This is a genomic window from Vibrio sp. 10N.261.54.E10 (genome assembly GCF_002877735.2).
GTDB classification, from domain to species: Bacteria; Pseudomonadota; Gammaproteobacteria; order Enterobacterales; family Vibrionaceae; genus Vibrio; species Vibrio crassostreae_C.
Genome location: NZ_MCXE02000001.1, coordinates 2,074,715 through 2,305,400 on the forward strand (window position 1 = coordinate 2,074,715; position 230,686 = coordinate 2,305,400).

The window sequence follows — 230,686 nt, forward strand, 5'->3', positions numbered from 1 at the left end:
GATTCACTTCAGAAGAGAGTTCATTGGCAGTGTGAGACACAAGCGCATTCTTCACGGATAGCTGCTTTTTAAGCTGTTGATTAGTGGCGAGTAATATCCGGCTTTGGTGCCTCAATTGGTCTGTCTTCAGTGCAACTTGCGCTTTTAAGTGCCGGTTGGCAAAAGTGACATAACGCGAACGCCAAAAGACTAAGATAGTCACAACGCCAATCAGTAATATCAGAGAGCTTGCTGCAGCCCAATTGGTCAGATACCAAGGCTCCGCAATCGAGAAGCTTTGATTGGTTGACACAAAGCGATAATGGGAGTCTTTAACCGGCTTCACTTCAAGTGTGTAATCCCCTGGAAGAAGATGATCGAGCGTTAACAAGCCCCCTTCAAACTCACTCCAAGGTTCATCGTCGCTCAGTCGGTATTCCATCGCAGGTGCGAACGTTGCTGGTAAGATACCTAGCTTAAACCCCATCGATGAACCATAAGGAATCTCATCCAGCTCTGCCGTTTTCCCGCCAAGTGATACCGTTTGTTGGTCGACACTTATCTTACTCAACAAGGCACGGCTATGAGGTGTAGTTGATACCAGTAACTCGTTAGATAACGCGCTGACTACACCATACTTTGAGCCGAAAACAAGCCTCGAAGGTTGGCTATCTTGACTGTAAAAAAGAGCACACGCTCCTGCCGCCAGTTCATTGGTGATCAAACCAAATGGCGAACCTATGTGTTTATGCAGTTGCCCATCCAATCCGTAATAACTGATGCCTTTCGAAGAGCCTAACCAAACACCATTGTCATCGCTTATCAGGCAGTTGGGGCTAATATTGTCTTCAACAAGAGTGATTTCTTGAATAATAGAGCTGTCATCCGGGATTCGATACACGCCATAACTGCTCGCAAACCACTGCGCTCCATCCTTCGCTTTTTCAATATCGACGACTTTGCCAAACCGTTCGCTGGAACGACTAAAGCTAATTCGTTTATCAATGAACGAGTAGAAGCCATGATCCGTTCCTATATAGATGCGACCTAGCAAGCCTACATTGAGAGCGGTGATCTTCGCAGGCAAGAACTTGTCGACTAACCAGTCAGTGCCATAACTCGTCAGTTTCATGGTTTCGATAGATAACGAATAGAGGTTTTGCCCAGAGGTCATCCAAAGAACGTTATCGGCTTGAAGCGCAAGGTTTTCAACACGCACTCCCTCAATTGGCCTTGGTAAATCAAGGGCTTCGGGTTGTAGTGTTTCCGTATTTAGACTGATGATACCTTGCTCGGTCGCCAACCAAATGGAAGAGCCAAAGATCTCAAAATCATTAACAGGGTTAGAGTAAACACGAATTGGGTTCTCTTCACTTTCAGAATCAACCAAGTAGAGCCCCATTGAAGACGCGACCCAAGATAACTGGTCACTGACAGGCAGTACTTTATTGATCACCACACTACTCGAATGCATGCCCATTCCAGTTAGGGGTGTTCTCGAGAAGGTTTTGCTGAACAGTGAGAAGTATCGGATACCGTTGTTTGTCGCAACCCACATACCACCAGCATGATCGTTTATCAACGAATATATTTTCTCACCCGGTAACGAGAAGTCTTGACTAGCGGCTTGTTCGAATCGAGTAATTTGTCCCGTAATAAAGTTGTAGCTAATAAGGCCGTGCTCTGTACCAATCCAATACTGGTCCGAAGTTTCGGCCAACGAGAGAACATGCGACCCTTTAACGATGGTCTCTTTGTCTGGGTTCGCGAGATCAACAATCACAGCACCATTTAAAGTACCGATCACTAACTCACGTCGAGCATTCGAAAAATAAACCGTCTCAATATGGTTTTTGTCTGATGCGGTGACATGGGTAAACTCTTGATTCTCTGAAAGGTAAACGCCAGAACTGGTCGCTAGCACCCACTTTGATAGTACCCACTCAGCGTCGTTAATCGCAATGTCACTGCTGTTATTGTATCGGTACAGTTTAAGTAGAGAGTAGGTGTTGAATTCTAAAGATTGAGTGTTGTAGGTATAGAAATTACTGCCGTCAGTAACCCAAATATAATCGCCTGATGCACCGATATTCGCTATTTCAGCGCCGGGACTTAGGCTAAACGCCAATTCGTTGCCAATTCCAGGGTTATGTCGATAGACCTCATTGTCGAAAAATGTCCAAAACTCATCGTTCAGAAAGGCGACTCTTTCCGAAGAAAATTGCAGTAAGCTTCCCTTGCGAGGGAATAGAGTTCGACCATCGTAAAAGAGTACTTTTCCATGCACATCATGAACCCAGAGCCCACCTCCGGCACCTAAATACAAGTTTTTAGCCGCAAGGAAATTCCCTTGCGCTTGAGCGGGCAAAGGATAGAAAACGGAGGGCGAGGTATTTACCGCTAGAACGCTAAATGAAATGCTCATTAACATGAACATTTTGAAGATAATTCGATACAACTCTTAATCCTGAACAGCAACAACACATGAAATTTTGGGTACCACAACGTCTTATCGTTGCTAAACCAAAAACTGAGTTTTTTTGTGCTTATTATTATCTTTCCATTTTAGCGGAAATTAGAAAAGGAGAAAGGAGGTTTGTTATTTGTTAGGAGGTTTTATCTTAGCGGTCACGAAAATGCCGCAAAAAGCGGCATGATTCATAAATTAACGAGAGCAAAGTAGAGTAAAGAATACTCGTTTATGACTTACTTCTCGTCTAAGCAACTTGTATAGCTATCTGTAAGTTGCTGAAGAAAATCGAAATAGCTTCCACTCTTCACTTCAACTGTTGAACCGATAGGGTCAAGCTGACCTTGTTTTGCGTTACTTCCGCGCGTCACTGATTCAATCACAGCAGGAGTGAATTGAGGCTCAGAAAACACACATTGAACGTTTTCACGTACTATCGTTTTCTTAATAGCGATCAGGCTTTTTGCACCCGGCTTACGCTCTGGGCTCACCGTAAAGTGACCTAAGTTATTTAGCTCAAACTCTTGCTCAAAGTAACCATACGCGTCATGAAAAACGTAGTAACCTTTGTCTTTCACGGGTGCAAGTTGCTCTCGAATAGACTGTTGCTTCTCTTTCAATGCAATCAGGAATGAATCGAGATTCTCTTGGTACGCCATTGCGTTGTCTGGATCAGATTCAATCAACTTAGCTGAGATGTATTTTGCAGCTACTTCAACTTGCTCGATACCTAACCAAAAATGCGGGTCATGGCTACCGTGGTGGTGCCCTTCATGTGCATCGTGGTCATGCTCTTCGTGTCCGAACTCTCGCAAGTTGATTCCGGGAATATCACTGATCTTGATAACATTTTCTTTTGAACCAATCACCTTAGTCAGAAAGGCTTCTAGGTCAGGGCCGAACCAGATGACCATATCGGCACTATGAACTTTTTTGACATCCGATGGCTTAAGCGCATAATCATGCGGCGAAGCATTGCTGTTCATCAACACATCCGGCTCACTAACGCCTTGCGTTAATTCTGTCACAATCATTTGAATTGGTTTAAAGCTTGTTAGAATAGTATTGGCACTTGCGACACTTGGCGCTAAAAGCAAAGTAGCAAGTATAAAAGATGAACGTGACATAATCCCTCGATAATAGAAAAGTAGCTTAGGCTTGAGGTAAATGTTACATTATAACATTAGCGAATTGCAAATGAGTTCTATTCATGGATAACTTAATCCAACTAGATTCTGTGAGCGTCGAATTTGACGGTCGAAAAGTTCTAGACAACATCTCTCTAAATTTAGAGCGCGGCAGAATCACCACCCTGATTGGGCCAAACGGTGCAGGAAAGTCGACATTAGTAAAAGTGGTACTGGGTTTACAGACCAAATTTTCAGGCACAATAACAAAAGCTAAAAAACTGAAAATTGGCTATGTACCACAAAAATTAAAGCTCAATGATTCCCTACCGCTCAACGTAGAGCGTTTTCTAAAACTCACTGGCAATTTCAGTCAGCAAGAGATCCTTGAAGCATTGAAGCTTGTTGGTGCTGAACATCTGCAGAAGAGTAACATGCACCAGCTATCTGGCGGAGAAAACCAACGTGTGCTCATTGCTCGTTCATTGCTAAGAAGACCAGATCTACTGGTTCTCGATGAACCGGCTCAAGGCGTCGACGTTCAAGGGCAAATAGACCTGTATGACTTGATTGACACCATTCGCCACCGCTTTGGTTGTGCCGTATTTATGGTTTCACACGATCTGCATTTAGTGATGGCAAAAACAGACGATGTTATCTGTTTACACCACCACATCTGTTGCTCAGGCGCACCTGCAGACATCAAACACCATCCTTCGTATATTGCGCTCTTTGGCACCGCGACCCAAGAGACGCTAGCGTTTTATCATCACCAACACGAACATCACCATCATGATCTCGCAGGCCAGCCTGTCGAAGGCGACGTGCATGAATGTTCAAACCATAAACACGGACACCACTAATGCTTGAGTTTCTTCTTCCCTCTATTTTGGCGGGTTTGGGTATTGCACTAATTGCAGGCCCACTAGGTTCATTCGTGGTGTGGCGTAAGATGGCTTACTTTGGTGACACGCTTGCTCACGCTTCTTTGATGGGCTTAGCACTTGGCTTTCTGTTCAACATTAACTTGTATTTCGCGCTGCTGATTTGTTGTTTGATGCTGGCCGTGTTGCTAGTGACTTTACAAAAACAAAAGCTGGTCGCGACCGATACCCTACTCGGTATTTTGGCGCACAGTGCGCTATCACTTGGTTTGGTTGCTGTCAGTTTCTTAGATAACGTTCGTGTTGACCTAATGAGCTACCTATTTGGTGACTTGCTGGCAGTATCTCCAACGGATTTAGTGTTCATCTATGCGGGTGCTGCTGTGATTGGATTAGTACTTGCTATCTTTTGGCGACCACTACTATCAACGACGGTTAACGAAGATCTCGCGGCGGTTGATGGCATCAACATTGATTTAATGCGTCTGATTCTGATGCTATTGGTCGGTATCGTGATTGCTGTCGGTATGAAGTTTGTTGGTGCGTTAATCATGACATCGCTACTGATTATTCCTGCAGCAACGGCAAGGAAGTTCTCGAGCACACCTGAGCAGATGGCCTTCCTTGCATCAATTATTGGCTCTATCGCTGTATTCGGTGGATTAAGCTTGTCTTGGTTCTATGATACGCCTGCTGGCCCGTCTGTGGTTATCAGTGCGGCAGCAATGTTTATGCTATCTCAAATGGTTAGAAGTCGAGCTTAGCACTTAGCAGTACGATCTCGTATCTCGAAAACATAAAAAAAGGCTTGGTCAGTGACCAAGCCTTTTTAATATCGTTTCAATTAACTTCTATCTCAATCGATAAAAGCCAGCTGATTACCAACCCGTGATTTCACGTAGGCCTTTACCGATGTCAGCAAGAGACTTAACAGTCTTAACGCCTGCTGCTTCTAGTGCTGCGAATTTATCTTCAGCAGTACCTTTACCGCCAGAGATGATTGCGCCTGCGTGGCCCATACGTTTGCCCGGAGGAGCAGTAACACCAGCGATGTAAGATACAACTGGCTTAGTTACGTTTGCTTTGATGAAATCAGCCGCTTCTTCTTCCGCAGTACCACCGATTTCACCAATCATTACGATTGCTTCAGTTTCTGGGTCTTCTTGGAAAAGTTTCAAGATATCAATGAAGTTTGAACCTGGGATAGGGTCACCACCGATACCAACACATGTAGACTGACCAAAGCCTTCATCTGTTGTTTGCTTAACTGCTTCGTATGTCAGAGTACCGCTGCGAGATACGATACCTACTTTACCCTTCTTGTGGATGTGACCAGGCATGATACCAATCTTACACTCGTCTGGAGTGATAAGACCTGGACAGTTAGGACCGATCATGCGAACGCCAGTTTCTTCTAGCTTCACTTTAACGTCGATCATATCTGTTGTAGGGATACCTTCAGTGATCGTTACGATCAGTTCGATACCTGCATCAATCGCTTCTAGGATTGCATCTTTACAGAAAGGAGCTGGTACGTAGATAACTGTTGCTGTTGCGCCAGTTACTTCTACCGCTTCACGTACTGTGTTGAATACTGGAAGGCCTAGGTGAGTTTGACCACCTTTACCAGGTGAAACACCACCAACCATTTGCGTACCGTATGCGATAGCTTGGTCTGAGTGGAATGTACCTTGACCGCCAGTGAAACCCTGACAGATTACTTTAGTGTCTTTGTTAATTAATACAGACATTATTTAGCCTCCGCAGCAGCAACAACTTTCTGAGCAGCATCTGTTAGAGATTCAGCTGCAATGATATCAACATCAGAATTAGCAAGTACTTCGCGACCTAGGTCTGCGTTTGTACCTTCTAGACGAACAACTACAGGAACTGTTACGCCGACTTCTTTAACTGCACCGATAATACCTTCAGCGATCATGTCACAACGAACGATGCCACCGAAAATGTTTACGAGTACTGCTTTAACATTGTCATCAGAAAGGATGATCTTGAATGCTTCAGCTACACGTTCTTTTGTCGCGCCGCCGCCTACATCAAGGAAGTTTGCTGGCTTGCCGCCGTGTAGGTTTACGATATCCATCGTACCCATCGCAAGGCCTGCACCGTTAACCATACAGCCAACGTTACCATCTAGTGCTACGTAGTTCAGTTCCCACTGTGCTGCGTGTGCTTCGCGCTCATCTTCTTGAGATGGATCGTGCATTTCACGTAGTTTAGGCTGACGGTACATCGCGTTTGAGTCGATGTTGATCTTGCCGTCTAGACAAAGCAGGTTGCCTTCGCCAGTAATGACAAGCGGGTTGATTTCTAGTAGAGCTAGGTCGTACTGAGAGAACATTTGGCCAAGACCCATGAAGATCTTAACGAACTGTTTGATTTGATCGCCAACTAGACCAAGTTTGAACGCCAGTTCACGGCCTTGGTAAGCTTGAGGGCCTACTAGAGGATCGATCGCTGATTGGTGAATCAACTCTGGAGTTTCTTCAGCGATTTTCTCAATGTCCACACCGCCTTCAGTTGACGCCATGAATACAATTTTACGCGTTGCGCGGTCAACAACAGCACCTAGGTAAAGTTCGTTAGCAATGTTTGATGCTTCTTCAACTAGGATCTTAGTTACAGGCTGACCATTAGCGTCTGTTTGGTAAGTCACTAGGTTTTTACCTAGCCACTTTTGTGCAAACTCTTTAACGCCTTCTTTGGTGTCATGTAGCTCTACGCCGCCCGCTTTACCGCGGCCACCAGCGTGTACTTGACACTTAACGACTTTCTTGGCTGTACTGATACGACCTGCAGCTTCGAAAGCTTCTTGTGCAGTATCACATGCGAAACCTTCTGGTACAGGCAAACCGAATTCTGCAAACAGCTGTTTGGCTTGGTATTCATGCAAATTCATTTTGATATTCCGTTTATTTTCCCTTAAGGGATTATTATTTCCATAACGACACAGTTTCCTGTGTTACGTCTGTAGGGTCTTCTCAAAACAACTGCTGTCCATTTTCTAATGGCTTTACAGTTCAATTGAAGGCCAGACGTTGAGCAGCCTAGCCTTTGAAACTTTTTACGTCTAGCTAACGGGGTTAACTAGACGTTTTAGCGATACTAAACGTCTAATAGCAGACGTGCAGGATCTTCTAGAAGCTCTTTGATGGTCACTAGGAAGCCAACTGATTCACGGCCATCGATTAGACGGTGGTCGTAAGAAAGCGCTAGGTACATCATTGGTAGAATCTCTACCTTGCCATCAACAGCCATTGGACGGTCTTGGATTTTGTGCATACCCAAAATTGCCGCTTGAGGCGGGTTGATGATTGGCGTAGACATTAGAGAACCAAATACACCACCGTTTGTGATAGTGAAGTTGCCGCCCATCAGTTCATCAACCGTTAGCTTGCCGTCACGACCTTTGATTGCTAGCTCTTTGATGCCTTTTTCGATATCAGCGAAACCTAGTGTGTCACAGTCTTTGAGTACTGGAGTCACTAGACCACGTGGCGTAGATACCGCCATGCTGATGTCGAAGTAGTTGTGGTAAACGATATCTGTACCATCAATAGAAGCGTTCACTTCTGGGAAACGTTTTAGCGCTTCTGTTACTGCTTTCACGTAGAAAGACATGAAGCCAAGACGCGTGTCGTGACGCTTCTCGAATTGGTCTTTGTACTGCTTACGAAGGTCCATGATTGGCTTCATGTTCACTTCGTTGAAAGTAGTCAGCATTGCTGTGCTGTTTTTCGCTTCTAGAAGACGGTTTGCAACTGTCTTACGCAAGCGAGTCATAGGCACGCGTTTTTGGCTGCGAGCCGCTGCTGGCGCTTCAACTGCTGGTGCAGATGCTGCTGCCGGAGCCGCTTTCGCTGCTGCTAGGTGTGCGTCGATGTCTTCACGAGTAATACGACCACCAACACCAGTGCCTTTAACGTCAGCTGGTTGTAGGTTGTGCTCAGCAAGCAGGCGACGAACAGCTGGGCTTAGTGCGTCGTTGTTCTCTTCTGTTAGCGCAGCTTTATGGCGCTTATCAGGAGATGCTTCTGTATCTTCAGTGGTGTCTTTCGTTGGTTCACCAGCGACAGCACCCGGCTTGATTTTAGCCAAAAGCTGCTTAGAAAGTACCGTAGCACCCTCTTCTTCGATGATAGCTTCCAGAACACCCGCTTCAGGAGCCGGTACTTCTAGAACTACTTTATCTGTTTCGATATCTACAATGACTTCATCACGTGCAACCGCTTCGCCCGGTTTTTTGTGCCAAGTAGCAACTGTTGCATCAGCCACAGATTCAGGTAAATCTGGAACCAGAATTTCAATTGTCATGTGCGTATTTTCCTTTTACTTCTAGTTCTTAAGTAGGGTCAAAGCGTCGTCAACTAACGCTTTTTGTTGTTTCAAGTGTACTGACATATAGCCAACAGCTGGTGATGCTGATGCAGGACGACCTGCGTATTGAATATCAGCGCCTACTGGGATAGCAGCTCGGAAATTATGTTGGCTACTGTACCAAGCACCTTGGTTTTGTGGCTCTTCTTGACACCAAACGTAATCGACTACATTTGTGTACTGTGCGATGGCAGCTCTCACGTCCTCATAAGGGAACGGGTAAAGTTGCTCAATACGTACAATAGCGACATCGTCTTGCTCGTTCTTACGTCTTTGGTCAAGCAGGTCAAAGTAAACCTTACCTGAACAGAACACGACGCGTTTTACGTTCTCAGGAGCCAGATCATCAATTTCTGCGATAGCTGGTTGGAACGTGCCTTCTGCCAAATCTTCAAGAGAAGAAGTACACAGAGGGTGACGAAGCAATGACTTAGGTGACATTACAATCAGTGGACGACGCATTGGTCGAACAACCTGACGGCGAATCATGTGGTAAACCTGAGCTGGTGTTGAAGGAACAACAACCTGCATGTTTTGTTCAGCACATAACTGAAGGTAACGCTCAAGACGTGCAGAAGAGTGCTCTGGGCCTTGGCCTTCATAACCGTGAGGAAGCAGCATAGTTAGACCACATAGACGTGCCCACTTTTGCTCACCTGATGAAATGAATTGGTCGATAACAACTTGTGCACCGTTTGCGAAGTCACCAAATTGAGCTTCCCAAAGGGTTAGACCGCTTGGCTCTGCTGTCGCGTAACCATACTCAAATGCGAGTACCGCTTCTTCAGATAACACAGAGTCAAACACTTGGAATGGCCCTTGTTTATCATGAATGTTCGCAAGAGGAACATACGTGCTTGCATCTGATTGATTGTGCAGTACTGAGTGACGGTGGAAGAACGTACCACGACCTGAATCTTGGCCTGAGATACGAATACGCTTACCGTCGTCAACAAGTGTTGCGTATGCCAGAGTTTCAGCCATACCCCAATCGACTTGTTTCTCACCATTCACCATGGCAGTACGATCGTTGTACAGTTTATTTACTCGGCTTTGCAGCTTGTGGCTGTCCGGGTATTGACAAAGTTTGGTACCAAGCTCTTTCAGGCGCTCGATATCAATCTTGTTATCCCACTCGATGTTCCAGTCGTGACCTAGGTAAGGAGACCAGTCTACTGAGTGAAGTGCCATTGGACGCCACTCTTTAACCACAACTTCACCGTGATCAAGTGCATCACGATATTCGTTAACTAGCTGAGTTGCTGTATCAATACCAAACTCACCGCGCTCCATTAGCACGTCAGCGTAAAGCTTACGTGGTGTTGGGTGCTTCTTGATTTTTTGGTACATCAAAGGCTGTGTTGCATTCGGCTCATCGGCTTCATTGTGACCGTGGCGACGGTAACAAACCAAATCAATAACAACATCACGCTTAAACGTATTACGGTAATCCAATGCAAGACGCGCAACAAACGCAACCGCTTCTGGATCATCAGAGTTAACGTGGAAAATCGGAGCCTGAACCATCTTCGCGATATCGGTACAGTACATCGTAGAGCGTGTATCGCGAGGGTTAGACGTTGTAAAACCAACTTGGTTGTTTACAACGATACGAACCGTACCACCTACACAGAAACCACGAGCTTGAGACATGTTAAACGTCTCTTGTACTACACCCTGACCAGCGATAGCTGAGTCACCGTGGATAGTAATTGGAAGTACACGGCTACCATCATTATCACCAAGGCGATCTTGACGTGCACGTACTGAACCGATAACTACCGGGTTTACGATTTCTAAGTGAGATGGGTTAAATGCTAGTGCTAAGTGAACGTTGCCGCCTGGCGTTGCGAAGTCCGCAGAGAAGCCTTGGTGGTATTTCACATCACCAGTACCCCACGTGTCATCGTGCTTGCCCGCAAACTCGTCAAACAGGTCTTGTGGCTTTTTACCAAGCACGTTGACCAACATGTTTAGACGACCACGGTGAGCCATACCAACAACAACTTCACGCATGCCTTGTCCGCCAGCATGACGAATAATTTCTTTCGTCATTGGGATAAGAGCATCACCACCTTCCAACGAGAAGCGTTTTGCGCCTGGGAATTTCGCACCAAGATAGCGCTCAAGACCTTCAGCAGCAGTTAGCTCTTCTAGGAAAGCTTGCTTTTCTTCTTTGTTGAAAGAGGGTTGACCAGATACAGACTCTAAACGTTGTTGGATCCAACGCTTTTGCTCTGTATTTGTCATGTGCATGTATTCAGCACCAATAGAGCCACAATACGTTTGCTTTAGAGATTTGTAGAGATCTTTAAGCACCATCGTCTCTTGGCCAATGGCGTAAGAGCCGACGTTGAACGTCTCATTGAGGTCATCTTCGGTAAGAGTGTGGAAAGAAGGGTCCAGTTCATCAACTGTCGCTCTTTTCCATAAACCTAGGGGGTCTAGATTTGCTGCTTGATGCCCTCGGAATCGATAGGCATTAATAAGTTGCAGAACCTTTACTTGTTTCGCATCGACATCTGGATCACTAACTTGGACACTGTAATGCTTTGTTTCTTGAGCGAGTCGACGGAAGTATTCACGAACACGAGAGTGTGGTTGTTCCACTGTCTCTGAAGCTTGCACAGGCAGTTCTTCAAAAACACTTCTCCATTCGTCACTTACCGAATCTGGGTCACTTAGATACAGTTCATAGAGTTCTTCTACGTACGTTGCATTGGCGCCAGCCAAGTGTGAAGACTCGAGCCATGCCTTCATCACGCCGTTGTGCATATTTTCCCTTAACCAGTAGTTTTCACGTTTGCTGCGGTCTATGCCGAGCTATTAAAAGGCCGCCCCAAAACTTCTAGGGCGGCAATTTTTATATAACTTAAACCGAACGATTCACTAGCATGGTCTTGATGTGACCAATAGCTTTCGTCGGATTTAATCCCTTAGGACAAACACTTACACAATTCATGATGCCATGGCAACGAAAAACGCTAAATGCATCATCAAGATCGGACAAACGTTCGTCTGTCGCTGTATCTCGGCTATCAATTAGCCAACGGTACGCTGCAAGCAGGCCTGCTGGTCCGATGAATTTGTCAGGGTTCCACCAGAATGATGGGCATGACGTTGTACAACATGCACACATGATACATTCGTACAATCCATCTAAATGAGCACGCTCATCAGGGCTTTGTAAGTTTTCACGAGCCGGTGGCACATTGCCATCAGACACTAAGAATGGCTTCACTTTTTCGTAGTTATCGTAGAACTGAGTCATGTCTACAATCAGGTCACGAACAACGGGTAAGCCAGGCAGTGGGCGAATCACAATCTTGTCTTGGCCCGAAAGCGCAGACAATGGCGTGATACACGCTAGGCCATTTTTACCGTTCATGTTCAAACCATCCGAGCCACATACACCTTCACGGCATGAGCGACGGAATGAGATTGTTGGATCTTGCTCTTTCAACAGAATAAGCGCATCCAAAAGCATCATGTCTGAACCTTCATCCACTTCTAGAGTGTATTCCTTCATATAAGGTTTCTGGTCGACATCTGGATTGTAACGATATAAAGAGAAATTCAGTTTCATGGTCATATCTCCTTAGTACGTACGTGCTTTTGGTGGGAACGCTTCACGATGGATAGGTTCCATGTTTACACCACGCTTAGTCATGCTCTCTGACTCTGGGTTGTAAAGTGAGTGGCATAGCCATTGCTCATCATCACGGTCAGGGAAATCGAATCGAGCGTGTGCGCCACGGCTCTCTGTACGGAAATTTGCAGCAACAGCCGTTGCGAATGCCGTTTCCATCAAGTTTTCAAGCTCTAGACACTCGATACGTTGAGTGTTGAACTCTGTAGACTTATCAGATAGGTGTGCATTTTTCAGACGCTCGCGAATCGCTTTTAGCTCTTCTAGGCCTTCAGCCATTGCTTTGCCTTCACGGAATACTGAGAAGTTGTTCTGCATACATTGCTGAAGATCTTTACGGATTTGCGCTGGATCTTCGCCGTCTGTGCTGTTTTCCCAACGGTTGTAACGCTCTAGTGAACGCTCAATGTCAGCTTCAGTTGCAGGTTTCGCTTCGTCTTGCTTCTTCAGTGTCTCACCTAGGTGTAGACCTGTCGCACGACCAAATACCACTAAATCAAGCAGTGAGTTACCACCTAGACGGTTGGCACCATGTACTGATACTGATGCGATTTCACCACAAGCAAAGAGACCTTGGATTTCAACATCGTTGCCGTCTTCGGTTTGCTTAATAGCTTGACCAGAAACTTGTGTTGGAACACCACCCATCATGTAGTGACATGTCGGGATTACTGGGATTGGCTCTTTCACTGGATCAACGTGAGCAAAGGTACGAGAAAGTTCACATACACCAGGAAGACGAGATTCAAGTGTCTCTTTACCTAGATGATCAAGCTTAAGCTTGATGTGTGGACCCCAAGGGCCATCGCAACCGCGACCTTCACGAATTTCAACCATCATTGAACGAGCAACAACATCACGACCCGCTAAGTCTTTAGCGTTTGGTGCGTAACGTTCCATGAAGCGTTCGCCGTCTTTATTGAGAAGGTAACCACCTTCACCACGACAACCTTCCGTTACCAATACACCTGCACCAGCGATACCCGTCGGGTGGAACTGCCACATTTCGATGTCTTGCATAGGAACGCCAGCACGAATCGCCATACCAACACCGTCACCAGTGTTAATGTGTGCATTGGTTGTTGATGCGTAGATACGACCAGCACCACCAGTCGCAAGGATTGTTGCCTTCGCTTTGAAGTAGCAAACCTCGCCCGTTTCCATACAAAGCGCGGTAGTACCTAAAATTGCACCATCTTCGTTTTTAACAAGATCCAGTGCATACCACTCAGAGAAAACCGTCGTTTTGTGTTTAATGTTTTGTTGGTAAAGCGTATGAAGCAGTGCGTGACCAGTACGGTCGGCTGCAGCTGCGGTACGAGCCGCTTGCTCACCACCAAAGTTTTTAGATTGACCACCGAAAGGACGCTGGTAAATAGTACCGTTCTCAAAACGAGAGAAAGGCAGGCCCATTTTTTCGAGTTCGATTACCGACTCAGGACCGTTTTTACACATGTATTCGATAGCGTCTTGGTCACCGATGTAATCAGAACCTTTTACTGTGTCATACATATGTTGTTCCCAATGGTCTTCATGCGCGTTACCAAGAGCAACAGTGATGCCGCCTTGCGCTGAAACCGTATGAGAACGAGTAGGGAAAACTTTAGAAAGCAATGCACAAGAAAGGCCTTGCTCAGAAATTTGCAGTGCGGCACGCATACCTGCACCACCAGCGCCGATCACTACGGCATCAAACTCACGAACAGGAATAGTCACTTACGCACCCCACAAAATAAACAGACCAGAGAAGAAATATCCAAGAAGAACTGCAACAACACCGACTTGAAGACCAACACGCAGTTTTGCGCATTTGATGTAGTCAGTTAGTACTTGCCATAGGCCGATCCACGCGTGAACCAAAACAGAAGTAAGCGCTAACATGGTGAAGACTTTAGTGAAGGTTCCACCAAAGAATTGCGTCCAAGATGCGTAAGAGATATCACCAGAGAAAGCACAAAAGCTAACTAGGTAGATAGTGTAAAGCGTCATAATGATGGCAGTAGCACGAATCAATAGATAATCGTGGACACCATTACGACCAAAAGTAGAAACGTTGTTTACCATACTAAGATCCCCGCTAGTAGAGACAATACCGCTGTTGCTGCGAATGCAACCTTAGCGCTCTTCGCGCCAGATTCCAGCTCTTCAAAGTGACCAAGGTCCATAAGAAGGTGACGAATACCACCAGCAATGTGGTAAGCCAAAGCGGTTAAAATGCCCCACAGAATAAACTTCACGAAGAAACCATCGACAATGTCGCTAGCTTCGGCAAAGCCTACTGGGGATGAGAGGGAAATGGATAGTAACCAAAGCAAAATTCCAATCGCGACAAAAGTTATCACCCCAGACACACGGTGTAGGATGGAAGCTATTGCTGTGATTGGAAAGTGGATGGTCTGTAAATCTAAATTAACAGGTCTTGTCTTTCTTTCTTTCACGGGCTTGCTCACTCAGCTCCATTGAGCATTATGGTCATTAAATAACCTTATGATATTGTTATGGACAAAATTTGATTGCAAACCTTCAAAATTTAACATTAACTTAACAAATAACTGAAGTTGAGCCTTAGATAATTGTAAAATAATTGTTAACTGCTCGATTAAGAAAGACACCTCACATTTCTTCTTAGCCTTGCATTTATAAGGTTTTAACCAAACTTTTCAGCGCCACTATACGGCTGGCAACATTCTAATACAATTGATGTAACAAATAATGCTACACAGACCAGATTTTTAACGAATTTAATGTAAAAAACACTAACAAGTGCACACAAAGCTGTAGAAAAATTGACTTTCCCACGTAAGACCAGTAAAAAAATGGCACATAAACATCCTGGACGGATTAATAATAAACAAAGGAGATTGTTATGGCGGATAAGAAAGCTACCCTTCACATTGAAGGTCAAGCGCCAATCGAGCTGCCGATTACGGAAGGTGTACTTGGTACTCCAGTGATCGATGTTCGTACACTAGGTTCTAATGGTTTTTTCACTTTTGACCCTGGTTTTCTTGCCACTGCATCTTGTGAGTCTCAAATCACTTTTATTGACGGTGGAAAAGGTATTCTTTTACACCGTGGTTATCCAATTGACCAACTTGCCAATAACGCTGATTACTTAGAGGTATGTTACATACTTCTTTACGGTGAAGCCCCATCTCGAGCTGAATATGAAAAGTTCAAGACTACCGTGACACGTCACACTATGGTGCACGAGCAAATCGCTAGTTTCTTCCACGGCTTCCGTCGTGACGCTCACCCTATGGCTGTAATGTGTGGTGTTGTAGGCGCTCTAGCGGCGTTCTACCACGACTCACTTGATGTCAACAACGATACACACCGTGAAATTGCGGCATACCGCCTGATTTCAAAAATGCCAACACTGGCTGCAATGTGTTACAAATATTCAATCGGTCAGCCGTTTATCTACCCACGTAACGACCTAGGCTACGCAGAAAACTTCTTACACATGATGTTTGCAAACCCATGTGAAGAGTATGAAGTGAACCCTATCGTTGCTCGTGCAATGGATAAGATTTTCACTCTACATGCTGACCACGAACAGAACGCTTCTACGTCTACAGTGCGTCTTGCTGGTTCATCTGGTGCTAACCCGTTTGCGTGTATCGCAGCAGGTATCGCATCACTTTGGGGCCCAGCTCACGGCGGTGCAAACGAAGCTTGTCTGCGCATGCTTGAAGAGATCGGTAGCGTAGATAACATTGAAGAATACGTTGCGAAAGCAAAAGACAAAGATGACCCATTCCGTTTGATGGGCTTCGGTCACCGTGTTTACAAGAACTACGACCCACGTGCAACAGTAATGCGCGAAGCGTGTCACGAAGTGCTTAAAGAGCTAAACATCCAAGATCCATTACTAGACGTGGCGATGGAACTTGAGCGTATCGCTCTTTCTGATGAGTACTTTGTTTCTAAGAAGCTATACCCGAACGTAGATTTCTACTCAGGTATCATTCTGAAAGCAATCGGTATTCCAGTATCTATGTTTACAGTAATCTTCGCGATGTCTCGTACCATCGGTTGGATTGCTCACTGGAACGAAATGCACAGCGATCCGACGAACCGTATCGGTCGTCCTCGTCAGCTATATACTGGTGAAGAACAACGTGACTTTAAAGCACTTCACGAACGTGAATAGTTGCTATAAATCATAATGTTAAAAGGGGTTGATGTGAGAACATCAACCCCTTTTCTTTTGTACGCTCTCAACTTCGTCATCCTCAAGAATGCGAAGTGAACGAATAAAATAATATCGTCATCCCCAAGAACGAGGGACGAATGAGTTGGGGATCTCCTTAAGCGAGCAGATAAACTATACAGGTTACCTGCTCAATTCTAGAGAACGACGCATACACTCGACTCGTACCCCTTATCTCGCATCTGCTCTTAAACTGGGTTATCGATATCAATAAACTCAACATCCAAGCCATGTTCTTCCGCTAACCATTCACCTAACGCTTTTACACCGTATCGCTCAGTCGCGTGGTGGCCAGCAGCAAAATAATGAATGTCTTGCTCGCGTGCTGAGTAAGTAGTGCGCTCAGAAATTTCACCAGAAATAAAAGCATCAATGCCTTGAGAAGCCGCTAGCTCAATGTAGTCTTGACCACCACCAGTACACCAACCGACGGTCGTTATCATTTTGTCTTGGTTTTCTGGAGCGATATGCAGTGGTTTACGATTTAGAGCTTGATCGATTTTTTCTGCGAATTCAGTACCTGTCATTGGTGTTTTTAATCTACCAAACATAGCAACCGATTGTGGGTGCCCTTCCAAGCCACCTTCTACTTCAATATCAAGCAGTTCAGCGAGTTTGGCGTTGTTACCAAGTTCAGGGTGGATATCGAGAGGTAAGTGATAACCCAAAAGGTTAATGTCATTCTTTATCAGAGTGCGAATGCGTTTGCCCTTCATGCCACGAATTGCCTCTGACTCACCTTTCCAAAAGAAACCGTGATGAACCAACAAAGCGTCTGCGTTCAGTTCTACCGCTTTATCAATCAAGGCTTGAGAAGCTGTTACACCAGTAACGATTCGCTTCACTTCTGTCGCGCCTTCAACTTGAAGACCATTAGGACAGTAATCTTTAATCTGCTGTGGCTGCAGTTTTTCGTTAAGTAGCTTTTCTAATTGTAAGTTAATCATTTTTCTTTCCAGCTTACCTTTATAATAACGTCGTTATATCAATTTACGGGTAGAATGTCGAAAGCCCCACGATGAGTTTATGAGGAAGAGATGACAGCACTGCAACGTTTTTACCAATGGGTCATCGACTCACCGCCATTACTAGAAATCAAGCCACCGGTTTCGGATCTCAGTGCATTCTCTAGCAACCATGCCATCGACTCATCACATACTTATGAGGGTAATCCTAGATTAGGTTTCCTCTACCAATATCTATGCGAGCAAGTGATCGCTGCCTCACCGAATTACTCGATAAAGCACGACGAGATTCAGATCAATGTGGAAGGCAGAACTCTCGGTGCAATCGACTTTATTCTTAAAGAAGAGAGCAGCCAAAAGCTGGAACATTGGGAAGTGGCGATTAAGTTTTATCTGCTCCACGAACAAACATGGTTTGGACCCAACTCTCACGACCAATTGGATAAGAAACTCGACAGGATGCTCAGCCACCAACTCGAAATGTCCTCTTCTGCCGCCTTTGTTGAGCAATATCCAGAAATCGATGTCGACTCAAAACACTTACTGATGCAAGGTCGTCTATATACCAACCCTTTCTTAGAGCAAAACATACCGACAAAATGCTTGGGCTATGACATTAACCCAAGCCAAGTAAACGGCTTTTGGTGCTATCAAGATCAGGCTCATTTAATCAGTGAACCACTGTATCCACTCACCAAAGAGCAATGGGCAGCAGGGACGGATGATTTCAGCAGTCAGCCGATCACCGAGTTCGGTGATCGCTTCGTCCATGGGCAAACAAAGTCGGGGCAATTCTGGTTTGTGATGCCACAAAGTTGGCCACACGGTTAGTCGTCTGAGCTAACTCAGTTACCTTTTCCCGCTTATACGTAACTAACACAAACAAAAAGGGTTGATGCTTTCACATCAACCCTTCTTCTATTTACTTAGCAACTCTAGTAATCGAGATTCGATTATAGGCCAGCGGCTGCAAATACTTGGTTAACAATCTCTTGAGCTTCTGCTTCGATTGCTTTCAGGTGCTCTTCACCCTTAAAGCTTTCACAGTAGATCTTGTAGATGTCTTCAGTGCCTGATGGACGCGCAGCAAACCAGCCGTTCTCAGTTGTCACTTTCAAGCCACCAATCGCAGCACCGTTACCTGGAGCGTGTGTTAAGCGTGCAGTAATTGCATCACCAGCCAACGTCTCAGCAGAAACCATCTCTGGAGATAGTTTCTTCAGCACGTCTTTCTGTGCACCATTTGCTACCGCTTGAATACGGTTGTACTTAGATTCACCGTGTTTAGCGGCAAGTTCTTCGTAGTATTCTTGTGGGTTCTTACCTGTCACTGCTGTGATCTCAGCCGCAAGCAAGCAAAGAATCAGGCCGTCTTTATCTGTTGACCAAGGCGTACCGTCTTTACGTAGGAAAGAAGCACCTGCGCTCTCTTCGCCACCAAAACCAAACTGGCCGTTGTATAAGCCATCAACGAACCATTTGAAACCAACTGGCACTTCACAAAGTTCGCGACCTAAGTCAGAAACTACGCGATCGATTAATGCACTTGATACTAGTGTCTTACCAACAGCAACGTCTTTACCCCAACCTTCACGGTTACGGTATAGGTAATCAATACAAACCGCTAAGAAGTGGTTTGGATTCATCAAACCTTTAGGTGTCACGATACCGTGGCGATCGTAATCTGGGTCGTTACCAAATGCTAGAGCGTACTCGTCTTTAAGCGCCAGTAAGCCTGCCATTGCGTATGGAGAAGAACAGTCCATACGAACTACGCCATCTTTATCTAGAGACATGAATTGGAATGAAGGGTCAACCGCTTCACTTACCAGAGTAAGATCTAGATTGTACGCTTTACCAATTTGACGCCAGTAATCAATACCGCTGCCACCCAGTGGATCAACACCAATCTTGATGTTTGCTTTCTGGATCGCTTCCATATCCACGACGTTAACCAAATCAGCGACGTATGGCGCGACTAGGTCAACTTCTTTTACTAGCTCAGACTGTTTAGCCTGTGCGATAGGCGTACGCTTAACACCTTGCATTTGCTCAGCAATGATCACGTTCGCACGGTCTTCAATCGCTTGAGTCAGTTCAGCTTCAGCTGGGCCACCGTGTGTCGGGTTGTATTTAATACCGCCGTCTTGAGGTGGGTTATGTGAAGGCGTGATAACAATGCCGTCGGCTTTTTTGTCATTCACTAGGTTGTGCGTAAGAATCGCGTGCGAGATACCAGGTGTTGGAGTAAAGCCGTTGTTTTCTTGAATAATAACTTCAACACCGTTCGCTACAAGCACTTCGATAACCGTAGAGAACGCAGGCTCAGATAGAGCGTGAGTATCTTTACCTAAGAAAAGAGGGCCAGTTGTACCTTGCTCGGCACGAACTTCAGCAACCGCTTGTGCAATTGCTAGAATGTGGTTTTCGTTAAATGTTGATTTGTCTGCTGTACCGCGGTGACCTGAAGTACCGAAAAGTACTTTATGATCTGGGTTCGTAGCATCCGGTTGCTGTAAGAAATAGTTAGCAACTAAAGCCGGGATATTATGAAGATCTTCCTGCTGAGCTTTCTGCCCAGCACGAGGGTGCATAGCCATTTTTCGACATCCTTATATATAAAATTTTAAAACAAAAAAACCTCATAATATCTTCTTATCCATGGATATTATGAGGTTTAAATCAGATTTCGTTAAATTGAACCTGTTACTTTTTCTATCAATTCTGCTTGGAAATTCATGCGGCTCATAAGCTGCTCAACCATCTGTCTTTTTCGGCTTGTATTGTTATTAGTAATAACCCAAAAAGGACTTTGTGGAATAGCTTTAGGCTTAGTCGTGTTGCCGTTTGCTAGCAACGTCGCTTCGTTATCTGCAAAGTAAACGCGCTTACGGCCTTTTACTTGAGTTGCTTCTGAAAAGCTTAAAGGGTCGATTTTATGCAGTGTTGATAACACAAGCATGAAACGATCAATGGCTTTCTTTAGTGATGCAAACTCATCTGATATTAGTAGTGAGCGCATTTCTTTAACGCCATCGAACTTCTCTGGAGTAAAGCCTACCTCTTTGCTAACAACGATACCTTTTGGCTCAACGATCTCTTCGATCGGAGCTATGCCTTGGCTATCAACCTGTAACAAGCGGCGCAGAATATCTGAAGCGCTTTCGCCAATACGTTCTGTCTGACCCGCAATAAAACGGTATAGGTCCTCATCAACCTCAATTGTTTTCATTCGCTTTTCACAATCTCAATGTTTAAACTCTGGGGGATTATAGCGAGATCCGCGCGGATACTCTACGTCAAACCCACCATGAATAAGATAAAAATGTCAGTACAGCTCAACTATAAAATTGAAGGTGAGGGTCACACCATTGTTTTGATCCATGGATTATTCGGTAATCTGGACAACCTTGGCTTGCTCGCTAGGGATCTAAAAGCCGATCATCAGGTACTTAGTATCGATCTCCGCAACCACGGTCAATCCTTCCATAGTGACACTCATAACTATCAAGCGATGGCACAAGACGTGGCTCAACTGCTGCATGATCTTAAGTCAGAAGACGTCACTGTGATTGGTCACTCGATGGGTGGCAAAGTAGCGATGGCACTGACACAACATCTTGCGCTGCATAAATTGATTGTCTTGGATATGGCTCCGGTCGCGTACACTCAGAGTCGCCACGACAACGTATTCGCAGGCCTGCAAGCCGTGATAGAAGAAGAGCCGACTTCACGCTCAGATGCACTCAAGGTTCTCGCAAAACATATCGAGATCGATGGCGTTCGCCAGTTTTTAACCAAATCTTTGTTCAAAACAGAGCAAGGCATCATGGAATGGCGCTTCAATGTTGCTTCGTTATTGAGCAACTACCCACATATTATTGGTTGGGAACCGATCGAGAAAACCTCGGTCAAAACCTTGCTCATTAAAGGTGGGGATTCAGATTACCTCACCGCAGAACATCAAGCAGCCGTTCAGCAGCAATTTTCTAACGCAAAAGCGCATGTCATTGCCAACACAGGTCACTGGCTGCATGCTGAAAAACCAGCAGAAGTACTTAGAGCAATTAGAAAATTCATCGCTTAACTGCGCTTTTTCGTGCAGATAAATGAGAGCTGTGTAATTACTGCAGATTAACTTTATCTCACAACAGTGATATAGTGCGCCCAAGCAAAATTGGTATATAAGGTTCCCATGCTTTACGACTACATGAACATCATCGAATCTGTTGGTTTAGATCTCCTGTTTGCCGCGATTTTCTTTTTAATCGGTATGGCAATTAAGGACGTTCTCAAGCAGGGAAATGTTCCTCCATTTGGTCGTCGCATCGTATGGTTAGTACTTTTCCTTGGCTGTGCGGGTTTTATCGCCAAAGGGATAATCCAACTAAGCTGGGAAGGAACTGGGATCTAACGATTCTCTTCCGAACTTTATTACACCGACAACAGACAAAATGAAAGGTAATGATTCTATGGCAAGTGTAGGTCTCTTCTTTGGTAGCGATACAGGTAACACTGAAGCTGTTGCTAAGATGATTCAAAAGCAATTGAGCAAACAGCTCGTTCACGTTCAAGACATTGCAAAAAGCAGCAAAGAAGATATCGATAACTTCGATCTACTGCTGCTTGGTATCCCTACGTGGTACTACGGCGAAGCACAATGTGATTGGGATGACTTTTTCCCAGAGCTAGAAGCTATTGATTTCTCAACTAAGCTTGTTGCTATCTTTGGTTGTGGCGACCAAGAAGATTACGCAGAATACTTCTGTGATGCTATGGGTACTATCCGTGACATCGTTGAAGCGAAAGGCGGTACTATCCTAGGTCACACATCAACTGAAGGCTACGAATTCGAAGCATCGAAAGGTTTAGTTGAAGGCGATGACAACCAATTCGTTGGTCTATGTATCGATGAAGACCGTCAACCTGAGCTAACTGATGAGCGCGTATCTAACTGGGTTAAACAAATCCACGAAGAGATGTGCCTAGCAGAGCTAGAAGACTAATTCTCTAGTGGTTGTTAATTGTTACAGTTAATAACCATTATGTAGATATGAAAAAACCTCCTTATAGGAGGTTTTTTGCTATTTAAAATCTATTAATTAGCACTCAGCCTCTAATGCTTCATCATCATCTCTAAATTGCGGCTTCTTTCTTACATAGAGGGTGCGTTGAATTTCTGAAACCACATTACCCTGCTTATCTTTCACGTGAATAATAAATTCGGGGAAGCACTTTTCACCGAGTTGCGTCTGACGATAGATATCGTCAAGCTGCCCTTGCCTTATCTCAAAATCTGCATACAAGTCCGATTGCCCCGGCTTGATGAAGTTAATGCTCGCTTCTTTATCCCAAACATAATATCGTTCACCTAAAATTCCCATTAACATCAATGAGTAAACGGGATCGGTAAGAGAAAAGATACTGCCGCCATATTGAGTACGATTGGCGTTCTTATTCCACCAGCGTAGCTTAAGTACTGTCTTAACAACCCTAAAGTCAGTGCTAATGTGGGCTATTCGAATACCCGCTCCCCAAAAGGGAGGCCAAATATTAAGAGCAAATTTTACAATGTTGGGTTTATATATTTTTGCGAGTTGCTTATTCATAACAACATTCCATGTTCATATCAGAAACACCTTCACCTTGACTGGTCGTACCTCCACTATAAGTGAGATACTTCCAATTTACAAAACAGATTGTGATGTCAGTAAGTAACCCTTTGAAGTTCGTGGTTTATTGTTATGCCTGACTAAACTATAATGGTATTAATATTGAATTCTGTTAATTGCTGCAGATCATCAACAGGAAAGTATATGTCAGACAATAATCAAGCGCTAAAAGATGCAGGTCTTAAAGTGACCCTTCCACGGCTCAAAATTTTAGAAGTATTACAACAGCCAGACTGCCAACATATTAGTGCTGAAGATTTATATAAGAAGCTGATCGACCTAGGTGAAGAAATCGGTCTTGCAACCGTTTATCGAGTACTTAACCAATTCGATGACGCTGGCATTGTAACTCGTCACCACTTCGAAGGCGGCAAGTCTGTATTTGAACTTTCTACACAGCACCACCACGACCACCTTGTATGTTTAGATTGTGGCGAAGTGATCGAATTCTCTGATGACATCATCGAAGAAAGACAGAAAGAGATTGCTCAGCGTTACAACGTGCAACTAACAAACCACAGTTTGTACTTGTACGGCAAAAGCATTAACGGAGATTGCAAAGGCAATCCAGACGCGCATAAAGCGAAGTAGTAATACAGAACGCTGGCTTAGGCCGGCGTTTTTTATATAGGGCATCATAAAGTATCCATGAAAAGAATCCCGCTAGTTAAGGCTTTTACTTTAATTGAGATGTTGGTTGTTGTAGTGATTATTGCAGTGCTTGCTATTGTTGCCCTTCCCCGTTTTCTTAACATTCAAACCGATGGCCGTATCGCTCTGTTTGACGCTGCTCAATCTCAATTTCAAACTGCGATCACGTTTGCTCACAGTAAATGGCTGGTCAGCGGCGGCGGCAACGCTGAAATGAATGACATGCCAGGTTTTGGGGAAGACGGAGACGGCAATGCTCAATTGGACATAAATGACGTCGGCTACCCACTCGGCGTCGATAAAGGCAACCCTATGGGGCAGCCTTACAACATAGGTCAAGGTGACCAAGGGTGTGTGTCAATATGGAATGCCATTATGACAACCGACCTGACCGCTACTACAGACCCGAACCAGTCCAACAATTTTGATTTTATTACCCGCCGTCAAAACCATAGTTTTGTTGCCAAAGACGGTACTCCTCAAAACAAACTCGCGCTTTGCTACTTCATCTACACTGGAGTCGATTTCGACAGCGATCCTGGTAATGCAGGTTATGTTTTCTGGTACAACTCACGCACGGGTGAAGTAACCCAACAAGACCCTAATAATCCCTAAAACTCTGGCTCTAGTGCTTAAAACGCTAGTTGGTCACTAGAAACACCTTGGTAATCAAATTTAAGACACAAAAAAACCGGCTCTAAGCCGGTTTTTTATTGGGTCGTTTTTAACAAACTAAATACTCAAGCATTAAGCTTCAGTTTTACCCCATGTGTCACGTAGACCAACCGTGCGGTTGAAGACTAGTGCATCTGCTTTAGAGTCTTTCGAATCCACACAGAAGTAACCTGTACGTTCAAACTGGTACGCTTGCTCTGCCACACCTTCTGCTAAGCTAGGTTCAACAAAACCATTTAGCGTAACAAGAGATTCAGGGTTTAGCGTTGCAGCGAAGTCATCAGCAGCGGCTGGGTTTGGCACTGTGAATAGACGATCGTACAAACGAATCTCAGCAGGCAGTGCTTTATCAGCAGATACCCAGTGGATAACGCCTTTCACTTTGCGGCCATCTGCAGGGTTTCTTACCCAATGTTTCATTGTCGTAAGAACAGAAGATAGTCGTAATGTTGCCTTCTGCATCTTTTTCGATACGTTCAGCTTTGATCACGTAAGCACCACGCAGGCGAACTTCTTTACCTAGAACCAAACGCTTGTACTTTTTGTTTGCTTCTTCACGGAAGTCGTCACGTTCGATCCAAACTTCGCGTGTAAATGGAACTTCACGAGTACCCATTTCTGGCTTGTTCGGGTGGTTTGCAACCGTTAGCGTTTCTACTGTATCTGCTTCGTAGTTTTCGATAACGATCTTAACTGGATCCAGAACAGCCATTGCACGAGGTGCATTTTCGTTCAGATCATCACGGATGCAAGATTCAAGTGAACCGAACTCAATCATGTTCTCTTGCTTAGTTACACCAATACGCTTACAGAATTCACGAATCGAGCTTGAAGTAAAACCACGACGACGTAGGCCAGAAATAGTAGGCATGCGTGGGTCATCCCAACCTTGAACTAGGTTTTCAACCACAAGTTGGTTCAGCTTACGCTTAGACATCACTGTATATTCAAGATTCAGGCGGCTAAACTCGTACTGACGAGGTTGGCAGTCAATCGTGATGTTATCTAGAACCCAATCGTACAAACGACGGTTATCTTGGAATTCAAGCGTACAGATAGAGTGCGTAATACCTTCCAGCGCATCAGAGATACAGTGAGTAAAGTCGTACATTGGGTAAATGCACCACTTGTCAGCCGTTTGATGGTGGTGAGCAAAACGAACACGGTAGATAACAGGATCGCGCATAACCATGAACGAAGAGCTCATGTCGATCTTAGCACGTAGACACGCTTTACCTTCTTCAAAGCCACCGTCACGCATTTTTTCAAACAACGCTAGGTTCTCTTCAGGGCTGCGGTCACGGTATGGGCTCGCTTTACCAGGCTCTTTTAGCGTCCCACGGTACTCACGGATTTGATCAGGACTTAGCTCGTCAACATACGCTAAGCCTTTATTAATTAATTCCACAGCATAAGCATAAAGCGTATCGAAGTAGTTTGATGAGTAACAAATATCACCAGACCATTCGAAGCCTAACCAGCTTACATCATTCTTAATTGACTCAACGTATTCAACGTCTTCTTTTTCAGGGTTTGTATCATCGAAACGAAGATTACATTGTCCCTGGTAGTCCTGAGCAATACCAAAGTTCAAGCAAATAGATTTAGCGTGGCCAATGTGCAGGTAGCCATTTGGCTCCGGCGGGAAACGAGTATGCACGCTACTGTGTGTACCATCCGCTAAATCTTTATCAATAATTTGGCGAATGAAATTCGATGGACGAGCCTCAGCTTCACTCATCTATAGCACCTCTATGTATTTAGTATTGTCAGAGAAAGTTATCTTTCGTCCCCAAGAAAACGGTCGCTTATAGCGCCAGTCAAAGATAGAAAGATCATTGTTGCTAATCATCCACAATTCTTAGCCTTTGCACAATAAGAACCGTCCGTTAATTGCGATTATTTCTGCTATTCGATGAAGAATAGAACGAACCGTGTTCGCTGGTCTTAAACTGCAGGCACAAAAAAGCCTCCCATGTGGGAGGCTTTCAATTTGACACTTACTTAAGAGTAACTTTACGTCTTAACTAAGTACTTCCCTTACTGTGGAAGTTTTACATCAGATAGGTCTTCGCCTGCACCAATAGCTTTCATTTCGCCAGCTACGATTTCAGCTAGTGGGCCTAGGATAACCTGTAGGTTGTTTTCACCTAGTTTAACCACACCTTTAGCACCAAGTTTCTTAAGAACAACTTCATCTGCAACAGAGCGGTCTTTAAGAGTTAGACGTAGACGAGTGATACAAGCGTCGATTGAAGTTAGGTTGTCGTGACCACCTAGAGCTTTAAGGTATTGACGTGCAAGGTCGCCCTTTGGTGCTTCGCCAGCAGGAGCTGCAACAGCTTCGTCATCATCTTCACGACCTGGCGATTTCAAGTTGAAAGCGCGGATTGCGAAAGAGAAAGTGAAGAAGTATAGAGCACCGAAGCCAAGACCGATTAGTAGTAGTACGAATGGTTTAGTTGCTAGACCCCAGTTCAATACGAAGTCGATAAGACCAGCAGAGAAACCGAAACCGTGCAGAGTACCAAACATGTTAGCAACTACTAGAGACAAACCTGTAAATACAGCGTGCATTGCGTATAGAGCAGGAGCTAGGAATACGAACATGAATTCTAGCGGCTCTGTGATACCTGTTAGGAATGAACAGAATGCAACTGAGAATAGTGCGCCACCAACTTGGCTACGTTTTTCAGCAGGAGCAGCTAGGTACATTGCAAGTGCAGCACCTGGTAGACCGAACATCATTACTGGGAAGAAACCGTTCATGAATACGCCAGCGCCTTTATCGCCGCCGAAGAAACGGTGTAGGTCGCCAGATTTAACTGTTTCAGTTACTTCTTTAACAGTTGCAACAATTTCTGGGTTAACTGAGTTAGCAAATTCAAATGTGTACTCTTGACCAACAACTAAAGTTTTAGCTAGTGCAGGGTCAACACAAAGTTGAGAGAAGCCTTCTGCAGCAACTACGATCTCTTGACAAGAGCCCATACCGAACCAGAAGTACGAGTTCAGTACATGGTGTAGACCTACTGGGATAAGTGCACGGTTAAGAGTACCGTAAACAAATTGACCGATAGCGCCAGACGTTGAAACTGCGTGAGCAAGTGCATCTAGACCAGATTGAACAGCAGGCCATACAACACCAAAGATTGCGCCAGCAACTAGAGCAAATAGACCAGCCATAATAGGAACTAGACGTTTGCCAGAGAAGAATGCTAGCCACTCTGGAAGACGAGTCGCGTGGAATGCATTGTAAGAGTGACCTGCGATGATACCTGCAAAGATACCGCCGAAGAATGACATATTTACACTAGCATCGATGTTTGTTGCGGTTGCTGTCAGAACAAAGTAAGCAACTGCACCAGCAAGACCTGCTGCGCCGTTACCGTCTTTAGAAAGACCAATAGCTATACCCAAACCAAACAATAATGGTAGTTGACTGAAGATTGCGTTACCAGCAGATGCCATGAATGCGATATCGAGTAAGTCTGGTTGACCCAGACGTAGCAGCAATGCCGCAATCGGAAGCGTTGCGATTGGTAGCATTAACGCCTTACCAAGCTTCTGCGCATATCCTAGAATATTCACCAGTTGTTTCCCCCTATAGGATTTTTTAGAATTCGTTTGAGAAACTTATTTTAGTCGCTCAATTTAGTCCTATTCAGTGTATTCAATTAATTTTGCCCCGCAAATTAAAACCTTACCATTTGTGATCCTAATCACCAGTTTTTACCAAATCCAGAGGTTTTTGCTAGCGAGATCATAAAACTTATTTTATCATTCAAAAAAATGAACATTTATGGATAAAATCCAAATCTAATCATTAGGCAAAAAGATGGTAACTCCGGGCTTATAGAGCACCGTGAATAATCATTATTGATGAACCTAAATGTATAATAAAAATCAATTGTTCATATGTTTTTCAACAACTTAAATCGCTTATCATTTTGAAGCCGTTTGCCCATAAAAGATAAATCGTTACGTAAATGATGCTCGCAAACTAAGTCCGCATTTAGGTAACGAACGAATTTAAAAGATCTCACGAAATAAGGATTAGCTGACTATGTACGCGCTAAGTAACTGTAAAATTTACACTGGTAGTGATGTTCTAACCGATCATGCTGTTGTAATCGAAAACGAACTGATCAAAAAAGTCTGTCCTATCTCTGAATTGCCAGAAGGAATCGAGCTTCGCGACCTAGACGGAGCAAACCTAAGCCCAGGTTTCATTGACCTACAACTGAATGGTTGTGGCGGTGTAATGCTTAACGATGAGATCACTGCAGAAACCATGCAGATCATGCACAAAGCAAACCTGAAATCTGGCTGTACTAGCTTCCTACCAACGCTTATCACCTCTTCAGACGAAGATATGCGTGCGGTTATTACGGCAGCTCGTGAATACCATAACCAGTACCAAAACCAATCTTTAGGTCTGCACCTTGAAGGCCCTTACCTAAACGTTGCGAAAAAAGGCATCCATAGCGTCGATCACATTCGTAAATCTGACAACGAAATGATTGAGCTTATCTGTGAGAACCGTGACCTTGTTGCAAAAGTAACATTGGCTCCAGAGCTTAACGACCCTGAACACATCGAACGCCTGCACAAAGCTGGCGTTGTCGTTTCTATCGGCCACACCAACGCAACTTACGCAGAAGCGCGTCAAGGTTTCGAATCTGGTATCACGTTCGCCACTCACCTGTTCAATGCAATGACGCCGATGGTTGGTCGTGAGCCTGGCGTTGTTGGCGCGATTTACGATACTCCTGAGGTTTACGCTGGCATTATTGCCGACGGCTTCCACGTTGATTACGCAAACATCAGAATTGCGCATAAAATCAAGGGAGAAAAGTTGGTATTAGTGACGGATGCCACAGCTCCTGCAGGTGCTGACATGGAATACTTTATTTTTGTCGGTAAGAAAGTATATTACCGTGATGGTAAGTGTGTTGATGAAAACGGCACACTGGGCGGCTCAGCTCTGACTATGATTGAAGCAGTTCAGAATACAGTTGAGCACGCTGGTATCGCTTTAGACGAAGCTCTTCGCATGGCTACGCTATACCCAGCTACGGCTATCGGTGTAGAAAGCAAGCTAGGTCGAATCAAAAAAGGCATGGTTGCAAACCTAGCTGTATTTGACCGAGACTTTAACGTTAAAGCGACTGTTGTTAACGGACAATACGAGCACAATTAAGTATGAATGGCGGACAAATAGGTAACGTAGACTTAGTTAAACAACTAAACAGTGCGGCGGTATACCGACTTATAGACCAACAGGGGCCTATCAGTCGTATACAAGTGGCTGATGTAAGCCAACTCGCACCGGCAAGTGTTACAAAAATTACCCGCCAACTTTTAGAGCGCGGCCTAATTAAAGAGGTTGCGCAGCAAGCGTCTACTGGCGGTAGACGCGCTATCTCCCTAACCACAGAAGTAGAGCCTTTTCATTCTGTTGCTGTGCGTTTGGGTCGAGACTACATTCAAATAAGCCTGCATGACCTTGGTGGTCGTGAATTGGCTTTCCAACAGCAAGACCTGAATTATTCAGACCAATCAGACCTTACCCAAGGCTTGGTCAATAACCTCAAAGCTTTCATTGCTGAGCATCAACCAAAGATCGATCAACTGATTGCTATTGGTGTCACGCTTCCAGGCTTGGTTAACCCAACGACCGGTGTTGTTGAGTACATGCCGAATACCGACATCGATAACCTCGCATTAAGCGACATTATTCGCGATACATTCCATGTTGCTTGTTTTGTTGGTAACGATGTTCGTGGAATGGCGCTTGCTGAGCACTACTTCGGTGCAAGTAAAGATAGCCAAGATTCTATTTTGGTCAGTGTTCACCGTGGTACAGGTGCAGGTATTATCGTTAATGGTCAGGTTTTCCTAGGTCATAACCGTAATGTGGGTGAAATTGGTCATATCCAAATTGATCCGCTAGGCGAGCAATGCCAATGTGGTAACTTCGGCTGTCTTGAAACAGTAGCGGCAAACCCAGCTATCGTTGAACGCGTGCAGAAGCTGATTAAACAAGGCTATGAGTCTTCTTTAACAGAGCTTGAGCATATTACGATTCAAGACGTTTGTGACCACGCGATTAATGGTGATGAGCTAGCCAAGCAAAGCTTAGTTCGAGTAGGAAACCAGTTAGGTAAGGCTATCGCGATGACGATTAACTTATTTAACCCTCAAAAAGTTATCATTGCTGGTGATATTACCAAGGCACAAGAGATTGTTTTTCCTGCAATTAAGCGCAATGTAGAGAATCAGTCGTTAACGACTTTCCATAGCGGCCTGCCTATTGTAGCATCACAGATCGATAAACATCCTACGATGGGAGCTTTTGCTATGATTAAGCGCGCCATGCTTAACGGCGTGTTACTGCAGAAGCTTCTCGAAGACTAGAGAAAACAATTCTGATTTTCCGCGGGCCGTGTTTGTATAAACACGGCCCGTTTTTTTAAGCTAGGGAACTACAACAACAAGTTATGGAACTTATATTAATATCCACTGCGTTTATCGCAGGATTTATTGCTTTAAAGTGTCACCTTCCCCCATTAGTTGGTTTTTTGGTTGCAGGCTTTGGGCTTTTTGCCTTTGGCTTTGAAACCAATGACACCATCATTACTTTAGCTGACCTTGGTGTCACGCTGCTTCTATTTACTATCGGCTTAAAGCTCGATATCAAAACCCTATTCTCTAAAGAGATCTGGGCTGGCGCGACAATCCACAACCTTTTGTCCACTCTGTTTTTCGCCGTCGCCCTGTTTGGCTTTAAGTTCTTAGGTATTTCATCGCTAGCTGCCATGTCGGTAGAACAGATCGTTCTGCTCGGTTTTGCTCTTTCATTCTCTAGTACTGTATTTGCGGTTAAGACTCTGCAAGAGAAAGGCGAAATGAATGCGACCTACGGAACGTTAGCGATTGGTATCTTGGTCATGCAGGATATCTTCGCCGTAGTATTCTTAACGGCTTCTACGGGCAAAATACCTGAGTGGTATGCAATTGCTCTGTTTGCCCTACCCTTATTACGCCCACTGTTCTACAAAGTGCTCAATTGGGTTGGTCACGGTGAGATGCTGGTTCTTTCCGGCATCTTCTTCGCATTAGTCGTCGGTGCTGGTTTATTCCATTTGGTTGGTGTGAAACCAGATTTGGGGGCTCTTGTTCTAGGTATGTTACTTGCTGGTCACCCAAAAGCCTCAGAATTATCAAAGTCGCTGTTTAACCTTAAAGAACTTTTCCTTGTCTGTTTCTTCTTGAATATTGGTCTGTCAGAGCAACCAACCATTCAAGGCTTTATGCTCGCAATCTTGTTCTTGCTGATGCTGCCAGTGAAAGGTGTTCTCTACTTCTTGGTACTCAACCGCTTCAAGTTCCGTGTTCGAACGTCTCTACTTGCCTCGCTATCACTGTTTAACTATAGCGAGTTTGGCCTCATCGTTGGTGGTCTCGCCTTCAAGATGGGTTGGATGTCGGGTGATATCTTAGTTGCCGTTGCCATTGCAGTTTCACTGTCTTTTCTAATCGCTGCTCCTTTAAACCGAGCTGGTCATAAGCTTTATCAGCAGTCAGGTAAATGGCTAAAAGAGCATGCGTCAGAAAAGCTTCACCGACGTGATAAGCGAATTGACCCTGGTCGTGCCCAAGTGCTTATTCTAGGTATGGGCCGAATTGGTACCGGTGCTTATGACGAATTACGTACTCGCTATGGCAAGGTCAGCCTAGGTGTAGAAGTGCGTGAAGAAGCCGCGCACAACCACAGAAGCCAAGGCAGAAACGTGATTTCTGGCGACGCGACTGACCCAGATTTCTGGGAGCGAATTCTAGATACAGCAAACGTAAAGCTGGTGATTTTGGCAATGCCTCACCACCAAGGTAATCAAACCGCTTTAGAACAATTAAAGTCACGTAACTTTAAAGGCCAAATTGCGGCTATTGCTGAATATCCCGATCAACTCGAAACACTGAAAGAGAATGGCGTTGATGCGGCATTCAACATTTACAGCGAGGCTGGTAGTGGTTTTGCTCGCCACGTTTGCGAACAGTTAAATCCAAATATCAATAAAATCTAGTATTAGACAGTGTTCAACTAAACCTCTCAAAACTGACTATTTTTCGCACTTTTGAGAGGTTTTTGTTTAAAAAACCAACCGCAATTAAACATCACACACCAAAAGCACATAAAAATTAGATAATTTCTAACAGAACACCCTTTATATTATTTTTTTGCTCACATCCGGTTGCTTTTTTTAGCCAGAATGGCAAATTGAATGCAGTTGATTTGGAAATTATTTAAAAGGAAGTTCTATGTGTTCAGTATTTGGCATTCTCGACATTAAAAGTGATGCCGCAGCACTTCGCCCTATTGCTTTAGAAATGTCTAAGAAGCTTCGTCACCGTGGTCCAGACTGGTCTGGTATCTATGCTGGTGAAAAAGCAATCCTTGCTCATGAACGTCTTGCTATTGTTGGCTTGAACAGTGGTGCTCAACCACTATACAGTCAAGACAAAAAGCACATTCTTGCAGTAAACGGTGAAATTTATAACCACAAAGAACTTCGTGCACGCTATGAAGATAAGTACCAGTTCCAGACTGATTCTGACTGTGAAGTTATCCTAGCGCTATACCAAGAGATGGGTGCAGACCTTCTAGAAGAGCTTAACGGTATTTTCGCATTCGTTTTATACGACGAAGAGAAAGACGAGTACCTAGTGGGCCGCGACCATATTGGTATTATCCCGCTTTACCAAGGTTACGATGAGCACGGCAACTACTACGTGGCTTCAGAGATGAAAGCATTGGTTGAAGTATGTAAGACGATCAGTGAATTCCCTCCAGGTAGCTTCTACTCTTCGAAAGATGCTGAACCTCAACGCTACTACATCCGCGATTGGAACGAGTACGCTGCGGTACAAGGCAACAGCACAAGCAAAGAAGAACTGACTGAAGCGCTAGAAGCAGCCGTTAAACGTCAACTAATGACTGACGTTCCTTACGGTGTACTTCTATCTGGTGGCCTGGATTCATCAATTACTTCAGCAGTTGCAAAACGCTTTGCGGCAATGCGTATCGAAGATGATGAGCAATCTGAAGCTTGGTGGCCACAACTGCACTCGTTCGCTGTTGGTCTTGAAGGCGCACCAGACCTTATCGCTGCTCGTGAAGTTGCGGACAAGATCGGAACTGTGCACCATGAGATGACTTACACTATTCAGGAAGGCCTAGACGCAATCCGTGACGTTATCTACCATATCGAAACTTACGATGTAACGACGATTCGTGCATCAACGCCAATGTACTTGCTGGCTCGTAAGATCAAAGCGATGGGCATCAAGATGGTACTTTCAGGTGAAGGTGCTGATGAAATCTTTGGTGGTTACCTGTACTTCCATAAAGCGCCAAACGCGAAAGAGTTCCACGAAGAGACAGTACGTAAACTGCTTGCTCTAAGCATGTTCGACTGTGCTCGTGCAAACAAATCGCTAGCGGCATGGGGTGTTGAAGGCCGTGTACCATTCTTGGATAAAGAGTTCATCGATGTCGCAATGCGTCTGAACCCTGAAGATAAGATGTGCGGTAACGGTAAGATGGAGAAACACATCCTGCGTGAGTGTTTTGAAGACTACCTACCAGATTCAATCGCATGGCGTCAAAAAGAGCAGTTCTCTGATGGTGTTGGCTACGATTGGATTGATACATTGAAAGCAACGGCTGAAGCAAAAGTAACGGATCAACAAATGGAAGCTGCTAAGTTCCGTTTCCCTTACAACACGCCAACAACCAAAGAAGGTTATGCTTACCGTGAAATCTTTGAGGAGCTATTCCCTCTAGAATCTGCGGCAGAGTGTGTACCTGGTGGTCCTTCAGTTGCTTGTTCATCAGCGAAAGCGATTGAGTGGGATGAGTCATTCAAAAACTGTGTCGACCCATCAGGCCGTGCAGTACAAGCCGTTCACAACGATGCTTACAACGCTTAGAGCGTTTTGAACAAATCCTAAAGACTAAAAAAGGCGCATTATGCGCCTTTTGTTTTAAGCCTATTTTTATTACTGCAGTTATGCGCGAGCTTGTAGTGCTTCGTTCTCAATACTGATTGGAACGACTTGGCTGATCATTTTCACCAGCATAATCGATCGAGCCTCACCGTCTTTCTGATCGAAAATAGCTTCAACCCCAGCAAATTGGCCACTCTGAATCTTAACTACCTGTCCAGATTCAAACTCAACACAACAATCTTCCACTTCGTTACTGCAGCACTTCTCAAACTCTTTAAGTTCAAACACCAAGTCTCCTTGGACCTCGTGCGGCAGTGAACCGAACTTAATAAAGTCCACAACGCCACGTGTTGAACGAACGGTCGTGAAGCTAGGACCTTGCTCATAATCGAAGCGAACAAAGATGTAAGACGGAAACAGCGGTTCTTTGACCTGCTTTTCTTTCCCTCTCACCACCTTTTTGACTTCTATTTGAGGGTAAAAGCACTCTACCCCCTGATTCTCTAAGTGCTGCTGAGCGCGTTTTTGATCACCACGCTTACAGTAAAGCAAATACCAACGTTTCATTTAACTAGCCATTTTATATTTTTAGATATTTTACCACATGCCTAAAACGGTTGAATCGCCATTAATAAAATGAATCGTTGCTAACGAAAAATAATGCGTAGCAGACCAATTTATCAACAAAAAGTTATAGGTGTCGGAGTGGTTAAGCATTGTACAGAGATCATTTAGAGATCAAAAGACTCATTGTTGTAAGCATATGTATACCCCACCTAATGAGCACACCACTCCCTTTAAACTCAAAATGATACACCAGAGCAATGCATCTAAAGATTTTTATTCAACACGACTTTAATAAAGGTTATTAACCAACCAGCTCAAATCTGGAAAATTAGTTTGCAGCACACTTAAAATGGGCAACATTAAAAATAAAGATGATTAATATCAATACCTTAGCTAAACCAAGTTGTCGTAACCATAAAATACGTCTATTGCAGACTTTTATCCCACTGTGTATACATGAATGACCATAAAATCTTTTAATACCTAAAATTAGTAAAACTTATGCCAAGCAACCACAACATCTTTGGCCACCCTAGAGGCCTATTTCTACTTTTTAGCACAGAGCTATGGGAACGTTTCTCTTACTATGCGATGCGCGCCATCCTTGTCTTATTTTTGACTGACACTACCCTCAACGGTGGACTGGGTTGGTCAACGAAAGACGCACTCGATCTCTACGGTATTTACACCGGTTTAGTCTACATCACACCATTAATTGGTGGCTGGATTGCCGATAACTACCTAGGTCAGCGTAAATCAATTCTGATTGGCGGTGTATTAATGGCACTTGGCCAATTTACACTGGCTCTACCTAACGGCTTCATCGGTTTAAACCAAGTGAACGCTCTGTACCTTGGTTTAGCACTGCTAATCAGTGGTAACGGTATGTTTAAGCCGAACATCTCAACCATGGTTGGCGATCTGTACCAAGAAGGCGATAACCGCCGTGACGGTGCTTTCACCATTTTCTACATGGGCATCAACTTAGGTGCGCTGCTTGGTGGATTAATTTCAGGTGCTGCTGTCGATTCATTCGGTTGGAAAGCAGGTTTCCTAGCCGCTGGTATTGGTATGGTTATTAGCTTGATCATGCAAGTGACAATGGCTCAGTCTTGGTTAGGCAACATCGGTTCTGTACCTGCTGCTGCAAGAGCGAAAGCACTGAACAAATCTAAAGAAAAAGCGCCACTGACCAAAGAAGAGTTCGACAGACTAAAAGTGATTCTTATCATGGGTCTGTTCGTGATTGTATTCTGGGCGGGCTTTGAACAAGCTGGCGGCCTAATGAACATCTACACTCAACAATATACTGACCGTATGATTGGTGGCTTTGAAGTTCCTGCTGCGTGGTTCCAATCTTTGAACCCATTCTTCATCATTACACTTGCTCCAATCATTGCTGCGTTCTGGGTGAAACTGGGTAAGCGTGAACCCAACTCTCCTGTGAAGTTTGCAATGGCATTGTTCTTCTTAGCACTGGGCTTTGTGTGCATGATGGGCGCGGTAATGGAGCAAGGCGGTGACCTAACAGTGAAAACATCAATGCTATGGCTAGTCGGCGCTTTCTTCTTCCATACCCTTGGTGAGCTTTGTCTATCTCCTATTGGCCTGTCGTTGGTCACTAAGTTAGCTCCGCTTCGCCTAGCATCATTGATGATGGGTGCATGGTTTGGCTTCAATGCGGTGGCAAACTACGTGGCAGGCCTGGTTGGTTCTCACGTTGGTGAGCTTGGTGCTATGTCAATCTTCAGTGGTATTGCTATCACAGCAACGGTGAGTGGCATATTACTGCTGCTTTGTGCTGGTAAGCTTGTGTCATGGATGCACGGCGTAGAAACCAACATGACGCTTGAAGCAGAGCCTAAAGCTAAGCAAGCAACAGAGACATCTGCGGCTTAACTCTCAAGCTGTTTCAAAACGAAATATCCTGATCAAAAAGGGCTGCTCAATGAGCAGCCCTTTTGTTATTTGTATTATGCGCCTTAATGCTAACGATAAGTCATAATCAAGGCTCAGCATCTGTTAGCGATACAGCGCCACTAACTCTGCCATCATATCGATGTGCGAATCTCTGTCGTTCAGACACATAATGTAGCTAAAGTCCGAACCACCAGCGTCAATGAAAGTCTCTTTACACTGGTCTGAAATCTCTTCCAACGTTTCCAAACAGTCAACCGAAAAGGCAGGTGCCATAATGTCGATCTTCTTGATGCCTTTACTCGGCAGTGATTCAAGTGTCTCGTCAGTGTATGGCTTCAACCACTCTTCTCGACCAAATCGCGATTGGTATGTCATTGTGATATCGTCCGCTGACAAACCTAACTCTGCCGCAAGCAGCTTTGTTGTCGCTTCACAATGCTGAGGGTAGATATCGCCTTCATCAGCCAGTCGCTTCGGAATACCGTGGAAAGAACACACTAAATGATCGGCTCTGCCATTTTTATCCCAATGACTGCGGACGCTTTCAGCCAATGCTTTGGCATAGCTTGGGTGCGCGTAGTAGTCGCGAATAAAGCGATAGCTCGGGATAACTGGCATCTGCTTAAAGGCTTTGGTTAAACCATCAGAAACCGCCGCTGTGGTTGTACCAGAGTACTGCGGATATAAAGGCAGTACGATGATGTCCTCAACGCCCTGCTCCATCAGTTGCTCAACACCAGTCTTTAGGCTTGGGTTGCCATAGGTCATACCCAGTGCAACAGGCATCTCTAGCTTCTTCTGGAGCTTTTCAGCTTGTCTTTGAGAGTACACAAGCAGTGGTGAGCCTTCATCCATCCAGACAGACTGATACAGCTTAGCAACTTTAGGCGAGCGAATCGGTAAAATCACCCCATGTAATATAGGACACCAAAGCCAACGCGTTAGGTTTACAACTCGCTTGTCGTGTAAGAATTCACTCAAAAATCGACGAACGCCAGCGGGGGTCGCCGAATCTGGAGTTCCTAAGTTCACCAGTAAAACACCCTGCTTTTTATTATTTTCCATAGATACCTGAGACCAATATGTGATTTTCTGGAAAGTAATATACTAATCTGCATAAGTTTAAGATCATTGCGCCTCAATGAAAGTCTGAATAATCACTCTTCATATGAGATACACAACATCCACTCTCAATTGCTAGCCACTGCCATCGGGTCTGAACCGTTCTGAATCATGTGCAATCAAATTATCTAGATTGGTATCGTACTAAAAATTGAAACAAAAAAAGCGACCCTTAAGGTCGCTTCCAATATATCAAATTCTAAAACTGGCTGTTAGCCAATTATGCTAGTGCTTTCTCAAGTTCTGCACTAACTTCAGCAACTTGCTTAGTACCATCAAACTTAAGGTACTGAGTGTTGCCTGCTTCAGCTTCTTTACCGTAGTAAGAGATTAGCGGAGCTGTTTGATCGTGGTATACACCTAGACGTGCACGAACTGTTTCTTCTTTGTCGTCATCACGTACCACTAGGTCTTCACCCGTTACGTCATCTTTACCTTCTTCTTTAGGCGGATTGTACACAGTGTGGTATGTACGACCAGAAGGAAGGTGAGCACGACGACCAGCCATACGCTCAACAATCACATCGTCAGCTACGTCAAATTCAACAACGTAATCAACAGCGATGCCCATTTCTTTTAGGCCATCAGCTTGTGGGATTGTGCGTGGGAAACCGTCTAGTAGGAAACCTTTCTCACAGTCATCTTGAGCGATACGCTCTTTGATAAGACCAAGGATAATTTCATCAGAAACTAGCTGACCAGCGTCGATTACTGATTTTGCTTGCTTACCAAGCTCAGTACCCGCTTTGATAGCAGCACGTAGCATGTCACCAGTTGAAATTTGAGGGATACCAAATTTGTTCATGATGAAGTTAGCTTGAGTACCTTTACCCGCGCCAGGAGCACCTAGAAGAATGATGCGCATGTTTAATCCTCTTATAAAATTATGATTTATACCGAAGCTCACTATCCCTCCATTCTTGCTCATTTTTAGGATGAACAGAAAGCGTTAAGTAACCATTGAGGCTAAGCAAAACTGTGAACAGAAGCAAAACGGTAAGTTTCGGTATAACGTTTAAAAATCATACAACTGGAGATAGTCGCTTCTTAGCCCCAGCTGATTAGGTCGAGCATTCTATCACATTAATATTCAATTTGGCTGAATTTACGACTAAAGAATGCATCGACAACATTTGTTGTGACGATAACGGTGACGTTGACCACGTTAGGTCAATTTTCAACGACGTTCATAAAAAAAAGCCCGCATTTGCGAGCTTTTTATTGTAATTGTTGGCTTAACCTAAAGTCGAAAGACTAACGCTTTGTTAGTAGCTCGTTGATTGCACCCAAGAATTGTGACGGATCTTCCATTGAGCCCTTTTCAGCCAGCATCGCTTGACCAAGTAGCAACTCAACCCAACGACCAAACGCTTGCTCGTCTGCTTCGTCAGCCATCTGTTTAACCAGTGCGTGCTCAGGGTTAATCTCGAAGATGTACTTCACTTCCGGTGCCGCTTGACCCGCAGCTTCAAGAAGCTTCGCCATTTGCGTGCCCATTTCGAAGTCGTCAGTCACAACAACCGCAGGTGTTGTTGCTAGCTTGAAGGTCGTACGAACTTCTTTAACACGACCACCTAGGTAAGATTGAGTGCGCTCTACAACAGATTTGAACTCTTCTTCTGTCTCTTTTTGCTTCTCTTTCTCTTCTTCACCTTCAAACTTGCTTAGGTCTAAGCCTGCTTTAGTGATCGATTGGAACTGTTTACCGTCGAAGTCAGTCAGGTAGTTCATTACGTACTCATCAATACGATCGTACATTAGAACCACTTCAATACCTTTAGCTTTGAACTGCTCCAAGTGTGGGCTGTTCTTAGCGGCAGCGTAGCTATCTGCTGTCAGGTAGTAAATCTTATCTTGGCCTTCTTTCATGCGCTCAACGTAAGATTCTAGGCTGATGGTTTGTTCAGCAGAATCCACTTCCGTTGACGAGAAACGAAGTAGACCAGCGATCTTCTCTTTGTTCGCCATATCTTCAGCCGGGCCTTCTTTCAATACTAGGCCGAACTCTTTCCAAAACTCTAGGTACTTATCATTGTCATTCTTCGCCATGCGCTCAAGCATAGTCAGTACACGCTTGGTACATGCGCCACGAAGAGACTGAGTTACCTTGTTGTCTTGCAGGATTTCACGAGACACGTTCAATGGCAGATCGTTTGAGTCAATCAAGCCACGAACGAAACGCATGTAAGATGGCATGAACTGCTCTGCGTCATCCATGATGAATACACGCTGCACGTAAAGTTTCAAGCCACTCTTGTGGTCACGGTTCATCATGTCCCAAGGTGCTTTCGCTGGGATGTAAAGCAGGCTTGTGTAATCGTTCTTACCTTCAACCTTGTTGTGGCTCCAGGTTAGTGGATCAGCAAAGTCGTGAGATACGTGTTTGTAAAACTCTTGGTACTCTTCTTTCTCGATATCAGACTTGTTACGAGTCCAAAGTGCTTGCGCCTTGTTGATCTGTTCCCAATGTTTCTCTTCGGTGTCTTTACCTTCGTCATCTTTCACTGCTGTGAAGATAGAAACAGGAATGCCGATGTGGTCAGAATATTTACCAATCACTTCACGCAGACGCCACTCATTTAAGAACTCTTTACCGTCTTCACGCATGTGCAGAACGATGTCAGTACCACGAGACTCTTTAGTGATGTCTTCGATTGTGTAATCGCCTTCACCTGCAGAGTGCCACTGAACAGCTTCATTGTTCGGCAGGCCAGCTGCACGTGTGCGAACCGTTACCGCGTCTGCGACGATGAATGCAGAATAGAAACCCACACCAAATTGACCAATCAGTTGAGAGTCTTTGCTTTGGTCTTCAGACAGCTTTGAGAAAAAATCTGCAGTGCCTGACTTAGCAATCGTACCTAAATGCTCAATAACGTTGTCGCGGCTCATACCGATACCGTTATCAGAAATGGTTAACGTGTTTGCTTCCGCGTTGAAAGAAAGTTTTACACCTAGATCTGCATCACCTTGGTAAAGGTCACCGTTCGATAGAGCTTGAAAACGAAGCTTATCAGCCGCGTCAGATGCGTTAGAGATCAGCTCACGTAGAAAGATTTCTTTATTTGAATACAGTGAGTGAATCATTAGATGAAGTAGTTGTTTTACTTCAGATTGAAAGCCACGAGTCTCTTTATTTTGCGTTGCCGTTTCGCTCATTTTTACTCCAAAACATCTATACTTTATGTTGAATAATCATAGGGGCGTAACACTTGATGCCACTCTTCTGTTCATTAACATGAGGATGACAAATGTAAATTCAAGGTCAAAAATCATAAAAACACTGTTTTTTTGATCTGTTTTTATTATCCTTGAGTCTGATAAATATAAAAGAACATAAAAGAAGCCATGATTTGGTGAAGAATTAACGGAACTTCACCTGAGATTTGTCTATTTCGCACCCAAAACAATCAAAAATAGAAGAATTCAATGAGCAATATCGGCACAAAGTTTATTCTCGCACAGCGGTTCGTATTCGACCCAAACAGCAATTCACTTGTTGATCAAATGAGCGACGGTGAAGTCGTTCGTCTTGGTAGCAATGAAAGCCGCATTCTCCTGATGCTGTCAGAAAGACCCAATGAAGTTATCACTCGCAATGAATTGCATGAGTATGTTTGGCGAGACCAAGGCTTTGAGGTGGATGACTCAAGCTTAACGCAAGCCGTATCGACTCTGAGAAAGATGCTCAAAGACTCGACTAAATCTCCTGAATTCGTAAAAACAGTACCAAAGCGCGGTTACCAATTTATTGCGACCGTTGAGCGCTCTGCGCCACTGTCATCAAATGATCAGCCAGTAGCCGCTGAAATTGCAGAAAATGACGTTGAACCTATCCTAACGTTTGCAACGCCTGCAGCGACTGAACAAGCAATCACTGACACATTTGAACCTGAGCCAATTACAAAAGTTCAACAAACTAAAGTGGCAGTAGAACCAGCAACCGCTCCTGTTGTAGCTCCAACTAAAAGCACCAATAAATGGTTAACATTTTGGTTACTGCTTGCCGCTTTCATCATGCCGATTCTCGTTTTAACGTTTACTACCCCGGTGGAGTCCGAGTTCACGGTTTTGACTGAAGTGGATGGTGTAAAGGTTCAATCACCGGTTAACCACCCAGACCTCAGCAGTTGGCTGCCAGCAATAGAAAAGTGTGTATTAAGTTACAACACGAGTCACACTGGTGTGTTAAAGCCGGCTGAAGTGATCGCTACAGGAGGACAAACCAATAACCTTGCCCTCAATTACATTCACCCGCAAGATTACTCGAGCGAAAATGTAACCCTAAGAATTTACGCAAACCAGTCGGATGTAAACGACATTTGTAATGGTGGTAAGTAACATGAAATTAAAAGTATCGATTATCTTACTGGTTCTATCGGCATTTTTGAGTGGTTGGCTATATTGGAGCAGCAATGCAAAAGTAGAGCGCTTGCTCACTCAGCATGAATGGCAGTCGAGAATGGTGACGCTGATTAGCGATAACAAGCAAGCTGACTCAATCGGCCCACTTCGTAGAGTTGAACTATCATCGAATGCGAAATACCTACCAAATGGTACATATTTAAGAATGTCAGTGGTTAGACTTTACGGTAATCAAACTGAGCCTGCGAATGTCATCAACATCTCTGAAACGGGTCAGTGGGATATTAACGATAACTACTTACTGGTTTCGCCAACGGAGTTTAAAGATGTAACTTCGGCTGAGCGCCAAGACTTTTCGGAAGAGCAACTCGAGCTGATCACTCAAGTCATTAAGATGGACGCAGAGCAAAGCCGCCGCATAGATATTGTTAACCCGAAGGCACTGCTACTGACTAGCTTAAATCATGGTTCTACCGTATTGTTTTCAAACTAAGATTGGATCGCTATTTACTGTTTATGAATAGCTGAATACCATGAAACGGTAAACCAATAGAAAAAAGGGGCATGAAGCCCCTTTTTTGTTAGCCGTTGGTATCAAATTACGGATGTAGCATTTTAAGGATTAACCATGAAAACGGAACAACCTAATCTGGCGCCAGCGAAAGAGACAGCAACAAAAGCCACAATCGCGATACACTATTGCCGTCAATGCAATTGGATGCTTCGCTCTAGTTGGTTATGCCAAGAGCTACTGCATACCTTCAGCGAAGAAATTGAACAAGTGAGCTTACACCCAGACACAGGAGGCAGGTTCGAAATCTTTTGTAATGGTGTGCAGATTTGGGAAAGAAAAGCAGATGACGGTTTTCCAGAGGCGAAAGTTCTGAAGCAAAGAGTACGAAACATCATTGCTCCAGACAGAGATCTCGGCCACGTGGACTCAAAATAAGCCTTTCACAGCCGATCCAATGATTTAAAGCTGACCACTCACGAGAACATCACCTTCAAGGCTAATGACTTTGAAGGTATTGTTTTCATAGATGCCATAGCTTGCCGCGTGTCCCTCTCGTGGGAATGTCACCGAGCTAGGGTTAAAGATAAAGATGTCATCTTGGTATTCGGCGACAGGAATATGGGTATGACCGTGTGCAATGATATCGCCCGCCTTCAACGCAGGGCGTTTATTGGTGTTGTACAAATGGCCATGCGTTAGGAAGATACGCTGGCCTGATTCTAATAGCACCCACGAGTAATCCATCATCATTGGAAAAGACAACAACATCTGATCCACTTCGCTATCGCAGTTACCACGAACGGCAATGATCTCTTGAGAAAACGCATTCAACTTATCTGCAACCGCCGGCGGGTTGTATCCTTCTGGAATCGGATTTCTTGGTCCATGATTCAGAATGTCACCCAATAGAACTAAATATTGCGCACCAGATGCTTGGTAGAGTTCTAATACCTTTTCTGTTGCTGGCAGCGAACCGTGTAGGTCTGAAGCAAAAAATAATTTCACACGTACTTCTCCATAAAATTTATGAGCCTATTGTACGTATCTAAATGCTACACGTCATCTCTCGCCATACCATTGATCACGATATTATTGTAACTAACCATACCGACTATCTTGTTATCACGAACTACTGGCGCACGACTGATACCAAAGCGTTCAAACAGGCGAGCGCAATACTTTACGTTCATCTCAGCAGACACGCTTAGCGCTGGCTTGGTCATGATCTCATAAACATTGGTTCGCTTTGGAGATCGGTTCTTAGCCAGTACTTTCTTGGCAATGTCATTCATCAATACGATGCCGTATTCGTCATCTTCGTGGCGCTTATCGACAATAATTGCTTTCACTTTGTGCTTCTTCGCCATCTCTATCGCTTCTAACACTGTGGTTAGCCCATCGATAATCACGTACGTATTGGCCATGACATCACCTACTCGGATTTTTTCACTGGTACTCATAACTCATCCTCCACAACCTTAGTTAATGTCTCGACTTGATGCGCAACCCCGACTGCATCTTCGATATCGATCTGCACCGCTATACCTTGTCCTGACTCTTGGTCAAACTCACCGACTTCGCCAATAGTTTCAAGAATATGCCTCGCTAAGTGTTCCTCAACCACAAACAGCAACACATCTTTTTGTACCTCTAGCGTTAGGCCAAAGAAGGTGGTTTTTTGGTTTAAGCCTTGCCCTCTGGCGTTGTTAATCACCGTTGCTCCAGTCGCGCCCGCATCACGCGCGGCATCGAGCACAGTGTCGGTCTTGCTCTCTTCTACAAACGCTAAGATAAGTTTAAAGCGCATCTTTGCTCTCCTTAGAGGTGTGTAAACGGTTTAACCATTGTGTTATTTGGGCATAGCCCATCACTGAAATGATGGGAAATAAGCTGGCAAAGGCGATCAACCCAAAGCCATCAATAACAGGGTTTCTTCCTGGTACGGTTGAAGCGAGTCCAAGCCCGAGCGCCGTCACTAAAGGGACTGTCACCGTTGATGTAGTGACGCCACCCGAATCGTAGGCCAATGGAATAATGAGTTTTGGGGCGTAAAAGGTTTGAATGACCACGACGACATAACCAAAAATGATGTAGTAGTGGATCGGGTCACCCGCAACGATACGGTAGCTGCCCAGTGAGATACCGATAGCAACGCCCAATGCCACGGCGATCCTCAGCCCATTGACGCTGATACTGCCACCGGAAACTTGGTTCGCCTTAATCGCTACAGCAATCAAAGAGGGCTCGGCTATCGTGGTGCTGAAACCAATACAAAACGCGAAAAGATAGACCCAGTAATAATCAAACCAAGCCAAAGCAAGACCAGAACTGATCTTAAACTCAGTCAAAAAACTTGGCTCGGTGAGTTGCATTGCCATCGTCTCCCCTAGAGGGAATAACGCGAGTTCCAATCCCATCAAAAAGAGTGATAAGCCAAGAATGACGTAGAAGAAACCGATCAGCACTTTGGCTAGGTTATTGACTGGCTTTCGTAATACCGCCAACTGAAAACCGAAGATGATGATCGCAATCGGGATCACATCCATCACAGTGCCGAGAAAGGTGTCGATAAATTGCTGCACACTGATCATGTCACCACCATCCCGTACACCATGACAAACATCATCGGCAGCAGTGAAGCAAAGGCGATCAATCCAAAGCCATCAATCATCGGGTTTCGTCCTTTAATCGCCGAGGCTAAACCCACCCCTAATGCGGTCACTAACGGAACGGTGATCGTCGATGTTGTGACACCGCCAGAGTCGTACGCAATCCCAATAATGTTTTCAGGGGCGAAAGCGGTGAGCACCACGACTCCAATATAACCACCGATGATCATGTACTGAATTGGCCAGCCTTTTAAGATCCGAAGTACTCCTAATAGAATGGCAATACCGACCGATAACGCCACGGTGAAGCGCAGGCCATCGGCATATTGTTCCCTTTCATCTAAAGAGTTGGGAATAACACCACCTTCAGCTGCAACTTCTGCTGCTTCAGCAGCCACTGCGGTTAACGCGGGTTCGGCAATGGTGGTACCAAAACCTAAACAGAAAGCGAAGGTCAATAACCAAAACACGCTCCCCTTGCGAGCAAAAGCTTGAGCCATCGACTCGCCGATTGGGAACAGACCCATTTCAAGGCCAAAGATAAAGAAAGTCAGCCCAAAGACCACCAACACTAAGCCAGTTAGAATAGACAAAAGATGAGGGAGTGTTTCTTGCAAAACAGCAAGCTGGAAGAAAGCAATCACCGCCACGATCGGCAAGAGATCCCTTAGGCTACCTAACATGGCTCGAAACAAAGCAAGCACTGCCGTCATCGCAACTCCTTGTGACTGAAATTGTGTCTGGTTATTAATTACTAATAATCATGGCAAATCCTTATCATTCCTTATGTGACAAATATTACGCAGTTGGTAACATATCGGAGTAAAGTGCATAAATGTGATAGCGGTATATACCCAAGTAACCTCAAGATGCGTGGCTCAGCGAGAGTTGCCTAGTTTGCAAACGAGCTAGGTGGATTTAATTTCACTCCTGAGTAAATTGCATAAGGCGTAAATTAGGTATCACACGATTGAAACCAACTGATCGTTATAGTGATTTTTTCGTATTGATTGGCGATTAAAAACAAGCCATGTCTATAATTATGTTTAATAGGGAGATTGGTATGAAGATATTGTTAACGGGTGGTACGGGATTTATTGGCTCTGAATTGGTCAAAAGTTGGAACACTGACGACGTGACATTGTTGACGCGGAGTCCTGAAAAAGCGAAGCAAAACCTAAATCACCTCAACCAGAACAACCTTCATTACATTCAATCTCTTGATGGACTGAGCGATCTCAATGACTTCGATGTAGTGGTCAATCTTGCTGGCGAACCTATCGCTGACAAGCGTTGGAGTACGGAGCAAAAAGAGAGGATCTGTAACAGCCGCTGGCACATTACTGAAAAACTGGTCGAGTTAATTCATGCCAGCAGCAACCCGCCGAAGGCTTTTATTAGCGGCTCAGCCGTGGGTTACTATGGTGATCAACAGCAACATCCGTTTGACGAATCACTACAAGTAGAAGATGAAAGCTTCCCTCACAAAGTTTGCGCTCATTGGGAAGAGATAGCCAAGAGAGCACAATCAGAAAGCACACGCGTGATACTACTGCGAACAGGGGTTGTACTTGGCGAGAATGGCGGCGCACTCAAGAAGATGCTATTGCCTTATAAACTCGGCGTCGGTGGTCCAATAGGTTCAGGTGAGCAGTACATGCCATGGATTCACATTCTCGATATGGTGAGAGCCATCAATCACTTGTTGTCACTCCCCCACGCTCAAGGGGAATTCAATATGTGTGCCCCTCACCCTGTGACCAACAAACTGTTCAGCAGCACGTTAGCGAAACAATTAGGCCGACCGCATTTCTTATTCACGCCGAAATGGGCAATGTCGATTCTCATGGGGGAATCATCTTGTTTGCTATTTGACAGCATTCGCTCCAAGCCGAAGAAACTCACTGAGATGGGATTCATCTTTAGTTACTCAAGAATCGAGCCAGCACTAAAAAACTTGTTACAACATCAAGACTAATTCTTTACCCTAGAGCGATAGAGACTCTAATAAAGGATTAAGTGTGAACAAGTCGATTCTGATTACCGGTTGCTCAACAGGTATTGGCTATACATGTGCTCATGCACTTCAAAAGCGTGGTTTTCATGTCATTGCATCTTGTCGTGATCCACAAGATGTTCAACGCCTTCAAGATGAAGGCCTCACCTGTATTCAATTAGATCTTTCCAACCAAGAAAGTATTGAGCATGGCGCCAAGCTTGCTATTGATCTCGCACCTAATGGATTGTATGGATTATTCAATAACGGTGCTTACGGTCAAGCAGGGGCACTAGAAGACTTACCGACCCAAGGACTCAGAGAACAATTCGAAACCAACTTCTTTGGTTGGCATCATCTCGTCTGTCAGATCCTTCCGCACATGCGCGAGCGTGGCGAAGGTCGAATCGTACAAAACAGTTCCGTATTAGGTTTTGCAGCCATGAAGTATCGTGGTGCTTATAATGCTTCTAAATTCGCGATTGAGGGTTGGACAGATACCTTACGATTAGAACTGCATGGCAGCGGTATACAGATCTCATTACTGCAACCAGGGCCAATTGAGACTCAATTTAGAACCAATGCCTTGAAAGCGTTCAATAAATGGATCAACATTTCTGGCAGCGCCCACCAAGACGCTTACCAACAACAAAAAGATCGACTCGAAAAAGAATCATCGAATAACGCTTTTGTCCTGCCTCCAGAAAGTTGTATTGAGCCGTTATTCCATGCTCTCACCGCCGACAAACCCAAGCTAAGATACCGAGTTACGACCCCGACTAAAGTGTTCGCGGTATTGAAAAGGATTCTACCGAGTCGCTTGCTAGACCCTATTTTGAGAAAAGCTGCATAAATTACTAACTTTGATTGCAGAGTCGCAAACTTTAATGTAACGATGTAATTTTTCCGTAACAATAAGATGTCATGATTATCCTATCCCATCAGTTATTCCCAATTGATGGTTCTACTCTGGAAATCTCATGACTTTAAACCGCCTTAATTGGGTAGGTGTGGGTCTGGCGATTACGTTGTTTATTCTGTTTTGAGTATCTCACGCAACGCCTCACTGACTACCTCGATGATAACGCTATGCCTTCCATGTTGAGATAACAATTATATCAACATCGAAGCATAGCGTTTTTCTATTTTTGGTTCTTTTTATCCGAGATAACCGAGTTAGATCTTGAAGTTACCGACTAATCCCCCCATATTTGCAACGTATCCACAAAACAAACCTCAAGGAACGTAAATGCAATCTCCGCATATTGTTGAACTTAATGAGCAGAACTTTCGTCAAGTATTAGAAGGTTCGATGCAGACCCCTGTACTCATCCATTTTTGGGCACCAATGAGCCAAGAGAGCGCCCAAGTCATTCCTGAACTGCAAACTTTAACTCAGCAATACAACGGTGCCTTCACCTTAGCCCTGCTCAATTGCGAACAAGAGCAAGCTATTGCTAGCCAGTTTGGTGTTCAAGCACTGCCCACTATTGCACTGTTTGTTAATGGTCAGCCAGTCGATGGGCTCGGTGGCCCTCAAAGCATAGAAGCTATTGTCGATATGCTCAGCAAACACCTTCCTAGCCAAGATGAACTTGCTTTGCGTCAGGCTCTTGAGCAAATGCAAGCTGGCGAGCACACACAGGCACTAGCAGCAATGCAGCAACTTCCAGCAGAGCTGACGAATAAAGGTGAAGTAAAACTGGCGATCGCAGAGTGTTTGTTAGAAACGCAACAATTTGACCTTGCTGAAACTCAGCTAGCAACTATCCCTCTTGAGTACCAAGACAACTACTACAAAGGCTTAGTTGCAAAGCTTGAACTTCATAAACAAGCAGCAGACAGCCCTGAAATACAAGCATTAGAAGCAGCTCTTCAGCAAAATCCGAGCGACGCTAAAACAGCATCTGAATTAGCATTGCAATATCACCAAGTGAACCGCAGTGAAGAAGCTATGGATCTATTATGGTCTTTCCTAGCCAAAGATCTTAATGCTCTCGATGGTGACATGAAGAAAGAGTTCATGGACATCTTGAGTGCGCTTGGACAAGGTAACCCAGTTGCCAGTAAGTACCGTCGACAACTGTACTCTCTGCTTTACTAGTTAAACCTAAAAAGCCGTAGATTAAACATCGAAAATTGACAATTCAATCAATTAGTTTATCGCATAATAGAATGTAAAATGGGCCATAAAATCAATATTTTATGGCCCATTTCTCGTTTATAAATTTGCTCAGAATTTAAATATGAGCCAGTATCAATACTGAACTATCAAAAACTCAAACTTGCAAAGGATTTTGTATGCCTATTGATACCTTGATTACTATCGGCGTCTTTACTGCCGTCGCACTGTTATTTATCTTCGCTGGCGTAAAAACCGTTCCACAAGGCAACAACTGGACCGTTGAACGCTTCGGGCGATACACACACACCCTTAAACCGGGTCTTAACTTAATCATTCCATTTATTGATAAAGTTGGACAGCGCATCAGCATGATGGAGCGTGTTCTCGACATCCCAGCACAAGAAGTCATCTCCAAAGATAATGCAAATGTGGTTATCGATGCGGTTTGTTTTGTTCAAGTTATCGACGCGCCTAAGGCAGCTTATGAAGTGAATGACCTTGAACATGCGATCCGTAACTTAACCCTCACCAATATCCGTACTGTGCTTGGCTCGATGGAACTGGATGAGATGCTGAGTCAGCGTGACATGATCAATACCAAGCTACTGAACATCGTTGATGAAGCGACAAACCCTTGGGGCGTAAAAGTCACCCGTATCGAAATTAAAGACGTACAGCCACCAGCAGACCTTACTGCTGCGATGAATGCCCAGATGAAAGCCGAGCGTAATAAACGTGCTGATATCTTAGAAGCAGAAGGTGTACGACAAGCTGAGATCTTGAAAGCAGAAGGCCACAAGCAATCAGAGATCCTGAAAGCAGAAGGTGAGAAGCAAGCGGCAATATTGCAAGCAGAAGCCCGTGAGCGTGCCGCAGAAGCAGAAGCTAAAGCGACAGAAATGGTATCAACGGCAATTGCTCAAGGTGACATGCAAGCGGTCAATTACTTCATTGCACAAGGTTACACCGACGCATTGAAATCTATAGGCCAAGCTGAAAACGGCAAGATCATCATGCTACCACTCGAAGCAACTGGCCTTATGGGTTCTGTAGCGGGTATCGCGGAGATGTTTGCACATAAGAATGACAAAGGTAGTAAGGACTAACTTATGGTCGAATTACTAGAACAAGTAAACCACTGGCATTGGTTAGCGTTTGGTCTAGCATTGTTAGCGCTTGAGCTAATTGGAACCGCTGGTTACTTTTTATGGATAGGCATATCTGCCATGCTGGTCGGTGCCCTATTAGGAGCATTACCAATTGGTTGGCAGATGCAATGGCTGTCCTTTGCTAGCTTCTCTCTTATTACCACTTGGTTGTGGTGGAGAAGACAACTGTCTAATGACAAGCAGTCAGATGCAGGGCGAGAGTTAAACCAAAGAGAGAAACAACTGGTAGGTCAAACAACTCGAATCGATACTGACATTAAAAAAGGCAAGTGTCGTATCCGTCTAGGTGATACTACGTGGTCAGCTGTTAGTGCTCACAACTTAAAAGCAGGCACAGAGGTGATCGTCACTGCTGTAGATGGCATAGTATTAACGATTACTCCAACTAAAGAGTAATTCAAGCATTCCTTATCTGAGCCATAAGTAGCCCACTTATGGCTTTTTCTCTACAAGCGAATCAATGATCGGGCAATGGCTATTTGAGTCACCTGGACATTGTTCAATCCACTCTTTCAATGTCTTCTGAATTGCCAAAAGATCTTCAATTTTTTTGTTTACTTCTTCCAGTTTACTAAGCGCTTTCGCTTTAACGTCGGCACTTTCACGACAAGGATTGTCAGCTAATTCAACAAGCGCACGGCACTCATCGAGTGAAAAACCCGCGCTTCTCGCTTTCGCAACTATACCAAGTTCTTTGATCTGCTTCTTGTCGTAGCTTCTATAGCCATTTTCCGAGCGTAAAGGGGCTGTAATAACCCCCTTGTCTTCATAAAGACGAATAGACTTCGTTGATAAGTTAGTAAGTTTAGCGGCTTCACTTATGTTCATGATATTACTCTAATAAGCTGATGTATCTTCGGCATTAATTACCTTTGAGGCGCTAGCAAATAGTACACCTAGAACACCTGAATGCATAATAAATATAATTTAAGAAAATAAAGTCTGCCACTTATAACTGTTTTACCTTCAATAAGGTAAATAACTTGCATTTATAGACACTTATCACAACCAGAAATCAATAAGTTACTGATTGATATATTTAAATTAGCTATTGTTATTTTTCATTGAAAATTTTTATATAACTTTGACCTTTCATCAACCATATACATAATTGAGTATTAAGCATGACATTTGAATGCTGTTTATTTTATTTTTTTGGTAAGTATGAAGGATGGAAAATATGAAACTTGTAACTTTAGCACTAGCTTCAGTGTTTATTTTTTCAGCTCCAGTCTCTATTGCACAAAACAACGCAGGAAAAGTATTTGGTGCAGGTGTCCAGTGCACATTCAGTGACGGAGCGATTAAGCAACTGCCCCGTGAATTGTGCAAAGCGTATGGTGGTAAACATCAATAATGACAATAGGTAGGTTTAAGTTAATCGTTTCTAAGCCTACCTAAACTTATAGAAATCAGCACCAATAAATGCGTCCCAGCCTCTTTGCCACTCTGCTTTGATCATCACCTCCTGAGGCATATCGGCACATTGATCTGTATACCTTGTTCCTTTGATGCCTTTTTCAAATGCTTTGTAGGGATCACAGAACTCTAATTTTCCTTTTTCATAACCGGCAAGATAAGCAGGCTCATCAAACTCCACCTTTTCTTTAATATCAGCCAATGAGTCATTATCGATCACGTAGCCACGGGATCCAAAGCGCTCACCTTGACCATACCAAAATTCAGACGCTGTTTTCGGTGAAGAAGTGCATGCAGCTAAGCTAAAAGCCATTAATATAATGGGAATAATACTTTTCATAAATATCTCCTAAAAGCAAAAAAGCTGAGCAAATGCCCAGCTTTTCTATTTCGTATCTAACTTACTTAACTCCGAAAGGAATTGTTAATGCTAGTTTGAAATCGGTCTCATCATTGAATCCGTTAGAGTAAACAGCCCAATCATTTGCGTTAGTGTCATTGTAGTAGTTAGTGTAGTAGAAGCTGATATTGGCATCTTTCAGTGCACCAGCTTGAATCGCGTAGTTCGCGAAGAAACTGTATGCATACTCTACTAGTTCATCGTAACCATCAGCTTTAGCACCCGCGCCATAAGCACCACTTACACCTGCACTAAAACCAGTACCACCAATATCAGAGAAGTCACGAGATGATGATAGGAAGAACGCATATTCGCCATCGTGGTTAAAGTCAGAACGGTTGTTCCACCAAATATCATAAGCGCCATTAGAGCCACCATAAGCCTCTGTTAAGCGGTATGACATATTACCAACATTGCCACGAGTATCTTCAGAATCAGCAACTGTGTATGTTGCTTCTGCACGGAAGCTGTATTGACCCATAGACATAGATGTCAATAACGCAGTTTGGAATGCTGTGCTATCAAATTGATTGTCATCATCTACTACGTATAATTGAGGAGACCAGTATAGGCCACCATCGGTTGTACCTTTAACTTTAACATGGAAGTTCTTACGGTCACCATCTGTCAGAGCACCGTAACCAACGTCAAAAGAAATACCGTTATCTAACGCATAGCGAGCACCTAATGAGTATACTTCACCAGCATCATTGCCAGCACCATCTTGGAATTCGTAAGTTTCTTTGAACCAAGGAGCTTTGTAATTATCGGCCACAACAAGACCAAGAGAAAGATCACCAAAACTAGCTCCAACTTCACCACCGCGGTATGTACCAGGAGCGAATGACCAGTTGACACCTAATGAGCTTGGTACAGAAGGTTGGAAATAACCGAGCTGAGCATTGACATTCTCGCCAAACTTAAACTTCATGGCTGCTTTTGCAAAGGAAACACCATTATCAGTGTTATCACCACGACCATCTTCCCAACAGTCTGTAGAATAGACTGAGTCACATTGGAAGAAGTTCATCTCGTGACCACCACCCCATTTTCCAGCTTCTTGCCACATATCAAATGTGCTGTATACAACAGCGTCAACACCAACGACGTCCGCTACATAACCAGAATGGAAACCCAAATTCGCAAAAATTGAGCCGTGGTCTAAGTTAGCAGTTTTTGCTGTGTCATTACCGTTTGCATCTTTACCAGCTCGGTCACGAGCACGCATGAAAAAGTTTAGGTTACCGCTAATTGTCGACTCAGCAAAGAACTCTGACGCCTGACTTGCATACTCCGGACCGATTGGGTCTTCAGCCATAGCTGGAGCAGCAGACAGCGCACCTACCATTGCTGCTGTAATCGCAGATACTTTAAAAAATTTGTTTTCCATGGAATAAAACTCCTAAAAATGGATATAGCTGTTTGAATATTCCCCGCCTAAAGTTGGCCGCCGTAGAGAGAAATACCTTTTCTTGTTTGAGAACCCTAAACTCTGAATTCTCTATTTCCTTTCTGGTTATACACATCATGTGCATCCATGGCATTAAGACTAACTTCGCCCTCAAAAAGATCAATGAGAACTTAATTTTCATCTAAAAAAATATGAGTTGGTGCAAATTTAATAGGTACTTAGTGATCCAGATCGATAAATAGAAAAATCCTCACCAAAACAAAATCAATACCAATAAATTCAACAACTTGAGGTAATTATCACTTTGTAAAAATAGATATGACTCGCATTTTTGATACAACTACAATGGTATTTCATTAATGTTGAGCAGCGTCACTGTCCTGATTTTAGAGTTCGTATAGGAACAAAATTCTCAACAATTAAAAAGCCCTCATTTTTATATCAGAAACCAAAAAGGCACTCCCTTGAAAGGAGTGCCTTTGAGCTTTTTTTATCTGTATTTACTTACGAAATAAGGGCTATTAGATCTTCTTCTGTTCTTATTTCGATACCTAAATCTTGTGCTTTAGTTAATTTAGAACCCGCAGCTTCACCGGCAAACAAGATGTCCGTTTTCTTCGATACGCTACCCGTCACTTTCGCACCTAATGCTTGTAACGCAGCTTTAGCTTCACTTCGACCTAATTGCGACAATGAGCCTGTTAACACAACGACTTTACCTTCTAATGGTAGCTCTTGGTCATCGGCAGCTTCTTTGATGATTGGCCAATTCACACCTAGCTCTATCAGCTGTTCGACGACCGCTCTGTTTTTCTCTTGTGAGAAGAAGCTGGTGATATGGCTAGCAACGATGTCACCAATATCTGACACTTCAACTAATTGTTCATGAGTAGCTGCTTGAACCAGTTCCAACGTCTTAAAGTGTTGCGCTAAGTTCATCGCTGTCGCCTCACCGACTTCACGAATACCGAGTGAATAGAGGAAACGCGCTAACGTCGTGTCTTTAGCTTTATTCAACGCACTCACGACGTTCTGTGCCGATTTAGGCCCCATTCGGTCAAGAACAGTAATCACGCCAGCACTTAGCTTAAATAAATCAGCAGGTGTTTCGACCATTTCACGGTCCACAAGCTGCTCAATAACTTTCACGCCCAGTCCATCAACGTCTAGCGCCTTTCTAGAAACAAAGTGTTTAAGTGCTTCTTTACGCTGCGCCTGACAGACTAAACCGCCAGTACAACGCGCTACAGCTTCACCTTCTACACGCTCAACCGCAGAACTACATACTGGGCAAGCATCAGGGAAAACAATGTCTCTAGCCGTTTCAGGGCGACGATCTAGTACAACAGCCACTATTTGTGGAATAACGTCACCTGCACGGCGAATAATAACGCTGTCGCCTACCTTCACGCCTAAACGCGCAATCTCATCGGCATTGTGTAAAGTGGCATTGCTGACCGTCACGCCACCAACGAAGATAGGTTCAAGTTTAGCAACCGGCGTAATAGCGCCAGTACGGCCCACCTGAAATTCAACGTCATTGAGCAGTGTAATCTCTTCTTGAGCTGGGAACTTATAAGCAATTGCCCAACGTGGCGCTCGTGCAACAAAGCCAAGTACTTCTTGAGCCGCGATATCGTCGACTTTGATAACAACGCCATCAATCTCGTAAGCCAGAGCATCACGACAAGTCATAATATCTTGGTAATAGGCTTTCACGTCTTCGAGAGAGCTCAGTTGCTTAGTCTCGGGGCACATAGGTAAGCCCCAACCTTTAAGCTGTAAAAAGCGTTGGTAGTGACTATTTGATAGCTCAGCGCCTTGTACAACACCGACACTGTATGCGTAGAAAGCTAGCGGACGTTTCGCAGTAATACGAGAATCAAGCTGACGCAGGCTACCTGCGGCGGCATTACGTGGGTTAACAAATACTTTCTCGCCTTTCTTCAACGCCATCTCATTCAACTTATCGAAACCCGCTTTTGGCATAAACACTTCGCCACGAACTTCAATACGCTGCGGCAAGCCTTCACCTTGTAACTTAAGTGGGATAGAGCTGATCGTACGCACGTTTTCAGTGATGTTTTCACCCGTCGCACCGTCACCACGTGTCGCAGCCTGAACTAAAATACCATTCACATAGAGTAGGCTAACTGCAAGGCCATCAAGCTTAGGTTCACAACAGAAAGTCTTGAGGTTAGCGGTTGGCGCTCTATCAGACATTCGCTTATTGAACGCATCCAAATCTTCATCAGAGAAAGCATTGTCCAGAGAAAGCATTGGGATCTCATGAGTCACTTGAGTGAAACCATCGAGAGGCTGACCACCAACACGTTGGCTCGGAGAATCTACCGTCACTAGTTCCGGGTTCTCTTCTTCGATCTTTAGCAATTGCTGCATTAATCGATCGTACTCGACATCAGGGATCTCAGGGCTATCTTCTACGTAATAACGAACGGCGTGATAATGCAGAGTTTCTCTTAACTGCTCTAAGGTAACTTGAATCGATTCTTTCATATCATTCTCTATCGTGATTGAAATATCAAAAAGGGCTCCCTTAGGAGCCCTTTTCTATAAATATAGATTATTTACAAGGCTAAACAATACGGCTAGGCATTCGATGCCGTCATAAAGTCTCTGATTTGCTTGCGGTAGTCAGATAAACGGTTTGGTGTCATTAAGTTGCGTGACTCATCCAACACGTTTCCGCCCATATCGTCAGCAATTTTCTGCGCCGCACTCAGCATCACATTGAAGTTTTGATCAGCTTGACCATAACAAGGCAACGTCATAAAGAACGAAATACCTTTAGTCGTGAAGTCAGCAGGATCATCATGTTCTAGCGTTCCTGGCTGCATCATGTTTGCAACGCTGAAAATAACCTTTGGTGCATCTGTAGATTGTGCAAAGCAGTGGTAAATAGACATCTCACCATAAGTTAAACCGTTGTTCTCCATGCTGCGGAAAAGTTCAGTCCCAACGAATGGGATCTCTCCAGCACAGTGAACATTAAGAACGATCACTTCTAAACCAAGTTCTTCATCTGGTTTTGCTTCTTCAACAGTCGCACTTTGCGGAGTCACGACTTCTTTCGCAACAACGGGCTCTCTTTGAGTAAGCGTTTCGTTTGGAACGACTGGCTCATCAACTGTTTCAGAAGGCTCTTCAAACGAACCGTACTGCACTTTAAAGCCGGCATGGTTTTCTTTTTGCTCGTCAGTCAACTCAAAGCTTGGAACTTCAGGCTCAACGTCCTTCTCTTCCTCAATCACTTCAGGTTCACTTTCAACCTTAATTGGGTCTTCTACGCTGAAAGAAGGAAGATCATTTAATTCGATATCATCTTCGTAAGCTTCTTTCGCTTGTGGCGCTGTTAGCGGATCTGAGTCGATCAGCGGATCAGTATCAGAGGGTGAAACAGCAAAATCCGGCTCTTTACGTTCTTTTCGGATTATCTCAAAATCATCTTCTGGGGCGAATGAACGGTTTGGAATAGTTTCTGCTTCATCTAAGCTGTCGTTATCAAGCTTACCGAGCGGCTTATCTCCAAACTTTGCTTTCCCTTCTTTTTTACTCGTCCATAGACCATGGAACAATAATGCGGCGATAGCTAATGCGCCAACAATAATGAGTACAAATCGCAATTCCTGCATTTTTCGCTCTCAGCTTTCTTAGTCAACTAGCTATAAACACGCTGTCACTAAGTTGGGTTAATTTGGCTAATCTCACTACTCTATCAAAAGTAGCCACTGTTTTAGAACAACTTAATACAATTAGTTCCTTACATGGTGTGATTTTCACCACGCTTTTTTTCTTAATTTCGGTCGAGTACACTAGACATGTTTGCTATTTAACCAAATTCACATGTGACCTAATTTAAATATGACTATTGAATCTGTTCCCCGCTCCGGCTTTGGCTATTTTATTTTCGGAATAAAAATCGCTTTATCACCGAGCATTCGTAAGTTTGTACTAATGCCACTTATCGCGAACGTGTTACTCGTTGGTGGTGCCTTGTTTTATATCTTCTCCAACCTAAACACTTGGATTGAAGGTTGGATTGGTGCATTGCCAAGTTTCTTGTCGTGGTTGTCATACATTTTATGGCCATTACTTGTGTTAACCGTCTTGGCCACATTCTCGTATTTCTTTAGCACGCTCGCTAACTTCATTGCCGCACCGTTCAACGGTTTACTCGCGGAAAAAGTTGAAGAGTTGTTGAGCGGTAAAAAAGTTAATGACGATGGTTTACTTGATGTCCTCAAAGATACCCCACGTATATTAGCGAGAGAATGGCGCAAGCTTGTCTACATTCTGCCAAAAGCGATCGGTTTATTCCTACTTTTGTTAATTCCAGCACTAGGGCAAACCGTTGCTCCGTTTTTATGGTTCATTTTCACAGCATGGATGTTAGCGATTCAATACGCCGACTACCCGTTCGATAACCATAAAATCAAATTTGATGACATGAGAAACAATTTGAAACAAAAACAAGGCAAGAGCTACAGCTTTGGCGCGCTTGTTTCTGTGTTCACCACAATTCCAATTCTAAACCTGATCGTAATGCCCGTTGCCGTTTGCGGCGCGACGGCAATGTGGGTTGCTGAGTTTAAAGACCAAGCTCTGCGTTCTCGTCTATAATTCTCGTCTATTACCCCGCCTATACTTCCTAGTTTCGCCTATCTTTTTGAAGTTCTGATTTCAATAAAGATAGGCGTGAATTCTGCTACATATCTATATGATATAACTTTTTAATCCTTTTACCTTTTTTTCAACTTGTTTAATCTAAATTCAAGCTGAATAAACATCGTAAGACACTAGACGGTAAAGTGATTGATATACTACGTTTAGTTCTGTCATTAAATGAAGGAATATCGCATGAGCAAGATCTACGAAGACAACACCCTAACGATTGGTAACACACCTCTAGTCCGCCTTAACAAAGTAAGCAAAGGTAACGTCCTAGCTAAGATCGAAGCTCGTAACCCAAGCTTCAGTGTTAAATGTCGTATCGGTTCAAACATGATCTGGGAAGCAGAAAAAGCGGGTACGCTTAAGCCAGGTATCGAGCTTGTTGAACCTACCAGTGGTAACACAGGTGTTGCACTTGCATTCGTAGCAGCAGCACGCGGTTACAAACTAACGCTAACTATGCCTGAATCAATGAGCCTAGAACGTCGTAAGCTGCTTAAAGCGCTTGGCGCAAACCTAGTGCTGACTGAAGCACCAAAAGGTATGAACGGTGCGATTGCTAAAGCAGAAGAGATTGTTGCTTCAGACCCAGACAAGTACCTACTACTTCAACAGTTCAACAACCCAGCCAACCCACAAATTCACGAGCAAACGACTGGTCCTGAAATTTGGGAAGCAACAGACGGCGAAATCGACGTGTTTGTAGCGGGTGTTGGTACGGGCGGTACTATCACAGGTACAAGTCGTTACATTAAAGGTGAAAAAGGCAAAGCGATCACTTCAGTAGCGGTTGAACCAGCAGAGTCTCCAGTGATTGCACAGGCACTTGCAGGTGAAGAAATCAAACCAGCTCCACACAAAATTCAAGGTATCGGTGCAGGTTTCATCCCTGGAAACCTAGATTTAGAGATTATTGACCGTGTTGAATCGGTAACTTCTGAAGAAGCGATCGAGATGGCTCAACGCCTAATGAAAGAAGAAGGTATTCTTGCTGGTATCTCATCTGGCGCGGCAGTAGTAGCAGCGAACAGAATCGCCGAACTACCTGAATTTGCAGGAAAAACTATCGTTACTGTACTACCAAGCTCTGGTGAGCGTTACCTAAGCACAGCCCTATTTGCTGGCATCTTTACGGAAAAAGAGAACCAACAATAATATGTGGTCAAATCAATTTTTCGTCCAAAAAAGCCCCGTTTAGGGGCTTTTTTGTTGATCCCTGCCCCACCTTTGGTAATATCAGGTCTGTTTTATTTTTCGCTTCAAAATAAAAGAAGCAATAAACAAATTCTGAAAGTCATGAGTACTCAGCAAAAGACGACCATGGCTGGATAAAAATTTATAACCAGTCTAAGTTCTAACACGAACATGGCGTACTAGCCTCTAGCGCATTTGGGCTAAAGCAGTTAAGCTAATCTGGTTACAAACTTACAAAAAATAAATTAATTGGGGTATATAAAATGTACGAGAAGCAAGTAGAAATCACAGCAGAAAACGGTCTTCACACTCGTCCAGCTGCACAGTTCGTTAAAGAAGCAAAATCTTTCGACGCTGACATCACAGTGACTTCTAACGGCAAAAGCGCTAGCGCGAAAAGCCTGTTCAAACTACAAACTTTAGGCCTAGTAAAAGGTACTAACGTTACTATTTCAGCTGAAGGTCCTCAAGCTCAGCAAGCAGTAGACCACCTAGTTGCTCTTATGGATCAACTACACTAATACGGTCTCCTTCTTTCAAAGCCATTTTGCATAGCAAAGTGGCTTTGTTCGAAATAGATAGGAATAAGCGCGACATTAGTCGACGACTTAAAGTCACACACTCTCCCGTTTACAGTTGAACAACTAAGGTAAGGCTATGATTTCAGGCATCCTAGCATCTCCTGGTATTGCTTTCGGTAAAGCACTACTACTTCAAGAAGATGAAATTGTCCTAAACACTCAATCTATCTCTGACGACCAAGTTGAAGCAGAAGTACAGCGTTTCTTTGACGCTCGTAACAAATCTTCTCAACAACTTGAAGTTGTTAAGCAAAAAGCACTTGAAACTTTTGGCGAAGAAAAAGAAGCAATCTTTGAAGGCCACATCATGCTGCTTGAAGATGAAGAGCTAGAAGAAGAGATTTTAGCACTCATCAAGAAAGACAAGATGCACGCAGACAACGCGATCCACACTGTGATCGAAGAGCAAGCTGTTGCACTAGAGTCTCTTGATGATGAGTACCTAAAAGAACGTGCAACTGATATCCGTGATATCGGTACTCGTTTCGTTAAAAATGCTCTAGGCATTAACATTGTATCTCTAGCAGATATCAATGAAGAAGTTATCCTAGTAGCTTACGACCTAACGCCATCTGAAACTGCACAAATCAACCTAGACTACGTTCTTGGTTTCGCTTGTGACATCGGCGGTCGTACATCTCATACTTCAATCATGGCACGTTCTCTTGAACTTCCAGCTATCGTTGGTACTAACGATATCACTAAGCAAGTTAAGAACGGCGACATGCTTGTGCTAGACGCGATGAACAACAAGATCATCATCAACCCTTCAGATGCTGAATTAGCAGAAGCTAAGAAAATCAAAGAAGATTTCGAAGCAGAAGCAGTTGAACTAGCAAAACTAAAAGATTTACATGCTGAAACTCTAGACGGTCACCGTGTAGAAGTTTGTGGCAACATCGGTACAGTAAAAGACTGTGACGGTATCCTGCGTAACGGCGGTGAAGGCGTTGGTCTGTACCGTACTGAATTCCTATTTATGGACCGTGACGCGCTTCCTACTGAAGAAGAGCAATACGTTGCTTACAAAGAAGTAGCAGAAGCAATGGAAGGCGAGTCAGTGATTATCCGTACTATGGATATCGGTGGCGACAAAGACCTACCATACATGGACCTTCCACAAGAGATGAACCCGTTCCTAGGCTGGCGTGCAGTACGTATCAGCTTGGATCGTCGTGAAATCCTACGTGACCAACTACGTGGCATCCTACGTGCATCTGCACACGGTAAACTACGTATCATGTTCCCAATGATCATTTCTGTTGAAGAGATCCGTGAACTGAAAAAAGCAATCGAAGAGTACAAAGTTGAACTTCGCGCTGAAGGCCTAGCTTTCGATGAAGAAATCGAAATCGGCGTAATGGTTGAGACTCCAGCAGCTGCTGCAATCGCACACCACCTAGCGAAAGAAGTATCTTTCTTCTCTATCGGTACTAACGACCTAACGCAATACACTCTTGCGGTAGACCGTGGTAACGAAATGATTTCTCACCTATACAACCCACTATCTCCTGCTGTTCTTACAGTAATCAAGCAAGTGATCGACGCATCACACGCTGAAGGTAAGTGGACTGGTATGTGTGGTGAGCTTGCTGGTGATGAGCGTGCAACGCTACTTCTTCTTGGTATGGGTCTAGATGAGTTCTCTATGAGCGGTATCTCTATCCCTAAAGTTAAGAAAGTAATCCGTAACTCTAACTTCGCTGAAGTTAAAGCTATGGCTGACGAAGCACTATCTCTACCAACAGCTGCTGAAATTGAAGCTTGCGTAGAAAAGTTCATCGCTGAGAAAACTCAGTAATCGCCAATCGCTTAATAACGTTAGACGGCTAAAAATAGTCGTCTAATTTGTTAGATTGGTATAGTATATTCTACAGAATAAAACTAAACGTTAGGAGCATGACACAATGGGTCTGTTTGACAAACTGAAAAAGCTTGTATCTGATGACAGCGCTGATGCTGGTGCAATCGAAATCATCGCACCTCTTTCTGGTGAAATCGTAAACATCGAAGATGTGCCAGATGTAGTTTTCGCTGAAAAAATCGTTGGTGACGGCATCGCGATCAAACCAGCTGGCGACAAAATGGTAGCTCCAGTTAACGGTACTATCGGTAAGATCTTCGAAACTAACCACGCATTCTCTATCGAGTCTGACGACGGTGTTGAGCTTTTCGTTCACTTCGGTATCGATACTGTTGAACTTAAAGGCGAAGGCTTCACTCGTGTAGCTGAAGAAGGTCAATCTGTTAAAGCTGGTGACACTATCATCACTTTCGACCTAGCGCTTCTAGAAGAGAAAGCAAAATCTACGCTTACTCCAGTTGTTATCTCTAACATGGACGAAATCAAAGAGCTGAACAAGCTTTCTGGTTCTGTAACTGTTGGCGAAACTCCAGTTCTTAAAGTAACTAAGTAATCTCGATTACTTATCTGCTTTAATTAAAACGCTACCTAAGGGTGGCGTTTTTTGTGCCTGCTATATAGTTCTAATGCCAGATTACCAGCCGCTTTGGCCTTATACCTAACAACTACAAATCCCCTTCTTCTTTGGGCCTCTCACGAACAGAGATCCCTGACATCTCGCTCGGTTCGATTCTGGGATGACGATTAAACACTATGGTTTAAGCCTGAGTGATTGTTACTCAAACCGACCTCTTCTATACAGTTAGCTATAGAGTCACCAATACCCAACTCCCGTCATTCCCTACAGTGAGGCACGAACGTGATAGGGAATCTCGCTTTCCAATCAACTACCAACACCACAACTCCCCTCTCTTCTCCAAATTTCAGGCAATAAAAAACCCAGCCGAAGCTGGGTCTGTTTAGCGCTCATCTCTCACCACGAGCTAATTTGTGGAAGCCTAACGTCAACACTATCGGTCAACGTGGCTTTTCAATCGATTAACCTAGTAGGCTAAGTGCCGAGTTCGGTGCTTGCTTCGCTTGAGCAAGAATCGAGCTTGAAGCTTGAGAAAGGATCTGAGACTTAGTCATCTGAGTCGTTTCTTTCGCGAAATCGGTATCTTTAATACGGCTCTTAGATGCGTTAACGTTCTCGTTAATGTTGTCTAAGTTGCTGATAGCGTGGTCGAAACGGTTTTGGAAAGCACCCAATTCAGCACGGTGGCTGTCTACATACTTAAGTGCCGCATCGATAATAGCTACAGACTCTTGTGCGCCGCCAACTGATGTTACGTCGATAGTATCAACCGTTACGTCTTTGCCAGGTTGCATGCCTAGTTCGCCAGCCAGGCTGCCAGAGAATGCCACTTCGCCTTCAACCTTGTTGTTACCAGTAAACATTTGTAGCTTGCCGTCTTCAGTTACAGATGCTTTAACAGAATCTTGTTGACCGTTGATGTACGTTGCTAGCTCTTCAATGTCGTCACCCGCTTTTGCGCTGATGTCGATTTCTTGTGCTTGACCGAAGTTATCAGTGAACGACATTTTTAGGTCGTTAGAGCCTGATTGAACGTTCCAATCTTTATCTTTCGCGTTCTCAGTTTGGTAGCTCTTACCACCCATCTGAGCGTTATCAGAGCGCATGTCTTTCAGTTGAAGCATTACCGCTTCACCGTTGTCCGCACCGATTTGGAATGACTGAGTTCCGTAAGTGCCATTAATGAGTTTGTTACCACCGAAAGATGTGGTTTCTGCGATACGGTTAAGTTCATTGTTAAGCGCAGTTACTTCTTCTTGAATCGCTACACGCTCAGATTTTGAGTTTGAGCCGTTTGAAGACTGTAGAGACAAATCACGCATACGTTGCAGGATGTTAGTCGTCTCATTCATTGCACCTTCAGCTGTTTGTGCAATTGAGATACCGTCGTTCGCGTTACGTACAGCAACATCAAGACCACGACTTTGAACGTTCAAACGGTTCGAGATTTGTAGACCCGCAGCGTCATCTTTTGCGCTGTTGATTTTTGAGCCAGAAGCTAGACGCTCCATTGATGTTTGTTGTGCGCTGTTTGCGTTGTTTAGGTAACGTTGCGCTGTCATCGCTGAAACGTTTGTATTTACATTCACTGCCATGGTGACTTCTCCAATTGATTTTCCGGTATAGCGGTTTCCGACGTCTCGGAAAACCAAGTAGTTATCTCTAAGTTACTTTTAATAACGGCGTGATTGGCGAAACCTTTAGGAAAAAAACAACAAATTTAAAGAAATAGCGGTAAAACAGAAGAAAGCGTGACTGGTCGTAAAATTATCGAAAAAAGATGAGAAAATCGCTAAAGTTGCCGGGAAGTCAGTCGAGTGAGAAATTGTATTTTTATTCGCCAAAAAGCACCGGCCAAGCTGAAATGCTTTTATAAGATTGTAGGTAATTCATTAACCTAATAACGTTAAAGCTAGATTCGGCGCTTGCTTGGCTTGAGCGAGTATCGTTGTGCTCACTTGCTGCAGTATTTGTTGCTTGAGCATTTGAGTGGTTTCTTTGGCGTAGTCGGTATCTTTGATTCGACTGTTTGATGTCGCCAAATTCTCATGAACATTTTCAAGATTGTTAATGGCATGATCAAAGCGGTTTTGCATTGCCCCTAATTCAGAGCGATGGCTATCGACATACTTCATCGCCGTATCCAAAATAGAGACGGCGCGCTGAGCACCACCCACATCCGTTACATTGATGTCATTAACTGACTCGTAATAGCCCGCTGACATCGAAAGCTCACTGGCTAATGAACCTGAAAAAGAGATGGTACCCACGGTATCTTCACCTGACATATAAATCTGAAGTTGTCCGTCATCATTAACAGAAGCCGATAAGAGATCCGTTTGACCATTGATATAAGTCGCTAGCTCTTCAATGTCATCGCCCGCCTTGGCATTAATGTTGATCTCTTGAGGCTGACCAAAACGATCGGTAAACGCCATCGTCATATCTGTCTGGTTGGATTTAACTTCCCACGAGTCATTTGCCATGCCATTGGCAACATAGCTAAAGCCGCCCATGTTGATATCATCGGTGCGCATGTTTTTCAAACCTATCTGCACCGCCTCACCAGAGCTGCCACCGATTTGAAATGACGAGCTACCAAAGCTGCCGTTAAGGAGCTTTTTCCCACCAAATGAAGTGGTTTCCGCAATTCGGTTTAACTCATCATTTAAGGCGGTGACTTCTTCTTGAATAGCGATTCGTTCCGATGAACTATTCGAGCCGTTACTCGCTTGTAGGGATAAGTCTCGCATGCGCTGCATGATATTAGTGGTTTCATTCATAGCTCCTTCTGCAGTCTGCATAATGGAGATACCGTCGTTAGCATTTCGAACAGCAACATCAATGCCACTCATCTGTGCTTCTAATCGATTTGAGATCTGTAAGCCAGCCGCATCGTCTTTTGCACTATTAATACGGCTCCCTGAAGCTAAGCGCGCCAAAGATTGGTTCAGCATGTTGTTAGCATTAGAGAGGTTTCTCTGGGCCACCAGCGCTGAGACATTTGTATTAACAGTTATAGCCATAGACCTTCGCTTACAAAAAGATGAATAAAACTCACGATTGCTCTTATATCGACCAGTTCATATAAAGCTTTAATAAAAAAGGAGCCCTGAGGCTCCCTTTCTTTGCTGCAGATGAGGTGATTTACTTAATCGTTAATACACTCAACATGTCAGTTGAAGGTGCAAAGTAGTAAGCGCCAGTCACTGCTTTGGTAAAGCGAAGCAGTTGGTCTGTTTTGCCATCTGTTGTGCCGTACATGCTCTCTAACATCGCATCGAAGTTATGACGAACGTTACAGTAAGCAATGAACAATAAGCCGTGGTCGCCCGTAGCAGTACCGTAAGGTAGACTGTGGCGAACAATCTTAAGCCCCTTGCCTTCTTCTTTGATATCCACACGGCCAACGTGAGACGCCGCAGGAACATCATCTAACTCAATTGAATCAGGTTTAGTTCGGCCAATCACTTTCTCTTGTGCCGATACATTCAAACGATTCCAAGCTGGCAGGTTATGCACAAAACGCTGCACCATTACATAACTACCACCAGCGAATTCACCCTCAGGCACAATAGCGACTTCAGCACGTTGTGCGTCTTTCGGGTTTTCAGTGCCATCAACAAAGTCTGTCATGTCACGAGAGTCTAGGAAGCGATAACCATAAGTTTCATCAACCACTTCAACATCAGCTGCTACTTCAGATAGCAATTTACGCAAGATAAAGAAGTGCAGATCATGTCGGTTTGAATGACAGTGAATCAGAACGTCAGACAGTGTGCTCGGTGCTGTGATATCACCTTCACCCAGCACAGGGAAGTCGATCAAATCAGCGGGCGCTGCTTGCTCGAACCTATCCCAAAAAGCTTTTGAGAACGCAACCGATGCCGTTAAGTTCGCATCAGGCTGAGTTTGGTTTAGTTCGTCGATTAGAGTCGGAAGCTTTTGAATTTCTGCTAGTACATTAGCAGTATTAGCGTTCACTTTAAGTTGAACGTAAAGCGCGAAAGGCCCAGCTTCAGGCAAAATAGCACTTTGAACGTTAGGCTGCTCATTTGAAACATTAAGCATAGATTATTCCTTCCAGTTTTAGCTTCTAAGTATAATTGTGAATGGGACAAATGTTTTGATGAGAATCAGTCTTCGAGCTCAACCACTTTAAAGCAATCCCTTGCAGCATGGCTATTGGTTAGATAAAGCGCTAACCACAGCAGCAACAATAGGGTGATGCCATTTGACCAACGGAACCATCCGTTATCCAAATAGATTAAATAAATCGTATGGGAGCCCTGTGCCAAGATAGCCATCATGGTAACCCAACGTCCCCATGACACGACTTTGTTAAGGCGCTTTCTATCTGGCGATCTTAGCCCAAATAACCACATCAGCAGCAAACTAGGCACACTCAACGCGATCCCGACATAAAACATCTGATGGTCTGGGTAGATTATCTCAAGAATATCGGTTCCCGATTCTCGGCTTGCGCCTGCAACAATGAAAACGACCAAGGCTTTCGCAAGAAACAACCAACCTAGCCAGAGCAAGATTGGAGCTTTCAAAAAGCCGTGCTTGTCGTATTGTTCTATGGAGTACCGCACAAATCTCACTTTCACTTATTTTCAAACCAACACTTTAACGCAAATCATTCATACTTAACTAGCTTTGCGTTATCTTAGTAGCCAATCCGTTTTAATTGTCGAACTCAGTATGAAAAACAAAACTAATACGCCCTCTGTTGAATCTCAACAGGAAGCACTGAAGATAGCCAAAGCGACTCAAAAGCCAGCTCAAACCAAAGAACAAACTAAACTGATTGCTCAGGGTATCGAGAAAGGCATCGCACTGTACAAGAAACAGCAAAAAGAACGCAGCCGCCAAGCCGATAAAGCGAAGAAGCGCGTACAGAAAGAAAAACAGACTCAACAAGCGAATCAACACCAAGAAGACACGATCGAAACAAGTGTTGAAACACCATCAAATCACGCCACTAAACTGCCGTGGTTACTACTGTTCGCAAGCTGGGTAGGCTTCGCGATTTATTTGATGAAATAACAGGATAAGCGTATGAAAAAGGAATTAATCGCTTTGGCTATGAGTAGCGTGTTACTCGGTTGCACGACACCGACATCAACGCCTCATAGCGAAGCTGCCAACGTGCAAATGGATTACCATGGCGTGATTAATATCGATAAATGTCAGTATAAAGGGGAAGTCACAGGCAGCGAAGGCCATTGGTACAACTACCTGTTTTACCCAAATGACACATTGATTCAAGGCGCCATGAATCAACTCAAGTCGAATACGATTGAGCTAGGCGCAGATACCGTGATATTCACACTTCCCCAAGATTTTTCCACATCCGTGACTATGCTGGGAACTGCCTATCTGTGTAAGTAAATAGAAACGTAATGGGGTAGCTCACAACTCATATTAGCGAGATGCTCCCTACTATTTCTATTCTAAAAAAAGAAAGCCAGCTTTCGCTGGCTTATGCACTAAATCCAAGGCTTGTTGCTATATCGCCTTTACGCTGGATAACCCATTGACTGTCAAATGGCCCCCAGTCGGATAACTGGTAATAGCCATCATTATGACGTCGCCCATCTTGAACAAACATAAGTTCGATACCGATCCCCGGTAACGCCTTGAGTACATCTTGAATAGTACGACGAGGCCACCCCGTTTTTTCGATGAGTTTAGGCACATTTGGCCTATCAAGGCTTTCCACTAACAATGCTAAATATAGCCGCCTTGCAAAAACAGGACTCAACTCCATTGACACCTCCTATATATGTGCAGCTCAATTATTTCTTTTTTCGCTGACAACATGTTGAGGCTGATCAATAAGTCTCCAATAGTGACATTTTCTTACGCTTTTTTTTCACTCTATGAAATATTCATCACTCTATTTTGTCTGAGTTGCTGCTTCCTGATAGGATTCAACCCATAACAATGAAATAAAATCACTCAAAGGAAGAATAATGACTATCACCATGTTTGGTATCCCAAATTGCGACACCATTAAAAAAGCAAAGAAATGGCTCGAAGCTGAAGGTATCGAGTTCGAATTTCACGATTATCGCAAACAAGGCATCACAGAAGAGCTAGTAACAAGCTTCTGCTCTGAGCTAGGTTGGGAGCTTGTGCTAAACAAACGTGGTACGACTTATCGCCAACTTTCTCAAGAACAGAAAGACACCCTAACAGAAGAAAAAGCGGTGACTTTGCTAGTTGAACAACCTGCCATGATCAAGCGCCCAATCTTAAAAGTTGAAGGTAAGCTTCACATCGGATTTAAAGCCGACCAATACGCGGCTATTTTTGCTTAGATCGTTGTATTTACATAGACAGACAACTGGACGTTGATCATTGAATCAGCTTCTAAAAATTAATGACTAGACGTTTTATTTAAACAAGGAATTCAAGGATGACAGATAGCCCAACTTTGGCTCTGGCAAAAGACCTAATCAGCCGTCAATCGGTAACACCAGAAGATGCAGGCTGCCAAGACCTGATGATTGAACGCTTAAAAGCACTCGGTTTTGAAATCGAAGTGATGGTATTTGAAGATACGACCAACTTCTGGGCTCGTCGTGGTACTGAAGCGCCTCTGTTTGCTTTTGCTGGTCACACTGATGTGGTACCTGCAGGCCCAATCGAACAGTGGAACACTAAGCCATTCGAACCGACTATCGTAGACGGTTTCCTACATGGCCGTGGCGCTGCTGATATGAAAGGCTCTCTGGCTTCAATGATTGTTGCCGTCGAGCAGTTCATTGCCAAACACCCAGACCACACAGGCTCAATTGGTTTCCTGATCACTTCAGATGAGGAAGGTCCTTTCATCAACGGTACTGTACGTGTTGTTGAAGCATTAATGGCGCGCGGTGAAAACATCGATATGTGTATCGTTGGTGAACCATCGAGCACTGAGTTCGTGGGTGATGTCGTGAAGAACGGCCGTCGTGGCTCTATCACTGGCGACCTAACGATTAAAGGCACACAAGGTCATGTTGCCTACCCTCACCTAGCAAACAACCCAGTACACAGCTCTCTGCTTGCTATTAATGAGCTAGCAACAACTGAGTGGGATAAAGGTAATGATTACTTCCCGCCAACCAGTTTCCAAATTCCAAATGTGAGTGCGGGTACTGGTGCTTCAAACGTGATCCCTGGTGAGTTTAATGTTCAGTTTAACCTACGCTTTAGTACAGAGTTAAGCAACGACATCATCGTTGAGCGCATCACAACGACACTCGACAAGTATGATTTCGAATACGACCTAAGATGGACATTCAATGGCGACCCGTTCTTAACAGACGCAGGTTCACTGCTTGATGCTATTGTTGATGCAGTGGGTCACGTCAATGATGTGAAACCAGCACTGCTAACGACTGGCGGTACATCTGATGGTCGCTTTATTGCACGTATGGGCGGACAAGTGGTTGAACTAGGCCCTGTGAATGCAACGATTCACAAGGTTAACGAATGCGTGAAGGTAGCCGATTTAGAAAAGCTAACTGACATGTACGAAAGAACATTAGTGAACCTATTCGCTAAATAGTCTTTCATCAGCGATTCATAGCATCCAATTATTGAGAGACTCGTTATGACACCAGAGCAGCTTACCGGACAATCAGATTCTCATCTAGAGCCTAGCCTGATCGGCACCAAGACCTTCTTGGTCCACAGTGAGGTTAAGAATGACCTGAATAATTTGATTGAAGCTGCTCAGCTCGCTGGTTTTAAAATGGAGATTGCCAGTGGCTTTCGCGACTATGAAAGGCAATCTCTGATTTGGAACCGTAAGTTTTCTGGCGAAGCTCCGATATTAGATTCAGAAAGCCAACCTCTTGATGCTTCAAAACTGACCGAACAACAAAAGCTATCGGCTATCCTGAGATGGTCTGCGCTTCCCGGCGCGAGTCGTCATCATTGGGGTTGTGACTTCGATGTCTTTGCTCGTAACCACTTACCTGAAGGCATACATCTGCAATTAGAACCATGGGAATACCTTACTGGCCACCAGCAATCGTTTTACCAATGGCTATCAGTTCATGCTGCACAATTTGGTTTCTTCTTTCCTTACAGCCAAGATTTGGGTGGTGTGGCGATCGAACCATGGCATATCAGCCATCGCAAAGTATCGGAGTCGTGTTTATCACAGTTATCTCCGACTTTACTTGGCAAGCAACTCCAATCTAAGCCAGTATTAGGGTATGAGATTATTATGGAGCAGCTAGACGAGATCTATGCACGCTTCGTAGCGAATATCAGTCATTAGGAGCGCTTATGTTGGAGTGGCTTACAAACCCTTGGGTTATCATCATCATCGTAGTTAGCGTTGTTGTGGGTAACATCGCAGCGCTCAAACAGACAGCCAATATGGATCTGACGGGGCGTGGTAAAACTGAGCGAGATTTAGATAAGCTCAATCGCTTGGATAAACTTAACCAAGAGAAAGCTGAAAAAGAAGAATCCAAAGACAATAAAGACGCATAGCCTTTTGCTTTGGCTAATCAGCTTGATTGACCAATTTTGATTGACCAATGTAGCCTGATGACAACGAATACAATAAAAAAGAGGACACAGTGTGTCCTCTTTTTTATTTGCTTTTGCTAATCACAAGGCTGATTTAACTCAGCTTGTGACGGCTTGAATGACTACTCAGCTTTCGCTTCTTTGTCATCTTTGGTTTGGTCAGCAATATGCGCTAATACCGGAACCATAGACTTAAGCAGCTCTTCTTCTACTGGCTTACCTGATGCATCCGTTACGTTGATTGACGTACGGTTGCCAAGGTCACCAAATAGGAAGTTGTAAGTGCCTGGCGCTAAGTCGATAGGCTGTAGGCCAATTTCTTCCCAGAACTCATCATCTGGTGCTGCGTACTTCGCCTTCACCGTACCCTGAGATTGATTGCGTTCTTCAAGCTCAAAGCCCATTTCAGGCAACAAGTTAGGCAGACGCTGCCAGAATACATTGTATGGCGTACGAGCAATAATCACAGGGAAACCACTACGGTCAGCACCCATTGAAATTGGAATACGCTTCACCAACTCTTGCGCTTTCAGCGCCGCTTCAGCACGAAGGTTTTCATCGTACTTAGCCATAACTAGGTTGGTCAGGAACGCGTTGTAACGCTCTTTATTGGTTGCCGTTACTGTTTTCTCTTCAGTACCTTCACGCCAATCAATCAGATTAATCTTGAAGCCATGACGGTTGTTTGCTTGGAAGCGAGAGATAGAGTAACGACTACCAATCTCTACGTCTTCATCTTCAGAAACCCAAGTTACCCAATCGGTCTCAATCTCATTCTCTGATTGCTCACGAATACCAATACCACGTTGAGCCAGCATATCTACAGCCGTTTGCCACACGCGGTCTGCCTCTTCTGCGCGAAGAAGCCATAGTGTCACTTCACCGTTTTGACGCTCAGCACGAGCACCCGGGATCAGTTCAAGAACCTGTTGCGGTGGACGAATATCCACTTCACGACCAGTACCACCACTGAATTCACCGCTTGGGATGTCAAAATTTGGGTAGAACTGAGGCTGAGCATCTACAGGCAATTGCCATTGTGAAAACTCAGGTGTTTCTAAGTATTCGAAATCATCTTTGGCTTGGCGACGTTGAGTCGGGTTGCCAGAACATGCTGTAAGAACGAAAACAGCCAGTGACCCAATCACTAGCTGGTGAGAATACTTCATTTATACTCCTAAATGCCGAAGGTTCGCTTCGGCATCACTTCATACGTTTTAGTAAATGCACGCTTCAGTCATTGCTTGAGCAACAACAGGTTGAGCTGGCTCTGACAGTTCAGTCAGCGGTAGACGTAAGCCACCTTCAGCAATCAGACCCATTTTATGAACCGCCCATTTTACGGGAATAGGGTTAGACTCAACGAACAAATTCTTATGTAGAGGCATCAAACGCTCATTGATCGCTTCCGCTTCTTCAAACTTACCTTCTTTTGCTAGCTTGAACATGGTTGCCATATCAGCGGCTGCAACATTGTTCGTTACAGAGATCACGCCATCGCCACCACGCTTAACAAATTCTAGGCCTGTTAAGTCATCACCACTTAGTAAGATAAAGTCTTCGCCACAAAGTTCACGGTGAATTGCAATTCTGTCGAGATCACCCGTCGCATCTTTCAGTGCAACGATGTTTTCGATCTCAGCAAGACGAGCAACCGTTTCTGGCAACAAGTCTACCGCAGTACGACCTGGAACATTGTATAGAATTTGTGGAACGTCACTGACTTCAGCAATCGCTTTGTAGTGTTGGTACAAACCTTCTTGAGTCGGTTTGTTGTAGTAAGGCGTTACGCTCAGGCAACCAGCAATACCAGAACCATTCAACAAACGGCTGAATAGAACAGATTCATGAGTTGCATTTGCACCTGTACCAGCGATAACGGGAATACGACCATCAGCAAATTCAACGATCTTGTTGACGACTTTGACATGCTCTTCAATAGTGAGTGTTGAAGACTCACCTGTTGTGCCAACCGCAACCAGACCATCACTACCTGCAGCAATATGGTGCTCAACTAACTTTTTAAGGCTGTCGAAATCCACTTCACCATCTGTATTAAATGGCGTAACTAGCGCAACTATACTTCCTGAAAACATGTCTATCTCCCTTAATTTATTCTTTTTGCATGTTACTGTAAGCCAATCAATAAACACAAGACATTAAAGTGGCTTACCGGCAACATCTGCATTAAATATTGTCGTATGTTTGAGGTAAAACGACTTCTAACGGCGTTCTACCTAGAATTTGGGTAACCTGCACTCAATCTAGCGGATAGCACATCACTGGATGTCAGTAACAAGTAAGCTGTGCTCTCATCGCTCTATCTCATTTTTTAACGCGCTCGATATTCTTATCATTGGTTGCATGTTCGAAGCAAGGTCGCACATAAAAAGCCCCGCACGCACGCTTATTCCACGAGCTAACTGTGCTAACATGCATGAATCAATGGAATATAAAGAGACGTGATTTTATGACTCAACATCTAGTAATCACAGCTGTGGGCACTGATCGCCCAGGTGTATGCAACCAAGTGGTTCATTTAGTCACCCAATCAGGCTGTAACATTATTGATAGCCGTATCGCCCTGTTTGGCGAAGAATTTACGCTTATCATGCTGCTGTCTGGAAAGGCAAACAACATTACCCGCGTTGAAACCACCTTGCCCTTGCTTGGACAAGAGCACGACTTGATTACGATTATGAAGCGAACCTCAACTCATGATGTTATTGAGAACTCTTACACAGTAGAGGTGTTCGTTGAGTCAGACGATAAAATCGGACTTACTGAGCAGTTTACCCAGTTCTTCGCAGACCGAAACATCGGCCTCGATTCGTTAAGTGCACGAACCATCAATAAATCTAAGGTTCAACTCGACAACGACCAATTCCATATCTCTATTACCGCTTCTGTGCAATCAGAATGTAACTTGATGCAGCTACAAGAAGAATTCGATTCGCTGTGTCAGAGCCTATCAGTCCAAGGCTCGCTCAACTTTATCAAAAACAGTCTTTAAAAAGGAAATGTCATGAATACGCTAACGGCTGGTGTTCCAGCACCTGCTTTTTCTCTTCCAGATCAAGATGGCAATATCGTATCTCTTGGTGACTTCAAAGGTAAAAAAGTACTTTTCTATTTTTACCCTAAAGCAATGACTCCAGGTTGTATTGTGCAAGCGGAAGGCCTGCGTGATATCAAAACACAGCTTGATGACCTAAACGTGGTTGTTCTAGGTGTGAGTGTTGACCCAGTAAAACGTCTACCAAACTTCGTTGAGAAGAAATCTCTAAACTTCACCCTGCTATCTGATGAAGACCACAGCGTTGCTGAACAGTTTGGCGTTTGGGGCGAGAAAAAATTCATGGGTAAAATCTACGACGGTCTGCACCGTATTAGCTTCCTAATTGATGAAGAAGGTCAGATTGAACATGTCTTCAACAAGTTCAAGACTAAGACTCACCACGAAGTGGTTCTAGATTACTTCAATCAAGAAGCTTAAGGGCGATTTGAGTGAGTTAATGACTTAGATTCATCACTTTCTAAGGCAATAGCAACACTCATTAAGCTAATTATTAAGCTAAGAGCAAAAAGGCCGAACATCATGGATGTTCGGCCTTTTTCTATAACAAGATCAATTACTTTTGATGTTCGGGGTCATCGTCTAATGCGTGACTCGGTAAGGCATTCCAAACCGCCTTAACTAACGTTGCCAACGGGATAGCAAAGAACACGCCCCAGAATCCCCACAGTCCACCAAACACTAACACGGCAACAATAATGGCCACTGGGTGCAGGTTCACCGCTTCAGAGAAAAGAACAGGAACGAGCACGTTACCATCTAGCGCTTGGATAATACCGTAAGCGAGAAGCAACCAGTAAAACTGAGGTTCTAATCCCCACTGGAACAAACCGACAATCGCGACAGGAACGGTCACAGCCGCCGCACCGATATAAGGAATCAGTACCGAGAAGCCAACCGCGACAGCCAGCAGAGCTGAATAACGTAAATCTAGAATCGCAAAGGTCACGTAGCTGACACCACCGACGATCAAGATCTCAAGGACCTTGCCGCGAATATAGTTCGAGATTTGTTGGTTCATCTCAACCCAAACCTTGGTCGCTAGACGACGGTTTTTAGGCAACACGCCACTCGCCATGCTGATCATCTCTTCTTTATCTTTTAATAAGAAGAAGATCAGCAGCGGCACAAGAATCAAGTAAACCGCAAGCGTAGCCAAGCTCACAAGAGAAGCCAAAGAACCTTTAACAACACTTTCACCAAAGCCTAATGCTTTGTTTTTCGCGTTAGACACAATCGATTCAACGATCTGCAAGTTTGCTAACTCAGGATAGCGCTCAGGAATCGTCGCAATGAAGTTTTGCAAGCTGCCATACATGCTTGGGATATCATTAATTAGATTGCCCACTTGTTGCCAAATGGTTGGTACCAAGCCAAAGATCGCAAGTAGCATCACGCTAAAGAACATCATGATCACCAACATCACCGAAGGCGTTCTTGGAACACCGAGTCTTTGAAGTTGGGTAACAGGCCACTCAAGCAAATAAGCCAACACAATCGCAACCAAGAGTGGTGCAATTAGGTGACCAAAGAAGTAGATCGTAATAAAGCCGAAGAGAATGATGGCAACCAAACTGACAGCATGGGGATCAGAGAAACGTCGTTTATACCAACGATTGACCATTTCAAGCATCTGACTGCAATTCCTTTTTAGTGACGAGGAGATGATGGTAATTAGAGCAAACCTCAGTGATGACGTCATAGGCTTGCTTAGACAAATAAGTAACAATATCTTTCATCGAACTGTTATCAGACACATAAATTGACAATGACTGCCCTACTTCTAACTTTACACTGTGACGCTTGGCTAATAATAGCGCCATTGGACAGCGCTCTTGGCGTAAATCTAGAATATTAGGTGTCATTCTTGAGCTCGATGCTTATTATAAGGGTCGTATTGTAATCTGTTTTTGAAAACGCGCCATCATTCATTCATCCTCCTTCATGATAGCGCACGCACTTGGCAAAGGTTAAATCAGATAAAGAACCAATTTCCATTGCACTTGTCTTACTGTCAGAAGAAACGGAGTATTACTGACTAATATGTTTAAACGCGCTCGCTCAATTGCTTGCTTATGCATCGCAGCTACATTAAGCACCCCAACTATGGCGAATACCAATAGTTTGGAGCTACCAGATATCGGTACCGCTGCTGGCGGCACACTCACTATCGACCAAGAGCTTATCTATGGTGATGCCTACATGCGCATCATCAGAAGTAGCCAGCCTATCGTAAACGACCCAGTTCTAAATCTATATATTGATACTCTTGGCCATCGTCTGGTCGCGAACGCAAATGATGTAAAGACACCTTTCCAGTTCTTTATGATCCGTGACCGCAACATCAACGCCTTTGCTTTCTTTGGTGGTTATGTTGCTTTGCACTCAGGTCTATTCCTGCATGCACAATCTGAAAGTGAATTAGCTTCTGTATTAGCGCACGAAATCGCGCACGTAACCCAACGTCACTTAGCGCGTAGTATGGAAGACCAAGCGCGCCGCTCTCCAGCAACCATTGCAGCGCTAGCAGCCTCTGTATTACTGGCAATTGCAGCTCCTGAAGCCGGCATTGCAGCCCTAACGGCAACGACTGCGGGTAATATGCAAAGCCAAATCAACTACACCCGTAGTAATGAAAAAGAAGCCGACCGCTTTGGTATCAACACGCTAGCAAAAGCTGGGTTTGATGTGAATGCGATGCCACGTTTCTTTGGCCGTTTAGCTGATGAATATCGCTATGCGAGCACACCACCGCCAATGCTACTGACTCACCCATTACCAGAAGACCGAATTACCGATTCACGTGCTCGTGCTCGTAGTTACCCGCCACTGAAACTGGCTCCCTCTCTGGACTACCACCTAGCAAGAGCCCGCATTGTTGCGCGCTATGCTGGCATTAATAATGATGCTGCTCTTGATTGGTTTGAGCGTCAGCTAAAGAAAGCCCCTAAAGCTTTGGTTCCGTCATTAGAATATGGCCAAGCACTGGTTTACCTAGACTCTAAAAAATTAGACAAAGCAGAGCCCATCCTGAACAAGCTGATTAACAGCGATCCAACCAACCTGTTTTATCTAGATGCTATTTCGGATCTGCACATCGAGAAGAAGCAGCCTGAGATTGCGATTAAAGAACTTAAATCGGCACTGGTTCGTCAACCAAACAACCCGGTTCTGACCATTAACTACGCCAACGCACTGATTGAAAATGAAGATCTTCAAGAAGCGGTTCGCGTATTGCAGCGTTACACGCACGATAACCCGAATGACACCAATGGCTGGCACTTACTTTCAAAAGTAAATACGAGCCTTGGTAATAGCGACGAAGAACTGGCTGCTCGTGCAGAAATTTTGGCACTGCAAGCCAACTGGAACAAAGCGATTCAGTACTACACGCAAGCAAGCCAAATCGCAGAATTAGGAAGCCTAAAACAAGCACGCTACGACGCTCGAATTGATCAGCTAATGATTCAACGAGAGCGCTTCTTGTCGCTACAATAGAGTGTTTACTGGTAACAGCTCGTTACCAGAATAAAAAGAAAGCTCAACGTTACACAAAAAAGAAGTCACCTATGGTGGCTTCAGCTAAACAACTAAATCAAAAATAATAATGAGGAAGAACCATGTCTGTCGTGATTTATCATAACCCACGCTGCTCAAAGAGCCGTCAAACTCTAGAAGTGCTTCAGGAAAACGGCGTACAGCCAGAGGTCATCAAATACCTGGAGACTCCGTTAACAGTTGAACAGCTGAAAGTACTGTTCACTCAGCTTGGTTTTGACAGTGTTCGCGACATGATGCGCACCAAAGAAGCGGATTACAAAGAGGCTAATCTTGGCGATGCATCAGTTACCGATGAAGATCTATTCTCAGCAATGGCGACAAATCCAAAACTGTTTGAGCGCCCTGTTGTTGTTGCGAACAACAAAGCAAAAATTGGTCGTCCACCAGAGCAAGTGCTAGAGATTCTGTAATCCAATATGAGCATTAACATTCTTGTTCTTTATTACAGTCGCCACGGCAACACACAAGCTCTAGCAAGGCAGATTGCACGAGGGGTTGAATCCATCCTGAACTGCGAAGCTATGCTAAGGACGGTGAACGACGTGTACACAGTAGAAGAGCAGCCTGATTCGCGTTATCAACCAACCGATCCTATTGCCTCGTTACAAGAACTTCGATCTTGTGATGGTTTGGCGCTAGGCAGTCCGGTTTGGTTTGGTAACATGGCCGGGCCAATGAAGCACTTTTGGGATAGCACGACATCAATGTGGATCAATGGTGATCTCATCGATAAGCCAGGTTGTGTATTTACCTCTTCTTCATCATTGCATGGTGGTCAAGAGACAACACAACAAAGCATGATGTTGCCCCTGCTTCATCACGGCATGTTAGTCGTGGGCATCCCCTACTCAGAACCGGCGCTGCACACCACTCAAACTGGTGGTACGCCTTATGGTGCAAGCAGTACTGGAGAGAGCGCTTCACTTAGCAAAGAAGAGATTGAGTTGGCGCAAAACCTAGGTAAACGCCTAGCGCGCATCGCAATAAATCAGAAGGGAATTTCTCAATGATGTATATGCCAGAGAAGGCTATGTCTCCCAAAACCAAGCTATTTCGCTACCTTGCTTTAGCGGGCAACTTGTCACTGTTATTCTGGGTGGTGGCTTGGCAGATGACGCTTTCACCGCACCCTCATCTCAGTAATGTCACACTGGCGATTGCTTGGGCTATCCCGCTGTTATTGCCATTACCGGGCATTTTAGCAGGAAAACCTTATACGCACGCATGGGCAAATTTCGTCTTGATGCTCTATTTCCTACACGCATTAACTATCTTGTATGTAGACGATGGTGAACGTTTATTAGCGGCTGTAGAACTGCTTCTGACGACTCTAGGTTTCGCGGGCAATATCTTATTTACTCGCTTTAGAGCCAAAGAGTTAGGCATCAAGTTGAAGCGCCTTTCCGAAGTAGAAAAGAGAGAGAAAGCTAAGTTCGAGCAATAATATTGAGCCCATGCTTTTAAACTGACCGCTTACAAACAAAAAGCCCTGCGAGATTGCTCTTGCAGGGCTTTTTTCAAGTTTTCATTTCAATCAGTCATGTCAGCTGACAATTATGAGCGAACCCACTCGTATACCAAGCTTGGCTTAGCATGTACTGGCGCAGTGATGGTTAGATCTTCTGTACTAGAATCCTCTAACGTTGTGTCAGGCGTATTCGTTAGCTCAGCATCCTCAGATACCTCGTTGCCCTTAATCACTTGTACGCCTGAGTCAGTTTCGTCACCAACGACTTCAGCAGCGTCTGTTGAATCATCACCTACAGACATTGTGTTGTCTTGAGTTTCAAATTCAGGGCTCACTTCAGGCTCAATGTAAGATTCTTCAACCTTCGCAACTTGGCGAATACTTGCTACTTCTTGCTCAAACTCTTGTTGAGTCGACAATAAGTGAATTCGGAAAGTGACTTCGTTGTTCTGAATCTTCAGAATATCTAGGCTTGCCACCGAGTTTAGACGCTTAAGTGCGTTCTCTAACTGGAAGAAGTCTTGAGCATTATTCAGGCTAATAAACTGCGTTAAAATCGATTCTGATGACTCACTCGCTACCGTCACAGCACTTTTGCCTGCGTAGTAGTTACTGATTTGGTCAACTAACTTCTTAGAAGTCGTGTCGCTGTTACCCGATAGTGAACCACTTACAGGCGATGTTGGTGCACTCGTCAATTGACTTGGCTTTTGATCGTATAGAGCCCAACGTAGGCCTGAAGATTGAGCCTTTATCACCAACACAGCATCAACAGGATAACGCTGACTCGCTTTACTGATTGGCGTAACAAAGCTACCCCACAAATCAGAAGTCGCAATACCCGTAATATCGTCAAAGTCACCCACAGGCAGCGTTAGAGGCAAGCCACGCTCTTTTGCGTTCGCTTGTAAGCTAGCTGCTAACTGTGAGTTAGAGTGTTCCCATACGATGTTCTTGTCGTAGTTGTCCTCTTCCACAAGCCAAACAAGGATGTTTGAACGCGTGTCAGGCCAGTAAGGTAACTGTGCTTGAGTCAACAGAGAACGGATTTGAGCACCGTTAAAACGCATACGCAATGTTGATTGGTCATTGCTTTCGCCAAAACTCATTTGAGACATGTACTGCGAACTCTTGCGCATCGCCTTTTGAATCGTCTCATTCGAAGCGACATCAGTTTGGCCAGTCGCACGTATCAATACCTGCTCCATACCTGTATTTCTTGCCACTTGTTCTGGCTGTTTGTCTTCAGCGTTAATCGCAACTTCAGCACTAAAAATATCTACTTGAGTTAAGGCATAACTCGGAGAGGCTAATAGTCCCATCAACAACAATGCTATGTAGCGCATACTGATCCTAATATTCAAATCTTGTGCCTAGATGATAAGCAACTATGGATTGAGGGGCAAGGTCGATAGCGCCCACTGTGTTTAATAACCACAAAATATCACCTGGCCATGATAAATCGCTCACTTATAAACTGAATTTCTAGGGCTTAGATGGATATAAAACATCACTAAGATAAATAAATTTGATCTATTTGGTGTAGCAATCGATTGCCAAGTGATAGAATCCCGCGAATTTTATTTTTCGCTTTTCATATAACGACCATTTTTAAGGACATAACATGAAAAATGCTCTGCAAGGTGCGCAAATGCTGTTTGTAGCATTTGGTGCGCTTGTATTAGTGCCGCTACTGACTGGACTCGATCCCAACGTTGCACTGTTTGGCGCAGGTATCGGTACCCTTTTATTCCAACTTATTACACGCCGTTCAGTGCCAATCTTCTTAGCATCTTCTTTTGCTTTCATCGCGCCTATCATGTTTGGTATTCAAACTTGGGGTGTTGGTGCAACCATGGGCGGCTTGATGGCGGCGGGTGTTGTGTATGTACTAATGGGCGCGTTAATTAAAGTTCGTGGCGTTGGCTTCATCCATAAACTGCTTCCACCAGTCGTTGTTGGCCCTGTGATCATGGTTATCGGTTTAGGTCTTGCACCTGTTGCAGTTAACATGGCGCTAGGTAAGACAGGCGATGGTGCGGTTCAGCTTGTTGATGCAGACGCTGCCCTGTGGATCTCTTCAATTTCACTGTTAGTGACGATTGTCATCAGTGTGTTTTCAAAAGGCTTCCTTAAGCTACTGCCAATCTTCGGTGGTATTGTTGCGGGTTACATCACCAGCTTGGTATACGGCGCGGTAGACTTCACTCCAGTAGCGCAAGCATCTTGGTTAGCACTACCTAACTTCACAGCACCAGAATTTAACATCAACGCTATCTTCTTTATGGTGTTTGTTGCTATCGCACCAGCCGTAGAGCACGTAGGGGACATGCTTGCTATCTCTAACGTAACCGGTAAAGACTACCTTAAAAAGCCAGGTTTACACCGTACTATCACAGGCGACGGCGTGGCTACAATTGCCGCTTCAATGCTGGGCGCTCCGCCAAACACAACCTACAGTGAAGTAACAGGTGCAGTAATGCTGACCAAAGCATTCAACCCAGTGATCATGACTTGGGCTGCTGTTACTGCTATCGTTCTTGCATTGGTTGGTAAGCTAGGCGCACTACTTCAAACGATTCCGGTTCCTGTAATGGGTGGCATCATGATTCTACTGTTTGGCTCTATCGCAACAGTGGGCCTTAACACACTCATCAAGAACAACGTTGACCTGCATAAATCACGTAACCTTGTGATTGTGGGCATTACTTTAGTCTTTGGTATTGGCGGCATGGCCTTTGGTATCGGTGACTTTAGCCTACAGGGCGTAAGCTTGTGCGGTATCGTTGCGATTCTACTTAACCTAGTACTTCCAGAAGAGCTAGGTGACAACACTGTGGTAGATAAAGCTCAAATCGATTAATGAGTCGGTAAGGCTAGATTCCAAAGAATCACAACCTAACAAGATCAAAAAAGGGAGAGCATCGAATGCTCTCCCTTTTTATTAATACGGTTAATTCAGCGAGTTAAGGAACTGTTTAGAGTCACTTAAGCTGAAACCGAATTACTTAGTACCGAAGATCTTATCGCCAGCATCGCCAAGACCAGGAACAATGTAGCCCTTGTCGTTTAGCTTTTCATCGATTGCAGCAGTGTAAAGTTCAACATCTGGGTGCGCTTTTTCTAGAGCCGCAATACCTTCAGGAGCCGCTACAAGAACAAGAATCTTGAAGTGCTTACAACCTTTCTCTTTCATTAAGTCGATAGTCGCGATCATAGAACCACCCGTTGCAAGCATTGGGTCTACCACTAGAGCGATACGCTCATCGATGTTAGATGCAAGCTTGTTGAAATATGGAACTGGCTCAAGCGTTTCTTCGTCACGGTAGATACCAACAACGCTGATACGTGCGCTTGGGATGTGCTCAAGAACACCGTCCATCATGCCTAGACCAGCACGTAGGATTGGCACTACTGTTACTTTTTTACCTTTAATTTGGTCAACTTCAACTGGACCGTTCCAACCGTTAATCGTCACACGCTCAGTTTCAAAGTCTGATGTCGCTTCGTATGTTAGAAGGCTACCCACTTCTGTCGCTAGCTCACGAAAACGCTTAGTGCTAATCTCACCTTCACGCATCAGGCCAATTTTATGTTTTACTAGCGGGTGTTTCACTTCAACAACTTTCATTTCCAACTCCGGCAATATTTAAACAAACCTGTAGATTATACACGAACTCTAAGGTTATTTCAGAATCTTTATTCTAATAAAAAAAACCGCGCAAACGTTTGCTCTTCATATTCAAGCCCTGTTAGAATAGCGCCGTTTTCACATCCAACTTAAGTTCGAGGACTATCCCGTGAGTGGTAATACTTCTTCTCTAAGCTACAAAGACGCTGGTGTTGATATCGACGCAGGTAATGCACTAGTAGACCGTATCAAAGGTGCTGTTAAACGCACTCGTCGCCCTGAAGTAATGGGCGGTATTGGTGGCTTTGGCGCCCTATGTGAACTTCCAACGAAATACAAAGAGCCGGTACTTGTTTCAGGTACTGATGGTGTTGGTACTAAACTTCGCCTTGCTTTGGATCTGAAAAAACACGACACCATTGGTATCGACCTAGTGGCAATGTGTGTGAACGACTTAATCGTTCAAGGTGGTGAACCGCTATTCTTCCTAGACTACTACGCAACAGGTAAGCTAGATGTAGATACAGCAGCAGACGTTGTTTCTGGTATTGCTGAAGGCTGTGTTCAAGCTGGCTGTGCACTAATCGGTGGTGAAACGGCTGAAATGCCAGGCATGTACGAAGGCGACGACTACGATGTAGCTGGCTTCTGTGTTGGTGTTGTAGAAAAAGCGGACATCATTGACGGCACTAAAGTAGCAGCAGGCGACGCACTTATCGCTGTTGGCTCAAGTGGTCCACACTCAAACGGTTACTCTTTAATTCGTAAAGTCCTAGAAGTTTCTGGTGCTGATAAGAGTGAAGAACTAGAAGGTCGCACTATCGGTGAGCACCTACTAGAACCAACTAAGATTTACATCAAATCGGCACTTAAGATGATTGCAGAGCATGACATTCATGCTATCTCACACATCACAGGTGGTGGTTTCTGGGAAAACATCCCACGCGTACTTCCTGAAGGTACTAAAGCCGTCATTGATGGCAAGAGCTGGGAATGGCCTGCTATCTTCAACTGGCTACAAGAGAAAGGTAACGTGGAGACATTCGAAATGTACCGCACTTTCAACTGTGGTGTAGGCCTAGTTGTTGCTCTACCTAAAGATCAAGCAGACGCTGCTGTTGAACTACTGAAAGCTGAAGGCGAAAACGCTTGGGTTATCGGTGAGATCGCAAACGCTGAAGCTGGCGAAGAGCAAGTTGAAATTAAATAAGTGATACGCTCACTTACTTAGTTAATCAATGAGGACCTAATGGTCCTCATTTTGCTATTTAGCCCGCAGAAAACCTTAGTTTATGTAGGTACATTGTAAACAATTCAGTTAATCAATCGTATGACCCACTCTATGAAAAACAATCACTCAAATAAAACCAGTCACTCTCAGAAAAACATCGTTGTGTTAGTTTCAGGAAGCGGAAGTAACTTACAGGCTATTTTAGATGCCTGCGATAGCGATATGATTGATGCATCGGTTAAAGCTGTCTTCTCAAACAAAGCAGAGGCTTTTGGATTAGAACGAGCGAAAACCGCAGGTGTTGACGCTCATTCAGTGAATCCAAAAGACTTTGGTTCACGTGAAGAGTTTGACCATGAATTGATGGTTCAGATCGATGCTTACCAGCCAGATTTAATCGTACTCGCTGGCTACATGCGAATCCTGAGTTCAGAGTTTGTTCGTCACTATGCAGGGAAAATGGTCAACATCCACCCTTCTCTGTTGCCGAAATACCCAGGCCTACACACCCACCAGCGTGCCATTGATGCGCAAGACAAAGAACACGGTACTAGCGTCCACTTTGTTACCGAGGAGCTCGATGGCGGCCCTGTGATCTTGCAAGCTAAGGTGCCGGTATTTGAAGATGATGATGCTGATATGTTGGCAAGCCGAGTGCTTACTCAAGAACACTGCATTTACCCTATGGTCTGTAAATGGTTCGCCGAAGATCGTTTATCAATGCTAAATGGGCAAGCTGTCTTAGACGGTAAGGCATTAGGTAAACACGGTTACGCAGAAGAGTAATTCTTCAGAAACTAAATCAAATCCAAAAAAGACCGCTTACTGATTCATTAGTTCAGTAAGCGGTCTTTTTTATGAGGTTCAAATCATACTATTCGGGATACTTAGCTCAGCTCAATGGTTCAGTTGGCGCTTGGCTTGCTACCTTCTTCGGCGCATAAGCGACATCTTCCAATGCTTTATGATTGTTGCCTATCAGCTCACCAAAATGAAACAGCGCATATTCGCCCGGCTTCATTCTAAACCACTCTTCATTGTCTGTTAGAGGCTGGGTTGCCACCACTGTAACCACATCATTAGGTGTAGTTTCTTCTTGGAAGTTAATCTCAACATCTTCATCAATCAGGCTCGCTTTACCAAAAGGTGCGCGCCTTGTTATCCAGTACAAATGGTTGGTACAGAAGGTCATCACATACTCACCATCACTGAGTAACATGTTGAAAACGCCTTTCTCACGCAGCTTGTCACAACACTCAGCCACAAAGCGAAACATACCTTCCATATCTTGAGGTGGCTCAGGAAAACGCTCTTCGAGTTGTTTGAGTAACCAACAGAAAGAGAGCTCACTGTCTGTCTCGCCGACCGGTCTGAAACGACCACTGATCAGATCGTCGTAATCCGTTAATTGACCATTGTGAGCGAAGGTCCAGTATCGCCCCCAAAGCTCACGAGTAAAAGGGTGTGTATTTTCTAGATTAACACCACCACGGTTCGCTTGACGGATATGACTGACAACGGCTTGGCTTTTAATTGGGTAGTTTTGAACCAACTCAGCGATCTTAGATTCACAGCTAGGGTTAGGATCTTTAAATGTACGAAAACCCTTTCCTTCATAGAAGGTAATACCCCAGCCATCGCGGTGCGGGCCAGTATTGCCTCCACGCTGCATAAGACCAGTAAAGCTAAAACAAATATCAGTTGGCACATTCGCGCTCATACCGAGCAATTCACACATGGTTTAATCTACTCCCTATTAAAACCAATGGAGCCTAAGCTGGGCTCCAAATGTCTGTAAAACTATTATTCCATCTCTTTTTCAACAAGCTGAATCACAATATGAATGATCTTAATGTGAATCTCTTGGATGCGATCTGCGTAACCAAAGTGTGGCACTCGGATTTCGATATCAGCACAACCCGCCATTTTGCCGCCATCTTTACCCGTCAATGCAATCGTCTTCATGCCTTTAGCTTGAGCAGCTTCAATCGCTTTTAGAATATTGGCAGAGTTACCTGAAGTCGACAGACCGAACAACACATCACCTTTACGACCTACCGCTTCTACATAACGAGAAAATACGTGGTCGTAGCCAAAATCATTACTCACGCAAGACAAGTGGCTTGGATCTGAAATCGCAATACCAGCGTAACCTGGACGGTTTTCACGGTATCGGCCTGTTAGCTCTTCCGCGAAGTGCATTGCATCACAGTGTGAGCCACCGTTACCACAAGAAAGCACCTTGCCTTCTTGCTTGAATGAGTCAGCAATCAGTTTTGCCGCCGCTTCAATTTGAGCGATGTTATGGTCGTCACTCAAAAACTTGTTAAGAACGTCAGCAGCTTCGTTTAATTCACTTTTGATTAGGTCTTGGTACATAAGGCTTATCTCTTATTTTTTTTAACGCAACTTAAAGTGCGTGAAATGAGAACTGAGGGTTTTCCCCTCTTTATAACTGAGTTTACCCACAAACATGAAATAGTGTCGACACTTAAGCCCAAAGATTGCCACCTTTATTAACCAGTCACTGTCGATCCGCCCAAATATTCACCACCAACCTCTCACAATTAGAATTTTAACTCTATTCAGATCGCTTTTTATCCAATTTAGAGTTTTACAAATATTTAATATTTTGTTTACACTTAACTGGTTAGACCTCTTACCTAAAACTTAATAACAATAAGTGATCTCTGAAAAGGAAATCGATCATGAACATATTGCTCTCCCTACTCGGCATGACCGTCATCTTAGGCGTCTGTCTTTACCATAGAGTTAGTCTTGTGCGTGCATTAGTTGTACTAACCTGCGCGATGATAGCACTCACACTGTTTGGCGGCGTCGCGATTACTGGCTGGCTTTGTTACCTATTAGCCGTTGCGATCTTTGCTGTACCGACCATTCGTCAGACACTGATCAGCCAAAAAGCACTCTCTTTATTTAAGAAAGTTCTACCGGCGATGTCTCAGACAGAAAAAGAAGCACTAGAAGCCGGCACAGTATGGTGGGAAGCAGAGCTGTTCAAAGGCAAACCTGAATGGAAGAAACTTCAGAACATTGCTGACCCGAAACTCTCTGAAGCTGAGCAAGCGTTTTTAGATGGTCCAGTAAATATCGTGTGTGAAATGGTCAATGATTACCAAGTCACTCATGAGCTTGCTGATTTGCCACCAGAAGTATGGCAATACCTGAAAGACCATAAATTCTTCGCCATGATCATCAAGAAAAAATACGGCGGCTTAGAGTTCTCAGCTTACGCTCAATCTTTGGTTCTACAGAAGCTAACAGGCGTTTCTAGTGTATTGTCATCGACGGTTGGCGTACCTAACTCATTAGGCCCTGGTGAGCTTTTACAACACTACGGTACAGAAGAACAAAGAAACCACTACCTGCCTCGCCTAGCGGAAGGTAAAGAGATCCCTTGTTTCGCACTAACTAGCCCAGAAGCTGGCTCAGACGCTGGCTCTATTCCAGATTACGGTGTGGTTTGTAAAGGCGACTGGCAAGGCGAAGAAGTACTCGGCATGCGCCTAACTTGGAACAAGCGTTACATCACTCTCGCGCCTGTCGCGACGGTATTAGGCTTAGCTTTTAAACTTCGTGACCCGGATGGCCTGCTTGGTGATCAAAAAGATCTTGGTATCACTTGTGCGCTTATCCCAACGGATTTAAAAGGCGTAGAGATTGGCAACCGCCACTTCCCACTAAACGTACCTTTCCAAAATGGCCCGACGCAAGGCGACGATATCTTCGTGCCTATCGATTTCATCATTGGCGGTCAGAAAATGGCCGGTCAAGGCTGGCGTATGCTGGTTGAGTGCCTGTCGGTTGGTCGTGGTATCACACTGCCTTCAAATTCAACTGGTGGCATCAAGTCTGCCGCGCTTGCAACTGGCGCTTACGCTCGTATCCGCCGTCAGTTCAAACAGCCTATTGGCCGCATGGAAGGGGTTGAAGAGCCACTTGCACGCCTTGCAGGTAACGCTTATGTAATGGACGCTGCAAGTAACCTAACCGTTGCGGGCATCGACCTTGGTGAAAAGCCTTCGGTTATATCTGCAATCGTTAAGTACCACTGTACTCACCGTGGCCAGCGCAGCATCATTGATGCGATGGATATCGTCGGTGGTAAAGGCATTTGTTTAGGCCCATCGAACTTCCTAGCTCGTGGCTACCAAGGCTCGCCTATCGCGATTACGGTTGAAGGCGCAAACATCCTGACTCGTTCAATGATCATCTATGGTCAAGGTGCGATTCGCTGTCACCCTTACGTACTGAACGAAATGGAAGCGGCTTATTCTGAAAGCAGCGATGCGCTTGATAAGTTTGATTCAGCGTTAGCAGGGCACGTTAGCTTTACGATGAGCAACCTAGTCCGCAGCTTGTGGTTTGGTTTAACCGATGGTCGTGGTTCTGATGCGCCAACACCTTCAAATAAAACAGATAAACAGACACAGCGTTACTACCAACAGCTAAACCGCTACAGTGCAAACCTAGCGCTACTGTCTGATATTTCAATGGCAGTTCTAGGCGGATCACTGAAGCGTAGAGAACGTTTATCAGCAAGACTGGGTGATATCTTAAGTCAACTTTACCTCGGTTCAGCAACGTTGAAGCGCTTTGAAAGTGAAGGCAGCCACGCTGAAGATCTACCGTTAGTACATTGGGGGATGCAAGATAGCTTACGTCAGACTGAAGTGGCGATTGATGAATTCTTAGCGAACTTCCCTAACCCTGTGATTGGTCGTCTGCTTCGTGTTGTGCTAATGCCATTTGGTCGTATCCGTCGTGCTCCAAACGACAAGCTCGATAGCAAAGTTGCGCACATTCTACAAACACCAAGCGAAACACGCTCTCGTATAGGTCGCGGCCAATACCTAGAAGCGACGGAATACAACCCAGTAGGTAAGATTGAAAAAGCGCTAGAAGTGATTCTTCAAGCTGAACCTCTGTTCGACAAAGTCTGCAAAGAGACACATCAAAAACGTGCCTTCTTACGACTTGATCTTGTGGCTCAATTAGGGTTAGAGAAAGGCATCTTAACGCAAGACGAAGCAGTTCTGCTGATTAGCGCCGAGGAACATAGACTGTACACGATTAACGTTGACGACTTCTCTCCAGAGGAGCTTGCAGCAAAGTCTCAGTACCCAGACCAATCGATTGATAACGTCGCTTAAGGTTAGAAAAAGAAACAAAAACGGGACTCCTATGAGTCCCGTTTTTTTTTGTTCATGACATCGTTGTCACAAATTTTAATGCTTTATCTAGCGGCTTATTCTCTCTAGACAATCTAATCATCTAAGCGAGTTACTTGGGCGCCTTGAGCTGCATCTCAGGTAACGCTTTTTTCTTCGCCTTGACCTTACGAACCACAAACCAAATCAATAAGCCCAATAGAATAGCGACCACATTACCCACCGCAATAATGATCATACTGCGCTGTCTGTCATCTTCACGTTTTTGAAGGATCATCAACTCTGTTGCGATACGCTTCTGTTCAGCAAGAGCTTCTTCTTGAAGACGTCGTGACTCTGCTAAGTCGATATCTTCAACAACGCTGTACGACTGCTCGGTAATTGGAAAAATCAGCGGGCGCTGACTTGAAGCATCAGTGGCATAAACCATCCCTGACCAATTATAAATTCCTAAATCGCCATTATAAGGCACCTCTAAAGCGACTTTCATTGCGTCGACTTCAGCTTGCCCCTGCTTGTACATCACATATTCATCAGGAGCCTTGTGCTCAACATGAACCGCTAATGAGCTCGGTGCGATCATCCCCTGTTCACCAGACACCACAATAGTATGAGGTAAACCCTCTTTTCGTGATTGAATGAAGGTGCTAGTGATCGGTGTTGGGTAAACCAAGACTTCTTGCTCTTGCGCTCGCAGGAACACGCCATTACCAGAGGTAATACGCGCTCGGTATTTACCGGGCTCGATATCAATTGGCAAAGAGACAGTGAACACACCATCTCCGGCCTTTTCATCAAGATCAGCGCCATCATCGGCAAACTCGCCCATCACAACCGGCACCGGGCGCGCTTCTCTCACCAAAGACTCTTCGTTTTCAACAAACTTAGTAAAGGTAACCTTAAGCTTCACGCGATCGAGAAAATCGCGCAGCACCAGCGGCTTGCCATCAGAAGTCAGTCGAGCGGTAAATTTGATGCGCTCTGTTTGATACAACTTATCTGGGAACTCATTAGCATCCAAAACAAGATGAGACAGCAGCTTGATATTGTTCTTAGGGGAAACTTTACCTATCGCTTGCCAAGGGCCGGGCATCGGATTGTCGATAGAGATAATGTCCATGGACGATTCTTCGTACCAACGGACATTATCAGCATTGCGCCAAGAGTAGTATTTCTTGCCATCAGGGCGAACCAAAACGACAGGTTTAGAGTTATCGGCTCGATAAATCACAAAGGTGACTTGTTCAATACTGGGATCAACTCGAAAACGGTTGTCCAATAAACTCATTGCGGATTCTGTTGCTGCATGTAAGCCAAAACTTAACAGCAATAAGCAACCGGTAGCCAATACCCTTAACATACTTTCTCCCTACTGACGCCAGAGGCAGCTTCCGCTTTTCTCGACGAGATCTAAACGACTTTGATGCGCTTCTACTTCATCGGCCGTAGCTCGTAAAACCTTTAGGGATTTTCGACCACTTTCTGCTCTTCGTATACTTTCACCTTCACCTTCCTTTTGACCGGCGTTAAATTGCAGCGAAGTTTGCCCACCCGTCATCAATAAATAGACGTCGGCTAGGATCTCCGCATCGAGCAATGCGCCGTGGAGAGTACGGTGCGAGTTATCAATACCGTAACGATCACATAAGATATCTAGGTTGTTTCTTTTGCCTGGAAATATCTTCTTCGCCATGGCCAAGGTATCGGTAACTTTACAGTAGTCATCCGTTTTACCTATCGCAGGGTTGAGCTTCTCAAATTCATAGTCCATAAAGCCCGTATCGAAGGGCGCGTTATGAGCTACCAGCTCAGCACCTTTGATAAAGTCGAGAAACTCTTTATGTATGTCTTGGTATTCTGGCTTATCAATCAAGAATTCATCGGTAATACCGTGAACGCCAATCGCCTCTTCTTGAATCGCACGATCGGGCTTTATATAGACGTGGAAGTGACGCCCGGTCAGCCTACGGTTGATGATCTCTACTGCACCAATTTCAACGATGCGGTGACCCATATAGTGAGGGCCACCTTCTGTATTCATACCGGTGGTTTCGGTATCGAGTACAACAATGCGCTTATTTTCGTTCGAACTGTTTTTTTCGTTCGTGCTTTGTTCTGGAGTGCTACTGGTATTCATAAGGATAACTGTGTCAGACTATGCCGATAATGTGCTTGAGGTAATAGTATCAAATCATGACGAAACAAGTTGAAATTTTCACTGATGGTTCTTGTTTAGGCAACCCTGGTCCCGGCGGCTATGGCATCGTACTTCGCTACAAAAAAGTCGAGAAGACGCTAGCAGAAGGTTTCACGCTAACAACCAATAACCGTATGGAAATGCTCGCCGCTGTCGTTGCTCTCCAAGCCCTCAAAGAACCTTGCTCTGTGATTCTGACCACAGATAGCCAATACGTGCGTCAAGGCATCACACAGTGGATTCATAACTGGAAAAAGCGTGACTGGAAAACAGCCGACAAGAAACCGGTTAAAAATGCCGATCTGTGGCAAAGGCTCGATAAAGAAACCGCTCGCCATAGCGTTGATTGGCGCTGGGTAAAAGGACACGCGGGACACAGAGAAAACGAAATGTGTGATGATTTAGCGCGAAATGCAGCGGAGAATCCGACTCTAGAAGATACGGGCTATCAACCAAGCTAATCGTCTTTTTAATTAGACGCACATTTCAGAAAGCGATTTATAATTTCTTAAACTAATTGACAATTTCTCAATCGAATTGATAGATGAAAAGCCGACAACTAATCGGCTTTTTCTGTTTTTAGCGGATATGACGCTTTGGCTGAATCCATTGTACGGCGCGTATTGGTTCTAAAACTTGCCCCAACAGGCGAGAAACGTCGCTTAAGGTGCCAATGTGGTTTGATGGGTTTTAGCGGGTAAGTACGCTTACGAGCAACAATAAAGTATTGGCTTCCGGCGAAGGATGCACAACCACCTAAGCTGTTCTCCAACCACGTCCACATCGCTTGATACTTACTCATCGGAAACAGCGCGTAGGTGTCACAATGAATTACTTCATAGTTAAGTACACCTAACCAGTCTTTAATTCGACTTGGCGTGTACATACGCCCACTCCAAGGCAAGCTGTTCTTTCGCCAAGGCATCAAACTGGCAAGCCCAGTGACACTGATTGGGTTGAAGCCCGTGATAATGATATAGCCATCGTCCATCATCACTCGATCGACTTCTCTCAATAAGCGATGCGGGTCATTGCTATAATCTAGCTGATGACTCAGTACTACAACATCAAAGCTTTTCTCCAAAAAGGGTAAATTATAGCCATCCGCTATCACATTATGTAATGGGTTCTGGATATCTAGGTTTACTTGATGTTGAATGTTGCATGTGCAGCTAGAAATCTCACTACTGAGGCCACCGAGCTTGAGCATATGGTAACCAAATAGCTTTGGGCACCACTCATCGAGTCGAGTTTGAATAGATTCTCTCAACCAGTCCCCATTGTGCAATTGCGCCCAAGTGTAAGGACGTTCAAACTTCTTTCTGCTACGTGCTGGCTTCATCAATAATCTGTCTCACTTATTCTGTCGCACTAATAGTGACTGGAGAACCAATAATGTTACATATCAAAAGCATACCTGCATTTAACGACAATTACATCTGGCTGATTCAAAATAGCGATCGCCGTTGTGCTGTCGTCGACCCTGGTGATGCGGCTCCAGTATTAGAGTACTTGGCACACCATGAGCTAACTTTAGATGCAATCTTGATTACACACCACCACCACGATCACATTGGTGGTGTTCCAGAACTCGTTAGACAATTTCCCGGCGTGGATGTTGTCGGTCCAAGGAATGAACCTATCCCTACCTTAACTCATCCGGTCGATGATGGTGATCAATTAGAACTGTTTGGCGAAGTATTCCTCGTCCTAGGGCTCAGTGGCCATACTGCGGGTCATATTGGTTATGTGGGCGATGCCAAACTGTTTTGTGGTGATGTGTTGTTCTCTGCGGGCTGTGGCCGAATCATGGAAGGCACACCACAACAGATGTTCGATGCACTGAATAAGATCACGGCTCTGCCTCAAGAAACCGAAGTTTATTGTGCACATGAGTACACTGCAGCCAATATCGCTTTCGCATTAGCCGTAGAGCCTGATAACCAACATTTGCAGCAATATCGCGACCAAGTGAACCGACTTCGCGCTCAAAATAAGTCGACCATCCCCACAAATTTGAGACAAGAGAAGTTTGTGAACCCCTTCCTGCGCTATACCGAGCCAAGTGTAGTGAAATCAGTGTCTAATCGCACCGAGCAGACCGATCCTTTATCGGTATTCACCGCTTTACGTGCGTGGAAGAACGAATTTTAACAAATACAGACTTGTCACTCATAGGGGGTGGCAAGTATTATCATCGGCCGTTAATTAAAAAGGCTGTAACATGCGAGTTAAGTACAGCTGGGCTTTGGTATTACTACTTTCTGGTTGCCAATTAACTCAGTCAGAGAATCCAGACCAAGCTTCCGAGCAAACCAACACATCTCCTACTAAAGAAGTTTCTCAAGCGAACGTTTCATCAGAAGCAACAGCCAAAGAAGATCAAAAAGTTGAAGCACCTGTCGTTACTCCACAAACACAAGAAGATGTTTGGAAACGCATTGCGATGCAACTTGAAATGGAAGTGCCAGACCAAAAGAAGGTCGACTACTACCGAACTTGGTATCTCAAGCACCCGAGTCATCTAAAAACAGTATCAAAGCGTGCTGAACCTTTCTTGTATCTGATCACGACTAAGATTGAAGAAAAAGGCTTACCACTAGAATTGGCACTACTACCCGTTGTAGAAAGCTCTTTCGATGCATTTGCCTACTCTCATGGCAGTGCTGCTGGTCTATGGCAATTCATTTCAGGCACTGGCAAAGACTACGGGCTTGAACAGAACTTTTGGTATGACGGCCGCCGCGATGTTGCCGCCTCTACCGACGCCGCATTGGACTTCCTCTCAGATCTTAACCGACGTTTCGATGGCGACTGGAATCATGCGATTGCTGCCTATAACAGTGGTGGTGGTCGAGTAAACAGCGCAATCCGCAAGAACAAGAAGCTTGGCAAGCCAATCGACTTTTTCTCTTTGGACTTACCAAAAGAGACCAGCAGCTATGTACCTAAACTGCTTGCTCTAGCAGATGTCATTGCCAACCAAGAAAAGTATGGCATCGATATTCCGGCGATCCCGAATAAGCCAGTGCTGACTCTGGTTAACCCTGAAGAACAGCTTGATTTAGCCATTGCTGCGAACTACGCAGGCATTCCTGTCAAAGAACTTCAAGGTTACAACCCGGCTTACAACCAATGGGCAACGGCACCAGAGAAACACCAACAACTATTACTTCCTTTAGATTCAGTTGAGAAATTCAACAAAGAAGTCGCTGCCAATAAAGGCAAAGGCATGAAGTTGGTGCGTTACAAGGTTCAATCTGGTGACAGCATTAGCGTACTGGCAAGCAAATATAACACCACCAGCAAAGTGATCCGCTCTGCAAACGGTTTGAGCAACAACAATATTCGTATTGGCCAGCACTTACTTATCCCAACATCCACCAAAGACGACAAGACATACGCCCTAAGCGCCTCAAACCGCCTAGCAAGCACACAGTCGAAGAGTCGTGGTCAATATAAGCTCAGCCATACTGTAAGAAGTGGTGACAGCCTATGGACGATTGCACGCGCAAATAAGGTCTCTCATCAATCACTGGCTAAGTGGAATGGCATGGGACCACGCGACACGCTTAGAGTTGGTCAAGAACTGGTCATTTGGAAGAACGGCTCAGACGGCGCCATCATCCGTACGATCTTTTATAACGTAAGATCAGGTGACACAGTCAGCGGTATTGCATCAAAGTTCAAAGTAAAAAGTACAGATGTTGTAAAATGGAACACTTTGCAGAACAAAAAATACCTACAGCCAGGACAAAAACTGAAGCTGTATGTTGATGTAACTAAGGTAAGTGTATGAACCCGTCAAGTAACCCACTCGTCATGCTGTTGGATATATTCCGTTCGCCAACAGCTTGTTTCTTAGCGCTTTATCAACGAAGTGCTTGGGGATGGCAACCCTACGTCGTATTAATGCTCAGCCCATTTTTGTTTTGGGGTGCTTATTTTTCGAATGTAGATTTTGCATGGTTAAGTGCAGAGCTCTCGCAGCAACTGGCTCAAACGAACCCTGACCAATTGGCGTTACTTGACAGCAATACCTTACTCGCAAGTGAAATCATCAGCGACGTATTTGGCCGAACATTAACCATCGTTCTATTGGCATTCTGGTTTAACCTAGCAACCAAGCCAAGCCAACATCAGCACAGCTTTTGGCGATGGTTTGCAGCGGCATCGGTTGTTATATTCCCAGCTGTTTTAGGTGATGTAGCAAGCTACGCAAGCCTGATACTCAAGCATGGACATGTGATGAACTACGCTGCCGACTTGAACAGCTTAAATGGCTTGATCAAGTTACCGCTAACTAATGATTGGTCACAGTTTGCTAGCTCATTACCACTGCTTCTGCCATGGTACATCGTGCTAGGTTATGCTGCGGTATTAACGTGGACTGAGTTTGAACGCGGGCAAGCGCTTGTGATTTCAGGCTTACCATGGGTTGGCTACTACCTAATCTGGGCGCTCTACATTTTAATCTTTTAAGTAGAAGAGATAAGGCTAGCGAAGACTCTCTAGCCTATTGTTCCGTTAGATTTCCCAAGGTAACCACCGTGCGAATGGTTAAGTTCCAATGACTAATAGCTAATCACTATTTAGCCTTAAAGGTCACTCGCATAGGGTTATGATCAGAAGCGTCCGTAATGGGCGCTTTTGCTTTTTCTACCTCTAGCCCTCGATAGAACACATGGTCGAGCACCAGTCCTGTAATGAACTGAGTTCTGTTATCTGGCTCAAAGGCAACTTCCGTCAAACCAACCTTCTCCAACGCATCTTTCAATACAGCAAAGCGAGCTTCACTCCAGCTATTAAAGTCCCCAGCAAAAATAACCGGCCCACGATACTTTTGCAGATTGTCAGTTAAGCTCTTGAGCTGAGCCTCGTAATCTTCCGTACCAAAGGTAAAGTTCACAGCGTGGATATTAATCACAGCCAGCTCTTCGCCATTGTTTAGTTGGTAACGCGACCAAAGCGCCGATTTAGGCAGTTGAAGCCAAGGTTCTTCATGAGTATAAGCACAAGCTTCGATCGGTAAATGGGTTGCTAGGTTGAGTACCCCAGCACTTTGCTCAAAGGCCTCAAACGCATTAACACGTGTGCTTCCCCACTGTCCGCTCATTACCCATTGGCGAAGTCCTTCTGTCATACTAGCTTCTTGCAGCAAGACTAAATCGCTACCTGCCGACAGCTTATTTAACTCACTCTGCCAATTATTTCGGTTTTGCTTGTAGATATTCCACACCGTAATGTCTAAGCCATCAGACACATCAATCGCTTTCGGTGCAGAGTTTTGGTAGCAACTGTAGATGTCGTTACTGGTACTTTGAGAGGAAATGATCAGGTTGGGTTTATTCGGGATCACGAAGATAAAATGAAAACTAACGACAGCAAGCGTTATCAATAACGTGATAACAATGATGGTTTTCTTAAACATACAGCACCCTACCAGAGATGAAAAAGGAGCGATAAACGCTCCTTTTAGGGTAATAGTTTTTTTATACGGCGTCTTCGTCTTCTTCGCCAGTACGAATACGTACCACACGTTCAACTTCAGTAATGAAGATCTTACCGTCACCAATTTTACCTGTTTGAGCCGTCTCAATGATGGTATCAACACATTGGTCAGCCACTTCGTCGGTCACAACGATTTCTAGTTTCACTTTAGGTAAAAAGTCGACCATGTACTCTGCGCCGCGGTATAGCTCAGTATGACCTTTTTGACGTCCAAAGCCTTTAACTTCAGATACTGTCATACCCGTAATACCCACTTCTGCAAGTGCTTCACGTACATCATCAAGTTTGAATGGCTTGATAATGGCTTCAATCTTTTTCATGTTCATCCCTTAAACTGTGCGAATGGCTCATTATCGGTTAGCTATAGTAAACATTCAATGAAAAAAGCCAGAGCTTTAAAGCTCTGGCTCGAAATTTATCATCTTGTTTAATCAGCGCTTTGAGAAGGTTTTACTTAAGGCTTGCGTAGTAAGCGGCTAGATTCGCGATGTCTTCATCACTCAGCATTGAAGCTTGAGCCTGCATTACAGCGGCCAAACCGCCGGTGCGCTGGCCATTCTTATAGGCCTTAATTGATGAAGCGATGTATTGCTCGTTTTGACCTTTAAGGTTTGGATAGCCAGGGATCACTGCGATACCGTCTGCACCATGACATGCCGCACAGATTGCTGCTTTAGCTTGACCCGCAGCAACATCAGCCGCCAGAGCGTTACCACTCAATAGTCCAAATCCAAGAACTAATCCTAGTGTAATTTTCTTCATTGCATATTCCATTAATTATTTTTATTAAAGTGACGGTGAATTGTGACATAAACTTTTTCTACTTGCTCCAAAGCGCTTCACAATCTTGACCTTCGTAGTTTTTATCTACGAATAAGCCTAAAACAGCGATCACTCGATCGCCATCCATTAATATCGGCGTTCTGCGTCTTAACCAACTGGGTACTTGGTACTCTTGAAACAACTTCTTAAGCTTCCTGCTATGACCGCGCCCAACAGGGTGTGCTGACAATCCCTCAGGGTTAAATATCACTCGCAGTGTTCCTCTCGTTGTGTTGAGACTAAAATGTTGCGCATCACAGTGGTTAGATACACCATCACTCGCCGCTGAAGTTAAGTGTAGTTCCCCTAAACCGTCAGGCAAAACTAAGCTCTCTTCCATCGAGATATCACTTTGCCAGTTCGACAAGTCTTTGGTCTCTTTGACGACATAGAGCTGATGATTAAAACGTCTAACCTCAACCTCATTCAACACCAGCTTAGGGTTGGCGTCTGCCTGAGCACATGCCACCTCATCCCATATAAGTTTGAGCTGCTTTTGGCTCGGCATCGGTTGATTACAGCGGCTCAGCCACATTCTTAATAAGCGTGCACGCAGTAAATCAGAGTGCTGAGATAATACCTCAATACTTAAGCTGTGCTTCTCAGTCAAAGCTTGTTGTAAGTGAGATTCTAACAACTCATCCAACAGTAACTCTTGCTCTGCACATAGCTGAGCACTACGACTGACCGATTCTCGAAAACTAGGCCAACGCTCGGTCAGTGTCGGAGTGACTTGATGACGAATAAAATTACGGTCAAAGCGAACGTCTTGATTACTCTCATCTTCTACCCAAGTTAAAGCCATATCGCGCGCCGCCCCTTCAATATCCGTTCTCGTCACCGACAGCAGTGGGCGAACGATATGAGCACCTGAAAATGGCATCACTTTCGCCATTGAAGAGAGCCCTTTCGGACCACTGCCACGCTTAAGAGCTAACAAGAAGGTCTCGACTTGGTCATCGATGTGCTGGCCTGTCACTAACACATCACCTTGTCTAATATGCTTTTTAAGGGCTTGGTATCGCGCGTCTCGAGCCAGCTTTTCAACGCTTTCTCCACGGCTAATATCTAGCGAGACTCGTTCAATGAACAAGGATACCGACACAGCATCACACCATGTTTTGCACTGCTCTGCCCAATAATCAGCATTGTTGCTTAAGCCGTGGTGAACATGTACCGCACAGCAATCGATGTGATGGGACTTAGCGAATTGGGCAGCCAACTCCAACAACACTCGTGAATCGACACCACCACTGAAAGCGACGATCAACCGACAAGGCTTAAGCGCGCTTTGATCAAGTACAGATGTGAAGGTATCAATTAAGTGTGTCATGAGGCTAATAAACCAAGAGATCGTGTGTTAAGGGATAATGTTTTAATAATAAAAAAGGGTTGGCACTGAGTCCAACCCTTTCATCATTTGTTCGTATAGCTAGCCTTATCGCTAAGGCAAGTTATCAGCAGTAGCCGTAGCTCATTAGACGCTGGTAACGACGCTCAAGCAGCGTTTCGTTATCAAACTGCTCTAGCTCTTCTAGCTGTTTAACTAACATGTCTTTCATGTTTTGAGCGGTTTGTGCAGGGTCGCGGTGCGCGCCACCTAGAGGCTCAGGAATGATTTCGTCGATAAGCTCAAGCTCTTTAAGACGAGGAGCAATCAGGCCCATCGCTTCAGCTGCTTGTGGTGCTTTATCTGAATCGCGCCATAAGATTGAAGCACAACCTTCTGGAGAGATTACTGAGTACGTAGAGTACTGAAGCATGTTCACGTAGTCACCAACACCAATCGCTAGTGCACCACCAGAACCGCCTTCACCCACAACGTTACAGATAACAGGAACTGAAAGGCCAGCCATCACTTTTAGGTTTTTAGCGATAGCTTCAGATTGACCACGCTCTTCAGCACCAACACCTGGGTATGCGCCCGCTGTGTCGATGAAAGTAATAATAGGCATGTTGAAACGCTCAGCAGTTTCCATTAGACGTAGCGCCTTACGGTAACCTTCTGGCTTTGGCATACCAAAGTTACGGATCACTTTCTCTTTAGTCTCACGACCTTTCTGGTGACCAATAACCATAACAGGACGGCCATTTAGACGAGCCATACCACCCACAATAGCTTTGTCGTCAGCGTAAGCGCGATCGCCCGCCATCTCTTCAAACTCTGTGAATGCATGCTCCAGGTAATCTTTGGTGTAAGGACGTTGAGGGTGACGAGCAAGTTGAGCTACCTGCCATGCACCTAAGTCACTAAAGATTTTCTGTTTAAGCTCTAAGCTTTTTTTCTCTAGTTGTTCGATTTCTTTGTCTAGATCTACCGCTGTGTCACCACCGTGACGCGAAACGTCACGTAGCGCTTCGATTTTTGCTTCAAGTTCAGCGATAGGCTTTTCAAATTCTAGAAAGTTCAGGCTCATCTATGAATCCTTGTTGATTCAGCTCCGCATTCGCGAAGCTAAATTTTAGTTAAATTCGAGTTCTACTTGGCTATTTCCAAGCAGCTGTTTTAATTCGTCTAGTAATGTATCACTTGGCGTCACACGCCATTCTGTGCCCAATGTTAACCGCGCTCTAGCGTCGGCACGCTGGTAGTATACATTGACTGGGACCGTTCCGGCTCTATAAGGTTCTAAGATTTGACTAAAGCGTTCAAAAAATTGACCGTTAATTTGGGATTGGTCGATAGATATCGACACCCCACGAGCATATTTCTCACGGGCGCTTCCTAAGTCCATGACCTCGCGCGCGGACATTTTAAGCCCGCCATTGAAATCATCAAAGCTGACCTGTCCGGAAACGACCACAATTTTGTCTTTTTCGAGCAATTCTGCGTAGCGATCGAGCGCATCCGAGAACAACATCACTTCCATTCGGCCCGATCGGTCATCAAGTGTCATCAAACCGATTCGCGTACCGCGCTTAGTCGTCATTACTCTCGCAGCAATCACCAAACCGGCAATTGTTAGTGATTGGTCACGACGCGTTGGCGTGGCATCTTTCAAACGACAGCTGGTGTATTTCGCTAACTCTTTGATGTAAGCGTTAACCGGGTGACCCGTTAAATACAAACCAAGCGTTTCACGTTCACCTTCAAGCCAAACCTTCTCAGGCCATTTAGGCACTTGGGTATACTTGTGTTCAACCTCTTCCGGAGCGTCGGTCAACACGCCAAACATATCAGATTGACCAAAAGACTCGGCATGGTGATGTTGACTCGCTGCCTTCACCGCATCTTTCAAAGATGCCATCATCGCCGCTCGGTGAGGACCTAATCTATCTAAGGCTCCGGATAGAATCAACTTTTCGATAACACGTTTATTAACCTTCTTCAGATCAAGACGTGCACAGAAGTCGAATAAGTCTTTAAAGTAACCACCTTTATTTCGCGCTTCAATAATCGCTTCAATAGGGCCTTCACCGACCCCTTTGATCGCACCGATGCCATAAACAATCGCGCCATCTTCATCCACGTTAAAGCGGTACAGACCCGAGTTGATATCTGGTGGTAAAAGCTTGAGCTTCATACGGAAACATTCATCAACAAGGCCAATAACCTTCTCGGTGTTATCCATATCTGCCGTCATTACCGCAGCCATAAATTCCGCTGGGTAGTGCGTTTTCAGCCATAGCGTTTGATAAGAAACCAGTGCATATGCTGCGGAGTGAGATTTGTTAAAGCCGTAGCCCGCAAATTTCTCTACCAAGTCAAAGATCTTCATGGCCAGCTCGCCATCAACACCATTGGCTTCAGCACCCTCTTTAAAGGTACCACGCTGCTTTGCCATCTCTTCTGGCTTTTTCTTACCCATCGCACGACGCAACATATCCGCTCCACCAAGCGTATAGCCAGCAAGGATCTGTGCGATTTGCATTACCTGCTCTTGATACAGGATGATGCCGTACGTAGGTTCTAGCGTCTCTTTCAGCGATTCGTGTTGCCACGTTTCATCAGGGTAAGAAACCGCTTCACGGCCGTGTTTACGGTCGATAAAGTTATCTACCATGCCTGATTGCAGAGGACCCGGACGGAACAGGGCTACCAATGCGATAATATCTTCAAAACAGTCGGGCTGTAGACGTTTGATAAGGTCTTTCATACCACGCGATTCCAGCTGGAATACCGCGGTGGTTTCAGAATTTTGTAATAGGTTAAATGACGCTTGGTCATCAAGAGGAATCGACTCGATACGAACCGGTTCTTTCCCCTCTTTCTTCAAACGTGGATTCACTAGGCCTAACGCCCAGTCGATGATGGTCAGGGTACGCAGCCCCAAGAAGTCGAACTTAACCAAGCCAGCCGTTTCAACGTCATTCTTATCGAACTGCGTTACTGGGAAGTTACCTTCTGCGTCGGCATAGATTGGCGCAAAATCGGTGATCGTGGTGGGTGAGATAACAACACCACCTGCGTGCTTACCGGCATTTCGCGTACAACCTTCAAGGATGCGACACTTATCAATCAGCTCACGAACTTCTTCATCGCCATCGTAAAGCTCTGGCAATGCAGGTTCAGCAAGGAATGCTTTCTCTAGCGTCATACCCGGGTCTGGCGGTACAAGCTTTGAAATTCGATCGACGAAACCAAACGGGTGGCCCAATACACGGCCTACATCGCGGATTACCGCTTTTGCCGCCATGGTACCAAAGGTGATGATCTGAGAAACGGCATCACGACCGTACATTTCAGCCACGTGATCAATAACTTGGTCACGCTTATCCATACAGAAGTCGATATCGAAATCGGGCATGGATACACGTTCTGGGTTCAAGAAACGTTCGAAAAGTAGATCGTATTCAAGTGGATCGAGATCGGTGATATCCAAGGCGTAAGCGACTAGAGAGCCGGCACCAGAACCACGGCCAGGACCTACTGGCACATCGTTGTCTTTTGACCACTGGATGAACTCCATTACGATCAAGAAGTAACCTGGGAAACCCATGTTGTTAACAACTTCGAGCTCAATCTTGAGTCGCTCATCGTATTCCGGTCTGCGCTCAGCACGCACTTTTTCATCTGGGAATAGGAACGCTAGACGTCGCTCAAGGCCTTCTTCAGATTTCTTGATCAAGAAGTCTTCAATCGCCAAACCTTCCGTTGGGAAGTTAGGCAGGAAGTACTCGCCCAGACGAACCGTTACATTACAACGCTTAGCAATCTCAACACTGTTCTCAAGTGCTTCAGGAATGTCTGAGAACAGCTCACACATCTCTTCTTCACTACGTAGATATTGCTGCGCGCTGTAGTTCTTAGGGCGACGAGGATCGACCATAGTGAAACCATCATGGATCGCCACGCGGATTTCGTGAGCATCAAACAGGTCTTCAGTTAGAAAAACCACTTCGTTGGTTGCGACAACAGGCAGGTCTTCCTGTTCAGCAAGCTCTAACGCAAAGTGTAAGTATGACTCTTCATCTGGTCGTCCGGTACGAATCAGTTCCAAGTAAAAACGATCGGCGAAGTACGTTTTGTAAAACTCGACGCTGCTTGCAACCAAGTCACGGTTACCTTTCAGCAACGCCTTACCAATCTCACCTTCTTTGGCGCCCGATAGAATGATCAGGCCTTCTGCATTCTCAATTAGCCACTCTTTATCAATAACAGGCTGATGTTGAACATGACCACGAAGGTAAGCTTTTGAGATGAGTAACGTTAGGTTGTTATAACCTTTATTGTTCGTTGCGATAACGGTGAGCTTGGTCAACTCGTCACCAAATTCTGGAGACTGCATCAAGAAGTCAGCACCAATAATAGGTTTAACCCCACACCCATGGGCAGTACCGTAAAACTTCACTAAACCACACAGGTTGGTAAAGTCGGTCAATGCTAGAGCAGGCATACCCATTTCAGCGACTTTTTTAACTAATGGTGGCACCTTGGATAGGCCATCCACCATCGAAAAGTCACTGTGTACGCGTAGGTGAACAAATTTTGGATCTGACATTATTTTTCCTGAGTTCTAGGTTTGAGCCTAGGATTACAACTGTGTGTATTCTATTTTTTTCTAATACAAGTTAGCAACTTTATTCGATGCTAAGCTCTAGTTAACGTAAAGCTCTAATCTATACCAAGAATACGTTTTACTGGCTTAAAGCTCTTGCGGTAATGCTCGGTTACACCATGTTTTTCAATCGCTTCGAAATGCGCTTTGGTCGGGTAACCTTTATGCTTAGCAAAACCAAACTCTGGATGAAGTTTATCAAGATCTTCCATCTCTTGGTCACGAACGACTTTTGCGATAATAGACGCCGCACTGATTTCAGCCACTCGCAAGTCCCCCTTCACAATCGCAAGACCATCCATCGGCAGTTCTGGGACTCGGTTTCCATCTATCAACGCCATATCAGGTTGAACGCTCAACCCCGCGATAGCTCGCTGCATAGCAACCATCGTCGCTTGCAGAATATTCAACTCATCAATTTCTTGTGGAGAACAACGACCGACAGACCACGCCAAAGCTTTCTCTTTGATTTCAGGAAGTAACGCAAGACGCTTTTTCTCAGACAATTTCTTTGAGTCGTTCAAGCCTTCGATTGGGTTGTTTGGATCAAGGATAACCGCAGCGGTCACCACGTCGCCAACCAAAGGGCCACGCCCTACTTCATCCACGCCAGCAAACAGCTGGTAACCTTGCGGGTATTCAAATGGAGGAAGCTCTTTTTTTTCTTTTACTGCCATAACTAATCTCTTAATGTTCTGTAAATAAGCGCTTTATGCTTCAACAAAAGGTCGGTCAATCAATTTCAATACTGCGTTAGCGGCTTGTTTGTCTGCGTCTTTACGGATCCAGTGATGCATCTCGGTAAAGCGTTTGATCAAGGCACTGTTATCGGCTGATAGCATTTTATCGACAGACGGGAACAAAAAGTCTGGGTGGCACTCTTCAAGAATATGCTCTTTCACGATCTCTTCACCAGCCAAAATATTCGGCAGTGACACAAACTCAGTGATCGCCAACTTCTTAACAATGTAACCCGTCAGCTTATTTACTTTGTAACCAACCACCATAGGGCGTTTAAGCAACATACATTCAAGAGCCACGGTACCTGAAGCCAAGAGCACAGAATCAGCGGCGGTAATCACGTTGGTTGCCGTATCTTCGACTAACGTGAATTCAAGCTCAGGTGCGGTCGATTGCCAGATTTCAGTAAACTGCTTTTTACGCTGCTCGTTAACGAGCGCAACAACAAAATTGATATCCGGATACTTCTGCTTGATACGTTGGCAAGTTTCGATAAATGGCTGAGCAATCAAACCCATCTCACCACCACGACTACCCGGTAATACGGCTAACCACTGCTTGTCTTGATCAAGACCTAACAGCTCTCGAGCATCTTGTTTACTAGGCTCTAAAGGAATCGCGTCTGCCAACGTGTGACCAACAAACTCACAGGCAACGTTATATTTATCGTAGAACGCTTTTTCGAACGGCAAGAAAGCCAAGACTAAGTCGGTTGCTTTGTCGATTTTAAAGATACGCTTTGGACGCCAAGCCCACACTGAAGGGCTCACGTAATGCACCGTTTTGATACCAGCGTTCTTAAGGTCTAACTCAAGCCTTAGGTTGAAATCGGGCGCGTCGATACCGACAAAGACATCGGGTGGATTTTGAGTGAAATACTTAACCAGCTCTGCTTTTACTTTTAACAAGCGAGGTAAACGGCCAAGCACTTCAACTAAGCCCATAACGGCCAGCTCTTCCATCTCGAAAAGAGACTCACAACCTAGGGCTTTCATTTTCGGCCCGCCAATGCCAACGAACTCTGCATTCGGGTATTGTGATTTGATCGCTTTGATAAAGCCTTCACCAAGCGTATCGCCAGACAGTTCGCCGACAACAATGCCTACGCGCAATGGTTCATTCGAAACGAAGTCCGAGCTATTGGTTGCTGCTTCTTGCTGTGCCATAGTTTTTCAATTCCCTTGTTGCCTAAAACAAAAAAGACCGCCTAACGAGTAGCGATCTTTTTGTTATACCATTCTGATGAAGTAGTTATTGCCATACTCACATTGATTGGTACATAACCATATCGAGTATTAACGAATAATACCGCGCTCAGAGTTCTCTAGCATTTCAAGCATAGGCGCTACCGAAGTAAACTCTTTTGCCATTTCAACTAAAGCCGCTTTCGCTTCTTCAAGTGTTTTACCTGAACGGTATAGCTCTTTGTACGCCTTCTGTAGTGCACGAATTTCAGGTTTTTCAAATCCGTTACGCTTCAAACCTACTAGATTAAGACCGAATGGAGCCGCGTGGTTACCCTGTGCAAGCACGTACGGCAGTACATCTTGAACAACTGCAGAACAACCACCAATGTATGCGTAAGCACCAATTGAGCAGAATGGGTGAATCGCAGAAAGTGCCATAACACCAGCGTAGTCGCCAACCGTTACATGACCGCCAAGAATAGCGTTGTTACCAATGTGAGTGTGGTTACCAACAATAACATCGTGCGCTACGTGAGCATTAACACAAAGTAAGTTGTCATCACCAATCACTGTGGTTGCTTTGTCTTGAACCGTACCACGATGGATTTGAACCGCTTCACGAATTACGTTGCGATCACCGATCACAACTGTTGTGTCTTCGCCGCCGTATTTCTTATCTTGGTTTTCTTCACCGATAACAGCGTGTGGGAAGATACGGTTTTCTTTACCAATGGTTGTGTGACCTTTGATCACAACGTGCGACATCACTTCAGTGTCGTCACCAATTGTCACGTTACCAGCAATGTAAGTGAAAGGCCCAACCGTCACGTTAGCACCGATAGTTACATCACCTTCGATTACTGCTGCCGGGTGAATTTTCGCTGTTTCATGAATCATATTAAAACTCTCTACGAGCACATTTAAGTTCAGCTGAACATACAACTACGCCGTCAACCTTAGCAACACCATTAAACGATGCGATGCCACGACGTTCTTTTAAGAATTCAACTTCGATAACCAGTTGGTCACCAGGTACTACTGGCTTACGGAATTTTGCTTTATCAACACTTGCAAAGTAGTAAAGCTCGTTGCCAGAAGGCGCACCAAAAGATTTAAATGCTAGAAGGCCTGTTGCTTGTGCCATTGCTTCTAAGATCAACACGCCTGGGAATACAGGAAGTTGTGGGAAGTGGCCTGTGAACTGAGGTTCGTTAACAGAAACATTCTTAATTGCGGTCAGTGTTTTTTCTTTTTCAAAGCTAGTCACACGATCAACCATTAAGAATGGGTAGCGATGAGGTAGTAGTTCCTGAATTTCAGTAATGTTCATCGTTGTCTGTTCAGTAGTCAAAGTCGTATTCCTATGTATATTCTTTATTTAATTAGAAGGATTATAAACGAAAAAGACTCGCTGTACGCGAGCCTTTTATTAGAAATGCTGGAATTATGATTCCGCGCTCTTCTCAATAAGTTTTTCAACGGTTTTCAAACGCTTGTTCATTTCATCAATACGATGAACTCGCGTCGCTGTTTTACGCCAGTCTTTATTTGGCTGTAAAGGAATACCCGAAGAGTACATGCCTTTCTCAGTGATGCTGCGCATTACCATCCCCATACCGGTGATTGTAACGCCGTCAACGATTTCAATGTGACCATTAATCACACAACCACCACCAATAATACAGTACTTACCTATCGTCGTGCTGCCTGCAATGATAGTACCACCAGCAAGAGCTGAACCATATCCGATGTGAACATTGTGAGCAATCTGGAGTTGGTTATCTAGGATAACGTTGTCTTCGATGATTGTGTCATCTAATGCGCCGCGGTCGATGGTAGTACACGCGCCAATTTCTACGCGGTTACCAATGCGAACAGAGCCGACTTGCGGGATCTTAACCCATTCACCTTTCTCGTTCGCATAACCAAAGCCATCAGAGCCAATAACAGTACTTGATTGGATCAGACATGCTTCACCAATCACAACTTCATGGTAAACACTTACGTTAGCCCACAGCTTAGTGCCTGCGCCAATTTTTGCATTTTTACCAATAAAGCAACCAGCACCGATGATCACATCATCACTAAGTACTACACCAGACTCAATCACAGCGTTCGCACCAATAGACACATTTTGTCCAATAGTTGCATCGCTAGAGATTGAAGCAGAATCAGCAATAGCCGCTGCGGGTGCAGGAGTAGTATCAAGCGCTTGAGCAACCTTAGCAAAAGCAACGTAAGGGTCACTAACCACAATAACGTTGGTCTTACACAATTCGCGCTCACTCTCTTTAACCATAATAGCGGACGCTTTACAGTCACCTAGGTGCTTGCTGTACTTCACGTTAGAAAGGAACGTAATGTTACCTTCTTGCGCTTTATCCATAGGAGCGACTGCTGAGACGGTAATCGTACCGTCTCCGTGTAGCTCTCCCCCAGTAATCGTTGCCAATTCGGCTAAAGTCAGGTTCTTCATAAAACTTATTTCAGTGATTTAATTACTTGCTCAGAGATGTTGTATTCAGGCTTACCGTATTGTAGAGCTTGAATATCAACGATCATGTCGTAGCCTTCTTTCTCTGCAACTTTAGTTACAGCATCTTGAATCACTTTGAACAGCTTCTGCTTCTCTTGTGCTTCACGACGTTGACTTGCTTTTTCTAATGCTTGAGCTTTGATTTTGTACTTGCTGTCTAGTTGGCCAACTTCGATACGAAGCTTCTCAACTTCTTCAGGACCTAGTAGCTCGCCATCACGCTTAAGCTTTTCAATCTTGGTTTTCGCTTCAGCTTGAATGCTCTGTAGCTCAGCCGCTTTATCTTTGAACTCTTCCTGCATTTTTTGAAGAACAACTTCACGCTGAGGTAGAGCCTGGAATACTTGTGCAGTGTTTACATAACCCACTTTTTGCGCAGCTTCAGCAGCTGTTGCAAAGAAAGAAGAGCTAAGAACTACAAGGCCTAAACCTGCTGCTTTAATCATATTTTTCAAAATATTGTCCTTTAAATATTAGAAAGTTCTACCAATGGTAAATGTGAAGAATTCCTCATCATCACCTTCGTAAACTTTAATTGGTTTCGCTAGAGAGAAAACCAGTGGGCCCATTGGTGACATCCATTGAAGAGCGGCACCATAAGATGAACGGTAATTTGTTGGGTCAGAGTAATCGTAGTAGTACTGGCTGCCACTATTTGGTGCGCCGCGGTCTACGAACTCTGTGTCCCATACACTTGCCATGTCGAAGAAAACACTGGTACGAATTTGGCTGCGCGCTTCATCAGAAGCAAACGGCGTTGGTACAATTAACTCTAAGCTTGCTAAGGCAACCGCGTTACCACCCACTGAATCATCAGTAGCGGTATCATAGGTTGGGTTATTACCTGTGCTGCTGCCGTAAACGGCTTTCGGGCCAGCTGAGTTAGAGCCAAAACCACGTAGGGTTGTAAAACCACCTGCGTAGTAGTTCTCGTAGAATGGGAACAAGTTATCGTTACCATCTGTTTGACCATAACCATTACCATAGCCTAATCGGCCGCGCATCAATAGTGTGAACTCATGCTTTTTGGTCAGCGGGATGTAATGTTTTACATCGTACTGCATTTTGAAGTACTGAGCATCAGAGCCTGGTACCGTCATTTTAGCGAAAGCACGTTGGTGGTTACCCTCAGTTGGGAAGAAACCACGGTTCAAATTGTTACGCGTCCATGAAATATTGATATCGAAGTCATCGGTTAAGATGTGCTCGTCACCGTATTGGTCGATACTTCTCGCGAACTGTTCAACTTGGATATAAGTCGGTACGTTACCGATCTTGTTGTGCGTATAGCCCACACCAAACTCGATACGGTTCAGCTCATCCATAGGGAAACCCCATGTTAGGCTGGTACCGTAACTTTGGTTGGTATAGTCGACGATGCCCGCTTCAGAGGCTTCAAATTCGTTGTAGAAGATCTTACCGCCTAAGCTCACACCATCAAGGTTCCAGTATGGGTCACGGTAGTCTAAGCTCACGTTCTTTTGGTAATCATTCATCATGGCACTTACGCCAACACGGTTACCTGAACCTGCAAAGTTATCTTGTTGCAAACCAACTTGGAAACTAACACCTGATTCAGTACCGTAGCCAACACCAAAGTTGATACTGCCTGAGTTCGCTTCCTTAACGTTGTAAACCAAATCAACTTGGTCTTCACTGCCAGGAACTCGCACTGTTTGTACATCAACCGTTTCAAAGAAACCTAAGCGGTTAAGACGGCTCTTACCGGTATCAATGGACTTAGAGTTAAGCCAGCTGCCTTCCATTTGACGCATTTCACGACGCAGTACTTCGTCTTTCGTTGAGTTGTTACCCGTGAATCGAATATCACGAACATAGATACGGCTGCCCGCTTCTACATTGATAACCAACGACACTTCTTTGGTCTCATCGTCAAATTCAGGAATCGTGCGAACTTGTGGGTACGCGTAGCCAGATTCACCAAGAATTCGTTTTACGTTCTCTTCCAAAGACGTTACCGAAGAACCGTTGTACGTATCGCCGTCTTCGAATGGCACTAACGCTTCGAAGTCAGCCTCACGACCGATTAATTCACCACGGAAAGAGACATCTTTAACGGTGTAGGCTTCGCCTTCATCGAGGCCAAGCGTGATGTAAACACCTTTTTTGTCTGGAGAGATCGCCACCTGCGTAGAGTCAACCTTAAACTTAAGGTAACCACGGTCAAGGTAGTAAGATTTCAGCGCTTCGATATCACCGGCTAATACTTGCTTTTGGTATTTTTCATCCGCAAGGAAATTCCACCATGCAACATCAACATTCAGATTGAAACGACTAAGCAGTTCAGAGTCAGAGAAGACTTCATTACCGATAAAGTTGATTTGCTGAATCTTAGCGGATACGCCCTCAGTAAACACAAACTTAAGGTCAGAACGGTTACGTGGCAGAGGTGTCACAACCGCTTTTACTGTCGCGTTGTACTTACCAACACTGTAGTAAAAATCTTCAAGGCCTTTTTCAATGTTACTCAGCGTAGTACGGTCAAGGGCTTCACCTTCACGAACACCAGACGCATCTAGGTTCTGCTGAAGCTGTTCTTCTTTAATCGCTTTGTTACCCGAGAATGAAATGCTTGCGATGGTCGGTCGTTCTTGAACTTGAACAATCAATACACCTTCATCACGAAGTACTTTAACGTCCTCAAAGTTGCCCGAAGCATACAATGCACGAATGATCTCAGACACATCGCTTTCATCCACTTCATCGCCAATACGTACTGGCATTTTCAGTAGAGCTGCACCAAGTGCAACACGCTGTAAACCTTCGATCTTGATATCTTGAACTACAAAGTTTTGTGCTCCGTTCGCAGCCACACTAGTGGCCAATAGACTTGCGAACAGAATTTGCTTAATCGCCATACTTATTCTAATTATTCCTTGCTACTACCAATGCCTGTGAGAAACCATTCACAGACGAGTAAAATCGTTAAATATTGCCAGAGCCATCAATGAGAAGAGGATTGCCCCTCCCACTCTGTATCCCATTTCCTGAACTTTCTCAGGTACCGGTTTACGAGTAACGGCCTCAATAGCGAAAAACAGCAAATGTCCGCCATCAAGCATAGGCAGCGGAACCAAATTAATAATCCCTAAGTTAACACTAATCAGAGCCAAAAAGCCCAAGAAGTAAACCAGACCATAATCGGCGGTTGTACCTGCACCTTTAGCGATTGAAATAGGGCCACTCAAGTTGTTTAAGCCAACATCACCAACGATGAGCTTCTTAAGCATTGTCAGTGTCAATCCAATGATTTGACCTGTTTTATCAAATGCTTTTCCTACAGACTCAATTACACCAAATTGTAACTCAAAGCGATAATCTTCTGGCCATTCTGCGACTTCCGGAGCAATACCTGCATAGCCGATTGTCGAACCATCAGAAAGCTCTCGACTTTTTGGTGTCATAACCAATGACTGCTCGGCACCATTTCGCAATACGACCAAGTCCAATGATGTCATTGGATTAGCACGAATTAACTCAACAACCGACTGCCACTGTTCAATAGGTTGCCCGTTAATCTCAACAATTTTATCGCCAGCTTCAAGACCTGCATCGTATGCAGCGCCATCATCAATGATTTGAGCCAGTACGGTCGATATCTCTGGAGAATACGGTCTAAAGCCCAGCGTTGTCATTGCAGATTCAGTTTCTGGGTTGAACGACCAGTCTGAAATATCCAATGTCATTTGTTGCTCAAAGCCGATGTCGTCTTGAGAAGCAACCGTCACTGTCATGGATTGATCACCAATGTGCGATATCAACCCCATATTGACTGATTCCCAATCTGCGGTTTTGATTCCTGAAATAGATTTAAGTTCCATTCCAGTTTCAATTCCGGCTTGTGCAGCAATAGATTGTGGAGTGACTTCACCAATCACGGGCTTAACCGCGGGTACGCCAATCAAAAATACTAACCAATACGCGAACACCGCAAAGATAAAGTTGAATGCAGGGCCTGCACCCACAATCGCCGTTCGTTTCCAAAGCGGCTTCTTGTCGAAAGCGTATTGCTGTTGATCTTCAGAAAGATCGTCAACACGACCATCGAGCATCTTAACGTAGCCGCCCAGTGGAATCACTGACAAGCTGTATTCAGTACCATCACGGCCCACTTTACTCCAGATTGATTTACCAAAACCAATCGAGAATTTTTCAACTTTCACACCACAACGACGAGCGACCCAGAAGTGTCCAAACTCATGAACAGCAACCAGAATGCCAAGCGCTACGATAAAAGATGCGAAGTTCCACAGAATTCCACTCATGCTAGCTGCTCTTTAATAAATTGAATGGCTATTTGACGAGACATATTATCGAGCTCGAGAAGGCTTTCCAAGCTATCTAAACCCTCAGAGTTATGTTGTTCACATACTTTGCTCATAACGTGTTCGTTAATGACAGCAATATCGGTAAACTTCACCTGATTGTTCAAGAAAGCATCGACCGCGATCTCGTTTGCTGCATTAATGGCTGTTGTCGCATGCTGACCTAAGTAGCACGCTTCAATCGCTAACCTCAAACACGGGTAACGACTGAAATCTGGTTCTAAGAAGGTAAGCTCACCCACTTTAGTAAAGTCTAAAGGCTTAACACCCGCCTCGGTACGATTAGGGTAAGACATCGTCAAAGCGATTGGCGTTGCCATATCTGGTTCGCCCATTTGAGCAAGCACAGAGCCATCCTTGTACTGAACCATCGAGTGAATCACAGACTGCGGGTGAATGATGACCTTTAACTGCTCCTGAGAAGCATTAAATAGCCATTTCGCTTCAATGTACTCTAGCCCTTTATTCATCATAGTCGCAGAATCGACAGAGATCTTAGGCCCCATAGACCAGTTAGGGTGTGCAATTGCGCGTTCAGGAGTCACTGATTCGAGTTCAGCCACATCGGTATAACGGAAAGGACCACCAGAACCAGTCAGAAGAATATGGTTAATGCCGTTTTCTTCAAGGTTACAGCGGCCTAGGTTAGTTTGTACGTTCTGCGGAAGGCATTGGAAAATAGCATTATGCTCGCTATCGACAGGAAGCAGCTCTGCACCGTATTTTTCCACGGCGTCGATAAACAACTGCCCAGACATCACCAAAGCTTCTTTGTTTGCAAGCAAGATACGCTTGCCCGCTTTAACCGCAGACATAGTAGGAAGTAAACCAGCGGCACCAACAATCGCGGCCATTACCGTGTCCACTTCCTCTAGAGAAGCAACCTGACACATGCCTTCAGTGCCTGAAAGTACTTTTACGTTAGGGTAACTCACGGACAACACTTCAGTCAGTTGAGACGCTGCATCAGAGCAAGCCATAGCAACATAGCTTGGTTGCCACTTTTCAACTAACGCCAGCATCTTTTCAACATTCGAGCCTGCAGCCAGTGCAACCACTGAATAGAGATCTGGGTTTTGTTCAACGACTTTTAGTGTACTTGCACCAATTGAGCCGGTAGCGCCAAGGATAGTTAGATTTCGCATCACATATGACCGTAGAAATGTAATAAAGGGCAGAATCACTGCCCTTTTTTATTAGAATGCTAAATAAAGCAGAGCAAAGACAGGGAATGCAGCCGTTAAGCTATCTATTCTATCTAGTATACCACCATGACCAGGAATCAGATTACTGCTGTCTTTCACCCCAGAAACACGCTTAAACATGCTTTCAACAAGGTCACCTAGAACAGAAATAACAACGGTCACAAGGGTAATAACAATCATGTGAAGTGGGCTTGTGAATTGGATATCAAACAAATCAGCAAAGATCCAAGCCACGATCACCGCAGTAATAATGCCACCGATAAGACCTTCAATCGTCTTATTAGGGCTTACCGCTGGTGCCATTTTACGCTTACCAAAACTCTTTCCTGAAAAGTATGCGCCGCTATCTGCAGCCCAAACAAGCAAGCAAACAAACATCACCAGTTTAGCACCGTGGTAAGGATCAGCATCGATACCGTTAGCACGCAGGATAACCACACTCCAGAAGAATGGCAGCAGAGTCAGCACACCAAAGGCGTGACGAAGAAGAGAAGAGTCTTTCCATGCAGGCATAGACTTAGGATAAGTCACCGCCATGCCACTCGCGATTACCCACCAAATCGAGCCAATCGTTAGAATGGCGTAGTGAGCAGTAGACAAGTTATTAAGGCTAAATGCATCAAAAGGGATAAAAGAAAAACTTGCAGCACTAACCACAACCGTTGGAATCAACGCTAAATAACGCGATTTGCTTTCCACAAACTGAGTCCACTCCCAAAAACCCAATAGCGAGATTACCGCTAGTGAAAGAATAAATGTAGGAAGTGATAACTCGAAAATACCTAGAATAACTAGGGGAGCTAAAATCAACGCCGTAATAATTCGTTGTTTCAAACCAAAAAATCCTTATTAACTGTCCATCAAAGCTTTAATTTGCTCACCGGTGCATCCAAAACGACGCTCACGGTTAACAAACCAAGTCACAGCTTCTACTAAGCTGTCTTCATTAAAGTCTGGCCAGAATTGTTCAGTGAAATACATTTCGGCGTAAGCCAACTGCCAAAGCATAAAATTACTAATGCGGCATTCGCCACTGGTACGGATAAGTAGATCAACCTCAGGAATATCTGCCATCGTCAGGTGCTGTGTAATCATAGCTTCATCAATGTCATCTACATTAATATCGCCAGACTTTACCTGTTGAGCAATAGAGGTCATTGCTTGCTGAATATCCCACTTACCGCCGTAGTTAGCTGCAATATTAATAACCATACCCGTATTGGTGCTAGTCAAAGCTTCCGCTTCTTCTATCTTCTTTTGTAGTCGATCATTGAAACGACTTTTATCACCAATAACACGAAGTTGTAGATTATTTTTATGAAGCTTTTTAACTTCACTCGACAGCACTGAAATAAACAGTTCCATCAAGATACCGACTTCTTCTTCAGGACGACGCCAGTTTTCGCTACTAAATGCAAAAAGAGTAACGGCTTTAATGCCAAGTCTGGCTGCAGAAGAGATAGTTTTACGAACGGCTTGAACACCGTTTTTATGGCCAAAGACGCGAGGCTTGCCCTGAGCTTTTGCCCAGCGACCATTACCATCCATAATGATAGCAATGTGTTTAGGAAGAGAGTCTGTGAACGCTTGAGAATTATGCATAAAAGAGTGAATCAAATTCTAATAGTCGAACAGAGTAGCATAAAAAAACGCTGCACCGTGAGTACAGCGTTTTTCCGGAAAGAAAAGAATATGGAAAATTAAACTTCCATCAACTCTTTTTCTTTAACAGCTAGAACTTCGTCTACGTTCTTAACCGCAGCGTCAGTTAGCTTTTGAATTTCGTCTTGTGCTTTACGATCTTCATCTTCAGAGATTTCTTTATCTTTAAGAAGTGCTTTTAGATCGCCATTCGCGTCACGACGGATGTTACGGATAGCAACACGGCCACCTTCAGCTTCGCCACGAACGATTTTAACTAGGTCTTTACGACGCTCTTCCGTTAGCGGTGGAAGTGGAACACGGATAACTGTACCCGCAGACATAGGGTTTAGGCCTAGGTCAGATGTCAGGATTGCTTTTTCAACTAGAGGAGTCAGTGTTTTATCAAACACTGTAATAGCTAGTGTACGTGCATCTTCAGCGATAACGTTAGCTACTTGAGTCAAAGGCGTTGGAGCACCGTAGTACTCAACAGTAAGACCAGAAAGTAGGCTCGGGTGCGCACGGCCTGTACGAATCTTTTGCAGGCTGTTTTTTAGTGCATCAACACTTTTTACCATGCGCTCTTGAGCGTCTTTTTTGATTTCGTTAATCACAATTTCACCTTGATTATGTTCTTTCTTCAAGAAAGCTTTTTATTTGGAGTGATAAGGATAAGCTTACCAAGGTACAACACCTCAGTAAGCCCGAAAAATTAGTCAGCGTCGCTGATTAATGTACCTTCAGTTTCACCCATAACCACGCGACGTAGTGCGCCTGGTTTATTCATGTTAAATACACGGATTGGCATTTTGTGATCACGTGCTAGCGTAAATGCAGCCAAGTCCATTACTTTAAGTTCTTTATCAAGAACCGTGTTGTAAGACAACGTATCATACAACTCTGCGTCTGGGTTTGCTACAGGGTCAGAAGTAAATACACCATCTACTTTTGTCGCTTTTAGAACTACGTCAGCTTCGATTTCGATACCACGTAGACATGCAGCAGAATCCGTAGTGAAGAATGGGTTACCCGTACCAGCAGAGAAGATCACAACGCGACCTTGACGTAGTTGGCTGATTGCATCTGCCCAGTTGTAGTCGTCACACACACCTTTAAGAGGGATTGCAGACATTACACGTGCGTTTACGTAAGCACGGTGAAGAGCGTCACGCATTGCAAGGCCGTTCATTACCGTTGCAAGCATACCCATGTGGTCACCAACAACGCGGTTCATGCCAGCTTCAGCAAGACCAGCACCACGGAACAAGTTACCGCCACCGATAACAACACCAACTTGAACGCCTAGTTCAACCAATTCTTTTACTTCTTGAGCCATACGATCAAGGATCGTTGGGTCAATACCAAAACCTTCTTCGCCTTGTAGCGCTTCACCGCTAAGTTTTAACAGAATACGTTGATACACTGGTTTAGGGTTCGTAGTCATGGAGTTTACCTTCCAAAGAGTTGATGATTAACAGTCATGGATAAAAACTGAAGAGCTCAGTTTGCATTCATAACAGCTAAAAGTCGGAAATAATTCATTATTCATAAAAAGACCGCAGCATTTGCCACGGTCTTTTTCAAACAATACGCTAAGGATTAACCTTTTTGTACCGCAGCAACTTCGTCAGCGAAGCTCATTTCAGCCGCTTTCTCGATGCCTTCACCAACTTCTAGACGTACGAAGTCAGATACTGAAGCGCCTTTCTCTTTCAGGATAGCGCCAACAGTTTGCTTAGGCTCCATGATGAAAGCTTGACCAGTTAGAGAGATTTCGCCCGTGAATTTCTTCATACGGCCAACAACCATTTTCTCTGCGATTTCAGCTGGTTTGCCTTCGTTCATAGCGATTTCAACTTGAACTGCTTTTTCTTTCTCAACTACGTCTGCAGGTACGTCTTCTGGGTTTAGGAACTCAGGACGTGATGCAGCAACGTGCATTGCAACGTGCTTAAGCGTTTCAGCTTCGCCTTCACCAGCAACAACAACACCGATTTTCTCGCCGTGACGGTAAGAAGCTAGTGCAACACCTTCAACGAATTGTACGCGACGGATGTTGATGTTTTCACCGATCTTAGTTACTAGTGCAATACGCGCTTCTTCAAATTTAGCTTGAAGAGCAGCGATTTCTAGACGTTCTGCTAGAGCAACTTCAGCAACTTCGTTAGCGAATGCAAGGAAACCTGCATCTTTAGCTACGAAATCAGTTTGGCAGTTAACTTCAAGAAGAGCAGCTGCGCCGTTTGCTTCTTTGATGATGATTGCGCCTTCAGCAGCAACGTTACCAGCTTTTTTAGCTGCTTTCGCTGCGCCAGATTTACGCATGTTTTCAATTGCTAGCTCGATGTCGCCTTCAGCAGCAACAAGTGCTTTTTTACATTCCATCATGCCCGCAGCTGTGCGTTCACGAAGTTCTTTAACTAGAGCTGCAGTTACAGTTGCCATTCTCTATTCCTCAGTAAATTCTAAAAAAGATAAAAAACAGGGGCCTAATTAATTGGCCCCTGATATTGACTGTATTCAGTCCGTTAAGCCACCGATTATGACCGCTTAATATGAACTAAATATGGCTCAGAGCCGCTATTATTCAGCTTCTACAAAACCGTCTTTTTCAGCAGCTACAGCAGCAACATCTTTGTTACGACCTTCTTTAACCGCGTCTGCAGCAGCGTTTAGGTAAAGCTGTACTGCACGGATTGCATCATCGTTACCTGGGATAACGAAGTCAACGCCGTCTGGGTTAGAGTTAGTATCAACTACAGCGTAAACTGGGATACCTAGGTTGTTTGCTTCTTTAACTGCGATGTGTTCGTGATCAGCATCGATTACGAATAGAGCGTCTGGAAGGCCGCCCATGTTCTTAATACCACCAAGAGATTTCTCTAGCTTCTCCATTTCACGAGTACGCATTAGAGCTTCTTTCTTAGTAAGCTTGTCGAAAGTACCGTCTTGAGCTTGCGCTTCAAGTTCTTTCAGACGCTTGATAGACTGACGAACAGTTTTGTAGTTCGTTAGCATACCGCCTAACCAGCGGTTGTTAACGTAGAACTGGTTGCTGTTGATAGCAGCTTCTTTAACAGCTTCAGATGCAGCGCGCTTAGTACCAACAAAAAGAACTTTACCTTTCTTCTCGCCAACTTTAGCAATTTCAGCTAGAGCGTCGTTGAACATTGGTACAGTTTTTTCTAGGTTGATGATATGTACTTTGTTACGAGCACCAAAGATGAATGGCTTCATTTTTGGGTTCCAGTAACGAGTTTGGTGACCGAAGTGAACACCAGCTTTAAGCATATCGCGCATTGATACAGTTGCCATTTTAAAATCCTCTATGGGGTTAGGCCTCCACATCCCCCATGAATCCGACCCCTAACAACTAACCACTTTTCAGCCGTTATCTATGTTGTTGAGGCACCCCGGAACATGTGTCGGAATGTGTGTGATTTAAAGAAATAAGTTAGTGGACACAAAGCTTGTTTCGCCAAGTGGAGAAAACAGTCCTGATGTCCGGCGCGCTTTATACCATATTTTGTCTATCTATGGCTAGAAAAAATTCTAAAAATGGCGACTGCTATACTGAACCGTGGCGGCGAATTTCCTCTGTAAAATAGTGTCCTATTCAAATCACGCTGCACCATTAAACCGAACATTATCCACTCAGATTGAGCAGTATCCACCAATATTGTACGGACATGGTAATGTTGCGCTAAAATGCTGCACTGATAGAATAGCCCCAATATGCACACTTAGGTGCTACCAAATTAAGAGATATGCAATGGCTGTAAAAATTAAAACTGCTGAAGAAATCGAAAAAATGCGCGTTGCCGGCAAACTGGCCGCTGAAATTCTAGAGATGATTGAACCTCACATCCAAGTAGGTACAACGACAGAAGAACTGAACAAAATCTGTCACGAGTACGCTCTAGAAAGAGGCGCATACTCAGCACCACTTGATTACCACGGTTTCCCTAAGTCAATCTGTACGTCTATCAACCACATCGTGTGTCACGGCATTCCAGCATCACAAGATGAGACAGGTAGCACAGGTCAATTCAAACCTGCAGTATTGAAAGATGGCGATATTCTAAACGTTGATATAACTGTGATTGTTCCTGATGATGAAAATGCAGACCTAAGCGTTCGTCCACAAGGTTACCACGGTGACACATCTAAGATGTTCCTTGTTGGTGAGGTTTCACCGGCAAACAAGCGTCTATGTATGGTTGCTCAAGAAGCACTTTACGAAGGCATGCGCCAAGTTAAGCCAGGTGTTCAACTTGGTCAAATCGGTACTGCTATCGAGAAGTACATCAAAACAAACAACAAGAACAACCCACGCGCTAAGTTCTCTATTGTTAAAGATTACTGTGGTCACGGCATTGGTTCTGAATTCCACGAAGATCCACAAGTAGTTCACTACAAGAACAGCGATCGCACCGTGCTAAAAGCAGGCATGTGCTTCACTATCGAGCCAATGATCAACGCGGGTAAGTTTGGCTGTCGTCTTGATGACGAAGATAGCTGGACAGTATACACAGCAGACAGCAAGAACTCGGCTCAATGGGAGCACACTCTGGTTGTAACTGATACTGGTTGTGAAGTACTAACACTGCGCAGCGATGATACAATCCCACGTATCATGAAGAACGCTTAGTTCACCGAACTGAGCGCATCAGCCTTTTAAAAATATCCTCGCATTGTCGAGGATATTTTTTATCCACTCAATTTCGATTTTCCATCAGCTTCTGTTAAATTGTTTACTATTCTCATTTGCTTGCACGGATAGCAGACTATGCCTTATCAATGCCCTCTTACGTTCAATGACGAACAAATTGAAATCTGCGAATTAAAAAATCAGCTCGAGATCTTCACGCAGTATCAAAAAAATGAATTTCTGAACCACCATCCCGTCACCGATTTGGTTCTACTGCGCTCCGAATACATGGATTTACTTCTCAATCGTTTGTGGGAAAATTTCGGATTCAACAAACTGCCTCATATTTCACTTGTCGCAGTGGGTGGTTATGGTCGTGGCGAACTGCATCCTTTGTCTGACATTGATATTCTCATTGTCTCGCAAAAAACACTACCACCAGCTCTTGGTGAAAAGGTCAGTCAATTCATTACTCTACTTTGGGATTTAAAGCTCGAAGTTGGCCATGCTGTGCGAACTATTACTGAGTGTCTCGATATCGGCACCGATGATTTAACCGTCGCGACCAACCTACAAGAGTCGCGATTGTTATGTGGTAGTGAAGACACTTTCCAAGAACTAAAACTGAAGATTCATTCCGATTCATTTTGGCCAAGTGAGACGTTTTACAAAGCCAAGATTCAAGAACAGAGAGAGCGTCATGCTCGCTACCACGACACCACCTATAATTTAGAACCGGACATCAAATCGACTCCGGGAGGGCTCAGAGACATCCATACCCTGAGCTGGGTTGCGCGTCGCCACTTCGGCGCGACCTCTTTGTTAGAGATGAGCAAATACGGCTTTCTGACCGATGCTGAATATCGTGAGCTCGTTGAGTGCCAAGATTTTTTATGGCGTGTTCGCTTTGCATTGCATATTGAACTGCGCCGTTACGACAACCGTTTAACGTTCGCGCATCAAGCTCAAGTCGCTGAACATCTGGGTTATACGGGTGAAGGAAACCGTGGTGTTGAGATGATGATGAAAGAGTTCTACCGAACCCTTCGTCGTGTTGCTGAACTGAATAAGATGCTGCTTAAGCTGTTCGATCAAGCGATCATCAATGGCGGTCAAACCCAAGACGCTGAAATTCTCGATAGTGATTTCCAACGTCGAGGTTCGTTGATCGAAGCGCGCAAGCCTGCCCTATTCCAAGCAAGACCAGAAACGATTCTCGATATGTTTATCCATATTGCCAATGACTCGACTATCGAAGGGGTAAGTCCACCAACACTGCGACAACTGCGTACGGCACGCCGTCGATTGAACCGATTCCTGCATACCATTCCTGAAGCTCGTGACAAGTTCATGGATCTAGTTCGCCACCCTAATGCCCTGCACAAAGCCTTTAGCTTAATGCACAAATTGGGCGTGCTCTCTGCGTACTTACCGCAGTGGAGCCAGATCGTTGGTCAGATGCAGTTTGACCTATTCCATGTTTACACCGTGGATGAGCACAGTATCCGCCTGCTCAAGCACATCAACCGCTTTGGTCAAATCGAAAACCACGATAAGCACCCTATCTGCTGTGAAGTCTATCCTCGAGTACAGAAGAAAGAGTTGCTGATCCTTGCCGCTATCTTCCATGACATCGGCAAAGGCCGCGGCGGAGACCACTCTGAGATAGGTGCGGTTGAGGCTTACTCTTTCTGTATTGAACACGGGCTATCGAAGCCTGAAGCCAAACAAGTCGCGTGGTTGGTACAAAATCACCTATTGATGTCAGTAACGGCTCAACGTCGTGATATCTACGACCCAGATGTGATCACCGAATTCGCCAAAAAAGTGCGTGATGAAGAATCACTCGAGCTACTGGTTTGTTTAACCGTTGCCGATATCTGTGCGACTAACCCTGAGCTATGGAACAGTTGGAAACGAACCCTGTTAGCTGAGCTGTTCCACTCAACGCAGCGAGCACTGCGCCGCGGCTTGGAAAACCCTGTCGATGTCAGAGACCGTATTCGTCACAACCAACAAATGGCATCAGCACTGCTGCGTAAAGAAGGCTTCACCGCTCGTGAGATTGAAGTGTTGTGGCAACGCTTTAAGGCCGATTATTTCTTGCGTCACACACATAAACAAATCGCTTGGCACTGTGAGCACTTACTTCGCCTAGAAGACCCAAGCCAACCGTTAGTGCTGATCAGTAAGAAAGCGACGCGCGGTGGCACAGAAGTGTTCGTTTATTGTAAAGACCAAGCAGCACTGTTTGCGACCGTGGTTGCCGAACTCGACAGACGTAACTTTAACGTTCATGACGCGCAGGTCATGGTTAGCAAAGATGGTCATGTTTTAGATACCTTTATCGTACTAGACCAGCACGGCGAAGCGATTGATGAAGCAAGACACAAAGCCGTTGCTAAACATCTGACTCATGTATTGACTGATGGCCGCCCGACTAAGATTAAGACGCGTCGCACGCCACGTAACTTGCAACACTTTAAGGTCAAAACTTTAGTTGAGTTCCTACCAACCAAGAGCAAGAAACGTACCTTGATGGAGTTAAGAGCTCTTGATACGCCGGGGTTATTGGCTCAAGTCGGTGCAACCTTTGCGGAGCTAGACATCAACTTGCACGGTGCCAAAATCACCACCATAGGTGAGCGAGCAGAGGATCTGTTTATTCTGACCAGTGAAGCGGGAGGAAGGCTGTCTGAAGAACAAGAACAGGCACTAAGAGAACGATTAACCGAGCACGTTTCTGAACTCGCACCTTAGAAAGCGAATTCAGTCTAAAAACAGGTTTAATAACCAAATAAGTGTGGGCAAAGATAGAGAGCGATCTTGCCCACAACTTACAATCAATTCACAGATATCAACTATCTAGCTCGTCGTTAGGCTGCTACATTGATCAAGTCAATTACATAAAAGTATTACATTCATAACCTAGAGGTCGCTTATGTATCCAAACCTCACTGGCTTAGGTATCCACGAACCTAAACAGATTGAACGTTACTCCCTTCGCCAAGAAGCGCACAAAGATATCCTGAAGATTTACTTTCGTAAGCAGAAAGGGGAACTGTTCGCGAAAAGCGTTAAATTTAAGTACCCACGACAAGTAAAAAGTGTGCTTGTTAGCGGTGGCAATAATCAATACAAAGAAGTGACAGAGATTAACCGCAACCTCACTCTTGTGATTGATGAACTCAACAAAATCACCAAACCGACGCCAACGGCTGAGGTGGATGTGAAGCAGAAGATCCTTACCGACTTACGCCATCTAGAGAAAGTGGTATCAAGCAAGATCGCTGAGATCGAAGCTGATCTAGAAAAGCTAAAATGATCCCGCGACTAACTATTACTGTTAACTAACCAACATTAGTTATGCCGTTAAGGTTATACAGATACAAAAAGGGCTGATATCACTATCAGCCCTTTGTTTTTTTATTCTATTTTCTCTATTCACTTAGACTGGAGATTGCCTAAACACGCGAGACTTACTTAGACAAGCAAGTTTGAGCATCGATTAAGTTAGTATCCCACTCAAAGGTTTCAAACAACCTTAGCCAAGTTTCATCAAGGTTGGCCTTCATCACCAACTCTTCTTTTGTGAAAGGATGGATAAAGCGAAGCTCAGAAGCGTGCAACAACAAACGATGCGAATCTAAATCATCACGGAACAGTCGATTGTGCTTACCATCACCATGTGAAGTATCACCGACAATCGGATGTCTTAGATGAGCCATGTGACGACGCAGCTGATGTTTGCGACCTGTCTTTGGCATCATCTCAACCAAGCAGTAGCGGCTCGTAGGAAAGCGTCCTGTTGAATATGGCACTTCTACTTTTGCTAGCGGTTCATAGACTGTCACTGCCTCTTGCGCTTCTTTGTCTTCTTTCGCGAACTTATCTGCGATCTTATCCAGCTCAACCTTAAGTGCATAATCGAGCGTATCGCCCTCTTCTATCCAACCACGGACAATCGCATGATAGGTTTTTTGCATCTCATGATTAGCGAACATTGGCATCACCTGTGAAGCAACCTCACTCGACAACGCAAACACCAACACACCCGATGTCGGTCTGTCTAAGCGGTGTAATGGAAATACATGCTGACCAATTTGATCGCGCAATGTCTGCATAACAAATTGCGTTTCGTGTTTATCCAACCATGAACGATGCACTAGCATGCCAGCGGGCTTATTCACCGCGACAAAGTACTCATCTTGATAAATGATCTCTAACATTACGCACATACCTCATCAATGCTCTGAATTGTCACTAGCAGTTCGACTTTGTCTGCCTCATTTTTCCACACTTCACCAAAATAAGGATGGATAGCAAAGCCTTTCGGTAGGCTCATTTGGGCATCCATCATTGCGTTGATCTTAACGATAAAGATCCACTGCAACCACTCTTCCGGTTGTAACGAATCAATCCCGAAAGGTTCAACGCTCGCCAGAGCTTCATCCGAAGGCGGAAGCGTGCTCCATAGCGAACATTGGCGCATTTGTTCTTCTAATTGTTGAAGTAAAAGAGGTAACTTTGTGGCTGCTGTCATTTTTCACCAAGTTATTTATCTAGTGACCTTGAAATTGGGGCATAGAGTACCATCTATTTAGGAAAGAAAGTTAGGAGCTTTATTACTATGGAAACCATTCACACGCTCACTCAGTTGCTAAAGAATAGCGGTTGCCAATATGATATCTACGATCTAGGTCGTCGTATCCAAAAGATCGACAACAACCTATTCTCTGATGTTGAGCAAGGGAAACAGCCGTACCCATTTCCACTTCAGAAACAAGCTCACTTAGCGATTAGTTACTGGAACGAACACAAGCAACCTTGGATCTGGTTCCTAAAATTCAAACTGGACGAAAGAGGCCTATTACATCAAGGTGATGTCGGCAATTTCCTTAAGTTTGTTATCGAAGCGATGGGCACACGTTTGAACGGTGAGATCAGCGAAGAGCAACAACAAAAGCTGTCAAACAACCCATATACCTTCAAGCCTTCAGAAGACAAAATGGCCGTGTTCCATAGCCAAGTAAGAGCAGGTTTAGACCTTGCAACGAGCCAATACTACGAACACGCTCAACACTACTTCACAGGCGATCTAGGCTGGGACAACTGGAAAACCGTTGGCCTACAAGGCATCACTGATATGTGTGCTCGTTTAGGCAGCCAACAAAATGGTGTCGCGATTCGCAAAGCATTGAATAAGCTGCCTTCAGAACCTCTATACGCGACTCTCGGGGCGCTTGAGCATACGCAAATCAATGACAAGCTCGCTCAACGCTTACAAGAAATGGCAGAGAATGAGATTAACAGTCAAGAGCCAGATCTGTTCTTACTGTCAGCACTGGTACGTGCCCTTTCTGGCGCAGAGCAAAGCACAACCAACGCCGTAATTAACCAAGTTCTGGCTAGCCCGCGCTTAAGCCACCAAGAAGTATTGATTGGTTTGGCTGGTCGCAGCTGGCACGCACTGCAAGATCCTGCGATTGCTGAGCAGTTCTTGCTGCGTCTCGCACAAACGGGCAACCAAAACTTGTTCAATCAGTTATTTGCAGATTTAGTGATGATTCCGACACTGAGAATGGTATTTTTACCATTATTGAACTCGAACCCATCACCAGAACTCGCCAATGCACTTGTAGAATTACAACAAGCGGCTAAGTCGCAATAGATACCAGACAGAACAGCTCAGTAGCTCATAACAAAAAGCTCAAATCACGAACGGAATAGAGAGATAAAAGGAAGTATGGATTAAATGATAGATAACTTATTGGCTATTTTGATGCTGTGCTTCTTTTGCTTTCTGTTTTGGCAACAGCGCAGGCAATCCGAGCTTGCGAAAGCTGCCATTGCGAGAAAATGTAAAGAGCTCGACTTACAGCTATTAAGTGTTGCCTTTAGTGGTCATAAACTTAAGATGCGCCATGAGCTCACCACCATTTGGCGCTGGCACACCGTGTATCAATTTGAGTTTTCAGCGTTAGGTGATGACCTGTACCAAGGGAAACTGACCATGGTGGGCTTCCGTTCTATGCGGTTTGAGCTACAGCCTCATAGAATGTAACGTCGCAATACGCGGTATAACTATATTCATGATAAGGGCCAAACTGATCTTGTTTGGTCTCTTTAAATGCAAAGCCTAACTTTTCAAGTAACTTAATTGATGGGTTATGACCAACATTAACGGTCGCGACAACATTCGTTAGGTGTTCTTCAAAACAAACCAAACTAAAGAAAGGTTTTAGCACTTCACTAGCAAGGCCTTGATTCCAAAACTCCTTGTCCAGAATAAATCCCAGTTCATGCTTCCCTTCTTCAGACGAAACAAACAAATGCCCGAGGTATTCGCGGGTTTGGTTGTGGATAATGGCTCGGCAAAAACCAACGTTGTCGTTCAGTATTTCTTGAAATAGGTGTTTTGCAGAGGCAATAGAATGCGGCCCGTTCATTTCAGCACGATTGATGGGGCAGCAATTCAACTTGATAAAGTCATGTTCTAACTGCTCGGTATAAGGTACCAACAGCGTTCTTGAGGTTGCTATCGTCATAAAACACTCCTTGTGTTGACCATTAGCAGAAAAGCAGATGTCGCGTGCTTAGATAAAAGCTCCTGAATTAAAGAGAGCCCCTAGATAGAGAAAAAGCCTTAGGAAAAGAAAAGCCCCGACACCGAAGTGTCAGGGCTAGGGTCTTACTCGCAGCAGTCCGGCTACTAATTAATGCTCCATGCATCATCCATAATAGTGGCTGTAATCCTTCAGCTCTTTCCTTTACTTCGCCGTCCTAGCGGTGTCCAATCATCCTGAAAGCTAACAATCCTAGTTAGCGCACATCACTTGTTCCGTGAGCGGTGTCCTTTACATCGTCCTGATGCTAATCCAACCCTTTAATCCTAAAGGTGTCCATTGTCATTCCGTTGCAGCTAACTTCCTGTTAACTGACTGTATCCCTACAATGTCCTTACGCTCCATGCTTGATCACTCAATCCTAAGTAACCAAATCTTCATCCTGAAGATAACCAAATCCTTGGTGCTTTCCTGTTCCGTGTCAGAATCCTTCCGACAAGGTTTAATTTACGCGATTTAGGATTTCGGACAATAGATTTGCATCACATTTTGAATTCAAGAAAGTTGTTAATTATATAAAACAATTAAAATTCAACACCTTAACCATGTGAGCATCAATCTCTCTAGCGATGTATTCGTGTTATCTCACAACCTTTGTAAGAGATCTCTCACAAGCCATGGGCGGTTTTATGATTCGCTATCATTCACCAGAGCGAGTAAAATGACTAAAGACTAAAAATGGAGATCAACATGCTGACAAAAGATGTTTCTGAAGAGTTGAAATCAGTGCTTGAAGGACTGCAAGCGCAAGGGAAAGAGCCGACAGTTGCTTTAGTTAAGGCTCGTATGAGCACATCCGTTCCGATGCCCGCTTTAATCACGACCATCAAGAGCTGGAAAAGCGCAAATCGTGTTCCTAAAGTTGAAGTCGCGACACAAGAAGAGCCAGCACTTGATCGTGTTAGCCAACTGGAAAAGCAAATCCTTGAACTCACTGCTCGCGTTGCCATGCTTGAAGCTAAACTAACTGATCAATAAGGCAACTGAGCAATAAGTTGACCGATAAATAAGCTAACAGAGAAATAGAACACTATGAAGATATGGGTTGATGCGGACGCTTGTCCAAAGGTTATCCGTGAAACAATCGTACGCGCAGCTGAACGCACAGGGGTGGAATGTACCTTTGTCGCGAACCATTTGGTTCCCGTTCCTAAACGCAATAACATTCACTCAATTCAAGTGCCAAGCGGGTTTGATATTGCAGATGATGAAATCGTAAAACGCACTGAACCCGGCGATCTCGTGATTACCTCTGACATCCCTCTGGCTGATGAAGTGATCACCAAAGGTGCGCTTGCTTTAAGCTCTCGCGGCGAGCTTTACACCAAAGAGACCATTAAAGCACGTCTCAACATTCGTGACTTTATGGATACTATGCGTTCAAGCGGCATCCAAACTGGCGGACCAAGCACCCTTTCTCAAACCGACCGTCGTGAGTTCGCAAACCACCTCGATCGCCTGTTAGCTAAACGCTAACCACAGCCTTTCTAATGACGACAACTTTAGAAGTCGTCATTTAGTCGCTATAGCCCCGATGAAATTTTAATCGACATACTCCGTTCTTGATATTTATTACAATAACGGAGTATTGCTTATGATTCGCCAAATAGCCCTCTCACTATCCATTCTTTTTGGTAACACCCAACTTTCTTTTGCTGATGAAAGCTTTGCCGATGAGCACTTTACTGATCAAGAGTTCGGAATCATCGGAGGCAGCATCACCTATGGGGAAAGTGTTTTCTCCACTAAAAGTGCCCCTCAATTTGGCGCGACACCCAACCTATTCTATTCAGGCCCGAAAGGCTTTATCGATGGTAGCTTAGCCAATTGGCAACTGCTGCCTTACGTCGGGTTATCTGGAAATTGGCGCTTTGCTGAGGTGTCAGACACCTTCGTTGACCTACCTAACGGCATTCAAGACAGAGATGGCAATGGAGAGCTGGGGATAACCTTAGGAACGGTAGGCGCACGCCTCACCTACTTACACGATGTGACTTCAGAACATAACGGCTACGAAGTTCAGCTTCACTTAGGCAGAACGTTAGAAACTTGGACACAGCCATTCACCATTACGCCCTACCTAGAAGTCGATTATCGTGACAAGAAACTGTCCAATCACCTGTATGGTATTTCTAACACCGAATCTTCTGCCTCAGGGTTAAATCAGTTTGATGCAGGGTCAACGTTTGTTTATCAAGCAGGGTTAATCGGGCTTTATGAGTTTACGCCAACTTGGATTGGTATCGCACGCGCAGACTTGATTCATCACGACAGCGACAGCGCGTTGATACAACGAGACTTGGGCTGGTCATTCGAACTAGGCGTTACCTATCGGTTTGCGGGGTTGTAAGTTTACTGACTAAAACAAAAAGAGCCTGCATCAATGCAGGCTCTTTGGTATCTCGTCTTTTATTCAGTTGATAAGCGAATCGAAATGTTCGCCTATCACCGCTCACTAAGGCGTGTAGTACGTTGCAGCGCCTGGACCTACTGGTAGACCAAATACGAATACCCATAGGTAGAACAAGATGCTCCAACCGAACATGAATACCATTGAGTAAGGCAACATGGTTGCGATCAGTGTACCGATACCAAGGTTCTTCATGTAGCGAGTCGCTACGGCAAGGATAAGACCGAAGTAGCTCATCATTGGTGTAATGATGTTGGTTGTTGAATCACCGATACGGTAAGCCGCTTGAATCGTTTCCGGTGCGTAGCCTACTAGCATCAACATTGGAACGAAGATTGGCGCCGTTACTGCCCACTGTGCAGAAGCTGAACCGATCATCAGGTTAATGAAGCCACACATTAGGATGAATGCGAAGAACAACATTGGACCCGTTAGGCCAATATCCTGAAGGAATGTTGCGCCGCCTACAGCGACCACTTGACCGAAGTTCGTCCACTTAAAGAAAGCAACAAACTGTGCAGCAAAGAATACAAGAACGATGTACATGCCCATTGAAGACATAGACGTTGCCATTGCATTAATCACATCACGGTCATTCTTCATTGAACCCGTAACTTTGCCGTAAACAAAGCCAGGAATAGCAAAGAATACAAAGATAAACGCGACGATACTTTTCAGGAATGGAGAACCTGAAATCGTACCGGCCTCTGAACGCAGAACACCGTCAGCAGGAACCACAGTCCAAGCTAAAAGTGCACTCACGATTAATACAGCAACACCCGCTAGCTTAAGGCCTTTCTTCTCAATAGCAGTAAGTTTACCCATCGAGTCATTTGAAAGATCTTCAGATGCGTCTTCATCGTTGTATTTACCTAACTTAGGTTCAACAATCTTCTCTGTTACCAATGCACCTGCAATCGAGATAAAGAAGGTCGAAACAAACATGAAGTACCAGTTTGATTCAGGGCCAACAGAGTAAGAAGGATCAAGCATTTGTGCCGCTGTTTCTGTAATACCAGAAAGCAGTGGATCAACCGTACCGATAAGTAGGTTTGCAGAATAACCACCAGATACACCAGCAAATGCTGCCGCTAGACCTGCTAATGGGTGACGACCCAATGAGTGGAAAAGCATTGCTGCAAGAGGGATAAGAACTACGTAACCCAGCTCAGATGCCGTGTTAGAGATAATACCGGCAAATACCACGGTTACAGTAACCATGCGCTGAGATGCGCCCATTACCATGCCGCGCATTGCCGCAGATAATAGACCTGAGTGTTCAGCAATCGCAACACCTAGCATTGCAACAAGCACAGTACCAAGTGGCGCAAAGCCAACAAAGTTCGAAACTAGATTCGTTACGATGAGTTGTAAGCCTTCAGCATTAAGTAAGCTTACAACGTGGATCATGCCATCAGCAGCACGACCGCTAGCACCTTCTGGGCGAGGATCCATTACAGATACTTCGAAGTAACCAGCAATTCCTGAAGATACTAGGATTGCGACACAGAAGATTGCGAAAAGAGTGATTGGGTGGGGTAAAAGGTTCCCCAAATATTCAACGCCATCGAGAAAGCGGGTAAAAATTGGTTTCTTTGGCGAGTTGTTTTTTATTGAAGCTGATGAACTCATCAGTTCCCTCCTTGTAGTGATTCCTGTGCAATTGTGACAAAAATGTTCAAATTGCCAGCGCAGAGTACGCGACAAAATTATCAATTAGAAATTCAAAATGTTACAAAATGTGTAACAAATGACTACTTTTAACTCTATAAGAACAATTAATTAGCAAATAAATCTACATTAAATACAAAAACTAGATTTATAATTCACAAGAACACATTCACTACAAAAATAACTGGCGATATAACTCATTGATTCATTTAAAAATAAAACACAACATACGCTAATTTAACACGCAATATTCTGCAAGGTTCCTCTCGAAGGAAAAGAAAAACAGACAAATGAATGAAGTTTGACTTTCCCCTCGTTTTTACACTCGTGTCACATCAATTTGACTGACTATTTTTGAACCGCTTTGAATCTCGGGTTGGATTTACAGATGACATAGTGACGGCCTCTGCGCTTTACTATTTGGCAATCTGGATGACGGCTTTTCGCACTTTTAAGTGATTTTATAACTTTCATTCTATTTCGCTCCCTTACCTAATTGACCAAAGCGACGAGTAAAGTTAGCAACACGTCCCTCTTTATGTAGCACTCGCTGTTTACCCGTATAGAAAGGGTGCGACTTTGCAGACACTTCAATCGTGAAATAAGGGTAAGTATTGCCATCTTCCCATTCGATAGTACGTTCTGTTTTCAGCGTAGAGCCTATTAAGAAGTACTCATCAACGCTGGTGTCATGGAACACCAATGTGCGGTAGTCAGGGTGGATATTCGGTTTCATTGTATTTCCCTAAATAATTAAATTGATACGTTATAACATATCAAATGATAATTATTATCAAAAGAAAAACAAGCGATTTTATGATATTTTTCCGTCTTAACTGAAACCAGAGAACACCTTGCTATGTACACCATTAAACCTGTTGGCTTTATTGAGTCTCCTTATAAAGAGAAGTTCGCTGTGCCAAGACAGCCTAGGTTAGTACCAACATCCACCTCAAGAGTCAGGTTGGTTGACGCAGCAAACTGCCTTGAATCTGTTCGAGATATTGAGCAATTTAGCCATGTGTGGTTGTTGTTTTTGTTCGATAAGAACCTTGAAGCAGGCTGGAAACCAACCGTGAGGCCACCTCGCCTTGGCGGCAATGAACGTATAGGTGTATTCGCGTCTCGTGCCACATTCAGACCCAATGGAATTGGCATGTCTGCGGTTGAACTCAAAGGTGTGTCTCAAGAAAAGGGACAAACTTGGTTGGACTTAGGCAGCGTCGACTTAGTAGACGGTACACCGATCATCGACATCAAGCCTTATATCCCCTATTCAGATTCGATTCCGGATGCATTGGGAGGGTTTGCCGCCGATGAACCAGAAGTGCTCGACGTTAACTTTTCGCAGCAAGCGCAAAGTAAGCTCGCAAGCCATCCACAAGCGCGCCATATCATTCAGGTGATCAAAGAAGTATTAGGCCAAGATCCGCGACCTGCCTATAAAAAAGGCAAGCCTGACAACAAGGAATATGCGGTAAATTTGTTCAATCTTAACGTGAAATTCGTGGTTGAAACGCTTTTCATCAATGTAACTGACATTGAACGCTTTTGAGATCCCAAATAGGCTGATATTATATGCGGCTATATCAGATTTGCTGTGGTTACGAACGACAGCAAGTTTTCTTTTATCAATGATGAAACGGATACCATAGAATGCGTACCAGTAACTACCTTCTTTCTACTCTGAAAGAGACTCCAAACGACGCAGAAGTTATCAGCCACCAGCTGATGCTACGTGCAGGTATGATCCGTAAGCTAGCTTCAGGTTTATATACTTGGCTACCTACTGGTCTACGTGTACTGCGTAAAGTCGAAAATATCGTTCGCCAAGAGATCGATAATGCAGGTGCCGTTGAAATCTTGATGCCCGTAGTTCAACCGTTTGAGCTTTGGGAAGAGACTGGCCGTTCTGAAAAGATGGGGCCTGAGCTACTTCGTTTCACAGACCGTCACTCTCGTCCATTTGTTCTTAGCCCAACAGCTGAAGAAGTGGTAACGAGTCTAGTACGTAACGAGATCAGCTCTTACAAACAGCTACCTCTAAATCTGTACCAAATCCAGACTAAATTCCGTGATGAGCGCCGCCCTCGTTTTGGCGTAATGCGTGCACGTGAATTCTCTATGATGGATGCGTACAGCTTTGATATCGACAAAGAAGGCTTAGAAAAGTCTTACCAAGCGATGCACGATGCTTACTGTAAAGCATTCGACCGTATGGGCCTTGAATACCGTCCAGTATTGGCAGACTCTGGCGCAATCGGCGGCAGCGGCTCTCAAGAGTTCCACGTTCTTGCTGAAAGCGGCGAAGACCTAATCGCATTCTCAACTGAGTCAGATTACGCAGCAAACATCGAAAAAGCAGAAGCACTTGCTCCTACTGAAGATGCAGCAGCACCAACTCAAGAGATGGAACTGGTTGATACACCAAATGCGAAAACTATCGCAGAATTGGTAGAGCAACACGGTCTAGCAATCGAGAAGACAGTTAAGACTCTATTCGTTAAAGCTTCTGATGAAGTAGACGCTGATATCATCGCGCTAATCATCCGTGGTGACCACGAACTGAACGAAGTGAAAGCAGAGAACCTTCCACAGGTTGCTTCTCCGCTAGAGATGGCTTCTGAAGAAGAAATCCGCGCACTTGTTGGTGCAGGTCCTGGTTCACTTGGACCTGTTGGCCTAGAGCTACCATTCATCGTTGACCGCTCTGTTGCTGTAATGAGCGACTTTGGCGCTGGTGCAAACGTAGATGGTAAGCACTACTTCGGCATCAACTGGGGTCGTGACGTTGAGCTTGCTCAAGTTGAAGACCTACGTAACGTAGTTGAAGGTGACCTTAGCCCATGTGGTAAAGGTACTATCCAGCTTAAGCGTGGTATCGAAGTGGGTCACATCTTCCAACTGGGTAATACTTACTCTAAAGCAATGAACTGTAACGTGCTTGGTCCTGATGGTAAGAGCGTAATCCTAGAGATGGGTTGTTACGGTATCGGTGTTTCACGTGTTGTTGCATCTGCTATCGAGCAAAACCACGATAAATTCGGTATCACTTGGCCAGACGCACTAGCGCCGTTCCAAGTTGCTATCGTACCAATGAACATGCACAAATCTGAGCGCGTTAAAGAAGCAGCTGAGAAGCTATACGCTGAATTAACAGCTATGGGTATCGAAGTTTTATTCGATGACCGTAAAGAGCGCCCTGGTGTTATGTTTAAAGATATCGAGCTTGTGGGTATCCCTCACACTATCGTTATCGGCGATCGCAGCATGGACGAAGGTAACTTCGAATACAAAAACCGTCGTACTGGTGATAAAGAAGCTATCGCAATGGACACGGTTATCGAGCACCTTAAGGCTCAACTAGCTTAGTAATCCGATTACTGACTAGATAAACATTGAAAGGCTGCCGTTAGGTGGCCTTTTTTGTGCCTGTCATTTCGCTTCAAACTCCCTTCTATTTATCAGTAGAGTAAATAACGTAAGTTAATCCCCTGTTCATCTTTAAATCCGTATATTGGTGTCATCAACTTTTTGGACATGCTCACCATTGGAGGTATCGATGGATATCAAAAGCTTACTGAACCAAGCACTTAAATCAGATCTCGTAAAACAAGGTACTCAGAAACTTTCACAAGGGTCTTCAAGTTTAAGTGGCCTTTCTCAAGGCAGCAATAGCAAGAGTAGCAGTAAAAGTACACTCGGAGCCTTCGGTGCAGGCGCAGTTGGCGGAGGACTGTTAGGTGCGTTAATGGGCTCTAAGAAGACTAAGAAAATGGGTAAGAAAGCGGCTGGGATTGGCGGCGCAGCAGCACTGGGCGCTTTGGCTTATAAAGTCTACAACGACTACCAATCCAAACAAGGCCAGACACCTAACGCCGAACAGGCTCAATTTGATGAGAACGACTCAAACCATAGTGTGCTGATTCTAAGATCGATGATTGCTGCGTCCAAAGCCGATGGTCATGTCGATGAGGAGGAGATGGCAAAGATCGAGCAAGCGGTCGAAAATATGGGCGCGGACTATCAACTGACTAAACTGGTCTCTGAAGAACTGCACAAGCCACTCGACCCAAGTGAGATTGCTCAGCTCGCAACTTCACCTCAACAAGCGAGTGAGATCTACTTAGCCTCTTTGATTGTGGCTGACGAGCAGAACTTTATGGAGAAGGCCTACCTCAAAGAGTTAGCTAAGCAACTCAACCTTGCAGATGAAGTTACTTATCAACTTGAACAGCAGATATCTGGTTAAGCGGTCAATATTAGGCTAATCAATAAATATCATGCTAAGCCGCAAATACACGCTAAGTAGCAGACTAGCAAAGTGATACGCTGAGCATTAACAGAATGAGATATTGAGCAAGAACAAACTAACTCTGAACTTAATCAGATCCACTTTGTTTTTGCTTATCTCTATGTGTATATTGAGATCAGTTATCATTTGGTTAGGTATAAAAATGAAAGTATACGATTGTTGTGATTTGGTGCGTGAACTGTATTCTCAAATTGGCAGTGGCGACCAAGGCTATATCCCTAAAGCGATCACCTGCGCGGTAAAAACATTGAATGACCTTGCTGCAGATGAATCTCTTCCTAAAGAAGCGCGTGAGCGTGCAGCCTTTGCCGCTGCAAACCTGCTGATCTCAGATTTCGAGGACTAATATGAACCTCGCTAATTTTGAAAAAATGGATCCTGTAATGTTGATGAGTATCGTCAACATGAAGCTACGTGACGACTTCGGTGGTGATTTGGATCGAGTGGTCAACTTCTACGAGATCGACAAAGCAGCATTGATCGCAAAGCTCGCGTCTGCTGGTTTTGAGTATCTTCCAGAAGCTAAACAGTTTCGATAGTCGTTTAAAAAATCTTCCTATTTAAAGACCAACCTCTGTGTTGGTCTTTTTTTGTTGGTGATACGTAATAAGGAAACACGCAGCAAACCCATTATAAATTATCTGTATGCACCTATACTTTTATATCTTAGAGTCAACGAACGCGCCTTGAACCAAAGCGTATTGTGGCATAGGCTACCTAAACTAGCATATAAAACTCATCACTCAACTTGATGATAGTAAAGGATTAACAATGAAAAGACTCGGACTTTTAGCCGTTATCGCAGCCGCACTCACCGCAGGTTGCGCTTCAAATACTCAGCAAGACAACTTTCGCGAAGCCTCTTTTGAGCTGTGTAATACTGAAGTCGATATTTACTCTGTAAGCCATGATGAACGAGTTCGTATCGTCTGTTCTGATGGCTCTAAATTCGCTTTGAACAGCGAAGACACATTAGAAGTGATGCGTGACATCAACATCGACTACTGTGATGGCGAAGGCCTAGGTAAGTTCAGTGAAAGCCGCCACTACTACTCTTTCAAGTGTAAGTCAGGCACCCTACTTAGCATCAAAAAGTAGAATCGACACTACCAAATACCAAAGGGTTAATGTGAAAGCATTAACCCTTTTTAATACCCGCTTTTCTTTACTCTTAATCCCAAATCCACCAGCCACCAGCCACCAGATACAAAAAATAGCTCCTTTAAAGAAGCCTCTAGTATCATTGCTTTTCAAAGTAGTTGTTTGAAATTCTAAGAGAGCACGCAGAGATTACGGGTGTAAGTGAGCATGCTCGACAACAATTTTAAAACTTCCAAGTACAAAAAAGTCCCCTATTAAGGAGCCTCTAGTATCAATATTTTTCAAAGTAGTTGTTTGAAATTCTAGGAGAGCACGCGGAGCTTACGAATGTAAGTGAGCATGCTCGACAACGTAATACCCAAAAAAACAAAAAAAGCTCCCAACAGGAGCCTTTCAAATCGTATTTTTCAATCAAATAGCTTTAGTTCAAGGAAAAGGCGCGGAGTTTACGAATGTAAATGAGCACCTTTGACACAGAAATTAAGCTATTTGAGCCAGAAAAATTAAGCGTAAACAGGTAGACGCTTACAGATCTCTAGTACTTTTGCTTTAGTCGCTTCGATAACAGACTCGTCACCCATGTTATCTAGGATGTCACAGATCCAACCTGCTAGCTCTTTCGCGTCTGCTTCTGAGAAACCGCGACGAGTGATAGAAGGAGAACCGATACGGATACCTGAAGTAACGAATGGGCTACGTGGGTCGTTTGGTACTGAGTTCTTGTTTACAGTGATGTTTGCTGCACCTAGTGCTGCATCTGCTTCTTTACCTGTGATGTCTTTGTTGATTAGGTCAACTAGGAACAGGTGGTTCTCTGTAGAACCTGAAACGATGTTGTAACCACGAGCTAGGAATTCAGCAACCATTGCTTTTGCGTTAGCAACAACGCGTGCTTGGTATTCTTTGAACTCTGGCTCTAGAGCTTCTTTGAACGCTACTGCTTTACCAGCGATAACGTGCATTAGAGGACCACCTTGGCCGCCTGGGAATACTGCTGAGTTCAGCTTCTTGTAAAGATCTTCGCCTTCGTTAGAAAGGATTAGACCACCACGAGGACCCGCAAGCGTTTTGTGCGTCGTTGTAGTTACTACGTGAGCGTGTGGCACTGGGTTCGGGTAAACGCCTGCAGCGATTAGACCTGCTACGTGAGCCATATCTACGAACAGGTAAGCACCTACTTTGTCAGCGATTTCACGCATGCGCTTCCAATCACAGATTTGAGAGTAAGCAGAGAAACCACCGATGATCATCTTAGGCTTGTTCTCGATAGCCAGCTTTTCCATCTCTTCGTAATCGATTTGACCCGCTTCATCGATACCGTAAGGGATGATGTTGTAAAGCTTACCAGAGAAGTTTACTGGAGAACCGTGAGTTAGGTGACCACCGTGTGCTAGGCTCATACCTAGAACCGTATCGCCTGCATTTAGTAGTGCCATGTATACAGCGTTATTTGCTTGAGAACCTGAGTGAGGCTGTACGTTTGCGTACTCTGCACCAAATAGTTCACATGCACGTTCAATTGCTAGAGTTTCAACTTTGTCTACGTACTCACAACCACCGTAGTAACGCTTGCCTGGGTAGCCTTCAGCGTATTTGTTTGTTAGCTGAGAACCTTGAGCTTCCATTACACGTGGGCTTGTGTAGTTTTCTGAAGCGATAAGTTCGATATGCTCTTCCTGACGAAGAGTTTCTTCTTGGATAGCTGCGAATAGATCCGCATCGTAATCAGCAATGTTCATGTCACGCTTAAGCATCTGTATCTCCTGACTCAGATTGTACTGAAAGTTTCAAAAAAACCACACAACGACCGAAAGCAAACGTTTCCGTCACCGTTTTGATGTGACGCATTCTACATAATTTGATCTAGGTCATAAAGAGCTAATTGCAATTTTATCATGCAGTTTTTTCATAATCACAAATAAGATTCATCATGGTTATTTGGCTTATCCAACCAAAGATGGCGCTTACTGTCAATTTTACGCTTTACACCCTGTAAAACGCAGATTACATAGGTTTACCTTAATTTTGCCCCTCAAGCTACCGAAAGCTAAGGTTTTTCTCTACTATGCACGCCTTTATTGGTTAGGTAATTATAAAAACGATGGAAAAACACTCACGTAAAGAAGATTGGGTAGCGATTCTCACTGGCACGTTTTTAGTGGCGTTAGGCGTCTTCTTTTTACAGTCAGCGAACCTGCTTACCGGGGGCACTACTGGCTTGGCTCTGCTTTTGAGTCAATTCTTGCCTGTAACCTTTGGTATTTTGTACTTTGTTGCCAATTGTCCATTCTATTTATTAGCATGGAAACGATTCGGCCGTAGCTTTGCTATTAGCAGTGCGATTTCTGGTGCTTTAGTATCTGTGTTTGCCGATCATTTATACTTAGTTATCTCGCTAGAAGTTCATAACGAGATCTATTGTGCTGTTGCCGGCGGCTTATTAATGGGCTTAGGTATGCTAATCCTATTCCGTCACCGCTCAAGTCTGGGTGGCTTCAACGTACTGTGCTTGTTTATCCAAGACCGCTACGGTATCTCGGTAGGTAAAACACAAATGGGTATTGATGCATGTATTCTGTTTGCATCGTTCTTCTTCGTGTCACCTTGGGTGATTGCCGTTTCTGTATTAGGCACCGCAGTATTGAACATCGTATTGGCAATGAACCACAAACCAACTCGCTACTCGGTGAATTACGCGTCTTAGAGTTCATTACCTGCTCTGTCGTTGCTGGCACTCGATACTCAAACTTCTCGCAAGTAGACTCGAGGCACGATATTCCAGCCATCACTAAAACAAAAAAGGCTTTGGGGAGCACTCCAAAGCCTTTGTAGAAGCCCAATCCTTTAAGGGGAATAAGAATCAAGCTTCTTAAAATGAAACAAGGTTAACCTTCAATCAAGAGAATACGAGTCTCGTAAGGACGTAAGACTTGATGATGTAATGCAACTGAAGTGTTCGCTTGTTGATAGTTAGACAACAGACTCTTCGCCTTAGTCATATCAAAACGTTCCGGTAAAACGCACTCCGCCTCTTCACCATAATAGTTGTTAATACACAGCAAGGTTTGCCCTTCGTTCTCACGTGCATATGCAAAAATGGATGAGTGATCAGGTAATAGATCTTGATAGCTGCCATCTGTAATCACTGGCACTTGTTTACGTAACTCAATCAAACTCTTATAGAAATAGAAAACAGAGTCTTTGTCTTCCAGTGCTTGCTCAGCGTTAATCCCAGGGTAATTATTCGCTACATCAAGCCATGGCTGAGCTTGTGAGAACCCTGCGTAAGGCTCACTGTTCCATTGCATTGGTGTACGAGAGTTATCACGAGACTTCTGCGCCAAAATCGCCATCATATCTTCATGAGCCACACCATCACGGTTCACCATGATGTCGTACATATTGGTACTCTCAACATCACGATACTGGCTAATTTCAGTATAGCTAGGGTTAGTCATGCCAATCTCTTCACCTTGATAGATATACGGCGTGCCTTGCATCATGTGTACAGACGCAGCCAGCATCTTCGCCGACTCAACACGATACTGCAGATCATCACCTAAGCGGCTCACCACTCGCGGTTGGTCGTGGTTACACCAGAACAATGCGCCCCACCCTTTTCCGTTCAAGCCTGTTTGCCAATGATTGAAGATCGACTTGAGCTGTAAGAAATCAAACGGCGCATTAGTCCACTTCTCACCATTGGTGTAATCGACCTTAAGGTGGTGGAAGTTAAACACCATCGATAGCTCACTGTTATCAACGTTTGAGTATTGCTGGCAGTGTTCCAACGTGGTTGAAGACATCTCGCCTACGGTCACGCTGCCGTACTTCTGAAATACGGCTTCGCTGATCTCTTTCAGGTATTCGTGTACACGTGGACCATCGGTATAGAAACGACGGCCATCACCGATATCATCATTAGGAAAGTCTTGCTGCTTCGAAATCAGGTTGATCACATCCAAGCGGAAACCATCAACGCCCTTTTCTGCCCAAAAGCTGATAACGTCTTTCACTTCTTCTCGTACAACCGGGTTCTCCCAGTTGAGGTCAGCCTGTTCTTTGGCGAATAAGTGTAGGAAGTATTGCCCAGTCGCCTCATCTAGTTCCCACGCATTACCACCGAACTTAGACTGCCAGTTAGTTGGTGCTTGACCATCTACGGGATCTTTCCAGATATAGTAATCGCGGTAAGAGCTGTTTTTGTCGCCCAAAGCAGATTGAAACCATGCATGCTCTGTCGAGGTGTGGTTTACCACGATATCCATCACGATACGGATACCACGTTGGTGCGCTTCAGACAGCAATAAGTCGAAGTCTTCCATGGTGCCGAATTGAGGATTAATCGCGTAGTAGTCTGAGATATCGTAACCATTATCGATCATAGGAGATGCGTAAACCGGGGTTAGCCAAATCGCATCGACACTCAAATGTTTGAGGTAATCCAGTTTCGAAATGATCCCTTTGATGTCGCCAGTACCTTTACTGCCACTGTCGCAGAAGCTCTTTGGGTAGATTTGATAGATGGTTGCGGTTTTCCACCAGCTTTCATCATGTTCAGTCATCGCCATCTCTAACACTCACTTACCAGAAAATATAAAATAAAAATCACCATGTGAATCATGGTCGAATAGCCGTTATAACTAAAAGAAAAAGCTATAACTAAGAGAAAAAGCGATAACTCATTTTGGAGTCATCGCTTATTCAATGCATTACGCGTTCGCGGTTTCTAACTCACCCTTGGATTGGGCTCGCTTGTAGAAAAACAGGGTTAGCGTGATAGGCAGTACTATCGCCACCAGCATCGCGACTAGGTAAATCGACCAATATTGAGGTTGAATCGATAGGATGCCCGGCAAGCCGCCGACACCGATACCATTCGCCATCACACCCGCGCTACCACAGATTGCGGCTGCAACAGCACTACCAATCATTGCGCTCAGCATTGGGAATTTGTATTTAAGGTTAATACCGTACATCGCAGGCTCTGTTACACCTAAGTAGGCTGAGATTGCCGCAGGAACCGAGATATCTCGTTCACCTTCACGCTTACTCAAGATAATGATGCCGACTACTGCCGATGCTTGTGCAATGTTTGATAGTGCAATCAAAGGCCAAATTGGTGTCCCGCCTAAGTCTTGCATCAGTTGCAGATCCACCGCGTTGGTGGTGTGGTGAATACCCGTGATAACCAAAGGTGCGTATAGGAAACCAAAAACCACTGAACCAAGAATCGCAAAATCACCTGTCATTGCAGCTTTAGCCGCGAATGCCACACCATCGCCTAACATACGACCGAATGGGCCAATGAAAGCGTGCGCTAGAATCACAGACAAAATAATCGATACAAATGGCACAACCACTAGGTACAAGTAAGCAGGGACGATACGCTTAAGATTGGTTTCAATGAACGCCAAAGCCACACCCGCTAACATCGCTGGGATCACCTGAGCCTGATAACCGACCTTCTCAATCACGAACAGCCCAAAATCCCATACCTCAGGTACCGATTTACCTATCATGTATGCGTTCATGAGTTGTGGTGAAACTAAGGTCACACCGAGCGTGATACCCAAAATAGGGGTTCCGCCAAGCTTCTTAACCGTTGCCCAACACACACCAACCGGAAGGAAGAAGAAAATAGCTTCGCCGATCAACCATAAGAAAGAGTGAACCGTTGCCCAGAATTGACTGATTTCAACTAGGGTTTTGCCGTCGAACATGCGAATGTCGCCAATCACATTACGGAAACCAAGAATCAAACCGCCAGTAATGATGGCAGGCAGCAGTGGTACAAAAATTTCGGCTAAATGGGATATACCACGCTCAAGGAAGTTCATATTTTGACGAGCAGCCAACTTCGCCTCATCTTTTGATGATGCATCTTTACCAGTTTGCTCAATCAAAAGTGCGTACACCTCATCAACCTCGGTGCCAATCACATGTCTCGTCCTAAAATACGTTGACAGTATTTCTACTAAGCCAACAGCATCAGCTGTTGGCTTTTTTCATGCACCTCATTTGGAGTTTTCATCCTGAGACTAAGGTGCGGCCTCATATTGTTATAGGTACTTATAGACTCTTTTACTAGTTGTTTAAGCTCTCCGAGGTTTTTACACTTATTAAGTAAGAACTCTTGTTTCAGTATTCCATTTACTCTCTCTGCTAATGCATTTTGATAGCAGTCATAACCGTCTGTCATCGAGGGGCTTATGCCGCTACTTTTCAACTTATCTTGATAAACACCGGAGCAATACTGGAGACCACGATCAGAGTGATGGATACACGAACGATGATATTGACGCCCCTTAATAGCCATATCTAGCGCTTTCACAACATCCGTCGCCTTCATTTCGTTGCTCAGCTCGTAGCCCATAATTTTCCGACTAAACGCATCAGTTACCAATGAGAGATAGTGAATGCCTTCATCTGATTGGATATAGGTAATATCACTTACTAACACACCCTCTGGAGTGCATGGTTTGTAGTTCTTTAATAAGTTCGGATGTTTTTTCATCCAATGCTTACTGTTTGTCGTTTTCGTAAAACTACGTTTAGGTCTTACCAATAACCGTTCATCACGTAAGTAGTTGAAAAGAGCATCCCGACCTAACTTGATACCTTGTTCTTGCAACTTTGGCTTAAGTAAAAAGTAGAGCTTTCTAGTGCCAACCCGAGGCATATAACGTCTAATATCCAACACCATTTGTTTGATGGGTTTAAGTTCCAACTGGCGATGAACAGCTCGCTTTTCTCGTTGATAAACGCTTTGTCTCGTTATCCCGCATAGCTTACATACTCGAACTAAACTTATTCCTTCTTGTTCTTGAAGGCTTCTTGCTCCTTGGTGAGATACTTTTTTCTGAGGCTAGTTCCGTGTTCAGCATCAAGAATATCAACCACTCTATTTAAAAAGAGATTCTTGATTTTTTCGTCTTCCAGCTCTTTCTCAAGACGCTTTATTTTCTGTGCTGGTGACTCTTTAGGCTTAGTTGATTGGTGCATGGTATTCATCCTTGGAGTTTGCGCCCAATTCATCTTACCGTGCTTTCGAAGCCAAGTTAAAACAGTTGAACGGCCTTGGATACCATAAATGGTTTGGGCTTGTTTATATGTCATATCGCCTCTTTCTACAGCGGCGACGACCTGTAATTTAAAGCCTAGTGTGTAATCACGCTGAGTGCGCTTAACGTAGGTATTATTTGAAGTAGCCATAATTCGTCCTCAATGTGTAAACACATTTCAGGACGGGACAACAACTTGGAATTGGCCTGCATTAGTAAAACAGCCTTTTACTAGCTTCAGTTTTTCGAGTTCAGCTTTGTTGGCCTGCTCTGTATCGTTCAATACAAAACGCAGTCGAGTCAGACAGTGGCTGACACTCGCAATGTTTTCTTTACCACCGACTAACTCGATAAGACGCGCAACGTCTTGCTTCGCTATCTTACTCATACTACCCCACCCTGGTTTCATTCAATTACTCATCTAAACCATGCAAGCTATAATCACTCAGACTTAGATTTATGGGAACATTCCCAATTACGGTTATTATAATGCCCGTATGAATGATAAATTAAAATGGGAACAATCCCATTAATTAAAAGAGATCACACTCTAATTTTAATCTAAGCCGTTCAATTTCGCTTAATTGAGTGGATTATAGAATAGGAGATTGCGTATGATGAGAGATCTCTGAATTGCCTAAAAGCTGAGAGATCAATAGATTAGCAGCCAACTTACCTGCAGATTGGTAACCAGGATCAATGCTAAATACTCGTGGGAATAAGAAAGAGAGAAGATCATTACCACCAACGCCAGTGACGACCACATCTTCACGTTGTAGTTCTTGCAGACGCTTGATTACACCAAGAGCCAGCGTATCACTGGCACAAACGATCGCTTGAGTCGCGGGAGTTAACACCTCATCCACCAGCTGATAAGCACTTTCGTGATGAAGTTGACCAGTACGATAGTTTGCCACTGAACCTGTGTTTTCACACCAATCGAGATAAGCCTTAAGACGCAGTTCACCGGTTGATTTATCACTAGGATCAACCCCGATAAAGCCAACGTCAGAGATCCCTTGATCCGATAAATGCACCAACGCACTATTGATCACCTGTTGGTTATCATAGTTAATCGACGTCACGTTCTCGGTATCCAGAGCAATCACCACCGCTTTGTGTTCCCAAGCTTCGATTGCCGGAATATCGCAGTCAGTAAAACCAAATACAATAATACCATCAACGTTACGACGCTTTAGAACTTGCAGGTGCTCATTGGCTTTATCTCTATCAAGTTGGCTTTCCATGATCACGACATCGTAATCCGCTCGATACAACTCGGCCAGCATCGTACTTACCGCTTTGTTTTCAGAAGGAGAGTCCAAACGAGAGATAATCACGCCGATGACTTTTTGGCTGCCACCGCGCATCGATTGCGCAGACTTTGAAGGCGTGTACCCAGATTCTTGAATTACTCTTTCCACCCTTTCACGGGTTTCAGGTTTCACTTTTGGATCATTGGTCAGAACGCGTGATACGGTTGACTTACCAACACCGGACAGCTTTGCAATATCAAGAATAGTGAGTTTTTTGCTCATAAAAAGTCTAACGTTAAAGAGAAGAGAAGAAAAAGTGAGGGTAGATTCCCTCACTTAACTGTTTGTAAATACTAGCAGTTCTTACTATGACTTACTTTTGGCAATTTCGATAGACTACGCGACCAAGTTCTAGACGCGCATTGTCACCTTTCGTGCGCAAAGTGATGCTGTTAATCATCTCTGAAGTGCCATCATCTAAGATGTATTTGGTTCCTGAGCCCGCTGGAACTTGAGTCAGGCGGTATTCATTATCAGGCAAGCGTAGTACCGCTTTTTCATTATCAAGGTAAGACACATCAAACGAGACGTCAGACTCACATTGATAAGTCGCGAATTGATCATTCGATGTTGCGCTATCAGTCTCAGGGGCTGCTGATTTAGAGCACCCAACCAATGCTACTGTACATAGAGATGCTACCAACATAGCTTTCATACTTCGTTCCTCATCTTTATATAGTCAACGACACTTAGCCTATTCACAGGTTCGAACAAACCTAATGTAAGTGCCTAATGATAGGTCCATACCTTAGTGATAAATAAAACGTTTAGCCTTTTAAGAAAGCGGGTACGTCTTTAATGCTATCAAGTACCACGCTAGCCAACGCTTCACCTTTTTCAGTGATGGGTTTACCCGTTCTTACCAAGACTTTAGTACCAACACCTGCTGCTTCTGCAGCCATCATGTCTTCCGCTTTATCGCCGATCATGACCGAGTTAGCCATATCAATCTTCAGAAAGTCACGAGCAGAAATGAACATGCCTGGCTTTGGCTTACGACATTCACAATCTTGCTTGTAGTCACCAATACCGTGCTCAGCGTGGTGAGGACAGTAATAAATGCCATCGAGCTCGACACCATTATCAACAAAGTTCCAATCCATCCACTGCGTTAAAGAAAGAAAACGGTCTTCACTAAACATGCCGCGAGCAATACCAGATTGGTTGGTCACTAGCACCAATAAATAACCCATATCTTTAAACGCTTTCGCCGCTTCAAACACACCATCGATGTATTCAAAGTCATGCTCATCATGTACGTAGCCGTGATCAACGTTAATCACTCCATCACGATCTAAAAAAACAGCAGGTTTAGACAAAATTTTGTTCTCTATCAACTCTCTATTAATCATTAATTATTACACGCTTTATTTGCTTCATCACTATCTATTTAGTTTTGCGTTCGTTAACGATTTGTTTCTAGCTTAGCCATACAATCGACGTTTAGCCGTCTAGACGTAAAAATATCTATTGACTTAGATCATAGAACACCATAGCATCGTCTGTAAATCGAGCGAGCTATCGACATATTATTCTGTTCTACCTGCACGGGTTTCTCTATGATTAAAGTGAATCAAGTCAACAAGGTTTTTTATCAAGGTACTAAAGAAATCAATGCCTTAATTGATATCAACCTCCACATTCCTCAAGGTCAAATCTTTGGAGTCATCGGCTCTTCAGGTGCAGGCAAAAGTACCCTAATCCGCTGTGTAAATATGTTGGAAGCCCCGACTTCGGGTGAAGTGATTGTTGATGGTATCGACCTAACAAAACTCAGCAAATCAGAGCTTAGCGAAGCGCGCCGTAACATCGGCATGATATTCCAGCACTTCAACCTGCTGTCTTCTCGTACTGTATTTAACAATGTAGCACTGCCTCTAGAACTTGCTGGTAAAGATAAAGCGATTATTGAAGCGAAAGTCAGCGAGTTACTTGAACTGGTTGGCCTTGCTGATAAGCGTGACACCTACCCGGCAAACCTAAGTGGTGGTCAAAAGCAGCGTGTGGCGATTGCTCGCGCACTGGCCTCTGACCCGAAAGTACTGCTATGTGATGAAGCCACCAGCGCATTGGATCCAGCAACAACTCAATCTATCCTTGAGCTGCTGCGTGAAATCAACCGCAAGCTGAACATCACTATCCTGCTTATTACACACGAGATGGATGTGGTTAAAAGCATTTGTCACGAGGTTGCGATCATTGGCGGCGGTGAATTGGTCGAGAAAGGTACAGTCGGTGACATCTTTGCTCATCCGAAGACAGAGCTAGCGCATCAGTTTATTCGCTCAACGTTGGATCTGACGATCCCTGAAGATTACCAAGCACGTTTGCAAGAGACTCGCGTAAACAGCAGCTACCCGCTGGTGCGTCTTGAGTTTACTGGTGCAACGGTTGATGCTCCGCTAATGACGCAAATCGCACGTAAATTCAATATCGATGTCAGCATCTTAAGTTCTGACCTTGATTACGCCGGTGGCGTGAAGTTCGGCATGATGGTCGCTGAACTGTTCGGTAATGAAGCAGATGATAATGCTGCTATCCAATTCCTACGCGACAACAATGTAAAAGTAGAGGTGCTTGGTTATGTCCTTTAGTTTCAACGAGATTGCTGACTGGATCAGCCTTAACGGTAACCTTCTATTAGGCGCAACAGGCGAAACGCTTTACATGGTTGCTGTTGCAGGCATTGTTGGCTTCGCGGTCGGTATTCCACTAGGCGTGATTCTGCATACGACTAAAAAAGGTGGCCTGTTAGAGAACACCAAAGTAAACAAGATTCTAGGTGCGATTGTGAACGTGGGTCGTTCAGTACCTTTCTTAGTTTTGATGGTTGCGATTATTCCACTGACTAAGATGCTGATTGGTACCTTCATCGGTACAACAGCAGCGATTGTTCCACTGACGATTGGCGCTATCCCATTCGTGGCTCGACTTATCGAAAGTGCACTACTTGAAGTACCAACAGGTCTAGTGGAAGCGGCCCAATCAATGGGCGCAACACCAACACAAATCATCAATAAGGTTCTGCTTCCAGAAGCACTACCGACTATCATCAACTCAGTAACGATTACGCTAGTGACTCTGGTGAGCTACTCAGCAATGGCCGGTACTGTAGGCGGAGGTGGCCTAGGTGATGTCGCGATTCGTTACGGATTCCACCGCTACGATGTGACCATCATGGCTGTGACAGTAGTGATGTTGATTGTGCTGGTACAAATTATTCAATCAATCGGTGATTCATTAGTTCGCCGCGTTGACCACAGATAAAGACTCACGCACAAAGATTAGAGTCGTCTGAACCCAATTAAATAGATTTATTAAAAGGAGATTATTATGAAATTTAGCCTTAAAGGTTTACTAACTATCGCAGCAGCAGCTTCAGCGCTAGTTCTAGCAGGTTGTGGTGATAAAGAAGTGGATACTTCTAAAGTAAAAGTTGGCGTAATGGCAGGTGCAGAAGCGCAAGTTGCTGAAGTGGCAGCTAAAGTAGCGAAAGAGAAATACGGCCTAGATGTTGAGCTAGTAACGTTCACAGATTACGTAACACCAAACGCAGCTCTAGATGATGGTTCTATCGACATCAACGCATTCCAACACGCACCGTACCTAGATCAGCAAGTGGCTGACCGTGGCTACAAGCTAACTATCGCTGGTAACACGTTTGTTTACCCAATTGCGGGTTACTCTAAAGAAGTGAAATCAGTAGACGAAATCCAAGACGGTGCTCGTATTGCTGTACCAAACGACCCTACAAACCTAGGTCGCTCTCTACTTCTTCTTGAGCAACAAGGTCTTCTTGAACTTCGTGAAGGCGCTGGTCTTCTAGCTACAGTTCGCGACATCGTGGGTAACCCTAAGAACCTAACGATTGTTGAACTAGACGCAGCTCAACTGCCACGTTCTCTTGATGATGTTGCTCTATCTATCATCAACACAACTTACGCGAGCTCTATCAACCTGACTCCACAAAAAGATGGCGTATTCGTTGAAGACAAAGATTCTCCTTACGTAAACCTAATCGTTTCTCGTGAAGACAACCTAAACGCTGAAAACGTACAAAACTTCGTTAAAGCTTACCAAACTGAAGAAGTGTACAACGCAGCTTCTGACATCTTCCAAGGTGGCGTCGTTAAAGGTTGGTAATCAACTAAACGACAGCACTGTATAGATACCCGAAGGGGCTGACATAACGTCAGCCCCTTTTTTAATGATAAAGATTTGCTAGAAAGTAAAGCATCTCAGATTTAAGCGAAACAAAGTCGATTACTTCAGGTGATCCCAAGAGATGTTTGACACCAATCGGCAGTCATCACACTTGAAATAGAAAATATCGTGGATAGGCGCATCTAGCAGCCATTCACCACCACATTGCGGGCATTTGCGCTCTTTTTCATCTTTCAGGCTGATCCCACCGACACGGTATAAGTAGTAGTAGGTTGGAACCTTAGTCAGATACTCAATGCGCCCTCTTAGACCCCAACCGCGTTTAAACAGCACACTCTTCGTGTCACTGATCTCGGTTAGCGTTGCATGTTCCGCGCGACAACCACCACCCATTTGTACTTCATCACAGGCTTGCCATTCGGTCTGCCATTTCAACACGGCTTTATGGTCGCCATTGAAGGTAGGTGGATTGCGATACAAAGGGATTGGTAGCAAGCTATCGCCACTACGCAGCGGTGAACAGGTGTGCACGAATGTCGTGTATAACACCTGCCAGCTTGGTGTTTCATCTTCTGCCACTTCTTCTGAGTTCAGATCTCGACCTAGCAAACGCATTTTAGGCGCTAGTAGGCTCGCGTTAGACAAGCGATCAAAACACACTTTCACAAAGTCTGAGTGATTCCGCGGGTGCAAGCTATCTTGCTCCGGGCACACAACGCGAACATAGAATTCCCCATCGCCCATCACGATTGGGAACTCACGACCTAACACTTGTCCGTTATAACGAAGTGCATCCATTAAGCCATTAACCGCCTTGTCGACAGCGCTTACCGTTGTGTTATCAAAACACTCAAATTGAAGTTCTAGTACGTACATCTATTTATACCGCTGGTTGTAGCTTTTCTAAAAATTCTGCCAATGTCTCGGCGAGCACATCACGATTTTTGGTACCTAAGCGCTCCAAAATCACGTTACCCGTTAGGTTACAGATAGAGATAACATCCAGCTCAGCATCGGTCGCGGCAATGAAAACCGTTGGTTTTAGCTTCAAGCGACGCTGAGTTACTAGGTGACCCAAAATGTTTTCTTGTAGGCATTCGAAGTCTTCATCACTCCAAATCTGTAACAGAGTCAATTCGTTACCATCGAAAGTTGCGTTCATATCTGCGCTGAATTGTGCGCCGTAGAAAGTTTTGATGTCTTCATGCAGAGTCAACTCAATACCGGTTTCAACGTTGGTGAAATCCGCGAATTGCTCACGTGGATAGTGCTTCCACAACACGGCATCGCCACTCTTTTCTTCTACGCATGGCGATACGATGTCCACCAACTCCTCATTACGAGGTAAGCTTTGGTGTTTCTGCTGCCACGCGTCAACGTATCGCTGACTAAAAGAAAGTAGTGCGTCTTGAGCACGTTGAGTCATGAAAATCTCCTAAACACAAAATAATAAATAGAATCCGAGCCCTTTCCGCGCCGATTAAGCGATGACTTAATGACAGGGTAAGGGGGATTCAGTAAAATCGACCCCATTCTAATCGAATTTGAAACGAAAGTATGAGCAAATATTCTGACGCAAAAGAGCTAGCGGGTTTAACCCTTGGCCAAAAAACTGAGTACTCTAACCAATACGATGCAAGTTTATTGCAACCAGTGCCTCGTAGCCTTAATCGCGATGATCTTGCGCTAAACGGCGAGCTGCCTTTTGTTGGTCATGATATTTGGACGATGTACGAGCTTTCGTGGCTAAACACCAATGGTCTACCACAAGTGGCTGTCGGTGAAGTTTTCATCCCAGCAACCAGCCCAAATTTAATTGAATCAAAATCTTTCAAGCTGTACCTGAACAGCTACAACCAGACTCAATTTGAAAACTGGGATCAAGTAACCGAGCGCCTGACCCAAGATTTGTCGGCATGTGCAGGCGAAACGGTGATTGTGAATGTAAACTCAGTAACCGACTACACTAACCAACCTATCGTGACGATGGAAGGTGACTGTATCGACAACCAAGACATCCAAATCACTAGCTACGACTTTGAAGCGTCGCTGCTTGAAGGCGCTGCTGGCGAACAAGACGTTGAAGAAACACTGCACAGCCACCTATTGAAGTCGAACTGTTTGATCACCAATCAACCGGATTGGGGCAGCGTTGAGATCGCATATTCTGGTAAGCAAATTGACCGTGAAGCTCTGCTACGCTATTTAGTTTCTTTCCGTGAGCACAATGAATTCCACGAACAATGTGTTGAGCGTATCTTCACTGACATCATGAAATACTGTGCACCTTCGAAGCTAACTGTGTTCGCACGTTACACACGTCGTGGTGGTCTGGATATCAACCCATACCGTTCAACAGAGCAAGATAGACCAAGCCACAATAAGCGTATGGCTCGCCAATAATCAGGCGAGAACCACCCACACTTATTTGAACCTACCAAATCTTTAAAGGGACATTGAAATGCGTTGGTTATACGTTGTTAGTCTATTTATTTTAAGCTTAAGCACATCGGTCAATGCGTCGGTTTATTCGTCGGCGCTACTCAATGAAGCCAATAATTTGGTTGAGATCGATCCGAGCCAAGCAAAACAAATGGCCAACAGCTACCTAACGCTGCGTGTCCTTTCTGATCAACGCGAGAAAAGCCCTTCAGCTATTTCTCGCGAAGAGACAGACTCCTCGATTCGAACACCAAACAGCAGTATCGATGCGTATAAGATCTTAGCCAAAGCGGAATACAACCTTGGCAATATGCGTATTGCGATTCAGCACATCGACAAAGCCTCCGAGCTAGCGCAAACCTATAAGCTTGATTACCTAAAAATAGATCTTCAGATCCTAAAAGTTCGCTTACTTTGGCTGAGTGATAGAAAATCAGCCAAAGCAAAATCAGAGCTCACTAACATTGAAACAAATCTAGAGTCGGTGAATAAAACCTTACGCTTAACGGAAGGCATTACCTATCGCTTGATCATGTTGAAAGCCGACATCGCCTCTTACGACAACAAGATCGATGAAGCCGAAAAGTTCTATCAAGAAGCCAAAACCTATCTCGATCAACGTTACTCTGAAAAAGTCACCATCGACTACCATATCTCCGTCGGCGAGTTTTATCTGACTCACAAAGAGTACAACCACGCGTTATCCGAGTTGTTGTATGGCTACTGGAAATCAGTAGAGGGCAATCTTAGTTCACGTTTGGCCAAGGTCAACCGCCTACTTGCGCAGCTTTTCTTTGAGCGCCAAGTGTTGGATAAAGCGTTAGAACACCTATCTCAAGCCGCTGATTTCTATGACAACTTTGAAAACTCGCCTGTCTTAGCACAAGTGCTTAAGAAAATGGGGGATGTGTACTTCTATCAAGGGAAATATAACCTTGCCTTGGTACACTTCTTCAACGTTCTTGATCACGAAAGCACTGACCGAGATATCCACCAAGTCATTGATATCCGACTAAGTCTATCGGCGACCTACTTACGCCTTTATAACTACCCTCTAGCAGAACAGTACCTAACCCGTGCCCTTGAGCTGCTGGAATATACCGACATTCCAAAGCTGGAAGGCCGTGCTGCACTGTTATCTGCAGGGTTAGCGTATCACCTACAAGAAAGCGAAGACGTGATAAAGCATGCGACACGTGCACTTGAGATCTCACGCCAGATAGAGAACATGCGCCTTTCACAACGCTCGTACTACTTACTTTCTTTGGGTTATGAACAGGCAGGTCGTCCACAGCAAGCATTGGCAAACCTCAAGCAATACAACAGCCTTGTCTCTCTAGAGCAGCAAAAACTCAACCGTGTTGGCGAAGACGCGTTCCGTCAACAGAAAGAATTTGCCGAACAAACCCTGCACTACGCAGGCCAAGCGCAAGAGCTAGAGCAATACAAACTGGAGCATCGTAAGTTCCAAAAAATATCGTTCGCCCTATTCCTGTTCAGCATTGTCTTGTTCTTCTTTGTTCTGCGCCGTGGCTATCTCATTCAAACCTTAGCCAAAGAAGTGGACTCACTGCGCACCGACCTATTTACGCACTCACGATCTAAGCTCCCGAACCTCAGAATGCTCAATGCCAAGCTGTCCAATTCGCTAGAACAAACCAGCCAGACCTTCGAACAGTGGCAACTTGGCGAATTGATTCATGAGCCACTCAACGACCGCTTACGCTTCGTGATGATTGATTTACCGTTCTTACGCAATATGTACACGCAGAACGGTTACAAAGCCGGTCTAGAACTGGAAGACGCTTTCGGTGAATTCCTAAAATCTAAGCTTGAAGGCCCAGCTCGTGTCTACCACTTCTCGGATGCGAACCTGCTTTATATCGAGCCAAACGCGGACCGTGATTTGTCGCCTGAGGACATGTTCAGAAAGATTCAGTCTTGGGTGAATGACTTCGAAACAGAGCGAAACATCAACCGAACGGTCCGTATGGGCATCGCTGACTACCCATTCTTGCCACGCGCTTACACCGCAATTAACGATCAAGAGCTGCTCGACGTATTGTTGATGTCGACCAATCTCGCCCGTGAGATCAGTCTCAAAGAGCGCAGTAGCCAATGGGTCTATCTAAAAGCTATCGATAATGCACCAGCAGCGAGCCTTGCAACTGGTAACATAAGAGAAGCGTGTAAACATGCGATTAATCAAGGGTTAATAAAAATACAATCCTCGTACCAGAATGAGGACAACATCAAAAAAATGCTAAAAGATGACTGATTTGCGAGCGGTTAAGAGCAGCAAGTCGTGACCTTATTTTTAGTTTTGTTATTATCGATGTAACGGAATTTCATCAAAATGATCGAGATCGGTCTACGCGGCGCTAATAAATACATCTATGGGCATTCTTGAAAAAGACATTCAGGCGCAACTCCACCAGCTGAAATCTCAGTTGGAGCAGGTCCGTTTGACGCAAAGAGACACCTCGTTCAAGTTTATTAGAGAACAGAAAGTTCTAAAGCGTATCGTCACGTCTTTAAGTGATGCATGTGTTGGTAGTAACAGCCATTTAGATGAAAACCTCATTGCCCTTAGGGAAGAGCTAGAAAAGCAAAAAGACATTAGCTCAATGATCCCAAAACTGGCAGTATTAGAAAGGATGCTTAAGCAGAAAACGTTGGCTATGGATAAACAGAACGGGTATCTGGACGATAGCATTAAGCACAGTGGGGAAACGCTGCAGCGCATAACTGGCCTTCCAGCACAGCTCAAACGCGACCTACGAAACTTACTTAGCTTCTCCGAATGCAATGGCAGTCAGAAAGTCGACCACGCCATGAAACTTCTCGGTATTTATGAGCGTGCCATAAAGATTATGGCGAATAACTCACGCACCCATTTTGCTGACGCTGCGCACTCTCCGGAACAAGAGCTCCTTTCCGACCTATCAAACGAACTACAACATCTGATCACTGAACTCGACTTCGAGGGTGAATCGGGTGATCTGCTTACCGATATTCGAGCGAAGCTGCTGCTTGGTGTTTCCACACAAAACCTACTTGAGCTAACACTTCAGATCCTCAAACTGGTTATTGAAGGCACCAACCTAGAACGTAAGAAGTCTGAACAATTCATCGATCAGCTTAATTCTTCTTTAGCGTCCAGCATCAAAACGGCAGACCAAAATGCCGACCAGAGCCAGAGCTACTTTGAGCACCGACAAGGTCTAAACTCTGAGTTAAATGAACTAGTCACTAGAAGCCAAAGCTCGGTAGATAAAGCGAAAGATATTGATAGTTTAAAGCTGTCGATTAATCCGCTACTCAGTGAAATCGCCTCTCTTTCGGAAAGGCTGAACCACGCAGAGCAAAAAGAACAAGCTCTGATAGAGAGAATGAGTTACGGAAAGACTCAGTTAGATTCACTCTATGAAGTGACGCAAGATTACCGTAAGCGCTTGGAAGATCAGGCTCAGCGTATGCTGCTTGATCCTCTAACCAAGGTTTACAATCGCACTGCCTTTACTGATCGCTTAGAGCTTGAGTATCGCCGCTGGATCCGCGCGCAACACTCGCTACGCGTAGTACTGCTCGACATCGACAACTTCAAAGCAATTAACGATAGCTTTGGTTACACCGCGGGCGACAAAGCACTCAAGATCATCGCAAGAACTATTACCAAAGAAGCAGGCACCACCGATACTGTGGCACGTTTTTCAGGTGAAGAGTTTGTGTTATTGCTGCCAGAGCAAACCGATGAATATTGCCATCAGGTGATTCAGAACATTCAAACTCAAGTAAGCCGCCTGCCCTTTAAATTCCGTGACCAGCAAATCACGATCACTTTATGCGCGGCAAGTACTCAGTTTAAAGAGTCAGATACACCTGAAGAAGTGCTAGAGCGACTCAATAAGACTCTAAATAAAGCAAAACAACGCGGTACCAACCAACTTGTTTGGCACTAGGCCAGCCCTAGATTTAATTTATTTCATTTTTTCAAATACTTATCACATACCATTTCCCTCAATGTTTGCTAAGCTAATGATTAACATTCGCCTAACAAGCATTCATGGCAAGCAACGCTGTCGTATCCGTTTCGTCTGGTTAACTCTCTCCTACCTTTAACCAAACACTTTCAACGTTTGCTTCTCACTCTCGAGCCAGAGGGTCACTTCAACGTCCCCTGCTCTTTTCAACAAGGAGGCACTATGATCACTCATATCAGCCCTGCCGGTAGCATGGATTTACTCTCTCAACTTGAGGTTGAGCGTCTTAAGAAAACCGCGTCTAGTGATCTGTACCAACTGTATCGCAACTGTACGTTAGCGGTCCTGAACTCGGGTAGCCATACCGACAACTCCAAAGAGTTGCTCGACAAATATCTGTCGTTCGATGTCGAAGTCGTTCGCCGTGAGCGTGGTATTAAGCTCGAACTAAGCAACCCACCAGAGCATGCCTTTGTCGATGGTGAAATCATCAAGGGTATTCAAGAGCACCTATTTTCAGTGCTGCGTGACATTGTTTACGTCAACATGCACTTAGCCGATAACCAAAGGCTCAACCTGACTAATGCCACTCACATTACTAACCTTGTGTTTGGTATCTTGAGAAATGCAGGTGCGTTGACGCCAGGCATCGAGCCTAACCTGATTGTATGTTGGGGTGGTCACTCTATTAATGCCAGCGAATACCAATACACTCGTGAAGTCGGTAATGAGCTCGGCCTCCGTGAACTGAATATCTGTACCGGTTGTGGACCGGGTGCAATGGAAGGCCCAATGAAAGGGGCTGCCATTGGTCACGCGAAGCAGCGTTACACCGATCATCGTTATCTTGGGCTTACCGAGCCTTCGATCATTGCGGCTGAGCCACCAAACCCAATCGTCAACGAACTGGTGATCATGCCAGATATTGAGAAGCGTCTTGAGGCGTTTGTTCGTATGGCACATGGCATCATCATTTTCCCAGGCGGCCCCGGCACGGCCGAAGAGCTGCTGTACATCTTAGGGATCATGATGCACCCGAATAACGCCGAACAGCCAATGCCGATTGTGTTAACGGGCTCGAAAGAGAGTGAGGCTTACTTCCGCTCAATCGATAAGTTCATTGGGGAAACTCTAGGGCCTGATGCTCAGAAACATTACGAGATCGTGATTGATGACCCAGCACGCGCTGCGAAAATCATGAAACAAGCGATGCCAGATGTGCGTTCTCACCGTAAAGAGACCGGTGATGCCTACAGCTACAACTGGTCACTGCATATTGAGCCTGAGTTCCAACTGCCATTCGACCCAACACACGAATCTATGGCGGCGCTTGATCTTCATATGGACCAAAAAACAGAAAGCCTAGCCGCTAATTTACGTAAAGCGTTCTCAGGCATTGTGGCTGGTAACGTCAAAGCAGAGGGTATTCTGGAGATCGAGAAGCACGGCCCATTCCTAATTGATGGCGACAAAGAGCTAATGACCAAGATGGACCAACTGCTGAATGACTTTGTTGAGCAACATCGAATGAAGTTACCGGGAGGGACCGACTACGTGCCTTGCTATAAAATCGCCTCACGTGATTAAGGCGTTTACGTTACCAACGTTTCAACTCACCAAGTGATACGTTACTATAAGGGGCTAGCAGCCCCTTTTTTATTGCCTATTTAGTGGAAACTTATGTCTATCCATCTTGTTATTATCGATGCCTTAAACCTCATCCGACGCGTGCACTCTGTTCAGCCGGATCCAACCGATATAGCAAGAACCATTACCACCACAATTCGCACTCTCAATAAGATTCTGAATGAATCAAAGCCCACCCACATCATCGCGGTATTTGATCACCATTTACAAGACCGTGGCTGGCGCGCAGATGTGCTTCCTGCTTATAAGCAGAATCGTAAACCGATGCCAGAACCATTGATGAAAGGCCTTGATGCTATTCAACAAGCTTGGTGGGAGTTAGGCATTGATTCACTGCTGTCTGATGGCGATGAAGCGGATGATCTCGTCGCAACACTGGCAAAGAAAGTGGCTGACCACGGAGAAACCGTCACCATCGTCTCGACGGATAAGGGCTACTGCCAACTGTTGTCACCAACGCTTCAGATCCGAGATTACTTCCAGCACCGCTGGTTAGATAAACCCTTTATCGAAGCTGAGTTTGGCGTTAAACCTGAACAACTGGCGGATTACTGGGGATTAACGGGCGTAAGCTCAAGCCAAGTACCGGGCATCCCAGGTATCGGGCCAAAAGCAGCCAAAGAGATATTGACCACTTACCCAGATATCGAAGCGGCCTATCAAGCAGAAGATCTGCCGAAAAAATATCGTAAGAAGTTCGACGAACACATCGAATCCGCTCGTGTATGTAAGCAAGTATCGGCACTCAAAACCGATATTGATTTAGGGTTCAACCTACAAGATATTCGTTACGAAGCAAACGCTTAAGTCGCTGTGACTCGATAATATTGATACAAAAAATGCCCCTTAAAGGAGCATTTTTTATCACTGACACACTAACGTAAATATTAGTGCGGTGAGATGTTTGAAAGCGCCTGAATGTGGACCGTGATCTCTTCGCGATCGTGGTAAAGGTGCTTAGCCTGCATCTTGAACTTCACTTTGTTCTCAATCAGGAACACTTTTAGGTTCTCGATATCTTGCAGTACTTCATCGTAACGGCCTTTCATAGGCAGTTTAAGGTTGAACAGTGCTTCTTTCGCCCAGCCTTTGATGATCCACTCACCCATAAGGTGAGCAACACGAGCTGGCTTCTCAACCATGTCACAGATAATCCAAGTTACGTTCTTACGGTCTGGTTCAAACTTAAAGCCATCCACCATGTGGTGCTTAATTTGACCTGTTTCCATTAGGCTGTCTGCCATCATGCCGTTATCAACACAGTGAACGAACATCGAGCGCTTAACCAATTGGTAAGTCCAACCACCTGGACATGCACCTAAATCAACACCCCACATACCTGGAGCCAAACGCTCGTCCCACTCATCACGAGGGATGAATACGTGGAATGCTTCTTCTAGCTTCAATGTAGAACGGCTTGGCGCATCTGATGGGAACTTCAGACGAGGGATACCCATAAAGAACTGGGAGTTGTTCGTTGGGTAAGAGTAACCAACAAAACAGTGGCCCGGAGCGATGAAGCATAAATGAAGCACAGGCTTCTTAGCGTTATCTTTCGCTGTCATCAGGCCTTTACCACGCATCGCTTGACGCATCGGCACGGTAAATTTACGGCAGAACTTCAAAAGCTCTTTTGCTTCGTTAGTATCTGGCGTTTCAATACGGATATCACCACAACGAGGGAAACCTTCTTTCTCAGAAAGCGCCTCAAGAATTGGAGAAATACGGTCATCGGTTGGCAGGTCTTTAATTTCAACAGCCACTGCCAACATTTGACGAGCAAAGATCAGTGATTGGAAATCGATCTCTTTGATCAACTTGTCCGCTTCACCTGCTTGGTAACATTCAAACAATACAAAACCTGTATTGTTCTTTAAGCGAGGAAAACCAAACACTTCCAGTTGTGTTGCCTTGTCTTGAATTTCGCCAGCACATTCTTTTTCAAAACCAGAGCGACAATAAAGTAGTACGTGTTTCACTGAGTTACCTCTTTTATATTCAAAGCAGCGAAGGAGAAGACTCCCCAACCAATGATAAATAGTAGACCACCAAACGGAGTGATAGGGCCAAACCATTTTATTCCTGTCAGTGCCAAGCCATAAAGGCTGCCACTAAAACAAAGGATGCCGATGATAAAGCAAATTGCCGCAATGAAAAAATATTTTTGTGATTTAGCGCCAAGTTTCATCTGCAGCAGAGCGCCACACGCCAATATCGCTAGAGTATGGATAAATTGGTACTGAACACCCGTCTCAAACACGCCTAGCAGATATTCAGACAAGATAGCTTTCAAACCGTGAGCTGCAAAGGCGCCAAGCATCACAGCAATCGCACCAGAGATGCCAGCAAACGTGAGTAAATACTTACTTCTCATTGAGTACCTCTTTGATAAACGCTGATAACTTCTCAACGGTTAACGCAATATTCTGCTGCTCGGTGTAACCAGAACTCTTACGAGGTTTAAAGCTGTGGTCGCCATCGGGAATAAATTCAACACGAATAGAATCAGACAGATCAAAATCAGCAAACTCTTCACGCTTACCAAAGGTATCGCGCTCACCTTGTAAAATGAGGCATGGCTTTGCTAACTCAGCCAGATGCTCACCTTTGTATTTCTCGGGTTTACCTGGTGGGTGGAAAGGAAAGCCTAAACACGCCATTGCGGCCACCTTATCAAGTTCAGACAAATGGCTCGCCATACGCCCTCCCATCGACTTACCACCAATCACAAGCTTATCGGCATCAACCTGCTCAATAATCTCTTGATAGGCTTCAAGTAGCTTAGGCGCTCTGTCAGGTGGACGACGCTTACCATCTTCAGCACGTTTAATCATGTAAGGGAAGTTGAAACGAATCACTCGTATCCCTTTAAAGGCTAACCCTTTGGCTACCGACTGCATGAACTCATGCTCCATGCCTGCGCCAGCACCATGGGCAAAGATAAAGGTGATGGGATTGTCTTCACCATCAATGATGACGTTATTCATCGAGTAAGTCCTCTTGTTCACTTTGCGCTTTCGCTAGCATCCAGTCGCGGAAGGTAGCAATACGACCCATGTCGGCTTGTTTCTCATGACAAACCACATAGAAGGCGTTCTTACTCACCAACACTTCATCAAAAGGCGCAATCAAACGACCCGCTTCGATTTCAGGCTGCGCCAACACGTTGTTACCCAGAGCAATGCCCTGGCCGTGAGCCGCTGCCTGCAGCACCATGGTTGAGTGACTGAAGATAGGGCCGTGATTAACGTTTACCCCATCGATGCCATTTTGCTTAGCGAACTGTTTCCAATCTTTTCGAGAAGTATCATGCAATAGCGTATGACATGCTAAATCACTGAGAGATTCTAATGGTTTTACTCCTAGCAGCACGGAAGGTGAGCAAAGAGGGATCAAGTATTCTTGGTAAAGCTTATCGGCTCTAAGCCCCGACCAATTACCTCGGCCATAATAGATAGCGACGTCTACATCATCGGTTAGCGAGCCTTCATCCATATCAACGGCTTTGATTCTTACATCAATATCAGGCTCTTGCTGATTAAAGTCAGCGAGCCTTGGTACCAACCATTGAATAGCAAAACTCGGCGGTAAACTGATGGTCAATGCGCCCTTCTCACTTCGCTCCAGCACTTTGTCTGTCGCTTCTGCTAGTGATGTGAAAATATCTTTGATATCTAAGAAGTAGCTTTGACCTTCTTCAGTTAGCAGCAAAGAGCGGTTTCTTCGGCGAAACAGCTTCAAAGATAAGAATTCTTCAAGCGCTTTGATCTGATGACTGACTGCCGCTTGAGTAACAAACAACTCTTCTGCAGCACGCGTAAAACTCAAGTGTCGAGCTGCAGCTTCAAACACTCTTAGCGAGTTTAATGGGGGTAATCGACGAGACATAGTTACTCTCTAAATAAGCATTAGTTTTTTTTATCTGAAACATTATAATTTGTCCATTGCCTAGCAGCCAGAGAAATTCTATATTTCATCCCGCAGCAGCTAGCCTGAACGGCTTGATTCTCTCTAGAATCAATTGGCTTAGCTCCTGCGATGTTGTGTTTGCAAACTCGTTCTTTTCGAGTTGGGTAGAGTTCTACCAAATGTTTTGTTGCAGTTTATACTGAAACGAGGCATGTACTTCCTGTATTTATTTTGACCTGTCTGTCAAATTTGTTTACACCGCCTTATGGGCGGTGTTTTTTTATGTGCAAAGAAATGTAACAACAAGTTTATCAATAGCTGTGCTAATTAATCTTTATTATTTTTCATCGCCAATCACAGAATCAGACACCCACTCAAATAATCAACTGAACACATACAAATAGCATCATTGAGTTGCACTAAAAAGTAACAGAATACTTCAAGATACTCACACTTCTTCGGTACTTATAAACCCGTTTAGAACACACTCTTTCTATCAATCAAAAATTTCAAAGCTGAGCATGACGATAGCACGCCCAAACTCACGCCTCTGTCTGACTACTGTAAATCATTCACAATAGAAAATAAAAAAGCCGCTTACTTTTCAGTAAACGGCTTTGCAAAATGATTAACGCTTGGTCAACACACCACTATGGGCGGTAAACCTTAACGTTATGGAAGCCCTGCTCTTGTAGGTAAAGTGCCTGTAGACGGCTCATTACACCACGGTCACAGTACAGCAAGTACTCTTTCGCTTGGTCTAGGTCGCCAAACTGAGTCGAAAGCTTGAAGAATGGGATGTGTTTAATTTCAACACCCTCGATCACTAATGGGCTTTCGTCTTCTTCTTCTGGGCTACGGATATCAAGAACGATAGCGTGCTCAGCAACAGCTTGAACTTGTTCAACTTCAGGCGCTTGCTCTTGGCTCTCTTTCTCGATGTCACGGATATCCATAACACGAGCGTTCTCGATCACTTGATCCAGCACTTCAAAGTTAAACTTAGCTTCTTCTGCTTCCAGTTTGCCTTTCTTCGCTTTCACTGTTGGCTTCTTAGAAATAACACCACAGTACTCAGGCATTACCTTAGCGAAGTCTTCAGTACCGATGATACGAGAAAGGTCGATGATGTCTTCTTTATCCCAGTTGATCAGTGGACGAAGGATCAAAGTGTCCGTCACGTTGTCGATATGACGCAGGTTAGTTAGCGTTTGGCTAGAAACCTGACCAAGAGCTTCACCCGTTACTAGTGCTTCGATACCGAAACGCTCTGCAACCATACCACCAGCACGCATGAACATACGCTTAAGAACAACGCCCATTTGGCCATCTTCAACGTTCTCAAGGATTTCAGCAACCACAGGTTCAAAGTCTACAGAAATGAACTTCACCTTTGCAGATGAGCCGTATTTATTCCATAGGTAGTGAGCCACTTGTTTAACACCAATCTCGTGCGCTGGGCCACCAAGGTTGAAGAAACAGTAGTGAACCTTAGAGCCGCGTTTGATGTGCAGGTAGCTTGAAACACCAGAATCAAAGCCGCCAGAGATCAAGCTCAGTAGATCTTCTTGAGTACCAAGAGGGAAGCCACCGAGGCCTTTGTGACGAGCTAGAACTTGGTTTAGCTTGTCGTTAGCCACTTCAACCTTAACGGTTACATCAGGGTTCTTAAGTCGAACTTTCGCTGACTCAACTGCTTGGTTTAGACCGCCGCCTACGTAGCGCTCAAGTTCAATAGAGGTAAAGTCATGCTTACCACGACGCTTAGCACGTACAGAGAAAGTCTTGCCTTCAATGTCAGCACGGCTGCGTTCTAGTACTTGCTCGTAAATATCGTGCAAGTCTTTGAATTCAGACTGTTGAACTTCAAGAGAGTGGTGAATACCTGGAGTGTGAGTCAGAGCCTCTAACACTTCTGCGTAGTACTGGTCACTCTCAGACGTCACTTCAATATGATCGCGACGGTTGAATACCGCAACACTTTCACAGCGACGTTGAATAACGTTACGAATGTTGCACTCTAGAATCCTTGTGAAGCGCTTACGCACCGATTCACTTTTTACAAAAATTTCCGGATGGGGCTTAACAATAAATTTCATAGTACTTTCACAACATTAATGTTCAAAATTTTGAAAACGCTCATCGCCAAGTAAATTAGAGAATTTACACAGCACTTGAAGCAAGAATAGATCATATCTAAATCTAAGGGCGCGAATTATACATGAGAAAGTGAAGCAAGGAAAAGAGTGCTTGCTGTAACACCATCATTAAACCGCTTGTTATTAACAGTAGCAGGTTTCGAAACGACATAAATGCCGCAGAGAGAACCATTGAAGACCAGCAAACAAAAAGCCCAACCTCATTATAAGGTTGGGCTTTCGATGCTATCTGCATGCTACCGTGTGTACACGTATCGGCTATTCATTAATAACAGGCACTTCGTCACTGTAAAGCGGCTCGCCCTGCATGATGCTGATTTCAACGCGGCGGTTGAGGCTACGTTGCCATTCAGTATCGTTCGGCTCGACTGGCTCGGTATCCGCCATGCCGCGTACTCTCAAGCGTTGATGAGAGAAACCACGCACCTTTTCCATCTCTTGAGCAACAGACACTGCTCGCTGTGATGACAAGTCCCAATTAGATCGATAAAGCTCGGAATCAAGACGTTGATTATCGGTGTGCCCTGAGATTCGAACGATACCCGGAACATCTTTCACCAACTCAGCAACCTGTCTCACCAAAGGTCGGAACTTAGGCTGTAGGAAAGCAGAACCCGATGGGAATGCACCCTTCTCACGAATTCGAATCACAATCTGCTGGCCAAGGTTTTCAACTTCAATCGCGCCTTGGTCTATCTCTCGCTCCAACGCCTTCTTGATGCTTTCCATCAAGGTTTCCATCTCTTGCGATTGAGCTTCAGCTTGTTGTTGCTGTTGGTCTGACTCAGAGTTTTGATTGTCGTGAGTCGAAACCTCTGGCGACTTGCCTCCGGTCATCTTGCCTTGATCACGCATGGTACCGCCAGCACGCTCAGATTCACCTTCATGAAACTCAAGCGTTTGCTGCGTAATATCAATCGTCTGCTGCATGATCACATCAATCGGTGTCGGCTCTGGACGACCAGGTCGAAACTCTTGTGCAATGATGCTGGTGCCTTTAGGAATGTCTTTCACTTCCAAGCGGTTTTGTACACCAAACGCAAATTTCATCGAGCCAGCGATCTGTTTGAACTTCAGTACGTCCATCTCAGAGAATGAGAGCAGCAGTACGAAGAAACACATCAGCAGTGACATCAAGTCAGCAAATGTCCCCATCCATTGAGGCAATCCCGGAGGAGGACATTTACATGGATTTTCTTCATCCATCTTCAACTCCTCTTACGCAGGTTCACCATCAATCGTACGCTTACCTTCGTTTAGGTAGCTCTTCAGGTAACCATCGATTACTCGTGGGTTCTGACCATCTTGAATCGCGAGTACGCCATCCATAACCAAACGACGGTTGAGTGTCTCTTGGTCACGACGCAGCGCAAGCTTGTCGGCAATTGGGAAGAACACCATGTTCGAAAGAATCGCACCATATAGGGTGGTTAAAAGTGCCACCGCCATCGCAGGGCCGATCGCTTTTGGATCATCCATGTTAGAAAGCATGGCAACCAAGCCAACCAAGGTACCAATCATACCCATCGCGGGTGCTACATCACCAAATGCAGAGAACACCTTCGCGCCCTGCTCATGACGCTCTGTGGTTAATGCGATGTCTTTTTGCAGTGCAGCACGAACTACATCTCCATCATGGCCATCCACCAAAAGATCGATGCCCTTTTGCATGAAACTGTTGTTAATTTCCATCTCTTCCAGTGCTAAAAAACCACCTTTACGAGCCGCATCAGCCATCTCTACAACTTTCGCAATAAGATCTTCAGGCTCATCCGCTTTAAACATAAAAGCTTTGCCTGCGATTTTAGTCGCACCAAAGAACTGTCCCATGGTGAACTTCATTAGAACAACAAAGGTTGAGCCCCCAACTACGATCAAAATGGATGTCGTGTCATAGAACATCCCTAGGCTTCCACCTAGGATCATTGCCATAATTACAAAGGCAAATCCACCAATCAAACCTATTAGGGTTGCTAAATCCACTGAGCACTCCTCATGCTTTTTTGTAGCTCTATGTCGACGATAATCTTTGTATCGGCAAGACTATAAGATCTTTTAGTAAATTCTTGGCCTAAGTATCACACTTTTCGTTTTTGAATCCCAACTATTGGCTTACTTTGCTCTTATACGTAGCGCATAAACTCGATAAAGCTAAGGTTATTCAAGCAAAGTGCGTTCAAGCCCCTTAAAAACGAACTTTCTAGCAAAATTTCTTGGTTACATTTGACCATCTCAGCGGCCTAGGGTAACGTTCGTTCATCTTTCCAAACGCAGATTTATTATGGCTACTAAGAAACCTGAAAATATGAGCTTTGAAGCAGCAATCGAAGAGCTTGATGGCTTGGTTGATCAACTAGAAAATGGTGATCTAGCTTTAGATGATGCGCTGAAAAAGTTCGAACGAGGCATCTCCCTCGCTCGTGCCGGTCAAAGCAAACTAAACGATGCTGAACAGCGTGTTAGCATCCTACTGCAAAATGATGAAAACGCAGAACTTAGTGACTTTAACCCACAACCAGAATAACGAATTGTATGAGATCCCCTATGATTGAGACTTTATTGTCTTATCAAGCACGTAATAACGAGCAACTGAACCTTTGGCTTGATCGCCTACCACACCAAGATCAGAACCTGATCAACGCGATGCGTTATGGGTTACTTTTAGGCGGTAAACGCGCACGTCCATTTCTTGTCTACATTACAGGGGAAATGCTCGGCTGCACCGCTGAAGAACTCGACACTCCAGCATCTGCAATCGAATGTATTCATGCCTATTCTCTGATTCACGACGACCTTCCAGCAATGGACGACGATGAACTGCGTCGTGGCCATCAGACTTGTCACATCAAATACGATGAAGCAACGGCAATTTTAACTGGCGATGCACTACAAACTCTCGCGTTTACTATACTTGCGGAAGGTACATTAAGTGCTGACGGTGAAAGCAATCGCGTTCGAATGATTCAACGCCTAGCCGAAGCCTCTGGTGCACAAGGTATGTGCATTGGACAAGCACTTGATATTGAAGCTGAAAACCGCTCTGTCACGCTAGAAGAGTTAGAAGAAGTTCACCGCAATAAAACGGGCGCGCTAATGAAATGTGCGATTCGTTTAGGTGCTCTCGCTGCTGGTGAAAAAGCGTTTGAAGTGATGCCTCAATTAGACAAGTACGCCGACGCCATTGGATTAGCATTCCAGGTTCAAGATGATATTTTAGATATCACTGGCGATACTGAAACTTTGGGTAAGCCACAGGGTTCTGACCAAGAATTGAACAAAAGCACCTACCCTTCTTTGCTAGGTTTAGAGGGCGCTCAAGAAAAAGCGCAGACTCTGCTACAGGAAGCACTTCAAGCTTTAGCTGCAATCCCATACAATACCCAGTTACTCGAAGAGTTCGCCCGATACGTCATCGAGCGCAAGAACTAAGACAATAAGCGCGCATTACCTATGACTCTTGATATATCAAAGTACCCAACTCTTGCTTTGGCTGATAAGCCAGAGGATTTGCGTCTACTTCCAAAAGAGACGCTGACACAGCTTTGTGATGAATTACGTACCTATCTTCTTAACTCAGTGAGCCAGTCAAGTGGTCACTTAGCGTCAGGCTTAGGTACAGTAGAGCTAACCGTTGCTCTGCACTATGTGTACAACACGCCTTTTGACCAGTTGGTTTGGGATGTTGGCCACCAAGCATACCCGCACAAAATTCTTACAGGTCGTCGCGACCGCTTGTCGACTATCCGTCAAAAAGATGGACTGCACCCATTCCCATGGCGTCAAGAGAGCGAATACGACACCCTTTCTGTTGGTCACTCTTCAACGTCGATCAGTGCTGCACTTGGTATGGCTATCAGTGCGAAGAAAGAAGGCAAGAACCGTAAAGTCGTGAGTGTGATTGGTGATGGCGCGATTACAGCAGGTATGGCATTTGAAGCCATGAACCATGCGGGCGATATTCACAATGACATGCTGGTTATCCTGAACGATAACGAGATGTCGATCTCTGAAAACGTAGGTGCGCTAAACAACCACCTAGCTCAAGTTCTTTCTGGCAGTCTTTACACGTCAATTCGTGAGGGCGGCAAGAAAGTGCTATCAGGCGTTCCGCCGATTAAAGAGCTGGTTCGTCGTACAGAAGAACATCTAAAAGGCATGGTTGTCCCTGGCACCATGTTCGAAGAGTTAGGCTTTAACTACATTGGCCCAATTGATGGTCATGATGTCAATGAGCTGATTAAAACGCTTAAGAACATGAGAGACCTTAAAGGTCCTCAGTTCCTGCATATCATGACTAAGAAAGGCAAAGGCTACGAGCCAGCTGAGAAAGATCCAATCGGTTACCACGGCGTACCGAAATTCGATCCAGCACACTCAAGTCTGCCTAAGAGCACCAGCTCTAAACCAACTTTCTCTAAGATTTTTGGCGACTTCCTGTGTGATATGGCCGCGCAAGATCCTAAGCTGATGGCGATCACGCCTGCAATGCGTGAAGGCTCTGGCATGGTGCGTTTCTCGAAAGAGTACCCAGAACAATACTTCGACGTAGCGATTGCTGAGCAGCATGCTGTGACGCTAGCAACCGGTATGGCGATTGCGGGTGATAAGCCGATAGTCGCTATCTACTCGACGTTCCTACAACGTGGCTACGATCAACTGATCCACGATGTGGCTATCATGGACTTACCTGTCATGTTCGCTATCGACCGTGCTGGTCTTGTCGGCGCTGATGGTCAAACACACCAAGGTGCGTTCGACTTAAGCTTTATGCGTTGTATTCCAAACATGGTGATCATGGCGCCAAGCGACGAAAACGAATGTCGCCAAATGCTTTACACCGGCCACCAGCACACAGGTCCAAGTGCCGTTCGTTACCCTCGCGGTAATGGTATGGGCACTGAGATACAAAGTGAATTTACCGCGCTTGAGATTGGTAAAGGTCGTATCGTTCGCGAAAGCGAAAAAGCAAAAGATGGCTCGAAAGTCGCTATCTTAAGCTTCGGTACTTTCCTTGAGAGTGTACTTCAAGCCGCTGACGCCATCGATGCGACAGTTGCAGATATGCGCTTTGTGAAACCGCTCGATGAAGCTCTGATCAAACAACTTGCTGCTGACCACGATATTCTGGTAACTATCGAAGAGAATGCGATTGCAGGTGGTGCGGGCGCAGGTGTGATTGAATTCTTGATGCAAGAGAAACTGCTGATGCCAGTATTGAACCTTGGCCTGCCAGACAAGTTCATTGCTCAAGGTACGCAAGGTGAACTGCACGAAGAGCTTGGTTTGGACGCGCAAGGCATTGAGAAGTCTATCTCTGACTATCTTGCTAAGTAGCCTTAATACGTAAGCTCGTAAGCTCCGCAAACAAAAAAGGTTGGCCCTAGGGTCAACCTTTTTAGTATCTGCTAATTAGTTTGGTGTATCGCCAACTAAACCTTAGCCCTTCAGTTAACTCACACTAACCAACCTGCGAAATGTGCCACGGCATACAACGAAATAGCCGCCATAATACCCGCTACAATATCGTCAATCATGATACCCAAGCCGCCGTGAATTCGCGCATCTAGCCAACCAATCGGCCAAGGTTTTACCATGTCAAAGAAGCGGAAAAGCACAAAACCAGTCAGAAGCCATTTCCAGTCATCGGCAGGGATATTCAGCATAGGCACTAAGCTCATGGTGATCCAAAAGCCCGCAAACTCATCCCAAACGATAGAACCGTGGTCATGCACGCCCATATCATCAGACGTTACTTGGCAGATCTTAATACCAATAATGCAGCTTACCACCACCACGGCAACGTAAGCAGGAAACGGTAGCTGAACCAACAATAGGTACAACGGAATTGACGCAAGCGTGCCCATTGTGCCGGGAATAATAGGCGATAAGCCACTGCCAAAACCCGTTGCTAAGAAATGCCAAGGATTTTTAAGAGAAATAAGAGAAAGTGGGTTTGTCATCAATTAACCTTAAAGTGATCGTAACCAGTTAAGTTCCAGCTTAGTGGTTCACCATTATTGTGTAATTCAAAATATTCTACAGGTCTTATCTGGCCAATGCAGGTGACTTTTGTACCAGTGTGTGACAAAGCACTTTCCAGCGACCCTTTATTCTCTTCTGGTACAGTAAAGCACAGTTCGTACTCTTCACCACTCGTTAGCGCATACTGCTGAGCTGAAGTGGTATCAGGAGCGAACTGACGTAACTCTGGAGAGATAGGCAGCGTGCTTACATCAATACTCGCGCCAACTTGAGAACGCTTAAGGATATGTTTTAAATCAGCAATAACGCCATCAGAGATATCAATCGCAGATGAAGCAAGGTTCACTAGAGCCTGACCCGCTAACACTCGTGGGGCGCTCACATAATGTCTCTCTTCAAGTTCAGCAGCATAGGGCTTCGCTCTGTTCTGCTCAGGGTTAAGTAACACTTCTAAGCCAGCTTTGCTGTCACCTAGATTACCTGTTACGTAAATCCAGTCGCCCACTTTCGCGCCATCTCTGCGCAGCGCTCGTCCTTCAGGAACAAAGCCCTGTACCGTCAGTGTCAGGCTTAGTGGACCTTTGGTTGTGTCGCCACCAATTAACTGAATACCAAAGTAGTCTGCGAGTTTAAAAAAGGAGTCACAGAAGGGAGCAAGCCATTCTTCATCGATTTCAGGCATGGTTAAAGCAAAAGACACCCAAGCAGGCGTCGCGCCCATTGCAGCAAGGTCACTGATATTGGAAGCCAACGCTTTGTGTGCCACCCAAGCCGGATTCGCCTCAGCTAAGAAATGGGTACCAGCCACTAAGGTGTCCGTGCTGATCGCTATCTCAACATTACCCGGCGCTTTGACCAAAGCACAATCATCGCCAGCAGCTAGAAGAACGTCTTTACGTTGTGGTTGTCGATTTACAAAATATTTTTCAATCAGGTTAAATTCGCCAGACATCACATGCCCTATCTTTAGTCTCATAAAAATCGCCGTAATCATGGATATTACAGAAATTTAGTTACAAAAAAGGCCAGCATAAAAGCTGACCTTTAGATTCAATATACGAACGTCTTATTTCTTACGAACGTGCGGTGCAGCTTTATCAAGCACACCGTTAACAAACTTATGGCTGTCTTCTGCTGCAAATACTTTTGCAAGCTCGATAGCTTCGTTGATAACCACTTTGTATGGTACATCTTCGCGACGAGTCATCTCGTACATAGCTAAACGTAGAAGCGCTAGTTCCATCAGATCCAGATCTTGCATAGGGCGAGATACGAATGGACGAAGCTTGCTATCAAGTTCCATGTGGCTAAGAGCAACACCAGTTAGTAGGTCGCGGAAGTATGCAACGTCTGTTTCTGGCATAGCAAGAGCAGGCTCTGCAGCATGATGCTCTTCTTCATCATACTTACCACCAGATAAGAACTGTTCTTCAACGGTAGCAATATTTTCTTTAGTAATTTGCCAAGAATAAATTGCTTGTAGAGCAAATTGACGTGCGTTACGACGTGCGGCTGGTTTCACACTGGCCCCCATTAGGAATCGATTTCAGAAAGAACGTTGATCATCTCAAGTGCGCTAAGTGCTGCTTCTGCACCCTTATTACCAGCCTTGGTTCCTGCGCGTTCAATAGCTTGATCGATCGTATCAACAGTAAGAACACCAAACGCTACTGGAAGAGAATATTCCAGAGACACTTGTGCCAAACCTTTATTACATTCACTACAAACATAGTCAAAGTGAGGTGTACCGCCACGAATTACTGTACCAAGAGATACAATCGCATCGAACTTACCTGTTTTTGCAACGCGCTGCGCTACAAGTGGAAGTTCTACTGCACCAGGGCAACGAACAACAGTGATGTTGTCTTCGCTTACTTGTCCATGACGCTTTAAAGTATCGATTGCACCAGAAAGTAAACTTTCGTTAATAAAACTGTTGAAACGAGCAATAACGATAGCAATTTTTGCATTTGGCGCTGGGAAGCCACCCTCGATCACTTTCATAAGCCTTCCTTTAACTATTTTCATCAAGTGAGAATCGCCGGATTCTAGCACAAAACTGTGAGCAATATCTAATGGTAATTTAGAAGAACAGACACCGGCAATGTAAAGATGATAATGCAGCGCTGATCCCAAGCATATAGGAACAGCGAGTAACCAAGTTTGTGTGTTGAACACGTTTTGAGTCGGACTTGGCTACTTTGCTCTTTTGGCAAGATTTATCACCAAAAGAGCCACTGAAATCATCGGTAAATTATGTTGCTACAAACGGAGAAACGTCTGCTTGCTAACGCATGGTTTATTCGCAAACGTACTCAACAACGTTAAGGCCAAAACCACCCAATGCGTGGTAACGCTTAGTGCTTGAAGAAAGCAGACGCATATCGTGCACACCTAGATCTTGAAGAATCTGAGAACCGACACCAACACGACGCGAGGTACCCAGCTTCTTCGCCATAGTTGGCTGCTCGTTCTTGTCTTGCGCTTCGAATGTCTTCACTTTGTGAATCAAAGAATCAGACGACTCTTCGTTGCCAAGAATAACCAACACACCGCCTTCGTCGCCAATACGCTTCATCGCTTTATCTAGCGACCAGCTGCGTTCAGTACCACGGTCTGAATGAAGCAGATCGGTGAACGTGTCATGCAGGTGAACACGTACCAAAGGAGCACCTTCAGATAGGTCGCCTTTTTGCATCGCGTAGTGGATCTGGTTATCAATTGTATCGCGGTAAGTCACCAGCTCGAAATCACCAAACTCTGTTGGTAAATGGCATTGTGCTACACGCTCAATCGTTGTTTCTGTGTTGTTGCGGTATTCAATCAAGTCAGCAATCGTGCCTAGCTTGATGTCGTGTTTTTCAGCAAACACTTCAAGGTCAGGGCGACGAGCCATAGTACCGTCGTCGTTAAGGATCTCAACGATAACCGATGCTGGCTCGCAGCCTGCAAGACGTGCTAAATCACAACCTGCTTCTGTGTGTCCTGCGCGAGTCAGAACACCGCCATCTTGCGCTGTCAGTGGGAAAATATGACCAGGTTGAACAAGGTCAGCCGCTTTCGCATCTTTCGCCACTGCAGCTTGAACCGTCACTGCACGGTCTGATGCAGAGATACCCGTTGTTACGCCCTCTGCCGCTTCAATCGAAACAGTAAAGTTAGTGGTGTACTGTGCGTTGTTATCTAGAACCATAGGCGCTAGGCCCATGCGGTTTGAACGCTCTTTAGTCAACGTTAAACAGATTAAACCACGGCCGTACATCGCCATGAAGTTAATCGCTTCTGGCGTCACATGTTCTGCTGCCATGATCAGATCGCCTTCATTTTCGCGATCTTCATCATCCATCAGGATAACCATTTTTCCTAGGCGAATGTCTTCAATAATTTCTTGAGGAGTACTAATTGGCATTGTTCTATATCCTTTGAAATGGTTCTGCTTCCTAGAACCGACACTATTTAAACCTGATGATATTGCTTCGCTTTACAAAGTCTCGCTTAACGCACTTTGTATCAACGGTTAGGCAAAACCATTCTGCTGTAAGAATTCCATCGTTAATCGAGATTCAGGCTCAGATTCTTGTTGCTGACCTTGCAGTAAACGCTCCATGTAACGTGCTAATACATCAACTTCTAGATTCACTTTACGACCGACATTGAATTGGTCGATGGTGGTTTCTGAAGAAGTATGAGGAACGATAGTCAGCTTGAATGCGTTCTTACGTAAATCGTTCACAGTCAGGCTAATGCCATCAACTGTTACTGAGCCTTTTTGAGCCACGTATTTTGAGATTTCTGCTGGCATTTCTACCCAGAATTCAATCGCACGGCCAACTTGGTTACGTTCAACAATCTCACCCACGCCATCAACGTGACCAGACACTATATGTCCACCGAAACGCGTGGTTGGTAACATTGCTTTCTCAAGGTTAACTTTATCGCCCGCTTGGTAATCGACAAAACCCGTTTTTTTCAGGGTCTCAAGCGAAAGATCTGCACTGTAGCTGTGGTCGTTATATTCAACAACTGTCAAACACACACCATTGGTAGCGATACTGTCGCCTAACTTAACGTCAGCCATATCAAGCTTACCAACATTAACCGTTACGGTGATGTCTTCTCCGCGGGGAGTGATTGCACTCAATGTACCTACGGCTTCTACAATTCCTGTAAACATTTTAAAACTCTTTTTGTTGTCAACGACACGTATGTAGTTGGAGTAACTATTTCCACTGTGGTTTCGTTACTATCTGTTTCGAAATACGGGTTTCGCAACGATGCGAATATCCACACCAACCTGTCGAACATCTTTAATTTCTAGGTCAATAACGTCAGACATTGAAGTGAGCCCTAATGCACCCATCAAACCTCGTCCGTCACTGCCCATAAGTTTAGGTGCTAAATAAAGGATTAGCTCATCCACCAGCTGCTCTTCAATCAAGCTTTTTGCCAATGTTGCGCCCGCTTCGACCCAAATATGGTCGATATGATTGGCAGGTAATTGACGCATCAGATCGTGCAAATCGAGCTGACCTGCATCTGTGGTTGCGACTTCAATATCAGCAGATGCTTCGGCAACTCTCAACACCGATGTTGGAGTCTGGAATAACTTGAGTTCAGGACGCAGTTGGTTTTGACGATCAAGAATCACGCGAATCGGCTGACGCAGCTCGTCTTCAGCGTAATGACCTTTGATACTGCTTGGCAACTCTGCCCAACGAACATTCAACGACGCGTTGTCTTCAATCACCGTCTGGCTAGTTGACAACACAGCGCCTGATTTTGCTCGGTAGTTCTGAACATCACGACGTGCTTCTGGCGATGTGATCCACTGGCTTTGGCCATTTTCCAATGCCGTTTGCCCATCAAGGCTAGCGGCCATCTTTAACTGAACGAATGGCATGCCAGTTTGCATACGCTTGATAAATGCAGGGTTCAAGTCGAGAGCGTCTTGCTCTAGCAAACCGATTTCAACCTCAATACCCGCATCGCGTAGCATTTTGATACCACGACCTGCGACTTTTGGGTTTGGGTCCTGCATGGCACAAATCACTTTGGCTACTTGAGCCTTAATCAAACCTTCAGCACAAGGCGGCGTTCGACCGTAATGAGAACAAGGCTCTAGCGTGACATAAGCCGTCGCACCTTTTGCTTTGTCGCCTGCCATTCGCATGGCATGTACTTCAGCATGAGGTTCGCCAGCTTTGGCATGAAAACCTTCACCAACGATCTGACCGTCGGTTTGTACAATGACACAACCCACATTAGGGTTTGGCGCAGTAGTGTAAATGCCGCGTTTTGCTAACTGAATAGCACGCGACATCATTTGAAAATCTAGGGGAGTAAAGTTTGACATGATTGAGGAGTTAATCCTCTAATTTAGCGATTTCTTCGCCAAACTCTCGGATGTCTTCAAAGCTGCGGTAAACAGAGGCAAAACGAATGTACGCCACTTTATCCAATTCTTTCAATTGGCCCATCACAAGATTACCAATCATCTCGCTTGGTACTTCACGCTCACCAGTTGCACGGAGTTGTGACTTAATCGTACTGATCGCAAGTTCAATCGCGTCAGCACTCACTGGGCGTTTTTCTAGGGCGCGCTGTACACCACCCACCATTTTATCTTCATTAAATGGTTCGCGGTTTCCATTCGACTTTATGACTTTAGGCATCACAAGTTCTGCCGATTCGAACGTAGTAAAACGTTCACTACATGCAAGGCATTGACGGCGACGACGAACCTGATGGCCATCGGCTACCAGTCTTGAATCGATTACTTTAGTGTCGTTCTCTGAACAAAAAGGACAATGCATATCACCTCCAAATAATTGAATATCAGTGTAACGGAATTGCCAAACGTTAGGAAAGAAAAAGGGCCAATTAAGGCCCTTTTGTGTGGTGATTCATTGATTATTGCTACTCGACCGCCATTTCAAAAATGAGCTGAGGAGTAAAATTAACGACCAGCGTTAACCGCGGACTAAATAGTTCGCTTTACCTACCCATTTGTAGCTTGTCAGCTCTTCTAAGCCCATTGGGCCGCGAGCATGCAATTTCTGAGTAGACACGGCAACTTCAGCACCTAAACCAAACTGTGCTCCATCAGTGAAACGTGTTGATGCATTCACATAAACCGCTGCAGAACCAACAGAGTTAATGAAACGCTCTGAGCTCTCTAAGCTATTGGTCATGATCGCATCTGAATGACTCGCGTTGTGTACACGCATGTGGTCAATCGCTTCTGCCACATCCGCTACCACTTTCACGCCTAGCGTGTAGCTTAGCCATTCAGTGTCAAAGTCGCCTTCAACCGCATCACGTTGGTCTTCAAAACCCGCTAGCAGCGATTTTGCACTGGTATCAGCAACTAAGGTTACCTTGCCGGCTAAACGCTGTTTCAGCTTAGTTAGGAAAGCTTCAGCAACCGCTTCATGCGCTAGCAGTGTATCTAACGAGTTACACGCCGATGGACGTTGAACTTTTGAGTTTTCGACCACATCGACAGATTTCTCAAGATCAGCGCTTTCATCAACGAAGATATGGCTGATACCAAAGCCGCCGATGATTACTGGGATGGTGCTGTTCTCTTTACACATCTTGTGCAGACCAGCGCCGCCACGAGGAATGATCATATCCACGTAGTCGTCCAGTTTAAGCAGTTGAGAAACGAGTTCACGATCAGGCTTCTCGATGTACTGAACAGAAGCGGCTGGAAGCTCCGCTTTCTCTAATGCAGACTGGATAACCTTAACCAGTTCCATGTTCGAGAAAAACGTCTCTTTACCACCACGTAGAATGCTTGCGTTACCTGTCTTCAGACACAGAGCTGCAATATCGATGGTTACGTTCGGACGCGCTTCATAGATAACACCCACCACACCAAGTGGCACGCGGCGGCGAGACAGTGACATACCGTTTTCTAGTACTTTGCTGTCAATTTCGCTGCCAACTGGGTCATTCAGGCTAATCACGTTACGAACATCGTTAGCGATACCGGTTAAGCGCTCTTCGTTAAGAAGTAGACGATCGAGCAGTGCGTCAGTTAAACCCGCTTCACGACCCAGTTCGATGTCTTTCGCGTTCGCTTCTAAAATCGTTGTTGCGTTTGCTTCTAGCTCATCAGCGATAATCGCCAATGCTTTATTCTTTTGCGCCGTAGATGCGGTCGCTAGGTGGAAAGCAGCGTCTTTTGCTGCGATACCCATGTTAGTTAAATCCACGTTTAACTCTCCCTAAATTCTGTCTGTCTTTGGATGCAAAAAGGTGATTCACCTTATCATCACGAGCTACTCTTGGATTACAACTAGGTCGTCACGGTGAATGACTTCTGACCCATAATCGTATCCAAGGATGTCGCCAATATCTTTACTGTGCTTGCCTGCAATTTTTGCTAGGTCTTGGCTTGAATAACTGGCGATACCACGCGCAATTACTTTGCCTTTGCTGTCTGTGACTTGGGTAACTTCACCACGAGAGAATTCGCCTTTAACTCGAACAACCCCTTTCGCCAACAAGCTGCTGCCTTTGGTGTTGACTGCGTTTACTGCGCCGTCGTCAACCACGATGTCACCTGCTGAAGCAGGGCCCGCTAAAATCCAGCGTTTACGGTTTTCAAGCGCTTCCGCTAAAGGCAAGAAACGTGTGCCTTGTGGGTTATCACTCAGTGAATCAAACACCACATTTTCAGCACTGCCCGCAGCAATAATCACTTCGATGCCTGCGCGACGAGCAATGTCAGCCGCCTGCAGTTTTGTCGCCATGCCGCCAGTACCCAACGTAGTACCGCTGCCACCTGCGATCTTACGCAGCGTGTCATCAATGGTTTTCACTTCTTTGATGAGCTCAGCATTTGGATCTTTACGAGGGTCAGCCGTAAACAGGCCTTTTTGGTCTGTTAGTAGCAAAAGCTTATCAGCACCGCACAAAATACCCACTAAGGCCGACAAGTTATCATTGTCGCCCACTTTAATTTCGTTGGTTGCTACTGCGTCGTTTTCGTTTACTACCGGAATAATATCGTGCTCAACCAGTGCGTTGATCGTGTCACGTGCATTAAGAAAACGCTCGCGATCATCGAGATCAGCACGAGTCAGTAGCATCTGGCCAATCTTAAGGCCATAGATAGCAAACAAAGACTCCCAAACTTGAATCAACTGACTTTGCCCAACTGCCGCAAGCAACTGTTTGCTCGCCATTGAGTTGGGAAGTGCGGGGTAACCAAGGTGCTCACGTCCTGCTGCAATTGCACCAGACGAAACCATAACCACAGAGTGGCCTTGTTTTTTTAATTCAGCACATTGACGAACCAGCTCAACCATATGAGCGCGGTCTAATGCCAATGTTCCACCAGTTAAGACACTGGTACCCAGTTTAACAACGACAGTTTTACGCTGTGTTGTTGTCCCGCTTTGATGATTTGTTGTCATGAAGTCTTTTATGGATAAAACAAATAAGAGGTGATGTTTTAGCAATCAAAAGGGGAATTCACAAGCAGAAAAGGTGCGAAATCGCACCTTTTTGCTTTATATAGAAGAGTAACCTTTAAAATTAGACGAATTCGACAGACTCTTCGTCTAATTGGATACTGATTTCAAACTTACTTTGAAGTTCATCAACCAGTTTCTTGTGGAAGGCTTCTTGAGTTCGAGAGACCTCAGCGACCGCCTTTTTAGGTAACGGCAAAGAATCCCAGTTACCATCGATGTTGTACTTGCCGATATTGTACTTCGCCGAATATCCCTCTTCCGACTTATCCAATTCCAGCCACCAGCCCCAGAACTCGCGTTCTTCTGGTGATTTTTTATCGTTCACACATACAGACAAGCAATCAAAGATATAGTGGCCTTCTTCTGATTGCGGTTCCCTTAAGTAAGGCCCGATCGCCTTTAAAACATTCAACAAGCGGTAATGCGTAGGTTGTTGTGTCACTTCTGACATATTGAATCTCCATTTTCAATGTTAAGAATGACGTTACTCAGACTGTTATACGTAGAAACTACGCATTTGGATTTTATAAATGACCTCTGAGTATCAGGTACTTAGTTTGTACATTTTTCATGCTTAACTAATTTAGGAGAAATGTCATCTAAATAATTCATCCTCAAGCCACTTTATCGCCAATTCGAGGGATTGCTCATAACCTTGTGTAATTGACTTAGCTTTGATTTTCTTCGCTTTTCCGTAATCACTGTAAATAGCAACCAGTTGATTATCCATTGGCGGTGAAACCGGGTCGCCTTCCAGAGCCAATGCCAAGATAGGAACACTGGTTTTACTGTTTGACAGCAAACCTTGTACCTTGAGTGACCACGCCATCAACTGCCCAGAAAGGCTATTGATATCGACCGCCCCTTTACCAAGGCGCGAAGCCAACACATCTAGATGCATTTTAGGCATCTGCTTAAGTTTGTCTGCATGAACAAAGATATCGTGAATTGGCGCGCCTAAAGAAATACACGCTTTAATCTTATGTTGCTCGAGGAAAGATAATCTCACCATCGCATTGCCACCGAAGCGGAAACCAAACAAGCCGACTTTGTGGTGATCGACCCATGGGATGTTAGGCAATTCATTCAGCACTGCTTGGTGAAGACAAGATGAGTCTTCTGTTAACGGCCAATGTGCACTGTGCCCTATTGATGGCATGTCTACCGTTAACATAGCAATGTTCTTAGGTGCTAAATAATCCCTAAACAGGCGCCACATATCGGTTTGCAAGCTATCTAGACCCGCGCTGACAATCACAACCGGTTGTGGTTTATCTGTCTTGGTTAGATGCAAGTTCGCTTTGATCTTCTTGTTTTGGTATGGAATATCAATCTGCTTGACGATCAACTTAGTGTGCTTGATCGCTTCAGAATACGCTGCGTTGGCCAACACTTGAGCCTGAGCTGCCAAGTTGTCGTTCTTGAGGTGTGGGTAACCCGCAATACTGAAGCACAACGATGCGGAAAATAGCTCTTCAGCCATCTCTTCACCATTCTTCTCATTAGAACGATTTTGATGCTGCATACCCAGCTTGGTCCATTCGTATGCCCAGTTACCACTTCGGTAACCCATGACCGTATCAAGCCACTCATCGGTTGTACGAGAGTTATCTGATGACGCGATGCGAGCCAATACCGCTTCCTGCTCTATTGGATTAACGCCTTGCCATACCCACTGAAGACGTCTTAGGTTTCGATACCATGATGAGTTTTGCTGTTCACGTTTCTCATCCAATAGCGCTTCAGAGCTTGGCATGTATTGTGTCAACATTGAGGTCTCTTTCGCTTGCTTGTGCTTTACAAACAAAGTTTCCGAAAGGTTCGAGCTCGTTTCTTCTGGTTCAGACATTGGGATACTTAATAAGAAATGGTTGTCACTAATAATATAAAAAAAAATGACCCTATAAAGGGTCATTTCTCAAAAAACTAAGTTTACGCTTATTTTGACTTGCGATTTACTGGCTCTACGTAGCTTAGGCTAGTATCCCAAGGTTGCTCAATCCATGTGTCTTGAGCGATATCAACAATGTACTCGTCTAGCAAATCAGCGCCAGATGGTTTTGCACATACAGCGATCAGTTTCGCTTTAGGGTACATTTCGCGAAGCTTACGTGCAGTGTCACCACTATCAACCAAGTCTTCAACGATTAGGAAGCCTTCGCCGTCACCTTCAGGTGCTTTAACTACTGTCATATCACGTTGGTGATCGTGGTCGTAGCTAGAAATACAAATCGTATCTACGTGACGAATACCTAGCTCACGAGCCAAGATTGCACCAGGAACCAAACCACCACGGCTTACTGCCCAGATGCCTTTCCACTGCTCTGCTGGCATTTGCTTTTCAGCAAGTTGACGGCAGTAAGTCTGCATGTTGTCCCAAGTGATAACGAATTTGTTGCTCATAGTATAAAACCTAATAATTTTGTCATGTTATTAGAGGCTATTTCAAACATAGCCTCTTCAGCGATTAAGCAGAAATCTAGACGATTAAGCGAAAATGTATTTAAGAATAAAGATAGCCGACATTACCCACACAGCAGGTGAAACGTCGCGACCTTTACCACTTAGCAGCTTAATTGCAGCGTAAGCGATGAAACCTAGTGAGATACCCTCAGCGATAGAGTACGTCAGCGGCATAAGCAGACATGTTACCACGACTGGTGCTGCTTCCGTAAGATCACGCCAATCAATGCCAACTAGGCCAGACATCATCAGAATTGCTACATAGAAAAGTGCACCTGATGTTGCGTAAGCCGGAATCATACCTGCAAGTGGCGAGAAGAAAAGAGCCAGTAGGAATAAGATACCAACAACAACAGCCGTTAGACCGGTACGGCCGCCTTCAGCAACACCCGCAACACTCTCAACATAAGAAGTAGTATTTGATGTACCTAGCAGTGCACCAATAGATGTTGCTGTAGAGTCAGCAAGCAGTGCTTTGTTCAAGCGAGGTAGTTTGCCGTCTTCTTTGATTAGGTTTGCTTTCGTTGCAACACCAACCAGAGTACCCGCTGTATCGAACAAATCGACGAACAAGAACGCGAATACCACTGAAATCATACCGATTTCAAATACAGCAGAGAAATCAAGCTGCATGAATGTAGGAGCAAGGCTTGGTGGTGTAGACATGATGCCGCCGTATTGAACGTCACCAATAACAATGCCAAGAGCTGTGATAGCTAGAATCGCAATCATTACTGCCCCTTTCACGCCACGGTGAACAAGAGCAATCGTTAGGAAGAAACCAATTGAGCCTAGGATAGGAGCAATCGCGGTAATGTCGCCCAGTGAAACTTTAGTTGCTGGGTTAGAAACAACGATGCCTGCATTGCTAAGCGCAATAAACGCTAGGAAAAGACCGATACCTGCAGAGATACCAACACGCAGAGACATAGGGATCGAGTTGATAATCCATTCACGGATCTTAAAGATGCTTAAGAAGATGAAGATTACGCCTGATACGAAAACCGCTGCCAGAGCAACTTGCCACGTATAACCCATACCCATTACAACAGCGTAGGTAAAGAATGCGTTCAAACCCATGCCTGGAGCTTGAGCAATTGGGTAGTTAGCAACAAAGCCCATGATGAAACAGCCAATAGCAGCCGCTAAACAGGTTGCTACAAATACAGCGCCATGGTCCATACCAGCATCAGCTAGAATCATTGGGTTTACAAAAATGATGTAAGCCATTGTTAGGAAGGTTGTTAGACCTGCGATGATTTCAGTGCGCACATTGGTGCCATTTTCACTGAGTTTGAATAGCTTTTCGAACATTATCGAATCCTATAAGGGTAAAAAGTAAACGGTTGCGTAATCGATTGGCTGTGGATTATAAAGTTATCAAATAACAAATTCCAGATAGAATTAAGGCTCTAATCGATATTTATCAGAATGCCGTATGAAACAAAGCGATTAAAAATGAAGATATCATCGATAAATAACCATTAAAAACAAACAATTAACAACAATAGACTCACTAAAACTAGTTGGTTGTTTTTTCTACCATCGGTTATTTTCATTGATAATCTAGCCAGTAAATTCTGAATTCAAACTCACAATAGTTATGTATTTTTCAACAGGATCAGTAATAAGGCGCAAATTGATATTTCGGCGTTTAAAAAACAACCACGCAGAACAGCAAGGAAAGTGACAAGCGAAAGCGGTTTGGAAAAGTAGCAGGCAAAAAAAACGCCACTCAAAACTGAGTGGCGGTAGAATCTGTCAACCAAAAGGGCTGTAAAAGAATTCCAATATATAGGGGTGAACAAAACTGTTCGAGTTACATGCTTACGGTATTAGTAACCAAAGCTTGTAGGGTATGCAAAGTTGCTAGTGTAAACAGAGCTGTTAATCCAGAACATTGCAGATGGTAAACCTTTCATAACTATCACCTTAATAAATCAATAAAAAACGAATTTGATTTCTCGGTTCCTTGGAGGCGATAAAACGGACTCATCCTTTGAGCATTTACTCTTCATCTCAGAAGTTGGTTATTAATATACCCTAAAGAAAAAAGATTACAAGTATTTTTTGCTATACGTCACATTTTTGGCCATTTACGGTTATTTTGCAAACTTATTTTTGTAATAAAATTACAGAATAGAATTAAACAAACGTTTGCCTGCTCCATTTATAAGCATCAAGGCGCTTAGCTGTGATCAGATGGACAAGATCGCTTTCAAAATTTGAGCTATTTGAGGTTTAGAACCGCTACTCGTCAAAACGCTCAAGTGGTATGCTGTTGCCATCAAAACAGACCCATATTTTAGATTTTTGTTCTAGGTTTTTCCCCATACAAAACCTAAATATATGGTTATTAAATAAAAAAGGAGTCATCCGTGTCTGAATTCCATTCTGAGATCAGTAAATTATCCCCTGCCCCTATCTGGCAGTTCTTCGATAAGATTTGCTCAATCCCACACCCTTCTAAGCATGAAGAAGAGCTTGCTCAATACATTATTGCTTGGGCAACAGAGCAAGGCCTAGATGTACGTCGTGACCCTACGGGTAACGTATTCATCAAAAAGCCAGCAACGGCGGGTATGGAAAACAAAAAAGGTGTAGTGCTACAAGCTCACATCGATATGGTTCCACAAAAGAACGAAGACACAGTTCATGACTTTGCTAAAGATCCAATTCAACCATACATTGATGGTGAGTGGGTTACAGCTAAAGGCACAACGCTTGGCGCTGATAACGGCATGGGCATGGCTTCTTGCCTAGCGGTTCTTGCTTCAAACGAAATTCAGCACGGCCCTATCGAAGTTCTACTAACAGTAGATGAAGAAGCAGGCATGACTGGTGCTTTCGGTCTTGAAGCGGGTTGGTTAGAAGGCGATATCCTTCTTAACACCGATTCAGAGCAAGAAGGCGAAGTGTACATGGGTTGTGCTGGCGGTATCGACGGCGCAATGACATTTGAAATTGCTCGTAATGCGATTCCAGCTGACTTCGTAACACGTAAGCTAACGCTAAAAGGCCTAAAAGGCGGTCACTCTGGTTGTGACATCCACACAGGTCGTGCAAACGCAAACAAACTGCTTGCTCGCTTCCTAGCGGGTCACGCAAAAGAGCTAGACCTTCGCATCGTCGAATTCAAAGGTGGTAGCCTTCGTAACGCGATCCCTCGTGAAGGTTTCGTAACGGTTGCTGTTCCTGCGGCAAACCAAGAAAAACTGGCTTCACTATACAACTACTACACTGAGCTGCTTTCAACAGAGCTAGGTAAAGTAGAAGACAGCATCGTGACTTTCAATGAAGAAGCTTCTGTAGAAATGGGCGCACTTGCGTCAGCAGACCAAGCTCGCTTTATCGCGGCACTTAACGCATGTCCAAACGGCGTGATTCGTATGAGTGACGAGATTGAAGGTGTTGTGGAAACGTCTCTAAACGTAGGTGTTATCACAACAGAAGAGAACTCAATCACAGTACTTTGCCTGATCCGCTCTCTTATCGATTCAGGTCGTAGCCAAGTAGAAAGCATGCTTCACTCTGTTGCTGAACTAGCAGGCGCTAACATCGCGTTCTCTGGTGCTTACCCAGGTTGGAAACCAGACGCAGATTCAGAAATCATGCATATCTTCCGTGACATGTACGAAGGTATCTACGGTCACAAGCCAAACATCATGGTTATCCATGCTGGTCTTGAGTGTGGTCTATTCAAAGAACCTTACCCGAACATGGATATGGTTTCTTTCGGCCCAACCATCAAGTTTCCGCACTCTCCTGATGAGAAAGTGAAGATCGACACCGTTGAGCTATTCTGGAACCAAATGGTTGCATTGCTTGAAGCGATCCCAGAAAAAGCTTAATTCGATAAGCTATGTTTGTTCAGTAAATGGTGTTTTACAGTAAACACCGTTTATCTGAGACAAAATAAAACAGGTACTCAATGAGTACCTGTTTTTGTATCTAATCTTTGTAGCTACTACTTGTGACTAAATAAACAATTAAGCGCGTGAAGCCGCGTAGCTTTCTAGCTCATCAATTGAAGTTTGTGCCACAACTTCGCCATCGATGAAGTACGTCACCATCTCGCCATCACGAACACCGATTAACGTCGCACGCTCACCAGACTGGTAAGTAATGTCCATTTGGATCGTGTTTTCATCAATCTGCTGCATTTGACCTTTTTCGATCACATCTGCACTCGTGATAGGACCCACTGGCGCTTCCGTTAGAGACGGATCAAGTTGGTGGTTGATGTCTAGGTAAGTATCAGTCTTTGTATCAAAGATGTGCGGAGAACCAGTTAGTGGGTTGCTACCAGTCCAGAACTCTAGTGAGTTGAATACCAGGTAATCGGCAGCAACTGTTAGGCCGTAAGCAGGCGCTAGTAGCATGTTCAAGCCACCACGTGCGTAACGGTTATCAACAGCCTTAACGTTAAACTTCATTAGGTAACCGGTTACTGCGTTACTACCAACACAGCCAGATAAAGCGACAGAAACCACCGCCAGTGCAACGACTTTTGAAATTGTTTTTTTCATTTTTATCTCGATATATGAATTTGGCCGCCAAAAAATGGCGATGAATAATACCAACCAACCGAACAATAAATATCAGCGTTAAATCAATGTATTGTCAGGAAATTCACAATTCTAAACCCCTTCTAACTAGCCAAATCAAAAACAGAAACCAATTAAGAAACGCCTCCATAAAAAAGTTTTGTCGTCACCGTAAAGCGATTGATTCGTACTAAAAATCAACGATTGATACATTCCGTGTTAACGAATTATCACCATGTTGAGAACAACCTAAATGGCAAGACTAAAACCTAATCAACCCTTCGAATTACTTGGTTATACTGTTCAGCCAGGACAACGAAAAGAGATTGAACTACAGGCAGCTCAGCTTTACACGCACTCTCCACTTTCGATCCCGATTGAGATCATCCACGGTCGCCAAGCAGGCCCAACACTAATGGTAAACGCTGCTATTCACGGTGATGAGCTAAACGGTGTTGAGATTGCACGACAGTTAACTAACGCAATAGAACCTAATAAACTGAAAGGTACATTAATTGTTGTGCCGATCGTAAACGTATTTGGCTTCATTCATAAATCTCGTTACTTACCAGACCGTCGCGACCTAAACCGTTGCTTCCCAGGTAGTGAGAAAGGCTCATTGACATCACGCATCGCTTACACCTTCTTCGAAAACGTAGCGAAGCACTGTGATTACATTTTGGATCTACATACAGGTGCTATTCACCGTACTAACCTGCCACAGATTCGTGCAAACCTATCAAATCCAGAAACATTACGAATTGCGAAAGCGTTCGCAACGCCAGTAATCATTGATTCACCTTTGCGTGATGGTTCACTGCGTAGCGAAGCTGAAAAACTGGGCATCCCGGTACTGACTTATGAAGGTGGTGAAGCGCTGCGTTTTGATCCTTTAGCGATTCGTGCAGGCTATCTAGGCGTTCATCAAGTGATGAAAGAAATAGGCATGTTGCGCCCTAACCGTAAGAAGTTGCCAGAGCCAGTATTGAGCAAATCCACCAGCTGGATCCGCGCTGAATCAGACGGCATCTTGCGTAATATGGTAAGACTTGGTGAGCAAGTTGAGGCTGGGCAAACTCTAGCTTACATCAGCTCTCCTTTGGGCCACGAAGAAGGCCAAGTGATCACAACCAAAGGTGGTATTGTGATTGGCCAGCAAACGCTGCCTCTTGTCAACGAAGGTGATGCAGTATTCCACATTGCTTACTTCAAACAAGACGATGAAGAAGTAGGCCAATCAGTAGAAAGCTACATTGAAGAAGTAGCAGAAGACGATTGGCTAACCACACTGAACAACTGATTAAAGCTTGATAGAGCGACGTTAAAAGCGATAAATAAAAACCGTCGCTCTTAGGCAAAATAGAAACGAACTCCACAAACGAAAAAGCCCCAATATAGTCACCTATATTGGGGCTTTTTTATAAGTCCCTTATCTTAAAATTAAGGGACCTATAAGTTAATCGTGCACCGAATTACTCAGCGTCTTCCTCTTCTGCACGAGCTTTAGCGCGTGCTTCACGAGCTTGCTCAGCTTTAAGCTCTTTAGTGTGACGTAGTTCGTCACGCTCTTTACGCTGCTCTGATTTACGCTCGTTACGTTCTGCTTGGTTTGCGATGAAAGATGCTAGTTCTTTCTCTGCCCACTCTTGTGCTAGAGCTTCAGTTTCGAAACCAGACTCACGCTTAGATACTGTAGTACTGCGAGATGTTACTTGACGAGTAATCTCTGCACACCAACCGTTGCGTTTTTCTGTAAGGCGGATATCAAATTTTTTGTTCTTAGACATGTTCTATTTTTTCCTAAGGGAGATCATTACGGGATCGGTCAACTTTGATAACTCCATCTAAGTGGGTATCTTTTAACACCATCCCTTGGTAAGCGCGGTATTAGAGCACAAATCAACACATATTGCTGCAAATATTTGCAGCGGATCACACTCTAGTGCGGTAAATCGTTTGCGAGTCATTTCAATTCGTTCATAACTCCAAAATAGCTTCCAATTTACGGGGCACTTTCTCGATAACGAGCAAATGAACTATGCTCAAATAGAGATAAATGAAAGAGATAACCTGCAGGCTCAGGTTTACAGACTCTACTGTCTCGCCTACTCCGCCCATAATTAAAATAGCTAAGGAGTTGCTATGGATAGCTTCATCAAAAATTTACCCAAAGTTGAGCTGCACTTACATATAGAAGGCACATTAGAGCCAGAGCTGATGTTCCAACTCGCCAAGCGTAATAACCTGTCGATTCCCTTTGAGACCCCAGACCAAGTTCGAGACGCGTACCAGTTCCACAATCTTCAATCCTTTCTCGATATCTATTACCAAGGTGCAAACGTACTGATTCATGAACAAGATTTCTACGACCTGACGTGGGCTTATCTGTTGAAGTGTCAGCAAGATAATGTGGTTCATACTGAGATCTTCTTCGACCCTCAGACTCACACTGAACGCGGCATTGACTTTGAAGTCATCGTTGGCGGGATTACTCGAGCTTTGAATCAAGTGGAGCAAGAGCTTGGTATCAGCAGCCAACTGATCATGTGCTTTCTGCGTCATCTCGATGAAGACAGCGCTTTTGAAACACTCAAACAAGCCCTTCCTTATAAAGATAAGATCATTGCCGTTGGGTTAGATTCATCAGAACAGGGCAATCCACCAGAGAAGTTTAAACATGTATTCCAAGAAGCGATCAACCAAGGCTTTCTGACTGTCGCGCACGCCGGAGAAGAAGGCCCAGCACAAAATATTAGCGACGCACTGAGCTTGCTAGGCATTACCCGAATTGATCATGGCGTTCGCTGTGTAGAAGATGAAGAGTTGATGGAACAGCTAATAGCAAAACGTACACCACTGACCGTCTGCCCGCTGTCGAATACCAAGCTCAAGGTGTTTGAGACCATGCAAGAGCACAACATCGTCGAGTTGCTGAGAAAAGGGCTGTGCGTCACCATCAATTCCGATGATCCGGCTTACTTCGGCGGCTATATGAATGATAACTTCCTCGCCGTCGCCAATGCTCACCCAGTGACCAAAAACGAATTGGCGCAGTTCAGTATTAATGCCATCGAAGCCAGTTTTATCTCGCCTCACGCCAAGGAAGATCTCATCACACAGGTACGCCAATACCTTGCTGCGAGTACTTAATGAGTTATCAAGATCAAAAAGGGAAGCTCTGAGCTTCCCTATCTATATCAATAGATAACTAATTGGCTTAGCCCGGGTGACCATCCACTCTTGGCGTTAACAGCATCATGCCGAACTTCCAGATAAACAGCCCGAACGCTAACGTCCATAAACCGGCGCTGATGTTGACCATCTCAAATAAATACGCAGGGAAGAATGTCACACCTAAACTACGAACGAGTGCCGCGATAAAAATAGCCGAGAACGCCAAAGCCATACTTGGCCCTTTATAGATAGCACGACCAGTATGTCCCATTGTCACGCGCGTAATCATCGCCAGAATTAACCCACTCAAGCCACCAATCGCAAACAAGTGCAGCATGTTGTGGCTCGCGAACGGGTTGTCTAACAGACCACGTAACAGCAAACTGAGAGGGATACATAGGTAAGCCGCATGCAGCGACCACACCAAAGGCTCAGACAAGGTTGTCCAAGGCTTCCAACGGATAAAGCGAACTAACTGAGTCACGCCAGCAAACACCATTAACTCATTACCTACTTGAGCAAAGGTCAATGGGAAGAAGCTCAACACAAATAAACCAACCAAAGGCAGATTGGCTAACCATTCCAACCAAACCAATGGCTGCGCTTTTTCAAACTCAAAACGACGTGCTGTGAAGAATGGGATCACTCGCCCACCCATCACTGATAACAGCAAGGTAAACCACCACAACATAGACTGCCAAACTGCAGACGATGGGAATGGAGGCATCCCCTTAATGGTCGCGTAACTAGCAAAGTTCGCCACGATAGCCAATATAAACAGTGGCACAAAGAATAGATTCTTCCAGCCTTTCGACTTCACGACTCGGAAACCAATTTCGTAGGCGGCGAAGATTAAGAACAGCGCCTCAACCGACGAGATCAGCCATAACGGAGCGGGTGTCCAAAACAGAATACGAGGTGCGAGCCACAAACCGACTAGCGCAGCTAATCGATAATGCTTGGTGCCATTGACACCCGTCCACGTTTGTACTGCCGTTAACACAAAACCGACCACTATCGCCATTGAGAAACCAAACAGCATCTCATGCACGTGCCACCACAGTGCGGGAACTTTTAAAATCTCAGGCTGACCGTTTTGGAACATGATGACCCAAGCGACAATCGCGATCACTGCATAGAGACTGCCTAAAAAGAAGAAAGGTCGAAAGCCTAAACGCAGGTAGGCTGGAATCGCGTCTTCTACACTTTTATCTGTGATATTTAACAAACTCGCTCCTAATTCTCAGATAAGCGGCCAAGGTATTACCTAAACCAAATTTTGTGTGCATCAAATCCGATGCAATATGCAGATCACATTGCATGAAACGCGCCAATTAGATAAAACCAGTAAAAACAGCGACTCACGAGATTCAATAGCCAATAAATAAGTCAAAAAAACACAACCAAAAGAGTCATAAAGACATATACATGTATAAATAGAAACTTACTGACTTTTGGTATCTCGCCACATATAGTAAGACTAGACTTAAATGGAACAACTCAGACAAGGAATGCGATGTATATTTTTGGTTATGGCAGTTTAATCAACTCATCTTCACGTCAGCTTACCGGTCAGACAGGGCAAGCGATCCCTGCGATTGTTCATGGCTTGATTCGCCATTGGAGCAAGATCGATGACAGCTATGTCTTATCCCCTTTGATCGTCAATCTCGGCGAAGGACAAGTGAATGGTGTGTTGCTTGAGGTGGATGATATTGCACTGGCTGAGTTTGATCGCCGTGAGCGTGGTTATCACCGTATCGAATTAAAGGCCTCTCAGATAGAAAGCCAAGATGAATTCAAACAGGATCAACCGATCTGGGTTTACATCAAAGACGAGATTGAAGCACCTTGCGAAAACAGCCCTATCGTTCAAACCTACGTCGATACTGTATTAGCAGGATGTTTAGAGGTGTCTGAAAGCTTTGCGGCGCACTTCGTTAAACACACACAAGGTTGGCATCACCCATTAGAAAATGATCGCCACCAGCCTAAATACGGCAACCTTGCTGGGGTTTCCGATCACCATCACAGTGTGATTGATGGCTTGATACTAACTGTACGCAGCTAGTTGATTTAGGTTGGTGAACACATTGACTCACCAACCTAAAGTGAGCTTAAACGACACGAATACCTGCTGGCATCGCACGTTCAGGTGTTAGCAATACACTTTCAGATTCATCTTCCGTTTCTGCACAAAGCAACATGCACTCAGAAGTGTGGCCTCTCATCTTCGCCTTCGCTAGATTGCACAAAACAACAACCTGCTTACCCATCAACTCTTCTTCTGTGTAGTAAGGGACTAGGCTGGTCACCGTTTGCAGTGTCTTGTCACCAACATCCACTTGCACTATGTAAAGCTTGTCGGCGTTTTCATGACGCACAACCTCAATGATCTTACCCACACGCATTTCTAACTTAGCAAAGTCACCATAAGAGACAGTATCCATTTCTCACTTCCTATATTGGTTTATTTTCATTCATTAAATCATTTACTAAAATTAAGTAAAATGTAAATGTTTACACTAGCATTAAGCCTAATAATTACAAGCGGTAAAGATCTCATTACTGGAAGTAAAATGAGAGTTTCGTTGCCTTACTATCATTGTCGGTGTTAAATAGATGAAGCAATGTATAGAGGTTAAAAATGGCAACAATTAAAGATGTAGCAAAGGAAGCTGGTGTTTCTGTTGCAACCGTATCTCGAGTGATCAACAAGTCTCCCAAGGCGAGTGCAAGCTCGGTAGAGTCTGTAACTAAAGCGATGTCTAAACTTGGCTATCGACCGAATGCCAATGCTCGAGCGCTGGTAAGCCAAAGCACGAACACTGTTGGTGTATTGGTCGGTGACATCTCCGATCCCTTTTTTGGCACGCTGGTTAAGGCTGTCGACAATGTCGCTCGTGAGAACGGAAAACATATCCTTGTCGGTAATGGCTCGCACGATCGTGAAGAAGAGAGACAAGCGATTGAATTGCTGATTAACAGCCGTTGTGACGCCCTGGTGATCCACTCTAAAGGCCTCACCGACGAAGAACTGATTGCCTATGCAAAAGAGGTCAAAGGCTTAGTACTGATCAACCGTTATATTGCTGAGATTGCCAACCACTGTATTTTCTTAGACAACAAAAAAGGTGCGTATCTTGCGACGGAATATCTGATCCGCCATGGCCATAAGAACATTGCCTGTATCGCCTCATCGCATAGCATTGAAGATGCCGATGAGCGTATCCAAGGTTACTTAGCGGCACTCTCAGATTACAAAATAGCGCTCTCTGACAGCTATATTGAATACTCAGCGCCGACCAGTGACGGTGGCGAATACGCCATGACTAACCTTCTGACTAAGTCACTGCCAATCACTGGCATTGTGGCGTACAACGATTACATGGCAGCTGGTGCTTTGTCTGTCCTTGATGAAAACGGTATTCAAGCGCCAGACAAAATGTCGATCATCGGTTTCGATGATGGTTTGATTGCCCGCTATGTTCATCCAAAGCTCACCACTATTCGCTACCCGATTCAGATGATGGCAGAGAAAGCGACACGACTCGCGTTGCACTTAGCCAAAGGTGAAAACACCTCAACTGAACCAATGATGTTCTCTCCAACTCTGGTACGCCGTAATTCGGTAGAGAAAGTCTAGGTTCTGGTCGACTCATCAAGCAATAAACAAAAAAAAGCCCTAACAAAATCGCTTCTGTTAGGGCTTTCCTACCTTACTCAGATACTCAACAATCGCGCTTAATAAACCGCACTCTTGTTGAGCGCCACTTTTGCTCATCCCCCAAGAACAACGCGATAATTCACATCGTCCTATTCACAAACAAAAGATATTGACGTAACCGCTTTGAGCTAGAGCGTACTAGTTTGAAGAATCCCCCGAAAATTCAAACTGGTAACAGGTACTGTAGTTATATTCTTGTTCAGGCTTGAGAATACAACTGTCCTGCTTCCACTCTGGGTGGTTAGGAGAGTCAGGTAAGAACTGGGTTTCTAGCGCCAAACCAGCGTAGTCTTCATAGCTACCACCACTTCGGTTTGGTGTGCCACCAAGCCAGTTTCCGGTGTATAGCTGCATCGCAGGTTTGGTTGAAAATACTTTTAGTGTGACGAGCGCATCTGGTGAGGTTACGGTAGCGGCACATTGAGTGCGCTTGCAGCCGTCAGCCAATAAGAAAGAGTGGTCGTAACCCTTTGCTGCTTTCTGCTGTTCATCACCCAACAAACGCTCTGAGATCATCATAGGCTGATTGAAGTCGAAGCTGGTCGATTTCACCGATTTAAGGTTACCTAATGGAATACCCACCGAATTGGTCGGTAAGAATTGATTGGCGTTGATGCTGACAATGTGTGACAAACAATCGTGTCCGGCTTCTGCGCCAAGTAGATTGAAGTACGCATGATTCGTTAGATTAACCACGGTCGGCTTATCGGTGGTTGCAGAGTAATTAATGGAAACTCGATTATCTTCGGTGATGTCATAACGCACCGACACATTCAAATTCCCCGGAAATCCTTGGTCGCCATCAGCAGACTCTAGACTGAACACCACTGACGTTTCGGTTTTCTCGGTAATATTCCAACGACGTTTATCAAAACCGTTCGGACCACCATGCAAGGTATTGCCCGCTTGGTTGGTTTCCAGCTTGTAGTTCTGACCATCAATTTTAAAGCGACCATTGGCAATGCGGTTAGCATAACGGCCAACGGTTGTGCCCATATAGCTGGCTTGTTTATCGAAGTTCTCCATTGAGTTAACACCCAACAACACTTCTCTTTTGTTTCCCTTTACTGGCAGGATACAGCTCAACCATGTTGCACCAATATCCATGAATGTCACTTGAATCCCATGCGTATTTGATAGCGTCACTAACTGAGCGGGTTGGCCATCATAGGCTGGAGTCTGCGCCATGGATTGATGCAGGTTTTGCTCTTGTGTCATTCTAAATTCCTTCTAGTGCCAGTAAAAAGCCTCTACCTGAAGTAAAGGCTTTAGCATTTGGCCTACCATGATCTTTTTACTTGGTAAGCTCTATATTAAGTCTCGAAGCCGTTAGATTACTTCAACTAAGCCTGCTCCGTCTTTCGCTTGGCACACATAAATAGATTCTTTTAGCCCCGTCGCCGCTTGATATTTCTGTTCAACGGTTGTTTTGATTTCATCAACCAATGCAGGTGGAACCAATGCCACAATACAACCACCGAAACCACCGCCAGTCATACGCACGCCACCTTGTTCACCGATCACTTCTTTGACCATATCAACCAGCGCATCAATCTCTTTCACCGTGATTTCAAAATCATCACGCATTGATGCATGCGATTCAGCCATCAACTCGCCCATACGCTTCATATCATGAGTGCGTAGAGCTTGAGCCGCTTCAACAGTACGGTCATTTTCAGTAATCACGTGACGAGCACGTTTCGCGACCATTTCATCCAATTCAGACTCTTTCGCTTTGAATTGCTCAATGGTCACATCACGAAGTGCCGGAACACCAAAGATGCGCGCCGCTTCTTCACACTGTTCACGACGTGTGTTGTATTCGCTGTCGACTAAGCCGCGTTTCTTGTTTGAGTTAATGATAACCACAGCCATATCTTCTGGCATTGAAACCGCTTGAGTCTCTAGGCTACGACAATCCAAAAGCATCGCGTGGTTTGCGCGACCTTCTGCAGAGATCATTTGGTCCATGATGCCGCAGTTACAGCCCACAAATTCGTTTTCGGCCTGCTGACCATTTAGCGCCACTTCAGCTTGGCTGATCTCTAGGTTATAAAGCACCTTGAATGTCTGACCGATGACAACTTCTAGTGCCGCAGAAGAACTTAAACCTGCACCTTGAGGCACGTTGCCCGTTACAGAGATGTCTGCACCTGTAAATTCAAAGCCGCGACCTTTTAAGCACTTCACCACACCACGAATGTAGTTCGCCCACATCTTGTCTTGTTGGAATGTGATCTCTTGAGTTAAATCGAACTCATCGACTGCATTACCGTAGTCCACTGATACTACGCGAACAATGTTGTCGTCACGCTTAGCCGCGGCGACTACCGTTTGGTAGTTAATGGCACACGGTAGAACAAAACCATCGTTGTAGTCAGTGTGCTCGCCGATCAGGTTCACACGACCTGGTGCTTGGATAATATGAGTCGCTTGGTAACCAAGGACTTGCTCAAAAGATGCTTTCACGTTTTGGATTAGGTCAGACATAAGTAAACTCTCTGGTTAAACTCTTTGTTCAATTGGTTATGGCCCCTTCACGGCACCACTTTAATTCTTTTAGATTCCCTATATCGTTCGTCGCTCACGGTAGGGAATGACAACATCAGCGACTAAACTTCTATACTTCTAAGCTTCTAAGCTCTTAAACTTATGGGCTTCTCACCTGTCGTCATTCCAGAATCGAGGGACGAGATATCAGGAATCTCACTCGTTATCTACGAAACAGGCTATTCCTGATCTTTATAGTGAACGTCACTCAAATCACGAAGACGCTGCGCCGCTTGTTCTGCGGTTAAATCACGCTGAGACTCAGCCAACATTTCGTAGCCGACCATGAACTTGCGAACCGAAGCACTACGTAGCAATGGCGGGTAGAACAACGCATGCAGTTGCCAGTGATCGATGTCCGTGCCTTCTTCAAAGAACGGCGCATAGTGCCAACCCATTGAGTACGGGAATGAGCATTGGAACAAGTTGTCGTAACGACTGGTCAGCTTCTTAATCGCAAGCGCTAAATCATCACGCTGCTCGTCAGTCAGTTCGCTCATACGGCGAATGTGTGTTTTTGGTAGCAACATGGTTTCAAATGGCCACGCCGCCCAATAAGGAACCACAGCAATCCAATGTTCAGTTTCAACCACAGTGCGAGAGCCGTCTTTCATTTCAGCTTCAACGTAATCCACTAAAAGATTCGAACCTTGTTGTTCGAAGTACTCTTTTAAGAGTTTCTCTTTGCGTTCAATCTCGTTGGGTAAAAAGCTGTTTGCCCAGATTTGACCGTGTGGGTGTGGCTGAGAGCAGCCCATGGTCTCACCTTTGTTTTCAAACGCTTGAACCCACAGGTAGTCTTTACCTAGCTCTTCAATCTGTTCATTCCAGGTATCGATAACACCACGGATCTTGTTTACCGGAAGCTCCGGCAGCGTTTTGCTGTGGTCCGGAGAGAAACAGATCACGCGGCTCAACCCACGTACACCTTGAGTCTTGAATAGAGGGTTATAAGACTCTGGAGCATCAGGTGAGTCAGGCATCAACGCCGCGAAATCATTACTGAATACATAAGTGCCGTCGTAATCTGGGTTTTCATCGCCCGAAATACGCGTATTGGTTGGGCACAAGAAACACTCTTTCTCATACGCAGGAAGCTGCGCAGTCGATGGTTTTTCATCTTGGCCACTCCAAGGACGCTTTGCGCGGTGCGGTGATACTAAGATCCACTGACCCGTTAATGGGTTATAGCGACGGTGCGGGTGGTCTACTGGGTTAAATTCAACTTTTGACATGTTTAGATTGCTCTCAAATTTTGTGTCTTGGTCAATTCACCAAGATGAATAATTCTTCTACAAGGAGATTCCCTATCACGCTCGTTCCTCGCTGTAGGGAATGACGTGTGATCTCGTTGTGCTATTTGTGCAAAGGCAACCGCTTCATAGCCTTATGCTCATCCGTCATTCCAGAATAGAGGTACGAGATATCTAGAATCTCTCTTCATCTGTATTCCCCAAAGAAATTGAAGTTGCAGCTAGGCAGCAAGATTTCCAATATCCATGAGCATAGATCTTCTATGTGATTGGAATTGGTAAGCGCAGCTAACAACGCTGCGGCTTCAATTACGAAGGGGAATAGCCGTTCGGGTTATTTGACTGCCAATTCCACGTATCTGCCGTCATCTCCATCACGCTACGCGTCGCCTTCCAGCCAAGCTCGCGCTCTGCTTTTTCAGTGCTTGCCCAACATTCAGCAATATCACCAGCGCGGCGTGGGCAAAGTTCATAAGGAACTGGCTTACCCGATGCTTGTGCGAAGGCTTCAACCATCTCGAGTACGCTTGAGCCTTTGCCCGTGCCTAGGTTATAAATATGTAAGCCCGCCTTCTCGCCAACCGCTTTCAATGCGGCTACGTGTCCGTCCGCTAAATCCATAACATGAATATAGTCGCGAACGCCTGTGCCATCGACTGTTGGGTAATCGTTTCCAAAAACAGCCAGTTTTTCACGGCGACCTACCGCTACTTGAGCAATAAACGGCATCAGATTGTTTGGGATACCTTGTGGGTCTTCACCCATAGTGCCCGATGAATGGGCGCCAACTGGGTTGAAGTAACGCAGTAATGTCACACTCCAGTCGTTTTCGGCGTTGAACAAATCACTCAAACATTCTTCGACCATGTACTTACTGCGACCATAAGGATTAGTTGTTGCACCCGTTGGAGAGCTTTCAGTAATTGGCACCACTTCTGGATCACCGTAAACGGTAGCCGAAGAGCTAAATACAATGCTCTTCACACCCGATTTCTTCATGCTGCGAGCTAACACCAATGATCCATTGACGTTGTTATCGTAGTACTCCAAAGGCTTAGCCACCGACTCCCCAACCGCTTTCAGGCCAGCAAAGTGAATCACGGCTTGGATATCGTTTTCTGAAAACACGCTATCTAGAAAAGATTGATCACGAATGTCGCCAAGATAAAAAGTTGGTCGCTTACCGGTCAATGATTCGATTCGCTCCAGTACTAGCTCTTTGCTGTTGCAAAGGTTATCAACAATGATTGGCTCCATACCCGCCTGTATCATTTGAATACATGTATGACTTCCGATATAACCCATGCCGCCCGTAACCAGTACTTTCACAATCAACCTCTCTTTGTCGTCATTCTTGGACTAACTCGAACTGACATTCAGCTCAGTAGCACCGTATGCCAGAAATAGTAGCAGCCATTTTGACTATAATTCTGTGATCAAAACCACGAAGTGTAAACGTTTACACTAACTCATATCATTGTTACTGAACGTGACATAGGGAGAACCTATAAACAAACACATCTAATTCATTGAATTTTAATAAGATAATTATAGATAGTTAGATTTGAGACATCATAGAGGAGTTGAGCATTTATTTTACTAAAAGTTAATGCAATGACTTCCAGTTTGATTACAATAGGTCTGTAGAATAAAGAGGTGCATTGCTTTTTTACTAAATACCAATTTCAAAGCAGCGCAATGTTCCAATAACAGGAAGTGAGTATGGCAACGTTAAAAGATATCGCGACTGAAGCGAATGTATCATTGGCTACAGTTTCAAGGGTTCTCAATGAAGATCCAACATTAAGCGTCAAGGAAGAGACCAAAAGGCGTATCTTTGAAATTGCAGAGAAGTTGGAATACAAAACCAGCAGCTCACGAAAAGCCGTTAGCAGTAAAAAACAAAATCATCACTTCCTTGCTCTGTATAACTACAAGCAAGAAGCTGAAGTGAATGACCCTTACTATCTATCGATTCGCCACGGGATTGAAACCCAATGTGACAAGATGGAAGTTAAACTAACCAACTGTTATGAAAGTAAAATACACGTAAATTCAGCACCTATTACTGGTGTATTGTTGGTGGGAAGAATGACACCGGAGGTTATCGAACAAGCCAAAAAGCTAAGCGATAATATTTGTTATGTCGATTTCACTGATCACTCTGAACCTTATGACTCTGTCGATATCGACCTGGCTTTGATCAGCAAAGAGATCACCAACTTCTTTATCAGCCAAGGCTATCAACGCATTGGTTTTATTGGCGGACAAGATAACGTCAACACTCCTGATATTCGCGAAGTCGCCTTTGCTGAATACGGTAGCCTTAAGAACGTTGTCAGCGAGCAAGACATCTATCGTGGAGACTTCTCTAGCTCTTCAGGTTATAAGCTTGCAAAACAGATGCTAGCGACTGGCGACTACCCTAAAGCCATGTTTATTGCGTCAGATTCCATCGCAATTGGTGTTTTACGAGCCGTTCATGAGCACGGATTAAACATTCCTGAAGATATTGCGCTGATTAGTGTAAATGACATCCCAACAGCTAAATTTACCTTCCCATCTTTATCGACTGTTCGTATTCACTCTGAACTAATGGGAATTCAAGGCGTTAACCTGTTGATTGAGAAAGTACGCGACGGCCGTACTATCCCACTACGTGTCTATGTACCAAGCAAATTAAAGCTGCGTGACACGACAAAATAGTTAAATATATCAATCAGATAAGTTAAGGCTACCTTTGTTGACGGTGGCCTTTTTTGTACCCATCACATACGCCTATATACACATACATGCCTCTTTAGCCTGCTTCATAAAACAGCCAATAGCATTCTTTTAAGTGGATCACACAGCACTGTAAAAAGACCATAAAAAACGTGATGAAGTTAAAGTAAAACGTTTTCACCAATTTCATTTAGTAAAAGTTTTACTAATAATTACCTCAGTCCAAAAATACTCGTATTCACTACGACCCAATTACGCATAAGAACGTCGGTCAGCAAATTGCATCTAGGCCGAGAGAGAGGCAACGTGAACAACTGGGAAAACTTCCTGAACTTACATGAGAATCGTATGGCACCGCGTGCATATTTCTTCTCATACGCATCAGAAAAGAATGCAAAAACGTTTCAGCGTGAACTTAGCAGCCACTTCCAACTATTGAGTGGCCAATGGAATTTCAGCTATTTCACCAATCCGCTATTGGTTCCTGAAGAGTTCTATTCTCAGGAAATGAGCGACTGGGGAAACATCACGGTTCCAAACATGTGGCAAATGGAAGGCCACGGCGATCTTCAATACACAGATGAAGGTTTCCCATTCCCAATTGATGTGCCTTTCGTACCATCAGACAACCCAACCGGCGCATACCAACGCTCTTTCTTCCTTGGCGAAAGCTGGGACGAGAAACAAACCATCATCAAATTTGATGGCGTTGAAACTTACTTCGAAGTTTACGTAAACGGCGAGTACGTGGGCTTCAGCAAAGGCAGCCGCCTAACCGCTGAGTTCGATATCTCTAGCCAGGTAAAAGCAGGCAACAACCTACTTTCTATTCGAGTGATGCAGTGGGCCGACTCTACCTACATTGAAGACCAAGACATGTGGTGGACAGGCGGCATCTTCCGTGATGTTTACCTTGTTGGTAAAGAACAACTTCACGTTCAAGACCTAATGGTTCGTACTGATTTTGACGACGCTTACCAAAGCGCGACCCTTTCGTGCAACGTTGCTCTAGAAAACCTAGCAGCAGCGACTAACGCAACTCTTGAGTACGCATTGCTTGATGGCAGCCAAGTTATCTCCCAAGGCTCAGTAGATAACTTAACTGTTCCTAACCAACAGACTGGCGGCAATGCGAACACTCAATTCTCTATCGATGTCGTGAACCCTGTTCAATGGAATGCTGAAAACCCATACCTTTACCAACTGTTGCTGACGCTAAAAGACACAGACGGCGAAGTGCTAGAAGTGATTCCACAGCGCGTTGGTTTCCGAGACATTAAAGTTCGCGATGGTCTGTTCTACATCAACAACAAATACGTGATGCTGCATGGTGTAAACCGTCACGACAACGACCACCTGAAAGGTCGTGCTGTGGGCATGGATCGCGTTGAGAAAGACTTGGTGTTGATGAAGCAACACAACATCAACTCAGTACGTACTGCGCACTACCCGAATGACCCACGTTTCTACGAACTGTGTGACATCTACGGCCTGTTCGTGATGGGTGAAACCGATGTCGAAACTCACGGCTTTGCTAACGTTGGCGACCTAAGCCGCATCACTAACGATGCAGCATGGGAAGCGGTGTTTGTTGAACGTATCGAACGTCATATCCACGCTCAAAAGAACCACCCTTCTATCATCATGTGGTCTCTAGGTAACGAGTCGGGTTACGGTTGCAACATCCGCTCTATGTACGATGCAGCAAAAGCAATTGATGACACGCGTCTGATTCACTATGAAGAAGACCGTGATGCTGAAGTGGTCGACATCATTTCAACCATGTACTCACGCGCTCAACTGATGAATGCCTTCGGTGAATTCCCACACGAAAAACCACGCATCATCTGCGAATACGCACACGCAATGGGTAACGGCCCGGGTGGTTTAACTGAATACCAAAACGTGTTCTACAAGCATGACGCAATTCAAGGTCACTATGTTTGGGAATGGTGTGACCACGGCATTCTAGCGCGTGATGAAGCAGGCACAGAGTTCTACAAATACGGCGGTGACTACGGTGACTACCCGAACAACTACAACTTCTGCATGGACGGTTTGATCTACCCAGACCAAACGCCAGGCCCTGGCTTGAAAGAGTACAAGCAAGTGATTGCCCCAGTGAAGCTTCGCGATTTCGATGCACAAACGGGCACCTTCACGGTAGACAACAAACTTTGGTTCTCAAACATCGATGACTACACCATCACTGCGGAAATCCGTGCTGAAGGTGAAACCATTGCTGTGCAACACATCAAGATTGAAGAACTGGCAGAAAACTCGAGCCGTGAACTGACACTTAACTTGCCACAACTTGATGAGCGCGAAGTGTTTGTGAACTTTACCGTGCGCAAGGATTCTCGTACGCCTTACAGCGAAGCGAACCACGACATCGCGGTGTATCAATTCCAAGTGAAAGAGAACACAGCACAGCTAGAAGCCTTCACTAACAACAATGCGACAGCACTGAATGTGGAAGAGTCTCGTTTAGCTTACCTAATCAAAGGCCACAACTTCGCACTGAACTTCTCGAAAGTGAACGGCAAGCTGACGTCATGGTTGGTCAATGGCGAAGAGATGATTAAGTCAGAACCACGAATCAACTTCTTCAAGCCAATGATCGATAACCATAAACAAGAGCACGATGGTTACTGGGAGCCTGCACACTTGCAAATTATGCAGGAGCACTTCCGTAGCATTGACCTTGAATGCGTTAACGTTGAACAGGTAAATGGCAAGGTAGAGATCACCACCACCAGCATCATTGCTCCACCAGTATTCGATTTCGGCATGCGTTGTGAATATCGCTACCAAGTTAATGCTGAAGGCCAATTGAACGTTGAGCTAAGCGGCGAACGTTACGGTGAGTACCCTCATGTAATTCCTGTGATTGGTTTTGATATGGGCATCAACGGCGACTTCGACCAAGTCCAATATTACGGACGCGGCCCTGAAGAGAACTACCAAGACAGCAAGCAAGCCAACATGATTGATGTGTACCAATCAACCGTTGCAGACATGTTCGAGAACTACCCGTTCCCACAGAACAACGGCAACCGCCAACACGTTCGTTGGGCTGCGCTTTCAAGCCGCGCGGGTAATGGTATTGCAGTAAAACCACAGCAAGAAATCAACTTCAGCGCATGGTTCTACACCAACCAAAACCTGCACCAAGCACAACACACCATTGAGCTAGAGAAAAGCGGTTACATCACGTTAAACCTAGATCACCAAGTGATGGGCTTAGGCTCTAACTCTTGGGGCAGCGAAGTGCTCGATTCTTACCGCGTTTACATGGACGAGTTCCGCTACGGTTTAACTCTGATTCCATTCCAAGCAGGCGATTGCGATGCGCAGCACCTAATCAATCACAACTTTGGCGATGAGTTTTTTACGGTGAATGCACCAAAAGCTCAACCACAACTGAACGAGGCATAAGCGATGATCGTTTTAGAGAACTTAGAACAATTTAAAGTCGTCTACCGCGATGGTCGTAAATGGCAACGCTGTGTAGAAGCGATTGAAAACATCGGAAACATCAAAGATGGCGTGATGTATTCAATTGGTGATTCACTGGCTTACATGATTGAAGACGGTGTGGCTCGTAACACAGAAAACTTCACCGGTAATCGTCGTTACTTCGACGTGCACTACTACCTAGAAGGCCGTGAAACGGTTGAATTCGCAGCGAAATCAGAGCTAGAGCAGATCCAAGCTTATAGCGATGAAACCGACCGCGAACACCTAATGGGGAACGGTGAAACTCGTGAGCTAGCTGAAGGCCAAGTGGCGATCTTTGACAACAATCAGGCTTACCGTTTCCACGGTGATAACCGAGTTCGAAAAGTGGTACTGAAAGTGACCATTGAAGACGGTTACTTCCTCAATAAATAAACAATAACGCTATCTATTCACAGTATGTATCGAGCCTTGCCGTTCAAGGCTCCAACATGCTGAACAAAGCCTCAACGCTTCCTCCCTACAAGGAAGCATTGAGAAATAACGACTATAATTACGTGATTCCTCGGAGGACACTATGTCTGAATCTGTACGCGGTAAGTTAGGCAAATTTGCCCTACTCTCCATGACATTTGCAGCGGTATTTAACGTTCGCAACATTGTAAACAACAACATCGAATTGGGATTGAGTTCAGCCCCTATCTTTTTGCTCGCTACCCTTATTTACTTCATTCCATTCGTGTTCATCATTGCTGAATTCGTATCTGCAAATAAAAATTCTGAGTCAGGCATGTACGACTGGCTTAAAAAACCGCTAGGCTCAAAAGCAGCCTACCTAGGTTCGTTCCTATACTGGTTCGTAAACCTTTTCTGGTTTGTATCTCTGCTACCAAACGTAATCGCTTATGCGTCTTACGCGATGTTGGGCTATGAATACGCCTTCTCGCCAGTCGTCACATCGGCTATCTCGATTGCTCTGTTTGCAGCAGCGACACACATCTCAACCAAAGGCGCGAGCTGGCTAGGTAAGATTGCCGAGATCGTGGCCTACGGCGTATTCGCTCTGTTTGCAATCTACGTTATCGGCGCACTAATGGCACTGGGCGGCAACCATGAACCAGTAGAACCAATCACGCTTGAAGCAATGACACCGACCATCAACTGGGCAACGCTAGGTATCATGTGTTGGATCTTCCAAGCAGCCGGTGGTGCTGAAACCGCAGCCGCTTACCTAAACGATGTTAAGGGCGGTCACAAGTCTTTCATCAAGGTTATCATTGGTGCAGGTATCGCAATCGGCGCAATGTACGCAGTTGGCTCTCTTCTAGTAAACGTATTCGTTGCTCGTGATGAACTGACCTACGCTGGCGGCATGGTTGAAATCTTCACAGGTATGGCAAACTACTTCGACATCTCACAATCTCTAACGGGTCGCTTCGTCGGTATTATCCTATTCGTTGCCATGTTCGGTTCGATGATGATGTGGACAGCAGCTCCAGTAAAAATTCACTTCTCTGAAATTCCTAAAGGTGTTTACGGCGAGAAAACAACAGAGCTTAACGAACACGGCGTGCCAGTACGTGCAGCTTGGTGGCAGTTCGCGTTTGTATTCGTGATGCTTGTGGTTAACGGCTTCGGCTCTGAATCAGTACAAGACATGATGAACACAGCAATCAACCTAACCGCTGGTACCGCAATGCTTCCGCCTATCTTCATCATGGTGGCGTACTTTGTATTCCGTTTGAAGCATGACGACACACCACGTGATTTCCGCATGGGTACTCGAGTTCAAGGTATGGCAGTGGTTTCGGTACTGATTGGTATCTTCATTGTGAGCATGACAGCATCGGCATTCCCGACAGGTGTTGACCTTGTTCAAGCCTTCTTCATCAACGTCTTCATGACAGCGGTATTCTCTGGTATCGCATGGTGGTGGATCTCTCGCTTTGAAAAGAAGCAAGCAGGTAAAGAAGCAAAGCTAGAAACGGCTAAGCAGTCGTAATCCAGAATCTATACATCTAGTTAAAAGCGCCTTAATTGGCGCTTTTTTGTTTTAAATCAGATAATTAAAATAAAAATCCCAAAAATAAAACGGCGTTCCGTCAAGGTTTCAGTTCACGAAAAACACCAATTAATAGGTAATAAAACTCAAATAAAAACCAAGGTAAAACATTAACTAAATTTATTTACTCAAGGTCACATATTTGATCAATTTCGATTAACTTCCCGCCGCTTAATCTTTAATCTTCTTGCTGAAGAGACAAACTGATTCATATAAAGAAAGCGACAAAAAAGCCCCTACACGCCTTATAAATCGTCGCTCATGAAACAAGCAATCTCTTCAATGAACTTCTTAATCTTTAACTCTTTGTTTTGGTAATAAGTTTACTGAAATACCAAAGAAAAAAACCCCAAAGAAGTCCGATCGTAAATCTATAAAAACAACAATGAGCCAACCCTGACAAAACAAAGCGGGTGTTTGCCAAACCAACATAACAATAAAAGTGCGGCCTAGAGCTTCCCTCTCTAGGACCAAGTTATAACGATCATCAACGTGATTCACCGGAGAACATCATGTCCGAAAATAAACGCAGTACGATAGGCAAATTTGCCCTACTGTCTATGACCTTCGCGGCGGTATACAGCTTCAATAACATCATTAATAACAACATCGAGATCGGCCTTTCCTCGGCACCGATGTTCTTTCTAGCAACCATCTTTTACTTTGTGCCATTTTGTTTGATCGTTGCAGAGTTTGTGTCACTGAATAAAGACTCTGAAGCGGGTGTTTACTCTTGGGTTAAAAGCTCTCTAGGCGGCCGCTGGGCGTTTATTTCAGCTTACACCTACTGGTTTGTTAACCTGTTCTTCTTCACCTCTCTGCTCCCTAGAATCATCGCTTACGCGTCGTATGCGTTCTTAGGTTTTGAGTACATATTCACGCCAATGACCACCGCAATTCTAAGTACTATTTTGTTTGCGGTCGCGACTCATATCTCGAATAACGGTGCGAAATTACTGGGCCCTATCACCTCACTAACATCATCACTGATGCTGCTGCTAACGATGTCTTACATCTTGCTATCTGGCGGTGCTTTGGTAGGCGGTATCGAGCCAGCTGACCCAATCACCATTGAAGCCATGACACCAAGCTTCAACTGGGCATTCCTTGGCGTAATCACTTGGATCTTCATGGCGGCAGGCGGTGCAGAATCGGTCGCGGTTTACGTTAACGACATCAAAGGCGGTCACAAGTCTTTCGTTAAAGTCATCATCATTGCCGGTATCTTCATCGGTGCGCTTTACTCGGTAGGATCTGTGTTAGCAAACGTGTTTGTTTCGCGTGAAGAGCTTAAATTCACAGGCGGCTCAGTTCAGGTATTTGAAGGGCTAGCAAGACACTTTGGCCTGTCTGAAATCTTGATGAACCGTTTCGTTGGTGTGGTTTCATTCACGGCGATGCTGGGCTCTCTGCTGATGTGGACGGCAACACCCGTTAAGATTTTCTTCTCTGAAATCCCTAAAGGTATCTTCGGTGAGAAAACGGTCGCTCTAAACAAACAAGGCGTTCCAGAGCGTGCGGCTTGGATTCAGTTCTTGATTGTGATTCCACTGATGTTCATTCCGACACTGGCGTCCGATACGGTTCAAGATCTGATGAGTACCATTATCAACATGACAGCTGCAGCATCGATGTTGCCACCGCTATTCATCATGATCGCGTACCTTAATTTACGTTTGAAGTTGGATCACTTACCTCGTGATTTCAGAATGGGCTCACGTATGACAGGCATTACCGTGGTCTCGATTCTGATCGGCATTTTCACTGTTGGCTTCTTTGCGTCAACCTTCCCAACAGGTGCTGACATCATGACCATCATCTTCTACAACGTGGGCGGGATTGTTATCTTCCTTGGCTACGCGTGGTGGAAGTACGGAAAATATGAAAAAAGCTTATCTCCAGAAGAGAAAAAACTAGAAGCAAAACCTGAACCGGCGAACGCTTAGTTTACCCTGCACTCTGATTTAAACTTCGGGCACTCTGACTTAAACTTCAGGCACTCGCATTTAAACTTCAGGCACTCACATTTGGTGAGTGCCTTTTTATTTGTCGGTACATTTCCACTAACCATCTCGATTAAATCAAAGCCATTCAAGAATCAAAACATTCGAACCAACAATCTAACCACCCATCAAACAATTCACCTCCCGAATACTTATAACCCTAGCCATACCTCTGCAAATTCAACTGAAAGTCAAAATAAAAACAAAGTAAATATTTACTAAAAATAGATCACACTTTTAAACTTAATTAATTTTAAACATCAAAATTATCATTAATATTGGTTTTGCGATCGTAAGTAACCTGACCAATACGCCTTGAAGAGCACCCCATATTAGAAGTCAGAACTGCTTGCGAACCTTCATTTATAACCCCGACACAGAAGTGATTAAAATGAAAAGTAGTTTTACTAAAAACACTCTTATTACAAGCTGTATTCTTGCTGCCTTAAGTACCACTGCCCACGCGGAAGAGTCCGCAGCAAACCACAGTGATACTCAGCCTCCTCAGACAGAAACTGAAACCCTATTTAACTTTTATGGTGAGCTTGGCCTTGGTGGTCACGTGGCACTCGAAGGTGATGATAAAGGCCGCTACGCAGACGGTACTTACATTGAAGCTGGCTTGGCTATCGAGCACGGTAATTGGTTTGGTCTTGCTTATATGGAGGGCTGGACAGTACAAGCCGATGACGAAGGCAATGCTTGGGCAACGGGCCACGGCTGGGGCGGTTTTGAAGGTGGTTTCAACCGCTTTTACGCTGGCTACCGCACAGATAACAAAACAGAATTCATGATTGGTCGTATGGACTCTTCATTAGATGACGTTCAATGGTGGGGTGACCCTACGGTTGAATACGGCTACGCGATCTCAAACACGCGAGACGTGCACCTTGGTGTGAAGATTCAAAACCTAGAAGGCAAGCTTCGCTACAGCGTTTCTTTCGCGCCAGAGTCTGACTTCTCGGAAGACGATGCTCTTGTTCACTTCGGTAAATACGACAGCTTCGCAGACCAATGGAAAGATAAGAACGCCATGGTCAATGGTTACCTTCAATACGATCTGACCGACGACTTAACCCTAATGGGTGGTGGTGAAGTTCGTAACAACGATGGTGGTGAACTATTGCTATTGGGTGCTGAGTACAAAAACTTCGCCACTCGTGTTTGGCACGATACAGATAAAGGCAACCAAGAGTCTTTCGGTAGCGAGTCTGGTATTCAAACCAGTGCATGGTACGAAGCGGCACAAGGCGTTTACCTATCTGCAGCCTACAACTACGCAAACTTTGACGGTGACAATGGCGACAAAGAAATCACCTCTTACATCAATGCTGGCGTTTGGTATGAATACGGCAACGGCGCGTTTGCGACTGCTTTCGATAGCCGCTTTGGCGTAGGCAGCGACACTGAAATCGGCGACGCTCAGGTGTTCGCAATGCAATACTTCTACTGGTAATAACAGGAATTGATCATGAAACTGAATAAATCATTCGCAGCTCTCGCTATCGGTGCAGCCCTTGTCGTTACTGGTTGTGCTTCAAACTCAATCTCTGGCTCAGGCTCTGACACAGAGCAACTGCAAGCCAACGAATTTAAGAACGTTATCGACCGTACTGGCTCACCTGAATACATGCGTGACTACGACTTCGATGACCACCAACGCTTTAACCCATTCTTCGACCTAGGTGCATGGCACGGTCACCTGCTGCCAGACAGTGCAGAAGGCATGGGCGGATTCCCAGGTACAGCCCTGCTTACCGAAGAATACATCAACTTCATGGCTGATAACTTCGACCGCCTAAGCGTGTTCAAAGACGGCAAAAAAGTGGCTTTCACTATGGAAGCTTACAGCCTACCGGGCGCATTGGTTCAGACGCTAAAATCTGACGATGTGACCGTAGAAATGACGATGCGTTTTGCTTCAAACCGTACCTCTCTGCTAGAAACCAAAATCACTACCGACTCACCGGTTGAATTGGTGTGGGATGGTGAACTGCTAGAAAAGACGCACGCCAAAGAAGGCGTGGCACAAACCGACAAAACAATCGCTGAAACTTACCCTGAGTATGACCGTAAAATCGTCGCAACCGACGATGGCCTAAAGGTGACCTTCGGTAAGGTTCGTTCGACATGGGATCTACTGACTTCTGGTGAGTCTGAATACCAAGTTCACAAGTCGATTCCAACGAAAACCACGGTTGATGGTTTAGCGTTTACTTCAACGGCAAACATTGAAGCATCGACGACTATCTACACCACATACTCGCATGTTCTAACGGCAGAAGAAGCGCAAGCGGAACAGCCTGAAATCAAAAAGATCATGGCAAACCCTACCGACTTCTTAGCGGCATCAGCAGAACGTTGGGAAGGCTATCTTGAGATGGGTTTAACCAACCCGAACGCGACACCAGAGCAAGAGCGTGTTGCGGTTAAAGCGATGGAAACCCTAAACGGTAACTGGCGTGGCGCTGCAGGTGCGATGGAGTTTGACTCTGTGACACCATCCGTGACGGCGCGTTGGTTCTCGGGCAACCAAACTTGGCCTTGGGACACATGGAAGCAAGCCTACGCAATGGCTCACTTCAACCCAGATGTAGCGAAAGATAACATCCGCGCGATGTTCGCTTACCAAATTCAGGCTGACGATGCCGTTCGTCCTTGGGATGAAGGTTACGTGCCCGATCTACTCGCTTACAACCTAAGTCCAGAACGTGGCGGCGATGGCGGTAACTGGAATGAACGTAATACCAAACCAAGCCTAGCAGCATGGGCAGTAATGGAAGTCTATAAGACCACCAGCGATGAAGCTTGGCTCGAAGAGATGTATCCAAAGCTAGTGGCATACCACGATTGGTGGCTGCGCAACCGTGACAACAACGGCAACGGCGTACCTGAATACGGCGCAGCACGCGATAAAGCACACAACACGCCTGAAGGTGAAATGTACTTCACCGTGGTTCGTGGCGATAAACACGAGACAGTTATAGGCCAAACTGCACTGGATAAAGTGATTGCTGAAGGTAACTACGATTACATCGAAAGCCCAGCACAAACTGCCGCGTCTTGGGAGTCAGGTCGTGACGATGCAGCCGCATTTGGTTTCATCGATAAAGACCAGCTAGACGCGTATGTGGCGAATGGCGGCAAGCGCAGCGATTGGGATGTTGAGTTCGCTCAAAACCGCGCTGAAGATGACACGCTACTGGGCTACTCACTACTGCAAGAATCTGTCGACCAAGCAAGCTACATGTACAGCGATAATAAGTACCTAGCAGAAATGGCTGACATTCTAGGTAAAGACACAGAAGCGAAAGAGTTCCGTGAAAAAGCTGAGCATCTATCGAACTACATCAACACCTGTATGTTCGACGAAGGCACTAACTTCTTCTACGACATTCGTATCGAAGACAAACCACTAGCGAATGGCTGTGCAGGTAAACCGATTGTAGAGCGTGGTAAAGGCCCTGAAGGTTGGTCACCACTGTTCAACGGTGCAGCAACACAAGCTCACGCTGATGCCGTGGTCTCTGTGATGAAAGATACCTCAGAGTTCAACACCTACGTTCCACTGGGCACAGCAGCGCTTTCTAGCCCAGCATTTGGCCCAGATATTTACTGGCGTGGACGTGTATGGGTAGATCAATTCTACTTCGGCCTAAAAGGCATGGATAGCTACGGCTACCGTGACGATGCGATTGAAATGGCAGGTGCGTTCTTTGACCACGCCGATGGCTTGGTACAAGACGGTCCTATCCGTGAGAACTACAACCCGCTAAACGGTGAACAACAAGGTGCTCCAAACTTCTCTTGGAGTGCTGCCCACCTATACATGTTATACAACGATTTCTTTACTGACGCAGAGTAAGTAAAAACCTATACCTGTCTTCTGAAATTCAATGAAAATCTAACCTCATAAATTTCAGACTTTGGCACTCAGTTTCTCGCTGAGTGCCTTTTTTATATCTGAAGTAACGTAAGCGAAAAACAAGCACTTAGACCATTTGGCCTACCATGATCCTTTTACTCTGTTCGTTGTACTCAGCTAACACAGGCAAGCTTTTACTCACAAAAAGCAAAGAGTGCTCTTGCTATGAAATCCCATTCAAAAATTTCATCACCCTCACTGAAATATTGAATTCTGAAGACTTATTCGAATTTTATTTATCCTTATTAGCCTTCCGGACATTAATTTGATAGTCGTTTACTAAATAATAGCTAAACTATAGCGTCGCCTACCCCTTTTTTGAGAAAACCTAAATGCCTAATGCTGATTCCACCCTAAACAAACGTATGGGAATCGTTGCGCTCACCTGGCCAATTTTTATCGAAGTTCTTTTAAGAACCGCACTCAACACCAGTGATGTATTCATGTTATCGGGATACTCGGACAAAGCCGTGTCTGCCGTTGGTGTTATTTCTCAGATATCCTTTTTCCTGATCATTGTCTCGACCATGGTCAGCAGTGGTACGGGTATTCTAATCGCGCAATACAATGGTGCTTCCCGCACTCAAGAGAGCGCTCACGTGGGTGTAGCAAGTATCATTCTGGCCATTATTGCCGGTGTGCTACTGAGTGTGATTGCCGTTCTTGTTGCTGAATATTTTATCCCGCTTTATCAACTCGAACCTCAAGTCGAACAGTACGCGCAAGAATACCTGTTCATCAGTGGTGCTCTCACCTTCAATGTAACCATAGGTGTGGTTCTCACCACTATTTTGCGCAGTCATGGCTATTCAAAGTCACCGATGGTGATCAATATGATTGCAGGTGTCATCAACGTATTCGGTAACTACTGTGCCTTATATCAACCTTTTGGTTTGCCTGTATACGGCGTGCAAGGGGTTGCGACCGCGACCGTCATTAGCCAAGTAATCGGAATGTTGATCTTGATTGGTGTGGTCAGAAGCAAAGGGATTTATCTACCAGTGAAGCAGTTTAAATCTGTGCCGAAAGCCATCTATCAAAAAATCATGAAGATCGGCTCGATGAACGCTGGAGAAGTGCTCTCTTATAACATGGCTCAGATCAGCATTACCTTCTTTGTAGTGCAGATGGGTACGTCTTCACTGGCTGCGTTTACTTACGCACAAAACATCGCTCGCCTCTCTTTTGCGTTTGCACTGGCAATTGGTCAAGGCAGCCAAATCCAAACAGGCTATTACATTGGTAAGGGTTGGATCGACGAGATTACCAAGCGCGTGCAACGTTACTTTGTGGTTGGCTTTATCGCGTCAACCGCGATCACCTGCATGGTGTATGTGTTCCGTTTCGAAATTCTCGATCTGTTCACGCAAGATCCAGAGATCATTGCGCTAACGGCGGCACTGATTGCAGGTTCCATCATTCTTGAAGCTGGACGAGTATTTAACCTTATCTTTATCTCTTGTCTAAAGGCTGCTGGCGACATTAAATTCCCGATCAAAATGGGCATTCTCAGCATGTGGGGCATTGGGGTTGCCATGAGCTATTTGCTTGGCGTGCATTGGGGTTATGGCGTATTGGGTGCTTGGATGGCAATCGCGATGGACGAGTGGTTCCGTGGAATCATCATGGCCTATCGCTGGCGAGCTAAGAAATGGACTCGATTCTCTTTTTAGGTTGTTGTTGATACGTCGAAATTTATCTCGACCAAAAGAAAAAAGCGCTAGGGGGAGCTAGCGCTTTTAAGACCAACTAAGTCCGTTTAGCCTGGTAGATTTTTAAGCTATATCATGAGGATATAACCAATTTTTTTACTTAGGTAAATCAAAAAGCCTATTCTTTACGACTGCTTTAAGTCGTAAATTAAGTATAGTCGGGTTCTTATAATAAACCGGATTTTTCTAAAATTAATTCATATGAATTTGACGATTAACCGACACAATAAACTATTCGGAAATCACAGATGAGATCGCATTAGTAATCAGCTTTCTAAGTAGTTTATTTTTATCATCTAAATGCTTTGCCTTTCTATAAACAAGCTGGATATCAAAATCTGGAACATCAATTGGTGGATTCACAGCTAGTAAGGTTTCTTCACTATCCATATCCTTGCGCGCGACTAGCTTGGGGACAATACACAATAGTTCTCTGCCACGAATGAGTCGTTTAACAGTTAAAAAGTTACTGGAAGATATCGCGACTTTCCGGCTTAAACCGAGTTCACCTAAACGAGTGTCCACTCCCGTCTTTAAAGCCCCTGCAGGGGAAACAAGCGCGTGCTCGACAGCAACAAATTGTTCTAGCGACATCGGCTCCTCAATGGATAGAACCGATTGATCAAGTAAACAAACATGTCGCTCCGTATACAAATGCTTTGTTCGATATTGCTTTGGTACCTCACCAAAGCTGCCTATCGTCATATCAAGCTTGGCATCGTCAAAGACTTGCTGGTAGTTACTCCGGTTTACATTGAACAACGCTACTTGGGAATAAGGAGAGGATTGCTTAATCAGGTCAAACAATATTGGAGCGAACATCTGCTCGGCATAATCAGTGAGACCAATCTTCCAAGTCCCTTTATAAGTCTCTGCATCAAACGATTTAGATAACAGAACTTCAGACTGGATGGTATTCAGTAGCGCGTCCACGGTACTTGATAGTTCAATGGCTCGGTCGGTTGCCTCCATCTTGCTACCCACCCGCTCAAACAAAGGGTCATCAAACAACTTTCGTAGCCTTTGTAAGCTATGGCTCATCGCAGATTGGCTGACATAACAACGCTCAGCAGCCTTACTCACGCTATTTGTTTTATACAAAGCCTGCAGTGCAATCAATAAGTTAAGGTCGATCCCTTTCCAATTAAAATCAGCCATTCCAAACAACCCATTTCATTCATAGTTATAATTAAAATAATTAATTTGAATCATAGTTCAACTCCACCTAAATTACGCTAAACATTTATCTGGAATCGATCATGCTTTCAATTTTTAAAACCTTTTTCTGGCTTGGCTGGATTAGCTTTGGTGGGCCAGCTGCGCACATTGGCTACTTCCGTAAAACCTTTGTTGAGAAGCTGAATTGGCTATCTGATGAAGAGTACGGGCAAATTGTCGCGCTTAGTCAATTTCTACCCGGCCCAGGTTCAAGCCAAGTTGGCTTTGCGGTTGGCTACAAAAGAGGTGGCTTAACGGGTGCGATTGCTGCGTTTATCGGCTTTACTTCCCCGTCTGTCATCTTAATGTTGATATTAGCTTTGGTGAGCAATCAACTATTGGAAGCACCTCTGTTTAATTCAATCATTCACGGTTTGAAGCTACTCGCAGTGGTGGTGGTTGCTGATGCCACATTTGGCATGTACAAAAACTTTTGCCAATCGAAAGTCGCGACCGCTTTATGTGTCATGACTGCCGTGGTTCTCCTGTTGCTTCCTGGGATCTGGCCACAAATCTTGGTACTTCTATTTGCCGCAATCATTGGCAGCAAGTTTTTGACCTCACAAGACATCAAAACGGTTCCATCAACACACAAGATCTCCATAACACCGCTCGTTATTTTTGTTGCGCTGTTGGTTGGCCTTCCTCTGTTCAGTGCATATTCTCAAGGTATTGAAGTATTTGGTCTGTTCTATCAAGCTGGCAGCTTAGTATTCGGTGGCGGTCATGTGGTACTTCCATTGTTGCAGAATGGTATTGGTGACCAACTATCCCAAGATGCGTTCCTAACGGGCTATGCTGCAGCACAGGCTGTACCTGGTCCTATGTTTACCTTAGCGACATACCTAGGCTATGTATTAATGCCATCGGCACCAATTACTGGCGCTTTGTTGGCGACAATCGCCGTGTTCTTACCGGGCTTCTTATTACTACTGGGGGTATTGAAAAACTGGCAGGCAATCGCAAGTAAACCTTTAGTGGCTGGCGCTCTTACTGGTGTGAATGCGGCGGTTGTCGGTTTATTGTTGGCAGCGCTATATCAACCGATTTTCACAAGCGCAGTGAGCAGTGGTTTAGACTTCGCTTTGATCATTGTTGGCGTGTGGCTACTAAAAACAATGAAGATGCCAATCGTATGGATGGTAGCTCTGTTTATTGCAATAGGGTTTGGACTCGGAGTCATTTAATATAATGCCCACTAATTCTAATTAGTGGGCATTATAATTTTCGGATTATGAGACCGTTGAGATAGTGGTTATTCTTCTATCTGTGTAGAGGCTGGACTGGCATCGTCTTGGTTAAAAGACTCTGGGGGAATATACACATCAGCACGTCTGTTTTGAGCTCTACCTTTTGAGGTTTTGTTACTTGCGATTGGCTCAGACTCACCCAATGATTTCAGGGTCATTTTCTCTTTTTCAACACCGTAAGTGAAAAGCTGTTTAGACGTACTTTGAGCTCTCTCTAGCCCCAACCCTTGGTTGTAAGCTTCACTGCCCACCCAATCGGTATGGCCTTCAACGGTCACTAGGTAGTCATTGTCTGCGAGATGTTTTGCCACATCAGCAAGCACTTCACGAGCAAGAGGGGTCAGATAATAACGATCAAAGGCGAAGTTAACACGAGCAACGAGCTGCCCTTTGTCACTATCGAAGCTAGCAATACCAAGGTTTGATATATAAGTGAGACAATCACTTGGATCAGTGATCAACTGTGAGCGCTTAAGAAGCTCCCACTTGAGAGCTGGATCATGACTTCCCTCATGAATTTGCCAATAGCCATCACGATGACTAGCCACCCCTTGAACTTCACCAATTTCGATGGTGTGAGAATACTCTGAAAAAGTATTCCCACAATATTCTACTACCTGATCACTAATCTCCTGCCCATAACTAGAGAAAGAAACAAGCATACCTAGTGCTAGCATTGTATTTTTCATCTTTACTCACCCGTATAGTCTCGATACACCAGTACCTCGAGATCCTTTCTCAATTAAATTTTGAATACGTTCAATCAATTCTTCGCGACTACGTACATCGATAATATCTTCATCAGGATTTAAGACACACTTCTGAAATCCATTTTGTTTAGTCGCATCAAAATCAACACCTATAACACCTATATACAGGCTGCCATTCTCAGATTGAAAGTGCTCTCTTGCAGCATTGCACATATTGGCATCAACTAAGTCGGGTAAAATACTCGTATATGGATATTCTTGACCATCACTCAAAATAATCATAATTTTGACTCTTTGACTGTATTCATCAATCTCCTGCTGACTAGCCGAATTACTTGGCATGCCATCATTAAGTACTTGAAGCCCTCTTAAAATACCTTGATATGAAGCCGTATTGCCTCCTGAATTCATATCCTGCATTTCTTCAATCAAATCAGAATCACTGGTAAGAGGAATCACATAGTGACCTATGCCATTAGTCATCGTCATTGAGCTATTGTAAATAACATTAGTATCCGCTCTAAAGTCAAATTTTAAATCTGTATTATCTCTTTTATAGTTAAACATATCATCAACAGATTTCTGATAATCTATATACTCTGGTATTTCAAGACGTCTAGATTTAATATTTAAAACATCCAACACTCTCTTAGCTTGTTTGTGCTGATTATTATTCCCAATATTAGGGCAATCAAATATATCATCGGCACAATCTTCGACTTCACTTAATGTTCTTTTTGACCAAAAACGCCAATTGACTTTTTCATACGTTTTAGAGGAAACAGAAGAGTGGTAATCACTTCTATACCTCAACTGACTTCCTGAGAATAAATTGTTATTAATTTTATCCTGAACTCTGAGGTTAAAAGGAACAATCGCTAGACGGTTAAGCACTGTAGAATCACCTTCACGCACAACCAAAATATTATCAGCAAGATCTGAAACAGCTAGTTTGAGAGTTTGAATCTTTGTATTTACATCACCACTTGCCCCACTCCAATCCCGATTCATTGATCCTGAAAAGTCAGTGACTAGCACAATGTCTACTAATTTATCACCTAGATAGTAAGGATATTTCGCGGCGAGCGCTGAGCCTGCAAGCTTTTGATTTTCATCGAATGAGGGAATTAAATTACTCGCAAACCACGAATTATGGGTAGTCACTGCTGCAACTTCATATTGAATTTTCTCGGTATCATCATTCGCCGCAGTTGGCTCCTCATAAGTCCTTACTGTCGTGATATCTATATGCTCGATACTACGCACATAATCATCAACATATCGAGTCGCTAAAGCATCTGCTTCATTCGATTTATCATCAATTGTTATTGCAAGGGCAGCAGCTTGTGCAGCATCTCTCAAACGACTTGTTTCTTGTATATATCGAGTTCCCTCGAGTGCAAAAACTGACACGCCTAACAAAGGTATTAACGTCAGTCCAAGCCAAATTGCGGCAATACCTCTCTGACGATGAGGACCGCGATTAAATGTATTTGGGTTTATCATATCTACCTCCCAACCATCACCGAACTCGATGAAATGGTTATTTCTGATAAATTAGCAATCCCCAACAAACGTGCAAACCAAGATGAATTACTTTCACATAATGACACTTGGTAAAGAGGGAAAGAGACTCCGTTCTCTACAGGAACCAAAGCCTCTTTCGATGAAATTAATGGTACATTACAACCTAAGTTGTTGAACTGGTCACTTTCGAATGAATCAATATTTGCAGCAGAGCCATCGTGCATAGCTTCAACTCTCAGCGCTACGCTTTCTGGAGCTGTGTTTAGCAGACGAGCGGCAATAATGACCATTTTGTCTCTATCATCACCAGTTAAGATGACATTTTCATCATAATATCGAGTGCGCTCTTTCATTACGTTAACCAGAGCAAAACTCACTCGGTCGAGCTTTGCTCTAACCAATAACTTATGACTCACGTCACTCATAAAATAAAATATGGCTATAACGACAAATAAAATGAGTGCTAACTCAATGGTAAAGGCGCCCCGCTGCAGTGTTGAGTTGCGTTTTTTTCGAAAGCCTCCATTATTTGTTAATTCCGATATGTTCATCTAACACTCTCCCAACCCTCGTGCTCGAGAGTAAGTAACACTGAAGATGAAATGATTTCAGAATTTCCACCAAGCAAAGGTAAAATAGGTTCATATTGATAACTCAATGATATTTCGGCAAAGGAATATCCCGAATCATCAATCAGCATATCGCCATCATTACGATAATTATCAGATAAAAGATCCTCATAACTCACATAATATTTGCCTGCCATTGAAAAGTTATCAACAGGCGTCAGTGAAGACCATAATTTACTTTCATCATTCATCACGTTGAAAAAGCTGGTATTATAACTGGTGTATGAATTATCTCCCTGAAAAACAGTCGTTGACCTAACCGATTCTCTGAGCGCAAACTCAACCAAATTTGAGACGTAAATCCGATACGCCATTTCGAATATCATTACCGTCGCCGTGATGAGAATGATGATGCCTAAAGCCACCTCGACGGTTAGAGACCCCTTAGCATACTTGACTATTCTTCTCATATTGAACTCCCAGCGCCTGAAGATAGGCGTCTAGACATGGTTGTAACTTCATTGATTGAATAACTACTACCTAAAACATCACTGGCTTGTTTAACGTGACCTAACTTAATCAAAGCAATAGCTAAATTTGCCTGAACTTTTTTATTTTTAGGATCAGACAAGTACAATGGAAGTAATAAATCAATCACTTCTTGATATCTTCCATCAGCAAACTTAATCAATGCCAAATTATTCTTTATCGCAGTATCATTGTAACCTTTGATTCTGGCATTATTAAAATATTTCTCGGCTAACTCATAATCTCCATTCATGCAGTGAGATATCCCCAATAGAACATCTACTTCTGCCGTATTATTTCCCAACTCAATAGAACGTAGATAAGACTCTACCGCCAAAGCATCGTTATGATCTGCATTATAAACTTGACCTCGTAATTGAGATAACTCCCAATTAACCACTTTCAAGCCTAAAAGATAATCACTATAAAACCTTGCTGATTCGATATCACCCTTATCAAAATAAACTTTAGCTAGCTCCTGCATAGAAACTGTATCGTTGGGTGATTCTTCAAGCTTACCTTTATAATAGTTAACTAAACCATCATAATTACCCACTCGCTCCATGCTATCGACTTCATTGTCTAGACTTAGTTCAGATTGACTTGAAGAGCAGCCAATTAACGACACCAATAAAAGAGTAAAAATAAAATATCTAGCTCTCATAATTCACTCCTAAACAAGTCCCATCTGGACGACTCCAGGTGCTAAAATTAAGATGACAATAGGCATCATAATAAGTAAAATCAAAGGTATACTCATTTTAGCGGAGAGTTTCCCCATCTTTTCCTCAACGGTAAGTAACTGCATTTTACGCATATCCTCAGCCAAATCAGATAAGATCATGGAAATAGAAGATCCGTATTGAATATTTTGAATAATAGTCAAAACAAAGCTCGACATTTCAGGGGAAGGAACGCGTTCAGACAAGTTGTATAAAGCTTTATCGATACCCTGAATCTTGCCAAAGTCTGACGTTTTTTTTATCTGATAGCATAAATCACGATCAAAGGTTTCTAGTTCCTTTGACAAATAGGCAAAAGATGCCTCTATTGTCATACCGGTCTGCACACAAACAGACATCATATCTAGTAAATAGGGAAGATTTATCGAAATCTTTCTGACAACCGCCTTTTGCTTTAAACTTAAGATAAGGTCAGGGAGGAGTACAGCTGTGATCACACTAACAACCACTAATATAAACTTAGTTTCTATAGCAATGTCCGCTATCCAAACAAAGAATAAGAGAACCGCGAAAAATAAAACTTTAATTGGAAAATAATAAATAGCCAGTTGAGGGCTGTGAATACCAGCATCCCTAACTTTCTGCTCTAACTCCCCTCGGTATTCTTTACCAAACTTGACAATAAATGAGTTAATTCTAGATGATCTATGCTTTTTTTGTGTTGCGCTTAGCAGAAATTCTATTCTTTTTTCTCTCTTCAAATCAACTAACATATTAATTGCCATATACAAACCAAAAGCAAAAACAAATAGTATAATAATAGTATTCATAATTTCACCCTTTTAACAAGAAGCCACACTATAAATAAACCTAACAATTCACTACCTAACACATAATAAAGTATCCATTGACCTTCTGGATCATGGAGAATAAATTTAATATTGTCTGGGTTCAAAAAATTTAGCATTATTGCAAAACACAATGGTATGGCTGCCACTATTTTTGCTGATATCCTCGCTTCAGATGTCATCGCCATTTTTTTTCTTTCCATTGCACGAGCATCGACTAACACTCTAATCAACCTAGCTAATACTCCCTTAAGTTGGCCTCCACGATTCAGATTGGCTCTTATTGCAATCGTAAAAAAAATGTATTCAGGGTAGGGAAAGACCTCACAAGATCGCTTTAAAACATCCTCAGAATTTTCACCTAGACGAAGTCGGTCACCCATTAACTTAAATTCTCGCCCAACTTCACCATCCATATTCCCCCCAACGAATATAAATGCCTGCATCAGGCTTTCACCAGCAGTCACCGCACTCATTAATATATTCAGAGCATCAGGAAATGTCCGCTGAAATGTTTTTCTTCTAACCGTTTTAAGCCTAAAGTAACCGAAGAATAATAAACACAAGATTGAAACAATCATAATAAACATTGAACGAATATAGAAAAAATGATAAATCAAATAATAGGATATAAAAACACTGAAAATAACATAAAATAAAACAATTAGTTTTGCTCTTGAACCTAATATTCCTATAGTTGGATGTAGGTCTCTTCTAATACTTCTCCAACTTGCTCTAGGCAGCAGTCCACTGATATCAATCACCGAAATATCATCTTCTTTTTGCGTCTTTTTCAATTTTGGAAAAAAATTAACCACTTTTGATTTTTCATCATCAAAAAGTAAAAATATGGCAATCCCAAATAAAATAAAAGATATCCAAATGATCATGTCCCTACCCCTTTAAAGGATTCCATCAGTTCATTATATAAACCGAAAAAATGGGCTTTTCGTACCAAGTGGGATCGTTGCATGATACCTTCTGTAACAAACTTGCCTTTTACATTCTCACCATAATTGACTTCATCATATTGGAAGGAAAATATCTCTTCCATGACAACACTATCCCCTTCAATTCCGACAATTTCTGAGATGCTTGTTACTTTTCGAGAGCCATCTCGTAAACGGTTCACTTGCACAACCAGTTCAATTGAGCTGACGATAGCCTTACGAATAGCATCCAATGGCTGGTTTAAGTTTGCCATCATAATCATAGATTCGACTCGGCTGATAGCATCTCTTGGTGTATTAGCATGTAGGGTAGACATAGACCCTTCGTGACCGGTGTTCATCGCCTGCAGCATCTCAAACGCTTCTGAACCACGACACTCACCAAGAATAATGCGATCAGGTCGCATACGAAGCGCATTAATCACCAAATCTCTCTGTGTCACTAGGCCAGTACTTTCAATACTCTTAGTTCGCGTTTCAAGTCGAACTAAATTAGGCTGTTGAAGCCGAAGTTCAGCAGCGTCTTCTATTGTTATCACCCTCTCATCATCACTAATATAATGTGATAAAGCATTGAGTAACGTTGTTTTACCTGAACCTGTACCACCAGAAATCAAAATATTTAACCGACAACGAGAAGCAATCGATAACGCCCTTGCCATATCTAAAGACATAGAATTAAATTCGACCAAAGATTCCATTGTGATATTTTGCTCACGGAACTTACGAATAGAAATCGTCGTACCATCTAAAGCAATCGGAGGAATAACGATATTTACTCGGCTACCATCTTCGAGTCGGGCATCCACTGTAGGGGATAGCTCATCAACTCGGCGACCAACTCGAGAAGCGATCTGTTTAGCAATATTAAGAAGTTGGTCTTCATTGACAAAAGTAATATCTGAACGTTCCAATTTACCGTACTTTTCATAAAATACTTCATTTGGGCCATTAACAAGTATGTCAGTTATCGAAAAGTCTTCAACAAGCGGTTGAATAGGTCCTAATCCAAATAGCTCATCTAGCATACTTTTAACAATACTTGACCGCATCATTGCCGTTACTGGACGCTCATTATTGCTAGAAAGTACATCAACAGCACTTCTAACTTGTCCCTCTAAATCATTGCGATTCATGGTTTGAATCGCTTCGACATCAAGCGCTTCAAAAATCTGAGTGCGAAAAGATATATATAGCTCTTTAGTTGTGCTCATCGTGCCACCAGTCTATTTAACCAACCCTGATGTTTTTGCACTGATTGACCATTTATTAAGTTTGATAGGTCCTCAATTGTTTTACGAATGCTTTTCTCATGTTTATGAGCTCGCTTACCTTCTACGATTAAATGAGACAGCCTTTTACAATAAGGCATATCAATATCAACTTTTGATTCAAGGTATTTTGTTATATCACCTTGTCCAATAACGAATGTACTCTCTGGTCTATGATGGTTGGCTAAAGTTATAATTCGAGTGCGACGACTTTGTGACACTTGATTTTGTTCGAGTGCTGATAGCAATGTACGTGCATTTCTTACTGATGAAACGGAAGGTTCTAGGACAACGATGATTACATCATAAATTTCTATTAATGCATGCGGGGTAATTTTAAAATCGATACTTCCAGAAAAATCCTCGATAATAAAATTAGCACTTCTATTTAATAGTTCACATAATGTTTGATTATAATCATAAATGAATTTTTGGTCTTGCTCTCCTTGCAATGACAGCAGTCTAAAATTTTTCCTCACTTGCGTTAAATAACTTAACGCTCCATCATTATCTAATTCGTGAATTGGGACAGAATATTCATCAATCAATCTAGATTGAAAATTTTCCAAACCAATTAACACATCGATATTTGAGTCACTGTATTGGTGATCGACTAATATTGTATCAATACTTTGCGTAGATAACATTGAACTCAACTCAGTGGAAATCAGAGAAGTACCTACCCCACCTTTACTACCCACAACAGCAACGCGCTTTGCCTTACGCTTTTCACTCACACCAGAAAAAGATTCTAAATTTGCTTGAACATTTAGTATAAAGTCAGAAAATTCAAACTTATTAATAGGCCAATATAGATAGTAAAATCCCATTTCTTTTAATTCACGAAGCTTAACTATAGAGTCCTGCTGTCCTATAATGATCAGCCCTTTTCGGGTAGGAAGATGACTAGCGAAATTTTGAGCATCGTCCGCCATTGTTTCTGAGTTACATAACTCCAGTAAAACAATGTTTGATTTTTGTTCTTCATAGAACTTTTTATTTACATCCGTGTTTTTAATAAATTGTGGTTCATCCCAACCTTCAAATTGAAACATTTCTTTTACGAGATCAACGCACTCCTGCGATTGATACACTAATACGCAATCAGATGGACCATTATTAATGCCTGACAAATCTTCCGAAGCTGCGGACTCTTTCATTGTTTTAACTAAATCAAACATTATAATCCCTCCACGAGCCTTTCCTTGTGAATAACCTGCCCCACTCTTGCCGCTTCCACAAAACAGTTTTGGCTTACATCAACACCTTCTACAGAAGCAAACTTACATTTTTCCTGTAATAGAGAGTGGTAGATCACTGTAATTTTAAGATCTTTGTCTAATTCGATATTTTTATGCACACTGAACGCCTCAGCAGACAGTGGTAACTTTTCAAATTCATTCACAACATTGTCAATCAAATTTTTTGAATTTCTATTCCTATACTCAAACTTATAAGAGGCTCCGGGATCTATATCGTTAACTTTAGCGATAAGATTACTTAACTGCTCTTTGGTTTCAGGAATAGATTTGACACTAAATTTATAGATATGAGTCTCTGGGTAGACTAAGTATTCACTACCTTTGCCATTAAGATAACGCTCCGCGCAACCCGAGATAAGAAACATCATGACCACTATTACAATTAATTTCTTCATTGTATAAATCCTCCTTGAGATAACAGTTCAATTGTAGGATCACTACCACTGTTTGCTTCAGCTGGAGAATCGATATTAAGCCAACGATGAAATGTAGAAGTCTTATGCATTTGAGGCAGCTGTACCTTCTTACTTTTTATTGGTTGAACCAAATTCACTGTCGCGACAATTAACAATTCGGTTCTTCTTCTATCTGTCGAAGATTTTCTAAATGCCGCGCCTAAAATTGGAATATCACCTAGTAGGGGGGTTTTCTGTAACTCTTCCAAGTCAGAGCTACTCATTAGCCCGCCCAGTACGAAACTGTCACCATCACCCAACTCGATCGTCGTCATGGCTCTACGCGTTGCCAATTGTGGAACCTCAATGCCTGCCGCTCGAATATACCGCTCGACTTCGCTCACTTCGGGAAGCAACTGCATACGAATACGCTCTTCGCTCATCACATTGGCCGTCAAACTCAAACGAACACCGAACTCTTTAAACGTAATGTTTATATTATTGTTCGTGGTTACGATTACGGGAATTTCCCCACCGACTAAGAAGCTCGCGGACTCACCGGAAATAACGGTCAGATTTGGTTCTGCTAAAATTTGCGCGACATTTTCATTGCCCAATGCTGTAATAACAGTTGTAAGGTCAGCAGCGTCGAACTGTTGGAATAGAAACTCTCCGACACCCGCCCCCACGCTTGACCAATCAACACCGACTGTCTGCGCAAAATTTTCAGTTACTTGAGCGACCGAGATTTTGACATTAACCTGCTGCGCTGTTGCGACCTCAAGTAGCTCTAAAATCCCATCCCAAGTCATATTTCTAGCAAAAACCATATCTTGTGGTTCTGGAATATCGATAAGATCGGTTTCTATTTCAAGCAATCGAGTCGCTTCATACTTTGCGACTTTCTCACGCCCCAGTAGGGTTGCGACCATCCGATATATATCATCACGCTGCTGGTTAGAATCAACCACACCGCTTACCGCAACTTGCATTCCGACGGACTCTAGCTTAATGTCTAGCTTTGGATAATGGAGTTTCATCTGGCGACGAACTTGGCTCAGATCCACATCGACGATGATTTTCTCGGACAATAGTAATTTATTGTTTTTGCCATAGATTTCGAGTCGCGCTTGCCCCACTTCTTTCGCAAAAACGACAATTGTTTTTTCATCGATAACATTATAATCGGCTATATCTGGTGCGCTAATAAACACTGTTGTGATCGTTTCATTGAGAGAGATATGCTGTCCTTCAAATTGAGTAATATATCGCTGTGAAGCGAATACCATTGAGTTTATCAACAGCAGATTCATCACTAATACCCATCTCGTTATCTTTGCTGTTATACCCATTACAGTTCGCCCCCTTGAACGGTCTGACGTCTTGAACCTCTTAACTCCGACACTCCACTATAATTTTCAATAACATTTCTAACGTCAGCATCAATCGGAACTTCATAGCTATTACTGCGATACACCTCCAAGTGCATCGTTTTTTCAGCAAGCGACACTCTTGCAATATCTACCGGATCAATCTCAATAATGACAACAGCTTGCCCGGTTTCCTCACCTGCGGATGCCGCCGGCTGAAACGTAGAATCGAGATTACCATCATCACCTTTGCTGCCACTCGACGTACCGAGCACCTTAGCTCGCTTAAGAAGCAAATTAGCATTAACACCATTAAAGCCAATACGTCTATCAAGGTCACCGGACAGATTTTCCACCGGCGAGCTTATTGATAACACATCAACATAAATTCCAGGTCTTATATAATCTAATATTAGGTTAGTACTGCTGACTAATAGTGGGTAAGGCTCTTTACCTTCTGATATAAGCAAATCAATATATCCAGGAGAACCTTTTTTATTTTGGTATTCGGGTAAAACCAAATCACCTTGGGATAAATTTCTATTAAGTAATGTGGCTGGAGAAAAATCTAAATTTACATCAGCCTTAATCCCTTCCCCAATGGCCAAACTCTTAAGAATTTGCTCTCTCTTAACCAAAGAAGCATCGATCGGTTTCCCCTTAACGAGTTGGATGTTTGCTCGCCAGACCTGAACGTATTCTTCAGTTTTTTCAACCGTAGGTTCACTCGTCTTATTTAGGTTCTGATATATTCCATAACCGCCGATTGCAACAGCTGCTACAGCAACAAACAGACTGAGACTTTTTTTCATACAAAACCTCCTGTTACAACATTTTTGAAAATGACCAGAGCAAAACCACTACAGATCGCAACGCCATATGGAATACCTTCATTCGTCGGTTTTAAAGTGCTTAATCCATCCCAAATATTGGAACCATATTTCCCACAAAAATGAAGTAGTAGATAAGTAACAGAAATAACTCCACCAATCAAAATCACCAATATAGTGGCTACAAACATATCGTTCGCTGGTATCGCTAAAGAGAAAGCCAAAATAAGCTTAACATCGCCCCCACCAATAAAATTTGCTAACCAAAAACTAATAAGAACGACACCTAAAACAAAAACAATCAATATCTTACTAAAATCTGAGGTCGTAAACCCTAAAGTAAAAGAAGCTATCGCAATAATTACGACATATAAATTAGGTATTTCTCTCTCCGTTATATCTTTAAAACATATTATCAAACTAAAGAAAATAAGAGTAATAAATGCGGATATATATAACATAATTTACTCTCATAAAAATTTACAAGTAACACTTTATCAAATGAAGTTATTAGCTACCTAATGTCAAATTTCGGTAATATTAGGTAGCTAATCAAACCTAAAATTAGTCGCCAAGGCTAAGATTTGTTTTAATAGTTGCAAACGACGTTTCCAAAGTGTCTACAAAACTAGTCGCATCTGTATAAAAAACTGCGATTAACATGGTTGCCATTGCAACAGCGATTAACCCATATTCAATCGCGGTAACGCCTTTTTCATCATTTTTAAGTTTATTCAAATAATTGAGCATATTTACGTAAAGTTTAGTAATCATGATGCCATCCTTTTTTCATGCTTCTAGTGCAAAGCAATTAGATCTTAGTAATCAGATCACTTTCTCACATTCGGTTACTATCGGTTTCCCCGATATCAAAACCAAAAATACACGCGATTTAAAAGTGGTTATTTTTTCATATTACCTATCTAATTAATTTTAAGGGATTTAGCTTCTAAATTAATATTTATTCTTGAAAATTAAGTTCATTGCACCCAAAGTTAAAATGTGATCTACATCACACTTTAAATTCAAATAGTGCCAATTCAGATTATTAGTATTAGCCTAATACTTACGGTGCAAAGCCTGTAGGAGGGAGATATGAGGCTCACTTTAGACAATTTAATCTCATTTCATACTGTTGCCTCTGAAGGTTCGTTCAGTTGTGCTGCGAGGAAACTAGGTAAATCGCAATCAACGATAAGTGGAGCGATAAAAAATCTAGAACAAGATTTAGGATATTTTCTTTTTGATAGAGGTGGTCACACCGTATCATTAACCGATAAAGGAAAAAAAATATATGCGCTAACCACACCAATAATAAGCAAACACAAAGAGTTAAGTAACATTGCTAAAAATCTATCAAATTCAAATTTAACAAAAATAAAAGTAGGTATTGACCTACTAATGCTAAATTCAAATGTAAGAAATGCTCTTATTGAATTTTCTGAGGAGTTTCCAGAAGTTGAGATAAACGTTGTAACAAAACCAAGCTATATTTTAGGTGATTATATCAATCGTAAGAAAATTGATATCGCGATAGGAAACCCCTATCACAAAACCATCTATAACTTTAATATAGAAGAATTATTTTTAGTTAATTGCATTTGGGTGGCGAGTAAAGAAGTCGTTCAAAACTCAAAATTCAATTCAAAAAACAATCGATTGTTATTGCTTGATGGATATAAAGATATTATTGATTATTCCATCATTTCAAGCCATAACATTTGGGTATTGGATGATATTAGTACTATCCTTGAACTCTGTAGCGCAGGGAAAGGGATAGCCCTTCTTCCACAGCATATCATTGAAACCAAAACAGTAATGAACAAATTAATAAAAATACCCAGTGATACTCAATTGTTTGGTAAGCAAATATATGCGTCCATGATCTGGCCATTGCACAGTGAGTTTGGAAAATATCATCAGTGGATTCATAACAGACTAAGAAGTACCTATCACCTATGAAACATGAACAACAGCTCTATTAAAATATGAAGTATCTCTGTCTTTCAGCTTCATTGATATTAATTAGTTTTAATAGTGAGATCTCAGCGAAAGTGACTTATATGAGAGACTCGATAAACTCTTATGAAGAACTGCAAGAAAATCAAAGATTGCAGCGAATTGTGGTTCCGAAAAGCAAAAGAATACACGAAATACGAGCTTCCAAGACCGATCCACCCGTACTTCTATCCCATAAAATCACTGACAGCGTCAGCAATAAATATACAATATATCAAACTCACATTGAGCGTTCTGCAACAAAGTGGGAAATTCCATCATCATTAATCGTTGCTATGATACACGCCGAAAGTTTCTTCGACCCAAATGCTGTTTCCCACGCCTCTGCTATTGGATTAATGCAAATTCTTGTTAATGGTGGGGCTGCTGAAGTTTCACGCGAACTTTATGACAATAGACCTATCAGAGCACAAGATCTCTTTATCCCTGAATTCAATATTGATGTAGGGACCGCTTATTTGCATCTCTTGGAGACGAAGTATCTCAACAACATTCGCTCCTCTAGCGCGAGAAGACTACTAGCAATTGCTTCCTATAACTGTGGCTTATCTAATCTAATGAAATACTCCTTCGGTGATAAAGACATCAGTTCATTCTCCAAAAATATCAATAAGTTATCAGTTGATGAGTTATATACAATGCTAACAACACAATTACGTATTGCAGAAACAAGAACTTACGTAGCAAAAGTGTACAAACTAAACAAGCAATACCAAGCCTTGCTCAACTGATGCATATATTCTTATATGGCGATGGCGATCATTAAATTTCTAACCTAAAATTTGAATTAATAACAGCTCTGGTGATGGAATACAGTGTCAGGGTTGTTTCGATAATGTCTTATAATAAACCGTGGACTTACACGTAGCGGATACCGAATCAAAAATAGCTGTAATTTCTTATCAATGTGGCTACAAGGATGTGTCGTATTTTTCAAGAATTTTTAAGAAAAGGACGGGCGTAACCCCTGCAAGCTACAGACGTGCCTGCACAGATAACAGAAAACGCTAATTTTACTCCCTAAAAGAAAAAATCATGGTACATTTAACATGATTTTAACAAAAATAACCAAAAATAACTTAGCGAAAAACATGGAGTTAGACAATGATTCAGCCTAACGAGTTTAGCCAAGAACAAGCAACAGCTCTCCCTACACCCAATGACATGATTTTAAAATGGGCAGAAGAACGCCCAGATGAAGTCTATTTGAAACAGATTATTAACCGCCAATTTGTCGAATTTACTTATAAAGAAGTAGCCGACAAAGCACTGAAATTGGCGTCAGCATTAGAAGGACTCGGAGCCCAACCAGGCGATCGAGTCGCTCTCGTATCAAAAAACTGTGCAGAGTGGTTCATCTGCGATCTTGCAATGATGTTAGGAGATTTTGTCAGCGTCCCAATCTTTCCAACAGCGGGTGCAGATACCATTCAGTACTGTATTGAGCATAGTGAAAGTAAAATTGTGATTGCGGGTAAGCTTGACGATCCTAAAGCCACTCAAAAAGTACTTGATGACAATCCGAGCTTGGTGAGTATTTCACTGCCATACGACAGCGCAGCGAAGTGCCAACACACTTTCGAGAAGCTCATTGAGACACATGAACCATCAACCAAACGCCCTCAGCATCACGACGATAAGCTGATGTCACTTGTTTATACATCGGGTACATCAGGGTTACCAAAAGGCGCAATGCTCACCTACGGCGCGTTTACTTGGTCTGTTCAAAGGTTGATTGACCATATTGGGATCCAACCTGGCGATCGCCTGTTTTCTTACCTACCGCTTGCTCATATTACAGAACGCGTTTACATCTTTGGTTCTTCAGTAATGGGGGGCGTGGTTACGGCTTTCCCTGAATCTTTAGACACCTTTATTGATGATGTGAAAATGCATCGCCCTACGCTGTTTATTTCAGTTCCTCGCTTATGGACTCTGTTCCAGCAGCGAATCCAAGACAAATTGCCACAGAAGAAACTGAACTTCTTACTGAAGATTCCGTTTATCAACAACATCATTAAGAAGAAACTTGCTGATGGCTTAGGGTTAGACCAAGCTCGCGTTCTTGGATGTGGTTCTGCCCCTGTATCACCTGCTCTACTCGCATGGTATGAGAGCGTTGGCCTGCACATTACCGAGGCATGGGGCATGACAGAGTCTTTCGCCTACAGCACGCTCAATTACCCATTCAGAGCCGATAAAATTGGTACGGTTGGTAATGCAGGTCCAGGGATCGAACTCAAAATAGCTGAAGATGAAGAGATTCTAGTTCGAGGCAAAGGCTTATTCTCTGGTTACTACAAGAATGATATTGCAACCCAAGAATCTTTTAACTCGGATGGTTGGCTTCATACCGGTGATATCGGTGATATCGATAGTGAAGGTTACCTAACGATTCGTGGGCGTAAGAAAGATACCTTTAAAACCGCTAAAGGTAAGTTTGTTGCCCCTGTACCAATCGAAAACAAACTGTTTGAGTACAGCCGCGTAGAAATGATGTGTTTGATAGGTCTAGGCCTACCAGGACCAATCCTACTTGTGGTACCGCATGACTTCCCTAATTTCGATAGAGCTCGCTATGAGAAAACGACAAAGCGCGTTATCGAGAAAATGAACGAGCAGCTTGGTTCACACGAGAAGATCAAAGGTGTATTGATGATTAAGGAACCATGGAGCATTGAGAATGGTGTGTTGACCCCGACTCTCAAAATCAAGCGACATATCCTTGAGCAGAAATACCATGAAGTTGGTCATAACTGGCCGAAAGATAAATTGGTGGTTTGGGAAGAATAATCAAAATCGAGAGGGAGCCATTATGGCTCCTTTTTTGTAAGCTCACATTATAAGTACTTAGTATAATCCGCAGCATCACTACTCTCGCAATCTAAACCGACATCCTTTTTCATTCGATGACTTAACGATTTAGAGCAAACAACTTGTCTAGATTTAGCCCCCTTCCTCACCTTAGTATTATCATTGATTTTAAGTACCTGAGTAACAAATATTCCGACCCAACAGGTTATTGCTTTCATGTTCTCTCTCTTGTATTCCCTTTGTATTTATCGCTATTATGAAAACAACCTGTTCGATAATCGAACAACCATTATTAACAAGAACTATAAGCTGAGATTATGGACAATAGACTGCGTCACCTTTCAGGTCTCCGTTACTTTGAAGTTGCGGCTCGCTTGAGCAACTACAGCAAAGCTGCTGAAGAGCTGTTCGTCACTCAAGCAGCCGTCAGCCAGAAGATTCGACAGTTAGAAGAACAGGTTGGATGTAAGCTTTTTATTCGTAAGGGGCGTGCAATGACTTTGACGCATGAAGGGCACACACTTTTTAGACATGTCTCTGATGGATTTCAAGATATTCTGCTGGGGTTAAACAAGATCCAATCAGAACCTATTCAAGGGCTACTTGTTGTTAGAAGTCCCCCCCTCTTTTGCTTCTCGTTGGTTACTGCCTAGGCTGTGGAAGTTCTCGGTAAAGCACCCAGAGATCCCAATTAAGATACTAACAGGGTGTGATACACCAAATTTAAAACATGGCGAAATTGATGTGGCTATTCGACAAGGTGAAGATCTATGCGTTGAAGAAGGCTTGATTCTTGAGATGCTAATC

216 protein-coding genes and 5 pseudogenes (2 of these 221 cut by a window edge) are annotated in these 230,686 nt (G+C 44.3%); 93 read left to right on the forward strand and 128 right to left on the reverse strand.

Features of this window, described 5'->3' with window-relative positions; genetic code table 11:
• Both BCU07_RS09020 and znuA read right to left on the reverse strand, forming a co-directional pair.
• Nucleotides 1-2,416: the 5' portion of a helix-turn-helix domain-containing protein gene (locus BCU07_RS09020; protein WP_241910061.1), read on the reverse strand. It extends 947 nt beyond the left edge of the window; 2,416 of the gene's 3,363 nt are visible here — the first part of the coding sequence; its start codon is at nt 2,414-2,416; its stop codon lies off the left edge, out of view.
• A 269-nt stretch (nt 2,417-2,685) separates the two neighbouring features.
• Nucleotides 2,686-3,576 (reverse strand): zinc ABC transporter substrate-binding protein ZnuA, encoded by an 891-nt coding sequence (gene znuA / locus BCU07_RS09025; protein WP_017067380.1) that lies wholly within the window; start codon nt 3,574-3,576, stop codon nt 2,686-2,688.
• Nucleotides 3,577-3,659: 83 nt separating this feature from the next.
• Here znuA and znuC point away from each other — a divergent pair, with 83 nt between their 5' ends.
• Nucleotides 3,660-4,439: a zinc ABC transporter ATP-binding protein ZnuC gene (gene znuC / locus BCU07_RS09030; RefSeq protein WP_017061943.1), complete on the forward strand. Its 780-nt coding sequence runs from the start codon at nt 3,660-3,662 to the stop codon at nt 4,437-4,439.
• Nucleotides 4,439-5,224, forward strand: coding sequence for a zinc ABC transporter permease subunit ZnuB (gene znuB, locus BCU07_RS09035; protein ID WP_017061944.1), 786 nt, complete (start codon nt 4,439-4,441; stop codon nt 5,222-5,224). Before znuC ends, znuB begins: the two co-directional genes overlap by 1 nt.
• Nucleotides 5,225-5,338: 114 nt before the next feature.
• Here znuB and sucD read toward each other — a convergent pair whose 3' ends face one another.
• From sucD to sdhC, 8 genes are all read right to left on the reverse strand, one after another.
• Nucleotides 5,339-6,211, reverse strand: coding sequence for a succinate--CoA ligase subunit alpha (gene sucD, locus BCU07_RS09040; RefSeq protein WP_017061945.1), 873 nt, complete (start codon nt 6,209-6,211; stop codon nt 5,339-5,341).
• Nucleotides 6,211-7,377, reverse strand: a complete 1,167-nt coding sequence (sucC, locus tag BCU07_RS09045) for an ADP-forming succinate--CoA ligase subunit beta (protein ID WP_010436793.1) — start codon at nt 7,375-7,377, stop codon at nt 6,211-6,213. The genes sucD and sucC overlap by 1 nt, the downstream gene beginning before the upstream one ends.
• Nucleotides 7,378-7,583: 206 nt before the next feature.
• Nucleotides 7,584-8,792 carry a 2-oxoglutarate dehydrogenase complex dihydrolipoyllysine-residue succinyltransferase gene (gene odhB, locus BCU07_RS09050; RefSeq protein WP_017056410.1) on the reverse strand — a complete coding sequence of 403 codons (1,209 nt, stop codon included), beginning with the start codon at nt 8,790-8,792 and terminating at the stop codon, nt 7,584-7,586.
• A 21-nt stretch (nt 8,793-8,813) separates the two neighbouring features.
• On the reverse strand, nt 8,814-11,630 hold the full coding sequence (gene sucA / locus BCU07_RS09055; protein ID WP_017061946.1) for a 2-oxoglutarate dehydrogenase E1 component: 2,817 nt from the start codon (nt 11,628-11,630) through the stop codon (nt 8,814-8,816).
• 97 nt (nt 11,631-11,727) lie between these two features.
• On the reverse strand, nt 11,728-12,441 hold the full coding sequence (locus BCU07_RS09060) for a succinate dehydrogenase iron-sulfur subunit (RefSeq protein ID WP_010436773.1): 714 nt from the start codon (nt 12,439-12,441) through the stop codon (nt 11,728-11,730).
• 12 nt (nt 12,442-12,453) lie between these two features.
• On the reverse strand, nt 12,454-14,220 hold the full coding sequence (sdhA, locus tag BCU07_RS09065; protein WP_017061947.1) for a succinate dehydrogenase flavoprotein subunit: 1,767 nt from the start codon (nt 14,218-14,220) through the stop codon (nt 12,454-12,456).
• Entirely contained in the window at nt 14,221-14,568 is a 348-nt protein-coding gene (gene sdhD, locus BCU07_RS09070) for a succinate dehydrogenase, hydrophobic membrane anchor protein (protein ID WP_010436768.1), read from the reverse strand.
• On the reverse strand, nt 14,562-14,954 hold the full coding sequence (sdhC, locus tag BCU07_RS09075) for a succinate dehydrogenase cytochrome b556 subunit (RefSeq protein WP_017061948.1): 393 nt from the start codon (nt 14,952-14,954) through the stop codon (nt 14,562-14,564). The genes sdhD and sdhC overlap by 7 nt, the downstream gene beginning before the upstream one ends.
• A gap of 416 nt (nt 14,955-15,370) precedes the next feature.
• Between sdhC and BCU07_RS09080 the strand changes: the two genes are divergently transcribed.
• On the forward strand, nt 15,371-16,660 hold the full coding sequence (locus BCU07_RS09080; protein WP_017061949.1) for a citrate synthase: 1,290 nt from the start codon (nt 15,371-15,373) through the stop codon (nt 16,658-16,660).
• A 248-nt stretch (nt 16,661-16,908) separates the two neighbouring features.
• Here BCU07_RS09080 and BCU07_RS09085 read toward each other — a convergent pair whose 3' ends face one another.
• Nucleotides 16,909-17,667 carry a Nif3-like dinuclear metal center hexameric protein gene (locus BCU07_RS09085; RefSeq protein ID WP_102428736.1) on the reverse strand — a complete coding sequence of 253 codons (759 nt, stop codon included), beginning with the start codon at nt 17,665-17,667 and terminating at the stop codon, nt 16,909-16,911.
• Between the two features lie 90 nt (nt 17,668-17,757).
• On the opposite strand from BCU07_RS09085, the gene BCU07_RS09090 reads away from it, so the two are divergent.
• Nucleotides 17,758-18,516 carry a DUF1853 family protein gene (locus BCU07_RS09090; RefSeq protein WP_017061951.1) on the forward strand — a complete coding sequence of 253 codons (759 nt, stop codon included), beginning with the start codon at nt 17,758-17,760 and terminating at the stop codon, nt 18,514-18,516.
• Nucleotides 18,517-18,638: 122 nt separating this feature from the next.
• On the opposite strand, the gene pgm is transcribed toward BCU07_RS09090, so the two are convergent.
• Complete coding sequence (gene pgm, locus BCU07_RS09095) at nt 18,639-20,285, reverse strand: phosphoglucomutase (alpha-D-glucose-1,6-bisphosphate-dependent) (RefSeq protein ID WP_017061952.1); 1,647 nt, start codon at nt 20,283-20,285, stop codon at nt 18,639-18,641.
• 92 nt (nt 20,286-20,377) lie between these two features.
• Nucleotides 20,378-20,917, reverse strand: a complete 540-nt coding sequence (gene seqA / locus BCU07_RS09100; RefSeq protein ID WP_102428737.1) for a replication initiation negative regulator SeqA — start codon at nt 20,915-20,917, stop codon at nt 20,378-20,380.
• A gap of 93 nt (nt 20,918-21,010) precedes the next feature.
• Here seqA and BCU07_RS09105 point away from each other — a divergent pair, with 93 nt between their 5' ends.
• The 3 genes from BCU07_RS09105 to fldA all read left to right on the forward strand — a co-directional run bounded on the left by BCU07_RS09105 (nt 21,011) and on the right by fldA (nt 22,691).
• On the forward strand, nt 21,011-21,772 hold the full coding sequence (locus BCU07_RS09105; RefSeq protein ID WP_017061954.1) for an alpha/beta fold hydrolase: 762 nt from the start codon (nt 21,011-21,013) through the stop codon (nt 21,770-21,772).
• 108 nt (nt 21,773-21,880) lie between these two features.
• Nucleotides 21,881-22,099, forward strand: coding sequence for a DUF2788 domain-containing protein (locus BCU07_RS09110; RefSeq protein WP_004737900.1), 219 nt, complete (start codon nt 21,881-21,883; stop codon nt 22,097-22,099).
• Nucleotides 22,100-22,157: 58 nt separating this feature from the next.
• Nucleotides 22,158-22,691 (forward strand): flavodoxin FldA, encoded by a 534-nt coding sequence (gene fldA / locus BCU07_RS09115; protein ID WP_102428738.1) that lies wholly within the window; start codon nt 22,158-22,160, stop codon nt 22,689-22,691.
• Nucleotides 22,692-22,787: 96 nt separating this feature from the next.
• Here the strand turns inward: fldA and BCU07_RS09120 are convergent, their stop codons facing one another.
• On the reverse strand, nt 22,788-23,294 hold the full coding sequence (locus tag BCU07_RS09120; protein ID WP_017061955.1) for a DUF4442 domain-containing protein: 507 nt from the start codon (nt 23,292-23,294) through the stop codon (nt 22,788-22,790).
• 207 nt (nt 23,295-23,501) lie between these two features.
• Here BCU07_RS09120 and fcrX point away from each other — a divergent pair, with 207 nt between their 5' ends.
• Together fcrX and BCU07_RS09130 are read left to right on the forward strand one after the other, a co-directional pair.
• Nucleotides 23,502-23,948 (forward strand): ferric iron uptake transcriptional regulator FcrX, encoded by a 447-nt coding sequence (fcrX, locus tag BCU07_RS09125; protein WP_017061956.1) that lies wholly within the window; start codon nt 23,502-23,504, stop codon nt 23,946-23,948.
• A 57-nt stretch (nt 23,949-24,005) separates the two neighbouring features.
• Nucleotides 24,006-24,623, forward strand: coding sequence for a prepilin-type N-terminal cleavage/methylation domain-containing protein (locus tag BCU07_RS09130; protein WP_032547229.1), 618 nt, complete (start codon nt 24,006-24,008; stop codon nt 24,621-24,623).
• Between the two features lie 132 nt (nt 24,624-24,755).
• Here BCU07_RS09130 and glnS read toward each other — a convergent pair.
• A pseudogene (glnS, locus tag BCU07_RS09135) lies at nt 24,756-26,424 on the reverse strand (glutamine--tRNA ligase).
• A 299-nt stretch (nt 26,425-26,723) separates the two neighbouring features.
• A complete protein-coding gene (nagE, locus tag BCU07_RS09140) occupies nt 26,724-28,274 on the reverse strand; it encodes an N-acetylglucosamine-specific PTS transporter subunit IIBC (protein ID WP_032545860.1) in 1,551 nt (516 codons plus the stop codon).
• Between the two features lie 475 nt (nt 28,275-28,749).
• On the opposite strand from nagE, the gene nagA reads away from it, so the two are divergent.
• From nagA to asnB, 4 genes are all read left to right on the forward strand, one after another.
• Nucleotides 28,750-29,886, forward strand: coding sequence for an N-acetylglucosamine-6-phosphate deacetylase (nagA, locus tag BCU07_RS09145; RefSeq protein WP_017062193.1), 1,137 nt, complete (start codon nt 28,750-28,752; stop codon nt 29,884-29,886).
• A 2-nt stretch (nt 29,887-29,888) separates the two neighbouring features.
• Nucleotides 29,889-31,103 (forward strand): DNA-binding transcriptional regulator NagC, encoded by a 1,215-nt coding sequence (gene nagC / locus BCU07_RS09150; protein ID WP_017062194.1) that lies wholly within the window; start codon nt 29,889-29,891, stop codon nt 31,101-31,103.
• A gap of 83 nt (nt 31,104-31,186) precedes the next feature.
• Nucleotides 31,187-32,773, forward strand: a complete 1,587-nt coding sequence (locus tag BCU07_RS09155; protein ID WP_102428739.1) for a cation:proton antiporter family protein — start codon at nt 31,187-31,189, stop codon at nt 32,771-32,773.
• Between the two features lie 235 nt (nt 32,774-33,008).
• The gene (asnB, locus tag BCU07_RS09160; RefSeq protein ID WP_017062196.1) at nt 33,009-34,679 is read left to right on the forward strand and encodes an asparagine synthase B; all 1,671 of its coding nucleotides are present in this window, start codon (nt 33,009-33,011) and stop codon (nt 34,677-34,679) included.
• A gap of 78 nt (nt 34,680-34,757) precedes the next feature.
• On the opposite strand, the gene rfaH is transcribed toward asnB, so the two are convergent.
• Complete coding sequence (gene rfaH, locus BCU07_RS09165) at nt 34,758-35,264, reverse strand: transcription/translation regulatory transformer protein RfaH (protein ID WP_017062197.1); 507 nt, start codon at nt 35,262-35,264, stop codon at nt 34,758-34,760.
• 501 nt (nt 35,265-35,765) lie between these two features.
• Between rfaH and BCU07_RS09170 the strand changes: the two genes are divergently transcribed.
• Nucleotides 35,766-37,163, forward strand: a complete 1,398-nt coding sequence (locus tag BCU07_RS09170; protein WP_102428740.1) for a peptide MFS transporter — start codon at nt 35,766-35,768, stop codon at nt 37,161-37,163.
• Between the two features lie 123 nt (nt 37,164-37,286).
• Here the strand turns inward: BCU07_RS09170 and hemH are convergent, their stop codons facing one another.
• The 3 genes from hemH to htpG form a co-directional block, all read right to left on the reverse strand.
• Nucleotides 37,287-38,249 (reverse strand): ferrochelatase, encoded by a 963-nt coding sequence (hemH, locus tag BCU07_RS09175; protein ID WP_017063404.1) that lies wholly within the window; start codon nt 38,247-38,249, stop codon nt 37,287-37,289.
• Nucleotides 38,250-38,526: 277 nt separating this feature from the next.
• Nucleotides 38,527-39,171 carry an adenylate kinase gene (gene adk / locus BCU07_RS09180; protein ID WP_017062200.1) on the reverse strand — a complete coding sequence of 215 codons (645 nt, stop codon included), beginning with the start codon at nt 39,169-39,171 and terminating at the stop codon, nt 38,527-38,529.
• A 389-nt stretch (nt 39,172-39,560) separates the two neighbouring features.
• Entirely contained in the window at nt 39,561-41,465 is a 1,905-nt protein-coding gene (htpG, locus tag BCU07_RS09185) for a molecular chaperone HtpG (RefSeq protein ID WP_017062201.1), read from the reverse strand.
• Between the two features lie 270 nt (nt 41,466-41,735).
• On the opposite strand from htpG, the gene BCU07_RS09190 reads away from it, so the two are divergent.
• From BCU07_RS09190 to BCU07_RS09200, 3 genes are all read left to right on the forward strand, one after another.
• Entirely contained in the window at nt 41,736-42,647 is a 912-nt protein-coding gene (locus tag BCU07_RS09190) for a transcriptional regulator (RefSeq protein ID WP_102428741.1), read from the forward strand.
• A 1-nt stretch (nt 42,648) separates the two neighbouring features.
• A complete protein-coding gene (locus tag BCU07_RS09195) occupies nt 42,649-43,164 on the forward strand; it encodes a regulatory protein ToxS (RefSeq protein WP_102428742.1) in 516 nt (171 codons plus the stop codon).
• 135 nt (nt 43,165-43,299) lie between these two features.
• Nucleotides 43,300-43,620, forward strand: coding sequence for a SelT/SelW/SelH family protein (locus BCU07_RS09200; protein WP_017062204.1), 321 nt, complete (start codon nt 43,300-43,302; stop codon nt 43,618-43,620).
• A gap of 24 nt (nt 43,621-43,644) precedes the next feature.
• Here BCU07_RS09200 and yfcE read toward each other — a convergent pair whose 3' ends face one another.
• From yfcE to BCU07_RS09225, 5 genes are read right to left on the reverse strand one after another with little or no spacing between them, the layout of a single operon-like run.
• Nucleotides 43,645-44,190 (reverse strand): phosphodiesterase, encoded by a 546-nt coding sequence (gene yfcE / locus BCU07_RS09205; RefSeq protein ID WP_017068995.1) that lies wholly within the window; start codon nt 44,188-44,190, stop codon nt 43,645-43,647.
• A gap of 47 nt (nt 44,191-44,237) precedes the next feature.
• Nucleotides 44,238-44,645 carry a CBS domain-containing protein gene (locus BCU07_RS09210; RefSeq protein WP_017062206.1) on the reverse strand — a complete coding sequence of 136 codons (408 nt, stop codon included), beginning with the start codon at nt 44,643-44,645 and terminating at the stop codon, nt 44,238-44,240.
• The gene (locus BCU07_RS09215; protein ID WP_017062207.1) at nt 44,642-44,992 is read right to left on the reverse strand and encodes a P-II family nitrogen regulator; all 351 of its coding nucleotides are present in this window, start codon (nt 44,990-44,992) and stop codon (nt 44,642-44,644) included. Before BCU07_RS09215 ends, BCU07_RS09210 begins: the two co-directional genes overlap by 4 nt.
• Nucleotides 44,982-45,776 carry a DUF1538 domain-containing protein gene (locus BCU07_RS09220; RefSeq protein ID WP_017062208.1) on the reverse strand — a complete coding sequence of 265 codons (795 nt, stop codon included), beginning with the start codon at nt 45,774-45,776 and terminating at the stop codon, nt 44,982-44,984. The genes BCU07_RS09215 and BCU07_RS09220 overlap by 11 nt, the downstream gene beginning before the upstream one ends.
• Complete coding sequence (locus BCU07_RS09225; protein ID WP_102428743.1) at nt 45,773-46,507, reverse strand: DUF1538 domain-containing protein; 735 nt, start codon at nt 46,505-46,507, stop codon at nt 45,773-45,775. Before BCU07_RS09225 ends, BCU07_RS09220 begins: the two co-directional genes overlap by 4 nt.
• A 350-nt stretch (nt 46,508-46,857) precedes the next feature.
• Here BCU07_RS09225 and BCU07_RS09230 point away from each other — a divergent pair, with 350 nt between their 5' ends.
• From BCU07_RS09230 to BCU07_RS09250, 5 genes are all read left to right on the forward strand, one after another.
• Nucleotides 46,858-47,772 carry a TIGR01777 family oxidoreductase gene (locus BCU07_RS09230; RefSeq protein ID WP_102428744.1) on the forward strand — a complete coding sequence of 305 codons (915 nt, stop codon included), beginning with the start codon at nt 46,858-46,860 and terminating at the stop codon, nt 47,770-47,772.
• 43 nt (nt 47,773-47,815) lie between these two features.
• Nucleotides 47,816-48,643, forward strand: a complete 828-nt coding sequence (locus BCU07_RS09235) for an SDR family oxidoreductase (RefSeq protein WP_102428745.1) — start codon at nt 47,816-47,818, stop codon at nt 48,641-48,643.
• A gap of 396 nt (nt 48,644-49,039) precedes the next feature.
• Nucleotides 49,040-49,894 carry a co-chaperone YbbN gene (locus BCU07_RS09240; RefSeq protein WP_017061924.1) on the forward strand — a complete coding sequence of 285 codons (855 nt, stop codon included), beginning with the start codon at nt 49,040-49,042 and terminating at the stop codon, nt 49,892-49,894.
• 197 nt (nt 49,895-50,091) lie between these two features.
• Nucleotides 50,092-51,021: an SPFH domain-containing protein gene (locus BCU07_RS09245; RefSeq protein WP_017063395.1), complete on the forward strand. Its 930-nt coding sequence runs from the start codon at nt 50,092-50,094 to the stop codon at nt 51,019-51,021.
• A gap of 3 nt (nt 51,022-51,024) precedes the next feature.
• Nucleotides 51,025-51,480 carry an NfeD family protein gene (locus BCU07_RS09250; protein ID WP_102428746.1) on the forward strand — a complete coding sequence of 152 codons (456 nt, stop codon included), beginning with the start codon at nt 51,025-51,027 and terminating at the stop codon, nt 51,478-51,480.
• Nucleotides 51,481-51,516: 36 nt separating this feature from the next.
• Here the strand turns inward: BCU07_RS09250 and cueR are convergent, their stop codons facing one another.
• A complete protein-coding gene (cueR, locus tag BCU07_RS09255) occupies nt 51,517-51,912 on the reverse strand; it encodes a Cu(I)-responsive transcriptional regulator (protein WP_102428747.1) in 396 nt (131 codons plus the stop codon).
• A 352-nt stretch (nt 51,913-52,264) separates the two neighbouring features.
• On the opposite strand from cueR, the gene BCU07_RS09260 reads away from it, so the two are divergent.
• The gene (locus BCU07_RS09260) at nt 52,265-52,441 is read left to right on the forward strand and encodes a hypothetical protein (protein ID WP_019821234.1); all 177 of its coding nucleotides are present in this window, start codon (nt 52,265-52,267) and stop codon (nt 52,439-52,441) included.
• A gap of 36 nt (nt 52,442-52,477) precedes the next feature.
• Here the strand turns inward: BCU07_RS09260 and BCU07_RS09265 are convergent, their stop codons facing one another.
• From BCU07_RS09265 to zipA, 5 genes are all read right to left on the reverse strand, one after another.
• On the reverse strand, nt 52,478-52,843 hold the full coding sequence (locus BCU07_RS09265; protein ID WP_102428748.1) for a DUF2799 domain-containing protein: 366 nt from the start codon (nt 52,841-52,843) through the stop codon (nt 52,478-52,480).
• A gap of 61 nt (nt 52,844-52,904) precedes the next feature.
• The gene (locus tag BCU07_RS09270; protein ID WP_059019931.1) at nt 52,905-54,293 is read right to left on the reverse strand and encodes a hypothetical protein; all 1,389 of its coding nucleotides are present in this window, start codon (nt 54,291-54,293) and stop codon (nt 52,905-52,907) included.
• Entirely contained in the window at nt 54,274-54,429 is a 156-nt protein-coding gene (locus tag BCU07_RS09275; RefSeq protein WP_004734257.1) for a hypothetical protein, read from the reverse strand. The genes BCU07_RS09270 and BCU07_RS09275 overlap by 20 nt, the downstream gene beginning before the upstream one ends.
• 389 nt (nt 54,430-54,818) lie before the next feature.
• Nucleotides 54,819-56,831, reverse strand: a complete 2,013-nt coding sequence (gene ligA, locus BCU07_RS09280) for an NAD-dependent DNA ligase LigA (RefSeq protein WP_102428749.1) — start codon at nt 56,829-56,831, stop codon at nt 54,819-54,821.
• Between the two features lie 92 nt (nt 56,832-56,923).
• Complete coding sequence (zipA, locus tag BCU07_RS09285; protein ID WP_017061932.1) at nt 56,924-57,967, reverse strand: cell division protein ZipA; 1,044 nt, start codon at nt 57,965-57,967, stop codon at nt 56,924-56,926.
• 229 nt (nt 57,968-58,196) lie between these two features.
• On the opposite strand from zipA, the gene cysZ reads away from it, so the two are divergent.
• The 5 genes from cysZ (at nt 58,197) to crr (ending at nt 63,198) form a co-directional block, all read left to right on the forward strand.
• Nucleotides 58,197-58,955, forward strand: a complete 759-nt coding sequence (gene cysZ, locus BCU07_RS09290) for a sulfate transporter CysZ (RefSeq protein WP_029235129.1) — start codon at nt 58,197-58,199, stop codon at nt 58,953-58,955.
• Nucleotides 58,956-59,192: 237 nt separating this feature from the next.
• Nucleotides 59,193-60,161: a cysteine synthase A gene (gene cysK, locus BCU07_RS09295; protein ID WP_017061934.1), complete on the forward strand. Its 969-nt coding sequence runs from the start codon at nt 59,193-59,195 to the stop codon at nt 60,159-60,161.
• 302 nt (nt 60,162-60,463) lie between these two features.
• A complete protein-coding gene (locus BCU07_RS09300; protein WP_004734263.1) occupies nt 60,464-60,721 on the forward strand; it encodes an HPr family phosphocarrier protein in 258 nt (85 codons plus the stop codon).
• Nucleotides 60,722-60,857: 136 nt separating this feature from the next.
• A complete protein-coding gene (ptsI, locus tag BCU07_RS09305; RefSeq protein WP_017061935.1) occupies nt 60,858-62,582 on the forward strand; it encodes a phosphoenolpyruvate-protein phosphotransferase PtsI in 1,725 nt (574 codons plus the stop codon).
• Between the two features lie 106 nt (nt 62,583-62,688).
• Nucleotides 62,689-63,198 (forward strand): PTS glucose transporter subunit IIA, encoded by a 510-nt coding sequence (gene crr / locus BCU07_RS09310; RefSeq protein WP_004737851.1) that lies wholly within the window; start codon nt 62,689-62,691, stop codon nt 63,196-63,198.
• 485 nt (nt 63,199-63,683) lie between these two features.
• Here the strand turns inward: crr and BCU07_RS09315 are convergent, their stop codons facing one another.
• From BCU07_RS09315 to BCU07_RS09330, 4 genes are all read right to left on the reverse strand, one after another.
• Nucleotides 63,684-64,817, reverse strand: a complete 1,134-nt coding sequence (locus BCU07_RS09315; RefSeq protein ID WP_120459702.1) for a flagellin — start codon at nt 64,815-64,817, stop codon at nt 63,684-63,686.
• Between the two features lie 297 nt (nt 64,818-65,114).
• Nucleotides 65,115-66,248, reverse strand: a complete 1,134-nt coding sequence (locus BCU07_RS09320; RefSeq protein ID WP_102428235.1) for a flagellin — start codon at nt 66,246-66,248, stop codon at nt 65,115-65,117.
• Nucleotides 66,249-66,369: 121 nt separating this feature from the next.
• Complete coding sequence (locus BCU07_RS09325; protein ID WP_017060695.1) at nt 66,370-67,293, reverse strand: Dyp-type peroxidase; 924 nt, start codon at nt 67,291-67,293, stop codon at nt 66,370-66,372.
• A 65-nt stretch (nt 67,294-67,358) separates the two neighbouring features.
• Nucleotides 67,359-67,820, reverse strand: a complete 462-nt coding sequence (locus tag BCU07_RS09330; RefSeq protein ID WP_017060696.1) for a DUF2919 domain-containing protein — start codon at nt 67,818-67,820, stop codon at nt 67,359-67,361.
• A 109-nt stretch (nt 67,821-67,929) separates the two neighbouring features.
• Here BCU07_RS09330 and BCU07_RS09335 point away from each other — a divergent pair, with 109 nt between their 5' ends.
• Both BCU07_RS09335 and BCU07_RS09340 read left to right on the forward strand, forming a co-directional pair.
• The gene (locus tag BCU07_RS09335) at nt 67,930-68,274 is read left to right on the forward strand and encodes a DUF2956 domain-containing protein (protein ID WP_065585043.1); all 345 of its coding nucleotides are present in this window, start codon (nt 67,930-67,932) and stop codon (nt 68,272-68,274) included.
• Between the two features lie 12 nt (nt 68,275-68,286).
• Nucleotides 68,287-68,619, forward strand: coding sequence for a DUF4156 domain-containing protein (locus BCU07_RS09340; RefSeq protein WP_065585044.1), 333 nt, complete (start codon nt 68,287-68,289; stop codon nt 68,617-68,619).
• A 91-nt stretch (nt 68,620-68,710) separates the two neighbouring features.
• Here the strand turns inward: BCU07_RS09340 and BCU07_RS09345 are convergent, their stop codons facing one another.
• Nucleotides 68,711-68,998 carry a winged helix-turn-helix domain-containing protein gene (locus BCU07_RS09345; protein ID WP_004734273.1) on the reverse strand — a complete coding sequence of 96 codons (288 nt, stop codon included), beginning with the start codon at nt 68,996-68,998 and terminating at the stop codon, nt 68,711-68,713.
• Nucleotides 68,999-69,203: 205 nt separating this feature from the next.
• On the opposite strand from BCU07_RS09345, the gene BCU07_RS09350 reads away from it, so the two are divergent.
• From BCU07_RS09350 to BCU07_RS09365, 4 genes are all read left to right on the forward strand, one after another.
• Complete coding sequence (locus BCU07_RS09350) at nt 69,204-69,551, forward strand: ArsC family reductase (protein WP_017060699.1); 348 nt, start codon at nt 69,204-69,206, stop codon at nt 69,549-69,551.
• A 98-nt stretch (nt 69,552-69,649) separates the two neighbouring features.
• On the forward strand, nt 69,650-70,786 hold the full coding sequence (dapE, locus tag BCU07_RS09355) for a succinyl-diaminopimelate desuccinylase (protein ID WP_017060700.1): 1,137 nt from the start codon (nt 69,650-69,652) through the stop codon (nt 70,784-70,786).
• Nucleotides 70,787-70,831: 45 nt separating this feature from the next.
• Nucleotides 70,832-71,506, forward strand: coding sequence for a M15 family metallopeptidase (locus tag BCU07_RS09360; protein WP_017063385.1), 675 nt, complete (start codon nt 70,832-70,834; stop codon nt 71,504-71,506).
• Between the two features lie 8 nt (nt 71,507-71,514).
• Complete coding sequence (locus tag BCU07_RS09365; protein WP_019821638.1) at nt 71,515-71,724, forward strand: DUF2897 family protein; 210 nt, start codon at nt 71,515-71,517, stop codon at nt 71,722-71,724.
• A gap of 161 nt (nt 71,725-71,885) precedes the next feature.
• Here the strand turns inward: BCU07_RS09365 and bamC are convergent, their stop codons facing one another.
• The gene (gene bamC, locus BCU07_RS09370; protein ID WP_017060703.1) at nt 71,886-72,932 is read right to left on the reverse strand and encodes an outer membrane protein assembly factor BamC; all 1,047 of its coding nucleotides are present in this window, start codon (nt 72,930-72,932) and stop codon (nt 71,886-71,888) included.
• A gap of 48 nt (nt 72,933-72,980) precedes the next feature.
• Nucleotides 72,981-73,859: a 4-hydroxy-tetrahydrodipicolinate synthase gene (gene dapA, locus BCU07_RS09375; RefSeq protein ID WP_017060704.1), complete on the reverse strand. Its 879-nt coding sequence runs from the start codon at nt 73,857-73,859 to the stop codon at nt 72,981-72,983.
• Nucleotides 73,860-74,233: 374 nt separating this feature from the next.
• Between dapA and BCU07_RS09380 the strand changes: the two genes are divergently transcribed.
• Both BCU07_RS09380 and bcp read left to right on the forward strand, forming a co-directional pair.
• Nucleotides 74,234-74,776, forward strand: a complete 543-nt coding sequence (locus BCU07_RS09380) for a glycine cleavage system protein R (protein ID WP_017060705.1) — start codon at nt 74,234-74,236, stop codon at nt 74,774-74,776.
• Nucleotides 74,777-74,788: 12 nt separating this feature from the next.
• Nucleotides 74,789-75,259 carry a thioredoxin-dependent thiol peroxidase gene (gene bcp / locus BCU07_RS09385; protein ID WP_017060706.1) on the forward strand — a complete coding sequence of 157 codons (471 nt, stop codon included), beginning with the start codon at nt 74,789-74,791 and terminating at the stop codon, nt 75,257-75,259.
• Between the two features lie 136 nt (nt 75,260-75,395).
• Here bcp and BCU07_RS09390 read toward each other — a convergent pair whose 3' ends face one another.
• Together BCU07_RS09390 and BCU07_RS09395 are read right to left on the reverse strand one after the other, a co-directional pair.
• Nucleotides 75,396-76,472, reverse strand: coding sequence for an AI-2E family transporter (locus tag BCU07_RS09390; RefSeq protein WP_102428236.1), 1,077 nt, complete (start codon nt 76,470-76,472; stop codon nt 75,396-75,398).
• A complete protein-coding gene (locus tag BCU07_RS09395; RefSeq protein WP_017060709.1) occupies nt 76,465-76,704 on the reverse strand; it encodes a sulfurtransferase TusA family protein in 240 nt (79 codons plus the stop codon). The genes BCU07_RS09390 and BCU07_RS09395 overlap by 8 nt, the downstream gene beginning before the upstream one ends.
• A 178-nt stretch (nt 76,705-76,882) precedes the next feature.
• Between BCU07_RS09395 and BCU07_RS09400 the strand changes: the two genes are divergently transcribed.
• The 4 genes from BCU07_RS09400 to BCU07_RS09415 all read left to right on the forward strand — a co-directional run bounded on the left by BCU07_RS09400 (nt 76,883) and on the right by BCU07_RS09415 (nt 79,844).
• Nucleotides 76,883-78,337, forward strand: a complete 1,455-nt coding sequence (locus tag BCU07_RS09400; RefSeq protein ID WP_017060710.1) for a tetratricopeptide repeat protein — start codon at nt 76,883-76,885, stop codon at nt 78,335-78,337.
• Between the two features lie 122 nt (nt 78,338-78,459).
• The gene (gene arsC / locus BCU07_RS09405; protein ID WP_102428237.1) at nt 78,460-78,810 is read left to right on the forward strand and encodes an arsenate reductase (glutaredoxin); all 351 of its coding nucleotides are present in this window, start codon (nt 78,460-78,462) and stop codon (nt 78,808-78,810) included.
• Between the two features lie 6 nt (nt 78,811-78,816).
• Nucleotides 78,817-79,410: an NAD(P)H:quinone oxidoreductase gene (gene wrbA / locus BCU07_RS09410; protein WP_102428238.1), complete on the forward strand. Its 594-nt coding sequence runs from the start codon at nt 78,817-78,819 to the stop codon at nt 79,408-79,410.
• On the forward strand, nt 79,407-79,844 hold the full coding sequence (locus BCU07_RS09415; protein WP_017060713.1) for a DUF2069 domain-containing protein: 438 nt from the start codon (nt 79,407-79,409) through the stop codon (nt 79,842-79,844). Before wrbA ends, BCU07_RS09415 begins: the two co-directional genes overlap by 4 nt.
• A gap of 110 nt (nt 79,845-79,954) precedes the next feature.
• Here the strand turns inward: BCU07_RS09415 and BCU07_RS09420 are convergent, their stop codons facing one another.
• Entirely contained in the window at nt 79,955-81,214 is a 1,260-nt protein-coding gene (locus BCU07_RS09420) for a DUF2066 domain-containing protein (protein ID WP_102428239.1), read from the reverse strand.
• A gap of 278 nt (nt 81,215-81,492) precedes the next feature.
• On the opposite strand from BCU07_RS09420, the gene BCU07_RS09425 reads away from it, so the two are divergent.
• Nucleotides 81,493-82,731: a uracil-xanthine permease family protein gene (locus BCU07_RS09425; RefSeq protein WP_065583985.1), complete on the forward strand. Its 1,239-nt coding sequence runs from the start codon at nt 81,493-81,495 to the stop codon at nt 82,729-82,731.
• 141 nt (nt 82,732-82,872) lie between these two features.
• Here BCU07_RS09425 and upp read toward each other — a convergent pair whose 3' ends face one another.
• The gene (upp, locus tag BCU07_RS09430) at nt 82,873-83,499 is read right to left on the reverse strand and encodes a uracil phosphoribosyltransferase (RefSeq protein WP_017060716.1); all 627 of its coding nucleotides are present in this window, start codon (nt 83,497-83,499) and stop codon (nt 82,873-82,875) included.
• Between the two features lie 169 nt (nt 83,500-83,668).
• On the opposite strand from upp, the gene purM reads away from it, so the two are divergent.
• A complete protein-coding gene (gene purM / locus BCU07_RS09435) occupies nt 83,669-84,709 on the forward strand; it encodes a phosphoribosylformylglycinamidine cyclo-ligase (protein ID WP_008222945.1) in 1,041 nt (346 codons plus the stop codon).
• Between the two features lie 132 nt (nt 84,710-84,841).
• On the forward strand, nt 84,842-85,516 hold the full coding sequence (purN, locus tag BCU07_RS09440) for a phosphoribosylglycinamide formyltransferase (RefSeq protein ID WP_102333440.1): 675 nt from the start codon (nt 84,842-84,844) through the stop codon (nt 85,514-85,516).
• A 106-nt stretch (nt 85,517-85,622) separates the two neighbouring features.
• Here purN and BCU07_RS09445 read toward each other — a convergent pair whose 3' ends face one another.
• Both BCU07_RS09445 and lpcA read right to left on the reverse strand, forming a co-directional pair.
• Nucleotides 85,623-86,468, reverse strand: a complete 846-nt coding sequence (locus tag BCU07_RS09445; RefSeq protein ID WP_102333435.1) for a class II glutamine amidotransferase — start codon at nt 86,466-86,468, stop codon at nt 85,623-85,625.
• A gap of 65 nt (nt 86,469-86,533) precedes the next feature.
• On the reverse strand, nt 86,534-87,109 hold the full coding sequence (gene lpcA / locus BCU07_RS09450) for a D-sedoheptulose 7-phosphate isomerase (RefSeq protein WP_017063379.1): 576 nt from the start codon (nt 87,107-87,109) through the stop codon (nt 86,534-86,536).
• Between the two features lie 329 nt (nt 87,110-87,438).
• On the opposite strand from lpcA, the gene fadE reads away from it, so the two are divergent.
• Nucleotides 87,439-89,904 carry an acyl-CoA dehydrogenase FadE gene (gene fadE, locus BCU07_RS09455; RefSeq protein ID WP_102428240.1) on the forward strand — a complete coding sequence of 822 codons (2,466 nt, stop codon included), beginning with the start codon at nt 87,439-87,441 and terminating at the stop codon, nt 89,902-89,904.
• A gap of 130 nt (nt 89,905-90,034) precedes the next feature.
• On the opposite strand, the gene BCU07_RS09460 is transcribed toward fadE, so the two are convergent.
• Both BCU07_RS09460 and dnaQ read right to left on the reverse strand, forming a co-directional pair.
• A complete protein-coding gene (locus tag BCU07_RS09460) occupies nt 90,035-91,282 on the reverse strand; it encodes a TIGR03503 family protein (RefSeq protein WP_102428241.1) in 1,248 nt (415 codons plus the stop codon).
• Between the two features lie 9 nt (nt 91,283-91,291).
• Nucleotides 91,292-92,059 carry a DNA polymerase III subunit epsilon gene (dnaQ, locus tag BCU07_RS09465; RefSeq protein WP_102428242.1) on the reverse strand — a complete coding sequence of 256 codons (768 nt, stop codon included), beginning with the start codon at nt 92,057-92,059 and terminating at the stop codon, nt 91,292-91,294.
• A gap of 56 nt (nt 92,060-92,115) precedes the next feature.
• On the opposite strand from dnaQ, the gene rnhA reads away from it, so the two are divergent.
• Nucleotides 92,116-92,580: a ribonuclease HI gene (gene rnhA / locus BCU07_RS09470; protein WP_017060723.1), complete on the forward strand. Its 465-nt coding sequence runs from the start codon at nt 92,116-92,118 to the stop codon at nt 92,578-92,580.
• Between the two features lie 98 nt (nt 92,581-92,678).
• Here the strand turns inward: rnhA and BCU07_RS09475 are convergent, their stop codons facing one another.
• Nucleotides 92,679-93,461 carry a class I SAM-dependent methyltransferase gene (locus BCU07_RS09475; RefSeq protein ID WP_017060724.1) on the reverse strand — a complete coding sequence of 261 codons (783 nt, stop codon included), beginning with the start codon at nt 93,459-93,461 and terminating at the stop codon, nt 92,679-92,681.
• Nucleotides 93,462-93,514: 53 nt separating this feature from the next.
• On the opposite strand from BCU07_RS09475, the gene gloB reads away from it, so the two are divergent.
• The 3 genes from gloB to BCU07_RS09490 all read left to right on the forward strand — a co-directional run bounded on the left by gloB (nt 93,515) and on the right by BCU07_RS09490 (nt 96,601).
• Nucleotides 93,515-94,273 (forward strand): hydroxyacylglutathione hydrolase, encoded by a 759-nt coding sequence (gloB, locus tag BCU07_RS09480; protein WP_017060725.1) that lies wholly within the window; start codon nt 93,515-93,517, stop codon nt 94,271-94,273.
• A gap of 70 nt (nt 94,274-94,343) precedes the next feature.
• Entirely contained in the window at nt 94,344-95,918 is a 1,575-nt protein-coding gene (locus BCU07_RS09485; RefSeq protein ID WP_017063374.1) for a LysM peptidoglycan-binding domain-containing protein, read from the forward strand.
• The gene (locus BCU07_RS09490; RefSeq protein ID WP_017060727.1) at nt 95,915-96,601 is read left to right on the forward strand and encodes a YIP1 family protein; all 687 of its coding nucleotides are present in this window, start codon (nt 95,915-95,917) and stop codon (nt 96,599-96,601) included. The genes BCU07_RS09485 and BCU07_RS09490 overlap by 4 nt, the downstream gene beginning before the upstream one ends.
• Nucleotides 96,602-96,707: 106 nt before the next feature.
• Here BCU07_RS09490 and BCU07_RS09495 read toward each other — a convergent pair whose 3' ends face one another.
• The 21 genes from BCU07_RS09495 to rpsB form a co-directional block, all read right to left on the reverse strand.
• Nucleotides 96,708-97,550: an endonuclease/exonuclease/phosphatase family protein gene (locus tag BCU07_RS09495; protein WP_017060728.1), complete on the reverse strand. Its 843-nt coding sequence runs from the start codon at nt 97,548-97,550 to the stop codon at nt 96,708-96,710.
• A 61-nt stretch (nt 97,551-97,611) separates the two neighbouring features.
• On the reverse strand, nt 97,612-97,950 hold the full coding sequence (gene glnB, locus BCU07_RS09500) for a nitrogen regulatory protein P-II (RefSeq protein WP_017063373.1): 339 nt from the start codon (nt 97,948-97,950) through the stop codon (nt 97,612-97,614).
• Between the two features lie 130 nt (nt 97,951-98,080).
• The gene (locus BCU07_RS09505; RefSeq protein WP_170791809.1) at nt 98,081-98,404 is read right to left on the reverse strand and encodes a c-type cytochrome; all 324 of its coding nucleotides are present in this window, start codon (nt 98,402-98,404) and stop codon (nt 98,081-98,083) included.
• A 46-nt stretch (nt 98,405-98,450) separates the two neighbouring features.
• Nucleotides 98,451-99,785 carry a tRNA lysidine(34) synthetase TilS gene (gene tilS, locus BCU07_RS09510; protein ID WP_102428243.1) on the reverse strand — a complete coding sequence of 445 codons (1,335 nt, stop codon included), beginning with the start codon at nt 99,783-99,785 and terminating at the stop codon, nt 98,451-98,453.
• A 124-nt stretch (nt 99,786-99,909) separates the two neighbouring features.
• Nucleotides 99,910-100,869 carry an acetyl-CoA carboxylase carboxyl transferase subunit alpha gene (accA, locus tag BCU07_RS09515; protein WP_017060731.1) on the reverse strand — a complete coding sequence of 320 codons (960 nt, stop codon included), beginning with the start codon at nt 100,867-100,869 and terminating at the stop codon, nt 99,910-99,912.
• Nucleotides 100,870-100,914: 45 nt separating this feature from the next.
• Nucleotides 100,915-104,394, reverse strand: a complete 3,480-nt coding sequence (gene dnaE, locus BCU07_RS09520) for a DNA polymerase III subunit alpha (protein ID WP_050649624.1) — start codon at nt 104,392-104,394, stop codon at nt 100,915-100,917.
• Nucleotides 104,395-104,507: 113 nt separating this feature from the next.
• On the reverse strand, nt 104,508-105,128 hold the full coding sequence (gene rnhB, locus BCU07_RS09525) for a ribonuclease HII (protein ID WP_017063371.1): 621 nt from the start codon (nt 105,126-105,128) through the stop codon (nt 104,508-104,510).
• Between the two features lie 33 nt (nt 105,129-105,161).
• Nucleotides 105,162-106,358 carry a lipid-A-disaccharide synthase gene (gene lpxB, locus BCU07_RS09530; RefSeq protein ID WP_017066406.1) on the reverse strand — a complete coding sequence of 399 codons (1,197 nt, stop codon included), beginning with the start codon at nt 106,356-106,358 and terminating at the stop codon, nt 105,162-105,164.
• Nucleotides 106,359-106,487: 129 nt separating this feature from the next.
• A complete protein-coding gene (gene lpxA, locus BCU07_RS09535; protein ID WP_050644950.1) occupies nt 106,488-107,276 on the reverse strand; it encodes an acyl-ACP--UDP-N-acetylglucosamine O-acyltransferase in 789 nt (262 codons plus the stop codon).
• Nucleotide 107,277: 1 nt separating this feature from the next.
• Nucleotides 107,278-107,730, reverse strand: coding sequence for a 3-hydroxyacyl-ACP dehydratase FabZ (gene fabZ, locus BCU07_RS09540; RefSeq protein WP_009847408.1), 453 nt, complete (start codon nt 107,728-107,730; stop codon nt 107,278-107,280).
• A gap of 93 nt (nt 107,731-107,823) precedes the next feature.
• A complete protein-coding gene (gene lpxD, locus BCU07_RS09545; protein ID WP_017066404.1) occupies nt 107,824-108,855 on the reverse strand; it encodes a UDP-3-O-(3-hydroxymyristoyl)glucosamine N-acyltransferase in 1,032 nt (343 codons plus the stop codon).
• Between the two features lie 5 nt (nt 108,856-108,860).
• Nucleotides 108,861-109,361 carry an OmpH family outer membrane protein gene (locus tag BCU07_RS09550; protein WP_017063367.1) on the reverse strand — a complete coding sequence of 167 codons (501 nt, stop codon included), beginning with the start codon at nt 109,359-109,361 and terminating at the stop codon, nt 108,861-108,863.
• 27 nt (nt 109,362-109,388) lie between these two features.
• Nucleotides 109,389-111,794 carry an outer membrane protein assembly factor BamA gene (gene bamA, locus BCU07_RS09555; RefSeq protein ID WP_017060735.1) on the reverse strand — a complete coding sequence of 802 codons (2,406 nt, stop codon included), beginning with the start codon at nt 111,792-111,794 and terminating at the stop codon, nt 109,389-109,391.
• Between the two features lie 48 nt (nt 111,795-111,842).
• Nucleotides 111,843-113,201 carry a sigma E protease regulator RseP gene (gene rseP, locus BCU07_RS09560; protein ID WP_017060736.1) on the reverse strand — a complete coding sequence of 453 codons (1,359 nt, stop codon included), beginning with the start codon at nt 113,199-113,201 and terminating at the stop codon, nt 111,843-111,845.
• Complete coding sequence (gene ispC, locus BCU07_RS09565; RefSeq protein ID WP_017060737.1) at nt 113,198-114,406, reverse strand: 1-deoxy-D-xylulose-5-phosphate reductoisomerase; 1,209 nt, start codon at nt 114,404-114,406, stop codon at nt 113,198-113,200. Before ispC ends, rseP begins: the two co-directional genes overlap by 4 nt.
• Nucleotides 114,407-114,457: 51 nt before the next feature.
• Nucleotides 114,458-115,300, reverse strand: coding sequence for a phosphatidate cytidylyltransferase (locus BCU07_RS09570; RefSeq protein WP_017060738.1), 843 nt, complete (start codon nt 115,298-115,300; stop codon nt 114,458-114,460).
• Between the two features lie 15 nt (nt 115,301-115,315).
• Entirely contained in the window at nt 115,316-116,068 is a 753-nt protein-coding gene (locus BCU07_RS09575) for an isoprenyl transferase (RefSeq protein ID WP_017063364.1), read from the reverse strand.
• Nucleotides 116,069-116,166: 98 nt separating this feature from the next.
• Nucleotides 116,167-116,724 carry a ribosome recycling factor gene (gene frr / locus BCU07_RS09580; RefSeq protein ID WP_017060741.1) on the reverse strand — a complete coding sequence of 186 codons (558 nt, stop codon included), beginning with the start codon at nt 116,722-116,724 and terminating at the stop codon, nt 116,167-116,169.
• Nucleotides 116,725-116,822: 98 nt separating this feature from the next.
• Complete coding sequence (gene pyrH, locus BCU07_RS09585) at nt 116,823-117,554, reverse strand: UMP kinase (protein WP_017060742.1); 732 nt, start codon at nt 117,552-117,554, stop codon at nt 116,823-116,825.
• A gap of 155 nt (nt 117,555-117,709) precedes the next feature.
• A complete protein-coding gene (gene tsf, locus BCU07_RS09590; RefSeq protein ID WP_010436487.1) occupies nt 117,710-118,555 on the reverse strand; it encodes a translation elongation factor Ts in 846 nt (281 codons plus the stop codon).
• Between the two features lie 138 nt (nt 118,556-118,693).
• Entirely contained in the window at nt 118,694-119,425 is a 732-nt protein-coding gene (rpsB, locus tag BCU07_RS09595; RefSeq protein ID WP_009847420.1) for a 30S ribosomal protein S2, read from the reverse strand.
• 457 nt (nt 119,426-119,882) lie between these two features.
• Between rpsB and map the strand changes: the two genes are divergently transcribed.
• The 3 genes from map to BCU07_RS09610 all read left to right on the forward strand — a co-directional run bounded on the left by map (nt 119,883) and on the right by BCU07_RS09610 (nt 124,086).
• Entirely contained in the window at nt 119,883-120,761 is an 879-nt protein-coding gene (map, locus tag BCU07_RS09600) for a type I methionyl aminopeptidase (RefSeq protein ID WP_065583997.1), read from the forward strand.
• A gap of 138 nt (nt 120,762-120,899) precedes the next feature.
• On the forward strand, nt 120,900-123,521 hold the full coding sequence (glnD, locus tag BCU07_RS09605; RefSeq protein ID WP_017060744.1) for a bifunctional uridylyltransferase/uridylyl-removing protein GlnD: 2,622 nt from the start codon (nt 120,900-120,902) through the stop codon (nt 123,519-123,521).
• Between the two features lie 181 nt (nt 123,522-123,702).
• Nucleotides 123,703-124,086, forward strand: a complete 384-nt coding sequence (locus tag BCU07_RS09610; protein ID WP_004734354.1) for a DUF3461 family protein — start codon at nt 123,703-123,705, stop codon at nt 124,084-124,086.
• 154 nt (nt 124,087-124,240) lie between these two features.
• Here BCU07_RS09610 and truC read toward each other — a convergent pair whose 3' ends face one another.
• Both truC and BCU07_RS09620 read right to left on the reverse strand, forming a co-directional pair.
• Entirely contained in the window at nt 124,241-124,990 is a 750-nt protein-coding gene (gene truC, locus BCU07_RS09615; RefSeq protein WP_017060745.1) for a tRNA pseudouridine(65) synthase TruC, read from the reverse strand.
• A complete protein-coding gene (locus BCU07_RS09620) occupies nt 124,990-125,304 on the reverse strand; it encodes a YqcC family protein (protein ID WP_017063358.1) in 315 nt (104 codons plus the stop codon). The genes truC and BCU07_RS09620 overlap by 1 nt, the downstream gene beginning before the upstream one ends.
• 87 nt (nt 125,305-125,391) lie before the next feature.
• Between BCU07_RS09620 and BCU07_RS09625 the strand changes: the two genes are divergently transcribed.
• Nucleotides 125,392-126,432, forward strand: a complete 1,041-nt coding sequence (locus BCU07_RS09625; RefSeq protein ID WP_102428244.1) for a DUF3549 family protein — start codon at nt 125,392-125,394, stop codon at nt 126,430-126,432.
• A gap of 84 nt (nt 126,433-126,516) precedes the next feature.
• Nucleotides 126,517-126,825 carry a DUF3301 domain-containing protein gene (locus BCU07_RS09630; RefSeq protein ID WP_017060748.1) on the forward strand — a complete coding sequence of 103 codons (309 nt, stop codon included), beginning with the start codon at nt 126,517-126,519 and terminating at the stop codon, nt 126,823-126,825.
• Here BCU07_RS09630 and BCU07_RS09635 read toward each other — a convergent pair.
• Nucleotides 126,791-127,309, reverse strand: a complete 519-nt coding sequence (locus tag BCU07_RS09635) for a GNAT family N-acetyltransferase (protein WP_017060749.1) — start codon at nt 127,307-127,309, stop codon at nt 126,791-126,793. The two genes, BCU07_RS09630 and BCU07_RS09635, sit on opposite strands and share 35 nt — an antisense overlap.
• A 768-nt stretch (nt 127,310-128,077) precedes the next feature.
• Here BCU07_RS09635 and BCU07_RS09640 point away from each other — a divergent pair.
• The 3 genes from BCU07_RS09640 to BCU07_RS09650 all read left to right on the forward strand — a co-directional run bounded on the left by BCU07_RS09640 (nt 128,078) and on the right by BCU07_RS09650 (nt 129,737).
• Nucleotides 128,078-128,365, forward strand: a complete 288-nt coding sequence (locus BCU07_RS09640) for a hypothetical protein (RefSeq protein ID WP_017069390.1) — start codon at nt 128,078-128,080, stop codon at nt 128,363-128,365.
• 54 nt (nt 128,366-128,419) lie between these two features.
• A complete protein-coding gene (locus BCU07_RS09645) occupies nt 128,420-128,863 on the forward strand; it encodes a YaiI/YqxD family protein (RefSeq protein WP_004734361.1) in 444 nt (147 codons plus the stop codon).
• Nucleotides 128,864-128,981: 118 nt separating this feature from the next.
• Entirely contained in the window at nt 128,982-129,737 is a 756-nt protein-coding gene (locus BCU07_RS09650; protein ID WP_102428245.1) for a MipA/OmpV family protein, read from the forward strand.
• Between the two features lie 105 nt (nt 129,738-129,842).
• On the opposite strand, the gene BCU07_RS09655 is transcribed toward BCU07_RS09650, so the two are convergent.
• From BCU07_RS09655 to BCU07_RS09665, 3 genes are all read right to left on the reverse strand, one after another.
• A complete protein-coding gene (locus BCU07_RS09655; protein ID WP_004734363.1) occupies nt 129,843-131,429 on the reverse strand; it encodes an AbgT family transporter in 1,587 nt (528 codons plus the stop codon).
• Between the two features lie 387 nt (nt 131,430-131,816).
• A complete protein-coding gene (gene ykgO, locus BCU07_RS09660) occupies nt 131,817-131,942 on the reverse strand; it encodes a type B 50S ribosomal protein L36 (RefSeq protein WP_081008126.1) in 126 nt (41 codons plus the stop codon).
• Between the two features lies 1 nt (nt 131,943).
• On the reverse strand, nt 131,944-132,204 hold the full coding sequence (locus BCU07_RS09665; protein ID WP_102428246.1) for a type B 50S ribosomal protein L31: 261 nt from the start codon (nt 132,202-132,204) through the stop codon (nt 131,944-131,946).
• A gap of 123 nt (nt 132,205-132,327) precedes the next feature.
• Between BCU07_RS09665 and tsaA the strand changes: the two genes are divergently transcribed.
• The 6 genes from tsaA (at nt 132,328) to BCU07_RS09695 (ending at nt 136,881) form a co-directional block, all read left to right on the forward strand.
• Nucleotides 132,328-133,023, forward strand: coding sequence for a tRNA (N6-threonylcarbamoyladenosine(37)-N6)-methyltransferase TrmO (gene tsaA, locus BCU07_RS09670; protein ID WP_102428247.1), 696 nt, complete (start codon nt 132,328-132,330; stop codon nt 133,021-133,023).
• 101 nt (nt 133,024-133,124) lie between these two features.
• On the forward strand, nt 133,125-134,840 hold the full coding sequence (locus BCU07_RS09675; RefSeq protein WP_102428248.1) for a proline--tRNA ligase: 1,716 nt from the start codon (nt 133,125-133,127) through the stop codon (nt 134,838-134,840).
• Between the two features lie 190 nt (nt 134,841-135,030).
• The gene (locus BCU07_RS09680; protein WP_102428249.1) at nt 135,031-135,720 is read left to right on the forward strand and encodes a tellurite resistance TerB family protein; all 690 of its coding nucleotides are present in this window, start codon (nt 135,031-135,033) and stop codon (nt 135,718-135,720) included.
• A 205-nt stretch (nt 135,721-135,925) separates the two neighbouring features.
• Entirely contained in the window at nt 135,926-136,129 is a 204-nt protein-coding gene (locus BCU07_RS09685) for a YaeP family protein (protein WP_008222923.1), read from the forward strand.
• 1 nt (nt 136,130) lies between these two features.
• The gene (locus tag BCU07_RS09690; protein WP_004738555.1) at nt 136,131-136,322 is read left to right on the forward strand and encodes a DUF4250 domain-containing protein; all 192 of its coding nucleotides are present in this window, start codon (nt 136,131-136,133) and stop codon (nt 136,320-136,322) included.
• A 232-nt stretch (nt 136,323-136,554) separates the two neighbouring features.
• Nucleotides 136,555-136,881, forward strand: a complete 327-nt coding sequence (locus BCU07_RS09695) for a hypothetical protein (protein ID WP_017072003.1) — start codon at nt 136,555-136,557, stop codon at nt 136,879-136,881.
• Between the two features lie 506 nt (nt 136,882-137,387).
• Here BCU07_RS09695 and glyA read toward each other — a convergent pair.
• Nucleotides 137,388-138,638, reverse strand: a complete 1,251-nt coding sequence (gene glyA, locus BCU07_RS09700) for a serine hydroxymethyltransferase (protein WP_017066387.1) — start codon at nt 138,636-138,638, stop codon at nt 137,388-137,390.
• Nucleotides 138,639-138,985: 347 nt separating this feature from the next.
• On the opposite strand from glyA, the gene BCU07_RS09705 reads away from it, so the two are divergent.
• Nucleotides 138,986-139,588 (forward strand): YitT family protein, encoded by a 603-nt coding sequence (locus BCU07_RS09705; protein ID WP_017060757.1) that lies wholly within the window; start codon nt 138,986-138,988, stop codon nt 139,586-139,588.
• A 181-nt stretch (nt 139,589-139,769) separates the two neighbouring features.
• On the opposite strand, the gene treC is transcribed toward BCU07_RS09705, so the two are convergent.
• The 7 genes and pseudogenes from treC to gmhB all read right to left on the reverse strand — a co-directional run bounded on the left by treC (nt 139,770) and on the right by gmhB (nt 146,616).
• On the reverse strand, nt 139,770-141,455 hold the full coding sequence (gene treC, locus BCU07_RS09710; protein WP_102428250.1) for an alpha,alpha-phosphotrehalase: 1,686 nt from the start codon (nt 141,453-141,455) through the stop codon (nt 139,770-139,772).
• 141 nt (nt 141,456-141,596) lie between these two features.
• Nucleotides 141,597-142,826: pseudogene (gene treB / locus BCU07_RS09715) on the reverse strand (PTS trehalose transporter subunit IIBC); the annotation flags it as partial.
• A gap of 35 nt (nt 142,827-142,861) precedes the next feature.
• Nucleotides 142,862-144,099, reverse strand: a protein-coding gene (locus BCU07_RS09720) for an IS3 family transposase (RefSeq protein ID WP_102319877.1) whose coding sequence is annotated in 2 segments (ribosomal slippage) — nt 142,862-143,727 and nt 143,727-144,099 — 1,239 coding nt in all. Because the reading frame shifts where the segments join, the coding sequence is not laid out codon by codon here.
• Between the two features lie 36 nt (nt 144,100-144,135).
• Nucleotides 144,136-144,336 (reverse strand): annotated as a pseudogene (locus BCU07_RS09725) (PTS transporter subunit EIIB); the annotation flags it as partial.
• A 205-nt stretch (nt 144,337-144,541) separates the two neighbouring features.
• Complete coding sequence (gene treR, locus BCU07_RS09730; protein ID WP_017060760.1) at nt 144,542-145,486, reverse strand: trehalose operon repressor TreR; 945 nt, start codon at nt 145,484-145,486, stop codon at nt 144,542-144,544.
• Between the two features lie 91 nt (nt 145,487-145,577).
• Nucleotides 145,578-145,919 carry an MliC family protein gene (locus BCU07_RS09735; RefSeq protein ID WP_017060761.1) on the reverse strand — a complete coding sequence of 114 codons (342 nt, stop codon included), beginning with the start codon at nt 145,917-145,919 and terminating at the stop codon, nt 145,578-145,580.
• A gap of 112 nt (nt 145,920-146,031) precedes the next feature.
• Entirely contained in the window at nt 146,032-146,616 is a 585-nt protein-coding gene (gmhB, locus tag BCU07_RS09740; RefSeq protein ID WP_017060762.1) for a D-glycero-beta-D-manno-heptose 1,7-bisphosphate 7-phosphatase, read from the reverse strand.
• 207 nt (nt 146,617-146,823) lie between these two features.
• Here gmhB and metN point away from each other — a divergent pair, with 207 nt between their 5' ends.
• From metN to BCU07_RS09755, 3 genes are all read left to right on the forward strand, one after another.
• Complete coding sequence (metN, locus tag BCU07_RS09745; protein WP_017060763.1) at nt 146,824-147,858, forward strand: methionine ABC transporter ATP-binding protein MetN; 1,035 nt, start codon at nt 146,824-146,826, stop codon at nt 147,856-147,858.
• On the forward strand, nt 147,848-148,531 hold the full coding sequence (locus BCU07_RS09750; RefSeq protein WP_017060764.1) for a methionine ABC transporter permease: 684 nt from the start codon (nt 147,848-147,850) through the stop codon (nt 148,529-148,531). Before metN ends, BCU07_RS09750 begins: the two co-directional genes overlap by 11 nt.
• Before the next feature lie 66 nt (nt 148,532-148,597).
• Nucleotides 148,598-149,407, forward strand: coding sequence for a MetQ/NlpA family lipoprotein (locus tag BCU07_RS09755; protein ID WP_019824947.1), 810 nt, complete (start codon nt 148,598-148,600; stop codon nt 149,405-149,407).
• A gap of 120 nt (nt 149,408-149,527) precedes the next feature.
• On the opposite strand, the gene BCU07_RS09760 is transcribed toward BCU07_RS09755, so the two are convergent.
• Nucleotides 149,528-150,304: a Zn-ribbon-containing protein gene (locus tag BCU07_RS09760; protein WP_017060766.1), complete on the reverse strand. Its 777-nt coding sequence runs from the start codon at nt 150,302-150,304 to the stop codon at nt 149,528-149,530.
• A 4-nt stretch (nt 150,305-150,308) separates the two neighbouring features.
• Nucleotides 150,309-150,854 carry a SecY-interacting protein gene (gene syd, locus BCU07_RS09765; protein ID WP_050633962.1) on the reverse strand — a complete coding sequence of 182 codons (546 nt, stop codon included), beginning with the start codon at nt 150,852-150,854 and terminating at the stop codon, nt 150,309-150,311.
• 131 nt (nt 150,855-150,985) lie between these two features.
• Between syd and queF the strand changes: the two genes are divergently transcribed.
• The 5 genes from queF (at nt 150,986) to xni (ending at nt 158,307) form a co-directional block, all read left to right on the forward strand.
• Nucleotides 150,986-151,831 carry an NADPH-dependent 7-cyano-7-deazaguanine reductase QueF gene (gene queF / locus BCU07_RS09770; protein WP_017060768.1) on the forward strand — a complete coding sequence of 282 codons (846 nt, stop codon included), beginning with the start codon at nt 150,986-150,988 and terminating at the stop codon, nt 151,829-151,831.
• A gap of 58 nt (nt 151,832-151,889) precedes the next feature.
• Nucleotides 151,890-154,148, forward strand: coding sequence for a tetratricopeptide repeat protein (locus BCU07_RS09775; protein ID WP_017060769.1), 2,259 nt, complete (start codon nt 151,890-151,892; stop codon nt 154,146-154,148).
• A 118-nt stretch (nt 154,149-154,266) separates the two neighbouring features.
• Nucleotides 154,267-155,832: a GGDEF domain-containing protein gene (locus tag BCU07_RS09780; protein ID WP_017069497.1), complete on the forward strand. Its 1,566-nt coding sequence runs from the start codon at nt 154,267-154,269 to the stop codon at nt 155,830-155,832.
• Nucleotides 155,833-156,075: 243 nt separating this feature from the next.
• A complete protein-coding gene (gene ppnN / locus BCU07_RS09785; RefSeq protein ID WP_017060771.1) occupies nt 156,076-157,440 on the forward strand; it encodes a nucleotide 5'-monophosphate nucleosidase PpnN in 1,365 nt (454 codons plus the stop codon).
• Nucleotides 157,441-157,533: 93 nt separating this feature from the next.
• Nucleotides 157,534-158,307, forward strand: a complete 774-nt coding sequence (gene xni, locus BCU07_RS09790) for a flap endonuclease Xni (RefSeq protein ID WP_017069498.1) — start codon at nt 157,534-157,536, stop codon at nt 158,305-158,307.
• Between the two features lie 80 nt (nt 158,308-158,387).
• Here xni and rlmM read toward each other — a convergent pair whose 3' ends face one another.
• From rlmM to pomA, 7 genes are all read right to left on the reverse strand, one after another.
• Entirely contained in the window at nt 158,388-159,479 is a 1,092-nt protein-coding gene (gene rlmM / locus BCU07_RS09795; protein ID WP_017070491.1) for a 23S rRNA (cytidine(2498)-2'-O)-methyltransferase RlmM, read from the reverse strand.
• A complete protein-coding gene (locus tag BCU07_RS09800; RefSeq protein ID WP_102428908.1) occupies nt 159,476-159,874 on the reverse strand; it encodes a DUF423 domain-containing protein in 399 nt (132 codons plus the stop codon). The genes rlmM and BCU07_RS09800 overlap by 4 nt, the downstream gene beginning before the upstream one ends.
• Nucleotides 159,864-160,487: an alpha/beta fold hydrolase gene (locus BCU07_RS09805; protein WP_102319949.1), complete on the reverse strand. Its 624-nt coding sequence runs from the start codon at nt 160,485-160,487 to the stop codon at nt 159,864-159,866. Before BCU07_RS09805 ends, BCU07_RS09800 begins: the two co-directional genes overlap by 11 nt.
• Nucleotides 160,480-161,388, reverse strand: coding sequence for a transcriptional regulator GcvA (locus tag BCU07_RS09810; RefSeq protein ID WP_012604639.1), 909 nt, complete (start codon nt 161,386-161,388; stop codon nt 160,480-160,482). Before BCU07_RS09810 ends, BCU07_RS09805 begins: the two co-directional genes overlap by 8 nt.
• Nucleotides 161,389-162,059: 671 nt before the next feature.
• Entirely contained in the window at nt 162,060-163,508 is a 1,449-nt protein-coding gene (gene thiI, locus BCU07_RS09815) for a tRNA uracil 4-sulfurtransferase ThiI (protein ID WP_102428909.1), read from the reverse strand.
• A gap of 318 nt (nt 163,509-163,826) precedes the next feature.
• Entirely contained in the window at nt 163,827-164,774 is a 948-nt protein-coding gene (locus BCU07_RS09820) for a flagellar motor protein MotB (RefSeq protein ID WP_017060777.1), read from the reverse strand.
• A gap of 12 nt (nt 164,775-164,786) precedes the next feature.
• On the reverse strand, nt 164,787-165,551 hold the full coding sequence (gene pomA / locus BCU07_RS09825; protein WP_017060778.1) for a flagellar motor protein PomA: 765 nt from the start codon (nt 165,549-165,551) through the stop codon (nt 164,787-164,789).
• Nucleotides 165,552-165,849: 298 nt separating this feature from the next.
• Here pomA and xseB point away from each other — a divergent pair, with 298 nt between their 5' ends.
• From xseB to dxs, 3 genes are read left to right on the forward strand one after another with little or no spacing between them, the layout of a single operon-like run.
• On the forward strand, nt 165,850-166,092 hold the full coding sequence (gene xseB, locus BCU07_RS09830; RefSeq protein WP_004734405.1) for an exodeoxyribonuclease VII small subunit: 243 nt from the start codon (nt 165,850-165,852) through the stop codon (nt 166,090-166,092).
• Nucleotides 166,093-166,112: 20 nt separating this feature from the next.
• Nucleotides 166,113-166,997: a (2E,6E)-farnesyl diphosphate synthase gene (gene ispA, locus BCU07_RS09835; protein WP_017063336.1), complete on the forward strand. Its 885-nt coding sequence runs from the start codon at nt 166,113-166,115 to the stop codon at nt 166,995-166,997.
• 21 nt (nt 166,998-167,018) lie between these two features.
• Entirely contained in the window at nt 167,019-168,902 is a 1,884-nt protein-coding gene (dxs, locus tag BCU07_RS09840; RefSeq protein ID WP_102428910.1) for a 1-deoxy-D-xylulose-5-phosphate synthase, read from the forward strand.
• A 119-nt stretch (nt 168,903-169,021) separates the two neighbouring features.
• On the opposite strand, the gene pgpA is transcribed toward dxs, so the two are convergent.
• From pgpA to BCU07_RS09910, 14 genes are all read right to left on the reverse strand, one after another.
• Nucleotides 169,022-169,528, reverse strand: coding sequence for a phosphatidylglycerophosphatase A (pgpA, locus tag BCU07_RS09845; RefSeq protein ID WP_017060782.1), 507 nt, complete (start codon nt 169,526-169,528; stop codon nt 169,022-169,024).
• Nucleotides 169,528-170,502: a thiamine-phosphate kinase gene (gene thiL / locus BCU07_RS09850; protein WP_102428911.1), complete on the reverse strand. Its 975-nt coding sequence runs from the start codon at nt 170,500-170,502 to the stop codon at nt 169,528-169,530. The genes pgpA and thiL overlap by 1 nt, the downstream gene beginning before the upstream one ends.
• Before the next feature lie 114 nt (nt 170,503-170,616).
• Nucleotides 170,617-171,084, reverse strand: a complete 468-nt coding sequence (gene nusB / locus BCU07_RS09855; protein ID WP_004734399.1) for a transcription antitermination factor NusB — start codon at nt 171,082-171,084, stop codon at nt 170,617-170,619.
• Nucleotides 171,084-171,554, reverse strand: a complete 471-nt coding sequence (ribE, locus tag BCU07_RS09860; protein ID WP_004741508.1) for a 6,7-dimethyl-8-ribityllumazine synthase — start codon at nt 171,552-171,554, stop codon at nt 171,084-171,086. Before ribE ends, nusB begins: the two co-directional genes overlap by 1 nt.
• A 295-nt stretch (nt 171,555-171,849) precedes the next feature.
• Nucleotides 171,850-172,959: a bifunctional 3,4-dihydroxy-2-butanone-4-phosphate synthase/GTP cyclohydrolase II gene (ribBA, locus tag BCU07_RS09865; protein WP_102428912.1), complete on the reverse strand. Its 1,110-nt coding sequence runs from the start codon at nt 172,957-172,959 to the stop codon at nt 171,850-171,852.
• A 108-nt stretch (nt 172,960-173,067) separates the two neighbouring features.
• Entirely contained in the window at nt 173,068-173,724 is a 657-nt protein-coding gene (locus BCU07_RS09870; protein ID WP_010436361.1) for a riboflavin synthase, read from the reverse strand.
• 69 nt (nt 173,725-173,793) lie between these two features.
• Nucleotides 173,794-174,873: a bifunctional diaminohydroxyphosphoribosylaminopyrimidine deaminase/5-amino-6-(5-phosphoribosylamino)uracil reductase RibD gene (ribD, locus tag BCU07_RS09875; RefSeq protein ID WP_017060785.1), complete on the reverse strand. Its 1,080-nt coding sequence runs from the start codon at nt 174,871-174,873 to the stop codon at nt 173,794-173,796.
• A gap of 40 nt (nt 174,874-174,913) precedes the next feature.
• Entirely contained in the window at nt 174,914-175,363 is a 450-nt protein-coding gene (gene nrdR, locus BCU07_RS09880) for a transcriptional regulator NrdR (RefSeq protein ID WP_004734394.1), read from the reverse strand.
• 156 nt (nt 175,364-175,519) lie between these two features.
• Nucleotides 175,520-176,770, reverse strand: a complete 1,251-nt coding sequence (locus tag BCU07_RS09885) for a glutamate-5-semialdehyde dehydrogenase (RefSeq protein ID WP_102428913.1) — start codon at nt 176,768-176,770, stop codon at nt 175,520-175,522.
• Nucleotides 176,771-176,836: 66 nt separating this feature from the next.
• Nucleotides 176,837-178,021: a glutamate 5-kinase gene (gene proB, locus BCU07_RS09890; protein ID WP_012604650.1), complete on the reverse strand. Its 1,185-nt coding sequence runs from the start codon at nt 178,019-178,021 to the stop codon at nt 176,837-176,839.
• A gap of 76 nt (nt 178,022-178,097) precedes the next feature.
• Nucleotides 178,098-178,487 (reverse strand): sigma factor-binding protein Crl, encoded by a 390-nt coding sequence (gene crl / locus BCU07_RS09895; protein WP_017060787.1) that lies wholly within the window; start codon nt 178,485-178,487, stop codon nt 178,098-178,100.
• 144 nt (nt 178,488-178,631) lie between these two features.
• A complete protein-coding gene (gene frsA / locus BCU07_RS09900; RefSeq protein WP_017060788.1) occupies nt 178,632-179,885 on the reverse strand; it encodes an esterase FrsA in 1,254 nt (417 codons plus the stop codon).
• An 89-nt stretch (nt 179,886-179,974) separates the two neighbouring features.
• On the reverse strand, nt 179,975-180,439 hold the full coding sequence (tet(34), locus tag BCU07_RS09905) for an oxytetracycline resistance phosphoribosyltransferase domain-containing protein Tet(34) (RefSeq protein WP_009847475.1): 465 nt from the start codon (nt 180,437-180,439) through the stop codon (nt 179,975-179,977).
• Nucleotides 180,440-180,523: 84 nt separating this feature from the next.
• On the reverse strand, nt 180,524-181,813 hold the full coding sequence (locus BCU07_RS09910) for an NCS2 family permease (RefSeq protein WP_017066820.1): 1,290 nt from the start codon (nt 181,811-181,813) through the stop codon (nt 180,524-180,526).
• A gap of 1,064 nt (nt 181,814-182,877) precedes the next feature.
• Between BCU07_RS09910 and BCU07_RS09915 the strand changes: the two genes are divergently transcribed.
• Nucleotides 182,878-184,350, forward strand: a complete 1,473-nt coding sequence (locus BCU07_RS09915; protein WP_017060790.1) for an aminoacyl-histidine dipeptidase — start codon at nt 182,878-182,880, stop codon at nt 184,348-184,350.
• A gap of 138 nt (nt 184,351-184,488) precedes the next feature.
• Here BCU07_RS09915 and BCU07_RS09920 read toward each other — a convergent pair whose 3' ends face one another.
• The gene (locus tag BCU07_RS09920; RefSeq protein ID WP_017066819.1) at nt 184,489-185,028 is read right to left on the reverse strand and encodes a DUF3332 family protein; all 540 of its coding nucleotides are present in this window, start codon (nt 185,026-185,028) and stop codon (nt 184,489-184,491) included.
• 271 nt (nt 185,029-185,299) lie between these two features.
• On the opposite strand from BCU07_RS09920, the gene BCU07_RS09925 reads away from it, so the two are divergent.
• Entirely contained in the window at nt 185,300-186,346 is a 1,047-nt protein-coding gene (locus BCU07_RS09925; protein ID WP_010436338.1) for a succinylglutamate desuccinylase/aspartoacylase family protein, read from the forward strand.
• A gap of 172 nt (nt 186,347-186,518) precedes the next feature.
• Here BCU07_RS09925 and BCU07_RS09930 read toward each other — a convergent pair whose 3' ends face one another.
• Nucleotides 186,519-186,833 carry a DUF3622 domain-containing protein gene (locus BCU07_RS09930; RefSeq protein ID WP_010436335.1) on the reverse strand — a complete coding sequence of 105 codons (315 nt, stop codon included), beginning with the start codon at nt 186,831-186,833 and terminating at the stop codon, nt 186,519-186,521.
• 355 nt (nt 186,834-187,188) lie between these two features.
• Here BCU07_RS09930 and BCU07_RS09935 point away from each other — a divergent pair, with 355 nt between their 5' ends.
• The gene (locus BCU07_RS09935) at nt 187,189-188,196 is read left to right on the forward strand and encodes an adenosine deaminase (RefSeq protein WP_017069510.1); all 1,008 of its coding nucleotides are present in this window, start codon (nt 187,189-187,191) and stop codon (nt 188,194-188,196) included.
• 67 nt (nt 188,197-188,263) lie between these two features.
• On the opposite strand, the gene BCU07_RS09940 is transcribed toward BCU07_RS09935, so the two are convergent.
• Nucleotides 188,264-189,448 carry an NnrS family protein gene (locus tag BCU07_RS09940; protein ID WP_017060794.1) on the reverse strand — a complete coding sequence of 395 codons (1,185 nt, stop codon included), beginning with the start codon at nt 189,446-189,448 and terminating at the stop codon, nt 188,264-188,266.
• 288 nt (nt 189,449-189,736) lie between these two features.
• Between BCU07_RS09940 and BCU07_RS09945 the strand changes: the two genes are divergently transcribed.
• Nucleotides 189,737-190,291 (forward strand): gamma-glutamylcyclotransferase family protein, encoded by a 555-nt coding sequence (locus BCU07_RS09945; protein ID WP_017060795.1) that lies wholly within the window; start codon nt 189,737-189,739, stop codon nt 190,289-190,291.
• 46 nt (nt 190,292-190,337) lie between these two features.
• On the opposite strand, the gene BCU07_RS09950 is transcribed toward BCU07_RS09945, so the two are convergent.
• On the reverse strand, nt 190,338-190,670 hold the full coding sequence (locus BCU07_RS09950) for a tRNA-binding protein (RefSeq protein ID WP_017060796.1): 333 nt from the start codon (nt 190,668-190,670) through the stop codon (nt 190,338-190,340).
• Nucleotides 190,671-190,867: 197 nt separating this feature from the next.
• Here BCU07_RS09950 and BCU07_RS09955 point away from each other — a divergent pair, with 197 nt between their 5' ends.
• Nucleotides 190,868-191,866, forward strand: a complete 999-nt coding sequence (locus BCU07_RS09955) for a substrate-binding domain-containing protein (protein WP_017066816.1) — start codon at nt 190,868-190,870, stop codon at nt 191,864-191,866.
• A 219-nt stretch (nt 191,867-192,085) separates the two neighbouring features.
• Here the strand turns inward: BCU07_RS09955 and galM are convergent, their stop codons facing one another.
• The 4 genes from galM to galE form a co-directional block, all read right to left on the reverse strand.
• Nucleotides 192,086-193,165: a galactose-1-epimerase gene (galM, locus tag BCU07_RS09960; RefSeq protein ID WP_102428914.1), complete on the reverse strand. Its 1,080-nt coding sequence runs from the start codon at nt 193,163-193,165 to the stop codon at nt 192,086-192,088.
• A 111-nt stretch (nt 193,166-193,276) separates the two neighbouring features.
• Nucleotides 193,277-194,437: a galactokinase gene (gene galK, locus BCU07_RS09965; protein WP_017060799.1), complete on the reverse strand. Its 1,161-nt coding sequence runs from the start codon at nt 194,435-194,437 to the stop codon at nt 193,277-193,279.
• Between the two features lie 239 nt (nt 194,438-194,676).
• On the reverse strand, nt 194,677-195,732 hold the full coding sequence (locus BCU07_RS09970; protein ID WP_102428915.1) for a UDP-glucose--hexose-1-phosphate uridylyltransferase: 1,056 nt from the start codon (nt 195,730-195,732) through the stop codon (nt 194,677-194,679).
• 327 nt (nt 195,733-196,059) lie between these two features.
• The gene (galE, locus tag BCU07_RS09975) at nt 196,060-197,079 is read right to left on the reverse strand and encodes a UDP-glucose 4-epimerase GalE (RefSeq protein ID WP_102428916.1); all 1,020 of its coding nucleotides are present in this window, start codon (nt 197,077-197,079) and stop codon (nt 196,060-196,062) included.
• A 393-nt stretch (nt 197,080-197,472) separates the two neighbouring features.
• On the opposite strand from galE, the gene ebgR reads away from it, so the two are divergent.
• The 8 genes from ebgR to BCU07_RS10015 all read left to right on the forward strand — a co-directional run bounded on the left by ebgR (nt 197,473) and on the right by BCU07_RS10015 (nt 211,596).
• Nucleotides 197,473-198,456, forward strand: coding sequence for a transcriptional regulator EbgR (gene ebgR, locus BCU07_RS09980; RefSeq protein ID WP_102428917.1), 984 nt, complete (start codon nt 197,473-197,475; stop codon nt 198,454-198,456).
• 324 nt (nt 198,457-198,780) lie between these two features.
• Nucleotides 198,781-201,912: a beta-galactosidase subunit alpha gene (ebgA, locus tag BCU07_RS09985; protein ID WP_102428918.1), complete on the forward strand. Its 3,132-nt coding sequence runs from the start codon at nt 198,781-198,783 to the stop codon at nt 201,910-201,912.
• 3 nt (nt 201,913-201,915) lie between these two features.
• The gene (locus BCU07_RS09990) at nt 201,916-202,368 is read left to right on the forward strand and encodes a beta-galactosidase subunit beta (RefSeq protein ID WP_017066026.1); all 453 of its coding nucleotides are present in this window, start codon (nt 201,916-201,918) and stop codon (nt 202,366-202,368) included.
• Nucleotides 202,369-202,510: 142 nt separating this feature from the next.
• Entirely contained in the window at nt 202,511-203,935 is a 1,425-nt protein-coding gene (locus tag BCU07_RS09995) for an amino acid permease (RefSeq protein WP_017063320.1), read from the forward strand.
• A gap of 572 nt (nt 203,936-204,507) precedes the next feature.
• On the forward strand, nt 204,508-205,941 hold the full coding sequence (locus BCU07_RS10000; protein ID WP_017069519.1) for an amino acid permease: 1,434 nt from the start codon (nt 204,508-204,510) through the stop codon (nt 205,939-205,941).
• A gap of 448 nt (nt 205,942-206,389) precedes the next feature.
• Nucleotides 206,390-207,454 (forward strand): protein YgjJ, encoded by a 1,065-nt coding sequence (ygjJ, locus tag BCU07_RS10005; protein WP_004734431.1) that lies wholly within the window; start codon nt 206,390-206,392, stop codon nt 207,452-207,454.
• A gap of 15 nt (nt 207,455-207,469) precedes the next feature.
• Entirely contained in the window at nt 207,470-209,863 is a 2,394-nt protein-coding gene (gene ygjK, locus BCU07_RS10010; protein ID WP_102428919.1) for an alpha-glucosidase, read from the forward strand.
• A gap of 392 nt (nt 209,864-210,255) precedes the next feature.
• Entirely contained in the window at nt 210,256-211,596 is a 1,341-nt protein-coding gene (locus BCU07_RS10015; protein WP_017060807.1) for an MATE family efflux transporter, read from the forward strand.
• A 270-nt stretch (nt 211,597-211,866) separates the two neighbouring features.
• Here BCU07_RS10015 and BCU07_RS10020 read toward each other — a convergent pair whose 3' ends face one another.
• Nucleotides 211,867-212,793 carry a LysR family transcriptional regulator gene (locus BCU07_RS10020; RefSeq protein WP_102428920.1) on the reverse strand — a complete coding sequence of 309 codons (927 nt, stop codon included), beginning with the start codon at nt 212,791-212,793 and terminating at the stop codon, nt 211,867-211,869.
• 101 nt (nt 212,794-212,894) lie between these two features.
• On the opposite strand from BCU07_RS10020, the gene chrA reads away from it, so the two are divergent.
• Nucleotides 212,895-214,040, forward strand: a complete 1,146-nt coding sequence (gene chrA / locus BCU07_RS10025; protein ID WP_102428921.1) for a chromate efflux transporter — start codon at nt 212,895-212,897, stop codon at nt 214,038-214,040.
• Between the two features lie 68 nt (nt 214,041-214,108).
• Here the strand turns inward: chrA and BCU07_RS10030 are convergent, their stop codons facing one another.
• The 14 genes from BCU07_RS10030 to BCU07_RS10095 all read right to left on the reverse strand — a co-directional run bounded on the left by BCU07_RS10030 (nt 214,109) and on the right by BCU07_RS10095 (nt 225,820).
• Nucleotides 214,109-214,792: an OmpA family protein gene (locus BCU07_RS10030; protein WP_241910067.1), complete on the reverse strand. Its 684-nt coding sequence runs from the start codon at nt 214,790-214,792 to the stop codon at nt 214,109-214,111.
• Nucleotides 214,793-214,798: 6 nt separating this feature from the next.
• Nucleotides 214,799-216,319 (reverse strand): pilus assembly protein TadG-related protein, encoded by a 1,521-nt coding sequence (locus BCU07_RS10035; protein ID WP_102428923.1) that lies wholly within the window; start codon nt 216,317-216,319, stop codon nt 214,799-214,801.
• A 2-nt stretch (nt 216,320-216,321) separates the two neighbouring features.
• Complete coding sequence (tadF, locus tag BCU07_RS10040; protein WP_102428924.1) at nt 216,322-216,891, reverse strand: tight adherence pilus pseudopilin TadF; 570 nt, start codon at nt 216,889-216,891, stop codon at nt 216,322-216,324.
• Nucleotides 216,888-217,379 carry a TadE/TadG family type IV pilus assembly protein gene (locus tag BCU07_RS10045; protein WP_102428925.1) on the reverse strand — a complete coding sequence of 164 codons (492 nt, stop codon included), beginning with the start codon at nt 217,377-217,379 and terminating at the stop codon, nt 216,888-216,890. The genes tadF and BCU07_RS10045 overlap by 4 nt, the downstream gene beginning before the upstream one ends.
• The gene (locus BCU07_RS10050) at nt 217,376-218,101 is read right to left on the reverse strand and encodes a tetratricopeptide repeat protein (RefSeq protein ID WP_102428926.1); all 726 of its coding nucleotides are present in this window, start codon (nt 218,099-218,101) and stop codon (nt 217,376-217,378) included. Before BCU07_RS10050 ends, BCU07_RS10045 begins: the two co-directional genes overlap by 4 nt.
• A 9-nt stretch (nt 218,102-218,110) precedes the next feature.
• Nucleotides 218,111-218,950, reverse strand: a complete 840-nt coding sequence (locus BCU07_RS10055; protein ID WP_017060815.1) for a type II secretion system F family protein — start codon at nt 218,948-218,950, stop codon at nt 218,111-218,113.
• Nucleotides 218,947-219,855, reverse strand: coding sequence for a type II secretion system F family protein (locus BCU07_RS10060; protein WP_198599063.1), 909 nt, complete (start codon nt 219,853-219,855; stop codon nt 218,947-218,949). Before BCU07_RS10060 ends, BCU07_RS10055 begins: the two co-directional genes overlap by 4 nt.
• Nucleotides 219,855-221,132: a CpaF family protein gene (locus BCU07_RS10065; protein ID WP_102428928.1), complete on the reverse strand. Its 1,278-nt coding sequence runs from the start codon at nt 221,130-221,132 to the stop codon at nt 219,855-219,857. Before BCU07_RS10065 ends, BCU07_RS10060 begins: the two co-directional genes overlap by 1 nt.
• Nucleotides 221,129-222,370 (reverse strand): AAA family ATPase, encoded by a 1,242-nt coding sequence (locus BCU07_RS10070; protein ID WP_017060818.1) that lies wholly within the window; start codon nt 222,368-222,370, stop codon nt 221,129-221,131. Before BCU07_RS10070 ends, BCU07_RS10065 begins: the two co-directional genes overlap by 4 nt.
• On the reverse strand, nt 222,370-222,846 hold the full coding sequence (locus BCU07_RS10075) for a hypothetical protein (protein WP_017060819.1): 477 nt from the start codon (nt 222,844-222,846) through the stop codon (nt 222,370-222,372). The genes BCU07_RS10070 and BCU07_RS10075 overlap by 1 nt, the downstream gene beginning before the upstream one ends.
• Nucleotides 222,843-224,159, reverse strand: coding sequence for a type II and III secretion system protein family protein (locus BCU07_RS10080; RefSeq protein WP_241910068.1), 1,317 nt, complete (start codon nt 224,157-224,159; stop codon nt 222,843-222,845). The genes BCU07_RS10075 and BCU07_RS10080 overlap by 4 nt, the downstream gene beginning before the upstream one ends.
• 38 nt (nt 224,160-224,197) lie before the next feature.
• The gene (locus BCU07_RS10085) at nt 224,198-225,028 is read right to left on the reverse strand and encodes a hypothetical protein (protein WP_017060821.1); all 831 of its coding nucleotides are present in this window, start codon (nt 225,026-225,028) and stop codon (nt 224,198-224,200) included.
• Nucleotides 225,025-225,507, reverse strand: coding sequence for a prepilin peptidase (locus BCU07_RS10090; protein WP_102428930.1), 483 nt, complete (start codon nt 225,505-225,507; stop codon nt 225,025-225,027). Before BCU07_RS10090 ends, BCU07_RS10085 begins: the two co-directional genes overlap by 4 nt.
• 103 nt (nt 225,508-225,610) lie before the next feature.
• Entirely contained in the window at nt 225,611-225,820 is a 210-nt protein-coding gene (locus BCU07_RS10095) for a Flp family type IVb pilin (protein WP_017060823.1), read from the reverse strand.
• A gap of 321 nt (nt 225,821-226,141) precedes the next feature.
• Between BCU07_RS10095 and BCU07_RS10100 the strand changes: the two genes are divergently transcribed.
• The 5 genes and pseudogenes from BCU07_RS10100 to BCU07_RS10120 form a co-directional block, all read left to right on the forward strand.
• On the forward strand, nt 226,142-227,008 hold the full coding sequence (locus BCU07_RS10100) for a LysR family transcriptional regulator (protein WP_017060824.1): 867 nt from the start codon (nt 226,142-226,144) through the stop codon (nt 227,006-227,008).
• 101 nt (nt 227,009-227,109) lie between these two features.
• Nucleotides 227,110-227,796 (forward strand): transglycosylase SLT domain-containing protein, encoded by a 687-nt coding sequence (locus tag BCU07_RS10105; protein ID WP_157939983.1) that lies wholly within the window; start codon nt 227,110-227,112, stop codon nt 227,794-227,796.
• A 136-nt stretch (nt 227,797-227,932) separates the two neighbouring features.
• Nucleotides 227,933-228,076, forward strand: a pseudogene (locus tag BCU07_RS10110) (helix-turn-helix domain-containing protein); the annotation flags it as partial.
• Between the two features lie 93 nt (nt 228,077-228,169).
• A complete protein-coding gene (locus tag BCU07_RS10115; RefSeq protein ID WP_017067893.1) occupies nt 228,170-229,858 on the forward strand; it encodes an AMP-binding protein in 1,689 nt (562 codons plus the stop codon).
• A 338-nt stretch (nt 229,859-230,196) separates the two neighbouring features.
• A pseudogene (locus tag BCU07_RS10120) lies at nt 230,197-230,686 on the forward strand (LysR substrate-binding domain-containing protein) (it continues 417 nt past the right edge of the window).

What these genes read in the sequence shown, in the direction of transcription:
- znuA (WP_017067380.1), bottom strand. Translation starts at nt 3,576, where the DNA reads ATGTCACGTTCATCTTTTATACTTGCTACTTTGCTTTTAGCGCCAAGT.
- znuC (WP_017061943.1), top strand. Translation starts at nt 3,660, where the DNA reads ATGGATAACTTAATCCAACTAGATTCTGTGAGCGTCGAATTTGACGGT.
- znuB (WP_017061944.1), top strand. Translation starts at nt 4,439, where the DNA reads ATGCTTGAGTTTCTTCTTCCCTCTATTTTGGCGGGTTTGGGTATTGCA.
- sucD (WP_017061945.1), bottom strand. Translation starts at nt 6,211, where the DNA reads ATGTCTGTATTAATTAACAAAGACACTAAAGTAATCTGTCAGGGTTTC.
- sucC (WP_010436793.1), bottom strand. Translation starts at nt 7,377, where the DNA reads ATGAATTTGCATGAATACCAAGCCAAACAGCTGTTTGCAGAATTCGGT.
- odhB (WP_017056410.1), bottom strand. Translation starts at nt 8,792, where the DNA reads ATGACAATTGAAATTCTGGTTCCAGATTTACCTGAATCTGTGGCTGAT.
- sucA (WP_017061946.1), bottom strand. Translation starts at nt 11,630, where the DNA reads ATGCACAACGGCGTGATGAAGGCATGGCTCGAGTCTTCACACTTGGCT.
- BCU07_RS09060 (WP_010436773.1), bottom strand. Translation starts at nt 12,441, where the DNA reads ATGAAACTGAATTTCTCTTTATATCGTTACAATCCAGATGTCGACCAG.
- sdhD (WP_010436768.1), bottom strand. Translation starts at nt 14,568, where the DNA reads ATGGTAAACAACGTTTCTACTTTTGGTCGTAATGGTGTCCACGATTAT.
- BCU07_RS09080 (WP_017061949.1), top strand. Translation starts at nt 15,371, where the DNA reads ATGGCGGATAAGAAAGCTACCCTTCACATTGAAGGTCAAGCGCCAATC.
- BCU07_RS09085 (WP_102428736.1), bottom strand. Translation starts at nt 17,667, where the DNA reads ATGATTAACTTACAATTAGAAAAGCTACTTAACGAAAAACTGCAGCCA.
- BCU07_RS09090 (WP_017061951.1), top strand. Translation starts at nt 17,758, where the DNA reads ATGACAGCACTGCAACGTTTTTACCAATGGGTCATCGACTCACCGCCA.
- pgm (WP_017061952.1), bottom strand. Translation starts at nt 20,285, where the DNA reads ATGGCTATGCACCCTCGTGCTGGGCAGAAAGCTCAGCAGGAAGATCTT.
- seqA (WP_102428737.1), bottom strand. Translation starts at nt 20,917, where the DNA reads ATGAAAACAATTGAGGTTGATGAGGACCTATACCGTTTTATTGCGGGT.
- BCU07_RS09105 (WP_017061954.1), top strand. Translation starts at nt 21,011, where the DNA reads ATGTCAGTACAGCTCAACTATAAAATTGAAGGTGAGGGTCACACCATT.
- BCU07_RS09110 (WP_004737900.1), top strand. Translation starts at nt 21,881, where the DNA reads ATGCTTTACGACTACATGAACATCATCGAATCTGTTGGTTTAGATCTC.
- fldA (WP_102428738.1), top strand. Translation starts at nt 22,158, where the DNA reads ATGGCAAGTGTAGGTCTCTTCTTTGGTAGCGATACAGGTAACACTGAA.
- BCU07_RS09120 (WP_017061955.1), bottom strand. Translation starts at nt 23,294, where the DNA reads ATGAATAAGCAACTCGCAAAAATATATAAACCCAACATTGTAAAATTT.
- fcrX (WP_017061956.1), top strand. Translation starts at nt 23,502, where the DNA reads ATGTCAGACAATAATCAAGCGCTAAAAGATGCAGGTCTTAAAGTGACC.
- BCU07_RS09130 (WP_032547229.1), top strand. Translation starts at nt 24,006, where the DNA reads ATGAAAAGAATCCCGCTAGTTAAGGCTTTTACTTTAATTGAGATGTTG.
- nagA (WP_017062193.1), top strand. Translation starts at nt 28,750, where the DNA reads ATGTACGCGCTAAGTAACTGTAAAATTTACACTGGTAGTGATGTTCTA.
- nagC (WP_017062194.1), top strand. Translation starts at nt 29,889, where the DNA reads ATGAATGGCGGACAAATAGGTAACGTAGACTTAGTTAAACAACTAAAC.
- BCU07_RS09155 (WP_102428739.1), top strand. Translation starts at nt 31,187, where the DNA reads ATGGAACTTATATTAATATCCACTGCGTTTATCGCAGGATTTATTGCT.
- asnB (WP_017062196.1), top strand. Translation starts at nt 33,009, where the DNA reads ATGTGTTCAGTATTTGGCATTCTCGACATTAAAAGTGATGCCGCAGCA.
- rfaH (WP_017062197.1), bottom strand. Translation starts at nt 35,264, where the DNA reads ATGAAACGTTGGTATTTGCTTTACTGTAAGCGTGGTGATCAAAAACGC.
- BCU07_RS09170 (WP_102428740.1), top strand. Translation starts at nt 35,766, where the DNA reads ATGCCAAGCAACCACAACATCTTTGGCCACCCTAGAGGCCTATTTCTA.
- hemH (WP_017063404.1), bottom strand. Translation starts at nt 38,249, where the DNA reads ATGGAAAATAATAAAAAGCAGGGTGTTTTACTGGTGAACTTAGGAACT.
- adk (WP_017062200.1), bottom strand. Translation starts at nt 39,171, where the DNA reads ATGCGCATCATTCTTCTAGGTGCTCCTGGCGCGGGTAAAGGTACTCAA.
- htpG (WP_017062201.1), bottom strand. Translation starts at nt 41,465, where the DNA reads ATGAGCGAAACGGCAACGCAAAATAAAGAGACTCGTGGCTTTCAATCT.
- BCU07_RS09190 (WP_102428741.1), top strand. Translation starts at nt 41,736, where the DNA reads ATGAGCAATATCGGCACAAAGTTTATTCTCGCACAGCGGTTCGTATTC.
- BCU07_RS09195 (WP_102428742.1), top strand. Translation starts at nt 42,649, where the DNA reads ATGAAATTAAAAGTATCGATTATCTTACTGGTTCTATCGGCATTTTTG.
- BCU07_RS09200 (WP_017062204.1), top strand. Translation starts at nt 43,300, where the DNA reads ATGAAAACGGAACAACCTAATCTGGCGCCAGCGAAAGAGACAGCAACA.
- BCU07_RS09210 (WP_017062206.1), bottom strand. Translation starts at nt 44,645, where the DNA reads ATGAGTACCAGTGAAAAAATCCGAGTAGGTGATGTCATGGCCAATACG.
- BCU07_RS09215 (WP_017062207.1), bottom strand. Translation starts at nt 44,992, where the DNA reads ATGCGCTTTAAACTTATCTTAGCGTTTGTAGAAGAGAGCAAGACCGAC.
- BCU07_RS09220 (WP_017062208.1), bottom strand. Translation starts at nt 45,776, where the DNA reads ATGATCAGTGTGCAGCAATTTATCGACACCTTTCTCGGCACTGTGATG.
- BCU07_RS09225 (WP_102428743.1), bottom strand. Translation starts at nt 46,507, where the DNA reads ATGACGGCAGTGCTTGCTTTGTTTCGAGCCATGTTAGGTAGCCTAAGG.
- BCU07_RS09230 (WP_102428744.1), top strand. Translation starts at nt 46,858, where the DNA reads ATGAAGATATTGTTAACGGGTGGTACGGGATTTATTGGCTCTGAATTG.
- BCU07_RS09240 (WP_017061924.1), top strand. Translation starts at nt 49,040, where the DNA reads ATGCAATCTCCGCATATTGTTGAACTTAATGAGCAGAACTTTCGTCAA.
- BCU07_RS09245 (WP_017063395.1), top strand. Translation starts at nt 50,092, where the DNA reads ATGCCTATTGATACCTTGATTACTATCGGCGTCTTTACTGCCGTCGCA.
- BCU07_RS09250 (WP_102428746.1), top strand. Translation starts at nt 51,025, where the DNA reads ATGGTCGAATTACTAGAACAAGTAAACCACTGGCATTGGTTAGCGTTT.
- cueR (WP_102428747.1), bottom strand. Translation starts at nt 51,912, where the DNA reads ATGAACATAAGTGAAGCCGCTAAACTTACTAACTTATCAACGAAGTCT.
- BCU07_RS09260 (WP_019821234.1), top strand. Translation starts at nt 52,265, where the DNA reads ATGAAACTTGTAACTTTAGCACTAGCTTCAGTGTTTATTTTTTCAGCT.
- BCU07_RS09265 (WP_102428748.1), bottom strand. Translation starts at nt 52,843, where the DNA reads ATGAAAAGTATTATTCCCATTATATTAATGGCTTTTAGCTTAGCTGCA.
- BCU07_RS09270 (WP_059019931.1), bottom strand. Translation starts at nt 54,293, where the DNA reads ATGGAAAACAAATTTTTTAAAGTATCTGCGATTACAGCAGCAATGGTA.
- BCU07_RS09275 (WP_004734257.1), bottom strand. Translation starts at nt 54,429, where the DNA reads ATGTGTATAACCAGAAAGGAAATAGAGAATTCAGAGTTTAGGGTTCTC.
- ligA (WP_102428749.1), bottom strand. Translation starts at nt 56,831, where the DNA reads ATGAAAGAATCGATTCAAGTTACCTTAGAGCAGTTAAGAGAAACTCTG.
- zipA (WP_017061932.1), bottom strand. Translation starts at nt 57,967, where the DNA reads ATGCAGGAATTGCGATTTGTACTCATTATTGTTGGCGCATTAGCTATC.
- cysZ (WP_029235129.1), top strand. Translation starts at nt 58,197, where the DNA reads ATGACTATTGAATCTGTTCCCCGCTCCGGCTTTGGCTATTTTATTTTC.
- cysK (WP_017061934.1), top strand. Translation starts at nt 59,193, where the DNA reads ATGAGCAAGATCTACGAAGACAACACCCTAACGATTGGTAACACACCT.
- BCU07_RS09300 (WP_004734263.1), top strand. Translation starts at nt 60,464, where the DNA reads ATGTACGAGAAGCAAGTAGAAATCACAGCAGAAAACGGTCTTCACACT.
- ptsI (WP_017061935.1), top strand. Translation starts at nt 60,858, where the DNA reads ATGATTTCAGGCATCCTAGCATCTCCTGGTATTGCTTTCGGTAAAGCA.
- crr (WP_004737851.1), top strand. Translation starts at nt 62,689, where the DNA reads ATGGGTCTGTTTGACAAACTGAAAAAGCTTGTATCTGATGACAGCGCT.
- BCU07_RS09315 (WP_120459702.1), bottom strand. Translation starts at nt 64,817, where the DNA reads ATGGCAGTGAATGTAAATACAAACGTTTCAGCGATGACAGCGCAACGT.
- BCU07_RS09320 (WP_102428235.1), bottom strand. Translation starts at nt 66,248, where the DNA reads ATGGCTATAACTGTTAATACAAATGTCTCAGCGCTGGTGGCCCAGAGA.
- BCU07_RS09325 (WP_017060695.1), bottom strand. Translation starts at nt 67,293, where the DNA reads ATGCTTAATGTTTCAAATGAGCAGCCTAACGTTCAAAGTGCTATTTTG.
- BCU07_RS09335 (WP_065585043.1), top strand. Translation starts at nt 67,930, where the DNA reads ATGAAAAACAAAACTAATACGCCCTCTGTTGAATCTCAACAGGAAGCA.
- BCU07_RS09340 (WP_065585044.1), top strand. Translation starts at nt 68,287, where the DNA reads ATGAAAAAGGAATTAATCGCTTTGGCTATGAGTAGCGTGTTACTCGGT.
- BCU07_RS09345 (WP_004734273.1), bottom strand. Translation starts at nt 68,998, where the DNA reads ATGGAGTTGAGTCCTGTTTTTGCAAGGCGGCTATATTTAGCATTGTTA.
- BCU07_RS09350 (WP_017060699.1), top strand. Translation starts at nt 69,204, where the DNA reads ATGACTATCACCATGTTTGGTATCCCAAATTGCGACACCATTAAAAAA.
- dapE (WP_017060700.1), top strand. Translation starts at nt 69,650, where the DNA reads ATGACAGATAGCCCAACTTTGGCTCTGGCAAAAGACCTAATCAGCCGT.
- BCU07_RS09360 (WP_017063385.1), top strand. Translation starts at nt 70,832, where the DNA reads ATGACACCAGAGCAGCTTACCGGACAATCAGATTCTCATCTAGAGCCT.
- BCU07_RS09365 (WP_019821638.1), top strand. Translation starts at nt 71,515, where the DNA reads ATGTTGGAGTGGCTTACAAACCCTTGGGTTATCATCATCATCGTAGTT.
- bamC (WP_017060703.1), bottom strand. Translation starts at nt 72,932, where the DNA reads ATGAAGTATTCTCACCAGCTAGTGATTGGGTCACTGGCTGTTTTCGTT.
- dapA (WP_017060704.1), bottom strand. Translation starts at nt 73,859, where the DNA reads ATGTTTTCAGGAAGTATAGTTGCGCTAGTTACGCCATTTAATACAGAT.
- BCU07_RS09380 (WP_017060705.1), top strand. Translation starts at nt 74,234, where the DNA reads ATGACTCAACATCTAGTAATCACAGCTGTGGGCACTGATCGCCCAGGT.
- bcp (WP_017060706.1), top strand. Translation starts at nt 74,789, where the DNA reads ATGAATACGCTAACGGCTGGTGTTCCAGCACCTGCTTTTTCTCTTCCA.
- BCU07_RS09390 (WP_102428236.1), bottom strand. Translation starts at nt 76,472, where the DNA reads ATGCTTGAAATGGTCAATCGTTGGTATAAACGACGTTTCTCTGATCCC.
- BCU07_RS09395 (WP_017060709.1), bottom strand. Translation starts at nt 76,704, where the DNA reads ATGACACCTAATATTCTAGATTTACGCCAAGAGCGCTGTCCAATGGCG.
- BCU07_RS09400 (WP_017060710.1), top strand. Translation starts at nt 76,883, where the DNA reads ATGTTTAAACGCGCTCGCTCAATTGCTTGCTTATGCATCGCAGCTACA.
- arsC (WP_102428237.1), top strand. Translation starts at nt 78,460, where the DNA reads ATGTCTGTCGTGATTTATCATAACCCACGCTGCTCAAAGAGCCGTCAA.
- wrbA (WP_102428238.1), top strand. Translation starts at nt 78,817, where the DNA reads ATGAGCATTAACATTCTTGTTCTTTATTACAGTCGCCACGGCAACACA.
- BCU07_RS09415 (WP_017060713.1), top strand. Translation starts at nt 79,407, where the DNA reads ATGATGTATATGCCAGAGAAGGCTATGTCTCCCAAAACCAAGCTATTT.
- BCU07_RS09420 (WP_102428239.1), bottom strand. Translation starts at nt 81,214, where the DNA reads ATGCGCTACATAGCATTGTTGTTGATGGGACTATTAGCCTCTCCGAGT.
- BCU07_RS09425 (WP_065583985.1), top strand. Translation starts at nt 81,493, where the DNA reads ATGAAAAATGCTCTGCAAGGTGCGCAAATGCTGTTTGTAGCATTTGGT.
- upp (WP_017060716.1), bottom strand. Translation starts at nt 83,499, where the DNA reads ATGAAAGTTGTTGAAGTGAAACACCCGCTAGTAAAACATAAAATTGGC.
- purN (WP_102333440.1), top strand. Translation starts at nt 84,842, where the DNA reads ATGAAAAACAATCACTCAAATAAAACCAGTCACTCTCAGAAAAACATC.
- BCU07_RS09445 (WP_102333435.1), bottom strand. Translation starts at nt 86,468, where the DNA reads ATGTGTGAATTGCTCGGTATGAGCGCGAATGTGCCAACTGATATTTGT.
- lpcA (WP_017063379.1), bottom strand. Translation starts at nt 87,109, where the DNA reads ATGTACCAAGACCTAATCAAAAGTGAATTAAACGAAGCTGCTGACGTT.
- fadE (WP_102428240.1), top strand. Translation starts at nt 87,439, where the DNA reads ATGAACATATTGCTCTCCCTACTCGGCATGACCGTCATCTTAGGCGTC.
- BCU07_RS09460 (WP_102428241.1), bottom strand. Translation starts at nt 91,282, where the DNA reads ATGTTAAGGGTATTGGCTACCGGTTGCTTATTGCTGTTAAGTTTTGGC.
- dnaQ (WP_102428242.1), bottom strand. Translation starts at nt 92,059, where the DNA reads ATGAATACCAGTAGCACTCCAGAACAAAGCACGAACGAAAAAAACAGT.
- rnhA (WP_017060723.1), top strand. Translation starts at nt 92,116, where the DNA reads ATGACGAAACAAGTTGAAATTTTCACTGATGGTTCTTGTTTAGGCAAC.
- BCU07_RS09475 (WP_017060724.1), bottom strand. Translation starts at nt 93,461, where the DNA reads ATGAAGCCAGCACGTAGCAGAAAGAAGTTTGAACGTCCTTACACTTGG.
- gloB (WP_017060725.1), top strand. Translation starts at nt 93,515, where the DNA reads ATGTTACATATCAAAAGCATACCTGCATTTAACGACAATTACATCTGG.
- BCU07_RS09485 (WP_017063374.1), top strand. Translation starts at nt 94,344, where the DNA reads ATGCGAGTTAAGTACAGCTGGGCTTTGGTATTACTACTTTCTGGTTGC.
- BCU07_RS09490 (WP_017060727.1), top strand. Translation starts at nt 95,915, where the DNA reads ATGAACCCGTCAAGTAACCCACTCGTCATGCTGTTGGATATATTCCGT.
- BCU07_RS09495 (WP_017060728.1), bottom strand. Translation starts at nt 97,550, where the DNA reads ATGTTTAAGAAAACCATCATTGTTATCACGTTATTGATAACGCTTGCT.
- glnB (WP_017063373.1), bottom strand. Translation starts at nt 97,950, where the DNA reads ATGAAAAAGATTGAAGCCATTATCAAGCCATTCAAACTTGATGATGTA.
- BCU07_RS09505 (WP_170791809.1), bottom strand. Translation starts at nt 98,404, where the DNA reads ATGGAATATGCAATGAAGAAAATTACACTAGGATTAGTTCTTGGATTT.
- tilS (WP_102428243.1), bottom strand. Translation starts at nt 99,785, where the DNA reads ATGACACACTTAATTGATACCTTCACATCTGTACTTGATCAAAGCGCG.
- accA (WP_017060731.1), bottom strand. Translation starts at nt 100,869, where the DNA reads ATGAGCCTGAACTTTCTAGAATTTGAAAAGCCTATCGCTGAACTTGAA.
- dnaE (WP_050649624.1), bottom strand. Translation starts at nt 104,394, where the DNA reads ATGTCAGATCCAAAATTTGTTCACCTACGCGTACACAGTGACTTTTCG.
- rnhB (WP_017063371.1), bottom strand. Translation starts at nt 105,128, where the DNA reads ATGGCAGTAAAAGAAAAAAAAGAGCTTCCTCCATTTGAATACCCGCAA.
- lpxB (WP_017066406.1), bottom strand. Translation starts at nt 106,358, where the DNA reads ATGGCACAGCAAGAAGCAGCAACCAATAGCTCGGACTTCGTTTCGAAT.
- lpxA (WP_050644950.1), bottom strand. Translation starts at nt 107,276, where the DNA reads ATGATTCATGAAACAGCGAAAATTCACCCGGCAGCAGTAATCGAAGGT.
- lpxD (WP_017066404.1), bottom strand. Translation starts at nt 108,855, where the DNA reads ATGAAGAACCTGACTTTAGCCGAATTGGCAACGATTACTGGGGGAGAG.
- BCU07_RS09550 (WP_017063367.1), bottom strand. Translation starts at nt 109,361, where the DNA reads ATGATTAAAGCAGCAGGTTTAGGCCTTGTAGTTCTTAGCTCTTCTTTC.
- bamA (WP_017060735.1), bottom strand. Translation starts at nt 111,794, where the DNA reads ATGGCGATTAAGCAAATTCTGTTCGCAAGTCTATTGGCCACTAGTGTG.
- rseP (WP_017060736.1), bottom strand. Translation starts at nt 113,201, where the DNA reads ATGAGTGGAATTCTGTGGAACTTCGCATCTTTTATCGTAGCGCTTGGC.
- ispC (WP_017060737.1), bottom strand. Translation starts at nt 114,406, where the DNA reads ATGCGAAATCTAACTATCCTTGGCGCTACCGGCTCAATTGGTGCAAGT.
- BCU07_RS09575 (WP_017063364.1), bottom strand. Translation starts at nt 116,068, where the DNA reads ATGCATAATTCTCAAGCGTTCACAGACTCTCTTCCTAAACACATTGCT.
- pyrH (WP_017060742.1), bottom strand. Translation starts at nt 117,554, where the DNA reads ATGACTACGAACCCTAAACCAGTGTATCAACGTATTCTGTTAAAACTT.
- tsf (WP_010436487.1), bottom strand. Translation starts at nt 118,555, where the DNA reads ATGGCAACTGTAACTGCAGCTCTAGTTAAAGAACTTCGTGAACGCACA.
- rpsB (WP_009847420.1), bottom strand. Translation starts at nt 119,425, where the DNA reads ATGGCAACTGTATCAATGCGCGATATGCTTAAAGCTGGTGTTCACTTC.
- map (WP_065583997.1), top strand. Translation starts at nt 119,883, where the DNA reads ATGGCTGTAAAAATTAAAACTGCTGAAGAAATCGAAAAAATGCGCGTT.
- glnD (WP_017060744.1), top strand. Translation starts at nt 120,900, where the DNA reads ATGCCTTATCAATGCCCTCTTACGTTCAATGACGAACAAATTGAAATC.
- BCU07_RS09610 (WP_004734354.1), top strand. Translation starts at nt 123,703, where the DNA reads ATGTATCCAAACCTCACTGGCTTAGGTATCCACGAACCTAAACAGATT.
- truC (WP_017060745.1), bottom strand. Translation starts at nt 124,990, where the DNA reads ATGTTAGAGATCATTTATCAAGATGAGTACTTTGTCGCGGTGAATAAG.
- BCU07_RS09620 (WP_017063358.1), bottom strand. Translation starts at nt 125,304, where the DNA reads ATGACAGCAGCCACAAAGTTACCTCTTTTACTTCAACAATTAGAAGAA.
- BCU07_RS09625 (WP_102428244.1), top strand. Translation starts at nt 125,392, where the DNA reads ATGGAAACCATTCACACGCTCACTCAGTTGCTAAAGAATAGCGGTTGC.
- BCU07_RS09630 (WP_017060748.1), top strand. Translation starts at nt 126,517, where the DNA reads ATGATAGATAACTTATTGGCTATTTTGATGCTGTGCTTCTTTTGCTTT.
- BCU07_RS09635 (WP_017060749.1), bottom strand. Translation starts at nt 127,309, where the DNA reads ATGACGATAGCAACCTCAAGAACGCTGTTGGTACCTTATACCGAGCAG.
- BCU07_RS09640 (WP_017069390.1), top strand. Translation starts at nt 128,078, where the DNA reads ATGCTGACAAAAGATGTTTCTGAAGAGTTGAAATCAGTGCTTGAAGGA.
- BCU07_RS09645 (WP_004734361.1), top strand. Translation starts at nt 128,420, where the DNA reads ATGAAGATATGGGTTGATGCGGACGCTTGTCCAAAGGTTATCCGTGAA.
- BCU07_RS09650 (WP_102428245.1), top strand. Translation starts at nt 128,982, where the DNA reads ATGATTCGCCAAATAGCCCTCTCACTATCCATTCTTTTTGGTAACACC.
- BCU07_RS09655 (WP_004734363.1), bottom strand. Translation starts at nt 131,429, where the DNA reads ATGAGTTCATCAGCTTCAATAAAAAACAACTCGCCAAAGAAACCAATT.
- ykgO (WP_081008126.1), bottom strand. Translation starts at nt 131,942, where the DNA reads ATGAAAGTTATAAAATCACTTAAAAGTGCGAAAAGCCGTCATCCAGAT.
- BCU07_RS09665 (WP_102428246.1), bottom strand. Translation starts at nt 132,204, where the DNA reads ATGAAACCGAATATCCACCCTGACTACCGCACATTGGTGTTCCATGAC.
- tsaA (WP_102428247.1), top strand. Translation starts at nt 132,328, where the DNA reads ATGTACACCATTAAACCTGTTGGCTTTATTGAGTCTCCTTATAAAGAG.
- BCU07_RS09675 (WP_102428248.1), top strand. Translation starts at nt 133,125, where the DNA reads ATGCGTACCAGTAACTACCTTCTTTCTACTCTGAAAGAGACTCCAAAC.
- BCU07_RS09680 (WP_102428249.1), top strand. Translation starts at nt 135,031, where the DNA reads ATGGATATCAAAAGCTTACTGAACCAAGCACTTAAATCAGATCTCGTA.
- BCU07_RS09685 (WP_008222923.1), top strand. Translation starts at nt 135,926, where the DNA reads ATGAAAGTATACGATTGTTGTGATTTGGTGCGTGAACTGTATTCTCAA.
- BCU07_RS09690 (WP_004738555.1), top strand. Translation starts at nt 136,131, where the DNA reads ATGAACCTCGCTAATTTTGAAAAAATGGATCCTGTAATGTTGATGAGT.
- BCU07_RS09695 (WP_017072003.1), top strand. Translation starts at nt 136,555, where the DNA reads ATGAAAAGACTCGGACTTTTAGCCGTTATCGCAGCCGCACTCACCGCA.
- glyA (WP_017066387.1), bottom strand. Translation starts at nt 138,638, where the DNA reads ATGCTTAAGCGTGACATGAACATTGCTGATTACGATGCGGATCTATTC.
- BCU07_RS09705 (WP_017060757.1), top strand. Translation starts at nt 138,986, where the DNA reads ATGGAAAAACACTCACGTAAAGAAGATTGGGTAGCGATTCTCACTGGC.
- treC (WP_102428250.1), bottom strand. Translation starts at nt 141,455, where the DNA reads ATGGCGATGACTGAACATGATGAAAGCTGGTGGAAAACCGCAACCATC.
- treR (WP_017060760.1), bottom strand. Translation starts at nt 145,486, where the DNA reads ATGAGCAAAAAACTCACTATTCTTGATATTGCAAAGCTGTCCGGTGTT.
- BCU07_RS09735 (WP_017060761.1), bottom strand. Translation starts at nt 145,919, where the DNA reads ATGAAAGCTATGTTGGTAGCATCTCTATGTACAGTAGCATTGGTTGGG.
- gmhB (WP_017060762.1), bottom strand. Translation starts at nt 146,616, where the DNA reads ATGATTAATAGAGAGTTGATAGAGAACAAAATTTTGTCTAAACCTGCT.
- metN (WP_017060763.1), top strand. Translation starts at nt 146,824, where the DNA reads ATGATTAAAGTGAATCAAGTCAACAAGGTTTTTTATCAAGGTACTAAA.
- BCU07_RS09750 (WP_017060764.1), top strand. Translation starts at nt 147,848, where the DNA reads ATGTCCTTTAGTTTCAACGAGATTGCTGACTGGATCAGCCTTAACGGT.
- BCU07_RS09755 (WP_019824947.1), top strand. Translation starts at nt 148,598, where the DNA reads ATGAAATTTAGCCTTAAAGGTTTACTAACTATCGCAGCAGCAGCTTCA.
- BCU07_RS09760 (WP_017060766.1), bottom strand. Translation starts at nt 150,304, where the DNA reads ATGTACGTACTAGAACTTCAATTTGAGTGTTTTGATAACACAACGGTA.
- syd (WP_050633962.1), bottom strand. Translation starts at nt 150,854, where the DNA reads ATGACTCAACGTGCTCAAGACGCACTACTTTCTTTTAGTCAGCGATAC.
- queF (WP_017060768.1), top strand. Translation starts at nt 150,986, where the DNA reads ATGAGCAAATATTCTGACGCAAAAGAGCTAGCGGGTTTAACCCTTGGC.
- BCU07_RS09775 (WP_017060769.1), top strand. Translation starts at nt 151,890, where the DNA reads ATGCGTTGGTTATACGTTGTTAGTCTATTTATTTTAAGCTTAAGCACA.
- BCU07_RS09780 (WP_017069497.1), top strand. Translation starts at nt 154,267, where the DNA reads ATGGGCATTCTTGAAAAAGACATTCAGGCGCAACTCCACCAGCTGAAA.
- ppnN (WP_017060771.1), top strand. Translation starts at nt 156,076, where the DNA reads ATGATCACTCATATCAGCCCTGCCGGTAGCATGGATTTACTCTCTCAA.
- xni (WP_017069498.1), top strand. Translation starts at nt 157,534, where the DNA reads ATGTCTATCCATCTTGTTATTATCGATGCCTTAAACCTCATCCGACGC.
- BCU07_RS09800 (WP_102428908.1), bottom strand. Translation starts at nt 159,874, where the DNA reads ATGAGAAGTAAGTATTTACTCACGTTTGCTGGCATCTCTGGTGCGATT.
- BCU07_RS09805 (WP_102319949.1), bottom strand. Translation starts at nt 160,487, where the DNA reads ATGAATAACGTCATCATTGATGGTGAAGACAATCCCATCACCTTTATC.
- BCU07_RS09810 (WP_012604639.1), bottom strand. Translation starts at nt 161,388, where the DNA reads ATGTCTCGTCGATTACCCCCATTAAACTCGCTAAGAGTGTTTGAAGCT.
- thiI (WP_102428909.1), bottom strand. Translation starts at nt 163,508, where the DNA reads ATGAAATTTATTGTTAAGCCCCATCCGGAAATTTTTGTAAAAAGTGAA.
- BCU07_RS09820 (WP_017060777.1), bottom strand. Translation starts at nt 164,774, where the DNA reads ATGGATGAAGAAAATCCATGTAAATGTCCTCCTCCGGGATTGCCTCAA.
- xseB (WP_004734405.1), top strand. Translation starts at nt 165,850, where the DNA reads ATGGCTACTAAGAAACCTGAAAATATGAGCTTTGAAGCAGCAATCGAA.
- ispA (WP_017063336.1), top strand. Translation starts at nt 166,113, where the DNA reads ATGATTGAGACTTTATTGTCTTATCAAGCACGTAATAACGAGCAACTG.
- dxs (WP_102428910.1), top strand. Translation starts at nt 167,019, where the DNA reads ATGACTCTTGATATATCAAAGTACCCAACTCTTGCTTTGGCTGATAAG.
- pgpA (WP_017060782.1), bottom strand. Translation starts at nt 169,528, where the DNA reads ATGACAAACCCACTTTCTCTTATTTCTCTTAAAAATCCTTGGCATTTC.
- thiL (WP_102428911.1), bottom strand. Translation starts at nt 170,502, where the DNA reads ATGTCTGGCGAATTTAACCTGATTGAAAAATATTTTGTAAATCGACAA.
- nusB (WP_004734399.1), bottom strand. Translation starts at nt 171,084, where the DNA reads ATGGGGGCCAGTGTGAAACCAGCCGCACGTCGTAACGCACGTCAATTT.
- ribE (WP_004741508.1), bottom strand. Translation starts at nt 171,554, where the DNA reads ATGAAAGTGATCGAGGGTGGCTTCCCAGCGCCAAATGCAAAAATTGCT.
- ribBA (WP_102428912.1), bottom strand. Translation starts at nt 172,959, where the DNA reads ATGCCAATTAGTACTCCTCAAGAAATTATTGAAGACATTCGCCTAGGA.
- BCU07_RS09870 (WP_010436361.1), bottom strand. Translation starts at nt 173,724, where the DNA reads ATGTTTACAGGAATTGTAGAAGCCGTAGGTACATTGAGTGCAATCACT.
- ribD (WP_017060785.1), bottom strand. Translation starts at nt 174,873, where the DNA reads ATGATGTCGCGTGCTATTCAGTTAGCAAAACGCGGCATTTACACTACT.
- nrdR (WP_004734394.1), bottom strand. Translation starts at nt 175,363, where the DNA reads ATGCATTGTCCTTTTTGTTCAGAGAACGACACTAAAGTAATCGATTCA.
- crl (WP_017060787.1), bottom strand. Translation starts at nt 178,487, where the DNA reads ATGTCAGAAGTGACACAACAACCTACGCATTACCGCTTGTTGAATGTT.
- frsA (WP_017060788.1), bottom strand. Translation starts at nt 179,885, where the DNA reads ATGTCTGAACCAGAAGAAACGAGCTCGAACCTTTCGGAAACTTTGTTT.
- BCU07_RS09910 (WP_017066820.1), bottom strand. Translation starts at nt 181,813, where the DNA reads ATGTTCGAAAAGCTATTCAAACTCAGTGAAAATGGCACCAATGTGCGC.
- BCU07_RS09920 (WP_017066819.1), bottom strand. Translation starts at nt 185,028, where the DNA reads ATGAAAAAAACAATTTCAAAAGTCGTTGCACTGGCGGTGGTTTCTGTC.
- BCU07_RS09925 (WP_010436338.1), top strand. Translation starts at nt 185,300, where the DNA reads ATGGCAAGACTAAAACCTAATCAACCCTTCGAATTACTTGGTTATACT.
- BCU07_RS09930 (WP_010436335.1), bottom strand. Translation starts at nt 186,833, where the DNA reads ATGTCTAAGAACAAAAAATTTGATATCCGCCTTACAGAAAAACGCAAC.
- BCU07_RS09935 (WP_017069510.1), top strand. Translation starts at nt 187,189, where the DNA reads ATGGATAGCTTCATCAAAAATTTACCCAAAGTTGAGCTGCACTTACAT.
- BCU07_RS09945 (WP_017060795.1), top strand. Translation starts at nt 189,737, where the DNA reads ATGTATATTTTTGGTTATGGCAGTTTAATCAACTCATCTTCACGTCAG.
- BCU07_RS09950 (WP_017060796.1), bottom strand. Translation starts at nt 190,670, where the DNA reads ATGGATACTGTCTCTTATGGTGACTTTGCTAAGTTAGAAATGCGTGTG.
- BCU07_RS09955 (WP_017066816.1), top strand. Translation starts at nt 190,868, where the DNA reads ATGGCAACAATTAAAGATGTAGCAAAGGAAGCTGGTGTTTCTGTTGCA.
- galM (WP_102428914.1), bottom strand. Translation starts at nt 193,165, where the DNA reads ATGACACAAGAGCAAAACCTGCATCAATCCATGGCGCAGACTCCAGCC.
- galK (WP_017060799.1), bottom strand. Translation starts at nt 194,437, where the DNA reads ATGTCTGACCTAATCCAAAACGTGAAAGCATCTTTTGAGCAAGTCCTT.
- BCU07_RS09970 (WP_102428915.1), bottom strand. Translation starts at nt 195,732, where the DNA reads ATGTCAAAAGTTGAATTTAACCCAGTAGACCACCCGCACCGTCGCTAT.
- ebgR (WP_102428917.1), top strand. Translation starts at nt 197,473, where the DNA reads ATGGCAACGTTAAAAGATATCGCGACTGAAGCGAATGTATCATTGGCT.
- BCU07_RS09990 (WP_017066026.1), top strand. Translation starts at nt 201,916, where the DNA reads ATGATCGTTTTAGAGAACTTAGAACAATTTAAAGTCGTCTACCGCGAT.
- BCU07_RS09995 (WP_017063320.1), top strand. Translation starts at nt 202,511, where the DNA reads ATGTCTGAATCTGTACGCGGTAAGTTAGGCAAATTTGCCCTACTCTCC.
- BCU07_RS10000 (WP_017069519.1), top strand. Translation starts at nt 204,508, where the DNA reads ATGTCCGAAAATAAACGCAGTACGATAGGCAAATTTGCCCTACTGTCT.
- ygjJ (WP_004734431.1), top strand. Translation starts at nt 206,390, where the DNA reads ATGAAAAGTAGTTTTACTAAAAACACTCTTATTACAAGCTGTATTCTT.
- ygjK (WP_102428919.1), top strand. Translation starts at nt 207,470, where the DNA reads ATGAAACTGAATAAATCATTCGCAGCTCTCGCTATCGGTGCAGCCCTT.
- BCU07_RS10015 (WP_017060807.1), top strand. Translation starts at nt 210,256, where the DNA reads ATGCCTAATGCTGATTCCACCCTAAACAAACGTATGGGAATCGTTGCG.
- BCU07_RS10020 (WP_102428920.1), bottom strand. Translation starts at nt 212,793, where the DNA reads ATGGCTGATTTTAATTGGAAAGGGATCGACCTTAACTTATTGATTGCA.
- chrA (WP_102428921.1), top strand. Translation starts at nt 212,895, where the DNA reads ATGCTTTCAATTTTTAAAACCTTTTTCTGGCTTGGCTGGATTAGCTTT.
- BCU07_RS10030 (WP_241910067.1), bottom strand. Translation starts at nt 214,792, where the DNA reads ATGAAAAATACAATGCTAGCACTAGGTATGCTTGTTTCTTTCTCTAGT.
- BCU07_RS10035 (WP_102428923.1), bottom strand. Translation starts at nt 216,319, where the DNA reads ATGATAAACCCAAATACATTTAATCGCGGTCCTCATCGTCAGAGAGGT.
- tadF (WP_102428924.1), bottom strand. Translation starts at nt 216,891, where the DNA reads ATGAACATATCGGAATTAACAAATAATGGAGGCTTTCGAAAAAAACGC.
- BCU07_RS10045 (WP_102428925.1), bottom strand. Translation starts at nt 217,379, where the DNA reads ATGAGAAGAATAGTCAAGTATGCTAAGGGGTCTCTAACCGTCGAGGTG.
- BCU07_RS10050 (WP_102428926.1), bottom strand. Translation starts at nt 218,101, where the DNA reads ATGAGAGCTAGATATTTTATTTTTACTCTTTTATTGGTGTCGTTAATT.
- BCU07_RS10055 (WP_017060815.1), bottom strand. Translation starts at nt 218,950, where the DNA reads ATGAATACTATTATTATACTATTTGTTTTTGCTTTTGGTTTGTATATG.
- BCU07_RS10065 (WP_102428928.1), bottom strand. Translation starts at nt 221,132, where the DNA reads ATGAGCACAACTAAAGAGCTATATATATCTTTTCGCACTCAGATTTTT.
- BCU07_RS10070 (WP_017060818.1), bottom strand. Translation starts at nt 222,370, where the DNA reads ATGTTTGATTTAGTTAAAACAATGAAAGAGTCCGCAGCTTCGGAAGAT.
- BCU07_RS10075 (WP_017060819.1), bottom strand. Translation starts at nt 222,846, where the DNA reads ATGAAGAAATTAATTGTAATAGTGGTCATGATGTTTCTTATCTCGGGT.
- BCU07_RS10080 (WP_241910068.1), bottom strand. Translation starts at nt 224,159, where the DNA reads ATGAATCTGCTGTTGATAAACTCAATGGTATTCGCTTCACAGCGATAT.
- BCU07_RS10085 (WP_017060821.1), bottom strand. Translation starts at nt 225,028, where the DNA reads ATGAAAAAAAGTCTCAGTCTGTTTGTTGCTGTAGCAGCTGTTGCAATC.
- BCU07_RS10090 (WP_102428930.1), bottom strand. Translation starts at nt 225,507, where the DNA reads ATGTTATATATATCCGCATTTATTACTCTTATTTTCTTTAGTTTGATA.
- BCU07_RS10095 (WP_017060823.1), bottom strand. Translation starts at nt 225,820, where the DNA reads ATGATTACTAAACTTTACGTAAATATGCTCAATTATTTGAATAAACTT.
- BCU07_RS10100 (WP_017060824.1), top strand. Translation starts at nt 226,142, where the DNA reads ATGAGGCTCACTTTAGACAATTTAATCTCATTTCATACTGTTGCCTCT.
- BCU07_RS10105 (WP_157939983.1), top strand. Translation starts at nt 227,110, where the DNA reads ATGAGAGACTCGATAAACTCTTATGAAGAACTGCAAGAAAATCAAAGA.
- BCU07_RS10115 (WP_017067893.1), top strand. Translation starts at nt 228,170, where the DNA reads ATGATTCAGCCTAACGAGTTTAGCCAAGAACAAGCAACAGCTCTCCCT.